Here is a 230686-nt window from a genome sequence, read left to right as displayed (position 1 = left end):
CACCGTCATGAGGGAGCGGCGCCGTCACAGGGGCAGCCCCACGAGGAACTCGGTGCCTTCAGCGGGATTGGACGTCACGCGGATGGTGCCTCCGTGCGCGTGGATGATGGAGTGCGCGGTGGACAGGCCCAGCCCGGTGCCACCGTTGCGGGTCGTGAAGAACGGCTCGAACAGGTGTCCCATCATCTCCTCCGTGATGCTTCCCGCCGAGTCCCACACGCGAATCTGCGCTTCCTTGTCCGCGCGCGCCAGCGCCACCCGGACGGTTCCCTTTGGACCCGCCGCCTGGATGCCATTGCGCACCAGGTTGAGGAGCACCTGACGCAGCTGGTCCGGATCCACCGGCGCCGTCAGCGCGTCCAACAGGCGCACCTCCAGTTGCACTTCGCGTGAAAGCGGATCCGCGCGGAGCATGTCCACCGTCTCCGACAGCAGCGTGTCCAGGGCCACCGGCCGGCGCTGCGGCTCGGGTGGGCGCGCGAAGCGCAGGAAGTCCTCCACCAGCCGCGCCAGCCGGTCCGCCTCGCGCGTGAGGATGCCGGTGAGCTTCGTCACCACCACGTCACTGGACGGGTCCTGGGCCAGCAGCTGCGCGGAGCCGCGCATGGCGGCCAGCGGGTTGCGGATTTCATGCGCCAGCTGCGCGGACAGCGCGCCCAGGCTGGCCAGGCGGTCCGTGCGCTTCAAGTCCTCCTCCATGCGCCGCAGCTCCGTGAGGTCCTGGAAGACGATGAGCAGCGAGCCCGCCTCGCCTTCCAGGGGCGACACGGACAGCCCCAGCACCCGCTGGCCCCCGGGCGTCTTCACCCGCAGCTCACCCCGGGTGGCGCGCGGCGCCAGCACGGACACGCCCGGCAGGAGCTTCTCCAGCGGCTGGCCCACGCACGCGCTGTCCGTGACCTGGAGGATGCCGCAGGCCGCGGTGTTGAGGAAGGTGACGCGCCGCCCGGCGTCGCAGGTGACGAGCCCCGACGGCATGGAGGACAGGATGAGCTGCTGCAGCCGCCCCAGCCGGCGCAGGTCCGCCTCGCTCTGGGACAGCGCGCCGCCCGTGGCGGACAGCTGGCGCGACAGGTAGCCGGACAGCACGGCGATGAGGCCCAGCGCCAGCACGTTGCTGCCCAGCACGAAGAGCACCCGCGAGGGCGCCATCGCCGGGGCGTCCGCCGGCAGGGTGAGCCGCATGACCAGCAGCAGCCCGGTGAAGGCCAGCGAGGACACGACCGCGGCCCACAGCGCGCCGCGCCTGTCCAACACCACCGCCGCGCCAATGACGGCCAGGCTGTAGAGGAACGTCAGCGGCGACTCCGCGCCGCCGCTCAGGAACACCAGGCCGGTGGCGATGATGACGTCGCCCACCACCTGCACCACGGCGTCCAGGCGCCCCGCGGTGCCCCGGCGCAAGCGCAGGCCCGTCACCACCGTGAGGACGTAGGCCGCCGCGATGACCCCGAACGACAGCGAGTCCGCGCGGCTGGGCTCCTGCGCGGGCTGGGTCGCCAGCCGGACCACCGTCACGACGAGCGACAGGCTCGCCGCGACGGTGCGGAACAACACCAGCCACACCAGACGCGAGCGCAGCCCGGGGGCCACGCCGCGCATCAGCCTTCCACCGCCCGCGCTACTTGATGGCGCCGGCAAGCGAGAAGATGGGCAGGTACATGGCGATGAGGAAGCCGCCGACCACGCCGCCCAGGAACACCATGAGGAGCGGTTCGATCATCGAGGTGAGGGCGCTGACCGCCGTGTCGACCTCGTCGTCGTAGAAGTCGGCGATCTTGTTGAGCATGGTGTCCATGGCGCCCGTCGCCTCGCCGACGCCAATCATCTGCACCACCATGGACGGGAACACCTTCGTCTCCAGGAGCGGGCCCGCGATGTTCTTGCCCTCGGCGATCTTCCCGCGCACGTAGTAGATGGCCTCTTCCACCGTGCGGTTACCGGCCGTCTTCGCCGTCACGTCCAGCGCGTCCAGGATGGGCACACCGGAGGAGATCATCGTGCCCAGCGTGCGCGTGAAGCGCGCCACGGCCACCTTGCGGAGCACGTCGCCGAACAGGGGCAACTTGAGGAAGACCTTGTCCCAGAACTTGCGGCCCTTGGGCTGGCGGTAGCTCCAGGAGAAGGAGAACACCACCGCCGCGATGCCGACCACGGTGTGGATGAAGTACGCCTGGGCGAACTTCGACATGTCCACGACCACCTGGGTGGGCCCGGGCAGCTTGGAGTTGAAGTCCGCGAACATCTTCTCGAAGACGGGCGTCACCTTGAGCAGCAGCAGCGCCGTCACGCCGATGGCCACCAGGATGACCACCGACGGGTAGGTCATGGCGCTCTTGACCTTGGCCTTCAGCTTCTCGCTCTTCTCACGGTAGGCGGCGAGCCGGTTGAGGATGGTGTCGAGGATACCGCCCACCTCGCCTGCGGCGCACAGCTGCACGTAGAGCTCGTCGAAGATCTTGGGGTGCTCCTTCAGCGCGTCCGCGAAGGTGCTGCCCTGCTCCACCTTGCCCTTGATGGCGAACACCACCTTCTTGAAGGCGGGGTTGTCCATCTGGCTGGCGAGGATGTCCAGGCACTGCACCAGCGGCAGGCCGGCGTCGATCATCGTCGCGAACTGACGGGTGAAGATGAGGATGTCCTTGCCCGTCACCCCGCCCATGCCGGGCAGGGAGATGGCCCCGTCGAGGGCGCCCTTCTTGCGCACCTTCGTCGGGTTGAGGCCGAGCGACTTGAGGCGCGCGTTGACGGCCTCGATGTCCGGGGCCTCCATCTCGCCCTTCTTGTTCTCCCCGCTCTTGGTCTTCGCCTCCCAGAGGAACTGGGCACTGTTCTTCTTGGACGCTGTCGCCTTCTGTTGCACTGCGGGTGCTGCCATGACGGGACCTCCGGGGAGGGCGAGGAGTCTAACCTGTGATTTTCATGCCCCAAAACTAACGGGCACCCGCTCCCCCGGCCGGCCGCTGGGCTCCGCCCGTTCCACCCCCCGAGGCGAGGATGTTGCGCAGCTCCTCCGGGTCGGAAGAACGGCCGAAGGCCTCGTCCTGGGAGATGACCCGGCGCGCCAGAAGGGCGGCCAGCGCCTGGTTGAACGTCTGCATGCCGTACTTCGCCTGGCCCACCTGCATGGACGAGTAGATCTGGTGGACCTTGTCCTCGCGGATGAGGTTCCGGATGGCGGGGTTGGGCACCATGACCTCCAGGGCCAGCACGCGGCCCGGCCCGCCCACCTTGGAGACGAGCGCCTGGCTCATCACGCCCTCCAGCACGAAGGACATCTGGGCGCGCACCTGGGGCTGCTGGTACGGCGGGAAGACGTCCAGCACGCGGTTGATGGTCTGCACCGCGCTGTTGGTGTGCAGCGTCGCGTAGCAGATGTGGCCCGTCTCCGCGATGGTGAGCGCCGCCTCGATGGTCTCCAGGTCTCGGAGCTCACCGACCAGCACGATGTCCGGGTCCTGGCGGAGGATGTACTTGAGGGCCGTCTTGAAGTTGCGCGTGTCCGCACCGACCTCGCGCTGGTTCACCAGGCAGTTCTTGTGCGGGTGCAGGTACTCGATGGGGTCCTCGATGGTCATGATGTGCTCATGACGCTCGGTGTTGATCTTGTCGATCATCGAGGCCAGCGTGGTGGACTTGCCGGAGCCCGTGGGGCCCGTCACCAGGATGAGGCCGCGCGGCTTCTTCACCAGCTCCGCCACCACCGGCGGCAGGCCCAGCTCCTGGAACGTCAGGATCTTGAAGGGAATCGTGCGGAACGCACCGGCGACGGCGCCGCGCTGCATGAAGATGTTCGCGCGGAAGCGCGACAGGCCCTTCACGCCGAACGACAGGTCCAGCTCGTTCTCCTCCTCGAACTTGTGCTTCTGGGCGTCCGTGAGGATGGAGTAGCAGAGCTGCTTGGTCTCCACGGGCGTGAGCGGCGCCGTCTTGAGCGGGACGAGCTCACCGTCCACGCGGAGCTGCGGCGGCGAGCCGGTGGTGATGTGGAGGTCGGAAGAGCCCTTCTCGACCATCGCCTTGAGGAGCTGGTGCAGGTTGGCCACGGATGCGTGTCCTGTCGGGGGAAAAGTGGTGGAGGAAGGGGGTGACTAGAAGCGGTCCGGCGCGGTGTTGCCCACGACCTCTTCGAGCGTCGTCATGCCGTCCATGAGCTTCTTGAGCGCGCTCATGCGCAGGCTGCTCATGCCCAGGCGGATGGCCTCCTGCTTGAGCTCCGCGGCGGAGGCGCCGTTGATGACCAGCTCCTTGAGGCCGTCCCAGAAGGGCATGACCTCGTAGATGGCCACGCGGCCGCGGTAGCCGCGGTCGTTGCACTCGCGGCAGCCGACCTTCTCGTACATGGTGAAGGTGCCCATCTTGTCCGGCGGGATGCCCGCGTCGATGAGGGCCTGTTCGTCCACCTTCTCCGCGGGGCGCTTGCACGCGGGGCACAGGCGGCGCGCCAGACGCTGGGCGAGGATGAGGTTGAGCGACGCCGTCACGAGGAACGGCTCGATGCCCATGTTGAGCAGACGGCTCACCGTGCCAGGGGCGTCGTTGGTGTGCAGCGTGGAGAGCACCAGGTGGCCCGTGAGCGCCGCCTTCACGCCGATTTCCGCCGTCTCGAAGTCGCGGATCTCACCGATCATGATGATGTCGGGGTCCTGGCGGAGGAAGGAGCGCAGGCCGGCCGCGAAGTTCAGGCCGATGTCTTCATGCATCTGCACCTGGTTGATGCCGGCGAAGTTGAATTCGACCGGGTCCTCCGCGGTGCAGATGTTGGTGCCCACGTCGTTGAGGCTGGAGAGCGCCGAGTACAGCGTCGTCGTCTTGCCGGAGCCCGTGGGGCCCGTCACCAGCACCATGCCGTAGGGCCGGTCGATGGCCTCCTTGAACCAGGCCAGGGGCGTCGCGTCGAAGCCCAGCTTGGTCATGTCGAGCTGCAGGTTGCTCTTGTCGAGCAAGCGCATCACGACCTTCTCGCCGAAGAGCGTGGGGCACACGCTCACGCGGAAGTCCATCTCCTTGCCGCCGCCGATCTTGATCTTGATGCGGCCGTCCTGCGGCAGGCGGCGTTCGGAGATGTCCAGCGACGCCATGATTTTGAGACGGCTGGTGATGGCGTTGCGCAGCTTCATGGGCGGGCGCATCACCTCGTACATCACGCCGTCGATGCGGAAGCGGACCCGGAAGTCCTTCTCGTACGGCTCGATGTGGATGTCGGACGCGCGCTTCTTGATGGCGTCCATGAGGATGAGGTTCACCAGCTTGACCACGGGCGCGTCATCCGCGGCCTTGGCCATCTCATCCACGTTCTCCTGCTCCTCCTTGGCGACCTCGATGTCGTCGCCCACGTCGCCGACGATGTCCTCCAGCGAGGGGCCCTTCTCCGCGTAGTAGCGCTCGATGGCTTCGCGGATGGAGATTTCGGACGCGACGACGGCTTCGATGTTGTAGCCGGTGAGGAACTTCAGGTCGTCCACCGCGAAGATGTTGGACGGGTCGCACATGGCCACGATGAGGGACGGGCCCGCGCGGTTGACCGGGATCACCAGGTGCTTCTCGGCCACTTCCTTGGGCACGAGCTTGATGATGTCCGGATCAATGTCGAAGTCCTTCAGGTTGATGGCCGGGACGCCGTACTGCTTCGACAGGAAGTCGGTGAGCTTCGACTCCTCGATGGCGCCCGTCTTGATGAGCGCCGTGCCGATGCGCGCACCACTCTTCTGCTGCTCCTCCTGCGCCTTGCGGAGTTGCTGGACGGAGATGAGGTTCTCGCGCACCAGCAATTCACCGAGTCGACCGGACATTTCTGGGATGCCTCTTTGAACGTGAGGAGGGAACAGCCAGAGCCCCGGCTGTCAGCGGGACCCGCGGGGGGAATGAGGCCATGCTACAGGGGCCTGAAGCCCTGGCACGGATCCTCCCGGATTAGAGGAAACCGATGCGCGGCCTGTCAAGGCGCCCTGGCGTGCTCCCTTGCTGTCCGGAGCCCTCTTCTGGAGGGCGTTACAGACCCTACCCGTCGCCGCGGGCCACCACGGTGCGGGCGGCCTCCACGTCGCGCTTGATTTGACCCACCAACTCTGCGGCGGAACCAAATCGTTGCTCGGGCCGCAGCCGCTCCAGGAACTGCACCCGCAGCTCCTTGCCGTAGAGGTCGCCGGTGAAGTCCAGGAGGTGCGCCTCGATGGTGACCTCCGTGCCGCCAAAGGTGGGCTTCACGCCGATGTTGGCCGCCCCCGGCCGCCAGGGCCCCTCCGCTTCCGCCAGGAGGCGCACGCGGATGGCGTACACGCCGGGCGCGGGCCGCAGCTCGTTCTGCGTGTCCACGTTGGCGGTGGGAAAGCCGATGGTGCGCCCCCGGCCCGCGCCGGACACCACCGTGCCATCCAGGTCGAACGGGCGGCCGAGCAGGCGCCTGGCCGCGCCCACCCTGCCCTCCAGGATGTACTCGCGGATCCGCGACGAGGACGCGACGACGCCGTCCACGTTCACCGGCTGCACCACGTGCACCCGGGCGCCCCGCTTCGCCGCCGCGTCGCGCAGCGTGGTGACGGTGCCGGCGCGCTGGGCGCCGTAGGTGTAGTCGCTGCCCACGACGACGTGGCCCACGCCCAGCGTGTCGAAGAGGGCGGCCTCGAAGTCCTGCGGCGTGGAGCGCGCGTAGTCGCGGGTGAAGGGCTGCACCACCCCGTGGGACAGGCCGCACGCGGCGAGCAGCTCCAGCTTGCGCGGCAGGAGCGTAATCAGCTTGGGCGCCAGGTCCGGCTGGAGCACCTTGCCCGGGTGGGGCTGGAAGGTGAGCGCGTTCGCGGGGCCGAGGCGAAGCGCTTCCGCGAAGAGGGCCTGGTGGCCCACGTGCACGCCGTCGAAGTTGCCCAGCGCGAGGGCCTGCCCCTGAAGCTGGCGGCCCGCCTCGGACACGGACTGGAAGACCTTCATGGCCCTTCCCTATACCACCCCTCGCGCTTTTGCCCTGGCCAACCCACGCGGCTCCATGGTTAGAGGCCCCCCGTTCCCGCCATGCGCCCTGCCCTGCTCCCTGAACCGGTCGGCCTCAAGTTCGTCCCCCTGGAAGCGCCCCCGGACTGGGAAGCGGAGTTCGGCTTCACGGGGCCGCTGGAGCTGGAGATCGGCTCCGGGGCGGGTGGGCACGCGCTGGAGTACTGCCGCCGCAACCCCGGCGTGCGCTTCGTGGCCTTCGAGTGGCGCAAGAAGTACGCGCGCGACACGCAAATGCGCGCGGAGAAGGCGGGCCTGAAGAACCTGCGCGTCGTCGAATCCGACGCGCGCTTCGTGGTGCCGCGCATCTTCGCGCCCGGGTCCCTGGACGTCATCCACCTGCAGTTCCCCGACCCGTGGTGGAAGCGCTCGCACGCCAAGCGGGCCGTCGTGCAGCCCGATTTCGCGAAGGTGATGCTGGGGCTGCTCAAGCCCGGTGGCCGCTTCGACATGCGCACCGACGTGCAGGACCGCGGGGTGGCCATGCTGGGCATCCTGGAGTCGGCGGGCTTCCACAACCCGCTGGGCGCCGGGGTGTTCCACCCGTACGACCCGGAGGAGGTGCCCTCCACCCGTGAGCGGCGCTACCTGTCATCCGGGGAGCCTGTGTACCGCGCACGCCTGGTGAAATCCGCGCCGTAGCCCGCACCGGACCTGTCTGGCCCTGGACGCCCGGCGGCCGCGTGTCCGCGGGTGCCCGCGAGGGCCCTTGGCAGCGCCCTCCACCCGGAGGAGAATCCACCCACGGGGTTTCTGCCCCAGGGGACACTCGCGACGTCGGGCCACGACCGCATCCTGTTGGGGGGTGGGCGCCTCATGCCGGAAGCCGAAAGGAAACGGATGCCGGAGGGCGTGCGCAGGAGCGGACCCGCCAACGACTTCTCCGGGCGCACCGTGCTCATCGTGGATGATGATCCGGCGCAGATCCGCCACGTGCGCGAGGGCCTGGCCCCGCACGGCTACGTCTTCAAGGAAGCGCTGGACGGGACGCAGGCGCTGTCCGCCATCCGCGCGGGCCGGCCGGACCTCATCGTGATGGACGTGGAGATGCCGGGCCTGGGCGGCGTGGAGGTGTGCCGCATCGTCAAGGCGAACGCGGGCGAGGGCGGCTTCGGCTTCATCCCCGTCATCCTGATGACCGCCCGGCAGGCGGCGGGCAAGGTGGAGGGGCTGGAGCTGGGCGCGGACGACTACCTGGTGAAGCCCTTCGACATGCTGGAGCTGGGCGCGCGCGTGAAGTCCATGCTGCGGCTCAAGGCGCTGCAGGACGCGCTCCTGGAGAAGAACCGCGAGCTGGAGTGGGCCAACCGCGAGCTGGACCGCCGCCGGCAGGAGCTGCTCGCGCTCAGCCGCACGGACGCGCTCACGGGCCTGTACAACCGGCGCTACTTCGAGGAGCGGCTGAGCGAGGAGTTCATGCGCTCGCGCCGGTACCGCTCTCCCCTGTCGCTGGTGATGCTGGACATCGACCACTTCAAGCGCATCAACGACACGTTCGGCCACCCCTTCGGGGACGAGGTGCTGCGCGCGGTGGCGCACACGGCGCGCGCCACGCTGCGGGAGGTGGACCTGCTGGCCCGCTACGGCGGCGAGGAGTTCATTGCCCTGCTGCCGGAGGCGGCCCCCCAGGACGCGTTGCGGGCGTGCGAGCGTGTGCGCGAGGCGATTGAGCGGCTGGAGCTGACGTGGAAGTCGCCGGACGGAATGTCGCAGGAGGTGAAGCTGACCGCGTCGCTGGGCGTGGCGACGGTGCCCGCGGACGACCTGCCGGGCACGGAGGCCCTGCTGCGCGCGGCGGACACGAGCCTGTATTCCGCCAAGGGAACGGGGCGCAATCGCGTCCACCAGCACGCGGCGTGACACACCTCCCGCTTCCCCACGGCGGCGGTTTGACCTAAATCGGAGGCCCCATGCGCCCGCTCGCGATGACGACCTGGCTGCTGTTCGCCTTCCTAGCCCTGAGCGGCTGCAGCCGATTGCAGCCGGACACCCCCGTGGGGGCCTACCAGACGTTCCACCGGCACGTGCAGCGCGGAGAGCTGCCCAAGGCGTACGCGGGGCTGTCACAACAGACCCAGCAGGTCCTGAAGACGCGGGCGCAGCAGGTGAGCGACGCGTCCGGGGGCATGGTGAAGCCGGAGCCGCTCCCGCTGTTCTTCGCGAATGTCCCGGTGCCGGCGGATGTTCAGGAGGTTTCGCTGCTCCGGCAGGAGGGCGACGTGGCGACCTTGGTGGTGCGCTCGGCGGGAAGGTCGGGCGAGGTCCGGATGGTGAGGGAACCGTCCGGGTGGAAGGTGGACTTTTCAGCATCCCCCCAGCCGTGAGCCCGGGCATGCCCGGACCGCGCGCATCAGGTAACGTACAACCGTGAACGACAGGAAGACACGGCGGGTGCTCCCCGCAGTCGAAGTCATCCGGAGACCGGGCTCGACGCCCGGTGGCCCGGTGACGCCGTCCTCGACTGCCCCCACCCCCTCCCCCACGCCGAGGCCCACGCCCCGGCCCACGCCGGTGGCGCCCTCCGCCCCGGTGGCCCCCTCCCCCTCCAGTGCGGAAGGCGCTCCGCGCGCGGCGACGCCGGCCCCCCGCCCCTCACCGGGCGTGGCGCCCGCGCCCCGGCCGAGCGGCCTATCCCCCACGCCCCGGCCGTCCGCGTCCGTGGCGCCGCCCGCTCCCCCGCCCCGCCCGGCTCCGGGCTCGGCGGGCGAGGCAGGCACGGCGACGGCTGCCCCCTCGGCGCCGCCCCGGCCGGCCGGTGCACCAGCGCCAGGCTTCACGCCGGGGGCTGCGTCACGTCCGCCTCCCCGGGGTCCCGGGATGGGTGGGCCCCCTCGCGCGGGTGGGCCTCCGGGCCGCTTCGCGCCGCGCCCCGGCCCCCCGCGCCCGCCGCCCACACCGGAGCAGATCCTGTCGCTGGCCACGCGCGAGCACGTGCCGGCGCGCATCGCCAAGGGTGAGCTGGAAGGGAAGATGAAGGCGCGCATCTGGCGCAAGCTGCACGCCGAGGAGGCGAAGCGCTTCGACCAGGTCTACGAGCTGATGGGCCAGACGCCGGGCCTGTCGCTGGGAGACGCGTTCGGCATCCTCCAGAGCGGCCTCACCGTGCAGGAGTTCATGGCACGCAAGGAGCGCAGCCAGCGCAAGGCGGCCATCAAGCAGGCGCGCGGCCAGGTGGACAACGCGCTCGTCGCGGACTTCCTGGGCGCCTTCATCGAGCAGAAGACCGAGCTGTCCGTGGTGCTGGCGGAGCGGTCGCTGCTGGACACGCTGCTGGCGGAGGAGGCCATCGCCTTCACCTTCGAGCGCACGGGCCGTCTGGAGAAGCTCCAGGTGGTGCTCATCGCGCGCAGGGGTGACTGGGAGCGGCTGATGCCGACCCTGGAGCGCGACGCGAAGCTCACGCAGAAGCCGGCGCAGGTGGCGCGGCAGCCGGACAAGCGCCCCTACTCCGACCCCCGGCCGTTCCTGCCGCACATCGGGCAGACGGTGAAGCTGGTGCTGCGCAACGGCATCACGGTGGAGGCGCCGCTGTTGCGCGTGGGCCGCTTCGACGTGCTGCTGGGCGAGCCCGGGCACGAGCTGTTCGTCCCGCTGCACGCGCTCCTGCGCTTCGAAGCGCCCCCGGCCCCCCCCGAGGATGCTTCCGACGACGAGGCCGGTTCAGAGCCCGACGCCGAGGGCTGAAAGCGGCTCGCGGTGTCGTTACTTCCGGGCGGCCCTGCCTTCAGTGGCGGGCCGCCCGTGTCCTTCCTCCCCCTGGAGACTCCATCCATGCGCCCCTTCTTCTCCCGCATCATCAAGCCCTGGCTCGCGCTCACCGCGGCGGCGGTCCTCGCGGGGGCGTCCCAGCAGGCGTGCACGAAGGAGTCCTCCGCGAAGGAGCCGGGCACGCCCGCCGCGCAGGAGGTGGGACGGCGGGAGAACGGCGTGCACGTGGTGGACCTGGCCGTCACGGAGAAGGGCTATGAGCCCTCGCCGGTGCAGCTCAAGAAGGGCGAGCCGGTGAAGCTGGTGGTGACGCGCAAGACGGACCTGACGTGCGCCACCGAGCTCGTGATGGACGAGTACAAAATCGACACGAAGCTGCCCCTGAACACGCCGGTGGACATCACCTTCACGCCGAACCAGTCCGGGACGCTGAGGTACGGCTGCGCGATGGGGAAGATGATCGCCGGTACGTTCGTGGTGGACTGAAGTCCTCGGACTCCTCCGTCCGTTCGCCCCACCCGCTGGTGGAGATTGCCTTCACGCCCCGTCAGTCCGGGATGCTCCATTACGGGTGCCCGACGGGAGAGACCACTGGCCGCTTCTTCGTGCAGTAGCGCCTCGCTCCGTTAACTGGCGATGTCCGTCCAGGCGGGTAGGCTCGCGAGCCAGCATGGGCAGCTCGGAGCTCTTCACCCGGCACGTCTTCCTGGACCTCGAAACGACGGGGCTCGACCCCCGCGTGGATGAGGTCATCGAAGTCGGGTGCCTCTTCTTCGAGCACGGCCGGGAGGTGGACCGCTTCTCCCAGCTGTATTCGGCCTCGCGCCCGCTGAACCTCACCATCCGCCGGCTCACCGGCCTCTCCGACGCGCAGCTCGCCGGACAGCCCCGCTTCGACGCGGAGCGCGCCCAGTTGCGGGAGCGGCTCAAGGGCTGGACGGTGGTGGCGCACAACGCCCCGTTCGAGAAGGGCTTCCTGCCGGACGTGCTCAGCGGCGTGCCGGTGCTCGACTCGTGCGAGCTCATGCACTACCTGCACCCGGAGCTGCCCAGCCACTCGCTGGAGTCGCTGATGCGGTGGGCGAAGCTGGGCTCGCAGCAGCCGCACCGGGCGCTCCACGACTGCGTGGCGGTGCACGCGGTGCTGGTGCACGCACTGGATGGCTGCGTGCGCGACGGGCGCGCGGAGGACGTGGCGGACCTGCTGGCCACGATGGACCCCAGGGCCCGCGCGTCGCTGGGGCCCACGCCGCTGCTGGATGCCCTGTCGGAGGAGGACGCTCGCGACCTGGCGATGGACGCGGAGGCGCGCCCGCTGCTGGAGCTGCTCTCGCGGCTGTGGGACGCGTGCCGGGCCACGCCGGTGCCGCTGAGCCTGGAGACGACGGGCGGCTTCCTGCGCGCGCGGCCGGAGCGCAAGCGCGCCAATGGCGGCAGGCCTCCCCCGGAGCCCGAGCTGGACGCGACGCCACTTCCGGTGCGGTCGGAAGAGGTGGCCCAGGTGCTGGGGCCCGGCGGCGCGCTGGAGCGGGGCGGTGGGTTCCTGTCCCGGCCCGCGCAGCTGGAGATGGCGCAGGCGGTGGCGCGCACGTTGTCGGACGGCGGGCAGGTGGCGGTGGAGGCCGGCACGGGCACGGGCAAGTCGCTGGCGTACCTCACGCCCGCGGCGCTGTTCGCGGCGCGCAACGGGCTGAAGGTGGGCGTAGCGCCGCACACGAAGACACTCCAGGACCAGCTCCTGGAGAAGGACCTGCCCCGGCTGCACCAGGCCACGGGCGGCGCGTTCGGCTACGCGTTGCTCAAGGGCCAGACGAACTACCTGTGCCGCCGCCGCGCGCTGGAGGCCACGCGCGTGGAGCCGGGGATGAACCACTCCGCTCGGGCGCCGAGGGCCTACGTGCGCGCGTACATGCGCCGCAGCGTGGACGGGGACCTGGACCGGCTCAGCCACTGGTTCCGCGAGCGCTTCCCGGGCATGCACGGGCTGGTGCCGGCGGTGCGCTCCGAGGCGGCGACGACGCTGGGCGAGCGGTGCCCGCATCACCACAAGTGCTTCTACCACTCGGCGGTGGCGCAGGCGCGCGAGGCGGACGTGCTGGTCATCAACCAGTCGCTCGCGTTCGCGTGGCCCGCGCGCTACGGGCGCCTGGACCACCTGGTGCTGGACGAGGCGCACGAGTTGGAGGACGTGGCCACCACCGCGCTCACGGTGGAGCTGTCCGACCTGGCCTTCATGCGCCTCACGGAGCGGCTGCACGGACGCGACGGTCGCCGGGGCCTCTTCGCGGAGTTGCGCCGCGCGCTCGCGGCCACGCGCCGGGACGAGTCCCGCGTGCTGATGTCCGAGGTGGACGACGCCCTGCGCACGCTGCTCCAGGAGGCGCGCCTGCTGGGCGAACAGGTGACGACCCTGTGCGAGCCCGCGGCGGCGATGCCCGGCGAGGACGCGGACGACGCGGCCTACGCACCGGAGCTGCGGGTGACGGACGCGGTGCGCGCCCTGCCCGCCTGGGAGCCCGTGCGCGAGGGCCTGGTGGCGGTGCGCACGGCGCTGCAACGGGTGCACACGCTGCTGTCGGTGCGGGTGTTGGCGGCGCTGCCGGAGCTGGCGGTGAAGCAGCCTTCGCTGGAGCGCGAGCTGGCCGGCGCCACCACGGAGCTGGGCGAACTGTCGGTGCTCGCGGGCGAGCTGGCGGGAGAGCCGGACGCGAAGCGCTGCTACGCGGCGCGGGCGGAGCCTCGCAAGCAGCGATGGAGCGTGGGCGCGCAGCCGGTGGACGTGTCCGAGTCCGTGGCGAAGGACTTCGCCGCGAACAAGCGCGCGCTGGTGATGGCGTCCGCCACGCTGGGCACGGGTGACCATGTGCCCTTCGTGCTGAAGCGGCTGGGACTGAGGCCGCCCATCCTGCGCGCACCGTCGCCGTTCCATCTGGGACAGCAGGCGCTGGTGGTGCTGGTGACGGACGCGCCGCGCGCGCACGAGGAGCCGTTCATCGACTGGGCCTCCGGGCGCATCTCCGGCCTGGCGCAGGTGATGGGCGGCCGGGTGCTGGGCCTGTTCGCCTCCACGCGGCGGCTGGAGCGCGTCGCGCGCGAGGTTCAGGCGCGACTGGAACCGCACGGCATCGAGGTGCTGCGCCAGTCGCGCGGGCACGGACGTTCGCTGGCGGCGCGGCAGGAACGCGACACAGGCACGGTGCTGCTGGGCACCAAGAGCTTCTGGCAGGGAGTGGACATCCCCGGGCGCGGCGTGGGGTGTGTCTTCATCGACAAGCTGCCCCTGGAGCCGGCGTCACGGCCGCTGGTGGCCGCGCGCGAGGAGCCGCTGGCGAAGGCGGGCAACGAGTACCTGGGCTTCCTCCAATACCGGCTGCCGCGCGCGCTGCTGCTGCTCCGTCAGGGCGTCGGGCGGCTCATCCGCTCCACCACGGACCGAGGCATCGTCGTGGTGGCGGACCCAGGACACGCGAGCTACCGGCCCCTGTTGCTCCAGGCGCTCGCGGGCTACCGCGTGGTTGCGCTGCCGTGGGCGCAGGCTCGGCTGCTGCTGCACTCGGAGCTGCTTCAGATGGGGCTCACCGCGGACACCGCGCGGGTGTGAGCCCCAAAGCCCTGCCCTACCGCGCCAGCCGCTCGCGGTAGCGCGTCTCCAGGGCGGTCAGTTCGTCCACCCAGGCACCCGTGGCGCCGCTCGTCTTCGCCTGCGCCAGTGCCTCCGACAGCGCGCGCGCGTCCTCGGTCTGCTGCGCGCGCAGCCGCTGGGTCATGTCCCGCGCGACCTCGAAGACGTCCTGCAGTTCGTCGCCTTCGCGCAGGCCGTGCTGCGGCGGGTTCAGGTGGCCTTCCGCCACTTCGCGCATCATGCGCTTGATGCGGAAGAGCGGGCCCACCATCCGGTGCGTCACCACGATGGTCGCCAGCGCCACCACCGCGATGAACGAAACCAGGCAGCCGCCCAGCACCCACCACGTCAGCTGCTGATGGCGCTCCAGCTCCGCGCGCTGCGTGACGATGGCCGCGCGCTCCGCATCGTACTTGGCGTCGATGGCCTGCGCCTGCTCGCGGAACTGCTTCTCGAACGCCGGGTCGTTCATGTGGGCCATCAGCTCGTTGGAGAGCGTGGCTCCAGACAACTCGCGGCTCACCTCCGCCGCCGCCGAGCGGGCGTCCACCGCCGTCGACGTCTCGTGCAGCAGCGAGTTCGCCGCGCGCACCAGGAAGATGCCCAGCAGCGCCGCCATCACCAACGACACACCGACGATGTACGCGGTGAGCCTCAGCTGGAAGGGCGCGTCGAGCAGGAAGTTGCGCCAGCGGCGCTTCGTCGTCGGGGCCTGGGCCGTGGTCGTCGTCATGTCTCGCTGCTCCACTCGAAGGTCGCGGCGGCTTCCTCGATGGCTCGGGGGATCAGGGCCTTCAACAGGTCCGCGGGCGGAGCCCCCGCGGCGTTCACTTCCACCTGTCCCATCAGGGACTGCTCCGGGTACGTCATGCACAGAAGCTGCAGGCGCAGGCCTCCACTGTCCGTCGCCTGGATCTCCGCCGTGATGCGGTAGCCGTGCACGCCCAGCTTCTTGAGCGCGCCCTTCGCCGCGGCCTTCGACTCCTTCTCCGGCGCCATCTGCGCGCCCCGGCGCACCAGCTTGGAACGAAGCCGCTCCTGCGTCACCTTCACGAGCTCCGCGGGAACGCTGCCCGTCTTGTCCTTCAGCGCGTCCAGCGACAGGTAGAAGCGCGGCCGGCGCGCCTGGAACGCCTTGATGGCCTTGATGGACTCCGCCACCGCCGCCTGCACCGTGGCGTCCGCCTCTCCCTGCACCGCCTGGAGGCAGTCGAGCCCCTTCGGCTCCAAGAGCGCGCCCAGCCCCTTGGCCACCGCCGCGCGCACCAGCTCGCTCGGGTCCTTGAGGCCGCCGCACAACGGTGTCACCGCTTCGGGATCCTCGGTGGCGCCCAACACCAGCGCGGCTTGTGAGCGCGCACGCGGATCCCTTCCCTTCTCCAACTGACGGCCCAGGAAGGTGATGCGCGTGTCCCCCTGCGCCAGCGCAGCGCACGGCAGCAGGAAGATGAAGAGCAGGAGTGCTGTCGGCAGCCGCATGGGATGGGCAAAGAAGTACCAACAGTGTAGCCGCGATTTACCTGTCCACGACAGTTGCCTCGCAGGGCAATCGCTCCCACCTTCGATGCGCACAAGGGCCGACGTCTTCCAGGGGGAGGACGGCTGGGGTGCCGGGGACCCGAGGCGGGTCACTCCGGGCTGGGGGCGCAATGAAGCGCGGATACATCCTGACGGGTGTGCTTCTGCTGGCGGGGTGGATGGGTGGCTGCCGCGACTCGGACCGGCTGACGTCCGTGGGCAAGCCGCGGCCTCCCGGGCCGACTCCGGTGGAATCCACGCCCACCCTTCCCGACTCCGAAAACTCACAGCCTCCGCCTGGCAGGCCACCGCCGGAGCCGGAGGTGGTGGACCCGCCGCCACCCGACCCGGAGGCGGAGGTGCTGGACCCCACGCCCATCCCGACGACGGAGGGCGTCCCGGGTCCCCTTCCCGGCGTCTACACGGACAAGGGCGAGGCGCCGGAGACGGACCTCATCCGAGGGCTCGTGTCCTTCCCCATCCGCGATGCGGCCGCCCTCGAGCAGCGCATCGCGGACATCTACAAGCCGGGCGGTTCCCGCTTCCGCCAGTACATGACGCCCGCCGAGTGGATGGCGAAGCACGCCCCGCTGGAAAAGGACGTCAACATCGTCGTGGACTGGCTGAAGTCCGAGGGCATGCAGGTGCCCTACGTCGCCACCAACCGGCTGCTGGTGCAGTTCGTGGGGACGGTGGGCCAGTTCAACAAGGCGTTCGGCGTGAAGGTGATCATCCTGGAGCGCAAGTCGCCCCAGGGCGGCAATGATCCGCACGACGTCTACGGCCTCACGGATACCCTCAAGGCCCCCACGTTCGTGCAGCAGCGCATCCACGCCGTCGCCACGCTGGACCTGCCGGCGGAGACGGGCACCCTGCCGGGCGAGTTCGGCCAGCCGTCCACGGAGCCGCCGAATCCCGTCAGCCGGGGCCTCACGCCGCAGCAGGTGGCGCGCGCGTACAACGTGGACTCGCTCTATGAGCAGGGCCACCAGGGCCAGGGCATGAAGCTGGGCGTGGTGATTGGCGCCAGCTTCCGGTGGAAGGACGTGCGCGCCTTCTGGAAGATGTGGGGCATCGAGCGCGAGGACCCCAAGGTCATCCAGACCCTGGAGCCGCCCGTCACGCGCTACCGCGAGGGCACGCTGGATGTGGAGTGGGCCGCGGCGATGGCACCCAAGGCGGAGGTGCGCGTCTACATGGGCCCGGACGCGCGCAACACGTCCATTCTCTACACCTACAACGAGGCCATTGCCCGGGGCGAGGTGAGCGTCATCACCACGTCCTTCGCCCACCGCGAGGACTCCGAGCCAAGAGCGGTGCAAGAGGCCTACAGCCACTCCAGCACCATGGCCGCCGCGCTGGGCATCACTGTCGCCGCCGCCAGCGGTGACTCCGCGGGCGTGGACATGCCGGGCAACAGCCCCTACGTCACCGCCGTGGGCGGCACGCAGTTGAAGATGAACGGCATGACGGTGACGGGCGAGACGGCCTGGTACTACTCCGGCTCCGGCATCACCCGCACCTTCGCCACGCCGGAATGGCAGAAGGGCCTGGTCCCGATGCCCGCGAAGCGCGCGGTGGTGGACGTCGCGCTGAACGCGGACACCGGCTACTGGTACACGTGGCTGGGAGTCACCACGCCCAACACCGGCACGTCGTTCTCCTCGCCCATCTTCGCGGGGATCATGACGGTGGTGAACGGCGCGCGCGCGGAAGCGTCGAAGCCACAGGTGGGCTGGCTCAACTCGCAGCTCTACACGCTGCCCGCGGTGCAGCAGACGTTCCGCGACATCACCGTGGGCGTCACCGACCGCCAGTACGAAGCCGGGCCGGGCTGGGACATCCCCACTGGATGGGGCGCACCCGACGCGGAGGGACTGCTGCGGACCCTGCCCTGAGCGGGCGGGTGACATAGAGCGGACGGGCAACCGAGCCCCGCTCCGGCTGTCATCCCGGATTGACGGGGTGCGAATGCATGCGCAGGGCGTGCTGTTCGGGACAGGACCATGTCCTTGCCCCCCCTGCGCGCATCCCTGTCCTGCCTCCTGCTCCTCGCAGCCGCTTGCAGCAATGCCGTCGCGGGACCGAGCGATGCCGTGGCGGAGAGCCCCTCCACGTCCGCTCCGGGGACCATCGTCGGGACGCCCCCTTCGCCCACCGCGCCCGTGGAGGACGTGGGCCAGGTGCCCACCACGCCGACGCCCACCGACACGGTGACGCCCGTGGAAACGCCCACGACCGAGACGCCCTCGTCCGAGGCGCCGGTCGTCAGCGCGCCTGCTCCCTCGACGGGCGTGTGTTCGCCGCTCAGCTCGCTGTCCAGCCTGACGGGCAACCTGATGACGTGGCTCCAGACGGCGCCCATCGCCACGGCCAACAGCGGTGGCTTCAAGGAGCCGGGCGGCACGGAGCTCGCCGCGTTCGAGGGCGCGTTCCGCACGCTGCTCACCGAAGGTCCCACGCCGCAGGTGGTGCAGGACCTGGCGGGGATGGGCTACGGCGTGTCCACCTTCCGCAACGACACGGGCGGCGGGTGGCTGGTGGTGCGCGAGCAGGGCCTGCTGTCGCGCGGCGGCGGCACCTTCATCATCAACCTGTTCCCCGCGCGCAACCTGTGGCTGGAAGCGCCGCACGCGGACTCTGATGAGGGGACGCTGCGTCAGACGGCCACGCAGTTGGTGACGCTGGGCGCTCGCGCGCTTCTCATCACCGGCAGCAACCGCTGCGCCGTCACCACCGCCAGCCCGTGCAGCGGCACCACCAGCGTGTGCGGCACGAAGGGCCTGCGCATCTCCGACGCCGCGCACTACGGCAACAATTTCTTCACCGCAGCGCACCGCGCGCTGCGCGACACGTACCCGGACGCCATCGCCGCCAGCATCCACGGCATGGACGCGGGCGACGGCCCCGAGGCCGCCGTGGTGAGCGACGGCACCAGCGCGCTGCGGCCGGACGCGCTCTCCAACCGCCTGCGCGACGCGCTCAACACCCACCTGACGGGCACCAAGAAGGCCTTCTCCTGCAACGCGGCGGATGACTCGGGCAAGCACCGCACGCTGTGCGGCACCAGCAACGTGCAGGGCCGCATCGACAACGGGGCCTCCGACGCTTGCTTCGCGGAGGCCGCCGCCGCCTCGGACCGCTTCGTCCACCTGGAGCAGTCAGCCACGCTGCGCGGCACCGGCGCATCGTCCAAGGCCGTCATGCAGGCGCTCGCGGACACCGTGCCCTGCACGCTCGGCGGTTCCGGTCTGGGCTGCCCTGCCGTCGTCGCGCAGGACTGCCCGTAGGCATTTCGCGCGAAGCCGCTCCCGGCATCACGTCTGGTAGCCGCGCGGACCCTCGATGACAGGCGCGACCATCACGGAGTCTTGCCTGCGAGCTCCTTCACCACCTCGACGAAGAGACGCAAGGGTCCCGAGCGCCGCGCGCGGCTGGGGAAGTAGAGGAAGAAGCCGGGCACGCTGGGCGCGTACTGCTCGAGCACCCGCACGAGTCGCCCCGTGCGCAGCGCCTCCCGCACCGCTGGCTCGAAGGCGTAAGCCAGCCCCAGGCCCTGCTCCACCAGGGCTTGTGTCAGCTCGCGGTGGTTGGTGACGATGCCGCCGCGCACCGGCACCCGCCAGTTGCGCTTTCCGCGCTCCAGCTCCCAGGCGTAGAGCGCTCCGCTCGAGGGGATGCGGATGGTGAAGCACTCGTGGTGCAGCAGGTCTTCGGGCTTCTGTGGCGTGCCGTGCCGCTCCAGGTACGAGGGCGCGGCCACCACGACGAAGCGGAAGGCGTCGGTGAGGCGCACCTGCACCATGTCGCGCTCGATGGCCTCGTGCAGGCGAACGCCCGCGTCGTAGCCCTCCGCGACGATGTCCACGAAACGGTTCTCGACGACGACCTCCACCTCCACCCGGGGGTGGCGCTCGCGGAAGGCGGGCAGTACCGGCGCGATGACATGGGGCCAGGCAATCTCTGGCACCGTCAGCTTCAGCCGCCCCACCGTCTCGCCCGGCTGTGCCGACACTTCTCGCAGGGATGCGAGCGCCTGGCCGAGGCCCGGCCCCGCACCCTCGAGCAACCGGCGTCCTGCATCCGTGAGCGCCATGCTGCGCGTGGTGCGGGTGAAGAGGACCACCCGGAGCTGCTCCTCGAGTTGGCGCGTGGACTGACTCACGGCCGCCGGGCTGACCCTCAGCTCGCGTGCCGCCGCGCTGAAGCTCCCGAGGCGCGCCACCACGAGAAACGTTTCCAGGTGCGGCAGGAGGCTGGTCTTCATTGAAAGCGTCCGTGCGGGTACCCGATGAGGGGCGTCGTCGGCGCATCATGCCCCGAAGGCTGACGCTCTAGCCTCGGTTGCCGCCTGCCAGCCATTTTCAACTGCAGCTTCAAGGCCTTCTCTCCTCTCGCCATCTGGCTCGATGCAGCCCGGAGAGCTAGTTCTCTTCAGGCGGAGCCCCTGAGCCGGGGACCGCCACACACCGCGCGACGGGCGCGCGGGCAAGTCGGCCGCACAGGTGATGCGCCGCTGGCACTCGCAGCAGGGGCGCTCGACCATCCCCGAGGCCTGGAGAGAGCGCCACCACCACGTCCGCCCACCGCGCTGCACCGGGGAAACGACTTCACATGACATCGGAACGCAATCACAAGATGGGGCGCCGCTTCTTCATGCTGTCGACGGGAGCCCTGGCCGCGACGCCGCTCCTGGGCGGTGCGACCGCGAACGCTTCCGCTAAGCCGGCGGTATCGCGCAGGACGTCTGCCGAGACAGCGATGGGGCGGAGGAAGCTGGGCAAGCTGGAGGTCTCCAGCGTCGGGCTCGGCGTCCAGAACATGAGCCGGACGTACCAGACCACGGTCCCAAGCCGGCCCGAGATGCTCAACATCATCCGGACCGCCTTCGACCGGGGCGTCACCTTCTTCGACGCGGCCGAGGCATACGGTCCGCACGAGGTCGAACGCATCCTCGGAGAGGGCGTCGCGCCGTTCCGGAACAAGGTGGTCATCGCATCCAAGTTCGGATGGAACATCGACCTGGAGACCGGCGAGCGCCGCCCGGGGCTCAACAGTCGCCCGGATCACATCAAGATGGCCGTCGAGGGCATGCTCAAGCGCCTTCGCACCGACCGCATCGACTTGCTCTACCAGCACCGGGTCGACCCGGGGGTCCCCATCGAGGACGTCGCCGGGGCGGTCAAGGAGCTCATGGCCCAGGGCAAGGTCCTGCACTGGGGCCTGTCCGAGATGGGGTTGAGCACGCTGCGCCGCGCGCATGCCGCGCTGTCCGTGAGCGCCGTGCAGAGCGAGTACTCGATGTTGTGGCGTGGCCCCGAAGAGGCGGTCCTCCCGCTCTGCCAGGAGCTGGGCATCGGTTTCGTGCCGTGGAGTCCGCTCGGCGTGGGGTTCCTTACAGGGGCCATCGACACGAAGACGCGCTTTGCTCCGGGCGACATTCGCGGCGTCGAGTCCCGCTTCTCTCCTGAGAACCTGTCGCACAACCTGGAACTCGTCGACCTGGTGAAGCGCTGGGCCGAACAGAAGCGAGCCACGCCGGCCCAGATCGCGCTGGCCTGGCTGATGGCGCAGAAGCCCTGGATCGTCCCCATTCCGGGAACGACGCAGATGGCGCACATGCTTGAGAACATCGGTGCGGCGGGTGTGCGTTTCACGCCGTCCGAACTCGCCGAGCTGAACGGCGCCGTGTCGGCGGTCGAGGTCCGCGGCGCCCGGCTCCCGGAACAGGTGCAGGTCTTCTCGGGAGTGGAGGCGCCCCCGGTCCGGCCGTGAAGTGTCTCGCGGGAGACGTCCGCACATGCCGTGCCAAGCGGCTGCTCGTCGTGTGAATCAGGCGGACTGATCCGTACATGGGTCCGCTACCAGTGTCCGGGGCTGGGCATTCAGTGACACTGAAGGCCCGAATTTTCGGTTGGACAGCCGACGCTTCTCATCCACCGAGAGGGGCAACCCTGGTCGGGTCCGGGAGCCTCCCTAGATTCGAGCGGCCACCATGGCGCTCCTTTCGACCCTGACACTCTTCCCGGCCTACTCCCTCGACACTTCCATCCTGGTGGCGGTGCTCGTAGGCGTGCTCATCCTGGCGCTCCTCACGGAGACGCTCGGGTGGGTGTTCGTGGGCCTCGTGGTTCCCGGCTACCTGGCCTCGGTGTTCGTCATCCACCCGGAGGCGGGCTGCACCGTTGTCGCCGAGTCGCTGCTCACGTACGGCCTGGCGCTGGCGTTCTCCAGCGGACTGTCCCGCACGGGGGCCTGGAGCGAGTTCTTCGGCCGAGACCGCTTCTTCGCCGTGGTGCTCGCCAGCGTGGTGGTGCGCGCGGTCAGCGAGACGTGGCTCCTGCCCGTGCTGGGGCACTGGATGGACGAGCGGTGGGGCACGTCCTTCATCGTCGACCGCAGCCTGCACAGCATCGGCCTGGTGCTGGTGCCGCTCACCGCGAATGCCTTCTGGAAGCTGAAGCTGCGCCGCGGGCTGTGGCAGGTGGCGGTGCCGGTGGCGCTCACGTACGTCATCCTCCGCTTCGTGCTGCTGCCCGGCACCAACCTGTCCTTCTCCAGCCTGGAGCTGATGTACGAGGACGTGGCGCAGGACTTCCTGTCCAGCCCCAAGGCCTACATCATCCTGCTGACGACGGCGTTCCTCGCCGCGCGCTTCAACCTCAAGTACGGCTGGGACTTCAACGGCATCCTCGTGCCCGCGCTGCTGGCGCTCACGTGGCTGGAGCCGTTGAAGCTCGTGGCCACGATGGCGGAAGTACTCCTGCTGGTCGTGGCCGCGAAGGCGGTGCTGTCCGTGCCGGGGCTGCGCACGCTCAACCTGGAGGGCCCGCGCAAGACGGTGCTCGTCTTCTGTCTGGGCTTCCTCGTGAAGTGGGGCATCGGCTGGGCCATGGGCGGCCGCATCCCGGGCCTCAAGGTCACGGACCTGTTCGGCTTCGGCTACCTGGTGCCCACGCTGCTGGCGGTGAAGATGCTGCAGAAGCAGGTGATTGCCCGCGTGCTGCTGCCCACGCTGCACACGTCGCTGGCGGGCTTCCTCATCGGCAGCCTCGCGGGCTTCGGGCTGTCGCTCATCGAACCGCGTCCGGCCACCGCGCTCACCGCGGAGGCGCCGCGCGACCACGTGCCCGGGCTGGGTCTGGACCAGTCTCCGCTGGGCCTGATGGTGCTGGGCCGCGCCACCGCGCGCGAAAGCGACGTGGGCGGGCAGTCGCTGCGGCTGAAGCACGGCGACCTGCGCGAATACAGCGGGCTGTGGAACGGACTGGACGCGTGGCTGGAGTCGGGCCGCGCGGAGAACATGAGCGCGCTGCGCACGAAGGCGGTGGCGCTGGGGCTGGAGCTTCGCGAGCTGCCGAAGCAGGACGGCATGCCCGCGCGCTTCGCGCTGGTGGAGCGCGTAGAGGGCGCCGGCAAGGCGGGCTGGGACACGTCGCTGCTCGTCCCCGGTGCGCAGGGGCCGGTGCTGGAGGTGCCGCGTCCCTTGACGGAGGCGCCGAGCGCCGAGGCCGCCGCGCTCCTGTGCGAGCGTGTGAACTGCCGCGCCATCATCGTGAGCGGCGTGGATTCCCGCCGCGCGGGCCTGGTGCTGGGTGATGCGCTGGCGCAGTCGGAGACGCCGCTGCGCCACGCGCACGACGCGCTGTCCTCGCGAGAGCGGGTGCAGCTGCGCGTGGATCCGTCGCTGAAGCCGGGCCAGGTGGTACTGCACACGCCGGACGGAAAGGCGCCGCAGGGCCTGGACATGCTGTGGCCGGGCGCGACGGTGACGGCCAATCCTCCGCCCGAGCCTGGCGGCAACTGGGGTGAGTCGCGCGTGAGCGTGCTGCGCGCGGGCGCGGCGGACCTGGCCTCGCTGGTGATTGCGCACGCCCAGGCGCTGGCCGCGCCGATGACGGAGCGCGACGCGCTGGGCACGCTGATGGTGACGCCGGAGGTGGCGCGCGTGCCGGCGGTGCGGCCGTCGGACGCGGAGCTGCTGGTACTTGAGCAGCAGGTGGCCTCGCCGCTGTTGGGCGGTGGGACGGCGGACGTGCCGCGGGAGCTGCGCGCGCGCTGGGCCGGTGCCATGGCGGCGCTGATGGGCCTGCGGGTGCACCCGGTGACGGAGTGCGCGAGTGCGGCCAGCGGATGCTGGTGGGTGACGGACGCGGAAGAAACTCCGGGCCGGCTGGGCGCGGGATTGATGGTGCGTCCGGGCGGTGCTCCGCTCGCGCTGGAGGTGCCGTCGCCGGCTCGCGAGGCGGGCACGCTGCCGGTGGCCGCGGAGCTGTGGCACGAGTCGCGTTCCACCGCGCTGGTGTTCGCCACCGCGTCCGGTGACCTGCCCCACCCCGCCACCTTCGGCGAGCTGCGCACAAGCTTCCAGGCGTTCCACCAGGCGGTGCACCGCGCGCTGCCGAAGGAACAGGGCTGGGTGCTGCACCTGCGCGGCTTCTCCGGCCGGCCGGCCGTGGAAGCGGACGTGCTGGTGGACGTGGGCAGCCCGGTGCTCACCGAAGCGCAGCGGCCCGCGGACCTGGAGCGACTGTTGTCGCAAGAGGGCCCGCTGGGCTGGCTGGGGCAGCGCGTGCGCTACCACGACGGCTCACCGGAGCTGACGGGCCTCAACGACGCGAGCCCGCAGCAGGTCTTCTCCCGCACCTTCGGCGGGGCGCGGCTGGCCACGCTGTGGCTGTCCGAGCCGCTGCGCGGTGCCTTCGTGGGCCCCCGGCTCGTGGCGGAGGAGCTGGCCATCACGGGCCTGTTGCCCGAGGAGCCGCGCGAGTCTCCCGAGCGCGCGCTGCTGGCGGACCGTTTGGTGGCGCCGACGCAGCCGGTGTCCGCCGCGCTGAAGCAGCACTTCGCGGAGCTGACCGCGAGCGCGGAGCGCTACGTCTCACAGCAGAACGTGCATGACCTCCGCGCGCTGGCGGAGACGAAGCGCGTGGGCAATGTGACGCGTCAGGTGAAGTCCGGCTTCAGCGCCGAATACGGCCTGCCCTTCCTCCTGGTGGAAGCGCGGCAGGGCAAGCAGGTGCTGCGTGCCATCTATTTCCTTCAGCAGCACCCGTCGCCGGCGAAGCGCGCGGAGCTGACCGCGGGTGACGCGGAGCTCGCGAGCACGGTGGACCTGGCGCTGCGGCACCGCCGTCCGGTGGTGCTGACCGGGGAAGTCTCCCGCGAAGAGGCCCGTCGATGAAGACCCGCAGCCGCGCCCTCGTGGCGCTCCTTGGACTGATGGTGGGCCTGGCCCTCATCTGGGGCGCGAGCCTCGCCGTGCTGGGCAATACCGATACGCCCACCGCGCGGCGCGACGCGAAGTTCGTCAACGCCGAGCGCCTCATCTTCTATCGCCTGGAGCCAGGCCGGGAGATGCGCGTGCGCGTCCCCGCGGAGGCCGAGGAACTGCTCATCGTCACGCACGAGCTGCTTCCGGACGGCTCGCCGTACGCGCCGGAGAAGCAGTACCAGTACGGCCTCAAGGCCATCCTGCGCGGGCCGGACGGCGTCCTGCTGGAGCGCTCCATCTTCACGCGCACGCGCCAGAGCAAGGGCCAGCCGCAGGAGGACGGCACGTTCCTGGCGGAGAGCGCCTTCACCACGCACGCGGATCAACAGGTGACGGACGAGCGCGAGTTCGTGCTCCGACTGCCCAAGGAGCGGCCCGACTACTCCGTGCTGTACCTGCGGGCCGCGGGCGCGAACGACACGCTGCTGGCGCGCGTCTACGTGCGCGCACACCGCACGCTGCCGCTGCTCGCGTCGCAGAAGCTGGCCCAGGCCCGCGCGGAGGTGCGCGCCGGGCGTGCCACCTTCGAGCCCTTCGAGAAGCTCTCCTCCGATACGCGCCGCTGGCTCGCCGAGGAGCACTGGGAGCGCCTCAACGCGGAGGGCGAGGCGGGCACCGACTACCAGATTGAGCCCGTCTACCGCACCCCGTACCGGCTGCCACTGGTGGAGGCCACCGAGTCCGTGCAGGAGCGCCTGGGCGCGGGCCGCGCCGTGGCCCTCAACGTCACCGGGCCCGCGAAGCCGGTGCTGTGGCTGTGGAGCGACGCGACGGACGCGAAGGCACAGCCGCACGGCCCCGTGACGGTGCAGACGCTCTCCGCGGACGGCACGGCCCACACGATGGAGCTACCGGGCCCCGTGGCGGGTTCGCCCATGTCGCATCCGCTGGAGCTGCCGGAGGGCGTGCACACGGTGATGGTGCGAAACGACGGCCAGGAGGACCTGCGCTACACGGTGGAGGGCCCGTTCGAGTCGTGGCTGCTGCCCGCCGAGTCGCGTCCCCAGCCGGGCGTCGCGTCGGAGGGCCGCGTGGCCTTCCTGCCGGACACGCGCCGCACGGAGGCTTTCGCCACCGGCCCGGCGTGCCCGGTGCTGGAGCTGGACATCGATCCGCGCATGGACGCGGTGGGGCGGCTGGTGCGCATCGATGCGCGCTCGCTGGACCGCGCGCCCTCGCGCGAGCCGCTGCACCTGAGCCTCACGGTGTTGGATGCGCAGGGCCAGTCCCTGGGACAGGCCTCGCTGGACGCGACGCCGGAGCCCGCGCCGTTCGAGAGCGCGGCCCTGGTGCCGCTGCCGGGCGGCGCGCTGCCCTGCACGCCTGTGGCGACGGTGGCCCAGGACGCGGGCTCCGCGGGCTCTGGAGAAGTGACGGACCTGCCAGCGTGGGTGTCGGGCGCGACGAGCGCTCGGGTGTTCCTGCCGATGGGGGCGCGCAAGCTGCGCGTGGAGGCGCCGCGCACGACCATCGTGCAGCTCTACAGCTTCCTGTCCAGCGGTCAGCCCATCGCGGTGTCCACGCCGTACACGAACGATGCGCTCACCGGCGTGCGCTGGCGCAACGCGCCCGTGGATCAGCGCGCGTGGCACCCGATGCGTCCGGCGAACATGAACGCGCTGATGCAGGGCGGCGCGCGCATGGAGCTGCTCAGCCAGGTGCGCCTGGAGCCCGTGGGTCCCGAGGAGGAGCGGTCTCCGCCGACGGGTGACGCGGTGGTGGTGCGTCCGTATGGCTCGCCCTCGGTGGTGGAGGTGCTCGAGTCCGGACCGGCGGACACGGTGGACATGGTGAGGGCGCTGTCCACGGTGCTGGAGCCGGGCCGCGCGGTGAGGGCACGCTTCGATGCGCGCACGCCCACCCGTCCGGAGGTGCGCCTGTCGCTGAAGGACGCGGCGGCGCTGGGCAACGAGGTGGAGGTGTTGCTCGACGGCGAGCCGCTGCACCGCTTCACCGTGCGCTCCACGCGGGCACGCGAGCTGCTGCCGCCGCTGCCGCCGGGTGAGCATGAGGTGTTGCTGCGTTCCACGGCGCCGGGGCTGACGGCGCTGCTCAACCGGCCTCCGGCGGCGGGCAGCGGTCTGCGCTCGCGCACGGTGTATCCGGTGAGCCAGGGAGGGCTGCGCGTGCCGGTGCGCAAGACGGGTCCCGGCTCGGTCACGCTCAACGTGGTCGTCTACACGCCAGTGGCGGACGGCGCGACCGAGCCCCAGCTGTCCGTGACGGTGGATGGCGGAAATCCCGTGCGCCGCGCCAGTGTGTTGGTGCCGCACGTCACGCGCGCCGAGCGCACCGTGGTGCTGCCGGCCTCCGAGCGCGAACCGGCCATGCCGGTGGGCCGCCCGGGCGTGAAGTGGTACGCGCGCACCGTGCCGGTGACGCTGGGCGAGGACATCGCGCCGGGCGTGCACACCGTGCGCATCCAGTCGCTGGGCAACGGCCCCATGTGGGCGCGGTTCTTCATGTTCGGCCAGGCGGTGGAGAACACCGCGCCGCGCATGTGGAACCGGGGCGGCTGGCAGCCCGACGAGGACATGTTGTGAGGTTCCTCGGGAGGACCGGGTCGTGGCGCCCGCTCGTGGCAGCGGGAGTCGTGTCGGTGCTGGGCGCTGGGGCGAGCGCCCACGCCCAGACTGGTCCGAGCGCCGCGACGGCACCGAGCGCTGCGACGGCACCGAGCGCCGCGACGGCACCGAGTGCGGCGACGGCACCGAGCGCGGCGACGGCACCGAGCGCCGCGACGGCACCGAGTGCGGCGACGACACCGAGTGCGGCGACGGTATCGAGCGATGCGACGGCACCGAGCGCTGCGACGACACCGAGTGCGGCGACGGTATCGAGCGATGCGACAGCGTCGAACGCCGCGACAGAACCAAGCGCGGCGACAGTGTCGAACGCCGCGAACACCGCGAGCGGCACGACAGGCTCAACGGCCTCGAAGCAGGACGCTCCTCGCGGGATGCGCGCGAAGGGCTCCACGCGGCCTGCTCCAGAGCGCGTGCCCCAGGAGGATCCATCCGTGAACGTGCCCGAGCAGTCGGGGTGCCGCGTGGACGCGCGCTTCTCCGGGCTGTGGCCCCGCGCGGACGCCGTGACGTTCCACCCCACCACGCTGGAGGAGCGGACCGCGTTCGCGAAGCTCATCCCCGCGTTGCTGACCGCCGCGCCGAAGCAGAAGGACGTGCCCCCGGAGCTGACGAACGTGGCCGCGTCCGTGGGCTTCTTCCTGGAGACGTGGACCACGCCGCGCGACACCTTCTGGGTGCTGCGGGAGCGGCCGGACCGCTACCACGGCGCGGGCGCGTATGTGATCCGCACGGGCGAAGCGACGAACGACGTGGTGCAGGTGCCGCACCCCTACTTCGACATCGGGACGGAGGACATCGGCTCCGCCCTCTTCGTCTGCCCACCCGAGGGCCGAGCACCGCGCCTGTTCATGACCGCCACCGCGCACCGCTACAAGGGCACGCCCGGTGAGACGCCCGAGGATCCGGAGCACCCCGCAGACGTCGCGCACAACCCGGAGCATCTCTTCCAGACCGTGACGGACCTGGCCGCGCGCAACCTCTCCGCTCCGCGCGTGGTGCAGCTGCACGGCTTCGGCGAGACCAAGGTCCAGAAGGGCCGCACGGAGAAGCTGGCGGCGGTGCTCAGCGACGGGACGCGCAAGCCCGGGCGGTGGGCCCGGCAGGTGGCCACACCGCTGGAGGAGGCGCTCGGCCCTGGAGTGAAGCTGTTCCCGGACGGGGTGCAGGTGCTCGGAGGGACACAGAACGCGCAGGCACGTCTGCTCCAGTCCTATCCGCAAGCCCGCTTCCTGCACCTGGAAATGTCATCCCGTACGCGCAAAGCGCTGGCGAACCCGGCGCGTCTGGACCGGCTGGCCCAGATTCTGTTCGCACCCTTGGAGGACTGAGCGCCGATGTTTCCTGTTCGACGCCGCGCCCGTTACACCCTGCTCGTGGGAGCGCTCGCGGCGCTGCCCGTCATCGCGCAGCCCACCGTCTCCCAGCCGTCCGTCATCGCCCGCAGCGAGGAGGGCATGACCTGGCAGCCGCGCTCCATCCGGGGGCCGGTGGCACTGGATGACCTCCGGGGCCAGGCGCCCTACGTACCGGGCGGCGTGCCGCAGGTGACGGGCGCGATGGAAATCACGGCACAGAAGGGCGCGGCCGTGTGGCTGGGCCCGCTGGACGTGGTGCGCGTCACCGGCCCCGCCGGGGCGCTGCGCTTCACCCGCGTGCCGCTGTCTGAGGGCGGAGAAGCGCCCGAGCTACGCGTGGAGGAAGAGGGCGTGTCGGAGCGTCCGGGCCGCTGGTACCTGGCGGAGCCCATGGGCGCCGGCAGCATCTGGTGGGTCACGGCGACGAAGAACGCTCGCATCGTAGTGGAGCGGCCCACGCAGACGTCCACGGCGCGCACCGAGGAGCGGATGCGTGACGCGCTCCTCAAGTGGGTGGACGGCAAGGGGCCGCGCCCGGCACTGGCATTCGACGCGGCCACGCGAGCGCGGATGGATGTGGACGCGGCATTGGAAGCGGAGCTCGTGAAGGACCAGCCCGAGTCCTCGCCCTTCCGGACCGCGGTGCGCGATTGGCGCAAGGCGTCCGCATTGCGCGAGTGGGCGCTGGTGTCACCGCTCTACGGCCAGGCGGTGCGCGTGGAGCGCCCGCGTCCCACCGGCACGGAGGTGGTGCTGGAGGGAATGGACGCGCCCTGGGTCCGCCCGGAGGGAAAGGGCTCGGTCTGGGCGTTGGAGATGGAAGGCCCGGGCGTGCTGTCACTGGAGGCGCGCGCCGTGCTGGGCAATGGCTCGCCCGCCGAGGCACCGACGGTGGAGGTGTACGGCGTGGGCGGGGTGCTCGCGCAGGCGCAGCTCACGCCGCAGCCCGCGTGGGCGGAGGCGTCCGAAGGCGCGGCGCTGCCGGACGGGCGCACCGCGCGGGTGCTCGCGTCGGGTGAGCGCGTGGGCATCGCGGAGGAGCTGCGCGTGGCGCTGCCTCCGGGCAAGCACAACTACCGCGTGAGCTGGAAGGGCCCCGCGCCGCTGATGCGTGCGCGAGTCGCCACGCGCCGTCCCACGCTGTCCGAGGCGCTGTCGCACCAGACGCACTGGACGGAGCTGGCGGAGAAGGCGTGGGAGGTGGTGAAGCAGGACCCCGCCGCCCGCCCGTCGCTGCTCCGCCAGAAGCTGGTGGCGCTGATGCCGGACCTGGCGCGCGGCACGTACGGACGCATCAAGACGGAGGGACTGTCGCCGCTGCTGACCGTGATGGCCGCCCTGGGTGACGGCGACACGGACGTGGCGGTGGAGACACTGAAGGGCGCGGATGCGTCGCCGCTCGCGTGGCACCTGCGGCTGCTCACCGCGAAGAAGCTCCTGGACGCGAACAAGCCGGACGTGGCGCACGCGCTCCTGGGCACCGCGCCCGCGCTGCCGGACGCGGGCTTCCTCACCGCCGAGGCATCGGAGTTGGTGGCCCGTCTGCCGCTGGGGGATCCGCTGCGCAGCCGCGAGTTGGCCGCGCTGGAGCTGGCGTGGCGCGCGGATCCGCTGTCGGAGGACATCCGCCGGAGCTACCGCGCCGCGTGGTGGCGAGCGAGCCGCTGGTCGCAGGTGACGCCCGCGCCCCGCGACGATGGGACCGAGGTGAAGGCCTCGCACTGGCTGGACCTTCAGGGCATGGAGGCCGACGCGTCGATGACGGGCAGCGCGCTGTGGCCGCTCGCCGCGGGTGGCACCACGCACGTGCAGGCCACGGGGCTCGCGGAGGCCCCTACCCTGCTGCGCGCCTACGTGATGACGCCGCCAGGCGCGAAGGCGAACCCGGTGCTGCGAGTGGGGAGCAACGCCTTCCCGCTGCTGCCGCTGTCGGCGGTGGAGCCGGTGGAGATTGCCCTGCCGCCGGGTGAGCACGCGCTGAAGCTGGAGGGCGTGGAGGGCACGCGTGCGTTCCTGTCGCTCGCGCCCGCGAAGGCGGAGGGGACGCCGGGCGAAGTGGGCTACGTGCGCTCGCAGTGGCCGGTGAAGGTGGAGAAGAAAGCGGTGCGCTTCCGGGTGCCGGACGCGAAGCTGCCCTCGCCAGTGCGCGTGCAACTCCGCCCGTTGAATGCCACCGCAGGCAAGCCAATCGTGGTGCGCATGAACACGGACGTGGGCCATCCGCGTCGGCTGGTGCTGATGCCCACCGCCGCCAGCCCGCGCCACGTGGCGCTGGAAGGCGCGAAGGGCACGTCGTCCGCGCCTGTGTCCGCGGTGGTGACGCTGCCCGCGCAGGCGCGCGAGGTGTGGTTCGAGCCCGAGGATCCGAAGGCGCAACTCGCCGTCTCACTGGCGGTGCGCCGCGCGGAGGTGGCCACGTCCGAGGAGTCCCCTGCCCTGCCGCAGCAGCCGCAGGCAGGAACGGCGTACGAGACGCTCCAGGCACTCTCCCGCGCGCTGCGCACGGGGCCCGATGACGTGGAGCCGCGCCTCGCGCGCGCCGAGCTGCTTTCGTCCCTGCAGGAGGACGGCTTCGCCCGCGCGGACGTGGGCCGGCTGCTGGACGCGCAGGCGAAGCTGACGCCGGAGCAGCAGCGGCGCCTGCTCGCGCTGATGGACCGCCTGTCACAGACGGCTCCACGCACGGTGCGCTTCACGCAGGCCATCACCCAGCCCACGCTGGTTTCCCCTGCGTTCCCGGCGCTGGACACGGAAGGTGCGAAGCTCGCCGCGCTCAGCGCGCAGGCTCGCGAAGGCCACACGGACGCGGCGCTCACTGCGGTGGCGGGAGACAAGAGCCTCGCGGGCCGCTACCTCCGTGCTCGATTGCTGTCGGCCTCCGGTGAGGACGCGGCGGGCGCGCTGGCCATGGCGGCGCTGTACCGCGAGACGGGCCTGCCGCAGGTGGGGCTGGAAGCGCTCGGCATGTTGGAGCGTCTGCAGGACTCACCGCAGGCGTGGAAGGACGGCGGTGCGCCCCTGGGCGCGGCGCTCGCGAGCCAGCTCCAGTCGTGGGCGGATCATCCGGATGTCCGCCGCATGCGATTCACCGCGGGCCGATGGACGCGCTGGGAAGGCCTGCGCGACGCGGAGGAAACGGCGGGCTCGCTCGTCGCCACGTCGGAGGCCGGCACGGACGACGAGGACGTCGCCATGTCCGTGCGCAAGGCGTTGCTCGCGCCCCCGTGGAAGCTGTCGGAGGCGAAGCTGCTGCCCGCCGGAGCCTCGCGAGTGATGAGCCTGGTGGTGAAGCAGCCCCGGCCCCTGGGCGCGGAGGTCCTCTGCGGCACCACCCCGCGTCCGGGCGTGGACACCGCTGGCACCTGCGCCTTCGCGCTCCGCGTGGACGGCCGCGTGGTGCGCGAGCTCCAGGTCGCCGAGGGTGAAACCGCCATCCTGGGCACGCGCCTGGACATCCCCGGCCGCCACCAGGTGGAAGTGGTGATGGCACGCGCCGACACGCAGCAGACGGGCCTCGTGCGCTTCGTGGAGTCGGAGGAAGCCAGCACCAACGCCCGCGTCGTGGCCGCCCCGCAGCCCCTCTCCCTCCTGCGCAGCCGTCCGGGCGCGCCGGTGGTGATGACCGTGCTGGGCCCCACCGCGCTGCGCGTGCGCGCCACCGCCCTGGCCCCCACCGCGGGCCGCGAATTGCTCCTGCGCAGCACGCCGCTGCCCTCGGGTGACGGCACCGGCGGCTCCAGCGCGGAGGAAGGTCCGCTCATGCACCTGGGCCTGCCCGAGGACGCCGACCCCGGCCTCCAGGGCGCGTCCCAACCGCTGGGCCGCATGGGCGAGACGTGGCTGCTGCTGCCCTCGCGCGGTCCGCACCGCGTGAGCCTGGAGTCGCCCACCGGGGAAGCCCTGGTGCAGGTGCAACTGGGTGTCGCCTCGGATCCGAGCGCGCTCGCGGCCTCATCGTGGGCCCAGGGCACCACGGGCCTGGAGCCGCTGCCCTGGCCCGCGCTGCCGCCCAGCCTGTCGCTGCTGCCGGAAGGCATGCCTCCGGAAGCGCGCACCGGCGGCCTGGGCATGGTGTCCGCGGAGATGGGCTATCGCAGCGAGGACGTGCAGGAAGGCGAGCTGCTCAACCGCCCGCTCCAGACGGGCCTGGAGGTCCGCCTGTCCCTGCGCCGAGAGCTGTCCCCGGGCCGCGCGTGGCTGCGCTTCACGCCCGAGGCGCGCTACCCGCTGAACCGGAGCGCCGTGTTCGGCGGCACCGTGGCCGGCTATGTGAATCAGCTGCCCGGCGACCTGCGCCTGTCCATGCAGGGCTCCGTGTTCTCGCAGTCCATCGACGGCGCGATGCGCTGGAGCGCGCGAGGCCGCGTGGCGGCGGACCGCTACGTGCGCCTGTCCCCGGACGTGGGCCTCATCCCCGGCCTGGGCCTGACGCTGGAGTCCATGCAGGGCGGCAGCGCGGTGGACGCCACGCGCTACGACCAGAACGTCTACTGGCTCTACGGCAAGGACCACCCGAGGCGCCTGTCGCCCCGGCTGTCATTGCGCTGGCAGCCCTTCCAGGACCACGTGGCCACGCTGGGCATGTCCGCCGTGACCAACGCGAACTTCTACACAATGGACAACGCGGGCGCCTACGCGAGCTGGGCGGCGATGCTGGGCGGCAAGCTCCAAGGCACGCGCGTGGAGCTGGGCTACGGCGCGTCGCAGCGCTTCCAGGATGATCACCGCGCCACGGCGTACCTGCGCCACCGCGTGTCGGGCCGCCTGGACTGGAACGTGTGGATGGGCAAGGGCGGCAACCGGCTGATGCTCTTCGCGGAAGACCGCGCCTTCCTCTCCGGCCCGTACGGGATGCAGAACATGTTTTCACTCGGAGCGCGGTGGGATTGGACAGGTGGACGTGGGTTGCAGGACGTCACCCCCACCGAGGAGGAGTTCGAAGAGCTGCTCGATGAACGACGTTTGCAGCCTTGAGGGTCCGTGAGCTGTCGTGATCCGAACGCGGGCCTGGGGGGGCCGGGCAGGTTTCTCAAGCAATGAATAGCTCTGGCCGCGACATGCACCTGGCGAACGAACCTCTCGAGTCCCAACTGCTGGAAGCCCTGCCCCCGCTGCACCGTCGAGTGCGCGGGGCCCAGGTCGAGGTCCTGGCCCAGCGGCTGGTGGAGTCGTGCCCTCGCCCCGCGGGCCTGGAGGGACTGGCCCCGTGGCTGGGCGTCGCCCTGGAGGCGCTGGAGACGGAGCTGTCCGCGGTCCACGCGGAGATCGTCCAGTTCACGCGTCAGCACAACGAGGCGCTGGATGACGCCGCCCGTCGCCAGGTGCTGGTGGATCACATCAAGGCCACGGTGAAGGACCGCAGGGACCGCAAGGAGGACCTGCGCGCACTGGACCGGTGGATGGGCTTCGATGCCCTGCGCGAGCGGCTGGAGAAGCGCCGCCACAAGCTGCTGATCGAAGAAGAGACGGCGCTCCGCGCGCTGACGGGCGTACTGGAACAGGCCCACGCTCAGGAGTTGCAGCCCGCCGCGGTGCCGCTGGCGAGGCAATTGTTGGACCGCGCTGTGGACGCGCCTCGGGCGCAGAACCGCTTCGCCGCGCTGGAGGCCTTCCGGCAGCTCGCGCAGACGGTGCCGGGAGTCGCCGCGTCGCTGCCCGAAGTGGGCCCCACGCTGACGAGCCTCGCGGGCCAGGAGGACGTGAGTCCGTTCTTCCAGGCGGAGGCACTGCGCGCGCTGCTCACGGTGGACGTGCTCGAGGGCATCACCCTGCTGCGCCAGCGTCTGCGCGCGAAGGCTCCGTCGGAGAGGGACTTCCTCTTCCGCCGACAGGTGCTGGAGCAATGCGCGCCGCTGCTGTCGGAAGAGCACCGCGTGCCGCTGCTCACCGAGGTCGCGCACCACGACCCGAGCGAGTACGTGCGCATGGGCCTGTGCGCCCTCATCGCGCAGCGCCCGGAGGGGCAACCGCTGCTGCGCCGTCTGGCGGGGCTGGAGCAGCTGCCGGCCGTCGCGGGACAGACGCTGTCGGAGCCAAGTCCACGCGTGCGCACCGCCGCCGTGCTGGCCGCGGTGGACGCGGCGCTCGCGTCGCCGAAGGTGAAGGGTCCGGTCCTCCAGGTGCTGGTGGACGTGCTCGGCCGTGACACCGCGCCGCTGGTGCTGAGAGTGTCGTGCGAACGCGCCGCCGCGTTGGCGGAAGCGCTGGGGGCCGCCGGACTGGGCCCCGCGCACGCGGCGCTGCTGGACGCGGTGGAATCCCTGGCGACGCAGCCGGGCGCCACGGGGCCAGTGGTGGAGGCCGCCGCCGCGGCAGCTCAGGTGTTGCGCAGGGTGAAGGACCCGGTGCGCCAGGCGTGGACGGTGTTCCTCGCGGGCCGCGTCTCCAAGCTTCGCCCGGGCAGCCGCACGCGCATCCCGCTCCAGCCCACGCCGGAGAACCTGCCGCCGATGCCGGAGGGCCCCGCGTGGTTGGGCGCCATCCTCGCGGACCTGTCGCAGGACGGGCACGGCCTGTACGCGGAGCGCACGGACAAGACGCTGACGCTGTGGCACGGCGACCGGCAGGAGCGCCGCCTGTGGCGCGTGTGGCACGAGTTGGGCCGCCCCGCGCCGAACAAGCGCCAGGCGTTCCTGCACACCACCGGCCGAGTGATGTCCGGCACGCTGCGCGCGCATCCGGGCCACCTGGACGAAATCACGGAGACGCTGGTCCCCGGCGAGCGCGTCCACGTGGCGAGCCAGGGCAGCTGGGGCCGTCACCTGCCCACGGTGGACGACCTGCTGGACATGCCGCTGTCGAAGGACGGCAAGGTGCACCTGTTCAGCAGCCACGGCGAGACGGTGCTGGTGCCGCCCACCTCGCGCCTGCGCCGGCTGACGAACCGGCTGAAGGTGTCGAAGGACTACCGTCGGCTCGCGACGCTGCGGCTGGACTCACTGGGAGGCGAGGAGCCCCGCGAGCGCCGCCGTTTCGTGGAGCAGGTGGAGCGCGAGCTGGGCGTCCAGGTGCGCTTCACGCCGTACGGTCAGCACAAGCAGGTCCCTTCTCCGCTCGCCACGCTCTTCCATGAGCCGGAGGCCGCGCCGAAGCCCACGTCCACGCTGCACACGCCCGCGCTGCTGGGCCTGCAGAGCGGCTTCCTGGCGCTCCTCACCGAGCGCATCATGGAGAACGAGGGCTACTTCCTCGGAATGGGAGGCAATGGCATCGCGGCGCTGGGCCTCTTCACCGCGGCGCTCTTCTCCGTCTTCCTGGGCGACACGTACGTGAAGCGCCAGAGCGTGCGGAAGTCCCGGGAGAAGATTCCGCTCGTCATCGGCGGCTGGGGCACGCGCGGCAAGTCCGGCACGGAGCGCCTGAAGGCGGCGCTCTTCTCCGGCATGGGCTTCGAAGTGTTCGCGAAGACGACGGGCTCGGAGGCGATGTTCGTGCACAGCGCCCCGGGCGCCGGGCCGTCCGAGTTCTTCATCTTCCGGCCCTACGACAAGGCCACCATCTGGGAACAGAAGGACATGGTGGAGCTGGGCGCGCGCCTGGGCACGGAGGTGTTCCTCTGGGAGTGCATGGCGCTGCAGCCCAACTTCGTCGAACTGCTCCAGAACGACTGGATGAAGGACGACTTCGCCACGCTGACCAACGCCTATCCGGACCACGAGGACATCCAGGGTCCGGCGGGCATCAACGTCGCGTCGGTCATCACCAACTTCATGCCCAAGGGCGGCCGGGTGGTGACGACGGAGGACCATTTCCTCCCACTCTTCAAGCAGGCGGCGCAGGAGAAGGACACCACGCTCCTGCACAGCGCGTGGTGGGAAGCGGAGCTGATTCCCGAGGAGTTCCTCGCGCTGTTCCCCTACCGCGAGCACCCGCGCAACATGGCACTGGTGGCGACGCTGGCGGAGCAACTCGGCGTGTCGCGGTCGTACGCGCTGGCGCTGATGGCCGAGCACGTGCAGCCCGAAATCGGCGTGCTGAAGGTCTTCCCGCCGGCGAAGGTGCGCGGGCGGCAACTCCAGTTCATCAACGGGCACTCGGCGAACGAGCGCACGGGCTTCATGAACAACTGGATCCGCACGGGTCTGGGGGATGTGGATCCGGACGCGAACCCGGAGCGCGCGGTCATCACGGTCATCAACAACCGCTGGGACCGCGTGTCGCGCTCGGAGGTGTTCGCGCGCATCATGGTGGAGGACGCGCCCGCGGACCGGCACGTGCTCATCGGCACGAACCTGGAGGGCCTGCAGAAGTACGTGCGCGGCGCGTTGGATCGGCACCTCATGAGTACGGAGGTCGTCGCGGAGGAGGAGGTTGCAAGCCCCGAGGGTCAGGCCCGCGCGGAGGCGAGGCTCGCGAAGGAACTGGCGAAGCTGAAGGTACCGCGTCCCACGAAGGCCACGTTCCTGGACCGGCTGGAGCGGTACGCGGCCGGCGCAGGGCTCCAGGCAACTGCCACGCTGGCGCTGACCGCCGCGGTGGAGAAGGCGCTGGAGGGCGGAGACGACGACGTGGGAGTGGAGAAGGTGCGCCGCTCGCTGGAGCGAGAGGTGGGCCCGCTCATCGACGAGGCGCTGTCTCCGGTGTCGCGCGCACAGCCCTCCTCGCTGCCGGAGGTGCTGACGGCCGCGACGAAGGACGAGGTGCGCGAACACGCGCTGTATCTCCTGGCGCGCATGGCGGTGCACGCGCGACTGAAGGCGCTGCTGCCCCGGGGTGAAGCGGATGCGCAGGGCCGCGTGAAGACGTTCCACGCGAAGTTCCGCGACGCCTACAAGGCCATGATGCTGGAGCAGCTGGTGCCGGTGTCCGACTCGCAGGCGACGGGCGACCAGGTGGTGGACGCGTGCGCCCGCGCGGTGGCGCCCGGGATGCAGGTGAGCATCATGGGCGCGCAGAACATCAAGGGCACGGGCCTGGACTGGGTGTACCGCTGGATGGCGCTGGACCGGGTGACGACGGCGCTGAAGGCGCTGGAGGGCACGTCGGTGGAGGCGCGGCGGCGGGCGCTGGAGTCGCTGGAGACGTTCGACGACTCGGGCTTCGTGGACGCGGGTCTGGCGCGCACGGTGCTGCCGGGGCTCGTCAACAAGGCAGCGTCGCCGGACGAATCGGACCGGCTGCGCAAACTGGCGGAGCGCGCGAGGACGCGGCACGAATTGAAGATCGCCGCGCTGACGCACACCGCGGAGGGCGGCGCGACGCAGGTGGTGGTGCGCAAGCTGGAGAAGGTCTTCGACTACCTGGACAGCGTGACGCGCCGTCGGCTGAGCGAGATGTTGCTGGAGGACCTGGAGACGGGCCGCGTGTCTCATGCACGCGCGGCGGTGGAGACGCGCAAGCTGTACGAGCGCCAGAAGGGCGGCTGGCTCTTCCGCGGCATCAAGAAGCAGTCGAAGCGGCCGGCGCCGGTGGTGGAGGCGCCCACGCCCGTCATGCCGGCCCCGGCGGAGGCGGTGTTCAAGACGACGGTGGAGCTCCCCAGCACCAGGGTCCCGGTGCAGGTGCATCACGTTCCCATGGACACCCACGCGCTGACGAAGACCGAGGGGCCGGTGCTGCTGCGCGACGAACCGCTGAAGAAACAGGGACCTGAAGTGCTGGGACCCGAAGCGGCGGATGACGCAGGCGAGCCGTTGTCCTGAGTCCCCCCGAGCGAGAGACCCGAGGAGCGATGTTCATGGAGGAGAGTCCCATCACGGACGCGGTGCTCGGGGGCCGCGTCCCGTCCCTCCCCCGCCCCAACGCGGTGGAGCTCATGACGCGCGGGCGCGTGGAGCCCCTGTGCGTGGAGGAGGTCCGGAGTCTCGCGGCCTTCGATGCAATGGAGGTGGAGTGGAACGCGCTGGTGAAGCGCGTGGACGACCAGGTGTTCCACCGGCACGAGTTCGTGCGCTGCTGGCTTCAGCACTTCGCGCCCAATGCGGCCCTGCGCATCCTCACGGCGAGGAACGCGCTGGGCATGCTGGTGGCGGTGCTGGGGCTCCAGGAGGAGCAGGGCCACCAGTACGGAATGCCGGTGCGTCAGTTGTCATCGCTGACGAACAAGCACTCGTGCCGCTTCGACCTGGTGGCGGACGAGCCCAAGCGCGCCGCGGTGGCCTTCCTGTCGCATCTGATGGGCGACCCGAGCTGGGAGGTGCTCCGGCTGTCGGACGTGCCGGAGGGAGGCGCGGCCTGGGAGCTGCTCAACGCGGCAAAGGGCGCGGGGATGCCCTGGGGCGCATGGCCGAGCTCGCGCTCGCCCTACCTGGTGTTGCCCTCCACGGTGGCGGCGTGGACGAAGGGCCGGAGCAACGCGAAGCCGCTGCGCAGAAGGCGCAGGCGCCTGGAGGAGAAGGGCCGCGTGGAGGTGGAGCGCGTGGCCGAAGTGGAGGGCCTGGGGTCGAAGCTGGAGGAGGCCTTCGCACTGGAGCAGAGCGGCTGGAAGGCGCGGGAGGGCACGGCCATCGCGCAGGCGCGGCACCGTCGGGACTTCTACACGGGGCTCGCGCACACGGCGGCGGAGCGCGGCTGGCTGGGATTGTATTTTTTGCGACTGGACTCACGTCCCATCGCGTTCCAGTACGGGCTGGAATACGCCGGTCGCTATCTGGCGATGAAGCCGGGCTATGACGAGTCGTTGGCGGAGGTCAGCCCGGGTCACCTCCTGACGGAGAACCTGATCCAGGATTGCATCGGAAGGGGCCTGGGCGAGCTGGACTTGTTGGGGGATGATGCTCCCTACAAGCGCGAGTGGACGGAGCAGGTCCGGCAGCACCACTGGCTGTTCATCTACCGGGACACGTGGATGGGGCAGACGCTGCAACGCTCGAAATTCCGCTGGGCTCCGGTGGCGAAAAGGATGGTGGGCAGATGGGTCCGACGGCGCTGACGTTCTACCGGGCCGCGAAGCGGCTCCAGGCGCTCCCGAGGCTCGCGAACATGGTGGCCACGGTGGGTGACCGCCTCCACAGCAGCCACGTGGACACGAAGGCCGTGCTGCACCCCACGGTGGAGCTGGGCTACGGGGGCATCGGCGTCATCATCGCGTCGGGCGTGGAGATTGGAGAGAACAGCTTCATCTCCCAGAACGTGAGCCTGGAGCCCCTGCCCGGACGCGTCGGCGTGCCCCGCGTGGGCCGCGACGTCTACATCGGCGTGGGCGCCCAGGTGCTGGGCCCGGTGGTGATTGGCGACGGCGCGAAGGTTGGCGCCAACGCCATCGTGCTGGACGACGTGGCGCCGGGGACCACCGTGGCGGGGATTCCGGCGCGCGAGCTGAAGCAGAAGGTCCCGCCTACGGGGACGTGAAACTCAGCCGCCCTTGGGCATCTTCAGCGCCATCGCGACCAGCGAGAGGGTCAGGTCCTCGGGCTGGTAGGGCTTGAACGGGTTGAGCGTCGTCCCGGTCGAGTCCAGGTGATCCAGTCCGGACAGGGTCACGGACTTGGAGCCGGGGATGAACGCGTCCTGCGGGAGCACCAGGCCGTCGGACTTCACGCCGTAGCGCTGATGCATGTACTCCTGCATGGCGAACAGCGGCGACGTCGGGTTCGCGGTGGTGGAGGCCATGCTCACCGTGGGGATGCCCTCGGGCATCGGGTGCTTCGCCAGGAACTCCTTGCGCGAGTCGTACGTCAGGTCCTCACCGGCCTGGATGCTGCCACCGAGCGCCTCGATGGCGCCGCCCACGCCGTAGCGCACGAGCGGGTTGTCCAGCAGGTCCTGCGCCATGGGCGAGCCGCCGTAAGGCGACTGGATGGTGACCAGGGCGCGCACGTGCTCCTTGAGCTCGGGGTACATCGACAGGGCCGCCGCGGAGTCCAGGCCACCCTTGCTGTGGCCGATGAGAACCACCTGCTTGCCGTTCTTGGAGGCCTCGAGCACCGCCTGACGAACGATGGCGGCGTTGTGCTCCACGCCCATGTCCGTGTCGACGGGCACGCGGCCGACCTGGAGACCCTGTGCCTCGAGCGCGTCCAGGTTCTTGTCGAAGTAGATCTGCTTGGGCGCGGCCTCGGAGAGCAGACCGCCCACGGCCAGGAACACGCAGTTCTTGGCCTCGGGGGGCATCACGTTCTGGCCCGCGCGCACGGCCTGGTTGAGCTTCATGAACTCCGCGGTGGAGTCCTTCGCGGGCGGGTACGCCTTCTGGATCCAGCCGATCTTGTCCGCCTCGCCCTTACCGGGCCAGGGGATGGGAAGGCGCAGGGCATTGACCTGCTGAGACCCCGCCTGAGCCGTCGACGAGAAGCTGTCCCCCTTCACGATGGCGTTGAAACCCTGCGCGCCCTTGGCCCGGGCAGGAGCCTCCGGAGCGACCCGCGTCTGCGTGGACGGCGTGAGGCTGGAAGGACGCGTGACCTGGACCATGAGGGGACCTCGGGAGGGGGGAGCCGAGTTGAGCAGCAGGGAGGCTTGCCTACATTGTCGGTAAATGGCGCCGGGAGTTGCGTGCCCGTTCCAAGTCCGTGAGAAGCCGAGACTCCGGGCGCGTGGCGCGGTGCGACATAGAAGGAAGCCGCTTCACTCCCTGATCCGGCGGCGGTCATCCGCGCGCAGGATCCGCCTCACCCCATTGGCCTGATCATGCTCGTTGCGAACCGTGCACGCCTGGAACCCGCAAGGCACACCCAAAGCGTTGCGAGAAAGCAGCAGTCGATGCGCGCGGAAGGCATGCGCCAGAGCGCTCACAGCAGGCCACCCACCCCGCCCCCGGCCGCTCCCCTGCCCTCCTGTCGTCAGCCCTGCCTACATGCCCCGTCCCACTGGGGATGACCCGTCCAGGAACTGCTGCGCCCGGCCCTCTTGTGGCATATACCCACACCATGCCTTCCGCCCTCACCGCCTCCCAGATCCGCGAGGCGTTCCTCCAGTTCTTCGAGGAGCGCGCCCACCGCCGTGTGGCCTCCTCCTCGCTGGTGCCCGTTGGCGACCAGACCCTGCTGTTCACCAACGCCGGCATGGTCCAGTTCAAGGACGTCTTCACCGGCCGCGAGCAGCGGGACTACCGCCGCGCCACTTCCTCCCAGAAGTGCGTGCGCGCCGGCGGCAAGCACAACGACCTCGACAACGTGGGCTACACCGCGCGCCACCACACGTTCTTCGAGATGCTCGGCAACTTCTCCTTCGGCGACTACTTCAAGGCCGACGCCATCTCGTTCGCCTGGGAGTTCGTGACGAAGCGCCTGGGCCTGGCCATCGACCGGCTCGCCGTCACCGTGTTCAACGGCGAGAACAACATCCCCTGGGATGAAGAGGCCTTCGACCTGTGGGCGAAGGAGGGCGTGTCTCGCGACCGCATCCTGAAGCTCGGCTACAAGGACAACTTCTGGGCCATGGGCGACACCGGCCCGTGCGGCCCCTGCTCTGAAATCCACTACCACCAGGGCGACGACATCCCCTGTGTCGAAGAGGCCGCGGGCAGGAAGTGCCAGGGCGTCGCGTGTGATTGCGACCGGTGGCTCGAAATCTGGAACCTCGTGTTCATGCAGTTCGAACGCAAGGAGAAGGACGCGCCCCTCATCCCGCTCCCCAAGCCGTCCATCGACACCGGCGCCGGCCTGGAGCGCATCGCGTCCGTCGTCCAGGGCAAGCGCTCCAACTACGACACCGACCTCTTCCAGGGCATCCTCGCCACCGTCAGCGAGCTGTGCGGCAAGCCCTACACCCAGGAGACCGGCGCCTCGCAGCGCGTCGTCGCCGACCACGCCCGCGCCACCGCGTTCCTCGTGGCCGACGGCGTCCAGCCCTCCAACGTGGCGCGCGGCTACGTCCTGCGCCGCATCATGCGCCGGGCCATCCGTCACGGTGATCAGCAGCTGGGCATCAAGGAGCCCTTCTTCTTCAAGGTCGTGGACCGCGTCATCGAGCTCATGGGCGACGCGTTCCCCGAGCTGCGCGACGGCCGCACGTTCATCCTCGAAGTCGCCAAGCACGAGGAGGAGGGCTTCCGCCGCACGCTCGACCGCGGCCTCAAGCTGATGGACGAAGAGCTGTCCAAGCTCCAGGCCTCCAGCGGCAAGATGATCTCCGGCGACGTCGTCTATCTGCTGCACGGCACCTACGGCTTCCCGTGGGACCTCACGCAGATCATCGCGCGCGAGCGCGGCTACGACGTGGACCTGGAAGGCTTCAAGGTGCTCCAGGATAAGGAGGCCGCCAGCCAGGACTTCCACGGCGAGAAGAAGTCCACCACGGAAGTCTTCCAGACCGTCCTGTCGCGCACCGCCCCCACCCAGTTCCTGGGCTACGACGGAGAGGGCCACGAGGGAGAGGGCAGCGTCATCGCGCTCGTGCAGGACGGCGTGGAGGTGCCCCAGGTCTCCGCGGGCGCCACGGTGGACGTGGTGCTGGACCGCACTCCGTTCTACGGCGAGTCCGGCGGCCAGCAGGGCGACACGGGCCGCATCGTCGCGCACGGCGGCAAGACCGTGGTGCAGGTGAAGGACGCGCAGCGCCCGGTGCAGGGCCTCATCGTCCACAGCGTGGAGGTGAAGGAAGGCACGCTGAAGGTCGGCGACATGGTGCAGACGTCCGTGGACGTGGAGCGCCGCAAGTCCATCCGCGCCAACCACTCCGCCACGCACCTGCTGCACAAGGCGCTCAAGCGCGTGCTCGGCGAGCACGTGAAGCAGGCGGGCTCCGTCGTCGCGCCGGACTTCCTGCGCTTCGACTTCTCGCACTTCTCCCCTGCCACCCAGGAGCAGTTGGAGCTGGTGGAGGACCTGGTCAACACCTGGGTCCGCGACAACGCGGATGCGCAGACGCGCGTCATGAACCTGGACGACGCGAAGAAGTCCGGCGCCGTGGCCATGTTCGGTGAGAAGTACGGCGACACCGTGCGCGTCGTCACCGTGCACCCGGAGTCCACGGAGCTCTGCGGCGGCACGCACGTGAAGCGCAGCGGCGACATCGGCCTGTTCAAGGTCACCAGCGAGAGCGGCGTCGCTTCCGGCGTGCGGCGCATCGTGGCCGTGACGGGCGTGGGCGCGCTCCAGTTCGTTCGCGAGCAGGAACACGAGCTCAAGAAGGTCGCGGCGCTGCTCCGCACGAACCCCAAGGAAGTCGCTGTCCGCGTCGAGGCCACCCAGAAGCGCGTGAAGGAGCTGGAGCGCAAGGTGGAGGAGGTCTCGGTGAAGGCCCAGTCGGCCTCGCAGAAGGACCTCCTGGACCAGGCGCGCGAGGTCAACGGCATGAAGGTGCTGGCCACGCGCGTGGACCCTGCGGACGACAAGGTGTTCCGCGGCATGGCGGATCAGCTGCGCGACCGCATCGGCTCGGGCGTCATCGCCATTGGCGGTGAGAAGGACGGCCGCGCCGTCATCCTGGTGGCGCTCACCAAGGACGTGGTGGCCAAGGGCATCAGCGCGGGCAACCTGGTGCGCGAGATGGCCAAGGAAGTGGGCGGCAAGGGCGGCGGCAAGCCGGACATGGCCCAGGCCGGTGGCCCGGACGCGGACAAGCTGCCCGTGGCGCTCGAGAAGCTCTTCGAGCTGGTGAAGGGCGCGAGCCCGGCGTGAGTCCTCGCGCTTCATCCCGAACCCTGGCGTTCCTGACGGCGGCCCTCCTGTGGGGGGGCTGCACGAAGGAAGCCTCCACGCCCGAAGAGGGCCAGGAAGCCGACGCGCGCACGCTCCAGAAGCTGCGCGCGGAGGCGGACCGGGTGAAGCAGGGCGGCGCCGTGGCCACGCGTCCGCAGCCGGCCCAGCGCGAGCCGGAGGAGTCGAAGCTGGCGGGCCTGGCCGCGGGCATGGGCGACAGCGGCCCGCGCAAGCTGCGGCTGCCCGAGCGCAACGACACCGTGCACGTGGACACGGTGGCGATGAAGGTGACGGGGCTGGAGGCGTCGCACTCGGTGAAGGGCTCCGGCAAGGCGGGTCTGAGCCTCACGACGGAGGACCTGTTCCTGCGCGTGGAGCTCATCACCCAGAACGTGGGCGGGATGCCCGCGCCGCTGGCGCTGGAGGGAGTGAAGCTCACGGACGCGAAGGGGCAGACGTATCCGCTGGCGCGTGACGCGCAGGCGGTGGCCGGCACGAAGCCCCTGCCCACCACGTGGGCGCCCTCGCAGCGCACGGAAGTGGCGCTGCTGTTCGAAGTGCCGCCGGACGCGGTGCAAGACGATGGGCTGGCGCTCGTGGTGCAGGGCTCCGGCGGGGACGTGCGGATCCCCTTGCGATGACCGGGCCGGCCCCCAAGCTCCTCCCCCTCCGCATCCGACTCCCGTACACGGGAGAGGAGGAGTTCATCGAGCGGTATGGCTCGAACGTGGGGCGCGGTGGAGTGTTCGTAGCCACACGAGCGCTCAAGCCGGAAGGCACGGGGCTGGCGTTCGAGTTCGTCCTCGCGGACGGCACGCGGCTGTTGCGCGGTGAAGGCGTGGTGCTGAAGGCGCAGCCGGACGCGGGGATTGCGCGGACCGGGATGACGGTGCGCTTCACCAAGCTGGACGCGGCGAGCAAGGCGCTCATCGACCGCATCGTCGCGCGGCGGAGCGGGATGGAGGCGGCGCCGCCGGGGCTGGTGCGACGGACTCCAGCGGTGAATCCGGCACGGCCCGCGGCAGGCAGTGAGGCACCGGCACCGGTAGAGCCTCCAGCGAAGATGGTCCTCGATGAACCGGGGACGCGCGCTGCGCCGCTGAAGGCGTCCATGACGTTGCCGGCCGTGAAGCTACCCGTCGCGGAGCCGCCGCCGGACCTGGCTGAACCGGATGAGCCGGTGTCGCTGTTTCCGGAGCACGCGGTCGACGAAGAAGAGGAGCTGGCTCCCCTTCCGTCGGTGGACTTCCCGCGGAAGCCACGGAGGCATCCGGTCGGACTGGAGCCACAACGGGCGACCCAGGAGATGTTCACGGTCCAGCCGACGACTCCTGCGTCCAGAGGAGTCCAGGCCGGGGAACGGACGCCCGCGACCTCCGGTACCTTCGCGGCCGTGAGGCCGCCGGAGCCTCCCGCGGCTTCACAGCAGGTTGAGGCTTCCGAGGCGGAGACGAACGCACCGGCGGAAGCTTCGCCTTGGGAGGCGCCCGCCAGTACCGAGAACCTCCCCGCCGCTTCATTCGCCGACGCCGAAACCTCTGCATGGAATTCGACTCCGAGCACAGCGGACGCATCGGCTGCGCCAGAGGCCGATGACGGTCGCGAGGAAGCGCAGTCCGCGGTGGCTGATGGGGACGCCTCCGCTCCGGATGCACGCGAGGACGAAGCGCTTCCACCGGAAACAGAGGAATCTGGCGCGCCTGACGTTGGTGAAGCATCCGCGCACCACTTCACTCCCGCGTCAGTGGACGCGTTTGATCCAAACGCCGTGCTCGGAGCCGCGCATGCTCCCGAGCATTCCGGGTGGAGCTCCGAGTACGCGACGGAGGAGACTGGCGACACGGCTTCCGCGCTCGCGGACACGTCAGGCGAAGCGGAAGCGACAGCCGTGTCCGGCGAGGCGCAGGCGGACTCCGGCTCGTCGTTCGACTTCGACGTCGACCTCAGCATGGAGTCGGAGGAGCCTCCCGCTTCCTCGGAGCCCGAGTCCTCGTTCGCACCGGACGCGCATGCGACGGAAAGCGCCGAAGACTCGACGACTCCTCCGGCAGAGAGCTCCTGGGCTCCCTCAGAAGAAGCCTCCGACGCCGTCACCGCCCAGGAGCAGATCCATCCAGAGGCGAGCAGTGAGTGGCCGGATCCGGACTCCGACACCGAGGGCGCCTCTTTCGCGGCAACGGTGCCTTCGGAAGAAGACGATGCTCGGACGGTGTCGGCCTCCGATGCCGAGGGAGTCGATACCGAAGCAGTGCTTCCGCCGGCGGAGCACTTCCCGGCCGCCCCGGACTTCGCCGCCGCCAAGGGCTCGCCAGAGGAGACCGCCCCGGCAGTCACGGACTCCGACGTCGTAGAAGACCTTCCCCAGGCGACGTCGCAGCCGGTGGAGTTCCATTCGGAGGATGCTCCGAAGGAAACGCCCCCTCCTCCAGAGCCATTCGCGACGCCGAGCCAAAGGGAGGCCGAACGCCTTCGAGCATGGGGCATCGATCCGGACTCCCTTCCGCGCGCGCTCAGCACGGACACGGAGGACGTGGATCCGTTCAGCGCGGCGCTTGAACAAGCTGTCGGAGCCACGGACACCGACGAGCCCGAGCCCGACACGCAAGCCGTCACGACTTCAACGGCCGCTCCGACTGCGAGTTCGGCCCCTGTGCCCGAGCCCGTCTCCGCGCCTCCGATGGACGAGGAGGACGCATCGACAGTCGTCGTGGTCGAACTACCGATCGAGGATGCATGGACGGCGCTCGTCGGGCCCTCTGCCTCCGAAGACACGACCCCGGCGGTGGATGCTTCGCCCGAACTCGAATCGGCGTCGGGACAGGCGCCAGAGCACGATGAGGCGCTCGCTTCAGTGCTGGCTGCGGAGTCCCACGAAGAGACGCGGTCCGCATCCCCGGTAGCACCGCCCCCCGAAGAGACTCCGCCTCCGACGGTGCTGGACGCCTCGAATGCGCTCGCTTCCGACACGAAGCCGCCCGACGAGGAATCGGCGCCCCTCCAGGTTTCCAGCAGCGCCTCCGCGTCACCGGTCGCATCGGGCGAAGCCACACAGCACACCGCGGCGAATGCGCCCAGCGGCAACGAAGCCGCCGCTCCGGGCAGCACCGCAGAGAAACCATCGCCGCGCGAATCCGCCGTGGAGCACGAAGCTTCCGGTGCGGACAGCTCGACCTCGGAGCAACAGCCCGCCCCCGCCAGCGAAACCACCGCACAGGTCAGTACGCCTTCGCAGCAGGCATCCGCCACGGAGCAGCCGCCTCGTTCCAGCGAAGCCACCGCGACAGTCAGCGCGGAGTCGGCACAACCGCATCCTCAAGCATTGGCCGAGACAGAGTCCCCGCGCGCCAGCGAAGCCACCGCGCGCATCAGCACGGATTCGGAACCCCAGCACCCTCAAGAATCGGCCGCGACAGAATCACCGCGCGCCAGTGAATCCGCCGCGACCATCAGCGCGGCGTCGGAACAACCGAATCCTCAAGCATCGGCTGCGGCAGATTCCTCGCGCGCCAGCGAAGCCGCTGCGCTCATCAGCGCGGCGTTGGGACAAGCATCGGCCGCGCCAGAGTCCCCGCGCTCCAGCGAAGCCACCGCGCCCAGCAGCACGGCGGCGGAACAGCCGAATCCCCAAGCATCTGCTGCGCCAGAGTCCTCGCGCTCCAGTGAAGCGGTTGCACTCATCAGCGCGGCGTTGGGACAAGCATCGGCCGCGACAGAATCCCCGCGCGCCAGCGAAGCCACCGCGCCCAGCAACGCGGCTTCGGAACAACCGAATCCTCAAGCATCGGCTGCGCCAGAGGCCTCCCGCTCCAGTGAAGCCGCTGCACTCATCAGCGCGGCATTGGGACAAGCATCGGCTGCGCCAGAATCTCCGCGCGCCAGCGACGCCACCGCGCCCAGCAGCACGGCGGCGGAACAACCGAACCCCCAAGCATCGGCCGCGACAGAAACCCCACGGTCCACCGAAGCCGCAGCATCTGTCCTCGCGGCCTCGTCACCACCACCGTCACAGCCATCCACCGCGCCCCAGTCCCCGCGCACCGATGAAGCCGCGCCGCAGCCTTCCGCTGACGCACAGAGCAGCACAGCCACCGCGCGCAGCCGCCGACGCACGTTCTTCGACCTGGCTCCCGCCGTGCCCGTCACCACGCCCGCGGCGGCGGAGGTCGTGCTCGGCATCGACGTGGGCACTTCACACGCTCGCGTCGCCGCGCTCATCGACGGCGTCGCCACAACCATCCCCATCCCCGGCAACGACGGTTCGGGCCTTCCCTCCGTCATCGCGGTGAACAGCACCGGAGAGTTCCTGGTCGGTGCCGCCGCGCTCGTCGAAGCCTCCCGTGCACCCCGACGCGCCGCGACCGGCCTCAAGCGCCTGCTCGGCATTCGCACCCGCTCCCCGAACCTGCGCTGGCTCTCCCCGCAACTCCACTTCCCCATCGCCACTGACCTCCATGGCGACGCGGGCGTGGAGCTCGATGGCCGCCACGTGGCGCCCACCCTCCTCACCGCGATGCTGCTGCGCGAACTGCACCAGGCGGCCACCACGCACCTCGGCCGCAAGGTGACGCGCGCCGTGCTCTGCGCGCCTTCGCACTTCACCGAACGCCAGCGCGCCGCCCTTCGCGAAGCCGCCACCATGGCCGGCCTGGACGTTCCCCGCGTGCTCACCAACAGCGCCGCCGCGGCGCTCGCTTACGCACATGGCCGGGGCCTCGCTCGCAAACGCGTCCTCGTCGTGGACCTGGGCGGCGGCGGCCTGGAGGTCTGCGTCGTGCAGGTCACCGGCGATGACCTGGAGGTCGTCACCACCGGCGGCGACCCCACCCTCGGTGGCATGGACTTCGACGCCCGCATCGCCGAGGCGCTCGTCAGCGACCTCGCCGAACAGGGCCACCCCCGCCCCGAACACCTGCTCGACTGGGGCCCCCTGCGCACCCTCGCTGAATCCACCAAGGAGACCCTCTCCACCCAGGACAGCGTGGACGTCACCCTGCCCACCGGCCCTGGCCCCAAGCTCGACCGCGAGCGCATGGAGGCCCTCACCGCCGACCTCGCCCAGCGCGTCGTCTCCGTCACCCGCGAGGTGCTGGAGTCCAACGCCCTGTCCCCTCAAGGCCTGGACGCCGTGCTCCTCGTGGGCGGCCAGTCCCGTTCACCGCTCGTGCGCCGCCGCCTGGAGGAGAGCCTGGGCGTGCCCGTGCGCGACGACGACGTGGACGCCCGCACCGCCGTGGTTCGCGGCGCCGCGCTGCTCGGTCACGCGCTCTTGCTGTCGGAGACCGGCAAGCCCGCCGCCAGCGTCTCGGAGGTGCTCACCGCCCCCATCGGCGTCGCCGAGGACGCCGGCACCTTTCGCCGCGTGCTGGAGCGCAACACCCGCCTGCCCACCGCGAAGACGCTCGTCATCCCCATCACCGTCCCCGGTCCGCTGGCGCTCGCCTTCTTCCAGGGCACCGCCGCCACCGCCGTGGAGAACGAATGGCTCGGCTGCCTCACCCTCACCGTGGAACGCCCCGGCGAGGTGGAGGTGCACCTGGAGCTGTCCACTGACGGCACCCTCGCCTTCAGCGCCACCCTGCCCGGCGCGAAGCGGCAGCCGGTGACGCTCGCGGCGGAGGAGCTGGACGACGCCTCCCGCGATGCACTCATCGCCCGCTCGCCCTTCCACACCGAACCGGAAGCCCGGCCGAGCGGCCTGCTTTCCGGCTTGAAGAAGCTCTTCGGCCGGCGCTGAGGCCCTCGGCCTCCTGGCTCCGTCCCCCGGGCAGCTGCGCTGTCTGGCCCTTCCGTCCCAGCTTCCATTCCAGGTCCCACACTTCAAGCGGGAGGAACCTGGTCATGAGACGGACTTCGATGGTGGCAGGACTGGTGGTGGCCGGAACGTGCGTGGCGGGGCCGGCCCTCGCGATGGATGCGAGCGAGGTGTCGCGCAAGCTCAGCTTCAGCGAGGAGGACTCCACGGCCGGCCTGGACGTGGGCGTGGGCCTGGGCGGCTTCACCGGCGACCTGGGCGACGAGACGGGCGTGGGCGGGCTGTTCAACATCACCGCCAACGCCCAGCCCTGGAAGTACATCGGCGTGGAGGTCGGCTACGAGGGCCAGAACATCCCCATCGATGACGCCCGCGTCCTCGGCGGCAACAACATCTGGCGCAACAACGGCACGTTCCTGGGCAAGCTCGGCCCCGTCGTCGACCACAAGTGGCACCCCTTCGTGGGCGCGGGCTTCGGCCTCAGCTTCCTGCACGCGTCCTCGGGCTCCGCGCCCATCTACGGCAATGACTGGCAGACGGAGTTGCCGCTGGCCGCGGGCATCGAATACCGCCTGGGCCACCTGTCCGCCGGCGTGCGCGCCACCTACCGCCTCGTCGGTAGCGAGGACCTGACCACCGTCCCCGGCACCACCGAGGAGGCCAAGGGCAGCCTCTTCAACGGCAACCTCACCGTGGGCGGCCGCTTCTAGCCGGCTCCGCGTCCGCGGGACTCACGCCCCCGCGGACGCGTCACGTCCTCACAGCTCGAAGCGCGTCATCAGCACTTCCGGACGCGGGTCTTCCTTCCACGCGTCCAGCACCGCCTGCGCCGGCGACCGGCCCGAAGCCGCCACCGCCTCCAGCGGCGCGAGCAGCGGCGCGTCCTCGGGGTCCAACCGCTGCAGCCCCCGCTTCGCGATGGCCACCATCTCCCCGGCCAGCCGGTGCAGCTCGCGAGGCCCCAGCTTCCCGGCCAGGCCCTCGCGGCGCGCGGTGTCGTGGAAGGCCAGGTGCTCGGTGAAGTTCAGCCGCGGCAGGAGCAGCTCCGCCTCCTCCAGCGCCTGCGCGTCGTAGAGGATGCCGCGCCAGAGCGCGCCCAGGGCGCCCGTCATGGCCGCGCTCGCGCTGTCCGCGCCGCGCACCTCCAGCACCTTCTTCAGCCGCACCTCCGGGAAGAGCGTGGACAGGTGGTCCGTCCAATCCCCCATGTCCGGCGGCTGGCCCTCGTAGCCCTCCTTCATCAGCTGGCGGAAGGTGAGCTTCGGGTGGCGGTACTCGCCCTCGCGGCGCAGGAACAAGAGCGGCGCGTCCAGCGCCCAGTCCACATACGCCTGATAGGAGAACGAGCCGTCGAACCAGGACGGCAGGTAGCCACAGCGCGTGGGGTCCACCTCTTCCCAGACGCGACTGCGGAAGGACATGTAGCCGGAAGGCTTGCCCTCCAGGAGCGGGCTGTTGGCGTACAGCGCCACCAGCAGCGGCGACAGGCGCGCCACCGCCACCGTCTTGCGCACACAGTCCGCCTCGTCCGCCCAGTCCAGCGACACCTGGCCGGTGGACGTCATCAGCATCATGTTCAGCGCCAGCCGGCCGCGCTCCGGCAGCGTGCGGCGCATCACCTGGTAGCGCGTCTTGGGCATCCAGGGCATTTCGCCCGTCGTGCCCACCGGCCGGTAGCCCAGCGCCACCAGCCGCAGGCCCTGCGCGGACGCCGCCGCCTTCGTCTCCTTCAGGTGCTGGAGGTTCTCCTGGTGCGCCTCCCGCGCCGTGTGGAAGGGGCTGCCGGACAGTTCGAACTGCCCGCCCGGCTCCAGGGAGATGGCCGCCATCCCGCGCTGCAGCGCGATGACCGGCGACTGGGGCGTCTCCCGGAAGGGCTCGTAGCCGCCCGGGGCGATGCGCTCCAGCAGGGCACCCACTCCGTTCGGTCCCTCATAGGGCACGGGTTGGGCGGACCCCACGGGGTAGATGAACTTTTCGTGCTCCAGCCCCAGGCGGTGCTGGGTCCGGGGCTTCTCCCCTTTGCGAAGCTCTTCCACCAGGGGGGCGGCGGAAGTGAGGGGCTCGGAGGCCACGCGCTTGAGGTCGAGGGACATGAGGGCGCCCTATATAACGGGGGCCGTTGGCCTTGCCCTCATTTGAGCACCCTGACTCCATGCCTCCTGCGTCCCCCGTCCCCAGCCTGTCCCCCCGGCCCCGCCTGTCGGATTTCCTCCAGGGCGTGGGAGTGCTCGGCCGCGCCTTCGGGCTCATCTTCCGCTCGCGCCGCCTCTTCCTCCTCTCCAGCCTGTGCGCCGTCCTCACCGCCATCACCCTGATGGGCCTGGCCGTCCTGCTCTACCGGTACGCCCCCGGACTCCTGGAGTCCGTGTGGCCCCGGCCCGAGTCCTGGTACGGACAGGCCGGCTGGTACACCGCGCTCGTGCTGGGCTCCCTGGTCGCCTGGGTGGTGGGCGCCAACGTGGCGCCTCCGCTGCTCCTCACGCCGCTGCAGGACCCGGTGTCGGAGGCCACGGAAGCCGAATGTGCGGGAGCGGACGCCGTACTCTCACCCGCCTCCTTCCTGCGGAGCATGACGACAGGGCTGTTGCACACGCTCGCCCGCATGGCGCTGCTGTTCCTGGGGCTGGCGGTGCTCCTGCCGCTGAACCTCCTGCCAGGCCTGGGGAGCGTGGCGTTCACCGTGCTGGCCAGCCTGTGGACCATGCTCTGGATGGCGGCGGAGCACCTGGCCGCGCCCATGACCCGCCACCTGTACCCCTTCGCCCAGGTGCGCCGCATGCTGCGCGAGCGCCGGGCCCTCTGCCTGGGCTTCGGGGCGGGCGTCTACCTGCTCCTGTGGGTGCCCATCCTCAACACCTTCTTCCTCCCGGTGGCCATCGTCGGGGGCACCCTCCTCTACCGGGCCCTACGGGAGGCCGGGGACCTGCCCCCGCCACCGGATGCCCGGGCGGACGCGAAATAAACGGGGAGGCCGGGTGTCCGTACGTCAGGGCCGATCGGGAACGCATTGCCTGCGGCAGACGTTCTCGGTCGCTAGTGACAACGCCACGCCTTGAAGCACCTGGAAGCCGTGATTAGGCTTGCCCGGCCGCTGCCTGGTTCCTTGGCTTACGTCGAACCGTTCGGATTCACAGGGCTTTTCACGCATCACCCGGGGCGCCTCTCGCGCCCCAGCTGGGATGAACCGCATGCCGCGTATCTTCCGCCGCATCACCGCCGTCGCCGTTCTGTTGGGGGCCTGGGCATTCGCAGGCAGTGACCGTGCTCCCCTCCCGCTCACCGTGGGAGCGGCGGAGGCGGGGCAGGACTCCTGGGACGGCGCGCTGCCTTCCGCCAGCAAGGCCGAGAAGGCCCCGCACGACCTCAACAGCCTCCGCGTCCTCACGAAGGTCATCCTCTACGTGAAGGAGAACTACGTCGACCCCAAGCGGGTGAAGCCCAAGGAGATGATGATCGCCTCCCTGGAGTACGTGGAGAAGAGCGTCCCGGACGTGCTCGTGGACGGCAACCCGGAGACGGGCAAGCTCAACGTCAACGTCAACGGCAAGCAGAAGGAGTTCGACATCTCCCACGTCGACTCCCTGTGGAAGATGTCCTTCGCGCTGAAGGACGTGTTCGACTTCCTGTCGAAGAACATGCGTCCCATCGAGGAGACGCGCGACATCGAGTACGCGGCCGTCAACGGCATGCTCTCCACGTTGGATCCGCACTCGGTGCTGCTGCGCCCGGAGCTGTACCGGGAGATGAAGCTGTCCACCAAGGGTGAGTTCGGCGGCCTGGGCTTCGTCATCCAGATGAAGGAGGGCAACCTCACCGTGGTGAAGGTGCTGCCCAAGACGCCCGCGTCTCGCGCCGGCATCCAGAAGGACGACCGCATCAAGAAGATTGGTGAGGAGTCCACCGTCAACATGGACCTCAACGAGGCCGTGTCCAAGCTGCGCGGTCCGGTGGACAGCCGCATCACCATCACCGTGGAGCGCGACGGCTGGGACAAGGCGCGCAACATGACGGTGGCGCGCGCCATGATTTCGATTGAGTCCGTGCAGCACAAGCTGCTCGCGGGCGGCGTGGGCTACGTGCGCCTGAAGAACTTCCAGGGCAACACCACGCGCGACCTGGAAGCCGCGCTGACGGACATCCGCAAGCAGGCGGAGGCCAAGGGCGGCTTCAAGGGCCTCGTGCTCGACCTGCGCGGCAACCCGGGCGGTCTGCTGGAGCAGGCCATCCAGGTGTCGGACACGTTCCTGTCCAAGGGCACCATCGTCGCGACGGTGGGCTTCAGCGACAAGCTGCGCGAGGAGAAGCGCGCGCGCATGACGGACGGCGAGGAGAACTACCCCATCGCGGTGCTGGTGAACGCGGGCAGCGCCTCCGCGTCTGAAATCGTCGCGGGCGCGCTCAAGAACCTGGACCGCGCGGTCATCATCGGGCGCCAGACGTTCGGAAAGGGCAGCGTGCAGGTGCTCTACGACTTCCCGGACGACAGCGCGCTCAAGCTGACCATCGCCAAGTACCTCACCCCGGGTGACGTCTCCATCCAGGAAGTGGGCATCGTGCCGGACATCCAGCTCGTGCCCACGCGCGTCACCGCGGACCGGGTGGACGTGTTCGCGCCCCGCAAGTCCATGGGCGAGGCGGACCTGGATCAGCACTTCGGCAACCCGGAGTCCTCCACCGTCGCCAAGAAGCGCGAAGAGGTGCTGGACCGCGAGAAGCCGGGCACCAGCCTCAAGTACCTGAAGGTGGACGAGAAGGCCGCCCAGGCCGCCGCCAAGAAGGAAGAGCCCAAGGAGAAGGTCGCCGCCAAGCCGGGCACGGGCGCCAAGGACACCAAGAAGGAGCACGGCCAGAATGATCCGCTCCTGGACGTGGACGTGGCCGGCCAGGGCGAGGACCTGGACGACCAGCTGGACGCGGAGTCCCAGGAGGAGATCAAGGAGGACTTCGAGGTCCAGTTCGCCCGCGACTTCGTCCTGAAGGTGCCGGCCACGAAGCGCGCCGAGCAGCTCGCCAAGGGCAAGACGTTCGTGGAGCAGAAGCGCAACGAGGAGGAGCAGCGCATCAACAACGCCATCGCCGCGCTCGGCCTGGACTGGAGCCCCGGTCCCACGCCCAAGAACGTGCAGCTGGACGCCAGCTTCTCCCCGGGCTCCGACGCCAAGATCCTGGCCGGCGAGCAGCTGGACATGGTCATCAACGTGGAGAACAAGGGCACGGAGCCGCTCAAGCGCGTGCGCGGTTGGACGGAGAGCGACAACGCGTTCCTCGACCGCCGCGAGTTCCTCTTCGGCGCCATTGCCCCGGGTGAGAAGAAGTCCTGGAAGGTGCAGGTGCGCCTGCCCAAGGACCTCACCAGCCGCCGCGACGACGTGAAGGTGAAGCTGTTCGACGACAACGGCGCGCTGCGCGACACCCTGGTGTCGGAGCTGTCCTTCGTGGAGCTGCCCCGCCCCGCGTTCGCCTTCAACTGGCAGGTGGTGGATGACTGCGCCGAGTGCAACGGCGACGGCGTCGTGCAGCGCGGCGAGGACGTCACGGTGGTGATGGACGTCACCAACACGGGCGTGGGCGCGGCGCTGGACTCGTTCGCGCAGATCAAGAACGGCGGCGACGCGAACATCTTCATCGAGAAGGGCCGCTTCAAACTGGGGGAGATCAAGCCCGGTGAGACGAAGACGGCGCGCTTCCAGGTGTCCCTGAAGAAGGGCTTCAAGGGCGACACCTTCCCGCTGAAGCTGGCCATCCTCGACGAGCCCCTGGAGGAGTTCGTCCTGGAGAAGCTCCAGCTGCCCGTGAAGGACGGCCCCGTGGCCCCGCTGGAGGCGAAGAAGGGCCTGGTGAAGCTCAACGACAAGGCGGAGCTGTTCGCCTCGCCCACCGCGGACGCGCGTCCGGTGGCGAAGCTGCCGCAGGGCGCCACGCTGGCCCTGGAGGCCACCACCAAGGGCTACTACAAGGTCGCGCTGGAGAAGGACCGCTTCGCCTTCGTGCGCACGCAGGACGCGAAGGAAGTGAAGACCGGCAAGGCCGCGGCGCCCAAGACGGTGGCGTTCACCACGACGCACCAGCCGCCGGACATCAAGCTGGACGTGGATCCGTCCCACGGCGGCGTGGTGGTGAACGGCGACAAGTTCACCCTCTCCGGCGCGGTGAAGGACCCCAACGGCCTGCTGGACGTCTACGTGCTGGTCAACGACCAGAAGGTCTACTTCAAGGCCGTGGACCCCAAGGGCGGCGAGCCCAACACGCTGAAGTTCACCGCGGACTTCGCGCTCAAGGAGGGCAACAACAACGTGCTGGTGGTGGCCCGCGAGAGCACCGAGTTCGCCAGCCGCCGCACGCTGGTCATCCGCCGCCGTCCGGCGGAGGTGGCCCAGAAGGTGGCGACGCCCGCCGCCACGGCCACCACGCCGGTGAAGCCGCGCCAGCAGTAGGCCTTCCGGGCACGCACCCGGAAACCGCCTGACCCGGGCGGCTCGCTTCCAGCGGACGTCCCCCTTCGAACGGGGGCGTTTCCCTGGAGGAGGGCCGCCCGTTTTGTTGACGCTTCACCGAGGGCCGATTTAGGGTCCGCCGGAGGTGGGCGCCCGCTTGGCCGGCACGCGTCCCGGAGGCGTGATTCCCCCATGCAGACGTTCAGTCGGTGGCTGGTGCTCGCGACGGCGCTGTCAGGGGCCGCGGCCCATGCGGACGCCAACGACCTGGTCATTTCCCGTTTCGGCGTCGAACGCCGGGGCGCCACTTCCGTCATCACCAACACGGAGTTCGCCGAAGCCAGCGCGGACTTCCGTGCCTTCGCGCGCACGTTCGGCGCGGTGATGACGTCCGCGAACCTGATGCCCCCGCGCACCACGGGCCACTCGGGCTTCGCCTTCAACGCGGAGCTGTCCGTCGTGTCGCTCCCGGAGGACGTGCAGCTGCCCACGGAAGGCGCGCAGCCGGGCTCCGTGCTGGTGCCGTCCCTGCACGTGCGCAAGGGCCTGCCCTTCTCGCTGGAGCTGGGCGGGCGCGTGGGCTGGATTGAGAAGAGCAGCATGGTGACGGCCACGGGCGAGCTGAAGTGGGCCGTCAACGAGGGCTTCACGTACCTGCCGGACGTGGGCGTGCGCCTGCACGTGACGAAGCTCTTCAGCGCGCAAGACCTGGACCTGACCACCACGGGCCTGGACATCGGCGTGGGCAAGCAGTTCCCGCTGGGCGGCATGGTGACGGTGACGCCCTACGGCGGCCTGGACCTGAACTTCGTCAGCGCCACCACGCGCACGCTGGACTTCGACCCGAGCCGCAACCCGGCGGACACGGGGCTCAACGACTCGCGCGACGCGCTGACCAACACCGCGCCGTATTCGCGGGTGAACGCGGGCGACAACCTCACCCCGCGCTTCTACGCGGGCGCGCGCTTCATTGGCGGCGTGCTGCAGCTGGGCGCGGAGATTTCGCTCACCAACCTGGGCAGCTTCGACCAGGAGGGCGCCGGCAGCCGCGACCTGCCCTCCGTCTTCGCCTTCAACACCACGCTGGGCCTGGACTTCTAGTCAGCGCAGGGCCTCGCGGACGCGGCCCGGGCGGTTGGTGATGAGGTAGGACACCCCCAGGTCCCGCAGCTCGCGGGCGCGCCGGGGGTCGTCCACCGTCCACGCCGCCACGCGCAGGCCCGCGTCGTTCCACGCCGCCACGCGCTCCGGAGTGCACGCCTCGTGGAAGGGGTGCACCGAGTGCGAGGACACCAGCGGGCTCAGCGCGTACGCCTGCAGCGCCCAGGGCTTGTCCGGGTCGATGAGGAAGCCCCGGCGCAGCGTGGGCGCCACCGCCGCCAGCCGGAAGAGGCACAGCGGGTTGAAGCTGGACACCACCACGCGGCCCGCCAGGTCGCGCTCGCGCAACAGCCGCGCCACGCCCGCCGCCAGGCCGCCGTCGTCGAAGCGGTCGCACTTCAGCTCGATGTTGACCAGGAAGTGCTCCGGCAGCGCGTCCAGCACCTCTTCCAGCAGCGGGATGCACGCGGGGGCGAAGCCCAGGGGCGTGCCCACGTCCGCGCGGGAGAGCTTCCACCAGGGCGTGGAGCGGACCTCCCAGGGCTGCCCCGCCAGGCGGTCCAGGCGCTCGTCGTGGCACACCACCACCTCGCCGGAGCCGCACACCATGGCGTCCAGCTCCACGCCGTCAGCGCCCTGGCGCACGGCCTCCGCGAAGGCCTCCAGGGTGTTCTCGGGGGCGTCGGCGCTGGCACCACGGTGAGCGAGCAGGAGCATGGGCGCGCAGTGTGCGCTCAAACGCCCCCCGTGCGCAGCGCCGACGTGGCGGGCGCATACGGGGGTGGACACGCTGGCGCGACTTGCCTCGCGGGTGGGTTTATTGCAGTGTCCGACGCATGTTGGGCACCGGAGAGTTCCTCGTCCTCGGCTTCATCCTGCTGGTGGTCTTCTCGGCCGCCCGGATGGGGCAGTTGGGCAACGCGGTGGGCAAGTTCGTCTACTCGTTCCGCAAGGCGTCGCGCGGCGACGACCTGGTGGACGTGAAGCACCTGCCCCACTCGCGCCGGGGCAGCACCGACGCGGACTACACCGAAGGCTCCTCCAAGGACCGCCGCTCCTAGAACTCCTCCCCTGTCGGGAGCACCAACGGACCGGGCGGGGTACCGGGCGCTGGCGCGAGCAGCAGGCGCGCGGCCTGCTGCCTCAGGGCGGGCAGAAGCCCCGCGTCCTCCACCATCTCGCGCAGGTCCAGGGTGGAGAGCAGCGGCACCAGCTTCGCGCCCACCTCCGGTGGCAGGTACGGGTTGAAGGCCAGCGCGCGGCGCACCTTGTGGCGCACGGACCAGCGCGGCGACTTCCAGATTTCGACGAGCGGCTCTGGACGCGCGGGCCTGCGCGCCGCGATGCGCACCACCAGGTCCTCGGTGAGGCGCGGGTTGATGAGCACGTTGCGCAGCACGGCCGGGTTGCTCACGGTGGCCAGGCGCGACAGCACGTCCGGGTCGCGCGTGAGGCGGGCCTGCTGCTTCAGGTGGCCCAGCGACTGGCTGGCGGCCTGCGCGTCCGCACGGGCGGCGGCGTCCGCGTCCAGCTCCTTGCGCGCGGGGCCTTGGGCGAAGAGGTCCGCCACCGCCTCCAGCGACTGCACATGGGCCATGCGCCGGAGCGCCTCCACGTGGGGGATGTGCTCGGCCTCCTGGTCCAACGCGGCCAGGAAGTCCGACAGCACGCAGGTGGCGGGGGCCTGTCCGGAGCGGGACAGCGACAGCAGGTGGCCAATGAGCTCGTTCGTGTCGAAGGGCTCACGCCGGGCCAGCTCGCGCGCGGCGGCCTTGCGGCGCACGGTGGCGCCTCCGCCCAGGGCGTGCAGGTTGCGCGCGAGCACGCGGGCCTCCTCCAGCGTGGACATGACGGCTCAGCCTCCCGTGCGGTCCGCGGTGGGTTCGGAGGGGATGGGCTCCAGCGTCACCTCCAGCCGGAGTCCGGTGAGGTCCGCGGGGAACTCCTGGAACAGCACCAGGAAGGGCACCTTGCCGCCCGGCGGCACCGGCAGGGACGCCGCGTCCATGCGCTGACGGAGCGCGGTGGCGGCCTCACGCGTGGTGACGGCGTGGAGCTCCTCCGGAGTGGCCAGCGCGCCCGCGAGACCCTCCGTGGAGCGCACCCGCTGGTCGCCGTCGAAGAGGGCGGCGCGCACGCGCACGGCCGCGGCGGCGCCAGTGCGGTTCTCCGCCTCTCCGCGCACGACAAAGAGCATGCGGCCGTCGCGCGTCTCGTAGAGGCCGTTGGACACGTCGCTCGCGATGAACGGGCGGGACGCGGGCATCACCAGCGTGCGCAGGCGGTCCGGGGACAGCGTGGAGGGGTCCACCTTGCCGTCGCGCAGGTACATGGTGCCCAGCGCGCCCAGGGCCACCACCAACGCGGTGGCGATGGTGAGGTTGAGGACCAGCCCCGTCAGCTTCCGCGCGCGGCCGGGCATCCGCCGCTGGGGCATGCCCACGTCCTCGATGCGGGCGGAGGGCTTGGCCACCGTGACGGCCGGGCCCCCGCGCATGCTGGCCAGGTCCACCACCTCGCGGCGGGGCGTGGTGATCTTGAACGGGTCGCCGTCGTCGTACGCCGGCACGTCGCTCAGCAGCGAGATGCCGCCGGGCTCGTCCGCGCCCGCTTCAGCGGGCACATCCCCGAGCAGCGCGGCACGGCCGGTGTCGGAGGCGGCCATCCCCTCCTCGCCGGAGGCCCCCGCGCCGGAGAAGTCGAACAGGTCGCCCATCGGCTCCGGACCGACGTGGGTGTCCTCGGGGGCGTCCTCGGGCGCGGCGGACAGGTCCGGGGACGGAGCCGCCATGTCGATGGACGAGAACGGATCCTCGCTCTCGAAGCCCGGCGAGGGCGTCACCGGCCCCACCGCCGTGGCGCCGCCTGGAGCGGGCGCCTGGGCGACGTTCGCGGCATGGCGCAGGGACGCCGCGTCCGGGACCGCCGGAGCGTCGATGGGGAAGTCGAAGAGCGGATCCGGCGAGAGGTCCGTCGAACCGGCGGCGGCCAGCCCCGCGGAGGCCACGGGCGCGGTCCCGGGACGTGCCGCCCCGACAGGGACCGAGGCCAGGGGCATGCGCGCGACGGGGGCTCCCGCCGAAGGCATGGGGGCACGCGCGGGAGCAGCGCCCGACGGTGCCGGTCCGCCGGCCGGGAAGGCGCCAGGCCCCGGAGGCATGGCGGCGCGCGCCGGAGCAGCACCCGACGGTGCCGGTCCGCCGGCCGAGAAGGCGCCAGGCCCCGGAGGCATGGCGGCACGCGCCGGAGCGACGGACGGGGAGGCGCTTGGAGGAGGGGCCACCGCCCCGGGAGGAACCGGGCCCCTGGGCGCCGCGGGCCTCGGAGGTCCCCCCAGAGGCGCGGCCGCCGCGGAGAACGCTCCCGGTCCGCTCGGAGCCACGGCCGCCGGACGGGCCGCACCCGCGAGCGCCCCGGGAGGAGCGGCCTGGGGAGGCGCGAAGGCCCCCGGAGGCACCGGACGGGGAGCCGCAGCCGGAGGAGCAGGAGCCACGGCCGGCCGGGGAGCGGCCACCGGAGCGCTCGGTGCCGGCGCGTCCATCATGAAGTCCGCGAACGGGTCATCCAGGTCCGGCACGACCGGATTCGGGGGCGGCGGCGGGGCAGCCTGACGCCGGGACGCGACGCCCGGAACCGGCGTGGGCGGGTCGAACGGCATCATCGCCCCGGGGGCGCCCGGCGTGGCGGGGGCCCGGCCGGGGGCCGCTTGCGGGGCGTCCACGTCGATGTCCACATCCACGTCACCCCAGGACTGGACCTGGGACTTCACCGAGGGGGCGCCGGGCGCGTAGTACGCGGCACCCGGGCGGGTGACCTCCCCGGTGGGCTCCGGGGCGTCTCCGAACGCCTGGAACGGGTCCGGCGGCTCGGCCGGAGGGCCAGCGGGCGGGGGGGCGCTCAGGGCCGGCGCGGGCTCACGCGCGACCCGAAAGGTGTTCTGACATTTGGTGCAGCGGACCTTGACCCCTTTTTCCGTCACCTTCTCGTCGGGGATCTTGAACCGCGTCTGGCACTGTTCGCACTGGACGATCATGGGGTCGGGTCGGGGGGACTTGGAGCATAGGCCCACCCGGCAACCACCGCGAGTCGGGCCCGGGTAACTTGCTCGCTTCCAACCCCTTTGATACGAGGTTCGCCCCTTTGGAAATCAAGAAGTAAACCAGTAAATGCCAAGGCGCAGCCGGGGTCGGAGACGACAGACATGAGCGAGGCCGAGCAAGCAAACGCTCCTAGCAACACCAAGGAGCCGAAGATCATCAAGCGCTACACGAACCGGAAACTCTACGACACCGTGGAGAGCCGGTACGTCACGCTCGATGAGATCGCCGCGATGATCAAGGAGGGCACCGAGGTGCGGATTGTCGACAACCGCACGAAGGAAGACCTGACCTCCGTCACCCTCGCGCAGATCATCTTCGAAGAGGAGAAGAAGAAGAACCAGATGCCTCTGTCGGTGCTGCGGGAGATCATCCGCCACCCCGGCGAGTCCATCTCCGGGTTCATCCAGAAGGAGGTCTCGCCGCGCGTGGCCTCCATCCGCGAGGAGGCCGAGCAGCGGCTGGACAAGCTGCTGCGCCGTGAGGACGGCAGCCTGCAGGAGGCCCCTCCGGAGGCCCCCGCCGCCACGCCCGCGCCGCAGGCCGAGGGCAACGCCGCGAGCCTCAACCCGGCGGAGCTGCTCAAGGCCAGCCAGCGCGCCTTCGAGGACTTCCAGCGCCGCATCGACGAGCGCGTGAAGCAGGTCGTGGAGAACCTCACCGGCAACCTCCCCGCCCTGGGCCGCGACATGCAGGCCCTCGCGCAGCGGCTGGAGGAGCTGGAGAAGAAGCTCGACGCCGTGGAGAAGGGCGACAAGAAGGACACCAGCGCGCCCTGAAGCACCCGTGCCTGAACGCCGTGGCGCCCGTGACGAAGCGGGCGCCGGCGCTTCAGGCCACTTTCGGCCGGGTCCGCTTCCGCTTCGCCGGAGGGGCCCCGCCGTCAATCTCCGCCGCGATGGCCGAGAGCATCCGCGCCCCCGGGCTCTGGGGTGCGTACTCCCAGATGGTCTTCCCGTGGCTCTGCGCCTCGTCCACCTTGACGCTGTAGCCCAGCGGCGTGGCGGCGAGCGCGTCGGGGAAGTACGTCCGCAGCCGCTCCAGGATGGCCGTGGCCAGCGCCGTCTTGCGGTACAGCGTGGGCACCACCCGGGTGACGCGGAGGTCCGTGCGCCCTTCCGCCTCGCCCACCTGGCGCACCGTCTCCGCCAGCTCCGCGCACCCGTCCAGCGCCAGGTACGTCAGCGCCACCGGCACCACCACCTCCGTGGCCGCCACCAGGATGTTGCGCGTGGTGAGCCCCATGGACGGAGGCGCGTCGAACAGCACCATGTCGTAGCCCGCGGCTTCCGCTTCACGCATGCGGTCCGCCAGCCGGTGCGCGCGGCGCGGGTCCTGCGCCACGACCACCGGGAACTCCGCCATCTCCTTGTACGCGGGCACCACGTCCAGCCCGCTCACGCCCGTGGGGCGCACCACGGAGGCCAGGGACACCTCCGCGTCGGTGAGCAGGTGGAAGACGTTGCGCGGCAGTGTGCGCACGTCCAACCCCAGTGACTTGCCCGCGTGGCCCTGCGTGTCCAGGTCCACCAGCAGCACGCGGCGGCGCTGCTCCAGCGCGAGCCACGCGGCGGTGTTCACCGCGAGCGTCGTCTTGCAGGTGCCGCCCTTCTCGTTGATGAACGCGATGCGCCGCATGGCCGTGAGGGCTTGCCGCGCCCTACCCCTTCTTCTTCGAGGACGTGTTCGACACCAGCGTGTCCAGCTTGCCCTCGACGGACGCGAGCAGCTTCTCCAGGTCGTCCACCTTCGAGCGCAGCTGCTCCAGGTCCGCCGTGGACGGCAGGTTCATGGCGGACAGCGCCGTGCGCAGCGCCGCGTCCAGCGTCCCCTTCGCCGCGAGCGAGCGGGACACCAGCGTCTGCACCGCCGACACGAACTTCTCGTTGGAGAGCAGCTGCTGCGCGAGCTTGCCCACGCGCTCCTCGCCCGTCTCCACGAGCTTCTTCATCACCGGGTTGTTCTTGAGCATGTTCTTGGAACCGTTCAGGTCTGGCCCACCCCGGACACGGCATCTCGGCCGTCGGGACAGGCGGGACGTCAGGAAGAGGACGCCGCACTCTGGGAGGGGCCAACGCGACGTGTCAAGCAGGGCAACATTGGGGATTTCCGCTCGTGGACTCTCGTTGACTCTCCGGGAACCCATCCCTACGGTTCGCGCGCCCTCTATGGCCGGACTGCTCGACAAACGCCTGTGGATCGTCTCTGGCAAGGGGGGCGTGGGGAAGACGACCGTCGCCGCCGCCCTGGCCCTGGCCTCGGTGCGCGCCGGCCGGCGCACCCTGGTGTGCGAAGTGAACACCCAGGAGCGCGTCAGCCGCATCCTGGAGCTGCCCGAAGCCGGCCCGGAGGTGAAGCTGTTGGAAGAGAACCTCTGGGCGGTGGACGTGCGCCCCCAGGAGGCCATGCGCGAGTACGGCCTGATGGTCCTGCGCTTCGAGACCCTCTACAAGACGGTCTTCGAGAACCGGCTGGTGCGCTATTTCCTGCGCTTCATCCCGTCGCTCCAGGAGCTGGTGCTGTTGGGGAAGATCCTCTTCCACCTCCAGGAGAAGCTGCCGGACGGCCGCTGGAAGTACGACACGCTGGTGCTGGACGCGCCCGCCACCGGCCACGCCATCTCCTTCCTGAGCGTGCCGCAGGTGCTCCTGCAGACGGTGCCGCCGGGGCCCATGACGCGCGAGGCGCTGAAGATGCGCGACCTGCTGGTGGACCCGTCCGTCACCGCCGCGGTGCTGGTGGCGCTGCCGGAGGAGATGCCGGTGAACGAGGCGTTGGAGCTGCACGGCGCGCTGAGAGACCGGGTGCACATCCGCACGCACGCGGCGGTGCTCAACCAGGCCTTCCCCCAGCGCTTCACGGAGGCGGACCTGGAGGCGCTCGCGGGCCACCCGGAGCTGATGCGCGTGGCCCAGGCGCACCATGACCGCGCGTCGCAGGCGGTGCTCGCGGGCACGAAGCTGGAGCGCAACCTCCACGCGCCGGTGTACACGGTGCCCAGGTTGTTCGTGCCGCGCTTCGGACGAGACGCGGTGGAGACGGTGATGGGGCACCTGAACGCGATGGTGACGGGAGGCACGGGAGCATGACGGCGCTGCAAGCGGCGCTCGCGAACAAGCGCGTGCTCATCTGCGTGGGCTCTGGCGGCGTGGGCAAGACGACGGTGGCGGCCACGCTCGCGCTGCGCGCGGCAGTGGATGGCCGGCCCAGCATCGTGTGCACCATCGACCCGGCGAAGCGCCTGGCCAACTCCCTGGGCCTGTCCGGCCTGGGCAACACGGAGGCGGAAGTCCCCGCGTCCGTGCTGGAGCCCCTGGGCGTGAAGCCCAAGGCGGCCCTGCACGCGATGATGCTGGACATGAAGGCCACCTGGGACGACCTCATCACCCGCGTGGCCCCGCCGGAGCAGCGCGAGCGCATCTTCGCCAACCGCTTCTACCAGTCCCTCTCCACGGCCCTGGCGGGCAGCCAGGAATACATCGCCATGGAGAAGGTCTGGGACCTGCGCCGCAGCACGGACTACGAGCTGGTGGTGCTGGACACGCCGCCCACCGCGCACGCGCTGGACTTCCTGGACGCGCCCAACCGGGTGCTGGACTTCCTGGACAACGAAGCGGCCAAGTGGCTCCTCACGCCCGCGCTGAAGGCGGGCAAGGTGGGCCTGTCCCTCTTCAACCTGGGCGGCAGCTACGTGACGCGCGCGCTGTCGCGCTTCACCGGCACGGAGATGCTCCAGGAGCTGTCCTCCTTCATGCTGACGCTCTCCTCCATGAACGAGGGCTTCCGCGAGCGCGCCCGCGGCGTGCGCGAGCTGCTGGAGGACAAGACGACGGGCTTCGTGCTGGTGACGAGCCCCAATCCGGAGCGGCTGGACGAGGCCATCCACTTCCACAAGCTGCTCAAGCAGAACCGCATGGAGATGACGGCCATCGTGGTGAACCGCGTGCACCCGCTGCCCACCCAGGCGCAGTGGGCGGACGCGGCCACGCTGACGCCCACCCGCCGCGCGAAGGTGGAGGAGACGCTGCGCGAAACCCAGGTGCTGGCGCAGCAGGACCTGGAGGGCCTGGCGCAATTGCGCGCGGCCTGTCCGGGCACGCCCCTCATCCAGGTGCCGCGCTTCGGGCTGGATGTGCACGACCTCACCGCGCTGTGGGGCACCGGCCGCTACCTCCTGGGCGACGACGTCCTCGCCTGAGCGCCCTCCCCCACCCCGCGTGACGCGCCGAAGGCTCGCCGGAGGCTCGGAGACCCCGGGCATTTCCGGCGCGCGGGGGCGTTCATGCCGGGCGGACGGGCGACTGAGCACCGGAGGCCTTCCCGCATTAGACTGGCGGGCTCCGGAAGCACCGCGGAAGCGCACTTCCGGGAACCTGGCGGGTCGCCGGGGTGTCGATGTCCGGGGCCGCACCGGGTGACGTGGGCGTCCGGATGGGAGCGAGCTGCATGCACGGCAGGAAGCGGATGGAGTCAGCCGGAGTCGCCCGGCGGTGGCTGTGGGTGGGCGTGTTGGGCCTGGGCCTGACGCTCACGGGCTGCCGCACCACGGGCGCGGGAACGAAGCCGGACGCCACGGCGAACAAGCAGGTCGTGGAGTTCGACCCCGTCACGGTGACGGCGGACCTGGAGCTGGACAAGCTCAACGACGAGGAGCTCTTCGCGGGCGGCACCTCCGCCTTCGCCGCCAACGACTTCAAGCAGGCGGCGCGCTACTTCGGCCGGCTCGCGGACTTCCACCCCAACAGCCAGCACCGCCGGCAGGCCCTCTACAACGCGGGCCTCGCGCACCAACGACTCAAGGAGTGGGACGACGCCTACGGGCGCTTCGCCGAACTGGCGGAGCCGGAGAAGGGCCAGGGCGACGCGCTGGACGCGTCCTTCCGCGTGGCGGAGTCGCTCTACCACCTGGAGCGCTACGAGGAGGCGGTGAAGCTGCTGACGACGCTGGCCGCGCGCGCGGACCTGCCCGCGGGACGCCGCATCGAGGCCCAGGTTCAGCAGGGCATCTGCCAGGTGGAGGCCGGCCGCACCGACGACGCGGAGGGGACACTGCGCAAGGCGCTGGCCGCGTATGACGCCCTGCCGGACAAGGCGGAGGTGGAGGACTACTTCCCCGCGCAGGCGCACTTCTTCGTCGGCGAAATCTACCGGCTGCACTACGAGGCCGTGAAGCTGGAGGCCAGCCGGGGCAGCGACGGGCTGGCGCAGGACCTCAACTACAAGGCGGAGCTGCTGTTGTCCGCGCAGGGCCACTACCTGCGCGCCATCCGCGTGGGCAACGGCTACTGGGCCACCGCCGCGGGCGCGCAGATTGGCGCCCTGTACGAGAACCTCCACGAGCACATGGTGAACTCGCCCACGCCCCCGGAGCTCAACGCAGAGGAGGCGGAGGTCTACCGCCAGGAGCTGCGCAAGAAGATCCGCGTGCTGCTCACCAAGTCCATCAACATCTACGAGCGCACGCTGGAGGCCGCCGAGCGCATCGGTTCGCAGAACGCCTTCGTGGACCGCACCCGCCAGAGCCTGGAGAAGGTGAAGACGCTCCTGCTCGCGGACGCGGACGCCGACACGGAGTCGGAAGGGGTCTCCGTGCCCATGCCCGCCTCCAACGCGGGCGCGAAGCACCGCTAGCGCCCCTCGCCGGCCATGGAACCGCTCTTCACCCCGGAGCAACTCGCAGACATCCACGCCTACCACCAGCCCTATTACATCCGGGCGGCGGTGGACCCGCTGGTGCGGCTGGCCCTGTCCGCGCTCATCCTGGCCGTGCTCGTGCGGCCCGTGTACCGGGGGGCGACGGCCGCGGCGGCTTCACTGGAGCGCAGGTTTGGCGGCACGCTGCGCAAGGCCCCGGTGAGCCGCGCCTTCTTCAGCGCCATGGACCGGCTGTGGGGCGAGCCCGGCTGGGGGGCCGCGCTCCTCTTCGCGCTCTTCATCGACCTGGCCACCCAGCTGCTCTACGCCCCCGCGAACGTGTACTTCTTCTACGTGCTGGAGCACCGGCACGGCCTGTCCAACGACACGCCCGCGACCTTCGCGTGGATGTGGTTCAAGGGCACCCTCGTGGGCGCCATCGCGCTGACGGCGCTCGTGATCGGCCTGTATGGCCTGGCCCGCCGCGTGCGCAGGTGGTGGCTGGTGCTGGGCGTGCCGGTGGCCCTGCTGATGCTGGTGGCCGCCGCCCTGGACCCGTACCGCGCCCGCCTCTACTACGAACAGACGCCCTTGCAGGAAGGGCCGCTGCGCTCGCGCATCACCGAGCTGATGCGCAAGGCGGACATCACCTTCTCCGACGTGGTGGTGGAGAAGACGTCCGTGCAGTCCAAGCGCATCCAGGCGTACTTCGCCGGCCAGGGCCCCACGCGCACCATCGTCCTCAACGACGTCATCCTGAGTGAGTTCGCGGAGGACGAAGTCCTGGCCGCAGTGGCACATGAGGCGGGCCACGTGAACGAGCCCCGCTGGCCCGGCCGCATCTTCTCGTCGCTCGCGCTGCTGGCCCTGCTCTTCCTCATCGACCAGTTGCTGCGCCTGTCCGCCCGCCGGGGCTGGTGGGGCATCCAGCGCTCGGGCGACATCCGCACCTTGCCGCTGATCTCGCTGGTGGTGTTCCTCCTCATCACGCTCGCGGCCCCCGTGGCCGGAGCGCTCTCCCGCGAGCGCGAGCGCGAGGCGGACCGTTACGGCCTGAACCTCACCGGCGACTCCGGCGCCTTCCGCCGCATGCTGGTGAAGGCCGCCCGGGTGAACAAGATGGACCCCGAGCCGCCCCGCTGGGTCGTGCTCAAGGGCATGAGCCATCCCCCCATCGGGGAACGGCTCACCGCGCTCGACGCGCCCTGAAGCCACTTTCAAGAAGCCGCCGGTGGATGGGCCTCCACTCCACTCCCCCTCGCCATCCAGGCCCACCCTCCGGCCGGCCGCCCCCGGACCGCTCCCCAACTGTCCGGTGGCACATCCGTCTTGAAACGTCTCTCCCGTCAACCGCTCACGTCGGCGGAGCGCCCTCCTTCAGCTTCTCCACCGCCACCAGGGTGATGGCCTTCACCAGGGCCTTCGCGCGGCGTCCCGCGGACGTCTCGCCATGAGGGTCGACCTCCACCGCGTTGGCGATATCCGTGAAGCCCTGCCGCTCGCCCCGGCGCAGGTGCAGCTCGCCCCGGCCCGTCAGCGCCACGGGGTTGCGCGGGTCTCCGGTCAGCGCGTGCGTGTACTCGGTGAGCGCGTCCTCCACCCTCCCGAGCTTCTGGTACACGGTGCCCAACGCCGCGTGCGCCGCGGAGTCCTTCGGGTTCCCCTCGACGAGCCCCTCGAAGAGGATGCGCGCCTCCTCCATCCGGCCCGCCGCCGCCAGGTCGCAGCCCACCTGCGCGATGGCCTTCGCCTCCTCGAAGGTCATCCCCTCCACCTCCGCCCAGGTCGTCTCCCCCCGCGCGAATGCCTTCAGCCTGCGCGCCGTGCCGATCTCCATCGTCAGTCCCTCGCCGCCTTCGTGCTTGATGATGCGTCCCATGGCGGCCCTCACGCGCTGCGCAGGTTGGAGATGGCCGTCTTCGCCATCTCGTTGAACTTCGAAGACATGTTGCTCATCAGGTCGAACATGGCCTTGCGCTTCTCCATCAGCGTCTGAAGCCGCAGCTCCAGCTCCTGCATGCTCGTGTCCAGCTTCGCGCCACGCGCCTTGTCCGAGTCGCTGGTGCCCAACGTGGCGCGCTCCTCGCGGGCGCTGGCCATCTCGTTCATCACGTCCAGCAGCTCGTCGTCGGTGTCCTCGGTGATGCCCATCAGCAGGGCCTGCACCTTCTGCTCGATGCTCAGGTTCGGGTTGTCCACGATGTCGCGCGCCCGCGAGCCGCCCGTGCTCCGGCCGCTGCCGCTCGACGCCTTCGGCACCGAGTCCAGCTCCGCGTCCAGGTCCTGCCAGCTGGTGACGCCGTCCCGGCCGCCGCCCGCCGCCATCTCCAGGCGGTGCCAGTACTCCGGGTGGTCCGTGAAGAACTGCGCGGCGCGCTTGAGCGTGGAGGACGCCGCCGGGCTGTCCAGCACCGCCTCCAGGTCCGCCATCGTCAGCTTGCCGTCCTTCGTCCCCTTCGCCGTGTCGAAGGTGTCCCAGTTCTCGTCCAGCACCTGGAGCGCGTCGGCGTACTCCTTGAGGTCCGGATCCACCGCCCCCGAGCCCCCGCTGCTCCCCGGCCGCCCCGTGCCCCCCGTGCTTCCGCCGCCCTGGCCCGGCCGGCCCGACACGCCACCATCCGTGCTACCCGTGCCGCTGCCCGGCCGCCCCGTGCCGCCAGTGCCCGGCCGCCCTGCCCCGCTTCCCGGCCGGGCGCCACCGCCGGTGGTGGGCGGCGCGCAGTCCGAAGGCGGAGGCGCGCAGTCCGAAGGCGAAGGAGACGGGCGGCCCGGCCGCTCCGGACGTCCGTACTTCGCGAACTCGCCGGCCAGCCGCTTGGACTCCTGCTGGAGCCCCACCAGCTCGATGCGGTCATCGTTCAGGCCCGGCAGCTTCAGCATCAGGAGGCTCTTCTTCGCCGTGTCGACCTGTTCGAAGAAGCCGCGGTTGTCGACGAGGAACTTCGCCGCGTCCCGGAGCGACGGCGACACGTTCTTGTCCTGCGAGATGCGCTGGAGGTCCGCGTGCGACAGCGAGCCGTCCTTCTTGCCGTCCAGCAGGTCCAGGTAGCCGAAGTTCGCCTCCAGCGTGCGCAGCGAGTCCGCGTAGTCCAGCAGCTTGGGATCCAGCGGGCTGCGGCTTCCGGAGGTGCCTGCCGCCTGCGAAGCGCCGGCCGAAGCGGAGCTCGCGTAGCCCGCGCCCGCCTTCGCCGCGTTCTGGGGCGCGCAGTACTCCGTCTTCGCGGATGGATTCTTCTTCAGCTCATCCGCCACGCCCAGCGCGCCGCTGGCCGCCATCATCACGTTGCCGGTCATCACCCCCGCGGCCGTCTTGATGGAGTTCGTGAGGACGGGCGGAAGCCCCAGGGCGTCCCCCGCCAGGTCGGTCACGGCGGCCATGGGACCGCCCAGCAGGTTCGCCACGCCTTTCAGGATGTCGAGCATCGATACTCCCGCGCGACGGGTTGAAGTGGGTGCTGCCAGGTGCCGCGCGCCGTCTCTTCGGACGCGGACAGGCATTGCAGCGGCGGTGCCGGGCACACCAGCGAGCGGGGCGAGTCGAAACGCGGGGTTGGCCCGAGGGGGCCGCCAGCCGCGTCCCCACCCACGGACGGGTCGGTCCGCGGCGGAGGATTGCGGCTAGAGTCCCGCGCCCATGCGCACCTTCGGGCTCGACTACGGCACCAAGACCATCGGGGTGGCCGTCTCGGATGGACTGGGGCTCACTGCCCAGACGGTCACCACCGTGCGGCGCACGTCGCTCAAGGGGGACCTGGCGGAGCTGTCCCGGCTCGTGAAGGAACACGAGGTGACGCGCTTCGTCCTGGGGCTGCCCCTCAACATGAATGGCTCGGAGGGGCCCCGCGCGGAGGCTTCGCGCAAGTTCGCGCAGGTGCTGGAGAGCGCGACGGGACTGCCCGTGGAGCTGTGGGACGAGCGGCTGTCCACCGTGGCCGCCCAGCGCACCCTGTTGGAGGCGGACGTGCGCCGGGAGAAGCGGCGGGAGGTCATTGATCAGCTCGCCGCGCAGTTCATCCTGCAGGGCTGGCTGGACGCGCACCGCCCCAAGGGCGACGACGGCTACGACGACAACTACGACCCGGAGGGCTGAGCAGCACCTCCGGGAGTCGCTGAGGACTACGGCTGGCGCCGGTACACGTGCAGCGGCGCGGAGAAGCCGTCCTGCTCCTGGTACGCCACGCCGTCGAGCGTCAGCGTGCGCCCATCCAGCTTCACGCCCGGGTCCTTCACCAGCTTGCCGCCGTCGAAGCGCACCAGCACGTCCGGCCGCGCGTCCGCCAGGCGCTGACGGAAGGTGTCCCAGCGCACGCGCGCCATGCGCATCTCCGGCAGCGTGGAGAAGAAGGCCACCTGCAGGTCCATGTAGCTCGGGTCATCGTCGATGGCCGCCGCGCCGCCGTTCGCCGCCACCTCCTCCTTGAGGAAGCGCGCCACCTGCATCACCGCCACGGGATTCGTGGACGTGGGGCTCACCGGGCGCAGCGAGTCGTGCAGCCCGCCCTCGGTGCGGAACGTGTAGATGCCCAGCGCCACCGGCATCACCACCGCCAGCACCGCGCTCACACCCACCACCGCGCGGCGCGCGAAGGGCCCCTTGTTGCCCACCAATGCCGCCAGACCCGGCGCCATGAACACCGGCAGCAGCACCAGCTGCGTCACCGTGAAGCGGGCCAGGGGCACGAAGCTCAGCAGCACCGCCGCGCGCAGAGTGAAGTACAGCGCGGGCACCACCGCCATCACCACCAGCCAGCGCGTCTCCGGGTGCTTCTTCCACGCGCGCACCATGCCCACCCCGCCCAGGAGCGCCACGCCGGGCGTCAGCGTGAAGAGCGCCACCGCGGGCCAGAACCCCAGCTGCTGCAACCGCCAGCCCAGCGCGCCCCCCGCACCACCCGAGTCGGCCACCCACTGCTTGTGGAAGTCCTCCACCGCCTTGATGGGGAAGAACGGGTCGCCGTGCGCCAGCTCGTTGCCCTGCATCCACAACAAGGGGAACGGCAGGCACACCAGCCCGAAGCCCACCGCGCGCGTCAGGGACGCCACCCGGTCCTCGCTGCTGAACACCAGCGCCACCGTGATGAGCGGGATGTACAGCCACGCGTCGTAGCGAAGCGCGCACGCGAAGTTGAGCAGCACCGCGCCCCAGAACAGCGGCTGGAAGCGGTTCTCCTCCACCCCTTCCGCCACCAGCGCGAACACCGCCAACATGAAGAAGAGCGACACCGACTCGCTGCCCGCGGTGGTGGAGAACTGCAGATGCATGCCCCACGCGCTGAAGGCCAGCCCCGCCGCCACGCCCGCGCGCCAGCCGAACAGCCGCCGCGTCAGCGCGAACAGGGGCACCACCGACGCCACTCCGAACAACAGGCTCACCAGCCGGCCCGCCACGTCGCGCTCGAACACCGACAGCACCGCGCCCACCAGGTACAGGTGCAGCGGGCCGAACTGATACGTGCCGTCCTTGTAGGACGTGATGACGTGGGGGTCGGCGAGCCACCGCTCCGCCAGCTCCGTGCGCACCACTGCGTCACCGAAGAGGTTTTCGTTGATGAAGAACACCCCCAACCGGGGGAGCAGCGCCGCTACGAGCAGCAGACCCACCAACCACCGGATGGACGGCTCGGGCTGGGGTGCGGGCACCGCGGACAGACCGGGCACGGCGGAGGGAGGGGAAGCAAGGGCGGCGGGACTCGAAGCGGGAACCATGGCGCGCGCGAGGATACGCAGGCAGGGCTCAAAGCCAAGCCAGCGTCCCTCCCTCCTGCCCGATGCCCGCCCGCCTGCCCCGTGCTTCCTCGGGAATCACTTCCCCGGGCAGCGTGTGATTCGCGCCGTTACGCACCCTTCTGGGCAGGACGGAACCGGTGCGCCGGCCGTCATGCCGACATGTGGAGCGGACACGGACGCCGCCCCACAGTGAGGGCCTGCCTGGACGGGGCGTCCTCCAGCGGAAGCCCAAGCGTCGGGAAGTACGCGCTTGGGTGAGGTGGGACCGGACACATCGCACCGGGGGGGCTCCTCCCAGCGCGCGTCAGGGTCCTTATAATCGAAGTGCCTTTTCACCCCGTGGAGGAGGGCGGCTCCCCTCCTACACGAGCCGAACGCGCGGTCCCACTCCGCGGCGGGGTCCCGAAGGGGCTGAAGCATCGCGATTGTCGTCGCCTGGGACCTCTTCGGAGTGGGTGTGGAATGGCCTTCCAGCCCTCCAGGTTCACCATGTTGGCCCCCCGGAAGCACGCGACCGTTCGCGTCCTCCTGTGAGGCTACGAGGGAGAGACATGAAGGACGCTGAGAAGGGCTCGTGGGTCTCCAGGATCGCCGCGTTCCAGGACGTGAAGACCTACGCGGAACTCAACTGGGAGGGCTCTTTCGAGGACTACCTCGAAATCGTCCGCAAGAACCCCAAGGTCACCCGCACCGCCTTCCAGAGGATCTACGACATGATCCTCAGCCACGGGAAGTCGGAGTACATCGACAACAAGAAGAAGCTCACCCGCTACCACTTCTTCAGTGACGAGCGCTTCGGCGGCCGCGACGCCATCTTCGGCCTGGACGTGCCGCTGATGAAGCTGGTCAACGTCTTCAAGTCCGCGGCGCAAGGCTACGGCACGGAGAAGCGCGTCATCCTCCTGCACGGCCCCGTGGGCTCGTCCAAGTCCACCATCGCCCGCCTGCTCAAGAAGGGCATGGAGGAGTACTCGAAGACGCCGGAAGGCGCCGCGTACACCTTCTCCTGGCTCACCGACAAGAAGCAGCCGGACGGCACGGTGACCAAGGAGAAGATGAAGTGCCCGATGAACGAGGAGCCCCTCAACCTCATCCCCCGTGAGTGGCGCGACAAGGTCTTCTCCGAGCTGTCCCCGCCGGAGTCCGGCTACACGATTCCGAATGGCTGCGAGCTGTGCCCCGCGTGCCGCTTCGTCTTCAAGGAGCTGATGACCCAGTACGGCGGTGACTTCGCCCAGGTCATGGGCCACATCCACGTCAACCGGCTCATCTTCAGTGAGAAGGACCGCGTGGGCATTGGCACGTTCCAGCCCAAGGATGAGAAGAACCAGGACTCCACCGAGCTCACCGGCGACATCAACTACCGGAAAATCGCCGAGTACGGCTCCGACTCCGACCCGCGCGCCTTCAACTTCGACGGCGAGTTCAACATCGCCAACCGCGGCGTCATCGAGTTCGTCGAGGTGCTCAAGCTGGACGTCGCGTTCCTCTACGACCTGCTCGGCGCGTCGCAGGAGCACAAGATCAAGCCGAAGAAGTTCCCTCAGACAGACATCGACGAGGTCATCATCGGGCACACCAACGAGCCCGAGTACAAGAAGCTCGAGAACAACGAGTTCATGGAGGCCTTGCGGGACCGTACGGTGAAGATTGACATCCCGTACATCACCAAGCTGGCCGAGGAAGTGAAGATCTACGAGAAGGACTTCAACTCCCGCGCCATCAAGGGCAAGCACATCGCCCCGCACACGCTGGAGATGGCCGCCATGTGGGCCGTCCTCACGCGCCTGGAGGAGCCCAAGAAGCACAACCTGTCGCTCCTGCAGAAGCTCAAGCTCTACAACGGCAAGACGCTCCCCAACTTCACCGAGGACAACATCAAGGAGCTGCGCAAGGAGTCCGTGCGCGAGGGCCTGGAGGGCATCAGCGCCCGCTACATCCAGGACAAGATCTCCAACGCCCTGGTGAGCGACAAGGGCGAGGGCTGCATCAACCCCTTCATGGTGCTCAACGAGCTGGAAGCCGGCTTGAAGACGCACTCCCTCATCAACACCGAGGACGCGCGCAAGCGGATGAAGGAGCTGCTCACCACGGTGAAGCAGGAGTACGAGGACATCGTCAAGAACGAGGTCCAGCGCGCCATCAGCGCCGACGAGGACGCCATCGGCAAGCTGTGCGGCAACTACATCGACAACATCAAGGCCTTCACCCAGAAGGAGAAGGTCCGCAACAAGTACACCGGCATCTACGAGGTGCCGGATGAGCGCTTGATGCGGTCGATTGAAGAGAAGATCGACATCCCCGAGAGCCGCAAGGACGACTTCCGCGGGGAGATCATGAACTACATCGGCGCGCTCGCCGTGGAGGGCAAGACCTTCAACTACCGGACCAACGAGCGGCTGCACAAGGCGCTGGAGCTGAAGCTGTTCGAGGACCAGAAGGACAGCATCAAGCTCAAGAACCTGGTGTCGTCCGTCGTGGACAAGGAGACCCAGGAGAAGATCGACCTGGTGAAGGACCGGATGATGAAGAACTACGGGTACTGCGAGATCTGCTCCACGGACGTGCTGAACTTCGTGGCCAGCATCTTCGCCCGCGGTGACGCCAAGGAGTAACGCGATAGCGCCTTGTCCAAGAGGGACGTGACACCGTGACCTTGAAGATCCACCAGGACCACTCCCGCTTCAAACAGATCGTCCGCGGGAAGATCAAAGCCAACCTGCGCAAGTACGTGCAGAAGGGCGAGATGCTGGGCAAGAAGGGCAAGGATGCCATCAGCATCCCCATCCCCTTCATCGACATCCCGCGCTTCAAGTACGGCCACAAGGAGCAGGGCGGCGTCGGACAGGGAGACGGTGAGGTGGGTCAGCAGCTCGGCCCCGGGGCGGTTGAGCCCGGGGACGGGCACCAGGCCGGCCAGGGCGAGGGAGACCACGCCCTGGAGGTGGACGTCACGCTGGAGGAGCTGGCGCAGATCCTTGGCGAGGAGCTCCAGCTGCCGCGGATTGAACGGCGGCAGAACGAGCGCATCGTCACGCAGAAGGTGAAGTACACGGGCGTGAACACCACGGGCCCGGAGTCGCTGCGCCACTTCAAGCGCACCTTCAAGCAGGCCCTGAAGCGTCAAATCGCCACCGGCACCTACGACCCGAAGATGCCGGTCATCATCCCCACGCGCGAGGACCGGCGCTACCGCAGCTACAAGCTGCAGGAGCTGCCGGAAACCAACGCGGTCATCATCTACATGATGGACGTGTCCGGCTCGATGGGGGACGAGCAGAAGGAGATCGTCCGCATCGAGAGCTTCTGGCTCGATACGTGGCTCAAGCACCAGTACAAGGGCCTGGAGTCGCGCTACATCATCCACGACGCGGTGGCGCGCGAAGTGGACCGCGACACGTTCTTCCACACCCGCGAGTCCGGCGGGACGATGATCTCCAGCGCGTACAAGCTGTGCCGGGACATCATCCAGGCGGACTACCCGAAGAGCGCGTGGAACATCTACCCGTTCCACTTCAGCGACGGGGACAACTGGAGCGCGGACGACACGCGCCAGTGCATCGAGATGCTCCGCAACGACATCCTCCCGCAGGTGAACCAGTTCGCCTACGGGCAGGTGGAGTCCCCCTACGGCAGCGGGCAGTTCATCAAGGACCTGCGCGAGGCGGTGGGTGACACGAACAACGTCTCGCTGAGCGAGATCGCGGACAAGGACGCCATCTACGCCTCCATCAAGGACTTCCTCGGCAAGGGGCGCTGACACCAGCGCTTCTGTCTCATCCCCCACTGGAGCCACCGCCCCATGCCCAAGAGCCTCACACCGCGACTCGCAGCGCTGCGGGATGAAATCCACGGCTACGCCAAGGAGTTCGGCCTGGATTTCTTCGACACCGTCTTCGAGATGGTGAGCTACGACGAGATGAACATGGTGGCCGCCTACGGCGGCTTCCCCACCCGCTATCCCCACTGGCGCTGGGGCATGGAGTACGAGCAGCTGGCGAAGGGGTACGAGTACGGGCTCTCCAAAATCTACGAGCTCGTCATCAACAATGACCCCTGTTACGCCTACTTGATGGAGAGCAACCCGGAGGTGGACCAGAAGCTGGTGATGGCCCACGTCTACGGTCACTGCGACTTCTTCAAGAACAACTTCTCCTTCCGGCACACCAACCGCCGGATGATTGACGACATGGCCAACCACGCCACCCGCGTCCGGCGGTGGGTGGACAAGATTGGCGTGGAGAAGGTGGAGGACTTCATCGACCGGACGCTGTCGCTGGAGAACCTCATCGACCAGCACGCGCCCCACATCCGGCGCAACCCGGACCCGCAGCGCGCGGAGGAAGAAGCCAAGTCCAACGAGCGCGTGGAGGGCTTCAAGGTGAACCGCGAGTACATGCGCGGCTTCATCAACCCCTCCGAGTTCATGGACTCACAGCGCAAGCGCGCCGAGGACGAGAAGCAGCAGCGCAAGCGCTTCCCGGAGCGCCCGCAGCGCGACGTGCTGTACTTCCTGCTGGAGCACGCGCCGCTGGAGCCGTGGGAGGTGGACATCCTCTCCATCCTGCGCGACGAGGCGTACTACTTCGCGCCGCAGGGCCAGACGAAGATCATGAACGAGGGGTGGGCCAGCTACTGGCACTCCACCATCATGACCCGCCGGGCGCTGCGGGACGATGAGATCATCGACTACGCGGACCACCACTCCGGCACCATGGGCGTGCGCCCCGGCGCCATCAACCCGTACAAGCTGGGCATCGAGCTGTGGCGGGACATCGAGGACCGGTGGAACAAGGGCAAGTTCGGCAAGGAGTGGGACGAGTGCGATGACCTTCGCGCGCGCCAGGCCTGGGACAAGAAGCTGGGCGCGGGGCGCGAAAAGATTTTCGAGGTGCGCAAGCACTACAACGACATCACCTTCATCGACACGTTCCTCACCGCCGAGTTCGCCCAGCAGCAGAAGCTCTTCGTCTACGGCTTCAACGACAAGCGCAACTCGTGGGAAATCCTCGACCGCGAATTCCGCAAGGTGAAGAACAAGCTGCTCACGTCACTCACCAACTTCGGCCAGCCCATCATCGAGGTCGTGGACGGCAACTACGAGAACCGCTCGGAGCTGCTGCTCGCGCACAAGCATGACGGGCAGGACCTGAAGGGCGACTACGCACGGGAGACGCTGCGCAACCTCCAGTCCCTGTGGCGGCGGCCCGTGAACATCATCACGCGCTACGACGGTAAGGGGGCCCTGTTGCGCTACGACGGGCAGCACCACTCGGAAAAGAAAGTGGAGCTGTAACCGCCAAGCAGGCAGGCGGGCGGGGCAGTGCGGTCAGGATTTGGGCGGAGGACCAACAGTCCTCTACACTCCTGTATCGCCCCCCATGAAGACCGCTTCCCTCCTCTGCCTTGCCGCCCTCGGGGTGGCTTCGACGTCCGAAGCCGCCACCCAGTTCGAAATCAAGAACCGCCGCATCGAGCCGCGCCAGACGCTGGCGGGTGCGCTGCACGACGCGCAGCTGCCCGACGAGCAGGTGACAGCGGTCATCTCCGCGCTGGAGGGCGTGTTCGACTTCCGCAAGTCGCGCGTGGGCGACCAGTTCCGGCTGGTGATGAAGAACGGCGAGCTGGACTTCTTCGACTACCGCCAGAGCACCGTGGACGAGTGGCAGGTGCGCCGCGACGGGGAGAAGTACATCGGCAGCAAGCGCTCCATCGAGGTGGAGAAGCAGGTGTCGCTGGTGTCGCTGGAGATCAACTCGTCCCTGTACGAGGCGACGCTGGCCGCGGGCGAGGATCCGTCCATCGGCCTGGTGCTGTCGGACGTGTTCGCGTGGGACATCGACTTCTACCGGGACGTGCGCAAGGGCGACAAGGCCAAGGCCCTGGTGGAGAAGTTCGTCTCCAAGGGCCGCGTGCTGCGCTACGGCGAGGTGCTGGCGGCCACGTATGAAGGCGGCCTGGTGGGCAACAAGCGCGTGTTCCGCTACGTGCTGCCCAACGGCGAGGCCAACTTCTTCCAGGAGGACGGCGCCAGCGCGAAGAAGACCTTCCTCAAGAGCCCGCTGAAGTACGCGCACGTCACCAGCAGCTTCGGGTCGCGCTTCCACCCGGTGCTCCAGTACCTGAAGAACCACAACGGCGTGGACTACGGCACGCCCATTGGCACCCCGGTGTGGGCCGTGGCGGACGGCACCGTCGTGTCCGCGGGCAACGCGGGCGCCGCCGGCAACATGGTGCTGCTGCGCCACGCCAACGGCATGGAGACGCAGTACATGCACCTGTCGCGCTTCGGCGACGGTGTGCGCGCCGGCCAGCGCGTGCGGCAGAAGCAGGTGATTGCCTACTCCGGCAACACCGGCCGCTCCACCGGCCCGCACCTGCACTTCGGCCTGAAGCGCAACGGCACCTACGCCAACCCGCTCACCCAGAAGTTCCCTCGCGCGGATCCGCTGCCCAAGGAGCTGACGGCGGACTTCCTCGCCAAGGCGCACGACATGGCCCAGCAGATTGACGCCGTGTCCGTGGCCGCCGTCGCCGGCAAGGCGGGCCCTCCGCCCACCGCCACGAAGTAGACGCAAAGCGCCTCGCGTTGAAAGCCCACGGGCCCCCTCCCCTTCACGGTGGAGCGGGGCCCGTCGCTTGTCGCCGAGCCGTCAGGTCCACTCGATGATGAACTCGGAGTCGCCCAGGCACCGCTCGGAGCCGCGCACACTGCCTTCACGGTGCACCGCGGTGAGGGGGCCCATGAGGATGCCTTCGTGGACCTCCACGGGCAGCAGGTCGCCCTTGAAGAGCAGCCGCACGCGCTTGTCGCCCAGGGCCTGGTACTCGCGCTGCCCGTAGCTCACCGCGGTGGAGTAGGACGCGGGCGCGTTGCTGTACAGGCGCTTGGGGTCTCCGCCGCCGGAGGTGAGGCGCAGGAGCGTCTGCCCCACCGTGGACTCGAAGAACGTCCCGACGATGGCCTGCCCGCACGCCCGCAGGGCCGCGTCGCGCGTGCCGAACTCCGGCTGGAGCGCCTCCGACGCGAAGGCGAGCAGCCGCAGGAAATCCACCGCCGGATAGGAGAAGAAGTCCACGGGGCTGCGCTGCATGAGCGGCGCGCGCAGGCGCTCCGAGGTGTCACGCCCCAGCCGCTGGTGCACGAGCCTCAGCACCGCCGCGAAGCTCAGCCCCCGCACCGTGTCCCCTGGCCGGGTGAGGGCGATGCGCTGCTCCAGGTCATCCAGGGGGAAGGACATTCGCGATCCGTTGTACTCCAGTTCCGCGCGCTTCCAGTCCTTCCACGAATTGGATGTGCTTGCCTTCACACGCCCTGGGGCCGCGCCGCGTCACGGCGGGTCCCCGAGCACCTTCCCTCCCTGGCGGGGGAAGCGGCCGACCCCTGAGGGGGACGTGGGTTTCCCCTGCCCTGGGCTGGCGTGACACGGTACCCTTCCGTCATGGGCGTCCCGCGTCAAAAGCGCGGGCGCTTGCGCAGTCCATCAACCCCCTCGCGACCTTCGAGACGACCGACTTATGGCTCCTCCCGCCTCCGCGCGCCCCGCATCGCCCACGCCCTCCGCCTCGGGAGCTCCCGAAGACAGCGGCCGCACCGGGCTCGACGCGGCCAGCGTCCGTCGCGGCTTCTTCGAACACGTGCGCTATTCGCGCGGCAAGAACCCGGAGACGGCCACCCCGCACGACCGCTTCATGGCGCTGTCGCTGGCCGTGCGCGACCGCCTCACGGACCGCTGGGTGAAGACGGCGCGCACCTACTACGAGCAGGACGTCAAGCGCGCCTATTACCTGTCCGCGGAGTACCTGCTGGGTCGCGCGCTGGGCAACAACCTGCTCAACCTCAACATGTACGAGGCCGCGGCCGCCGCCATGCAGGAAGTCGGCGTGGACCTGAGCCAGCTCTTGGAGATGGAGCCGGACGCGGGCCTGGGCAACGGCGGTCTGGGCCGGCTGGCGGCGTGCTTCCTGGATTCGCTGGCCACCCTGGGCTACCCGGGCATGGGCTACGGCATCCGCTACGAGTTCGGCATCTTCTCCCAGGACCTGGTGGAGGGACACCAGGTGGAGCGCGCGGACGAGTGGCTGAAGTTCGGCAACCCGTGGGAAATCGTGCGGCCGGAGAAGGCGGTGCCGGTGCGCTTCTTCGGGCGCGTGGAGCATCACCAGGGTCCGGATGGCCGGCCGGTGGCGCGCTGGGTGGGCGGCAAGACGGTGATTGGCGTGCCGTACGACACACCCATCGCGGGCTACGGCAACAACACCGTCAACACGCTGCGGCTGTGGCAGGCGCGCGCGAGCGCGGAGTTCGACCTGCTGCTGTTCAACGCCGGTGACTACGAGCGCTCCGTGGTGGAGAAGAACGACTCGGAGGTCATCTCCAAGGTCCTCTATCCCAACGACGCGTTCCAGGCCGGCAAGGAGCTGCGCCTCAAGCAGCAGTACTTCTTCGTGGCGTGCTCCATCGCGGACATCGTCCGGCGCTACCTGAAGAACCACAACGACTTCCGTGACTTCTCCCGGAAGGTGGCCATCCAGCTCAATGACACGCACCCGGCCATTGGCGTGGCGGAGCTGATGCGCGTGCTGGTGGACGAGCGGCGCCTGCTCTGGGACGAGGCGTGGTCCATCACCCAGGAGACGTTCGGCTACACCAACCACACGCTGCTGGCGGAGGCCATGGAGCGCTGGCCGGTGTCGCTGTTCGAGCGGCTGCTGCCGCGTCACCTGGAGATCATCTTCGAGATCAACCAGCGCTTCATGCGTCAGGTGCAGATCCGCTACCCGTTCGACGTGGAGAAGCAGCAGCGGATGAGCCTGGTGGAGGAGGGCTCGGAGAAGAAGATCCGCATGGCCCACCTGGCCGTGGTGGGCAGCCACAGCATCAACGGCGTGGCCGCGCTGCACACGGACCTGTTGCGCCGCGACGTGCTGCCGGACTTCGCGCAGATGTACCCGGAGCGCTTCAACAACAAGACCAACGGTGTGACGCCGCGCCGGTGGCTGGCGTGGTGCAACCCGCGCCTGTCCAAGCTCATCACCAGCCGAATTGGTGAGGGCTGGGCCACGGACCTGGACCAGCTCCTGAAGCTGGAGGCGCACGCGGAGGACCCGGAGTTCCGCAAGGCCTTCCGCGAGGTGAAGCGCGCCAACAAGGACGAGCTGGCCCAGCACGTGAGGGATTTGCGCTGGGTGCAGCTCAATCCGGACGCCATCTTCGACGTGCAGATCAAGCGCCTGCACGAGTACAAGCGGCAGCTGCTGGACGCCGTCCACATCGTGGCGCTGTGGATGAAGGCGCGCCGCGACCCGTCCAGCGTCATCGCGCCGCGCGCGTTCCTCTTCGGCGCGAAGGCCGCGCCGGGCTACCACCTGGCGAAGCTGACCATCCGGCTGATCAATGGCATCGCGGAGGTGGTCAACAGCGACGCGGGCGCCACGGGGCTGCAGGTGGTGTTCCTGCCCAACTACCGGGTGAGCCTGGCGGAGCGCATCATCCCCGCGGCGGACGTGTCCGAGCAGATCTCCACGGCGGGCTGGGAAGCGTCCGGCACGGGCAACATGAAGCTGATGCTCAACGGCGCGCTGACGCTGGGCACGCTGGACGGCGCCAACGTGGAGATTCGCGACGCGGTGGGCGACGAGAACTTCTTCCTCTTCGGGCTCACGGCGGACGAGGTCATCGCGCGCAAGAAGGCCGGCTACAAGCCGCGCGAGGTGTACGAGTCCAACACGGAGCTGCGCGAGGCGTTGGACCTCATCCGCTCCGGCTTCTTCTCCCCGGAGGACCGCAACCTCTTCCAGCCGCTGGTGGACAGCCTGCTCAACGAGGACCGCTACCTGGTGCTGGCGGACTTCGCGGCCTACGCGGCGAAGCAGGAGGACGTGGCGCGCGCCTACAAGGACACCGAGTCCTGGACGAAGAAGTGCATCATCAACGTCGCCCGCGCGGGCATCTTCTCCTCCGACCGCACCATCAAGCAGTACGCGGAGGAGATCTGGCGCGTGCAGCAGACGAAGGTGGAGTGACGTTCCGCTGAGCACCGGCAGCCCCAGCCTCCTGGGGCTGCCGTGTCGTCAGCGTCCTACGCGGCCTTGTTCAGCCACGCCTCGTACGCGCGGAAGTCGTAGTCGCGGCCGAGGAAGTGGTGCACCAGGCGCGCGGCGTCGTCGGAGCCGCCCGGCTCCAGCACCGCGCGGCGGTAGTCCTGCGCGGGCTCCGGGTTGAGCAGGCCCTTCGTCTGGAAGACCGTGAAGAGGTCCTTCGCGATGACCAACGACCACATGTACGTGTAGTAGTTGGACGAGTACCCATCCAGGTGCCCGAAGGTGAGGTGGAAGTACGTGCCCTCCAGGTACGGGAAGGGGATGTACTGGCCCTGCAGCTCGCGCACGAGCGCGGTGGCGTCCAGGTTCTTCGGGTCGCGCCGGTACAGCTCCAGGCTGAGCGCCGCGTAGAACATCTGCTGGCGCACGAAGAGGCCCTTGCCGAACTCGTCCGCGGCGAGCATTCGCTCCACCAGCTCCGCGGGCAGCGCCTCTCCCGTCTGGTAGTGCTTCGCGAAGGTCTGCAAGCACGTCACGTCGCGCGCCCACTCCTCCAGCATCTGCGACGGGGCCTCCACGAAGTCCCACTCCGTGCGCACGCCGGACAGGCCCGCCCACTTCGTGTGGCCGCCGAAGATGTGGTGCAGCAGGTGGCCGAACTCGTGGAAGAAGGTCTCCACGTCGCCGTGCTGCATGAGCGCGGGCTCCGTGCCGGGCTTGGGGAAGTTGCAGATGAGCGCGCCTTCCGGGAGCCGCCGGCCTGACTTGCCGCTCGTCAGCGTGAACTGGGCCGCGTGCTTGTACTTGTCCGCGCGCGGATGCATGTCCAGGAAGAAGCGACCCTTGAGCGTGGTGCCTTCATAGACGTCGTAGGCCTCCACGTCCGGGTGCCACACGGGAACGTCCTTCACCGGGCGGTAGGTGACGCCGAAGAGGCGCGCGGTCAGGTCCAGCACGCCCTGCTTCACGCGCGTGTATTCGAAGTACGGGCGCACCGTCTGCGAGTCGAAGGCGTACTGCTCCGCCTTCACGCGGTCATCCAGGTAGCCGGAGTCCCACGGGTTCACCTGGTCCGCCTTCGGGTCGTCCTTGCGCTTGCGCTCCAGGAGCACTGCGTAGTCGCGCTTCATACGCTCTTCGGACGCGTCGGCGATCTTCCGGATGAAGGTGCCCGCGGCGTCCGCGCTGCGCACCATCTTGTCCTCGGTGGCATAGGCAGCCCAGTGCGGGTAGCCCAGGAGCGTGGCCAGCTCGTGGCGCTTCTGCACCAGACTCTGGAGCACGTTCACGTTGGCGGGGTAGCCGCGCTGGCGGTTGGCGCGCCAGAGCTCCTCGCGGGCCTTGCCGTCGCGCGCGTAGGTGAGGAAGGGCACCAGGTCCGGGTAGTCCGTGGAGATGCGCACCTGGCCGTCCTCGCCGGGGGCGTGCGCGCGCACGTAGTCCTCCGGCAGGCCGTCCAGCGCGGCCGGAGGCAGCGCCACCTTGCGGGTGTCCTGGCTGATGTTGCGGCTGAACTCCTGGCCAATGCGGACCAGCTCCTCCTGGAGCGCCTTCACCCTCGCGCGGGTGGCTTCGTCGCGGTCCACGCCGGCGCGGCGGAAGTCGCGCAGCACCTTCTCCATCCACTTGCGCGTGGCGGCGTCCTCGTTGGCCAGGCTCACGGCCGCGAGGACGTCGTAGACGCCCCGGTCCATGCGGATGTCGTTGGCCAGGTTCTCGATGGCCTGCTCGGCGGCCTCCGCGGCCTCGCGCAGGGCGACCTCCGGGTGCGTGTGGCGCACCACGCTGGCGCGCGCGGCGGCGTCATCCAGCGCGGCGGAGGACTCGTCGAACAACTCCAGGACCTCTCTGGGGGGCGTGGAGGCGGGCAGCGTCTTCAGTCGCGCGATGCCGTCGCGGGCCTTGGACAGGGCCTCCTCGCTCGCGCGGCGGAACTCCTCGGGCGGGCAGGTGACATGGCGGGCGGCGTCGGGGACCAGGGGCTCGGACACGGGATGGGCTCCTCTCAAGCCGTGGGTGTGCGGGAAAGGGCTCAAAGCTAATGCGCCCCGTCGTCCGTGGCAGCATCCGAGTGCTCCGACGTGGGCGGTTGCCGGGCAGTGGACGCCCTTCCCTGCCCCGTTCGTCGGGCGGCGGACGGGCGGGCGGTGCCCAAAGGCGGAAGGCCGCCCCGGCGTGCGTGCCGGAGGCGGCCTTCCTGGGACTTCTCAGGGGTGGGACGGAGGCGTCAGTAGAACTCGAGCGGGCTGAAGGAGCTCTGCGGCTGCCGGACGGCGCGAGTCACGAAGTCGTTGGCGTTGTTATCCGAGTCCTGCCCATTGCCCCTGGCGGCGTCCGCCCCCCCCACCGCCATGGAGGTGGAGGTGGAGGTGGACACGGCCTTGCGCTCCAGGCTTCCGCCCACCGCCGGATGGGACGGGGCCGCGGCGCCCTCGGGCGCGTTCCCGGTGCCCCACCCCAGCTTGTCCACGTCCACATACGTCGAGCCCACGAGTTGCTGGAGGCGGACGTGGCCACCCGCAGTCGTGGAGGCCGACATATCGAAGCTGGTGTAACTGAGGTCCTTGGTGGCAAAGCCAGTGCCGCTGTAGTTCGCCCCGCCCAGGAGGAAGTAGCCGTGGGCACGGATGACCTTTCCGGCGGGAATGGTGACGGTCCCGGTCCAGGCGGGCCCGGTGGCGGACTTGTAGCCGACCAGCCAGTTGGACAGGTCCACGTCCGAGTTCGTCGGGTTGTAGAGCTCGATGAACTCATCCGTGGCGGCCGTGCCACTGCCGTTGCCGCCGCTGACCTCGCTGATGACCACGTGGTTCGTCAGCGGAGCCTTGCCCACCGTCACCGAGCCGTAGGTGCCCGCGGGCGGCACGGTCTTGCCGTTCTGGTCGCAGTACACCCACGGCGCCCCCGCGTCCGTGAACCGGTAGCGGAAGCCGTAGCTGTACGTGCCGGACGTGGGAATCTGGAGCGTCGCCTTCATCTCGTCGTCGTTGGAACTCGACGGGCTGTAGCCAGCGTTGAAGTCCGCCGCCGTCCACGTCCAGCCCGCGGGGTTGGTGGCATCCGTGCCGTAGCCCAACTGCGCCTCGATGCGGGGGTAGGAGTCGTTGCCCTGCGTGTTCCGCGTCGTGACGTCGTAGCTGTAGAACTGGCTGAAGATGTCGTAGCTGCTGTTCGCGGCGATGGTCGCCGGGTAGGTGCCGTCAGGCGACGGGAACGTCTTCGGATACTGGATGACGCAGTAGTTGAGCGGCTTCTCCACGTTCAGGCCGCAGTCGTCGTTGGCCTGGCCCGGCGTGCCCCGGTCCCCGCCAGACAGGCTGCCGGTGGAGTCACACCAGTACCAGGCGCGGCTGCTGCCCTTCGTCCCGATGATGCTGGACGCGAGGCTCATGGCCCTGCCCGTCGTCTGGGGGAACGCGCTCGTGTACGTGAGGCTGTCCACCGTCACCGTGCCCTGCTTGAGCGTGATGGAGCCCGTGCTGTCCATGAACACGTCGAGGCCGTAGCTGGTGTTCGCCGACACGCCACCGTTGTTCGTGAAGTTCGCGGCCTGCGCGAGCACCGTCCGCCCGCCAGGGGGCACCAGCAACGTGGGGTTGTGGTTCACCGTGAAGGACGCTTCCGTCCCCGCGCTGTTCACCAGGGTCACCGTCAGGCCCTGCGCATCCAGCAGATGCGACGTAGTGTTGGTCAGCTCCAGGTACTCGGTGGTGCCCGCGGAAGGCGAGTGCATCACCTCCGAGATGACCAGCTCGCCCGCGCCCGGGTGCGGTGCGCTGGTGCACACGCCCGCGTAGCAGACCGCGTTCGCGCCGGTGCAGGTCTCGAGCGTCGAGTCACCGGCCACGCAGGTCGGCGCGCCGTTCTGCACCACGCACACCGACGAGTAGACCTCCCGCGAGTAACCGTCCTCCGCGCACTCGGGCGCGGGCGGCGTGCACACGTATCCGCTGCACGGGTTGGTGGTGGCGGTGCTCGCGGTGGCCAGCGCGCTGCCGTTGTCCGCGCCGTCGAACGTCTTCAGCGCGAAGTGGTACGTCGTGGCCTCCGTCAGGCCGCTGACGGTGAAGGACTCCGCCGTACCCGCCGTCTTCGGTGCGCCCACGCCCGTAACGAGCGTGGCCGAGTCGAAGTTGGCGTCGGTGATGGCGGACGTGGCGTAGCGCAGCTCGTAGCGAGCGGCCGTGCCCAGGACGCCGTCATCGCCCGGCGACTGCCAGTCCAGCCGGATGCTGTCGCCGGACACCGCCGTCGCGCTGAAGCCCGCCGCGGCGGCCGGTGCCTGCGTGTCGGAGATGATCAGGTCCGAGGACGTGATGTCCTGGAAGTCGTCCGCGCTCGCCTTGAGCTGGTACGTGCCCTCGTCATCAATGCTGAGCTCGCCGAAGGCGGCCAGACCGTCCACGAGGGGGCGAGTGGGAATGCCCTGGGCGAAGGCGCCGCCCACCAGCTCCAGTTGCACGTCGCCCTGCGCGTCGTTGACAAGGTTTCCGTAGGTGTCCACCGCCATCACCTGGATGACCGCCAGCTCCTGGCGCACCGAGCCCGTCGTGGGTGCGGAGGAGAAGACCAGCCGGCTCGCCGCTCCGGAAACGATGGAGTAGGTGTGCGTCGCCGTGAGCGACGGGTTCGCCACGTCCTCCGCGGTGACGGACTGGTCCCCGACGGTGCGCAGCTCCACGTTGAGGGTGTGCCGGCCCTCGTCCAGCAGGGTGAACGTATAGGCGCCGGGCAGCACCGCCTGCGCATCCGTGGAGGAGAACGTCACCGTGGACGCGTAGTCCTTCGCCACGTTGCCGTACGTGTCACGCGCCACCAGCTCGTAGCTCAGCGACTGGCCCGCGCCGAAGGGGCCCGCGCTCGCGACGACCTCCAGGGACGCGGCCGCGCCGGACTGCACGTCCACGTTCACTGTCGCGGTGAGGTCCTGGGTGACGGTGTCCGTGGCGATGAAGGTCTGTGCGCCCGCCGTCTTGAACACGAGGCCGGAGACGGTCTTCTCGCCCTGGTCCGCCGGGGCGAAGTCCGCGTCCGGAGGCAGCTCCGCCTGCGCGTCCGAGGACGTGAAGTGCACCGTGCCGACGTAGTCCGGGATGCGGTTGCCAAAGGCATCCGTCACGGACACGGTCACGTCGTTCGCGTCGCCCGCGTCAATCGGGTCCGGTAAGGCCGAGAGCACGAGCCTGGCCGCCGCACCGGCGCCCACCGTGAAGGACTGGCTCCCCTGCGTCAGCGCGCCCGCCGTGGCCGTGAACGTGAACGTGCCCGCCATGTCCACGCGCAGGCCGGAGAAGGTCGCCACGCCGTCCACCGCCGCCACCGTCACGGCCTGGAAGCCGGACTGGCCGGTGAGGCTCAGCGTCACCGCAGTGGTGGCGTCGGGGACGACATCACCGCGCGAGTCCAGCAGCGACACGGCCACGTTCGCGAGCGCCGAGCCCGCGTTGCCATTCGAAGGCTGCGTCGTGAACGCCAGCTGCGTCACCGCCGCGTTCACCGTGGACACCGCGAGGCTGTCCGAGCGCGCGGAGTTGCCGTGCGCGTCCGTCACCTTCAGCGCCACGTGGTACGTCTGGCCCGGCGTCAGGCCGGAGAGCGTGGCGGACTGAACCGTGCCCGCGGGCACAGGGGCGGCGACCGTCACCGGCGTCGCCGCGTTGAAGGCCGCGTCCGTGGTGATGGCGGACGTGGAGTAGCGCAGCTCCTGCGACGTCGCCTGGCCCTGCGCGCCGTCATCTCCCACGCCCGTCCACTGCACGGTGAGGCCCGTCTCCGTGGCCCCCGTCTGCGTCAGCACCGGCTTCGCGGGCGCCACGTCGTCCACCACCTGCACGTCCGCGCTGCTCACGTCCTGCAACCCCTGCGCGGAAGCCACCAGGTGCGTGGTGCCATGCCCCGCGATGCTCACTCCCGTGAACGTCGCGACGCCGTCCACCGGCGACGCGCTCACGGTGCCCGCGAGCGTGAAGGCCCCCGCCGGCAGCGACAGCTTCACCGCCAGCCCGGTCACCGACACCGGGTTGCCGAAGGCGTCCTGCACCGCCACCTTCACGGTCCCCAAGGACGCGCGCGTCGACACGGTCGTGGCCGGCTGCTGCGTGAACACCAGCTTCGAGGCCGCCGCGGTGGACACGACCACCCGGGACTCGAAGGAGAAGGCACCCGCGCTGTCAGCAATCGTCAGGAACTGCGGCCCGGCCGTGCGGAAGGTGATGCCCTCGAACTTGAACTTGCCCGCGTCCGTGGCGGTGAACGTGTGGGAGGGCAGCGTCGCGGCCGCGTCCGTGGACGTCAGCGTCACCGTGCCCGTGTAGTTCGTCACCGTGTTGGCGTACGCGTCCGCGAGCGTGACCTCCAGGGCCTCCGCCACGCCCACCGTGGCGGTATCCAGGAAGCGGTCCCGCCCCAGCGCCGACACCGCACCGGGAGCCACCGAGAAGACGGTGCTGGCCACGGGCGCGAAGTCCGGCGCGTTCGCGATGAAGTGGTAGCCCCCGCCCGCCTTCTTCAGCACCACGTCCGGGAAGGTCGCGACGCCGTTCACCGCGGTCACCTTCACCTGGCCTTCCGGGAACACGATGCCGCCGGAGCCCAGCGACAGCGTCACCTCCGCCGCGCTGTCCGTCACCACCGCGCCGGCGCCATCCCGCACCTCCACCACCAGGAGCTTGAGCGGATCGCCCGCCACGCCATCCGGCAGCGCCGAGCGGAAGGCCAGCGTCTTCACCGTGCTGACGTCCGCGAAGGTCACCGTGGCCGTCGCGGTGAGCGGCACCATCTTGCCGGTGTCGTCCTTCACGGACGCCTTCACCGTCTTCACGCCCGGCACCGTGGACATCACCCGCGTCTGGGCCTCCCCCTGGATGTTGGTGATGACCGCGGACTCCAGGACGGAGGCACCCTCCCCCTCCACCGTCACCGACACCGCGCGCGCGGACAGCCGCGAGCCGTCCGCCTTGCGCAGCGCCGTCACCGTGACGACCGCGGCGTCGACGCCGTTCGCCAGCACCCCCGTGGGCCGGTCCACCACCACCGTGGAGGCCGCCGCGTCCACCACGCTCTCCACCTCCGGAGGAGGCTGCGGCGGGGTTCCAGAATCCTTGCAGCCCAGCGACAGGGTCAGACACAGCACGCTCAGCCCCAGACAGCGGGCGAGCACAGCGATCCGTGGGGACATGAATGTCTCCGTCCAGCGAGCAGACCCCGCGCGGCTTCGTGCGCTTCACGTGGGGCTGCAGTGCTTTCTAGCAGACATCCTCCGGTCACCGCGAAGTGGCACCGGAACTTTGCACATCAACTGAAATCGCTCCCACGTGGGAGCGGTCAGTAGAACTCGAGCGGGCTCGCGGAGTTCTGCGGCTCCCGGTTCGGGATGTTCCAGAAGTTCGCCGCGTTGTTGTCCGTGTCGTAACCGTTCCCCCGCCAGTAATCCCTGCCAATCAGGGACACCTGCTCAGCGAGGATGGAGGTGGATACGGCCTTGCGGATCAAGCTTCCGTATGTGGAGTACGTGGCGGCGGAACCCTCGGGATGGCTGGCGGCGCCGTACCCGAGCCTGTCCACTTCGGTGAAGGTCGACCCGGATGGGCGCTGGAGGCGGATATGACCACCGGGCCAGGAGTCCGTTGCGTCGAAAGCAGAGTACGCGACGTCCGCGGCGACCGTTCCCGTGTAGGTCGCGCCGCCCAGCAGGAAGAAGCCGTGAGCGCGAATCAGGCTTCCGGCCGGGAGGATGACTGTCGTGTAGCTGCTCCCGTCGCCGGGCATGTAGCCCACCTCCCAGCCCGACAGGTCCACGTCCGCGTGCGTCGGGTTGTAGAGCTCGATGAACTCATCCTCGCTGACGTAGGGCTTTCCCCCACTGAACTCGCTGATGACGACATGGTCCGTCAGCGGCGGCTTCACGTCCGCAACCACCGTCACCGAGCCGTACGTGCCCGCGGGCGGAACGGTGATGCCGTTCCGATCGCAATACACCCACGGCGCGCCCGCGTCCTTGAACCGGTAACGGAAGCCATAGCGGTACGTGCCGGCCGTGGGAATGTTCATCCAGGCCCTCATCTGGTCGTTCACGCTTCCCCCGGACACGCCGTAGTTCACGTTGAAGTCGGCCGGGATCCACGTCCAGCCCGCCGGCTGGGCCGCGTCCGTGCCGTACCCCAGCTGCGCCTCGATGCGCGGATGGAAGTCATTGCCGGTCGGGTTCCGGGTGGTGACGTCGAAGTCGGAGAACGTGCTGGTGATGGCGTAGGTCGCGGTGGTGGTGATGGTGGCCGGGTAGATGTCCTCCGGGAACGTCTTCGGGCGCTGGATGTTGCAGAAGTCCACCGGTGGCTGGACGTTGATGCCGCAGTCGTCGTTGGGCTGGCCCGGCGTGCCCCGGTCCCCGCCCGACAGGCTGCCGGAGGAGTCACACCAGTACCAGGACCGTGACCGCGCGCTGGCCGGCGTGCCGATGATGCTGGACGCGAGGCTCATCGCGCGGCCGGGCGTTTTCGGGAAGTTGTTCCGGTACTCAAGTTCGTCCACCGACGGAGCCCCCGGTGGGCCAAACAGCCCCCGGATGTCGATGGAGCCCGTGCTGTCCATGCGCATGTGCGTGCCATACGCGTAGCTCGCGGGCACCCCACCGTTGGTCGCCGGGTTCGCGTCCTGCGCGAGCACCACCCGGCCGCCCGGTTCAACCAACAGCGGCTTGTCATACAGCACCGTGAAACCCACGTACGACCCCTGACTGCTCGTGAAGTGCACCTGCATGCCATTCAGGTTCATCAGCTTCGAGCTGGTGTTGGTCAGCTCCAGGTATTCCGTCGTCCCGGCGGACGGCGAGTGCATCACTTCGGAGATGACCAGCTCACCCACATTCAGAAACGACGCCGCCAGGGTGCACGCGCCCGCGTGGCAGACCGCGTCCACGCCGGGGCACACCTGGCGCTCCACCGCGCCGGCCTCGCAGGTCGGCATGCCGTTGCGAACCACGCACGCAGACGTGGGCACCTCCCGTGTCTTCGCATCCTCCGCGCACCTCGGAGCCGCCGGCGTGCACACGTAACCGTCGCAAGGGCTGGGGGTGGTGGCGCTCGCGGTGGCGAGCGCGCTGGCGTTCCCCGCCCCGTCGAACGTCCTCAGCGCGAAGAAGTAGGTCGTCGACACATCCAGGGCGGAGACGGTGAAGGCCTCCGCCGTGCCCGGAGCCTGCGGCGCGGGCATGCCCATCACGAGCGTGGCCGCGTCAAACGTCGCCTCGGTGATGGCCTCCGTGGCGTAGCGCAGCTCGTAGCGACCGGCGGTGCCCAGCACGCCGTCATCGCCGGGAGCCTGCCAGTCCAACCGGATGCTGGTGCCGGACGCAGCCGTCGCGCTGAAGCCCTGCGCGATGGCCGGAGCCACCGCGTCGGTGATGAGCAACTCCCCGGACCTAGCGACCCCCAATGTGTCCGCGCTGGTTTCAAACCGATACGTGCCCTCGTCATTCACGACGAGGCCGGCGAAGGTCGCCACACCCTCCACGGTCGTGCGCGTGGGGTTGGCCAGGGAGAAGCTTCCACCCGCGAGCGCCAGCGTCACGTCCGTCGGGGTGTCGCTGACGGTGTTGCCATATGCATCTCGCAGCGCGACCTTCACGTCCGCCAATTCCTGCCGCACCGCTCCCGTCGTGGGCGCGGAGACGAACACCAGTGTGTCGATGGCCGCCGGAACGATGGAATACGTGTGCGAGGCTGTGAGCGACGGGTCCGCCACGTCCTCCGCGGTGACGGACTGGTCCCCGGCGGTGCGCAGCTCCACGCTGAAGGTGTGCCGGCCCTCGTCCAGCAGGGTGAACGTATACGCGCCGGGCAGCACCGCCTGCGCATCCGAGGAGGAGAACGTCACCGTGGACGCGTATTCCTTCGCCACGTTGCCGTAGGTGTCACGCGCCACCAGCTCGTAGCTCAGCGACTGGCCCGCGCCGAAGGGGCCCGCGCTCGCGACGACTTCGAGAGACGCGGCCGTGCTGGCGCGCACCTCCGCGTCCACCGTCCCGGTGAGCGCCGGGGTCGCGGTATCCGTGACGGTGAGCGACTGCGTGCCTGCCGTCTTGAATACGAGGCCGGAGACCGTCTTCTCGCCCTGGTCCGCCGGCGTGAAGGTCGCATCCGGAGGCAGCACCGCCTGCGTGTCCGAGGACGTGAAGTGCACCGTGCCGGCGTAGTCCTTGAGGATGTTCCCGTAGGCATCCGTCGCGGACACGCTCACATCGACTGAGTCGCCTGCATCGAGGGGGTCCGTGAAGGCCGCCAGCACGAGCTTCGCCGCGGCACCTGCGTCCACCGTGAAGGGCTGGCTCACCTTCGTCAGCGCTCCCGCCGTGGCGGTGAACGTGAACGTGCCCGCCGTGTCCACGCGCAGGCCAGGGAACGTGGCCACGCCATTCACCGCCGCCACCGTCACCGCCGTGAAGCCGGGCTGACCGGTGAGGCTCAGCGTCACCGCCGTAGTGGCCATGGGGACAACGTCCCCCCGCGCGTCCAGCAGCGACACCTTCACGTCCGCGAGCACCGAACCCGCGGTGCCGTTTGACGGCTGCGGCGTGAACGCCAGCTGCGTCACCTGCGGATCCGCCGTGGACACCGCGAGGCTGTCCGACCGCGCGGAGTTGCCGTGCGCGTCCGTCACCTTCAGCGCCACGTGGTACGTCTGGCCCGCCCCGAGCCCGGAGAGGGTCGCGGACTGCACCGCGCCCGCGGGCACGGGGGCGGCGACCGTCACCGGCGTCGCCGCGTTGAAGGCCGCGTCCGTGGTGATGGCGGACGTGGAGTAGCGCAGCTCCTGCGACGTCAGCTGTCCCTGCACACCGTCATCACCCACGCCCGTCCATTGCACGGTGAGGCCCGTCTCCGTGGCCCCCGTCTGCGTCAGCACCGGCTTCGCGGGCGCCACGTCGTCCACCACCTGCACGTCCGCGCTGCTCACGTCCTGCATCTGGAGAGGCGCCACGGAGGCAATCAAGTGAGTGGTGCCATGTCCCGCGATGCTCAGGTCCGGGAACGTCGCGACACCACCGTCAGCCCACTGCTGCAACCCTCCCGACAGCGTGAAGGCACCCGCCGGCACCGAGACATGCACCAGGATGCCAGTCACCGGCGACGTATTGCCGAAGGCGTCCTTCAATTCGACCTTCACGGTGCCCAGGGCTCCGCGCGTCGACACGCGCGACGAAGGCTGCTGCGTGAAGACCATGTGCGTGGGCAACGCGCCGGACACGTCCACGGGGGAGGTGAACGAGAAGGCCCCTGCGCTGTCAGCAATCGTCAGGACCTGGGGCCCGGCCGTGCGGAAGGTGATGCCTTGGAACTTGAACCTGCCCGCGTCCGCGGCGGTGAACGTGTGGGAGGGCAGCGTCGCGGCCGCGTCCGTGGACGTCAGCGTCACCGTGCCCGTGTAGTTCGTCGCCGTGTTGGCGTACGCGTCCGCGAGCGTGACCTCCAGGGCCTCCGCCACGCCCACCGTGGTGGTATCCAGGATGCGGTCCCGCCCCAGCGCCGACACCGCACCGGGAGCCACCGAGAAAAAGGTGCTGGCCACGGGCTCGAAGTCCGGCGCGTTCGCGATGAAGTGGTAGCCCCCGCCCGCCTTCTTCAGCACCACGTCCGGGAAGGTCGCGACGCCATTCACCGCGGCCACCGTCAGCAGGCCCTCCGGAGGCTCGATGCCGCCGGAGCCTGGCGACAGCGTCACCTCCACCGTGCTGCCCGTCACCACCGCGTCGGCGCCGTTGCGCACCTCCACGACCAGTCCCTGGAGCGGCACACCCGCCACGCCGTCCGGCAGCGCCGAGCGGAACGCCAGCGTCTTCACGGTGTTGACGTCCGCGAAGTCCACCGTGGCTGTCGCGGTGAGCGGCACCCGCCTGCCGAGGTCATCCGTCACCGACGCCCTCACCGTCTTCACGCCGGGCACCATGGATGACACCCGCGCCCGGGCCTCGCCGTTGATGTCCGTGATGGCCGCCGATTCCAGGACGGAGGCGCCCTCCCCTTCCACCGTCAGCGACACCGCGAGCCCGGACAACGGGGAGCCGTCCGTCTTGCGCAACGCCGTCACGGTGATGACCGCCGTGTCCCGACCGTTCGCGAGCACGCCCGTGGGCGGGTCCACCACCACCGTGGAGGCCGCCGCGTCCACCACGCCCTCGGGCGGCGGCTGCGGGGAGATTCCGGGCTCCGTGCAGCCCAGCGACAGCCCCAGACACAACACGCTCAAACCCAGACAGCGGGCGAGCACAGCAATCCGTGGGGTCATGGATGTCTCCGTCCGGCAAGCAGCCCCGCGCTGCGGCGTGCGCAGCACGCGGGGTTGCAATGCCTTCTAGCAGACATCCCCCGGCCACCGCGACGCAGGGCCGGGACACTGCTCATCCACTGCAATCAGCCGTTGATGGCCTGAAGCACCGCGGCGCCGCCCAACAGGGACTGGCCACCGTCGCAAACCATGATGGCGCCGGTGATGTACGACGCGGCGTCCGACGACAGGAACAGGGCCAGCCGGGCGATGTCATCCGGCTTTCCGAAGCGCTGGAGCGGCAGGGCTTCCGCGAGCTTCTGCCGGGCTCCTTCCGACGGAGCCAGGCGGCTCATGCCCTCCGTGCCTTCAATCGGGCCCGGGGTGATGGCGTTGACGCGCACGCCCGTGCCGCCCCACTCGATGGCGAGCACGCGGGTGAGCATGTCCACGCCGGCCTTGGCGGCGCACACGTGGGCCTGCATGGCCATGGGCAGATAGGCCTGGGGCGCGGAGATGTTGATGACGGCGGCGCCCGGCTTGCGCAGGTGTTCGAAGGCGGCGCGGGACACGTTGAAGGTGCCCAGCACGTCGATGTCCATCACCGCCTTGAAGCCGTTGGAGGACATGCCCAGCACGGGCGCGGGGAAGTTGCCGGCCGCGCCGCACACCAGCACGTCGATTTCGCCGTACGCGTCCTTCACCTGCTGGAGCGCCTTCTCCACCGAAGCGTAGTCGCGCACGTCCGCGGCCACGCCCATGGCGGTGCCGTGTTCCTGGAGGCCCTTCACCGCGCCCTCCAGCTTCTCCACGTTGCGGCCGTTGATGGCCACCTTCGCGCCCGCCTTCACGAACGCGGTGGCGATGCCGAGGTTGATGCCGCTGCTGCCGCCGGAGACGAACGCCGTCTTGCCCTTGAGCAGCCCATCCTTGAACACGCTGTCCGCCATGGAGTCGCTCCCTTTCGAAATCAGCCGAACTCGACGACCTTCTGCCCGAAGAGGCGGTCCACCGCGAGGAGCAAATCGTCGTTCACCTGCACCTTGAGGGTGGTGCCGGAGATGTGCGCCTCCGCCTCGCCGGGGAACAGCACGCTCACCGCCACCGGGGTCGCGCCCGCGTACTTCTTCGCCAGCTCGTTGAGCTTCGCCAGCCGCTCCTCCGTGACGATCTCCGCGGGCAGCCGCAGCTCCAGGCGCTTGGTGCGCTTCTCTCGCACGGCCTTGAGGCTCTGGATGTCGTCGACGATGAGCTCCGCGGTGGGCGTGTTCTCGTCGCGCTGGGAGATCTGCACGGTGCCGGTGACGAGGATGGGGTCGTCCGACTTGAGCAGGTGCTCCCAGTGCTCGTATCCCGGCTTGGGGCCCTGCTTGGACCACTTGCCGTCCTTGCCCATCACGTTGCGCGTGCCGTCCTTGCCCGGGAAGCACACCAGCTCCGTGGAGCCGGACAGGTCTTCAATGGTGACCCACGCCATGCGCTTGCCCGTCTTCGTGGGGCGCTCGCGCAGCACGGTGATGATGCCCGCCACGGTGAGCTTCTCGTCGCGGCGCGCGCGCTGCACGGCGGTGATGGGCCGCGCGTAGCGCTTGAGCTCCTTCTCGTACTGATACAGCGGGTGGCCGGACACGTAGAAGCCGATGGACTCCTTCTCGAAGGCCAGGCGCTCCTTCTCCGGCCACTCCTCCACCGACGCGTAGTCGTCCTTGAGTCCGGTGCCCGCGGACGCGGGGCCCGTGAGCATGCCGAACAGCGAGCTCTGGCCGGCGGCCTTGTCCTTCTGGCTGGAGGAGCCGCGGTTCATCGCGCGCTCGATGGTTTCGAAGAGCTGCGCGCGGGGGCGCTTCTCGAAGTCGAAGGAGCCCGCCTTCACCAGCGCCTCCAGCACCTTGCGGTTGACGCGCCGGCCGTCCACGCGCTCGCAGAAGTCGAAGAGGCTCTTGAAGGAGCCTTCCTTGCGCGCCTCCAGGATGGACTCGATGGCGCCCTCGCCCACGCCCTTGATGGCGCCCAAGCCGAAGCGGATCTTCCCCTCCACCGCGCCGAAGGCCAGGTCGGACAGGTTCACGTCCGGCGGCAGCACCTGCGTGCCCGACTCGCGGGCCTCGCCGATGTGCTTCACCACCTTGTCGGTGTTGTCCTTCTCGCTGGTGAGAAGGGCGGCCATGAATTCGCACGGGTAGTGGGCCTTGAGCCACGCCGTGTGGATGGTGACCAGGCCGTACGCCGCGGAGTGGCTCTTGTTGAAGCCGTACTCAGCGAACTTCTCCATCAGGTCGAAGATTTCGCCCGCGACCTTCAGGTCCACGTTGTTGATCTTGCAGCCTTCGAGGAAGCCGGCCCGCTCGGCCTGCATGACCTCGGCCTTCTTCTTGCCCATGGCGCGGCGAAGAAGGTCGGCGCGGCCCAGGGTGTAGCCTCCCAGCACCTGGGAGATCTGCATCACCTGTTCCTGGTAGACGATGACGCCGTAGGTGTCCTTGAGCACCGGCTCCAGGTTGGGGTGCGGATACGACACCTTCTCCCGGCCGTGCTTGCGGTTGATGAAGACGTCCACCATGCCGGCGTCCAGCGGACCCGGGCGGTAGAGCGCGCCCGCGGCGATGACGTCTTCGAAGCAGGTCGGCTTGAGCTTCATCACCATTTCGGTGAAGCCGCTGGACTCCATCTGGAAGACGCCGGCGGTGTCGCCCTCCGCCATCAGCTGCCACATCTTCTCGTCGTGCAGCGGGATTTCGTGCCGCTTGATGTCCTTGCCGTGGTTGCGGTTCACCAGGTCCAGCGCGTGCTGGATGACGGTGAGCGTCTTCAGGCCGAGGAAGTCGAACTTCACCAGGCCCGCGGCCTCCACCTCGTCCTTGGCGAACTGGGTGATGAGGATCTTCTCGCCGGGCGGCTGGTAGACGGGCACGAACTCCCAGAGCGGCTTGTCCGCGATGACCACGCCCGCGGCGTGCATGCCGGGCTGGCGGTGCAGGCCCTCCAGCGCGAGCGCGATTTCGAGCACGTCCTTGGTGGTGACGGGGTTGCCCTCCACCTCACCGATGTTCTGGGGCTTTTCGATCATCTCCTTGAGGCGAGGCTCCATCTCGATGGCCTCCTTCAAGGTGATGTTGAGGACTTCGGGCACCAGCTTGGCGATGCGGTCGCCTTCGCTGAAGGGCAGGCCGAAGACGCGGCACACGTCGCGCAGCACGCTCTTGGCCTTGAGCGAGCCGAACGTGATGATCTGCCCCACGTTCATCTCGCCGTACTTGCGGCCCACGTACTTGATGACCTCGTCGCGCCGGTCCTGGCAGAAGTCGATATCGAAGTCCGGCATCGACACGCGCTCCGGATTGAGGAAGCGCTCGAAGAGGAGGTTGTACGGGATGGGGTCCAGGTCGGTGATGCGCAGCGCGTAGGCCACCAGCGAACCGGCGCCGGAACCACGGCCCGGGCCCACCGGGATGTTGTGGTCCTTGGCCCAGTTGATGAAGTCCTGGACGATGAGGAAGTAGCCGGAGAAGCCCATGCGCTGGATGACGCCCAGCTCCAGCGTGAGGCGCGCCTGGTACTGCTCACGGTCGATGGGGTACTGGCCTTCCAGTTCCTTGAAGCGCTGGCGCAGGCCCTCGTAGGACAGCTCCGACATGAAGGTGTCCGGGGTGTGGCCATCCGGCACCTTGAACGTGGGGAGCATGGGCTTGCCCAGCTTCAGCTCCACGTTGCACATCTCCGCGATGCGCATGCTGTTGTGCACGGCCTCCGGCGAGTCGGAGAAGAAGCCGAGCATCTCCTCCGGGCTCGTGACGTAGAGCTTGTCGGTGGAGTGGCGCAGGCGCTTGTTGTCCGCGAGCGTCTTGCCGCTGGCGATGCACATGAGCAGCTCGTGCGCCTTGGCGTCCTCGCGCTTGATGTAATGCGCGTCCGCGGTGGCGACGAGCGGGATGTCCAGGTCACGAGACAGCTGCTTCAGGTTCTCGTTGGCCTTGTCCTGCTCGACCATGCCGTTGGACTGGACTTCCAGGTAGAAGCTGTCGGGCTCGAAGATGCCCTTGTATTCAGCGGCCACGCGGCGGGCGTTGTCCATGTCGCCGCGGAAGCACGCGCTGGTGACTTCACCGCCCAGGCACGCGGTGAGGCCCACGAGGCCCTTGCTGTGCTCCGCGAGCACCTGCTTGTCGATGCGCGGGTGGTAGTAGAACCCGTTCATGTACGCGGTGGAGGACAGGTAGCGCAGGTTCGCGTAGCCCTCCGCGTTCTTGGCCAGGAGGATGAGGTGGTGGGCCACCTTCTCCGAACGGTCCTCGCGCCCCTTGGGGCCGGCGACGTACGCCTCCAGTCCGATGATGGGCTTGATGCCGGCGTCCTTCGCCTTCTTGTAGAAGTCGATGGTGCCGAACATGTTGCCGTGGTCCGTCACGGCCACGCTCGACATGCCCTTCTCCTTCACCGTCTTGATGAGGTCCTTCATCCGGATGGCCCCATCCAGCAGCGAATAGAGGGTGTGGAGGTGAAGGTGGGTAAAGGACATGGGCGTTCCGGCTCCCGGTGAAGAAAGAGGCGCCCGAACACTAGAGCCCGCAACCCCTGCTCGCCAGTCCAGTAACGGCACAGGTGAAAACAGCGGGGCCGCGATGGATCCAGTGCCCGGAAAACCGGTCTGGGAGACACCGGGAGCGGAATTCCAGCCCCCCGTCCGTCCGGGCGTGGGCACTCCTTCCGGGAGTGGGGTGGCCGCCGTGGGATTCGTGACCACGCTGCCCCAGGATGCCCGCCTTCGCCCGTACACCGCCGACGCTCGCTCGCGCCCTCCTGCTGGGCTGCCGGGCGGGCCTGCTCGTCTTCCTGGCGCTCTACACGCTCTGTGCCCTGATGAACATGCAACTGGGTTACCAGGGGAACGAGAGCCGCGTCGTCACGGAGTACGTGTGGAGTGAGTGGCGGAGCGTGGTGCTGTGGCAGGTGGCGCGGCTGTTGGGCGCGTACTGCGTGGTGGGCCTGCTGCTCGGGGCGCTTCTGGGGGCCGGGCTGTGGGCGGCGGAGCGGAGCCGGCGCGCGGTGTTCTGGCTGAGCGGCCTGGGGTGCCTGGTGGTGGAGGGCTTCCTGGTGGCGGCGGACATGGCTCGGCATCCGCACCTATACGCTGCGACGCTGTATGAGCGCTCGGAGGTGACGGCGGAGGTGCTGCGGGTGTTGAGCGGCACGCAGCCGTCGGGATGGACGTTCGCGGCGGCGGTGCTGCCGGTGTTGAGCGTGCTGGCGGTGGTGGGACGGTGGCTGGCGGAGTCCCCTCGCTGGCGCGGCGTGTTGGGCGGCGTGACGGCCGCGGCGGCGGTGGCGGGCTTCACGGGGCTGGGGCTGACGTGGACGGAACAGGGCCCGGAGTCCACCGGACGTGCGCGGCCGAACCTGCTCATCCTGGCGTCGGACGGACTGCGGCCGGACCACCTGTCGGGCAACGGCTATTCGCGGCCCACGTCGCCGAACATCGACCAGTTGATGGAGGAGGGCACGCGCTTCAACGACACGGTGGTGCAAGTGCCACGCACGGCGCCGTCGTGGACGACGCTGCTCACGTCACAGTACGCGGGCGAGCACCCGGTGCTGCACACGCTGGTGGGACGTGAGGCGCGCGAGACGAAGCTCACCACGTTGGCGACAGCACTGGAGGCGCAGGGGTACCGCACGGCGGTGGTGGCGGACTACGCGGGGGATCATTTCTCGCGGTTCCCGTATGGATTCCAGAAGGTGTCCGCGCCGGACTTCCGCTTCCCGGACCTGGTGCGGCAGCGGATGCTCATCACCCACGTGGCGCTGCTGCCGTGGACGGCGCTGGCGCCGTGGCTGTTCAAGGAACGGGGCGAGTTCCCGGAGCTGACGGACCCTGCCCCACTGCGCACGCGGGTGCGGCATGTGCTGGATGGGCTGCCGGAGGACGCGCCGTTCGCGCTGGTGGTGTTCGCGTCATCCACGCACTTCCCGTACGCCGCGCCGTGGCCGCTGGAGGGCAAGTACGTGGAGCGCGGGTATCGGGGGCCTTGGCGTTTCGGTGCGAGTCCTCGGATGGAGGCGGATCCGGACGCGCCCGCGACCACGCCGGAGGATGTCGCGGCGCTGGGTGCGAACTACGACGCGGGGGTGCGCACGTTCGATGGGCTCGTGGGGAACGTGCGCGCGGACCTGGAGCGGCGGGGCCGGTGGGACGACACGCTGGTGGTGCTGGTGTCGGACCATGGCGAGCACCTGGAGGATGAAGGGCTGGGCCAGGGCCACGGAGACCACCTGTGGGGCAGCGCGGGGCTGCGCATCCCGTTCGTGATGCGGATGCCCGGGCAGGTGGCCTCGGGGCGGCAGGTGACGCAGCGGGCGCGCTCGCTGGACGTGGCGCCGACGGTGTTGGATTTGCTGGGCGTGCCCGCGCCGGAGTCTTTCCGGGGACGCTCGTTGGCGCCGCTCGCGCGACCGGGGCCTGAGCCCAAGGCGTTGCCGGATGTGCCCGCGCTGATTGAAACGGATGTGTGGTTCAGCGACAGGGATGGGCATGCGTATCAGACGGTGCGCATGCCGTATCCGTGGCTCTATGAGATTGCGATGGTGGAGGGCGACACGGGAGAGATTGCACTGAAGCCGGAGTGGGAAGGACCGGTGCGCCGGGCGCGGCACCGGGGGTTGTATCTGGGACGGTGGAAGCTGTTGGAGATGCCCACGCCGGATGGGGTTCGGGTGCAGCTCGTCGACACGGTGTCGGATCCATCGGAACTGCGGGACGTGGCGGGAGACCATCCGGACATCGTGGCCACGCTGAGGGCGAAGCTCGCGGCGGAGCTGCCGGATGCGGCCGGTGAGGCTCGCGGCGCCGTGGGACCATGAACGAAGCACCGCTGCTAGGGTGCCGTGCCATGGCCATCATCATGGAAGGACTGACGAGCTGTCCCATCTGCGGCAGCACCGACTTGTCGAAGCCGTATACCGCGACATCCGGCGTGGCCTTCCCTGAAGGGGATGAGCTCTGGCATTACTGCGACGCTCCGCTGCATCTCGAATGCCTGGCTCACTGGCCGCACCGTGAGCGGTTCTCCCGCGGCTATTTTGATCTCTGGAGAGATGAATCCATGAGCGGCCACGGCGTCCTGCTGGCGGAGGCGCCCAGGTGGCTCCTGCGCTGCGGTCCCGCGAAACCAGAAGCCGAGCCCTACTATGTGGAAGTCCACATCGCCGACTGGCCCATGAGGCTCTATTCGCGCTGGGCGCAGTGGCCGGACTACTCCGCGCAACAGTATCGCCAGGGGCTGATTGGAGAGGCGTTGGAGGCGGCGGACGAAGTCATGTCGGAGGTTCGCAAGATTGCTCCCGACCTGGAGTCCCTGCGGGCGTTGAGGCAGCGGATGCTGTTCAAGCCAGCCTCGCCCTGAAGGCCCCGTCAGCGGCCCTCCCCGGCACCTCCTCCAGGCTGGAGATGACCCGCGCGAGCAGCGCGCGCCGGTCCGGGCGGGCATGGGCCAGCTCGCCTCGGAGGATGGGCAGCGCGGCCCCTCCCATGACGAGCAATCCATCCCAGGCCGCGCGCGCCACCGCATTGCGGCGGTCAGGCAGCAGCGCCGCCACCTCCGCCACCGCTGGCAGGTGCCCTCCGAACGTGAGCGTCCGGACGGCCCGGACGACGTGCCCGGCCTCCGCATCCTTGAGCAGCTCGCGGGTCAGCTCCAGGTACGGCTCCCGTGGCACCTGGACCTTCAGCAGCCGGTGCGCCTGCAGGCGCACCGAGGGCTTCCGGTGGGTGAGCAGCCCCGTCAGTCGTTCGACGACGTGAGGCGCACGCCTGAGCACCATCCACTTCATCGCCTTCACTTCCGGCTCGGGGACCTCCCAGGCCAGCGCCTCCAGCCTCCGCTCCACGTCGCGCATCAGCTCCGCGGGGAGCTTCTTTTCGAGCGACGGATCATCCAGGACGAGGAGCGCGAGCGCCGTGACGACCTCCGTCCGCAGCGCGGGCGTGGTGACCCGCGCGAGCAGCGCGCTCCGCACCTCCGGGCCCTGCCGTTCGAGCCCTCGCGACACCGCCGCCAGGGCCTGGGCGTCGTCCTTCTGGTTCACGATTTCGATGAGCCCGTCCGCCAGGCGGAAGGCGTCTTCACGGCTCCCCCAGGAGGCGCGTCCCGCGAGGACCTGCAACGCCGCCTCGCGATGACCGTCGTCCTCGTGGACGATGCGCAAGAGCGCGTCCTCCAGCATCCGACCGTCGCGGCCCTGCGCGGGGTCCGCTCGCTGGAGCCACTCCAGGAAGTGCGTTCGCGACAGGCCTCGCGCCTGGAGGAACATCGCCATCAACTCGGGTCCCCACACCGTATTGCCCGGGAGGATTTCGAGCGCCGCGGAGTGGCCTTCTCGAAGCATCGGAAGGACGAAGGGCAGCACCCGGGCCGCCGGGAGCGAGCGCAGCCTGTCCGCCGCCATCGTCCCCGACCGACCCCGGCCCATCCGCCACACGTCCAGCAGGAGCAGGACCAGGGAGGGCAGCAGACTCCGCTTCGACCCGAGCCCGCCGAGCAACTCCAGCAGCGACTCCAACCAGACGTCCCCTTCCAACTTCTCCGCATCGGAGCCCGGGGCTCCGAGGGAGCCGAGCGTCGCGCGCAGTGATTCCAGATCCTGTCGGTCCACGGCCCACGGAGGGACCCACCGGAGCGGCCGCGCCTCGCCAAGGATGTCGAGCAGGGATTTGAGGCGAGGCAGTCCCCGCACCCGCCAGAGCTGTCGCGCGGCCTGTCGGCGGACCTCGACGTGGGCATGGGACAACAGCTCGACGAGCAGCGCCTCATCCTCCGCCGAAGTGGGTGTCCCCAGCGCCGCGAGCGCTGCGAGGGCGATCCCCCGTTCATGGTGGCGCGCGAGTCGCCGCAGGGCCGCGCGAGCCGCCTTCGTTCCGACCTCCGCCATCCACCGCACGAGCACTCCCGCTCGCGGAGACGTCCCGGATCCGGCGGCGAGGGCAAGCTCCGCGAGCAGCGCGTCCTCCGGCACGCGTGTGCCCCACTCATCGCGGACGAGCTCCAACAGGTCCCCGTGCGGCCCTCGCGCCGCCGCGGCCAGCACCTGGAGCGGCGGCACTTCTCGCAGCGCGTACGGCACGAGGAACCGCCGCACCGAAGACCCGCGGGCCTGGGTCAGCGCCTCCATCAGACCAGGGCCGGACAGGTCCCCCGCGAGGATGCGTCGCTCCGTCCCCCAGAGCGCCACGCGCTCGTCCGGGAGCGAGGAAGCCATCCGAGCCTCCTCCAGGGAAGGGACGGCCTCCAACCGGAACAGGACGCCAAGGGCCTCGTGAGGCTCGATGAGCTTCCCCGTCCATGCGCGTCGAACCTCCGCGAGCGCCCCCACCTGCTCGGGCTCGGACAGCCGTCCGGCGAGCGCCGTCAGCAGGCCCAGGGCCAGTCGCCGCAAGGAAGGCCTGGGGCTGTCCAGCAGGCCGCGAATCCCATCGAGGTGCCGCTTGAGGACGGCCGCTCGCGTGTCCGTGAGGGCCGCGCTGGCCACCGCCGCGAGCCGCTTCGTGAACTCCTCTTCCGCGGTTTCGAGCAGGGCCGCGTCCCCGGACGACAGCGCGTCATCCATCCACGCGAGGTCCGCATCCAGCCGCCGCTCCCGGAGCAGCCTCGCCTGCACGGGGTCGTCGGACGTGGCGGGAATCCACTGCGACAGGCCATGGCGCCGCAGCAGCACCTCCAGCGTCTCGCGCGCCTGCGACGAAAGCAGGAGGACTCCGCCATGGACCGCATCGTTCAGCACCTTCGCGGAGCGTGTCCCACGCCGCAGGAGTGACACGAGCGCATGGGGCGACAGCTCGCCGGAGAGCAGCTCGCACAGCAACTCCTGCTCACGAGGCGTGTCAGCGTCCTCGAGTGCATCGAGCACGGTCGCCACATGGCCCCGTCCGCAGGCCGCACGCAGCGCGCGGATGAGGGACTCGCGCAGGCCCGGGTTGTCGTGGCGCCGGAGCCAGCCCAGCATCAGCCCGATGGGCGGCGGCCAACCGGGGCCCGCGTTGACGAGCGCCTCGGCGGCGGTCTTCTTGATGTTCATGTTGGGGTGCGCGAGCCCCGCCGCGAGGAGCGGCACCGCCCACTCCACCTTGAACACCCCGAGGCCACTGAGCGCCTGTCGCAGGCGATAGATGTCCTCCGACCGCGCGAAGGGCACCAGCCAGGCCACGGCCCGCGAATCTCCGGAGTGCGCGAGGCACTCCAGCACGAGCTTCGGCACCTGCACGCCCTCATGGCGCAGCAAGCGCCGCAGCCGCCGCGCGAGCGCGGGGTGCCTCCGGCCGACGAGCTGCCCCAGCACCCGTTCGAGCTGCGCGTCGCTCAGGTCCCGCCGCTGGAGCAGGTCGAGCAGACACTCCGTGAGGACCCGCGCGCCGGCTTCGTCTTCCGATACGGGGGCGGAACGCCGGTCCGGGCGCACACGACCCCGGGCATGGAGCCCACGCCCCACCTGTGCGACGGCCTGCTGCGCCGCGGACCGGACATGCTCGTCCGCATCGAGCAACAGCTCCCCCAGCGGCACGAGTGCGCGCCGCCGGGCTTCATGGCCGAGCTGGCCGATGGCCTGGAGTCGCAGCGGATGCTGCGTCTGGAGCGCGATACGGGAGACCTCGCAGAAGGACGCGTCGTCGTAGCCGGGCTGAAGGCTCGCGAGCACCTCACGGCTCGGCTCGACCTCCACTGGTGAGGACATGGACGCGGAGGTGTCTTCAAGCGCCGCCAACAGGGCGTGCGCTTCGGCGCGCCAGGCGGAATCCGTCAGGCCCGGGTGGGCACGAAGGAACGCCACAGTGCGCGCGCCGCCCAGGTGGTGGAGCGCATCGAGGCAGGCCCAGGGTTCGGCATCGAAGCAGGCGAGGAGGTCCTCCTCGGCGGCGTCGTGTCCCTGGTGTCCAAGTGCCTCGATGACCTCCGGCCGGAGCGTGCGCGCTTCGGGCCGGACGAGCAGGGCGCGGAGCAGGTCGAACGCCTCCGGACCGTCCAGCTCCCGCAAGAGCGCGAGGTGCCGGGTGAAGTCCGCGTCCGTGGCGGACAACCGCCACAGCGGTTCGACGCACTCACGCTGCCGGAGACTCAACACCTCCGCGATGACCTCGGGCGTGATGGCCGGGTTGGAGAGGAACAGCTCGCGCACCCGGGGGACATCGTCCGGCTCGCACCGCACGCCCCGCCGGTAGAGCGTCTGGAGAAACCCCGCGCACGTGGGGCCGAAGAGGAGCGGATCCTCAAGTGAGAGGTGGAGCGACAGCCGCAACTCCGCATGGCTCGCGAAGGGTGCCAGCAGGGCCATGGCCTCGCGTCGCACCAGGAGCGATCGCCGGCCGTCCTCCATCACGAGCCGCAGCGCGGCGGCGTCTCCTCGACGGGCGAGGATGCGCAGCGAAGCGAGGGCCAGTCGCTCCGAGCGCTCCAGCAGGCCCTGGAGCGAACCGAGGGGAGGCGCCAGGTCGGGCCTCGCCGCCCAGGGTTCAGCGAGCAGCTCCGCGGCCTGGAGCGCCACCCGCGCGTCCGGGGCTTCGAGCGCGCGGACCGCGACCGCCAGCGCATGCTTCACCGTGACGAGTCCCAGACCGAGCGCCCCGCCCAGGTGGCGAAGACCCTCGAGCTGGACCTCCGGGTCCAGGTGGCCGCACAGCGCGTCGACCAGCGCCTCCGCGTCAACCCCATCGGCTGGGGAGAGTCGCTGCACGGCATGCAACAGCAGTGCGCCACCCGGCAGGACGGCCAGCTTCGCGGGTTCACGAAGCATCTCCGTGACGAGCCACTCCGCCTCCGCGTCAACGGGGAGCGGCTCCGTTCCCTTCGCCAGCGACGTCAGCCTCGCCAGGGGAATCTCCGGCGGTAGCAGCCGGGCCAGCCTGGCGAGGAGCACCTGCGACTCGGGAGCGCACGCGCCGAGGGCCGCCGGAAGTGCCTCCATCAGGGACACTGGCGTGTCACCGCCCTCCAGCCGCTCCAGGCGGCGCTTCAGGTGCAGCAGCGCCGCGTGGACCTCTTCCGGATCGGACGCGGCGAGCAGACCGCGAAGCTCCTCGGGGGCCAGCCGCTCGGTGAGGAGCCGCTGCGTGAGGAGCGCACGGCGACGACGCGGGGTGAGCTCGACCGGTTGGGGCTGAGGCATGGAACCCTTATAGGCGGGCCGGGGAAAGCCCGGCACGCCCCAGGGGACGCCGGCCGTGCCTCGCCCTGACACCCACGGAGGGACGGCTCGCGGTGCCGTGGGTCCTTGAGATGCTTTCAGGGCCCGGCGAGCACAGGCTCTGGCGGCCGGGCATCCATCCGCCGCAGTGCTGTCACCGTTCCCACGAACGCCAGCGAGCACACCGCCAGCAACGTCACGTGGATGGAGGCTGGTAGCTCCGTGGTGGACGGCGCATAGCGAGACAGCAGGAACGAGGTCAGGTTGTTGAAGACGTGGACGAAGATGGGCAGCCGCAGGCTTCCCGTGCGCTCCGCGAGCCAGCCCAGGAACAGGCCCATCATCAGGGCCATGGGACTGTGGATGGGATCGAAGTGCAGGATGCCAAAGAGCGTGGCGGCTCCCGCGATGCCAGCCGTGCGCCCCCAGCGCTCCACGAGCCGCGTCTGCACATAGCCCCGGAAGAAGAGTTCCTCCCCGGTGCCCGCGACCAGCGAGCCAAAGAACAGCAACGCCGCGAAGGTCGCGACAGAGCCCTGGCTCGCGGCCTGTAGCCCCCTCAGTGACGCCCCGGAGTTCCACACGCCTGCGAGCACCGACAGGCTCTCCATGGCCTGCCCCATCGTGAAGCAGCCCACCAGCGCGGCCACCCAAGCCCACGCAGGTATCGGCGTTCCCGCGTCCAGGCGCAGCCGCAGCCTCAACGGCGTGGGGGACAAGAACCCGCCCAGGAGCGCAGCGGCCAGCCCAAAGCAACTGGACGTCATCACGGCCGCGACCATCAGCCAGGGCATCGACTTGAGCTGCTCAGTCAGGGCCTGGATGGCTTTTGTGTCCTGGGGTTTCACTCCTGAGCGGAGCATCTCCATCGCCATCGCGATGCTGGCGGAAATGACGCCCCCGACGAGGATTGCCGTCACCAGGAGCGCGAACGCAACCAGGACCGTCCACACGCGTGGCGGCGATGTGGGGACCGGCGAATGGGCGGCGGGGGACAGGTCGGAAGGTGAATCCATTGCGGCCGATGCTACCGCCCCTGGTCGACCGAAAGGAGAACGACCTCATCACCGAGAAGTTCAAGCCCTCGAGGGAGCTGGGCTTGATCCGCTCCAGCCACCATTTCTGCTCCCTCAAGCATGCGCGGTTCGCGACCCTACGGTTGCTTCCGCACGGCGAGGGTGATGGACGTCATTCCCCCCGAAGGCTGGAGCGTGACACGGCCCGCGGTGAAGTCCTCCTCCTTGAACTGATACAGGAGGACACTGGTGATGGTGTCATTGACGCTGACATCACTGTCCCAGACGCGGAAGGCCCATGGCTCCGCGAGCAGACGACCCGCCGTGGCGGTGCAACCGCCCGAAGTCCACGCGGGCGTGTAGCTCTCCACTTCCGGTGTGACGGAGGTCATCGTCGCCCCCGGGCATTGCATCTCCACGAAGACATCTGGCGCGGAGCCATCCGCATCCCAGGCTGTGCCATTGTTGCTGACCGTGATTTGAGCGGACGTGGGCTGGACGAACCAGACACCCGCCGGATCCGCACCACACGTCTGCTCCGTCTTGCAGACCTGGGCCGCGTTGCACGCCTTGCACGCGGCCCCGGCCTTGCCACACGCGGAAGCGGTGTTCCCTGTCTGGCAGGTGTTGTTGAAACAGCAACCCGTGCAGTTCGCCGCGGAGCACGTCACCGGGGGAGTGTTGTCCTCACCCGGGTCGTCACCGCCGCCGCAACCCGCCAGGAACAGTCCCGCGACCACTGCCAACATCCTATGAGTCTTCATGCCGGTGTAACGCCCCCAAGAGGTCGGTGTTCGGGGCGCAGGATGTCCAGACGGACGTCAGCTGTCTTTACCTCTCCCGGGGGATGGCGCATTCAGGGCTCCCGGTAGAAGCTCCCTCGCGTTGCGCCGAACGGGAAGCGCCCCTGCGCCATCTTCCCTCCGGCTCCGGGCCTGCTTGCCCCCCATCCTGAGCGCGAATCACGAACTCCGGTTCATCCCTCACGAGCCTTGCGCCGGTACTCGCCGGGAGGCACTCCCATCTCCCGTCGAAAAGCCCGATTGAAGGCGAACTCGGACTCGTAACCCACGCGGCCCGCGATGGCCGCGAGCCCGTCCTGTCCCTCGCGCAGCGCGTGTGCGGCCTCCTGCATCCGAAGCCGCGTGAGGTACTCATGAGGCGCCACGCCCACCTCGCTCGCGAAGCGCCGCGCGAGCGTCGCCCTGGAGGTCCCCGAGCGCCGCGCCAGCTCGCTCACGGTCCAACTCCGCCCTGGCTCCGCGTGCATCCAGCCCAGGGCGCTGGCGAGCGTCCGGTCGCCGAGCGCCCCCAGCCAGCCCGCGCCGCCCGGCGGCTGCGCGTCCGCCCAGGCACGAAGCACCTGCACCAGGAGGATATCGAGCAACCGGGAGACGATGACCGAGGCGCCCCGCTCTCCCCGCTCGTACTCCCGTTCGAGCAGCGACACCGTGGGCAACAGGGCACGCGCGTCCTCGGAAGCCCCCCGCAGGTGGACCCGCTCGGGAAGCAGCCGCAGCACGGGATGCGCCCCTGGCTCGTCGAACGCGAAGAAGCCGCAGAGCACCCGAGACTCCACGCCGGCCCCACCCAGTACATACGAGGAAGCCCCTTCCCCACGTGTCGCCAGCCACTCCTCCACCCTCACCTTGGGGCTGCGAGGCGAGTCCGCCATGGCATGCCCGTCGCCGCGCGGCAGCAGCACGACATCTCCCGGCCCCAGCGCGACGGTGTCCCGCCCCTGCGTGAGGTGACAGGAGCCCGCGATGACCAGATGCAGGGCCGCCGTGTCCGTGGGTGCGAAGCGCAGCCCCCAGGGGGCCCGTGCCACGGTGCGGCAGTAGAGCTGCCCTCGCAGACGGGTTCGCTCGAGGATCTGCCCCAGCAGGTCGGAAGCATGCGCGAGGTCCATGCCCTCGAGGCTAGCAGCGGGCTGCCCCCAGCGCTCATGCTCTGAGCGTTTCAGACAAAAGGTTGAGCTGCCCGCTAATGGCGGCTCCGAGGCCAGCACGTCACATTTCCATTCATGAACGACACCCGCACTTCAGCTGGAGGCCTCATGAACCCGAATCCCTCACAGTTGCCCTGGAAGCTCACCTCGCCCACTGCCTTGTTCACGTTGCTGCTGGGCGCCTTCATGTTGTTCCTCAGCCTCAATGCCGCGCTGAACCCGATCAGCGCGGCCAGGGGCTTCGGTCTGCGCGACTCCGGGAGCGAGGTCATCCCCTGGCTGTACATCAAGGCGGGCAGGGACCTGGGCCTGGCACTGGCGATGTTCGCCCTGGTGGCCATCCGGCAGCGTCAGGCCGCAGGCGTCTTCGTCCTCGCCTGCATGGTGATGCCCATCGTGGACGCGCTGACCGTGATGCATGGCGGTGCCTCGCTCGCCTTCGCGCTCGCTGTCCATGGAAGCGCGGCGGTCTACGGAGTCGTGCTGGCCGCCGCGCTGCTGCACCCCCGGAAGGGCACCGCTTGATCAAATTTCACGCAGGGCGACGGCGGGAGCCGGCAAGATGCCAGCCATGAAGAGAACCCTGTGGCGTCATGTGGGCCTGGCCGTCGCAGCCCTGCTGCTGGTGTTGGTCGTCGTCGCGGCCGTGGGACTGAGCGACGCGAACGTACCGGAGACCTCGCGCTTCGACGCCGACCTGGGCGCCATCCGGGCCCTGGCCGTCTCCACTGGCGCGCCGCTCCCCACCGGATTGCGCAGCCAGCGCGTGGGCCGGGCCTCCGGAGTGCCCCACGCGCTCGTGGTGGCTGGCGGCGGCTTCGGAGAGGACTCCTTCGACTTCTACGCGTACCAGGTCGTCTATGCCGACGGCCGCACGGTGCTGGTGGATGTCGTGAACGACGAGAAGACACAGCTGGCCCAGTTCCCCGGCTCGGAGTTCGACGCCGCGGCCTATACCCGGGTCCAGGAGGCGCTGCGCCGCGCGGACGCCACGGTCGTCACCCACGAGCACTTCGACCACTGCGCGGGCATCGCTCACTCGGCATACCTGGACGAGGTGGCGAGCAAGGTTCACCTCACGGATGAACAACTGAGAAGCCCGCTCGCGCAGGAAGCCGGCTTCACCGCGGAGCTGCGCGCCAGGCTCACTCCGCTCCAGTACGAGCGCCTGCACCTGCTGCGCCCCGGCGTGGTCCTCATCAAGGCCCCGGGCCACACGCCCGGCACCCAGCTGGTGTACGTACGGCTCGTCGACGGGCGCGAGTTCCTGCTCGTCGGCGACGTGGCCTGGCACCAGGACAACATCCGGCTCCCGAGGATGCACCCGCGGCTCACCAACTGGCTGGGCGGCGAGGATGCACAGGCGATGGCACACCAACTGCGATGGCTGCACGACCTGCTGCGCACCGCGCCCGAGCTGCACCCGGTGGTGGCCCACGACGGCGCGCAGATGCAGGACTACCAGCGCAGTGGGCTCATCCAGGACGGGCTGCTCTGATCCATTGGCTTGGGCTGATGTCTGACGCCCCCATGCCACAGCGCCAACAAGTGATGAGCGATGCGGACTGCCTGGCCGAAGCAGAGCGGAATCCAGCGGCTGCTGGCCGAGCAGTCAGCGCGCCATGGCCGCGCTGTCCCGTGGATCGAGACCTGTCCGGGCAATCTCGATGCTTGCCACGAGGGTGCTCGCGACGACATCCGTCACCAGGAGAAGCACGAACGTAACCAGCACCGACCACACGTGCGGACGCGGCGACTCGGGGAGCGGAGGGCTGGTGGCGTAGGACGGCTCGGAAGGGAATCCAAGGCGGCCGAGGGTACCGCCCATGTGGGCCACGCCGCGAATCCACCGCCTTGGAGCAATCGGCCGTGGCCGCACTCGTTGTACGGACGATAGGGTCTGCTTCATGTCTCGCGGATGGGAGCCCATTGCATGAAGAGGCTGCGCGCCTGGAGCCTGTGTGTGTTGCTTGCCAGCGGCTGTGCCACGACGTCTGCGGTCCGTGAGTCGCCACCCGTTCCTGACGTCGCCGCGCTGGATGCGGAAGCGGCTCGCGCGATGTCCGCGACCGGCGCCAAGGGGCTGGCCATCGCGGTCATCGACAACGGGCGCGTGGTGGCGACCCGGGCCTACGGCGCACGCGATGCGAAGGGCGAACCGCTGCGCACCGACACGGTGATGTATGGCGCGTCCATCACCAAGACGGTCTTCGCGTACCTCGTGATGCAGTTGGCGGACGAGAAGCGCATCGACCTCGACACGTCCATCTCGAAGTACCTGGACAAGCCGCTGCCTGAGTACCCGGACGAGGACCGCTATTCGACCTGGTCCCATCTGGCCGGCGACGAACGCTGGCGGGACATCTCGCCTCGCGTGCTGCTCACCCACAGCGCGGGCTTCGCCAACTTCGGGTTCCTCGAACCAGACGAGCGGCTGCGCATCCACTTCGCTCCGGGCAGCCGCTTTGCCTATTCAGGAGACGGCATCATCCTGATGCAGTTCGTGCTCGAACGCGGGCTCGGGCTGGACGTGGGTGCGGAGATGCAACGGCGCGTGTTCGACCGCTTCGGCATGCGCACGACCAGCATGACGTGGCGGCCGGACTTCGCACAGAACCTGGCTGACGGCTGGAAGGCTGACGGCGGCGTGGAGCCTCATGACGAACGCAGCCGGGTGCGCGCGGCGGGTTCCATGGACACCACCCTCGATGACCTGGCGCGCTTCGCGGCCGCGCTGGTGAGCGGTGAGGGCCTGTCTCCGGAGGTCTTCGCCCGGATGACCTCTCCGCAGTTGCCCATCACCACCCGGAGCCAGTTCCCTACCCTGCAGGACGAACTGCCGCCGGAGTCACGGCGCAAGGACCTGGCGGCAGGCCTTGGCGTGGTGGTGTTCGACGGTCCTCAGGGACGCGGGTTCTTCAAGAACGGCCATAACGACAGCACCGGCAATACCCTTGTGTGCCTGCCGCGTGGACGCCGCTGCGTGCTCATCCTGAGCAACGACGTCCGCGCTGAACCCGCCTATCCCCACCTGGTGCGCTTCGTGTTGGGCGAGGCCGGGGTGCCCTGGGATTGGGAGTACGGCGACATGGCGTTCTGGGATGGCCGCTGAGCCTTCACACTTCTTCACGCCCTGCTCAAACCACCGCAACCGGCGGCTTCCATATTGGTTCCAGTCAAGCAGCGGGAAACAGCACCCCACTCCTGGAGCCACACGCCATGAAGAAGACGCTCGTCATCGCCGGTACCGCCGTCGTCGCCGTCACCCTGCTCACCGGTTTCGGCTGGGGCCGCCATCACCGCGGCACGCCCGACCCGGAGCGCATCAACCAGATGGTCACCTGGAAGCTGGACGACAAGCTGGATGACCTCAACGCCACCGAGGCCCAGCGCTCCTCCATCCACGCCGTGAAGGACCGCCTCCTCAACGAAGGCCAGTCGCTCATGGAGGGCCAGAAGGCCGCACGCTCCGAGGCCGTCGCTCAGCTGGCGTCCGAAACGCCTGACTCCGCGAAGCTCCACGCCCTGGTGGACGCGCGCATCGACGCCGCTCGCGCCTTCGCCCACAAGGCCGTGGATGCCGTGCTCGAAGTCCACCGCACGCTCACCCCTGCCCAGCGACAGGAGCTGGTCAGCGACTTCCGCGAGCGCACCGGCGAGAAGTAGCCCCCGCCCGAGTGGGTCTCACGGTGCGCTCGGAATGACACATTCCGTGTCCCACCGTGAACCTTCGTGGGCAGGAATGACGCGCGCGGTTATTGTCGGTCGGTGGATTACACCGACTACGCTCGACGCATCCGCTCCCACGCCTCCCTGGGGGAGCTCTCTGAATACGGCCAGGTGCATGAAGGGGGGCGCGACTATCCCCTCTTCCGCCTCATCGTCCCGGGCGACCGTTGGCTCGTCATCACGTCCGGCTTCCATGGGGAGGAGCCCGCCGGCCCGCTGACGCTCGCGAAGCACCTGCCGGACATCGTCGCGTACGCGAAGTCCAAGGGCGTGGGCCTGCGCGTCTACCCGTGCATCAACCCCTCCGGCTTCGAGGACGGCACCCGCTACAACCGCAGCGGCGAGAAGCCCAACAACGACTTCATGCGCTACGAGGTCGCTCCCGGCGAGTGGCGCGGCGAGCTCGTGGGGGACCCGTCCATCCTCCGCTGGGCCCTGTACGACGGCGGCCCCAAGGAGACGCGCGCGGTGCGCACGGACCTGGCGCGCTTCCCCGCTCCGGACGCCGCGCTCGACATCCACCAGGACAACTACCTGGGCGGCGTCGCCACGTACGCGTACGTCTTCGGAGACAAGACCGCCTACCACTCCATGCAGGAGGCCGCCGCCGCGCATGCCACCGTGGTGAAGAGCCGCAAGGTGGATGACAACGCCTACGCGGACGAGCACGGCCTCATCGTCTTCCACGACGGCAGCGTCACCGATTGGTACATGCGCCAGGGCGTGCCGTACGCCGCCGCGCTGGAGACCACCACGCCCATGTCGCAGGACGCCTGCGACGCCGTGAACCTCATCTGGATCCGCGGCTTCATCGACCTGGCCGCGCGTGGAGAGGGTCCCACCCGATGATTCAACGTCCCCTGGGGAAGAGTGGTCTCACCGTGTCCGCGCTCGGCTTCGGCGCGGGGCCCGTGGGCAGTGAAGCGCTGAGCGACGCCGACGCGGAGGCGCTCCTCAACGACGTGCTCGACGCGGGCATCACGCTCATCGACACCGCGCCCAGCTACGGCGTGTCCGAGGAGAGAATCGGCCGGTTCCTCGGCGCTCGCCGCCGCGAGTTCGTGCTGTCCACCAAGTGCGGCTATGGCGTGCCCGGTGTGGAGGACTGGACGCCCGAATGCATCACGCGCGGCGTGGACCTGGCCCTCCAGCGCCTGCGCACCGACGTGCTGGACGTGCTGCACTTCCACTCGTGTCCTCCGGACGTGCTCCACCGCCCGGGGCTCATTGAAGCGCTCACCCGCGCGGTGGAGGCGGGCAAGGTGCGCGCCGCTGCGTACTCGGGCGACAACGCGGGTTTGGACGCCGCGCTGGGGACGGGCGCGTTCGCCGTGGTGCAGACGTCCGTGAACCTCTTCGATCAGCGCTCGCTGGACCATGGCGTGGCCAAGGCCCAGGAGCGCGGCGTGGGCGTCATCGCCAAGCGGCCCCTGGCCAATGCACCGTGGCGCTTTCCGGGGCGCCCCTACGCTCACGACGTGGGCGAGTACTGGGAACGGATGCAGCGCATGGCCCTCCAGACGGACGGCCTGGACTGGCCGGAGCTGGCGCTGCGCTTCACCGCGTTCGCGCCGGGCGTGGCCACCTGCATCGTGGGCACCACGCGGCTGGAGAACCTGCGCGCCAACGCTCGCACCCTGGAGCAGGGTCCCCTCCCCGAGCCCACCGTTCAGGCCATCCGGGACGCCTTCCGTCGCAATGACACCGGGTGGGACGGCGTCATCTGACGCAGCCCGCCAGTCTGACGTTCCGTCCTCCATCGAAGATTTCAGCGTCGGCAACTGCTCACTATCGACGTTTGTCTAGTCCATACGGGTCGGGTGCTCAGCCTGGGGGGCGTGGCAACCATCCGATCCATGAACGCGATGCCAGAGTCTGAGAAGGATGGAGAAATGGTGGAGCTGCACCCCACCTCGCTGGATTTGAACCAGGTGGATCCCACCCCGCAGGTGGCCAACTGGCTGCGCATGCGCGCGAGCCAGTGGCTCACCACGGCGCAGAGGGACTTCAACGCGGCCCTCTTCGCGCGGGATGGTTCGGAGGCGTCGTTCGATCGCTACTGCGATGCTCGCTCGGAGCTGGACTCCGCGGAGGCCTGGGCCCTGCGCGTCGCCGAGTTCGTGGCGCACGTGCGGTAGGTCCGCGCGGTGTTGATGGGAGGCGGACGTTCGGCGTCCACCTCCGCCGGAGCCCCTGAGCGGGACTGCTAGCCTTCCGCGCCTCCCCTGGAGGAGCCCGCGGATGGCCTTCACGCTGAACGTCAACGGAGCATCCCACGTCATCGACGAAGAGGAGGACATCCCCCTTCTCTACGTACTGCGCGACACGCTGCGGCTCAACGGCGCGAAGTACGGCTGCGGCGTGGGCCAGTGCGGCGCGTGCACCGTGCTGCGTGACGGGGTGCCGGTGCGCTCGTGTGTCGTTCCCGCCGTGTCGCTCCAGGGACGGGAGGTCACCACGCTGGAGGGCCTGCGCGCTCCGGACGGCACACTGCACGCGCTCCAACGCGCGTTCCTCGCGGAGCAGGCCGGACAGTGTGCGTACTGCATCCCGGGGATGATCCTCTCCGCTGCGGGACTCCTGCGACGGAAGCCCTCTCCCACCGAGGCGGACATCCGCACCGCGCTGGATGCGAACCTGTGCCGGTGTGGCTCGCACAACCGCATCGTGCGTGCGGTCCAGCGCGCGGCGGCGGAGCTGGTGGAATGAGCGCTCCGGTCACCCGCCGCTCGGTGTTGAAGGGCTCGTTGGTGTTGGCCTTCGCGCTCGCGGGGCCGGATGTCGCGTGGGCCGCGCCCGGGAAGAAGAACGGCCTGCCCCAGGACCTGGCGCGCACGCCCGAGCTGGATGCGTGGATCCGCATCGGCGAGGACGGCGTCGTCACGTTGATGACGGGCAAGGTGGAGCTGGGCCAGGGCATCCTCACCGCGCTGGGGCAGTTGTGCGCGGAGGAGCTGGACGTCGAACCGTCGCGGCTGCGCGTCGTGTCCGGCGACGCGCGCGTCTGTCCTCCTGAGGGTCCCACGGCCGGGAGCATGTCCATTCCCAATGGCGGCGCGGCGGTGCGGCAGGCCTCCGCGGAGGTGCGCGCGCTGCTGGTGGACATGGCCTCGAAGCGACTGCGCGTGCCGGCGACACGGCTCACCGTCCAAGACGGCACGCTGCAGGATACGGGCGGACGCGCTCGCATCACCTACTGGGCGCTCGTGGGAGGAAAGCGACTCCAGCGCGAGGCCACCGGCACCGTCGCGCCCAAGCCTGCCTCCGAACGCAAGCAGGTGGGCCGGCCCCTGCCCCGGGTGGACCTGCCCGCGAAGGTGTTGGGGGTCGCGCGCTTCGTCCAGGACCTGCGGTCCGACACGCTGGTGCACGGTCGAGTGGTGCGCGCGCCCACGCCGGGTGCGTCGCTGGTGGCGGTGGACTCCGCGCCGGTGGCCGCGATGCCCGGCGTGCTCAAGGTGGTGCGGGACGGAAGCTTCCTGGGTGTCATCGCCACGCGCGAATGGCAGGCGGTGAAGGCCTCCGCCGCGCTGGCCGCCGCCGCGCGATGGAAGGACGGCGCGCCCCTGCCCAAGGAGCCGTATGCATGGTTGCTGGCGCAGCCCACGCAGGACACGGTCATCCATTCCGTGGAGCGCCCCACCGACGTCGCGCACGCGCGCACGCTGGCGGCCACCTATCGCCGGCCTTACCAGATGCACGGGTCCATTGGTCCGTCCTGCGCGGTGGCGGAGTGGGACGGCACCACGATGACCGTGCATACCCACAGCCAGAGTGTCTTCGAGACGGGCGAAGCCCTGGCGAAGATGCTGGGGCTGTCCAAGGAGCAGGTGCATTGCCGGCATCAGGAAGGCTCCGGTTGCTACGGCCACAATGGCGCGGATGACGTGGCGGCGGACGCCGCGCTGCTGGCCCGAGCACTGCCCGGCCGCGCGGTGCGCGTGCAGTGGTCTCGCGAGGACGAACACACGAATGAGCCGTACGGCTCCGCCATGGTGACTCGCGTGCGCGCGGGCGTGGATGCGAACGGGGACGTGCTCGATTGGGATTACGCGCTGTGGTCCACGGCGCACGGGACGCGGCCCGGGGGCGAGCCCGGCAACCTGCTCGCGGGCCGTTCGCTGGCGAAGCCCTTCGCCCAGCCGACGCCGAGGAACGGCGGACCGCCGAACTACTCCGCCGACCGCAACGCCATCCCTCTGTATGCCTTTCCGGGGCAGGCCGTGACGACTCACTTCGTGAAGGCGATGCCCGTGCGCGTGTCGTCCATGCGCGGCCTGGGTGCCTACGCGAACGTCTTCTCCATCGAGTCCTTCATGGACGAACTGGCACACGCCGCGAACGTGGACCCCTCGGCCTTCCGGCTCCGGCAGCTTCGCGATGACCGGGCAAAGGCAGTCATCGTCCGCGCGACGGAGCGGTTCGGTTGGGAGCGCTACCAACGTAAACCGCACCATGGACGAGGGCTCGCCTTCGCCCGGTACAAGAACCTGGCGGCGTATTGCGCGGTGTGCATGGAGGTCTTCGTGCCTCCCGACACGCTGGTGCCTCACGTGGTGCGCGCCGTCATCGCCGCCGACGCGGGCGAGGTGGTCAATCCGGATGGACTCGCCAACCAGTTGGAGGGCGGGCTCATCCAGTCCCTGAGTTGGAGTCTGAAGGAATCCGTGCGCTTCGACTCGCGGCGCATCCTGTCTCGCGACTGGGAGGGCTATCCCATCCTCACCTTCTCCGAGGCGCCGCCCGTGGACGTGCAGCTCATCGACCGGCCGGAGGAGCCGTTCCTCGGCGCGGGGGAAGCGAGTCAGGGCCCCTCGGCCGCGGCGCTCGCCAACGCCGTGTTCGACGCCACGGGCCTGCGCGTGCGGGACCTGCCCATCACCGCTGAGCAACTGAAGGCCCTGCGCGGTTAGGGCTTCGGACAGTGGGCGCCGGTGTCCACCCAGGCCTGGATGAGCGCGCCGAACTCCGCCTGCGTCCCGGGCACCGGCTCGCGTCCGGCGCCTGGGCTCCAACCCCAGCCCACGAGCACGTCCTCCGCCATGTGGTGCTGGATGGCGGACAGGTCCTTGCCGCCGTTGCGATTCGGGTCCTTGAGCTGCTCGCAGATTTCGCCCAGCGAGCGCCCCACCCACGCCATCTCCACCGGGGCCAGGGCCCACTTGGGATTGCCCGGGATGCTCGCCACGGTGGCGCCCACCGTGGGCGTGTTCGCCGACTGGTGACAGGCCATGCAGGGCAGTCCGGGCGCGCCGTGGCCGTCCTCACCGCCCACCACCGCTGGGACATGCGCCTGCTGGGCCATGCCCTGTCGAGGCCGCCCGTCCGCCGGGTGGCAGTTCGTGCAGCGCGGATGGGCAATCACCCGCCCCGCCTCCACGAAGAGCGCCACGGAACGCGCCTGCGTGTCCTTGATGCGCGCGAAAGACGCCACGGGCCGCAGTGCATTCGAGGCCACGGGTACTTCGGCGTCAGGCGTCCGCGTCCCGCTCCGGCAGCCCGTGAGCGCGGCGACAGCACACGACAACAGGAGGACGGACCGGTGGCTTCGCATGCGCGCGGAAGCGTGACATGGGACGCAGGGAGCCAGCCATTCCAGCCGTCGCTGAATGTCCACCTTCCGGCCCCGGCGTGCGGCCTTCAGCGCCCCACGCCCATGCGCGTCCACAATTCCAACAGCGTGCGTAGCACGGACGCATCCGGCACGTCCGCCGCGGGCGGCACGTCCACGCGGATGCCGTGCGCCGCCAGCCGCGTGAAGGGGTTGTTCGCGTCCGGCGTCTTCAGCGGCACGGACGGATCCGCTGGCCGGAAGCCGAACGCCAGCGCCCGGGCCTGCACCTCCGGGCTGCGCAGGAAGGCCACCCACTCCAGCGCCGCCTCGCGCTGCTCGGGCGTCACCCAGTCCGCTTGCAGCACCGCCGCAGGATGGTCGCTCCACAGCGTCACCGGCGGATAGTCCACCCGCAGCGGCCCCCACCGGCCCTGGGCTTGATCCAACTGCGCGATGGCCAGGCTCTCGTACACCAGCGCCAGGTCGTAGCGGGACGGCCCGTAGCGCACCAGGTCCGTCATGAACGTGCCCGTGGACGGCTCGAAGCGCGTCACGCCCCGCTCCAGTCCCTGGAGCCACGCCTGATAGCCCGGATCCAGCAGGTCACCCTCCTTCACGCTTTCGCGCCGGCCCAGGTACTCCAGCGTCGCGGACAGGAGCGCCTGCAGGCCGGAGTTCGACTTCCGGGGGTCCGTGTGGCCCAGCTTCACGAAGCCCCACTCCGGCGGGCCTCCCACCGCGGGCCAGCCCCGGTCGCTCGCCACCGCGCGCTGGAGCGTCTTCCACGACAGGGCCGCGCCACCGCCCGCCTTGCGCAACACCTCCATCCGGTCCTGCCAGCCCACGAACACCAGCGGCGTGATCACCAGCGGATGCGGCACGGCGTCACCCTGCGTGGCGAACAGCGGCCCGTGCGAGGCATCCGTCGCCCAGTCCGCCGCGAGCATGCGCAACTCCGCGCTGTCCGCCGGGCTCCACACCGTGGGCTTCTCCCGCCCTTCCAGGATGGCCTGCGCCGCCTCCAACGAGCCCCGCCCCACCAGCGTCACCCGCACCCGCGGATGCGTCCGCTCGAACTCCGCGAGCGCCGACTCCACCCACGCGCGCTTCTCCGTGCTGTAGAGGAACGTGATGTCCGTCACCCGCCGCCGCGACGGCAGCACGGTGGACTCCGGCTCCGGCGTCCCCTGGAGGGGCGCCATCGGGGCCGCCAGCAGGTAGAACACCCCCAGCAACGCGGCCAGCATGCCAATGACGAGGAGAGCCCGGGGCTTCATGCTCCCCCTCGTACCCCGGGTCGCGGTCCCGGAAAGCCCACCGGTGCTTTTGTCACAACCCTGTCACTCACAGCCTCTCCCCCGGCCGCTCCCCTTCCAGGAACCATCCTGTCGGTTTGTTTGCCCTCATAGGACTGGCAGAATGGGCCGGATGACGACACTGGCACGAAGCATCGCGCTCCTGGGACTGGGAGCGGTGTTGGGGGGCTGCGCGGCGAAGCAGGCCCCGCCCGTCCAGCACTACGCGCTGGGCATGTCCCGGGCGGAGTATCGGGATTACACGGGGGCGAAGGCGAGCCCCTGCGACGCGGAGCCGCGCTGGTTCCAGGACGAGCTGACCGCGGTGAACGGCCTGCTGGCCCGCTTCGTCAAGGAGACGGACCAGGCCCTGGACCCGAAGGGGCTGGAGCACGCGAAGCACCTGGAGCTGCTGGAGGAGGGCCTGCGCACGCTGCCCCCGGTGCTGAAGGTGCACGAGGCCAACCTCCAGGCGCTGAAGACCTGCGACTTCCGGCGCGCGGGCGCGTTCCCGGACCTGGCCCGGCGCGGCGGGGAGCTGCTGACGGAGACGCGGGAGCGGATGGAGCTGGGGCCCCGGATTCAAGCGGCCGCCGCGCTGCGCGAGGCGCAGAAGCAGTGGCGCGAGCAGGGCGGGGAGCGCGAGGCGAAGGCGCGCGAGACGTGGTGCCCGAAGCCCGTGAAGGTGGGCCAGCCGGACCTGTTCTTCGCGCGCCTGTCGCCGGACGGGCGCACCGAGTGGTTCTTCTGCGACGGCCACGTGGTGGAGAAGTCCGGCGGCGGGGAGCCCACGCTGCTGAGCCCGGAGGGGCTGAGCAAGGCGGAGCGCCGCCGGGTGCAGTCGAAGAAGTACCTGGACGCGGCGCAGACCTACCCCGAGGAGGAGATGGACCGCGAGCCCACGGCCGCCACCCTCCAGAAGCCCGCGGCGTCCGCGGGTGGCAGCGCGCCGTAGGCCAGGGCGTGACGCGCGGACCTCCGCCGTCACGCTCCCAGCCGGGCGAGCCGCTTGGACAGGTGCGCGTCGCCGCCCGCGTCCACGCCGCCTACGAAGGCGGCGAGCGACTGGCCCGCGCCGGACAGGTGGGCCTCCACGTGCGGCTTGAGCACGGTCCAGCGCTTCGTCCAGGCGTCCTCGGAGCCGTCGCGCAGGTCGGGGCGCTCGGAGAGGAGCGCCGTCACGCGCAGCGCCAGCTCCGGGTCATTGAGCGTCCGCGCCGCGGCCACGCCCGCCGGCACCGAGCCCGCGGGCGCGGACTTCCACATCTCCGCGGCGCGCTGGAAGGCCGTCACGTCCACCTGGGACAAGAGCCCCAGCGCGTGGCGCACCGGCAGCCGTCCTTCCGCCTTGGGCCCCACCACGTGCGCCATCAGCGCGGTGAAGGGCGAGGCCAGGGCCGGGTGCGCCGAGGGGTCCACGCCGCCCAGGGCGCGCAGCGCGTGGCGGGCCTTGCGCGCCAGCCGCGTCACCTTCCAGCTGGGCCCCTTGAGCTTCGACTGGAGCAGCGCGAGCGCGGACGCGGCGGCGGTCACGGCCTCGGGGCCCGGCGTGGCGGCGGCCACGCGGCGCGGCAGCACGAGCGCGGGAGGCGGCGGGGCGGCGGCCTTCGGGGGCGCCGCGGGCGGGGCCTCGCCGGTGGACACCTCGGCGTAGCCCTCGCGGACCTTCTCCGCGACCTTCTTGTTGTACTCGCGCAGGGCGGCTTCCTCGTCGGGGAAGGCCTTCTCCTTGCGCTGCCCCGCGGTGCCAATGCGACCGTAGGTGACGATGAAGTTGGCGCCCTGGACCTCGGGCATCCAGAACTTGGAGCTGTTGCCGTCGACGAATTCGAACCTGCGCATGACCGGGAGGCTACTCCAACCCGGGGGGACTTTTCCCGCGCTTCAGCCCGCGTTCGTGGCCAGGGAGCGCAATCCCTCGTCCCGCGACACGCTGCCCGTGTAGCCCAGCTCCAGCCGGGCCTTCTCGTCGCTCACGGTCACCTCCTGGCCCACGAGCAGCAGCTCCGTGCGGGACAGGGGCGGAGTGCTCTTGAGGCCCAGGATGTCCCAGACGAAGTCGCTGACCACGGCCACGGTCGCGGCCAGCGCGGTGGGCATGGCCTTGTAGCCGGGCTCCACGCCCTGCGTCTTCAGGAGCGCGGTGACGAAGGTGCGGAACTCCACGGGCGGGCCGTCGGTGAGGAAGTACGCCTGACCGCCCTGCCCCTTCTCCGCGGCCAGCAGCATGCCCTCCACCACGTTGGCCACGTGGCAGGTGGACGTCAGGTAGTGCCCGCCGCCAATCCAGCGGAAGCGCTTGGACTTCACCGCGGCGACCAGCGCGGGCAGCACGGTGGTGTCCCCCGGTCCCCAGACCATGCGGGGCCGCACCGCGACGGTGGTGAACTCCGGCGAGTTGACCTGGAGCACGAGCCGTTCAGCCTGGCCCTTGGTGGACGGGTACGGGCCCACGGGGCGCTCGGGCAGCGGATGCGTTTCGTGGAGGTTCACCATGGGGCCGCCGTCCACCAGCACGGCCTCCGTGCTCACGTGCACGAAGCGCTTCACGCCTGCCGCGCGCGCCGCCTCCAGCACGGCCTCCGTGCCGCGCACGTTGGTTTCATAGAAGGCCGCGCGGGGGCCGGACATCTTCACGTGCGCGGCGGCGTGGAAGACGGTGTCACAGCCCTCCATGCCCAGGCGCAGGCGCTCCGGGTCGGAGAGGTCGCCCTCCCAAGGCTCGCCGCCCGCGGCCTGGATGGCCTGTGCGGCCTCTGGAGAGCGGGCCAGCGCACGCGCCGGTTCCCCGCGCTTCGCGAGCGCCGCGAGCAGGTGCTTCCCGACGAACCCCGAGCCACCGGTGACGAACGCGCGCACGTGTGAAGCCTCCTCCGACCGAAGACGCCGCTCCTACCACTCCCCGCGCGGGCCGGGTAGCCCGCGCCTGTCCGTCAGAACATGTCGCGCAGCGAGGGAGCGGGGCCCGCGAACAGGGCACCGGCGGTGTCGAGCGACGCGTCGTCCCCGGTCAGCATGCCGGCGAGTTGGAGTGCGCGGGGCGAGAGGAAGCCGGTGTAGAGCGGGGCCAGGGCGCGCACGTGCAGCTTGAGGCGGCCCTCTCCACCGGGCCGGACGCGGGCGGTGCCTCCCTCCACCTCCAGCACGAAGCGCCCCGTGTTCTCCGGGAGGAGGTCGTCCTCCACGTCCAGGTGGAGCGCGCCGGACAGGCCGGGCGCGAAGCCGCGTGCCTCCAGGGCGCGGGGGACATCCAGCAGGCGCGTCATCCAGTGCATGGAGAGCTTCACCTGGTAGGTCTGTTCGCGCAGCAGCGCGAGGAGCGGTTCGTCCGCGCCGCCGAACCACATCACGTCCCGCGCCAGCGAACGGTGGTCGCCCAGGAAGCGCAAGAGCCGTCGCGCGGCGGCGGGCGTGGTGGCGGTGAAGTCCGTGAGCTTGAGGACCTGCGTGGGCACGGCGCCCTGGGGCGAGAGGCCCCGCACGAGGTACACGTAGCCCTCCACGCCGGACGCGCCCTCCACGACGTAGCCGTAGGCGGTGTCGTTGCGGGGCGTGCGCACGCGCCGCCAGATGTAGTCCCCGCGGTCCAGCCAGCCGTGGTGCTGGGAGGCGAAGCGCCGATAGCACGCCTCCACCGCGGCGGCGTCGGACGGGCGCATGGGGCGCAGGGACAGCGAGCGCTCCCCCAGCTCCAGCGAGGCCGCTTCGACGTGGATTTCGTATCGCGCGCCGGAGACCTCGTAGCCCACGCGCCGGTAGAGCGGCTGGGTCGCGGGGTAGAGGACGGAGATGGGGGCGCCTTCTTCGCGCATCTCGCGCAGGAAGTGATGGAAGAGGCGCGTGGCGGCGCCGGCGCCCCGGTGCGCGGGAGCGACGCCCACGCCGCCCACGCCGATGAGGGGCACTGAGCGGCCACCCAGGAACTGCCCCATGCGGATGAGGGTGAGCGTGGCGGCCACTTCGCCGTTCACGCGCAGGATGCGCAGTGAGGACTCGGAGAAGTTCTTGCGCACCACGGTGTCGGAATCCGCGAGCGGCATGGCGAACGCCTGCGCGGTGATGTCCGCGATGGCGGCCAGTTCCTGCTCATCCTTCGGCGCTCCGTAGTCGTCCGTCTCCATCCCGCATCCCCTTGCTGGCGTCAGGCGGCGCAGCATGACGCAGCGGATGGAGCGCGGGAAAGGCCGGGCGGATCCGCTGTCACTTCGTGGGCTTCGGGGCCGGAGGCAGGCGTCCGTACTTCCGCAGGGACTTCACGAGCCGGTCCGAGGGCAGGCCGTGGACGCGGACGTTCTGGAATCCGGTCATCGTGTCGGAGGCGAGCATCGAGTTGAGGATGGCCTCCTGGGTGGCCTGCACGGTGGCTTCGAAGAGAGGGGACATCCGCTCGTTGTCGAGCATGGAGACCGGAGCGACCTCCGTGGAGCCCACGGGCTGCGTGGAGAACGCGAGGAAGATGTCGCCGGAGGAGTTCTCCCCCAGGCCGCCCATCTTCCCGATCGCGAGAGGCACGCGCCGGGCCACGCGGTCGAGTTGGTGCGGCAGGAGCGGCGCGTCGGTGGCCACCACGATGATGATGGAGCCCATGCCTTCCGGAGGGGGCGGACCGGCGCTGGCTCGCTTCGAGCAGGGCGGCAGGTTGGCGCGGTAGGGCCCTTGGGGAGGGGAGTCTCCGAAGTAGCAGGAGCGCAGGTCGGGGATCTCCTCGCCCACGGGAGCGCCCGCGACGGAGAAGAGGCGGCGGCTGCCGTAGTTGCACTGCACGAGCACACCGAGGGTGTAGCCGCCCTGCTCCGCTGGGAGCTTGCGGGAAGCCGTGCCGATGCCGCCCTTGAAGCCATGGCAGATCATGCCCGTGCCGCCGCCCACGGAGCCCTCTGGGACGGGGCCGGGGCGCGCGGCGTCGAGCGCTTGCATCGCGTGCAGGGAACGGACGTGGAAGCCATCGATGTCGTGCAGGAAGCCGTCCCAGGTCTCCGCGACCACGGGCAGGCCCAGCTCCCAGGTGAGGTCGCGTTTCTGGGCCCAGGCGATGACGCCTTCGTGCACGGCGCCCACGGCGTGGGTGTCGCTGATCATCACGGGGCCGGAGAGCAGACCGGACTCCTTCACCCAATGGGTGCCAGTCATCTCACCGCTGCCGTTGAGGTCATGGGTCGCGGCGAAGACGGGTTGGGCCACGGCTTCGCGGCCCCGGGGCAGCACGGCGGTGACGCCAGTCCGGACCTGAGCGCCGGTGTTCAGCGTGACGTGGCCCACTTCCACGCCCTTCACGTCGGTGATGGCATTGAGCGCACCCGGCTGTCCGCCGAAGGGAATGCCCAGGTCACTGGACCGCGGGCGGGCGGTGCTTGTGATTGGCAGGAGGCACAGCAGGCCCAGGAGGACGGCGGGACGAAGTTCCATGGGCCCGGGTTCTACACCTCGAAGAACTGTCCGCCCACGATGCCGGTCTGTTCCAGGGCGTCCTTGAGTTCTCCATCGACGATGAGCGCGGGCCGCCACCCCCACGGGCGGAATACGCGCTCGTCAACGACCTTTCCCTTGTCGATGCGCAACCCGCCGATGTCTCGATATTCCCCCACCTTCTCGGGCTGACCGTCTTCAGGTCTCCAGAACTGGACCTCTTCAGTCGCCACTTCATCAATGCAGCGGACCGTGCGCGCCGCGACCAGAAGAAAGTAGGGCTCGTTCTGGCCCTCGACCTGCACGGGGAAGAGCTGCACGTCGTTGGGGGCCAGCGCGCGAAAAACTTCTGCGGCCCGCGTACTGAGAACGGTCGTGACCCCTACGCCCGTGGACGTGAAGTCCAGGGGATTCCCAGGACGGGAGAGAGGAATACGCAGTGGGCCTGGGTCGGGAACGGGAGTCCCGCGCGTGAATACCCAGGGGTTATCCAGTGGCTGACCGTCGAGGTGGATCGGTGTCTTGAAGTACCGCCGCCCCGGCACATACACGTCGATACACAGGTCGAAGAACCGTCGCTCCATTGCGTCTGCACCTCACGGATCCGACAAGACCACCTGGTTCTACACTTCGACGAACTGTCCTCCCACAATGCCGGTCTGTTCCAGGGCCTCCTTGAGTTGTCCATTCAGGAGAATGGGCAGCAAATATCCCCACGGGCGGAAGACGACGGCGTTGCCCACCTTCGAAGTGTCGATGCGCAGGCCGGAAACGACGTGGTACTCCCCCACCTTGTCGGGTCGTCCATCCTCGGGCGTCCAGAGCCGCGCCTCTTCACAGGCTGCATCGTCGATGCAGCGGATCACGCGCATCACATTGAGCAGGTAGAAGGGCTCGGTCTGTCCCTGGACTTCCACCGGGAAGAGCTGCACGTCATTCGGGGCCAACTCGCGGAACACGGATGCGATGCGCCAACTGACAATGGGCGTCCCAGCCACCGTCGTCTTGTCGAAGTCCAACGACCGCCCGGGCCGAGACAGTGGCACACGAAGCGGTCCGGGGTCCGTGACGGTCTTCCCGGACACGAACGCCCAGATGTCTGGAACCGGTTTCCCATCCAGGTCAGTGGGCTCCCGAAGATACCAGCGGCCCGGGGCATCAATGTCGAAGTCGAGCTCGAAGAAGTGTCGCGGCATGATGACTCACCCCTGGGGATTCTTCGTGATGAGCTTCCGCAGCTTGGTCCCAGCAGTCACGAGCTCTTTCGCGATCTTCGCCAATTCGTCAACCAATGCGGCACGGCACTGCCCGGCGTCCTGGCATCCCTGCATTGCACGCCGGAGCCGGCGCAGAACCTCTGCGTGGTACTCGCGGGGATGCGGTCCCCGATGCCCCTGGATGCGCACCTGATTCGCGGCGTCGGAGAGTTTCATTCCAGCGGTCTGGAAGAGGTCTTCGAAGACGGGTGTCCAGGGGCCACCAGACTGCTCCGACACCTCGTTCTTGTCCGTGCAGATGTGATGAACGTCTCCCTCGGGATCCCCCTGAATCCCTCCGCCACCGGGCCCCATGGCGACAGCCGCCACGGCGGTGGGCGCCAGCGTGACGTTGAGAACTCCCGCCGACGACACGGAGATGGACCGCACCTCACCGGCCAGTGCGCGCGACAGCTGGAACCCACCCTCCACCTCCGCCCTCAGTACCGCCTGAGGGAAGCCCGGCATCCGGGGCCCCTGCGCGGCCATCGCGTTCCTGCCACCGAGCGCCGTCATCGCGACGATGACCAACACCCGGGCTCCGTTGTCCCCAAGCACGCGCCCGAAGCGGTGCCCCGCCTCCTTCAGCCCAGCCTTGTCCCTGGCGTCCCGCGACTCATCCATGAGCCGCAAGAAGGCCTGCCCGATGTTCCACACGGGCCCCGTGCCCAGATACGCGATGAGCGAAGCCGTCAGAACCACCGCGACCAGCTTGGTGATGGGCTCCGGCGCGACCAGCATCACCATCGCGGTGCCAATCATCGCCGTGACCATGGTCCGCAGCGCGGCGGGATTCATCAGTTCCTCCACCGCGTCCGCAACCCCTTCCCAAACCGTATCGAGCGCGAAGGAGAGCGCCATGCGCCTCCGCGCCATCGGGTCCAGGGGAAAGTCATCGCTCAAGCGGAGCACGTGCCGACCTTGAGCGCCCGCGACGATGCCTCCCGCCGACGCTAGCAGGGAGCGCCGGCCATCCTCCCGGACCGCGACATCTAGCTTCAGCTCAAGCACGAGCTGCGTGACCGCGTCCCTGAACGCATCCTCGTCAATGCGCACCGGCTTCGTTTCCACCGGCGTATAGGCAATGCGCCTGCCCTGCCCCGTGTCGAGGTTCACCACGCGCGTCGTCGCGCAGCCTGCCGTCAGCCACAGCAGCACGGCCATTACCCAGAGCTTCATGCGCCCTCCTCGACTCACGGATCCGACGAGACCACCCGCTCCGGCTCCAGCACCTCCCGCGTCTGCGCCCCGCTCTCGATGTAGCCCGCCCCCCCTCGCAGTTCCCGGCCGTCCTCCAATACGGCAATGAGGCTGTACGACGACTCACCTCGGACCGGATAGGTCAGGGCCACGGTGTCCCCCTTGCCCATGGCCCGGTAGAGGACCTGGCCGTGGTCGTGCTCCAGACGCACCTCGCGCACGTCCTGGCCGGTGCGGTTCTCCACGCGCACTTCAATCCCCGCTCGCCTGGGTCCCGTGTCGTGCAACCACAGCGCGACCCCGGCGATGACCGTCAGGACCGAACCCAGCACCATTCCTCCCAGCATCCACAGGATCCGCATGGCACTCCCTTCTCTGTGATTGCCGTGCAGGCAACCGACGCCGCCGTTCTAACAGGTGCGTCCGCCCGCCCGGTGCTAAGCCCTGACTTCAGGAGGAAGCACGCCCATGCGGAAACTGACCTATTACGTCGCCACCTCGCTCGATGGCTTCATCGCCTCGCCCACCGGCGCGTACGACTTCTTCAGCACGGAGCAGGAGTACTTCGACGCCATCGCCGCCGAATACCCGGAGACGCTCCCCGCCGCCTATCGCGCCTTCAAGGGCATCACCGGTCCGGGCAAGCACTTCGACACCGTGCTGGAGGGCCGCAACACCTACCAGGTCGGCCTGGACGCGGGCGTCACCAACGCGTACCCGCACCTGGAACACTACGTCTTCTCCCGCACCCTCACGAAGAGCCCCGACCCCGGCGTCAACCTCTCCAGCACGCCGCTCGCCACCGTGCGTGAGCTGAAGGCCCGCGACGGCCTGGGCATCTGGCTGTGCGGCGGCGGCGCGCTCGCGGCCGAGCTGCTTCCCGAAATCGACGCGTTCATCATCAAGGTCAACCCCGTCCTCGTCGGCCAGGGCATCCGCCTCGTTGAAGCGGGCTTCGCGCCCCACCGCCTGAAGCTCACAGGCACGCGCACGCTCGACTGCGGTGTCGTCTTCTTGAGCTACGACCACCTCAAGCCCTAGCCGGGCCGGCCGCGCATCACGCCGGCCCCAGGCCCGCGTATTGGACCCGGGGCCAATGCGGCCCCCGGGAAACGACGGGTTCTCCACGCAGGGTGTGAGCTTCCGCTCTGCTCGGAAGCACGGCCAGCCAGCAGGGTTGGTTGGTGGATGGATCCACCCTGTCGTTCCTCACCGAAGCCCCCGCGCCGTGCGTTACGCTGGACGGTCTATGCGAAGTCCCCTGGACGACAGCCAGCCTCCCTCGTCCGCCAGCGGTGGCGACATCGCCTACGCGACCCCTCACGCGGCTCGCGACATGGGCGCGCAGCTGCGCCTGTTCATCGACAGCGTGAAGGACTACGCCATCCTGACGCTGGACCCAGCGGGAAACATCGTGAGCTGGAACACCGGCGCCGAACGCATCAAGGGCTACCAGTCCGAGGAGATCCTCGGTCAGCACTTCAGCCGCTTCTATCCTCCCGAGGACATCTCCCGCGGCAAGCCCCAGCAGGACCTGGAGGTCGTCAGCCGCGAGGGCCGCTTCGAGGAAGAAGGCTGGCGTGTCCGCAAGGACCACAGCCTCTTCTGGGCCAATGTCGTCATCACCGCGATGCGCGACGCCCAGGGCCAGCTCGTGGGCTACGGCGAGGTGACGCGCGACTTCACCGAGCGCAAGCTCGCCCAGGAGCAACTGCAGCAGAGCGAGGAGCGCTTCCGCCTGCTCGTCGAGCACATCCAGGACTACGCCATCTACATGCTCGACCCCGATGGCCACGTCTCCACCTGGAACGCGGGCGCCGAGCGCTTCAAGCAGTACAAGTCCGAGGAGATCATCGGCCAGCACTTCAGCCGCTTCTTCCCCCCGGAGGACGTGGCCCGGGGCAAGCCCTGGCACGCCCTCCAGGTGGCCACCCGCGAAGGCCACTTCGAGGAGGAGGCGTGGCGCGTCCGCAAGGACGGCAGCCTCTTCTGGGCCAGCGTCGTCATCACCGCGCTGCGCGACCCGAACGGCAAGCTCCAGGGCTTCGCCAAGGTGACGCGCGACATCACCCAGCGCAAGCAGAACCAGGAGCGGCGCGAGCTGGAGATGCTCCGCGACGCCGTGCGCGCCCGCGATGAGTTCCTCTCCGTCGCCTCGCACGAGCTGAAGACGCCGCTCACCCCGCTCCAGCTCAAGCTCACGGCCCTGCTGCGCACCGTGGAGAACAACCCTTCCGCCACCCTGCCCGTGGAGCGCATCGCCCGCGACCTGGAGGTGGCCCGCCGCCAGGTGCGCAAGCTGTCGGACCTCATCGAGGACCTGCTGGACGTGTCGCGCATCAGCATGGGTCAGCTGCGCTTGGACCGGGCGCCCATGGACCTGGCCTCGCTCGCGCGGGAGGTGGTGACCCGCTACGCGCCCCAGTCCGCGCAGGTCGACTGCGTCGTCACGCTGGAGGCCGCCACGCCCATCGAGGGGAACTGGGACCGGGCCCGGATGGATCAGGTCATCACCAACCTGCTCACCAACGCGCTCAAGTACGGCGCGGGCAAGCCCGTCCACATCCGGGTCCGCATGGACGCCGGGCTGGCCGTGCTGAGTGTGAAGGATGAGGGCATCGGCATCCCGCTCTCGGACCAACCGCGCGTCTTCGAGCGCTTCGTGCGCGCCGTCTCCGAGCGCAACTACGGCGGGCTGGGGCTGGGCCTCTTCATCACCCAGCAGATCATCGAAGCCCACGGCGGCATCGTCCAGGTGCGCAGCATCCTGGGCGAGGGCTCGACCTTCACCGTGATGCTGCCTCCGGGCCCGGACGTCACCCCGGAGCCTGGCGCTCCTCCCGAGCCGTGAGGATGTAGCGGTAGGGCACCACGCGCGTCAGCTCGTGCAGCGTGGTGACCCCGGCCGCCACCTTCGCCAGCGCGTCCTCCACCAGCGTGCGGAAGCCCCGCGCCCGCGCGTGCCGGCGCAGTTGGACGCCCGGGGCTCCGGTGGCGATGAGCAGTTGCAGCTCCGGATCCACCACCAGCAGCTCGAAGAGGCCCACGCGCCCCTTGAAGCCGGTGTGGCGGCACGCCTCGCAGCCCTGCCCCGCCCGGGGTTGCACGCCGTCCAGCAGCGGCCCCAGCAGTGCCAGTTGATCCGCCGTCGGCGTGGTGGGCGCGGCGCACTCCGGACAGATGCGCCGCACCAGCCGCTGTGCCAGCACCGCGAGCAGCGCCTCCGCGATGTCGCCGTCCTCCAGCTTCAACCCGCGCAGGCGGCTCACCGCGCCAATGGCATCCGCCGTGTGCAGCGTGCCCAGCACCACGTGCCCCGTGGACGCCGCCATCAGCGCGGTGCTGCCCGTCTCCAGGTCGCGAATCTCGCCCACCAGCATCACGTTGGGGTCCTGCCGCAGGAGCGCGCGCAACAGCGTCAGGTGCGGCATCTGCGCCGACACCTGCTTCTGGTTCACCTTGGGGACCACGTACTCAATGGGGTCCTCCGCGGTGATGATCTTCTTGCGCCCGTCGTTGAGCCGCGCGAGCGCCGCGTACAACGTCGTCGTCTTCCCGCTGCCCGTGGGGCCCGTCACCAGCACCAACCCCTCCGGGTTGCCGAGCAGCCGCAGCACCGTGGCCTGCAGCTCCGGCGTCATCCCCAACTTCTCCACCGGCACCAGGCCCACCGTGGCGTCGAGCAGGCGGATGACCACGTCCTCGCCCGCGGGTGAGGGCACCACGCTCACGCGGAAGTCCACGAACTTCCGTCCGGCCGCGCCTTCGTAGAGCGCCCGCAGGCGGCCATCCTGGGGCCGCCGCTTCTCCGCGATGTCCAGCCCCGCCATCACCTTGATGCGGCTCACCACCTCCGGCAGCGAGTCCGGGGAGATGTCCGTGTACGTCTGGTGGAGGATGCCGTCGACGCGGTAGCGCAGGTCCACGTCGTCCGTGTAGCTCTCCAGGTGGATGTCGGACGCGTTCTGCGTCACCGCCACCGCGAGCACGTGGTTCACCAACTCCACCGCCGTGGGCCGTTGGGACAGCTCCGTGCCGGCCTTCAGCACCACGTCCACGGACGCGTGCTCCCCCGCGCCGAAGCCCGCCTCCAATGCGGAATCGATTTCGTAGCGGTTGAGCCGCACCGGGCGCACCGGCCGGCGCAGGAAGTCCGCGATGCGGCAGCGCACCGACTCATCCTCCGGGTCCAGCATCGCCACCGTCACGGCTTCCGTGTCGTGGGCCGCGTCCACCTTGCCCATCACCGCGACGCCCAGGCGGCGGCAGAAGGACTCGGGGAGCAGGCGCAGCGATGCACGGTCCAGCGTGAACTGGGGCAGTTCGGAGAACGGGGGCACGTCCGGGGGAGCCATGGCCTGCCGGCTTATCACGGCCCCCCTCGCGGCCTTCCGGGGCTGCTATCCTCCCCGGCATGTCGCGGCCCCCCGCGGACCCTCCCGCCATGCCGTCGCTGTTGGTGTTCGCCGTGGCGGTGCTGCTGTTCGGCTCGCCGCTGCGCCGGCTGTGGCTGGCCGAAGGGGCTCCCGCTTCGCTTCCCTTCGTCGTGTGGCTGGGCGTCATCGCCCTGGGCGGGTGGGTGGCGCACCGGAGCCTGCGCCCATGACGCTGGGGCTGGGCCCGCTCGTCATCGCCTCCGTGGCCTACCTGGGCGTGCTGTTCCTGGTGGCCTACGCGGCGGAGAAGGGCCGCATCTCCCAGCGCATCACCCAACACCCGCTGACGTACGCGCTGGCCCTGGGCGTGTACGCCACGTCCTGGTCCTACTTCGGCAGCGTGGGCTACGCGGCCCGCCATGGCTTCCGCTACCTGGGCATCTACCTGGGCCTCACGCTCGCGTGCCTGCTCGCCCCCGTGCTGTGGCGGCCGCTGCTGCGGCTGACGCGCGAGTTGCAGCTCACCTCGCTCGCGGACCTGCTCGCCTTCCGCTACCCCGGACAGGTGACGGGCACGGCGGTGACGCTGTTCGCGCTGGCTGGCAGCATGCCCTACCTGGCGCTCCAGATTCGCGCCGTCGTGGAGTCCGCGCGCCTCTTGAGCCCCGCCGCCTCCCCCGCGCTGGTGGGGCCCGGCTTCTGCGGCGTGCTCATCGTCTTCGCGCTCCTCTTCGGCGCCCGCCACCCCGCCCCGCGCGAGCGGCATGAAGGCCTGATGCTGGCCATCGCCTTCGAGTCGGGAGTGAAGCTGCTCGCGCTGCTCATCGTCGCGGGCTGGTGCGTGATGTCCGTCTTCGGCGGCGTGGGCGGGCTCAACGACTGGCTCACCCGCCATCCGGAGGCGGTGGAAGCCCTCCAGCGCCCCGCGCGCGACGCGTCCTGGGCGCCACTGTTGGTGCTCTCCACCATCGCCGCCTTCCTCACGCCCCGGCAGTACCACGTGGCCTTCACGGAAGCGCCCGAGCGCGACGGCCTGGCTACCGTCGCGTGGGCCTACCCGCTCTTGATGCTGCTCATCAACGTGGCGGTGCCCGTGCTGCTGTGGTCCGGAGAGGCGCTGGGCCTGCCCTGGCCCGCGGACTTCCACGTCCTCTCCGTGCCCATCTCGAAGGGCGCTCCACTGCTCGCGCTCATCGCCTTCCTGGGCGGCGTGTCCGCGGCGAGCGCCATGGTCATCGTCACCACGCTCGCGCTCGCCCCCATGTGCCTGACGCACCTGGTGCTGCCGCTGAGCACCACGCGCGGACGCGATGACCTCTACGGGTGGTTGTTGTGGGCCCGGCGCGTGCTCATCGCCGCCGTCATCCTGGCGGGGTACGGCTTCTACCGGCTGCTGAACGCGCGGGCGACGGGGCTGGTGGACCTGGGACTCGTGTCCTTCGTGGCCACCGCGCAGTTCGCGCCGGGCGTGCTGGGGCTCCTGATGTGGCCCAAGGCCACGCGCGCGGGGCTGCTCGCGGGGCTCCTGGCGGGCGGGACGACGTGGGCCCTCACGCTGCTGGCCCCGCTGTGGGAGCCGCCGTCACTGGTGGCATGGACCAACCAGATCTCCGTGACCCTGGGCTTCAGCGCTGACGAACCCTGGGGCTTCGCCACCTTCACCTCGCTGGCCCTCAACTCCCTGTGCTTCGTGGCGGTGTCGCTCGTCACGCACCAGTCCCTGGAGGAGAAGGAGGCCGCGCGGGTGTGCGCGCGCGAGGCGCCGGGGCTCGCGGAGGGCAGCGTGGTGGCCAGCTCCCCGGACGAGTTCCGCCGGCAACTGGAGCCCGTGCTGGGCGCGCAGGTGGCCGCGGCGGAGGTGGACCGCGCGCGCGAGGCGCTGGAACTGTCCCCCGACGAGCGCCGGCCCGCGGAGCTGCGCCGCCTGCGCGACGGCGTGGAGCGCAACCTCTCCGGCCTCATCGGTCCGGTGCTGGCGCGGCTCGCGGTGGGCGAAGCGTTGCGGCTGGATCCCGGCGCGCGCACGGCCCTGGCGGATCAACTGCGCTTCGTGGAGGAGCGGCTGCGCGACGCACGCGACATGCGCGGCCCGCTGCGCGAGCTGGAGGTCGTGCGCCGCTACCTCTACCGCATCCTGGAGGACCTGCCCCTGGGCGTGTGCGCCATGGGGCCGGACGGCGAGGTCGTCATCTGGAACGCCGCGCTGGAGGCGCTGTCGGGCGTGCCCATGGACTCCGCGCGCGGCTTGCCGCTCGGGCGATTGGCGGAGCCGTGGGGTCCCCTGTTCGCGGAGCTCGCGCGGGCCCCTTGCGGTGACGACGAGGTGCGCGTGATGGTGAAAGGCAAGCAGCGCTCGCTGCGCCTGCACCGCTCGCGGCTCGCGCCTTCGGACGACACCAGCGGCGGGGAGACGGGCATCACGTTCCTGGTGGAGGACTGGACGGAGCGCAAGGCGGTGGACGCGCGACTCGCGCACCAGGAGCGGCTCGCGTCGCTGGGCCGGGTGGCCGCGGGCGTGGCGCATGAGATTGGCAATCCGCTCACCGCCATCGCCAGCATCAGCCAGAACCTCAAATATGAATTGGAGGATCCGGAGGCCGTGCGCGAGCGCGTGGGGCTCATCCTCCAGCAGTGCCGCCGCATCGACACCATCGTCCGAGCGCTGGTGGGCTTCGGCCACTCGGGCACGGTCGGCGGCGAGTCCCGGCCCTTCACGCGCGTGGCGGTGGGCCCACTGCTCGCGGAGGCAGCGCAGCTGGCCCGGCTGTCGCGCAAGGCGCGTGACGTGGAGTGCACGCACCAGAGCCCGGACGGGCTGGACGTGCGCGGCGACGCGCAGCGGCTGGAGCAGGTGCTGGTGAACCTCTTGACCAACGCCATCGACGCGTCGCCCGCGGGCTCGCGCGTGGACCTGTTGGCGGAAGCTTCGGGAGACCAGGTGCGCATCCAGGTGGAGGACCGGGGACACGGCGTCGCCCCGGAGCTGTCGCAACGCATCTTCGAACCGTTCTTCACCACCAAGCAGCCCGGCGAAGGTACCGGCCTGGGCCTCACGCTGGTGGAGGGCATCGTGCGCGAGCACGGCGGCACGCTGCGCATCGAGGCCCGCCAGGACGGCGGCACCCGCGTGACGCTGAGCCTGCCCCGCGCGGACGCACTGAAACAGGAGGCCTCCGCTTGAGCCGCATCCTGGTCATCGAGGACGAACCCATCATCCGCACGGAGCTGCGAAGGCTGCTCACCCGCGCGGGCCACGACGTGGCGGAAGCGGGCGCCGTGCCGGAAGCCGCGGCCGAGCACACGCTGGACGCCTTCGACCTGGTCATCTCCGACTTGCGCCTGCCCGGGCCGCCGGGCACGGACATCATCGCGCTGTGTCCGGGCGTGCCGGTGCTCATCATGACCAGCTTCGCCACGGTGAAGTCCGCCGTGGACGCGATGAAGCTGGGCGCGGTGGACTACATCGCGAAGCCCTTCGACCACGACGAACTGCTGCTCCAGGTGGAGCGCGTGCTGCGCGAGGGCCGGCTCACCCGTCAGAACGCCGCCCTCAAGCGCGAGGTGGAGCAGACCTGGTCCCCCGGCGGAATGGTGGGCAACTCCACCGCCATGCGCGACGTGTTCGAGCGCGTGCGCAAGGTCGCCCCGTCCGCCGCCACCGTGCTGGTGCTGGGTGAGTCCGGCACCGGCAAGGAGTTGGTGGCCCGCGCCGTCCATGCGCAGAGCCCTCGCGCGGAGGGGCCGCTCATCGCGGTCAACTGCGCCGCCATTCCCGAAGGCCTGCTGGAGAGCGAGCTGTTCGGCCACGAGAAGGGCGCCTTCACCGGCGCGCAGGCCGCGCACGCGGGACTCGTAGAGGCCGCGCACGGCGGCACGCTCTTCCTGGATGAGATTGGGGAGCTGCCCGCGCCCGCGCAGGCGCGCCTGTTGCGCATGCTCCAGGACGGAGAGGTGCGGCGGGTGGGCGCCACGCGCTCGCGCAAGGTGGACGTGCGCATCCTCGCGGCCACGCACCGCGACCTGCCCCGCCGCGTGCAGGAGGGGCTGTTCCGCCAAGACCTCTACTTCCGCCTGCGCGTCGTCGAAATCCGCCTGCCGCCCCTGCGCGAGCGCGGCGAGGACGTGCCCGCGCTGGCGAAACACCTGCTGGAGCGGGCCAGCCGACGCATCGGGCGCCCGCCCGCATCACTGTCCCCGGACGCGTTGGCGGCCATCGCGCAGCATCCATGGCCGGGCAACGTGCGCGAGTTGGAGAACGCCATCGAACGCGCGGTCATCCTCGCGGATGGGCCACTCCTCACCGCCGACCTGTTGGCGCTGGAGCCACCGGGCGGGCCGGGAGCGGACAGCAGTCCGCCCGCGTTGGAGGAGACGGACTTTCCGCTCGTCCCGGCCAGCGAGGATCCGCGCTCGCCGGACTCCATGGAGGAGTACTTCCGCCGCTTCGTGCTGGAGCACCAAGAGCGCATGGGCGAGACAGAGCTCGCTCGCCGGCTGGGCATCAGCCGCAAGACGCTCTGGGAGAAGCGTCAGCGGCTGGGCATCCCGCGCACCCGCGCCTGAAGCTCCGACGCGTCACCCCGGTGTTACGACGCGCTGCACGAATCGTTACGGGGGGTAACGCCCTGTCACCTTCCGCCACATCCTGACGCGGCGAGCCAACCCCCAAGGTCCTGAAACCCGGGGCACACGCGGGTGGAACGCGTGTTGCTCTGGGGCTGGGGACCCATGCGCCCCGTCCCCCACCCCCTGTCGCGGTTTCTGGTGCTCACGGCCCTGCTGACCGCGCTGCCGGCGGCGGCGGGCAAGATTCAAATCACCGAGGACGCGGTCCTCAACGTGGACGTGCTGCTGCACCCGCAGATGCAGCTCGTCAAGGACGGCGCGCCCACGGGTGGCGTGGGGACGGACTTCTTCCTGCGCCGCGTGCGGCTGCTCCTCTTCGGGTCCATCACGAAGAAGCTGTCGTTCTTCATCGACACGGACCAGCCGAACTTCGGCAAGAACGGCGACTACAGCCCCGCCTTCTACATCCAGGACGCCACGGTCGCGTACGAGTTCGCCGACAAGACGTGGGTGGAGGCGGGCTTCATCCTCGCGCCGCTGTCTCACCACGCGCTGCAGGGCGCCATCGCGCTCCAGACGGTGGACTACCACTCCGACCTCATCCGCTACCCGCCAGGCGTGGGCAAGGTGTGGCGCGACATGGGCGTGCAGGTGCGCGGCTTCGCGGGCCCCTGGACGTACCGCGCCGCCATCCTCAACGGCGTGGAGGGCGCGAAGCTGGAGAATGGCCAGACGGTCAACGCGGACGACCTGCCGCGCGTCGTGGGCACCGCGCGCTACAACGTCTGGGGCCGCGAGTACGACCAGTTCCTGCGCGGCATCTACTTCACGGACCAGCCCATGCTGTCGTTCGGCGTGGGCGGTGACTACCAGTACAACGCCATCGCCACCGCCTCCGGCATCCACTCCGCGGTGGCCATGGCGGCGGACATCTTCCTGGACATCCCCATCGGCGACAACCAGGAGTTCGTCTTCCAGAGCAACGTCTTCTCCTGGCAGCAGGGCTTCGACAACGTGCGCAGCGGCACCGGCTTCTTCGTGGAGCTGGGCTACCGCATCGGCATCGTCGAGCCCGTCTTCAGCAGCGAGTACTTCAACGGGCGCGTGGCGGCGACGGACCTGCTCACGTTCAAGCCCGGCCTCAACCTCTGGTTCCAGAAGCACACCTTCAACCTGAAGACGGAGGTGGCCGTGTCACGCGTGGGAGACATCGCCCACACGACCACGGGCATCACCGGCACCGCCCAGCTCCAGCTCTTCTACTGAGGACTCCACCCATGGCCACCGACACGGATTCGCTCTTCCAGCCCAAGGAAGCCTTCCGCCGTACCGCGCACGTGAAGAGCCTGGAGGAGTACCAGCGCCTCTACCGTCAGAGCCTGGACGCCCCGGATGCCTTCTGGGGCGAACAAGCCCGGCAGCTCACCTGGTTCCACCCGCCGGAGTCCATCCGCGAGGTGAACGAACAGGCCGCGGACTTCGCCTGGTTCGTGGGCGGCAAGCTCAACGTGACGGTCAACTGTGTGGACCGCCACGCGAAGGCGCGCCCGGACAAGGCCGCCATCCTCTGGGCGAAGAACACGCCCGGCGAGTACGAGACCATCACCTTCCGCGACCTCGCCCACCACGTGAACCGCCTGGCCAACGTGCTCAAGGCGCACGGCGTGCGGAAGGGCGACCGCGTCATCGTCTACCTGCCCATGATTCCGGAGCTGGTGTACTCGCTGCTGGCGTGCGCGCGCATCGGCGCGGTGCACTCGGTGGTGTTCGCGGGCTTCTCCGCGGACTCGCTGCGCGAGCGCGTGCTGGACTCCGGCGCGAAGGTCGTCATCACCGCCAATGAAGGCCCGCGTGGCCCCAAGAGCGTGGCCACCAAGGCCATCACCGACGAGGCCCTGGACGGCCTGCCCCAGGTGACGTCCGTGCTCGTCGCGCGCCGCACGCCCAAGGAAGTGCCCATGCGCGAGGGGCGCGACCACTGGCTGGACGTGGAGGTGCAGAAGCACCGCGGCGTCTGCCCCGCCGAGTGGATGGACGCGGAGGATCCGCTCTTCATCCTCTACACGTCCGGCTCCACCGGGAAGCCCAAGGGCGTGCTGCACACGACGGGCGGATACCTCGTCTACGCGAACACGACGTTCCGCTACATCTTCGACACGCAGCCGGACGACGTGCACTTCTGCACCGCGGACGTGGGCTGGGTGACGGGCCACTCGTATCTCGTGTACGGCCCGCTCTCCACCGGCACCACCACGGTCCTCTTCGAGTCCACCCCGACGTGGCCGGACGCGAGCCGTCTCTGGCAGGTGGTGGACGACCTGAAGGCCACCACGCTCTACACCGCGCCCACCGCGCTGCGCTCGCTCATCAAGGAGGGCGACAGCTTCGTCACGAAGTCGTCCCGCAAGTCGCTGCGCCTGTTGGGCAGCGTGGGCGAGCCCATCAACCCGGAGGTCTGGCGCTGGTTCCACGACGTGGTGGGCGAGGGCCGCTGCCCCGTGGTGGACACATGGTGGCAGACGGAGACGGGCGGCATCCTCATCGCGCCGCTGCCGGGCGCGACGCCCTGCAAGCCCGGCAGCGCCACCCTCCCCTTCTTCGGCGTGGAGCCGGTGCTGGTGGATGAGGAGGGCAAGAAGCTGGAGGGCAACGGCGTCAACGGCAACCTGTGCCTCGCGCGTTCGTGGCCGGGTCAGGCGCGGACGCTGTACGGCCACCACTCGCGCTTCGTGGAGACGTACTACGCGCGCTTCCTGCCGCTGTACTTCACCGGCGACGGCTGCCGCCGCGACGAGGACGGCTACTACTGGATCACCGGCCGCGTGGACGACGTGCTCAACGTGTCCGGCCACCGCCTGGGCACCGCGGAGGTGGAGAGCGCGCTCGTCGCCCACGAGGCCGTCGCCGAGGCCGCCGTGGTGGGCTTCCCCCACGACTTGAAGGGCACGGGTGTGTGCGCCTTCGTCACGGTGAAGCCGGACTTCCTGCGCACGCCGGACGAGAAGATGGTGGGCACGCTGCGCGAGCAGGTGCGCCACGTGATTGGGCCCATCGCCACGCCGGACCGGGTGGTGCTGGTGTCGGGCCTGCCCAAGACGCGCTCCGGAAAGATTCTGCGCCGCATGCTCCGCAAGATTGCCGGCGGCGAGACGGAGAACCTGGGTGACGCGAGCACGCTCGCGGACCCCTCTGTTCTGGATGAACTGCTCACCAAGGGCCTGCCTCCAGCCTCGCGCCGCTGAAGTCCCCTCGCGGTCCCTTTCACGCTTCGCAAGGAGGAACACCGATGTACGGCAATTCCAAGGACGAGGCGTTGAAGGCACTCGCCGCGCGACGCTGGCGCGTGGCCGGCGCGCTGACGGTGGCGATGCTGGTCGTCTATCTGGGCTTCATCCTGCTGGTGGCCTTCAACCGGCCGCTGATGGGGCACCAGTTCATGCCGGGGCTGTCCGTCGGCATCGTGCTGGGAGCGCTCACCATCCTCTGCGCCTGGGTGCTGACAGGCGTCTACATGAGCTGGGCCAACCGCAAGTACGACAGCGCACTCGACGAACTGCGCCGCTGAAAGGCCACCCATGAATCCCACGACCACGGGCACGCAGATTGGCCAGCCCAACACCACGGCCATCGTCTTCTTCCTCCTCTTCGTCAGCATCACGCTGGCCATCACGTACTGGGCGGCGCGCAAGACGAAGACGACGTCGGAGTTCTTCGCCGCCGGTGGCGGCATCAGCGCGGGGCAGAACGGCTTCGCCCTCGCCGGCGACTTCATGAGCGCCGCCAGCTTCCTGGGCATCGCGGGGCTCGTGGCCACGTCCGGCTTCGACGGGCTCATCTACTCCGTGGGCTGGCTGGTGGGCTGGCCCGTGGTGACCTTCCTCATCGCGGAGCCCCTGCGCAACCTGGGCAAGTACACCTTCGCGGACGTGGTGGCCTACCGTCTGAAGCAGACCCCGGTGCGGCTGTCCGCCGCGGTGGGCACGCTCACCGTCGTCGTCTTCTATCTGATTGCCCAGATGGTGGGCGCGGGCAACCTCATCCGCCTGCTGTTCGGCCTCTCCTATGAGACGGCCGTCGTCATCGTGGGCGCGGTGATGATCCTCTACGTGCTGTTCGGCGGGATGATCGCCACGACGTGGGTGCAGATTGTGAAGGCGGTGCTGCTGCTGGGCGGCGCGACGGCGCTGGCCATCTCGGTGCTGTACAAGTTCGGCTTCAGCCCCGCGGCGCTCTTCAGCGAGGCGGTGAACCGCTACGGGCCGGAGGCGCTGGCGCCGGGCAAGCTGGTGTCCAACCCGCTGGAGACCCTCTCCCTGGGCCTGGCGCTGATGTTCGGCACGGCGGGCCTGCCGCACATCCTGATGCGCTTCTACACGGTGCCCAACGCGAAGGCGGCGCGCACCAGCGTCTTCTACGCCACGGGCCTCATCGGATTCTTCTACCTGGTGACGTTCATCCTGGGCTTCGGCGCGTCCGTGCTGGTGGGCCGTCAGGCCATCGTGAGCGTGGACAAGGGCGGCAACATGGCGGCGCCCATGCTGGCGGAGGTGGTGGGCGGCACGGGCTTCCTGGGCTTCATCTCCGCGGTGTCCTTCGCCACCATCCTCGCGGTGGTGGCGGGCCTGACGCTGTCGGGCGCGGCGGCGCTGTCCCACGACCTGTGGTCCAGCGTGGTGCGCAAGGGACACGCGCCGGAGGCGGAGCAGCTCAAGGTGGCGCGCCTCGCCAGCCTCGCGCTGGGCATCCTGGCCATCATCCTGGGCGTCGTCTTCAAGAACCAGAACGTGGCCTTCATGGTGGGCCTGGCGTTCGCCATCGCGGCGAGCGCGAACTTCCCCGCGCTGCTGTTGTCCATGCTGTGGAGGGGCTTCACCACCAAGGGCGCGGTGGCCAGCATGCTCACCGGTTCCATCAGCGCGGTGCTGCTCATCTTCCTGTCGCCCACGGTGCAGGTGGAGCTGCTGGGCAACGCGTCCGCCCTCTTCCCGCTGAAGAACCCGGGCATCGTCACCATCCCGCTGTCCTTCATCGTCGGCTGGCTGGTGTCGGTGCTGGCTCCGGAGGCGGAGGCGTCCGCGCGGTTCGCGGAGGTGGAGCACCGCATGCACGTGGGCGCCGCGGTCACGCCTCCGGTGACGGTCCCCACGGGCGTGGCGGGCACGGTGCCCCCCGGCATCCCGGAGGCACCCCAAAAGATTTGAAGCTGCTCGGCGGTCCTTCACGGCTTCTTCCTCGGCGTGAAGGACAGGGCGGAACCCGGGAGTTTCCAAAGGGGCTCGGGTTCCGCCTTTCTTTTTCGTGACTACTTCCCGCGCGTGAGCGGGAGCACGTCCTGCACGAGTTGAACGAGCACCTTCCCGGGCTCCTCCTCGTGCACCATGTGCGCGGAGTCCTCGAACCAGACGAGCTTCTTCGACGGCGCCTGGACGGTGGCGAACCAAGCGTCCAACAGCTGCGCGGACGTGGTGCGGTCATGCCGGCCGTGGAAGAAGACGACGGGCAGCGCGAAGCGGTTCTCCTTCGTGAGGTTCAGCTGGGTGATGGGCGCCCAGAAGGCCGCGAGGCTCAGGTCCAGGCCCTCGTCACGCGCCTGCATGTCCTTGTCGGTGACGTCCGGGCTGTAGCGCCAGACCTCGGCGCCGTGCCAGTCCGGCGCGCGCCAGCCGTGGGTCTCATAGTGCATGAGCCAGCGGCGCTCCTTGTGCAGGTTGGCCAGCGTGCGCGCGGGGTCCTTCGGGTCCGGGAACGGGGCGATGGACTCCAGGTCCTCGATGGCCTTCTTGTTGCCGTCCGCCTTCGCCGCGGCGAGCGTGGCCGCGTAGCCCAGGGCTTCGTTCTTCGGCATGTCCACCCCCTGTCCGATGCCCACGTACGCGTCGAACCAGTCCGGGTGCATCCGCGCGAGCTTCACGCCCAGCACCGTGCCCCAGCTGTGGCCCACGAGCACGATGCGCTTCTTGCCGTACGTCTTGCGCAGGTACGCGGCCACCTCCTCCGCGTCCGCCACCATGCGGTCCACGGTCATGGTGAGCTTCACCTTGTCCGGGGGATTGAGGGCATACGTCTTCCCCGCGCCGCGCTGGTCCCAGTGCGCGACGGTGAAGTACTCCTCCCATTCGCCCTGGTAGAAGTACGCGGTGGGCAGCGCGGTGAAGCCCGGCCCGCCGTGAAGGAAGAGCAAGAGCGGGTTGTCCTTGTGGCGCCCGCGCACCGAAATCCACTGGTCGATGCCGCCGATGCGCACGGCCTCCGCCTTCTCGATGCCGTCGGCGAGCACGCTGCGCCGGGCCTCCCGCATGACCTCCTGGGGCGTGGGCGCTTCGCCCGCGATGGCGGGAAGGGCCGCCAGCGACAGGCCCAGGCCGAACAGGGAGAGGGAGACGCGCTTCGAGGTGTCGTTCAGGGTCCGCATGCCCCTTGAACGGACGACCCCTCGCGCCCATTGCCTGGACGTGGTTCAGGGATGGGTGCGCAGCTCCTCCTGGAGCGACCGCATCGGCCCCTGATCCACGTGGATGCGTCCTCGCGTGGGGAGGTCCAGGTCCAGGAGGGTGAACATCACGGCGGTCAGGATGACCACGAACAGGGCCCAGGAGAGGAGCCCGCGCACGTGCGCCTCCGGCCGGTATCCCAGGAGCACGCCGGAGCCGAACATCCCGATGAGCAGCAGGGCGAGGATGGAGGACGGGATGAGGTTGTGGGCCGCCGCCAGGCGCTCGTCGGAGACGTCGAACACGTCATTCATCGCCTGGGTGACGAGGATGAGCACGGGGGCCTCCACCTGGGGCGCCAGCGCCTCCAGCCGCGCCCAGAGCTCCGACTGGAGCGACTCCGACTCCTGGAGCAGCTTCGCGAAGACGGCCGGCTCATTCGCGACTTCGTGCCCCTCCAGGCGAAGGTCGGTGTAGCGGCGCAGCCAGGCGCGCGTCTCGCCGCGCGAGGGCTCGGGAAGAAAGCCGAGGCGCAGGTAGAGCGTGCCGATGGCGTTCGCCTCCTTCACCACGAGGGAGCGGCGCAGCGAGTACCGGTCCGCGGCCATGGAGAAGGAGAAGGCCAGCAGGAGCGCCACCAGCCCGAGCACCGACGCCTGGAGCGCCGACACGTCGCCGAGCTCCGGCCTCCGGTGACTGAGCCGGTAGCCGAGCTCCAGGCATATGAAGAGCAGGCCCATCACCATCAGGGCGAGCAGCCGCACGGGGATGGCGTTGAGGATTTGCAACATGCGCCAGAGCCGCTCCGCGCCATGGACAGGGCGGACTGGAACGTCGGGACGGGAACCAGCCCTGGCAATGCAGCCGCCGGTCCAGGAGACAGGAACGCTGTTGAACGTTCCCAGCGGGATTGCGCCTAAGCTGCGCGGCCTGTGGACCGTCCCTCCGAACAGAGCCCCCCGAGCGGCCTCCGCGCCCGCCTGCACACGGTCATCTTCGAAGCGGACACCCCGGCGGGGAGGGCGTTCGACATCGCCCTGCTCTGGGCCATCGTGTTCAGCGTCGCGGCGGTGATGCTGGAGAGCGTCGCGGAGGTGAGCGCGGTGCATGGCCACGCGCTGCACGTGGCCGAGTGGGTCTTCACCATCCTCTTCGCGCTGGAATACGTGCTGCGGCTCATCGCGGTGCGCCAACCGCTGCACTACGCGCGAAGCTTCTTCGGCATCGTGGACCTGATGGCGCTGTTGCCGTCGTTCCTGAGCGTGCTGTTCCCAGGCGCGCAGACGCTGCTGGTCATCCGCGTGCTGCGCCTGCTGCGCGTCTTCCGCATCCTCAAGCTGGGGCACCTGCTGGGTCAGGCGGAGGTGCTGCTCACGGCGCTGCGCGCGAGCCGACCGAAGATCATCGTCTTCCTGGGCACGGTCTTGAGCATCGACGTCATCATGGGCGCGGTCATGTACATGGTGGAGGGCGAGGCGAACGGCTTCGACAGCATCCCCCGCTCCATGTACTGGGCCATCGTGACGATGACGACGGTGGGCTTCGGGGACATCACGCCCAAGACGGTGACGGGGCAGTTCCTCGCGTCCATCCTGATGGTGATGGGCTACGGCATCATCGCGGTGCCCACGGGCATCGTGTCGGTGGAGCTCGCCGCCGCTACGCGTCAGCCCTTGAATACACAGGCGTGTCCGGGTTGTGGCGCACAGGGTCATGACGTGGATGCGCGCTTTTGCAAACGCTGCGGCACGGCATTGGACTGGACCCCCTCGCGGACCACCGGGTGAATCTGTCTAGGATGGCCCGGCATGGCCCGCGCCATCGACACGCCCGAGCTGGACGAGGAACTGCTGGTCCACCAGTTCCCCGACATCAACCGCAAGGCGGTGGGCGCGTTCTACACGCCCGCGCCCATCGTGGAGCGCACGCTCGCGCTCGCGCTGTCACGCCTGGGGGATGGGCCGCTCACCGTGGTGGATCCGGCCTGTGGCGCGGGGGCCTTCCTCGCCGCCGCCGCGCGGCACCGTCCGGACGCGAGACTGTGCGGCCTGGAGCTGGATGCCGGCGTCGCCCGCCTGTGTCAGGCCCGCGTGCCGGGCGCGGACGTGCGCGTGGGGGACGCGCTCCGGGGTGGGCTGGAGCCGCTGCTCGCGGAGACGCCGGAGGGACACGCGGAGCTATGGGTCGGCAACCCGCCCTACAACGGCACGTCCGCGGTGCTGAAGGACGCGGCCTGCTACGCGCGGCTGCGAGCCCTGGTGCCGCTGGAGATGCCGCCAGGCACGAGCCTCCGGGACGACTTCGCGTTTTTCCTCCTCGTGGCCATGAAGCGGCTGACGGCCCGGCCGGGAGTGCTGGCCTTCATCACGCCCGCGAGCCTGCTGGAGTCGTTCATCTACGCGCCGCTGCGCCATGCGCTGTTGCAAGCGCTCCACCTGCGCGAGGTGGTGGACCTGGGCCCGGGCATCTTCACGGGCACGCAGGTGCGCACGTGCATCACGGTGTGGACGTCGCGATCCAACGCGGACGCCTCCGCGCCCCACTACGAGCACAAGGGCGTGGGCCAGTGCTTCACGCCCGAGGCTCCCGAGTGGCGGCTCTCCCCCATCGCGCAGGAGGCCGCCGCGCTGGACGCGAACTGGCGGGCGCGGGGCGAGTTGCTCACCACGCTCATCCCGGTGAGCCTGCCCGGGGTGAAGACTCGCTTCGACGAGCTGCTGGTGGACGCGGACCGGGAACGATTGCTCGCGCGCCTCCGGGCCTTCTGCGCCGCGACGCAGGACACGCTGGAGGACTTCGCGCGGGAGCACGGCCTGGAGCTCGCGCTGTTGCCCAAGCTGCGCGCACTGAAGCAGGGGCCGGCGCTGGAGGTGGACGCAAGCCACGTGCGCCCGTTCTTCCGCTACGGCGGCGCGAGGCACCGGGGCGCGGTGCCTCCAGAAGCGAAGGCGTTCTGCTACCTGGACCGGCGGCTGATTCCGCGTGGGGACCACCGGCTGCGCGGTCCGTATGATCCGCACGAGGAAGCGGTGAAGCTCCTGTTCAATGTGCGCGAACTGCCCCTGTCCGCGGCGCTGCTGGAGGAGCCCGGCTGCGTGCACGACCACCGCCACGCACGGTTCGCGCCGCTGTACGTGCCCCAGCGTGTGCGGGACGACGGCCTGGGCATCACTCGGGGCGCCAGGTCCCGCGAGTCCCTGGGCCCGCTGGTGCCGAACCTGTCGCCCCGGGGCAGCGCGTGGGCGGAAGGGCTGGGAGGGCCGGAGGCGGCGTTCCGAGCGGTGATGCGCTTCCTGAACGGGACGCAGGTGCAGCGCGTGTGGGCGCCCGCGTTCGGTGCGTCCCGGGTGGTGCCGGTGCCACTGGACGGCCCGCTGCCGGAGTGATGACTCCCCATCACCGGATGAATGCGGGAGTGGACATTCCCCTGCGAAGGACGCGGCGGGTGGGTAGTGTCCCGAGACGCTGCGTCACCCACTCCAGGAGTCTTTCAAACCATGACGATTCGTCCCCTGCTTGTCGCTGCCGCGCTGTTCACCACCCCCGCCCTGGCCCAGGACGCCGGGACGCCGGCCCCCGCGGACGCGGGCGCGAAGATCGCTCCCAAGAAGGGCGAGACGGTGAAGGCGACGCTGAAGGACGCCCAGGGCAAGGACGTGGGCGAAGTGACGATGGAGCAGGCGCCCAAGGGCGTGCTGGTGCGGGGCACGCTGATGAACCTGCCCGCGGGCGAGCACGCCTTCCACATCCACGAGACCGGCAAGTGCGAGGCGCCGGAGTTCAAGACGGCGGGCGGCCACTTCAACCCGACGAAGAAGCAGCACGGCGCGCTGTCGCCCAAGGGCCAGCACGCCGGTGACCTGCCCAACCTCTACGTCGCCCAGGACGGCAAGGTGCAGTTCGACGTGTTCCTCGCCGACCTGAAGGTGAAGTCGCTGCTCGACAAGGACGGCTCCGCCGTCATGGTCCACGCCAAGCTGGACGACTACCACACCGACCCGACCGGCGACGCCGGCGGCCGCATCGCCTGCGGCGTGGTGGAGAAGGCGGAGTAGTCACCGCCTCACGGCCGATGCCTGTTCATCAGGCATCGGCCTGTCACCCCACCGGGCAGCAGGCTACACGTACCCGAACCGCCGCCGTGCGAACCACTCCGCGCCCAGGAGCGCGATGAGGGCCACCAGGTAGTACCAGCGGTCCCACAGCGGCTGGTCCTTCGCGCGCCCCACCTCCACCACCGGCGGATCCAACAGCGGCACGTCCGGCATCCCGTCCTGCGGCAACTTGTACGCCTTGCCCTCCGTGACGCTGGCGATCTGCTCCATCAGCGTCGGCCGCACCGACGCGTCCGACAGCTCCGGACCCACCGCGCGCACCGCCACCGCGTCCTCGCCCTTGCCCAGGTCCGTCTCGCCCTTCTTCGCGGACGCGAGCAGCTTGTACGGCCCGGGCGCCGGCGGCGCGAACTCCAGCCGCACCACGCCGTCCGCTCCCGTCGTGCCCGTCTGCACCGCCACCGGCTTCTGCGTCGCCACGGAGAACAGCTCCGCCCGCACCTGCGCGCCGTCCGCCGGCTGGTAGTCCGCCATCCGCGCCTGCACCACCACGCCCACCGGCCGCCCCGGCTCCACCGACGGAGGATCCGCCGTCACCTTCAGCGTCGTCAGGTCCGGATCCCTCACCAGCCACCGCAGCGCATTGCCCCAGAAGCGGTCATATGCCCGGTTCGGCGAACCATCCCGGTGCGCCGTGAACGCCCACGACCACGTGGCATCCGTCGCCACCACCATCGCCCGGCCCCGCCCGTAGTCCCACACCGACACGAGCGGCGCGTTCTTCCCGTCCACCGTCATGAACGGGTGGTCCATCAGCACCGTCGCGCCCGGCCGCGCCCGCGTCAGGTTCGCGCCCGGAATGGGCAACAGCTCGCCCCACGTGGCCTCCGTGCTCGCCGCGCCCGTACCAATGGACGTCACCGGATGCCTCAGGCCCTCCGGCGTGAGGCGCGGCTTGAACGGCTCCGCGTTCGCGGGCCCCGCGGCCTCCACCGGCAGCGCCTCCATCAGCGTGGGCATCGACGCGCGGCCTTCACCCAGCACGCTGTCGCCGCCAATCATCACGAACGCGCCACCCTCGTGGATGTAGCGCTCCAGGTTGCGCTCGTACTCCGCGATGGACAGCGAAGGGTCCGAGTAACCGAAGTTCTGGAAGATGACGACGTCGAACGTGTGCAGCTTCGTGTCGAAGATCTCCTCCATGGGGAACGGGATGAGCGACAGCTCCCGCTCGTTCGACACGCCCGTGTCGTCCGACAGCGTGCGCAGGATGTAGAACGACACCAGGTCCACGTTCGCGTCCTGCTTGAGCAGCCCGCGCAGGAAGCGCTCGTCCCACGACGGCCGCCCCACCACCAGCAGCACGCGCACGCGGTCGCGAATCACCTTCAGCGTGAACGAGCGGCTGTTGTTGTCGCTCACCGCTTCATCCGGGAACGTGGGCACCGTCACCGTGTAGACGAACCGCCCCGTCTGGTCCGGCGTGAAGGTGAAGGACACCGGCTTCACGTCGTCGCCGGTGGTCATCTTCACCAGCTTGCTCGCCACCGTCTTGCCCTCCTGGCTCAAGACGACGGGGATGTCCTGCCCGGCGAACCCACGGCCGTGGATCTCCACCTCCACCGTCAGCGAGTTGCGCACGAAGGCGAAGTCATCCACCTTCAGCCCCTCCACCGACAAATCCTTCAGCGCCTCCTGGCCCACCAGGAACGTGGACACCGGCACGCCCAGGTCCGTGAGCGCCGCGCGCGCCCGGCCCACCGCCCCGGCCTTCAATTCCGTGTTGTCCGCGCCGTCGCTGAACAACAGCACGCCAGACAGCTTGCGTGAGCCCTGCCCTCCGGACGCCGCGGACCGCAGCGCCGCGAGCAGGTCCGTCGTACCCGCCCGCGCGGGCTCCTGGGCCAGCTGCGCGGCCGTCACCGGCGCCAGCTCCGGATCCACCCCGTACACCTCCACCGTGAAGCGGTCCTGCCAGGACGCGAACGTGGGCGCCGCCTTCTCCAAGAACGCCGCCACCTGCGAGCTGCGCGTGGGCCCGCCCGGCTCCGACGGGAAGTTCATGGACGCCGAGCGGTCCACCAGCACCGCCACCCGGTTCTTCATCCGCGCCACCTGCAGGTGACGGATGCCGGGCTCCAGCAGGAAGAAGAACGCCGCCGCGCCCGCGCCCAGGCGCAGGCCCCACAACAGCAGCTTGCGGCCCCGGGACGGCTCGCGGCGCACGCCCCACGCCGCCAGCGCGATGCCCAGCACCAACCCCACGCCCAGCAGCACCAACGCCCAGACAGGCAGCGGCGACAGGCTGACGAGCTTCCACGCGTTGAAGGACGGGGAGTTCATTCGAGGATTCGCGCGAGGAAACGCACTTTCAGCGCCGCTTGTTGAGGATGAGGGGCAGGTGCACTGCGTCGTCCTTGTAGTCCAGACAGAGCGCGTACATGCACAGGTTGATGCCCAGGCGGATGGCCAGCTCGCGCTGCGGCTCGCCGCCGGGGGACACGTCGAACTCGTAGTCGCCGGACTCGCTGCGGCTCCACGCGCCCGCCACGTCGTTCTGCGAGTAGATGACCGCCGCGCGCTTGCCCACGCTCGCCACCAGCGGCAGCGGCTTGTGCAACAGGCGCCCCGGCGCCGCGTCCAACAGGAAGAAGGACTTGAAGACGACGTGCGTGCTCGGCGCCTCCTTCAGCGGGCTCTGCGGCAGCACGCGCGCCATCTCCCGGCGGAAGCTGGCGTCGAAGCCGTCCCCGTCGCTGCCGTCGTTGGCGTCCCCGAACACGAAGCCGCCATACGTCAGGTAGCGGCGCAGGTTGGACACCTCCGCGTCGGTGAGCGGCGGGAAGGCCCCGTCCCCTCCAAAGTAGAGGAACGGGTACTCGAAGAGGTCCGGGCTGTTCAGCGCGAACGGGCGCGCGTCCGGCACCACCTCCACGGACGTGCGCCGCTGCAGCTCCCACGCAAGGCGGCGCAGCCCCGACAGCCGGCCGTCCCAGCGGCCCCCATGCCGGGCCACGGCGGGGATGAAGCGGCTCTTCTCACCGAAGGCGGCCGCACGCCGGGACAGCAGCGGGACGAGCGCGGACGTGGCGAGCAGGAGGTTTCGACGGGAGAGGGACCGCACAGGCATGGGGACCTGCTTATACCGTCGGCGGGTGCCTGCATTCCCTGGTATAGACGCGCCCCATGGCGAAAGGCGGACAGACGCCCCCGGAGCCCGGCGGCGGCCCCCAGGCTCCCGGCACCCTCCCAGGCTCTGAAGACGTGCGCGCCGCCTGGGCCCGCAAGGACGCCGGTGACGTGGCCGGCGCCCGGCGGGACGCGCAGCGCATCCTCGCGGGCAGCCCTTCCCCGGAAGACCGCGAACGCGCGGAAGACCTGCTGCGCGCCACGGAAACGCCGCGCGCCCTCTACGGTTACGCGCTCCTGGGCGCAGTCATCCTGGCGGTGCTGCTGGGGCTCGCCTTGACCCGCTATTCCTGACGGCCACAGTCGCTAGGATGGCGCGTCATGGATGGTTTCCTCCTGGCGCTCAAGTCGTACCAGACCTTCAACCCCTCCGGCTGGGTGGGCATCTACCGGCTGCTGCCCATGTGGGTGGGCGTCGTGGTCGCGCTCGTGGGGCTGGTGCTGCTGCTCGCGGGCGGCGGCAAGCTGTTCCGCGCCGTGGCGGGCCCGGTGGGCGCGGTGCTGGGACTGGTGTGGACGGGCGCCGTCACCCAGCGGCTGAACCTGGTCGACCTGGATCCGCGCATGCCCACCCTGGTGGCCGCGGCGCTGATGGCGCTGGGCTTCCTCTTCCCGCCCGCCGTCACCTTCGTGGGCGTGGGCGTGCCGCTGGGGCTGCTGGCGGGCCAGATTGCCGGCCCCAGCGACTTCCTGCTCGGCTTCGGGCCGGGCTTCATCGTGGGCGGCCTGGTGGGCGCCATCCTCCACCGGCAGGTGAGCGGCATCGTCGCTTCGGTGGTGGGCGCGTGGCTCCTGGTGATTGGCGCGCTCGCGGCGCTGCACCAGTTCGGCGGCGTGGTGGAGGCGGTGGCCAGCCGCCCCTGGGGCGTCATCATCGCCGCGCTCCTCTTCGCCCTGGCGGGCAGCGTCTACCAGCTCGCCGTGCGCCCCACGCCCGAGGAGTCGGATCAACAGAAGGCGGAGAAGCAGAAGCAGAAGCAGCGCCTGTCGGAGCAGCAGGCGCTCGAGAAGCGTTGGGGGGTCAAGTAGCCCCTGTCCCGGCAATCCTTTACGCCGGAGGAGCCGGGGCGTAGATTCCGCCGGCTTTCCCCCTCCCCTTCCTCGAGCATCGATGGGCCAGGCCAGCCGCAAGGACAAGGACACGCAGAAGCAGGAAGGGTCGCCCCCGGCGGCCTCCGTCCCGTCTTCCCCGGACGCCGCCCAGCCCGCCGTGCCCCATGAGGGGTGGCGCAAGCCCGCCGGCATGAGCCGCAAGGGGTGGGCCATCCTCGCTGGCGCCGTCGCCTTCATCCAGCTCCCGCTCATCCACTACGCGCTCATCCGGGGACAGGCGGACGTCACCGCGACGGTGCCGTACCAGCAGGCGTTCAACGACCCCGCCGTCGTCGCGCGCGACTTCTTCTCCACCGGCGCCTACTGGCGCGTGACGAACGGGGAGCTCTTGGGCCCCGCGCCCAAGAACAACCCGCTGTGGCTCCAGGCCGTGCTGCCGGACGACGTGGCGGTGGAGTTCGACGTGCGCCCGGAGTACCCCGACGGCGACATCCGCGTGGAGCTGTTCGGCAACGGCCGCGACCCGGCCTCCGGTTACGTGCTGGTGCAGGGCGGGTGGAACAACAGCCTGTCCGTCATCGCCCGGAAGGACATCAACGCCCCCGCGCTGGACGCGCTCCAGCGCAAGGCCGCGCGCGTGGCGGAGAAGGGCGGCGGCCAGGGCGCGGACCTCGTCGCCACCGGAGTCTTCAAGAAGGACACCCGGGTGCGCGTGGAGTCCCGCGTGGGCGCCCCCATCCAGTCCGGCCGCACGTACCACTGGCGCATCGAGCGGCGCGGCAACGTGCTCAAGTGGGCCATCGACGGACAGCTCGTGGGCGAGCTGGACGACCCGTTCCCGCTGAAGGGCAAGGGGCAGGACCGGCTGGGCCTGTCCGGCTGGGAGTCGCAGCTGTTCTTCGACAACCTGCGCATCGGCACGCCGGACTCCATGCCCGCCACCATGGTGGCGAAGCAGGAGCCCACCCTCCCCCCGGGCCCCTCCGAGGACGACTTCAACCGCGACACCCTGGGCGACGCGTGGAACGTCACCAACCCCTCCGCCACGAAGATCGAGGACGGGGCGTTGGTGGTTCAGGCCCTGGGCAACCGCCCGGTGTGGCTGAAGAAGCCCCTCCCGGAGAACGCCGTCATCGAGTTCGACGCCTGGGGTGACAGCCCGGAAGGCGACATGAAGGTCGAGGCGTGGGGCGACGGCCGCTCCTTCTACGCGGGCGACCCGCGCCTGCAGTACACCGCCACCGGCTACGTCTTCATCTACGGCGGCTGGCGCAACACCCAGTCCATCATCGCGCGCCAGCACGAGCACACCAACGACCGCGCCGTGCGCGACGGCGCCGCGGTGGTGCCCGGCCAGCGCTACCACTTCAAAATCACCCGGCGGGACGGACTCCTGTCGTGGGAAGTGGACGGCAAGCCCTTCCTGACCCTCCAGGACGCGTCCCCGCTCTACGGCCCCCGCAACCAGTACTTCGGGTTCTCCGGCTGGCAGACGCGCGTCCACTTCGACAACCTCAAGATCCAGCCGCTTTAGCCTTCCCCCGGGCGGCGGAGGAAACACCCGTGCGCAGAGTCGGAATCTTCGGCTGGGGCGTGGTCGCCCCGCGTTCCCCCAACATCGAGGCCTTCGCGAAGAACCTCGAGTCGTCCGAGACCTGGCTGACCCCCTTCAACGGCTTCGGTCCGGACAACTTCCTCGTCGGCACGCCCACGTTCAACCTGGCGGACTACAAGCCGTGGATCGACGCGCGCTTCCCCGCCAACCGCTTCTCCCAGCTGGAGCGGAAGATGGGGCAGCCCACGCAGTACGCCATCGGCGCCTTCATCCAGTCGCTGTCGCAGAACCCGGGCATCGAGAAGGAGCTCCAGGAGCTGGGCACGAAGGCCCACGTCTACGTGGGCACCGGCCTGGGCGACCTGCCCACCATCCAGAACATCTCCCTGGACCTCTACCGCGCCCAGCGCCGGTGGGACCGATTCTGGGCCAGCCCCGAGCGCAACGGCGCCGTTCGCCAGTGGCGTGAGACGCGCGAGCCGCTGCCTGGCCTGCCTCCGGAGCCCTCCACCATCGAAGAGGTGGAACGCGACAAGGCGGAGGACGACTGGTGGCACTTCTGGGCCGGCCGCTCGCCGGAGCTGCGCGAGTACCTGGAGGAGCTGCGCGAGATTGAAGCCATTGGCGTGCCCGACGAGGGCGACGTGGAGTCCGCCAAGCTGGCCGTCATCAAGGAGAAGCGCACGCGCAACGGGCGCCTGCAGAAGAAGTGGAGCGCGCCCGAGCCGCCGTGGAACGCCGTGTCCTCCAACGTGCTGTGGAACATCCACAACACGCCCGCGTCCCAGGTGTCCATGCTGGGGCAAATCACCGGCATGACGTTCGCGCCGGTGGCCGCGTGCTCGTCCTTCGGCTACGGCCTGAAGCTGGCCATGAACTCCATCCGCCTGGGTGAAGCCAAGGCCGTGGTGCTGGGCATGACGGACGCGGCCCCCAACCCGCTGGTGGTGGGCGGCTTCTACAACGCGCGCGTCATCTCCGCGGACGCCGCCGTGTCCAAGCCCCTCACCGCGCTGCGCGGCACGCACATCGCCGGAGGCGCGGTGGTGTGGGTGGTGGGCGACTACGAGCACTTCACGCAGAAGGGCTTCAAGGCGCTGGGCCTGGAGCCCGTCGCCGTGGGCGTCACCGCGGACGCGGACCACATCATCACCCCGTCCAAGGAAGGCCCCACGCTGGCCATCCGCGAGGCGCTGGGCGCCGCCGGTTGTCAGCCCCAGGACGTGGGCAGCTGGGACCTGCACGCCACCGCCACCCCGGGCGACTTCCTGGAGGTGCAGAACCTGCGCGACGTGCTGCCGGAGTCCGTGCTGATTACCGCGCGCAAGGGCACCTTCGGCCACGGCATGTCCGCGGGCGGCGGCTGGGAGCTCACCGCGCAGTACCTGGGCGCGGAGGCCGGCAAGGTGTACCCCACGCCGCTGTCCGCCCCGGAGCTCAACAAGCAGATCGCCAAGGTGCACGGCCGCTTCGTCTTCAATCAGGAAGAGGCGGCGCCCGAGGGGTGCTCGGGCAAGCTGTCCATGGGCGTGGGCGGCATCAACGCCTGCATCATCTCCCGGCCCTGGAAGTAGCCGGGAGGCGTGGCGGTTCCGCGAAGGGCCTACGGGTACTTCGCGGACGCCTCGGCCTCCAGGGCCGTGGCTCCCTTCGGGTTGAGCTTGCGGAAGAACTCCAGCTCCAGGTCCAGGTCCCGGTAGCTGGCCTTCTGCTCCGGGGCCAGACCGCTGGTGCTTCGGCCCACGCCGTTGGGGTCCGCCAGGCCGCCGGTGGCCGGGTTGCCGGTGCCCTTGTCGGTGGCGTAGCTGACGCCCACGGCCTGCTGCACGCGGTCGGAGCGCAGCGCGCGCAGCACGGCCCGGCCATCCGCCAGGGTGACCCCTTCGATGAGGTAGCGCGTGGAGGACGTGGGCCCCAGCGTGCCGCCGCCGGAGTCCAGCCACTCCGTCTCCAGTACGAACTGGTTGGGCAGCTCGCGCCACGAATAGCCGCGCTCGTCCATGATGGCCTTCACCTCCGGCCACAGCTGCGCGAGCGGCTGCTCGTAGGCCACGGTGGCCGCGCGGTCGCGGACGTAGTTGTCGCGCTGGTGGCCGGCACAACCGGTGACGAGGACGACGGACGCGGTCAGGACCGCGCGAAGCAGGTGGCGCATGGGGACGGCCTCCCGGACGGGAAGCAGTGGGGTGAAGGCCGCCATTCTAGCGCGGCCCCTTCGCGCCCCGTGCCCCCACCCTTCCCCACTGCGTCAGCCTTTGGGCACCGCCACCATGTCGAAGTCCGGGATGCGTTCGCGCATGAACTCACGCATCCGGTTGATGAGGGCCGCTTCAATCTGCCGGGCACGCTCGCGGCTGACGCCGTACTTGTCGCCAATGTCCTGGAGCGTGAGCGGCTCGTCCGCGGTGAGGCGGTGCTCGAAGATGTAGCGCTCCTTGCCCTCCAGCGTCTGGGCGAAGGCGGCCAGGTTCTCCCGGAACAGGGCCTTGAGCTGCTCGCTGCCCAGGCGCTCGTCGGCGGGCACCGCGCTGGACGGCAGGTAGCGGTCCGCCCGGGTGGAACCCGAATCCCCGTCGTTGCCCAGCGGCGCGTCGATGGACACCTCGTCGTGCCCCAGCCGCTGGTCCATCTCCACCACGTCCTGCTCGGTGACGTTGAGGCGCTCCGCCAACAGGCGCGGGCTGGCCTCGAAGCCCTGGGAGATGAGCTTCTCCTGCTCCTGGCGCAGCTTGAAGAAGAGCTTCCGCTGGGCCTCGGTGGTCCCCAGCTTCACCATCTTCCAGTTGTCCATGATGTAGCGAAGGATGTACGCGCGGATCCACCAGGCGGCGTAGGAGCTGAGCTTCACGCCCCGGTCCGGGTCGTACTTCTTCACTGCCTGCATCAGCCCGATGTTGCCCTCCTGCACCAGGTCCAGCAGGGACAGGGGGTTGCGGTGGTACTCGTGGGCCAGTTTCACCACGAGTCTCAGGTTGGAGGCCACCAGACGGTAGGCCGCCCGCACGTTCCCCGAGGCCTGGTACTCCTTGGCCAGTTGGTGCTCCTCCTCCCGGGTGAGCAGGGGGTGCTTCGTCACCTCGGCCATGTAGGCCTGGAGGGGGTCCCGGTTGGTGAGGGCGCTGCTGCTCTCCGCGCGCACCAGGGCCGCGGGCCGGGCGGCGCGGGCGGGAGCGGGGGACTCCTCGATTTCCGCCTCTGCTTCGTTCAATTCCGTCAGGTCCGGCTCCAGGGCGTCCGGGTCCTGGTCGGTGTCCTCGACCTCTTCGTCCAGAGCTTGCGGGTTTTCCGGAGTTGTCTGTCGGGCGGTCCCCGGGCGGGCGGAGGCCGCGGGGCGCTTCGCGCGGGGCCGGGGGGCGGCCGGACCATTGGTTCTCTTCCTCCCATTCGCCATGCGCGCTCCATACCCCAAAGTGCCGCGATTGTTGCCAGAGGGTAATGCAGGGGCTATGCCCATGCCCGATGAGCGACATCCAAGAGCCCACGCCGGGAGCCCCGGCGCCTGACGAAGCCACGACGCGTCCCGGCGAGTACATCGCGGACATCAGCTTCGAAGAAATGAACCTCTCCGAGCCCCTCCGCCGCGCGCTGGCGGAGCGCGGCTACACCAGCCCCACCCCCGTGCAGGCCAAGGCCTTTGGCCCCGCGATGGCGGGCAAGGACCTCATCGTCCGCAGCAAGACGGGCACGGGCAAGACGGCCGCCTTCGGCCTGCCCCTGCTGGAGAAGATTCCCGCGGACGAGAAGCGCGTGCGCGCCCTCATCCTCTGCCCCACGCGCGAGCTGGCGCTCCAGGTGGCGGAGGAGCTCACCACGCTGGCCAAGTACAAGGGCGTGAAGGTGGCGGCCATCTACGGCGGCGCCTCCATGAAGCAGCAGGAGGACGCGCTGGAAGAGGGCACGCCCATCATCGTGGGCACCCCCGGCCGCGTCTTCGACCACATCAACCGCGGCAACCTCAAGCTGGACGGCTGCGACCACGCCATCCTCGACGAAGCCGACGAGATGCTGAACCAGGGCTTCTACGAGGAGGTCACCCGCATCCTCGACCGTCTTCCGAAGACGCGCCAGGTGCTGCTCTTCAGCGCCACCGTCCCCACGGACATCCAGAACCTCATCGCGCGCTACACGACGAACGCGGAGACGCTGCTGCTGTCCGGCGACGTCTTCACGGTGGAGCACATCCACCACATCCGCTACGACGTGTCGGATCAGTTCCCCAAGCCGCGCAACCTCATCTACATCCTGGAGAAGGAAGAGCCCTCCAACGCCATCATCTTCTGCAACACGCGGGATGACACGGCGCTGGTGACCGCGGTGCTCAACCGCAACGGCTTCGACGCGGAGCTGCTCAACGGAGACCTGCCGCAGAAGGAGCGCGAGCGGGTGATGGGCAAGGTGAAGCGCGGCGAGGTGGCCTTCATGGTCGCCACGGACATCGCGGCGCGCGGCATCGACATCTCCGGGCTGGAGTACGTCATCAACTACTCCCTGCCGGAGGACCCCGCCGTCTACCTGCACCGCGTGGGCCGCACGGGCCGCATCGGCAACAAGGGCACGGCCATCAACCTCTTCTCCGGGCGCGAGCTGGCGACGTTCACCGTGCTGGAGAAGAAGTTCGGCATCAAGTTCGAGATGCGCGAGATGCCCGCGCCCGAAGAGGCCATGCACCTGTGGACCGAGCGCCACGTGCGTGAGCTCCGCGAGGGCATGGGCAGCAGCATCTTCGAGGGCTTCCTGCCCCTGGCCACGCAGCTCAAGCAGCGCCCGGACGCGGACGACCTCATCGCCTTCCTCATCAAGTACTACTTCAGCCACCTGCGCATGGAGAAGGCGCAGGCCGCGGGTGAGACGGAGAAGCGCGAGCCGGTGGAGAAGAAGCCGCTGGAGCGCCGGGGCAAGGACCGTGAGCGCGACCGCGAGCGTCCCCGCCGTGAGGAGCGCACCGAGCGCACCGAGCGTCCGCGCCGCGACGAGCACCCGGACCGCGAGCGCCGTCCGCGCCGCGATGAGCCGCGCCGCGAGGACCGGGGTGAGCGCCGGGGTGCCGGTTCCGCCGCGTTGGAGGCGGGCCCGGGCGAGACGAAGCTCTGGGTGAACCTGGGCACCGCTGATGGCCTGGGGCCGGGCAGCATCGCCACGGCCATGGAGGACGCGGGCGCGCCGCTGGGCAAGATGGTGCGCGCGGAGTTGCGCCCCACGTTCGCGTACGTCTTCGTGGCGGAGGAGGACTCCGCGGGCTTCGAGGCGCTCAACGGCAAGCAGCACGGCGGCAAGACGCTGCGCGTGGAGAAGAGCAAGCCGCGCAGCGAGCGCGACACCACCAGCACCCGCCCGCCCCCGTCCCCGGACGCGGGCCCCGGCGAGGTGAAGCTCTGGGTGAACCTGGGCATGGACGACGGCATGGACGAGGCGAAGCTGCCCGCCACGCTGGAGGCCATGGGCGCCCCGGCGGGCAAGGTCATCAAGGCCCTCACCCGCCCCACCTACGGCTACGTCTACGTGCCGGAAGGTGACGCCGAGGGCTTCGAGTCGCTCAACGGCAAGGCGCACAACGACAAGCCGCTGAAGCTGGAGCGGCACCGTCCGCGCGGCCAGCGTGAAGAGCGCCGCCCCCGTCACGAGGCCCTGCAGGACCTCCCCGGCCAGGCGCGCCTGTGGGTGGGCCTGGGCCGTCAGGAGGGCCTGGACGAGGCGGGCGTCACCGCCGCGCTGGAGGCCGCGGGTGCTCCGGCGGGCAAGGTGCTGCGCACCGACCTGCGCCCCACGTACGCGTACGTCTTCGTGGCGGAGGAGGACGTGGAGGGCTTCGAGTCCACCCACGGCAAGCCGCACGGCGAGGGCAAGACGCTCAAGGTGGAGCGCGCCAAGCGCAAGTAGTGCTTCCGCGCCTTCGGGGGGCTCACGGCCCCCTCAAGGCTCCGGAGCTGTCTTCTTCCTGCGGGCCCGGTGGTAGTGCGCGACGCACAACCCTCGGGCCAGCACGGGCCGGCCGCACTCCGGTGAAGCGCAGGCCGCGCTGGCCTCCTTCGCCGGAGGAGTCGAAGCGCCCGGCCCGCCGCTGAACATCGCCTCCGCCACGGCCATCAGGCGGTCCACGTCGTCCCGGCCCAGTTTCTTCAGCCGCACCCACTCCACCAGCCGATGAGCCCCCGCGTCCTCCGCGTCCTCCAGCCGGAACAGCTCCCCCAGCGGCAGCTCCAGCGCGGCCGCGACCTGGAGGAGCGTGTCGTAGCTGGGGTTGCGCTCGCCGCGCTCCAGCAGGGACACGAAGCTCACGGAGATGTCGCACCGGGCGGCGAAGTCCTCCTGGGTGAGGCCCCGGCGCTCGCGCAACGTGCGGATCCGCCGCGCCAGTCCCTGCAGGGACGAGCCGGCGTCGCTGTCGTCCGGGGAGTGGGGGCGCATGGACGCACCCATCGTAGCGCACCGCTTCTGTTAAGGTTTTCCGTCTGTCCTCAGGAGTGAAGCCCACCATGAACGCCGTCGACGGCACCAACTACTACTTCCGCAAGGCCGCGCGGGTGATGGACGTGGGCACGCCCATCGAGACGCTCCTGGCCACGCCCCTGCGCGAGGTGAAGGTGCAGGTGTCCATCGAGATGGACTCCGGCGAAATTCGCACGTTCCTGGGCTACCGCATCCAGCACGACAACAGCCGCGGCCCCATGAAGGGCGGCCTGCGCTACCACCCCGCCCTGGACCAGGACGAGTGCGTGTCGCTCGCGTCGCTGATGACGTGGAAGACGGCCGTGGTGAACGTGCCCTACGGCGGCGCCAAGGGCGGCGTGGCGTGCGACCCCGCGCAGATGAGCCTCAAGGAAGTGGAGCGGCTCACGCGCAAGTTCGTGGATCAGATTCAAGACGTCATCGGTCCCACGCGGGACATCCCCGCGCCGGACGTCAACACCAACCCCCAGGTGATGGCCTGGGTGATGGACCAGTACTCGCGCTACCACGGCCATTCTCCGGCGGTCGTGACGGGCAAGCCCCTGGAGCTGTACGGCTCCAAGGGCCGCGAGGCCGCCACCGGGCGCGGCCTGCTCTACGTGTGCCGTGAAATCCTGAGGGATTTGGGCATGCCGGTGAAGGGCACGCGCTTCGCCATCCAGGGCTTTGGCAACGTGGGCAGCCACATCGCGCAGCTCATCTGGGGCGACGGCGGTGTGGTGGTGGCCGCGTCCGACGTGCTGGGCGGCATGTACAACCCTAACGGCCTGGACGTGCCGTCCCTCTTCGAGCACGTGAAGCGCACCGGCACCGTCACGGGCTTCAGCGGCGGCACGCCGTGCCGCAACGAGGACGTGCTCGCGGCGGACTGCGAAGTGCTCATCCCCGCCGCCCTGGGCCACGTGCTCACCCGCGACAACGCCAACAGCGTGCGCGCGCGCCTGGTGGTGGAGGGCGCCAACGGCCCCACCCAGCCGGAGGCGGACGACATCCTGGAGAAGCGCGGCATCTTCGTGGTGCCGGACATCCTGGCCAGCGCGGGCGGCGTAACGGTGAGCTACCTGGAGTGGGTGCAGAACCTCCAGCACGTCTCCTGGGAAGAGGACCGCGTCAACGCGGAGCTGGAGAAGACGATGAAGGAGGCCTACGACCGGGTGGCGCAGATTGCACGGTCTCGTAAGGTTTCCATGCGGACGGCCGCTTACATCCTGGCCATTGGCCGGGTGGGCAAGGCCACGGTGCTGCGCGGCATCTGACGCACTCCGCCGCGCACGCGGGCGAGTAGGCGTGGGGCTCCGGAGCGCTTCCGTGCGGGGCCCGCTTCCGCTACACGCCCGGCCATGATGGTCACCCTGCAGGACATCCAGGCGGCGCGCGAACGGATCCGCACCGCGCTGCGCCCCACGCCGTGCCCCGCGTCGGACTACTTCACGGAGAAGACCGACTGCGCGGTGGTGTACTTCAAGCTGGAGAACCTCCAGCGCACCGGCGCCTTCAAGGAGCGCGGCGCGCTCAACAAGCTGCTGACTCTGACGGAGGAGGAGAAGCGCCGCGGCGTCATCGCGGCCTCCGCCGGTAACCACGCGCAGGGCGTGGCGTACCACGCGCGCCGGCTGGGCATCCGCGCCACCATCGTGATGCCGGAGCGCACGCCGCTCATCAAGGTGACTCGCACGCGTGATGACTACGGCGCGCGCGTGGTGCTCAAGGGCGCCAACTACGACGAGGCCTACGCGGAGGCCCTGCGCATCCAGGCCGCGGAGAACCTGGTCTTCGTCCACCCGTTCAACGACCCGCACGTCATCGCGGGTCAGGGCACGCTCGCGCTGGAGTTGCTGGAGCAGTGCCCGGACCTGGAGCTGGTGGTGGTGCCGGTGGGCGGCGGCGGGCTCATCTCCGGCGTGGCCGTGGCGCTGAAGGAGACGAACCCGCGCATCCAGGTGGTGGGCGTGCAGGCCTCCACCATCGCCAGCATGAAGGCGTCGCTGGATGCGGGGAAGCGCACGGAGCTCACCAACGCGGGCACCACCATCGCGGACGGCATCGCGGTGAAGGTGCCGGGGGACCTCACCTTCGAGCACGTGCGCAAGTACGTGGACGCGGTGGTGACGGTGGACGAGGAGGAGATCGCCGCCGCCATCCTGATGATGCTGGAGCAGGAGAAGTCGGTGGCGGAGGGCGCGGGCGCGGCGGGGCTGGCGGCGCTCGTCAACGGCCGGATTCCGCAGGCGAAGGGCAAGCGCGTCGCCATCATCGTGGGCGGCGGCAACATCGACATGAACGTCATCAGCCGCATCATCGAGCGGGGCCTCGTGAAGGCGGGCCGCCTGGTGCAGTTGGAGGTGCGGCTGCCGGACCGGCCCGGCGTGCTCGCTCGGCTCACCACGCAGATTGCCGAGATGCGCGCCAACGTGGTGGACCTGCACCACGACCGCGCCTTCTCCAAGGCGGGCCTGGGCGAGGCCACGGTGGAGGTGATGCTGGAGACCACCGGGCACGCGCACATCCAGGAGCTGATGGCCGCGTTGGAGGCCCAGGGCTGGCAGGTCGCCCGGACGTAGGGCGGGGAGGCTTGCGCGGGCGCTCGGGGGTTCGGCGATACTCCGGAAACCCATGAACACGCCCCTCATCGCCCTGCTGCTCCTCGCCGCCGCTCCTCCCGCGCAGAAGGCGAAGGAGCTGGCCGCCCACAAGGAGTGGGAGGAGCTGTACCTCGCGTTCGCCGCCGCGGACCCCGCCTCCTACCCGGAGGCGCAGCGGCCGTCCGTGGCGGGCCCGCTGCTCAAGGGCTGCGAGGCGCTGCTCCCGGAGGACGCGGTGATGGCGTACTCGCTGGGCGAGCGCGCCGTGGCCTTCCAGGAGACGGCGGGCGGCCTGCGCTGCCTGGCGCGCTCCGCGCTGAAGACGGATCAGCGGGCCGCCGCGGAGGAGGCGCTGAAGAAGGGGCTGGCGAACTTCCCCAAGGACGGCGCGTTCGCGCTGGAGCTGGGCCGGTTGCAGTTGCAGGACAAGGACTCGGCGGGGGCGCTGACCACGCTTCAGCAGGTGCCCGCGAAGTCGAAGGAGGCCGCGGAGGCGAAGAAGCTGATGCAGCAGGCCCGCTCGCAGGTGTCGGAGGAAGGGGCCGCGCGGCGCGAGGCGGAGCGCCTGGAGCTGCGGATGAATGGCGAGCCCTCCCCGGGGGACACGCGCCAGGCGAAGGCAACCGCGGGCGGAGAGATCCGTTCGGCGGGCCTGAGCTACGAGTCCGGCGTGGGCAAGGACGGCATGCGCGTGCGCCAGAACAGCCGCTTCGCCATCCGCTACTTCAACAGCGACCGGGACTTCGGCCAGCGCGCGGAGTACGAGGGCAAGGTCGTGTCCGCGCTCGACGAGGCCTATGAGTTCACCCAGCGCACGCTGGGGAAGGCCCGCGAGCGCCAGCTGAACGTGGTGCTCTACACGCGCGACGAGTTCGCCACGCACATGGGCGCCCGGTACGCGGCCGCGGTGGCCGGCCTGTACTCCGAGGACGCCATCCGCATGAACGACGCGGCGGAGCTGACGCAGGCGACGAAGGCCACGCTGGTCCACGAGTACGTGCACGCGGCGGTGGACGAAATCTGCCCGCGCGGCGGCGGCGCCCTGCCCCGCTGGTTCAACGAGGGCCTGGCCGAGTACATCGAGTGGCGCTACCTGGGGCTGGACGGCCCCCCGCGCTACCTGCGCGACGTGATGCGCTCCCAGGCGAAGCAGGGGCGACTGCCGAAGCTGTCGGACATGGACCAGCAGGCGCCCATCTCCATGTCCCAGCCCGAAGTCGCCTACGGAACATCCGCCATGGCGGTGCGGGAGCTGGTGCGGCTGGGGGGCCAGGAGAAGCTGCTGGACTTCATCCAGAAGGCGGGCCAGGCCGACTCCTTCCAGGAGGCCCTGAAGGCCACCTACGAGAAGGACTTCGCCGGCCTGGACCAGGCGGTGCGTACCGCCCTCTCGGGGAGGTAGCGGCCGGTCGGGCGTGGCGGATTGGTTTACCCCCTGGCGGGAGTCCCCTACACTCGCGACCCTCCAAGATTTTCGCTGCGGCGGTCCCCCCAAGACGCTGGCGCAGCAAGGTGACGGATGTCCGATACGCGCGCCGCGATGAGAGAGTTCCGCTTCCTGGATGAGAAGCGGAAGCTGGGAAGTCTGTCCGCTGTCGAGGAAGCTCGCTGGGTCGAGTTGCGCGGCCTTTTGGGCATCCAGGACGCGGCGGACACCGCGGCGGCGGCCCAGGCCTGGGCTCAGCCCGAGCAGCAGCCCCAGGGGTACTACGGCGAAGACGGCCAGTGGTACGCCTACCCCGCCGGCTACGACCCGAACGCCCAGGGGTACTACGGCGAAGACGGCCAGTGGTACGCCTACCCCGCCGGCTACGACCCGAATGCCCAGGGCTACTACGGCGAGGATGGCCAGTGGTACGCCTACCCCGCCGGCTACGACCCGAACGCGGCGGCCTATGATCCGAACGCCGCGGCCTATGATCCGAACGCGGCGGCGGCCTGGGCGCAGCAGGGCTATGACCCGAACGCTGCGTATGACCCGAACGCGGCGGCGCGCTACGCGGCCCCGGTGGATCCGCAGGCCTATGCCCCTCAGGCCCCCGTCGAGCCGGACAGCCTGAACCTCAGCACGGACGACATCGACATCCCCTCGCTGAGTGAACCCGCGCCGTGGATGCCGCAGGCCCCCGCGGCGGCCGCGCCTGCTCCGGCGGAGGCGACGTGGGACACGAGCGCCGAAGAGGACTTCTCCGGGCTGTCGACGGAGACGCCGCCCCCGGTGGCCGCCGCCGAGCCGGAGCCCTCGCTGGAGGATTCGTTCGCGGACCTGTCGATGGAGGTCGAGTCGGAGGCCCAGGCCCCGGCGGCGTCCGGGCTGGATCCGATGGCGGAGGCGCTGGCCTCCGCGGAGCACGCGGTCGGAGAGGCGGAGCTGCTGGAGGCCGAGCCCGTCGCCGAGGCGGTGATGGCCGAGGACCTGTCGCCCGTGGATGCGGCTTGGGACGCGGCGCCGCTGGCGGTGGAGTCCGAGGAGTCCCGGGCCAGCGCGCTCGATACCGCGCCGCTCGCGGTGGAGCCGGCGGCGCAGGCCGAAGGTACGGCTTCGGATTGGGACTGGAGCGACGTCGCCACGGCGGAGCCCGCCGCGCCGGTGGAAGCCGCCGTGGAGGAGGCCCAGGCGGTCGCCACGGAGACGGCGGAAGCGTGGGGCACGGACGCGGCCCCTGTCGCCGAGGCGCCGGAGCACGGTGGAGAGATCGCGCTCGGCGCGGGTGACATCGCGGAGGCGTGGACCGACGGCGCCACGGAAGTGCCCGCGGAGGAGATCGCCCTGGATGCGGGCGATGTCGCCACGGAGTGGCAGCCGGAGACGGCGAGCGCGGAGTCCTGGCAGTCCGGTGGAGCAGCCACGGCGACCGGCACGACCGAGGTCGAGGCTGCGTGGCAGGCGACCGCGGAGGCGGAGGAGATCCCGCTCAGCACGAGCGACGTCGCCACGGACTGGCAGGCGGAGGGTGAGACTCCGGCGGCCGATGCGATCGCGCTCGGCACGAACGATGTCGTCGCCACGGACTGGCAGACCGGCGGCGAGGCCTCGGCGGAGGAGATCGCGCTTGGCACGAATGACGTCGCCACGGATTGGCAGGCCGGCGGCGAGGCCTCGGCGGAGGAGATCGCGCTCGGCACGAATGACGTCGCCACGGATTGGCAGGCGGCGGGTGAGGCTCCGGCTGCGGACGCGCTGAGCACGAACGACGTCGCCACGGAGTGGCAGGCCGACGCGACGGAAGCTCCTGCCGAGGAGATCGCGCTCGAGTCGAGCGAGGTCGCCACGGATTGGCAGTCGGGCAGCGCCACGAGTGATGTCGCGACGGAGTGGCAGGCCGACAACGCGGCGCCGGTGCAGACCTCCGCGGAGGAGATCACGCTCGGCACGGATGACGTCGCGACGGAGTGGCAGGCCGGCGCGGAGACGCCCGCCGAAGAGATCGCGCTCGACGCCAACGATGTCGCTCACGAAGGCGCCGCGGATGGGTCCTACGACGGCGCGGCCTCGGCGGTCGCGGCCGGTGTGGAGGCCCAGACCTTCGACGTGGCCGACCTGGGAGCCGAAGAGGAGCAGCAGCTCACTCCACCGCCCTCCCCGTTCGCGAATGAGCCGGGCATTCCGTCGCTGCGGATCCGCAGCATCCCGGTCGGTCCGGACATCGAAGCCGACACGCTGGAGCTCGGCTCGGACGATGTCGAGCCCGCGGCCGAAGTGGCCCCTGCATCGGAGCAGTGGGGCGAGCTGAGCGGCAGTGCCGACGACGCCGTGCCGCTGGCCACCGCCTCCGAGTCGCTCGCCGAAGCGCAGTCCGAAGAGTCTTCGGCGTGGAACACCTCGGGACAGGATGCGCAGTCGTGGTCCGCCGAGGGAGCACCCTCGGACGCCACCGACACCGTGGGATTGCAGGACGCGTCCGCCGCCATCGAGCTCCAGCCCGAGTGGGCCGCCGATGCCGTGGAGCCCGCCGCGCCCATCGAGCTCCAGCCTGAATGGGCCGCCTCCGCTGACACGGCGGAGGAAGCCGGTTCGACGCAGGCGTGGTCCGGCACCGCGTCGTCCGAACAGCCCACCGCGCCCGCGTGGGATGCCCCGGCAGCCGAATCCGCGTGGGTCGCCTCCACGGCCGCGCCCGTCGCGGATGCCCAGGGCGGATGGACGCCCCCGTCCGAAGAGGCTCCGCTGATCGAGGCCCAGTCCGAATGGGCCACGCCGGAGACCTACGCCGCGCAGCCGGCACAGGCGTCCGACTGGAACGCCACGGAAGAAGCCGCCCCCATCGAAGCGCAGCCCGAATGGGCCACGGAAGAAGCCACGCCCGTCGCCGCACAGCCGGAGTGGGCCTCCGCTGAAGAGGCCCCCATCGAAGCGCAGCCGGAGTGGGCCGCCGCCGAAGAGGCGCCCATCGAAGCGCAGCCCGAATGGGCCACGGAAGAAGCCGCGCCCGTCGCCGCGCAGCCGGAATGGACCCCCACCGAAGGCACCGCCACCGTTCCCACGCAGCCGCAGTGGGGAGCCGAGGAGGCCGCGCCCATCGCTGCGCAGCCGGAATGGGCCGCCGAAGAGGCTCCCATCGAGGCCCAGCCCGAGTGGGCCGCTGCTGAGGAGACCGCGCCCGTCGCCGCGCAGCCGGAGTGGGCCGCCGCTGAAGAGGCCCCCATCGAAGCGCAGCCCGAATGGGCCACGGAAGAGACCGAGCCTGTTTCAGCGCAGTCCGAGTGGGCCACCACGGACGCGACTCCTGCCGCCGCGCAGCCGGAGTGGGCGACGACCGACAGCACCCCGGAGGCCGCGCCGATCGAGGCCCAGCCGGAGTGGGCAACCGCCGACGCCGCCGCTCCGGTGGCTGCGCAGTCGGAGTGGGCCGCGACTGAAGAAGCAGCCCCCATCGAAGCGCAGCCCGAGTGGGCCACCGAGGAAGCCGCGCCCGTAGCGACGCAGCCTGAATGGGCCACGGAAGAAGCCGCCGCGCCCGTCGCCGCGCAGCCAGAGTGGGCCGCCGCCGAAGAGGCCCCCATCGAAGCACAGCCGGAGTGGGCCGCCGCCGAAGAGGCCCCCATCGAAGCGCAGCCCGAGTGGGCCACGGAAGAAGCCGCCACGCCCGTCGCCGCGCAGCCGGAATGGGCCGCCGAAGAAGCTCCCATCGAAGCGCAGCCCGAGTGGGCCACGGAAGAAGCCGCCACGCCCGTCGCTGCGCAGCCCGAATGGGCCGCCGAAGAAGCTCCCATCGAAGCGCAGCCCGAGTGGGCCACGGAAGAAGCCGCCACGCCCGTCGCTGCGCAGCCCGAATGGGCCGCTGCGGAAGAAGCTCCCATCCAAGCGCAGCCCGAGTGGGAGACCACGGAAGAAGCCGCGCCCGTCGCAGCGCAGTCCGAATGGGCGAGCACGGAAGCCGCTGCTCCTGTCTCCGCACAGCCGGAGTGGGCCGCCGCTGAAGAAGCCGCGCCCATCGAAGCGCAGCCTGAGTGGGCGACCACGGAAGAAGCCGCGCCCGTCACAGCGCAGCCTGAATGGGCGACGACGGAAGCCTCCGCGCCCGTCGCCGCGCAGCCGGAGTGGGCCGCCGCCGAAGAAGCGCCCATCGAAGCGCAGCCCGAATGGGCCACCGAGGAGGCAGCCCCCGTCGCCGTACAGCCGGAGTGGGCCGCCGCCGAAGAAGCCCCCATCGAAGCGCAGCCCGAATGGGCCACCGAGGAAGCTGCCCCCATCGCCGCACAGCCGGAGTGGGCCGCCGCCGAAGAAGCCCCCATCGAAGCGCAGCCCGAATGGGCCACCGAGGAAGCTGCCCCCATCGCCGCACAGCCGGAGTGGGCCACCGCCGAAGAGGCTCCCATCGAAGCGCAGCCTGAATGGGCCACAGAAGAAGCCGCCGCACCTGTCGCTGCGCAGTCCGAGTGGGCCGCCGAAGAGGCACCCATCGAAGCGCAGCCGGAGTGGGCCGCCGCCGAAGAGGCTCCTCTCGAAGCACAGCCGGAGTGGGCCTCAACGGAAGCCGCCACGCCGGTCGTCGCGCAGCCCGAATGGGCCGCGGCTGAAGAAGCCCCCATTGAAGCGCAGCCCGAATGGGCGACCACGGAAGCCGTAACTCCGGGCGCGGAGCAGCCGTGGGCCGCCACGGACGCCGCCGCGCAGTCGGAGTGGGCCTCCACCGAGGACTCCTCCGCGAACTCCGCCTGGGCCCAGCCGTCCACCGACGCCCAGCAGCCCTGGGACGCCCCGGTCGAGGAAGCCGCCCCTGCATGGGGCGACCCCCAGGCCCCCGCCGCGCGCTCCTCTTGGGCCGAGCCCCAGGAGGCCCAGCCCGAGTGGATGGCCGACGCCGCCCCCGCTGCGTCCGCCTGGCAGGCCCCCGCGGCCCCCGCCGCCGAGTGGAGCGAGCCCGTCGCCGAGGAAGAGGTCTCCCTCACCGACATCACCGCCCCCACCCCGTCCTCCGGCTGGGAAGAGCCCGCCGTGGACGTGGACGCGGAGCTCGATGCCACCCCCGCCCTCGAAGTCGAGGAGGTGGAGCCCGAGCCCATGGCCGACATCGAGCTCGTCGAGGAGGTCCCCGCCCTGCCCGTCGCGGCCATCCCTCCGCCGCCCGCGCCCTCCCTACCCGTGGCCCGGCTGACGCCCGCCGCCCCCGCGAGCCCGACGCTCCGGAGCCCGGCGCCCGTGGCCCCCTCGGCGCCGGCCATGGCCGCGGCCGTGGCCATCAACCACCTGCGCCCCGCGGACGACTCGCTCTTCGAAGCGCCGGTGGCCGGCTTCGCGTCCGCCGCCAACTCCTTCGTTGAAGGCGAACACCGCGTCATCATCCACACCGTCGAAGGACAGGTGAAGCGCGGCACCATCCGCGACGCGGACCTCCTGGAGGACACCATCTCCCTGGAGCAGCAGAGCGGCTTCGCCCCGGAGCGCATCCCCGGCAAGCGCGTGAAGGCCATCTTCTTCATGCTCGCCGCGGGTGCGCGTCAGCCTCAGGCGGAGGGCTCGAAGATCCGCGTCACCTTCAACGACGGCCGCCAGGTGGCCGGCTTCTCCCAGGACTTCAAGGGCCCCACCCCGGGCTTCTTCGTCATCCCCGCTGACACCCGCACCAACACCGCGCGCATCTTCATCTACCGCGCCAGCGTGCAGGCCGTCGCAGAGGGCTGAGCGTCACCCCCGGGGGGGGCACCGCCCGCCCCCACCGTGCACAAAAAAGAGGGGCCCCGGTCACCCGAGGCCCCTCTCTTCATTTCAAGACTGGGACGAAGACTACTTCTTGTCCGTGGCCGCCGGAGCCGCCGCGTCCGGCTTCTTCGTGGTCTCCAGGTCCAGGGTGATGGTCACCTCGTCACCCACCGCCACGCCGCCGGCCTCCAGCGCCTTGTTCCAGGTCAGGCCGAAGTCGCTGCGCTTGATCTTCGTGGTCGCCACGGCGCCGCGGCGCACGTTGCCCCAGGCGTCCTTCGTCTCCGCCGTCGGGCCTTCCACGGCCAGCGTCACCGGCTTGGTCACGCCGTGCATCGTCAGGTCGCCCGTGACGTTCAGCTTGTCCTTGCCGGCCTTCGCCACCTTCGTGGACTTGAAGGTGATGGTGGGGAACTTCGCCGTGTCGAAGAAGTCAGGGCTCTTCAGGTGCTCGTCGCGCTTGGGCTCGTTGGTGTTGATGGTGGTCGCGTCGATGGTCGCCTCGATGGTGGACTTGGTGATGTCCTTGTCATCCAGGTTGACGTTGCCCTTCACGTTGCTGAACGTGCCACGCACGTTGGACACCATCATGTGCTTCACGGCGAACTGCGCGCCGGAGTGCGACGAGTCGATCTCCCACGCGGACGCGAACGCAAACGAGGGGGCGGCGACGGCGAGCAGCGTGATGGCGGACTTGAGCGACATCTTCATGGTGTGGACTCCTTGAGGTTGCGGACTGCGAGGTTCAGGCGCGCAGCGCGAAGCTGCGCATGGACAAGGTTCCGTGATGGAAGCCCTCGAACACCGGGGTGATGCGGTCCTCGGGGAGGGCAGCTCCGAGGACGAAATAAATGGGCAACCAATGCTCGGCAGATGGATGCGCAACCCGCGCATTCGGTGCATCCATCCATGACTGAAGCCCAAGGAAGTCACGCGCGGCAAGTTTTCCGGCGACCCACGCGTCGAACTCGGCGGCCCATGGTTCAACGGACGCCAGCTTGGATCTGAAATTCACCCGGCGCAGGTTGTGCACCACCCCGCCGCTGCCCATGAGCAGCACGCCCTCCGAGCGCAAAGGACGCAGCGCCTCGCCCATGCGCGCCACCTGCGCGGGCGTCGCGTCCGCCGGCAGCGCCACCTGCAACACGGGCACGCGCCCCTCCGGGAACGCATGCCGCAGAGGCACCCAGACGCCGTGATCAAGGCCGCGCTCGCCATCCGCTACCGCGGGCACACCCGCAGAGGACAGTCGCGCCACCACGTCCTCGGCCAGCGAAGGAGCGCCGGGCGGCGCGTACCGCAGCCGGTACATCTCTTCAGGGAAGCCGTAGAAGTCGTAGACGAGCGGCGGAGCGGCCATCGCCGTGACGTGCACGCGCGCATCCGTCTCCCAGTGCGCGGACACCACCACCAGCGCCTTCACCGCGCCCACGCCATCACCAAAGCGCTTGAGCGCCTGGGGATATTCGTCCGCGTCCAACGCCGTCATGGGCGAGCCATGCGAGACGAACAGCGCCGGCGCCACCTGCCGGACGACCGAGGGCCCAGGCCCCATCACTCCCGCCACCCCGGCGGCCGCCACGCCCTGCAGCACCTCGCGTCTGTCCACCCCGGTTGGCATCGTGGCGGCTTGTACTGCAACCCCAGGACCAACGCAGCCGACATGGCAACCACTGATAATTGCTCGACATCTCATTCCAGCGCTGTGAAACGACTCTCAGATTGATAGAGAAGCACCTCAGACTGAAACACCTGGGAGAGACGTCGTGGCGGGTCTGGAAGGTTTGGACTTGAAGGAGCTCCTGGCGCTCGAGCCGAAGGGCGGAGTCATCCGCTTCGCCGGGCAGCGGGCGCTGTTGATGGACCCGGTGGCGCTGGGCCTCCTGCGCAAGGAGCTCATCGGGATGCTGGGGATGACGGCCGCGCGCGGCATCTTCACGCGGCTGGGCTACGCGCACGGCTGGCGCACGGCGGAGGCGATGAAGACCGCGGTGCCGTGGACGGATGAAGCGGAGTGGCGCCGCTCGGGTGGCCGGCTGCACACGCTGATGGGCCAGGTGCGCGTGGAGCGCATCGAGCGCACGGAGAAGGACGGACCGGAGCCCTTCGCGGAAGCGCAGTGGAGCGACTCCTATGAGGCCGAGCAGCACCTGCTCCACCTGGGCCAGGCGGAGGAGCCCGTGTGCTGGAGCCTCACCGGCTTCGCGTCCGGCTACCTGAGCTACTGCAACAACAAGCCCATCTACTGCGCGGAGCTCAAGTGCGTGGGCAAGGGCGACGCGTTCTGCCACATCGTGGGCCGCCCGGAGGCGGAGTGGAGCACCGAGTGCACGGAGTTCCTGCGCTTCTATGAAACGCAGTGCATGGAGGGCGTGCTCGGACAGGTGACGGAGGCGCTGCGGCAGGCGGAGCGCAAGCTGCGCGCGAAGCGTCAGTCGCTGGCGCGCGTGTCCGGCGTGACGGAGGACCCCACGGGCATGGTGGCGCGCTCGGAGGCCATGCAGCGTGTGCTCAACCTGGCGCGGCGCTCAGCCAAGGTGGACACCACGGTGCTCGTCACGGGCGAGAGCGGCGTGGGCAAGGAGCGCATCGCCCGGCTCATCCACGACGAGTCCGGCCGCTCGCACAAGGCCTTCATCGCCGTGAACTGCGCCGCGGTGACGGAGAGCCTCCTGGAGAGCGAGCTGTTCGGCCACGCGAAGGGCGCCTTCACCGGAGCCACGCACGACCGGCCCGGCCTCTTCGAAGCGGCGCACGGCGGCACCCTCTTCCTGGACGAAGTGGGCGAGGTGCCTCCCGCCATGCAGGCCAAACTCCTGCGCGCCCTCCAGGAGCGCGAGGTGCGCCGCGTGGGAGAGAACACCAGCCGCAAGGTGGACGTGCGCGTGGTGGCGGCCACCAATCGCGAGCTGGTCGATGAGGTCCGCCTGGGCCGCTTCCGACAGGACCTCTTCTACCGCCTGCGCGTCATCGAGCTGCGCATCCCGCCCCTGCGCGAACGCCGCGAGGACATCCTCCCCCTGGCGCGGCTGCTGCTGGCGGAGACCGGCGAGAGGCTGGGTCGCCGCGTGAATGGCCTGGCCCCGGACGCGGCGGATCAACTGCTGCGCTACACCTGGCCGGGCAACGTTCGCGAGCTGGGCAACGCCGTCGAGCGCGCGGTGGCGCTGAGCGAAGGCCCGCGCATGGAGCGCGACGACTTGCCGGAAGAGGTGCGAGCCGCGCCGCCCAGCCTGGTCCCCACCAGCAACCCGCGCCGGCTGGAGGACATGGAGAAGGAATACATCCTCGCGGTGCTGGCGCAGAACGGCGGCAACCGCTCACGCACCGCGGAGCAGTTGGACATCGGCGTGGCCACGCTCTACCGGAAGCTCAAGCAGTACGGCCACCCGGAGGCCGCGCACTGAGCGCGCGGCCCCTGGTCCTTCAGTCCTTCAGTTGAGGAACTGGTCGCGGTCCGACGGGCGGTTGCGGTCCACCACGCGCAGGTGCTTGGAGCGGTCACGCAGCTGCCGCTGCAGGCGCCAGTGCTGCAACTGGAGCATCAGCCGCTTGGGGCTCGCGCCGCGCACGTACACGAACACCAGCACCAGGCCGAAAATCTCCGGCGCCACCGCGCGCCAGGATCCCGCGGTCAGCATGTTCAGCACCGTGAAGCCCGCGCCAATGGCCGCGAACCAGTTGCCCGTCAGCGGGATGCCCCAGAAGTTCGCCTGCCCCTTGCCGATGACGAGCCCGTACGCCACCCACATCACCGCCGTCATCACGGAGCCGCCCGCGTAGACGCTCATGGGCATCACCAGGGCCAGCGCCGTGGTGATGAGGCCCGCGACGAACGGGATGCCCACCGCGACCAGCAAGAGCCGCTTGCCGCCCCAGGTGGACTCCAGGAAGCCACCGATGGACCAGATGATGAGGCCGCCGAAGAGGATGCCCAGCGGGCCCGTGGCCACGAAGGCGTAGGTGACCAGCTCCCAGACCCGGAAGCGCAGAATCACGTCCGCCGGGTTGAGCAGCAGCAGCCCGCCCTGCCCGCGTGAGGTCGCCAGGAACAGGGCGGAGATGCCCACGAACGCGATGGCAAGCTTGGCGGCCATCGAATCCAGGCTCGGGAACATGTCGCCGAAACCGCCGCCGCCTCGATTGAAGCCCCGCATGGGTCGCATAGAGGCCCAAAGGTGGTGGAACCCCGCCCGGTCCGCAACCCCAAATCCAGAAACGATGAAGGGCGCCCCACCCTGGTGTCACCAGGGAGAAGCGCCCTCGCATCCCACGCCTTCGCTGTACCTGCCGGGCCGCTAGACCTTGTGGCGGTAGAAGAGCGTGATGGTCAGACAGTGAAACTCCTTGTCCGAGGACTGCGTGACGATCTTGTCCACGATCTCCACGGCGGAGTTCTCCTTCAGCCACTTGGTGATGTTCTCACCCATGTTCTCGCGATCGCGCGCGAGCGTGGTGGAGAACACCTTGACTCCCGTGAAGCTGATAACGGCCATTCCACCCTCGTGTCACCAGAGATTACAAATGTTTACCCCGAGTCGGGGGCGCCATCAAGAAACGGGCCCGACAATCCGGCCTGGGAGCCGCCTCCCACCCCTTGGGGAGCCCGCCGGGGAGTGGGGCCCGCCCATCGTCCACCCGCCGACAGTGCGGCGGGGGGCGAGGGCGCGGGGCCCCGGCTTGTTCAGCGACCGGCGGCGGCGCGCCGGGCCTGGCAGGTGACTTCATCCTTGCAGGCGGGACCGATGCCTTCCGGGTGGGCCGTCAGGGGCGTCTTGTCGCTCTCCTCCACACCGCACACCACGCAGCGGCGCTTGCGGTTGCGGCGCTCGGCACGGCGCTGCTCGGCGATGGCCTTGGCCCGCTCGCGGGCCGTCTTCGCGTCCACCTCGTTGCTCATCTCACCACGTCCCGTCCGGATGTCGTCTGCCCCGTACCCCAACGCCACGGTGCGCTCCTAGAGCGCCTCGACCAGCACCGCGATGCCCTGGCCGCCACCAATGCAGGCGGACCCGATACCATAGCGGGCGCCCCGGCGCTTCAGCTCGTACGCCAGCGTCATGGTGATGCGGGCCCCGGAGGCGCCCAGCGGGTGGCCCACGGCGATGGCGCCGCCGTTGACGTTGGTGGCGTCGCGTGGCAGGCCCAGCTCCTTCTCCACCGCCAGGTACTGGGGCGCGAAGGCCTCGTTGACCTCGAAGAGGTCCACGTCCGACAGCTTCGCGTCCGCGCGCTTGAGCAGGTTGCGGATGGCCGGCGCCGGGCCAATGCCCATGATTTTCGGGTCGCAGCCGGACACGCCCCAGTTGACGAGCCGCGCCACGGGCTTGAGGCCGTGCTTCTCCACGAACCCGCGCGTGGCCATCACCATGGAGCCCGCGCCGTCGCAGATGCCGCTGGCCGCGCCCGCGTGCACCACGCCGTCCTTCTTGAACACCTTGGGCAGCTTGCGCAGCCCCTCCACCGTGGTCTCCGGACGGTTGTGCTCGTCCTTGGAAACCACCGTGTCGCCCTTCTTGCCCTTGAGCGTCACCGGCGCGATTTCATCCGCCAGCCGGCCCGCCTCCTGCGCCGCGGCGAAGCGCTTCTGGGTGAGGACGGCGTACTGGTCCACGTCGTCCTGGGTGAGGCCGTAGTCCACCGCCAGCTGCTCGGCGGTGAGCGCCATGGGCTGGCCGGTGTAGCTGTCCGTCAGGGCCGTCCAGAGCATGTCCTCCAGGCCGCCCTTGCCCAGGGGGATGCCCCAGCGCGCGCCGCGGATGACGTGGGGCGCCTGGCTCATGGACTCCGTGCCGCCCGCGAGGACGGCCTCCGCGCCGCCCGTCAGCATCATCTCCGCGGCCGTGACGAAGGCCTGGAAGCCGGAGCCGCACAGCCGGTTGACGCCCAGCGCGGGCACCGGAACCGGCACGCCCGTGCGCAGGCCCACGTGGCGCGGCAGGTAGATGGCGTCCGAGCTCGTCTGGACGACGTTGCCGTAGACGACATGCTCGATGAGCTCCGGAGAGACGCCCGCCTGGGCCAGGGCCGCCTTCGCGGACTCCACGGCCAGGTCGGTGGCGCTCAGGTCCTTGAGGCTGCCGCCGTAGGTACCGAACGGGGTGCGCTTGCCGGACAGGAAGTAGATTTCCTCGTTCTTGGACACGCTCTTCATGGTGCTCGTCTCCCTACTCTTCCGGGGCGCGCGGTGCACGCACGACGTGACGCGGAATAGCGTCCAGGGGGCCGTCAGCCCGCGCGCCGTCCCAGGAAGGCGCTGGCGACGATGGCAAGCGCGATGGCCGTCCACAACAGGCCCTGGAGGTTCTGGCGGCGGATTTCCTTGCGCCCCAGGCCCTGGTACCAGGCCCTGGCCGCCTGGACCCGCCCCTCCCAGGTGAAGCCCTCCGGGCCCGCCGCTTCCAGCCCCTCCAGCCGTCGCACATGCGCGCGCAACAGGCGCTCCGGTGCGGCGTCCTCCAGCGACCCGGAGCGGTAGCCGGGCACGTCCAGCGCGGGGCGGCGGTAGCTGGCCGTCACCACGAAGCCCCCGGAGGCCAGGGGGGTGAGCAGGTAGAGCCGGGGCAGCAGGTCTCCCCCCTCGTGGAGGGTGGCGAAGACGCGCTCGCCCGGGTGCGCCCAGTCGTAGGAGCGGGTGGCCTTCTGGAGGAGCGGCTTCTCCTCGTGGCTGCCCACCGGCGTGAAGCCCAGCGCCTGGAGCTGTCCCGCCAGGGGGCTCAAGGAATCCGGCAGGTCCATCTGGTCCGCGGGGGCCTCCGGCTCCACCCGGACGGAGTGGGGGAAGAGGTAGAGCAGCGCGCGCCAGAAGTTGAGGAACAGGAGCACGCCGGCCAGCACCAGCCCGGCGACGGCCACTCCCAGCTGCCCGAGCACGTTCACGGGCGCGGCTTTCCGCCCTGGCGCCGGTCCGCGGTGGCGGGCAGGTGCTGCCACTTCGCCAGGTCCGCGGGGGTGAGCGGGTCGCGGCCCTCCAGGAAGCGCTCCAGGTGGCCCAGCGAGTCCACGCCCCAGAACATCTCGTCGTCCACCAGCACGGACGGCACGCCGAAGGCGCCCTGGGCGAGCGCCGCCTCTGTGTTCTTGCGCAGGCGGTCCTTCACCTCCGGCAGCTGGGCCCGCTCGAGCAGCGCCCGCGCGTCGAAGCCCGCGTCCGTCAGCACCGCGCCCACCTGCTCCGGCGTCTCGATGCCCCGGCCCTGCCCCCACGCGGCCGAGTAGAGCGCGGTGGTGAGCCGCGTGCGCTCCGCCACGTCGTCCACCGCCGCCGTCACGCGCAGGGACAAGAGCGGGTTGAACGGGTGCGAGGGCGGCAGGGTGAAGGGCGCGCCCTGCTCATGCGCGATGCGGAACGTCTGCTTGAAGACGTAGACGCGCTTGGCGGGAATCTCCGCGGGCCCCACGGAGCCCACGGCGTTGAGCAACCCCGCGAGCAGCACCGGCACCGGCTCCAGCACCCGGCCGTGACGCTCCGCGATGGCGGGCATGCGGAGCCAGGCGAGGTAGGCGTACGGGGACAGGTAGTCCAGGCAGAAGCGCAGGGGGGAGGAGGCCATGCGCCCATCCTAAGCACGACCCGGCCGTCAGGCGCTCTGCTTCACGTCCTCGTGCTGGCGCGACAGCGGACCGCGCAGCGACTGGGCCAGCTGCTGCAGGTGCGTGGCCCGGGCAGTGGTGAAGGCGCGCTCGGCGATCTCCAGCTCCCGCATCGCCTCTTCCGGCGTGCCGTGCCGCTCCGCGTGCTGCATGTACACGAGGCCCATCTGGAGCACGTTGCCGGTGGACTCCGCCAACAGGCGCGCGTGGCGCAGGTGCGCGTCCCCCTCCTCCTGGGACACCAGCGGCGCCAGGGCGCGGCGGGCCAGGATTTCGTCCCAGGGGTTGGCGAAGCGCGGGTCCAGCGCGCGCTCCAGCGCGGCCTCGGCGGCGGCGAGCGCGGCGGGCAGCCGGCCCTGCTCCCTCTCGAAGCGCGACTGGTACACACGCACCAGCGTCTCCATGCGCAGGCCGCCCTTCTGAGCAGCCTCCAGGGCGCGGGGCAGCGACTCACGCGCGGCGGCCGCATCCTCGAAGAGCACGTCGCGGCACGCCTGGTACACCTGCACGTGCGCGCGCAACCAGCGGTCCCCGGGCAGCACGCGCGAGAGCGCTTCGCCGCGCGACACCACCGCGGCCACGAGTTCGTGCTCGCCGCGCTCCAGGTAGTACGGCGGCGTGAAGAGGGCCAGGTTGCGCTCCATCAAGCGCGGACTGCCCAGCCGCCGGACGAGCTCCGTCTTCTGCGCGAGCGCTGACGCGAACGCGGCGCCGTCGCCGGTGAAGGCCGCGCGCGCCACCTGCGCGAAGAGGTGGTAGGCGCGCACGTCGGTGAAGCCCTGCGCTTCCGCCAGGTGCAGCCCGTCCTTGTGCAGCTCTTCGTCCAGCGGCTCGCCGCGCAGGGCCAGGTTCACGTTGAGCAGGTAGCCGCCCATGCCCAGCGCCCACGCCAGCCGACGGGGCGGACGTCCCACCGCGTGGCGGAACTCGCGCAACCGCTGCACCTGCTTGCGCTGCTCGGCCACCCCGCCCGCCCAGTGGCCGGTGTACGCGCACAGCGTCGAGCGCGCCACGGACAGCCCCGCCCGGTACGGCGAGTCCTCCGGGTGCTCGGCGGCCACGCGCGCGATGAGCGCCTCCAACTCCTCCGTGCGCCCCAGGATGGCCAGCGCCATGCCCTGGAGGATTTGAAGCTCGGAGCGCTTCCAGAAGACGTCCACCGGCGTCATCCGCCCGTCCGCCGACACCTCGCGGAAGAGCGGGATGAGCAACTCCTCGCGCTCCGCGGGAGTGGCCACGCGCGCGGACTCCAGCCGGGAGAGCGCCTCGCGCCGTCCGGCCTCCACGTCCACCGTGGCCGCCCAGTGCGCGAAGAGCCGCTCCGCGTACGCCACCGACGTCGGCGGGTCGCTGGAGTAGCCCACCTCCACCAGCGACACCCACGTGCGCAGCAACTGCTCCGAGCGGCCCGGGTAGTCCGGCGCGGACTCCAGGAGCCCCGCCGCTTCCTTCAAGAGCAGCGTGGCCTCCAGCAGCGCCTCCGCCTCGATGGCGGCCTGGCCTGCCTCCAGCAGCGGCTGGATGGCCTCCGCGGGCGCGTCCGAGCGCGCGAAGTGCCAGCCCACCGCGCGCACCACTCCCGAGCGCCCCGCGGGCAGCGCCTGGAGCACCCGCGCCACCTGGCCGTGGTACGTCCGGCGCTCCGTCTCCGGCGTGCTGTCGTAGACGGCCTGGTGCACGGTGTCGTGCGTGAAGACGTAGCGGCCCTCCACGTCCTGGAGGAACTGCCGCTCCACGATGCCGTCCAGCACGGCGAACAGCTCCGCCTCCGGCAGGCCGGACAGCGCGCGCAACAGCGGCAGGTCCAGCATCCGGCCCGCGGGCGCCAGCTTGCGCAACAGCGACACCTGCTCCGGCGGCGCGTTGGCCAGGCGCACCAACACCGCCTCCTGGATGCTCGCGGGAAGACTCCGAGTGCCCAGCCCCTCTTCCGCCTCCCAGCGTCCGCCCACGCGCTTGAGCGCGCCCGCCTCCACCAGCATGCGCAGGCATTCCGTGGCGAAGAAGGCGTTGCCACCGGTCGTCTCGTGCAGCCGCTGCACGAAGCCCTCCGGCACGTCCAATCCCGGCAGCACCAGCCCCACCAACTTCGCCACGTGCTCGGCGGACAGGGGCTCCAGGTCCATGCGGGACGTGAGCTTCTCGTCCACCGTCTGGAACGCGAGGCTCAGGCGCGACAGCTCCTGCGAGCGGAACGTGCCCACCACCACGCCGCGCGTGCCGTGCAGCGCGCGGATGAGGACGTTGAGCGCCTCCAGCGACGCGCTGTCCGCCCACTGCAGGTCCTCGAAGCACAGCACGAAGGACTGCCGCCCGCCGAGCGTGTGGGTCCACTCCGTCAGCGCCTCGAAGAAGGCGGCCTTCTCCGCGGAGCCGTCGCGCGGCAGCTGTTCGTCCTGGTCGCCCTCCAGCACCTCCGGCGACAAGAGGCGCGCGAGCGGGGCCTTCACCCGCTCCATCAAGTCCGAGGGCGTCTGCGGCACCAGGCAGCGCAGGGCCTGCGCCACCGGCGCCAGCGGGGACAAGCCTTCCGCGCGGCACTGGCCCCGGCCGAAGGGCAGCTCCGCCAGCTTCGCCTGGAGCTCGAACTCCTGGAGCAGCCGCGTCTTGCCCACGCCCGCGGGGCCGCCCACCAGCATCGCGCGCGACTGGCCCCAGTCCGCCTCCGCCAGGCCGTTCATCAGCCCTTCCAGCTCCGCCTCGCGCCCCACCACCTCCGGCACGTGCAGGTAGCTGGCGCGCGCGGACAGCGGCTCCTCGGGGACGGGCTCGCCGCTGGCGTGGCAGAGCGCCTCCAGCAACTCGCCCGCGTCCTGGAAGCGCTCGCGCGGGTCCTTCGCCATCAAGAGGAGGATGATCTCCTCCAGCTGCGGATCCACCGGGCAGAGCGTGGAGGGGCGCGGCGGCGGACGCGTCAGGTGATCCGCGAGCAGCACCGCGGGGCTATTGCGCTTGAAGGGCAGCTTGCGGGTGGCCAGGTACCAGGCCATCACGCCCAGCGAGTACAGGTCCGCGCGCCCGTCGATGCTCGCGCCGCGCTGCCACTCCGGCGCCAGGTACTCCAGCGTGCCCTTCAGCTTGCCGGGGCTGGGCGTGCCCAGCTGGTGCATCACGCCGAAGTCCATCAGCTTCACCGCGCCGGACTCGGTGATGCGCACGTTGCTGGCCTTGATGTCGCAGTGCACGTACAGGCGCGAGTGGATGAACGCCAGCACCTGCGCCATCTGGATCAACACGCGATACAGCGTGCGCGTGTCCAGCGGCGCGTCCCGCACCAGCGTGCTCAGGTCCTTGCCGCCCACCACCTCCATGGTGATGAAGCGGTTGCCGGCATCCGTCATGCCCCAGTCGAAGACCTTGAGCGTGGACGGGTGCTGGAGCTTCTTCATGGCGAAGAACTCGTGCCGGAACAGCAGCACCAGCTCCTCCACCTTCGCCGCGGACAGCTCCGCGGGGACGTGCATCTCCTTGAGCGCCACGCGCCGGCGCTCCTGCATGTCGTCCGCCAGCCAGATGCGGCCCATGCCGCCTTCGCCCAGCAGCGACTCCACGCGGTAGCGCCCGGTGACGATGACGCCCGGAATCAGCGAGCGCCGCTCTCCGATGCCCGAGCCCGGCAACGTGATGGGCGTACGCGCCCGGTCCCCCCAGGTGCTCGGAGGGCGGGTGCGTTCATCCAATACCGTTGTCTTCTCGTCGTCGCTCACGAGCCAAAGGGCTGGCCGTTTCGAGGCCAGGATCTGGATTCCAGAATCCAGACGTAGCGAGGAATAGCACGTTTCAGTGACACCGCCTCCGGGACATCCGAGCAGGTGCATTCTCTGCTGCCATTCTCTGTTTCACCGCCTTGCTGGAAGAAGGCACGGAATCGAGCCCGGACGCCTGCTGGGGAGCCACTTCCACACCCGCTCCCACGACACACCCGTACGCATGCACACCGTTCCTTCGACCCCCTGGGCCCGTCGCCTGGGGGAGGAGGGGGAAGCGGCATGCGTACATGGAAGTGGGGCGGCGCCACGGTGGCGCTCGCGGCCGTGACCGCCTGGGTGGCCTGCGGACAGTCCGGCCCGGGCGAAGCGCAAGGGTTGGAGAAGGCTGAAGCCGCGACGGTGACGCTGGGCGACGGGCACTGCGCGGGCGTGGTGGTGGGCCAGGGCCGCCATGTCCTCACCGCGGCCCACTGCGTCGCACCGGACGCGGGCGAGGAGCGGACGAACTTCGAGGACGGCCGGCAGCTGAATGGCCGCTACGTGTTCGTGGATCGCGGCCGGGACATGGCGGTGCTGGAGCTGGAGGCGAAGGCGCCGGTGGCTCCGCTGGAAGTGGCCGAGGGGCTGCCCATCCCCGGCGCGATGCTCGTCTTCACCGGACGCCACGACCGGCCCGGCGAACCGCAGCGGGTGATGGTGGAGCGCTGGGGCCGCTGCCCGTCGCTGCCGGACGTGCCCAACGCGCTCTTCACCACGATGCACGGCGTGCCGGGGGACTCCGGCGCGCCGCTGGTGGACGAACAACTGCGCGTGGTGGGCCTGGTGCATGGCGGCGCGCGGTGCAGCATCGCCGCGCCCACCGGGGACGTGGCGCCAGAGGTCCAACGCCTGTCGCGAGAGGACACGCAGCCGCTGGCCCGACGGCCGACTTCCGCACCGCGCTGACGCGGCGGGACGGCGCACATCGCCCTTCCCGCACCTGGACGGCCAGGCAGGCGGCGTGCACACGCGCCGTCATTGCCCCGTCGTCCCGGTGCGTCCCACCTTCCCGTCGGAGGCGACACCATGGCTTCGGACAAGGGCTCCAAGAACTTCCAACCGCGCAACCGGGGACAGCTGGAGGACGCGCTGGACCGCGGCGCCGCCGAGCTGGCCCGCGAGCGCTCCCAGGCCGCGGCCCGCGAGGACGAGAACCCGGGCCCGCTGGAGGAGACGCGCTGGGAAGCGGAGGTGGAGCGCGGCGCTGAATGGCAGGACCAAGAGGTGCCCGACAGTGAGGCGCGGGGCGACGAGGAGCCGGACTCCGAGGTTTCCCGGCGGGGGCTCGTGAATCCGCCGCCCGAGGGTTAGCGGCGTTGGCGGCAAACCCGTGAGGTGGAGGCTTTCGGGAATTCTCACGGGTGAAGGGGGACCTCTTGCCCGGTGCGCACGGCGGGGGGATGCTGTGCGCGCCGTTCCCCCTTGCCGTTCGTCGTTGCCTCCCCAGGAGTCGATGCACCGTGAAGCCCAAGGTCCTCATCGTGGAGAACTCCTGGACCATGCGAGAGACGCTGAGGCTGCTCTTGTCAGGTGAGTTCGACTGCACGGTGGCCGCGGATGGAGAGACGGGGCTCGCGCACGCGCTGGCGCAACCGCCAGACGTGCTCCTGTCGGACGTGAACATGGAGGGCATCGACGGCTACGAGCTGTGCCGCCGCGTGCGCGCGGAGCCCTCCCTGGCGCACCTGCCGGTGATGTTCGTCAGCGGCTACCCGCCGCGTACGGACCTGGAGCCCGGGCAGCCCCAGCCTGACGCGTACCTGGTCAAGCCGGTGAAGCCGCCCTACCTCATCGCGCAGCTGCACGCCGTGCTGCAACGCGCGAGGGGCGCCACCGCCAAGGCCGCTGGCGAGGGCTGAACCGGACGGCCGCTGGCTTCGCCTCTGTCTCGGCGAGGACGCCGCACGCTTCTGTCACTGACCTGGGACACGGGGAGGGCTATACCTTGCCCGAACTTTTCATCCTCTCGTCCCGAGGTCATCGCGTGCTCAACGCCACTCCCCGCGTCCCGGCTCCCAAGAACGAGCCCGTCCTCTCCTACGCTCCCGGCACTCCGGAGCGCGCGGAGCTCCAATCCACCCTCAAGAGCATGAGCGGGGAGCGCATCGAGATCCCCGTCGTCATCGGTGGCAAGCACGTGAAGTCCGGCAAGACGGACACCGTGCGCATGCCGCACCGGCACCAGCACGTGCTGGCCACCCTGCACGAGGCCGACGCGGGCCACGTGGAGCAGGCCATCCAGAACGCCATGAGCGTGAAGGAGGACTGGGCGCGGATGCCCTTCCACGCTCGCGCGGCCATCTTCCTGCGCGCCGCGGAGCTGCTCGCCACGCGCTACCGCCCGCTGCTCAACGCGTCCTCCATGGCGGGCCAGTCGAAGACGGCGCACCAGGCGGAGATCGACGCGTCGTGCGAGCTCATCGACTTCCTTCGCTACAACGTCCACTTCGCGCAGCAGATCCTGGCCATCCAGCCGGAGAACTCGCCGCAGATGTGGAACATGACGGACTACCGGCCGCTGGACGGGTTCGTCTTCGCCATCGCGCCGTTCAACTTCACCTCCATCGCGCTGAACCTCTGTCTGTCGCCCGCGCTGATGGGCAACGTGGTGCTGTGGAAGCCGTCCTCCACGCAGGCCCTGAGCGCCTGGTACAGCCTGGAGCTGATGCGCGAGGCGGGCCTGCCCGACGGCGTCATCAACATGCTGCCCGGCGACGGCCCCACGGTGGGCAACCCGGTGCTGGCGAGCCCCCACCTGGGCGGCATCCACTTCACCGGCTCCACGCCCACGTTCAACAACCTGTGGAAGACGGTGGGAGAGAACATCGGCCGCTACAAGCAGTACCCGCGGCTGGTGGGTGAGACGGGCGGCAAGGACTTCATCTTCGCGCACCCGTCCGCGGCGGACGACCTGGAGGCGCTCGCGGTCGCCATCGTGCGCGGCGGCTACGAGTACCAGGGCCAGAAGTGCAGCGCGGCCAGCCGCGTCTACGTGCCGGAGTCCCTGTGGCCCAAGCTGAAGCCCCGCCTCCAGGCGCTCATCAGCGAAATCAAGATGGGCGACGTGGCGGACTTCCGGAACTTCATGGGCGCCGTCATCGACGAGCGCTCGTTCAAGAAGGTGTCCTCGTACATCGAGCTGGCGAAGTCCGGCGGTGACGCGACCATCGTCGCGGGCGGCGGCACGGACAAGAGCGAGGGCTGGTTCGTGCAGCCCACGCTGGTGCAGTGCAACAGCCCGCGCCACCGCATCATGACGGAGGAGATCTTCGCGCCGCTGGTCGGCCTGTACGTCTACCCGGACGCGAAGCTGGAGGAGACGCTGAAGGAGTGCGACCAGTCCGCGAGCTACGCGCTGACGGGCGCCATCTTCGCGCGCGACCGCAAGGCCATCGAGCACATGATGAGCGCCCTGCGCAACGCGGCGGGCAACTTCTACATCAACGACAAGCCCACGGGCGCGGTGGTGGGCCAGCAGCCGTTCGGCGGCAGCCGCGCGTCCGGCACCAACGACAAGTCCGGGTCGATGATCAACCTGTTCCGTTGGTCCAGCCCGCGCACCATCAAGGAGAACTTCGCGCCGCCCGTGAAGGTCCCCTACCCCTTCATGGACAGCGACCCGAAGGAAGGGGCCATCTAGTTCCATGAGCGGACCGTTCCCGGGCATCGCGGGGCTGGAGACGTATGCGCTGGAGGACGGCGGCTGCCGCGTGGAGATCATCCCCACGCGCGGCGCGCTGGTCACGCGCATGGTGGTGGACGGCGAGGACGTGCTCTATCTGGACGAGAGCACCGTCGCCGACCTCACGAAGAGCGTGCGCGGGGGCATCCCCGTGCTCTTTCCCAACGCCGGTCCCCTGCCCGGGGACACGTATCCGGCGGACCGCAAGGCGTACTCACTGCCGCAGCACGGCTTCGCCCGGAAGCTGCCGTGGACGGTGCGCCAGGCGGAGGATTCGCTGCTGGTGCTGGGGCTGACGTCGTCGGAGGAGACGCTGCGCCAGTACCCGTGGGCCTTCGACGCGCAGCTGGCGTTCTCGCTGGCGGGCCGCAGGCTCACGGTGGACTTCGACGTGGAGAACCGAGACACGCGGCCCTTGCCGCTGCACCTGGGTTACCACCCGTACTTCCGCGTGCCTCAGGGCAACAAGGCGCAGGCGCGCGTGGAGACGGACGCCACGCACGCGTGGGACAACCGCGCGAAGCACGAGGTGCCCTTCACCGGTCTGGACCTCACCGCGCAGGAGGTGGACATGCACCTGCGCGACCACTCCGCGCCGGGCACGGTGCTGGAGCGCGGGCCAGGCCTGTCCCCCGTGAAGCTGTCGTGGAGCGGGGAGTTCCGCATGCTCGTCGTGTGGACGCTCACGGGGAAGGACTTCGTCTGCGTGGAGCCGTGGACGGCCGCCGCCGGGGCGCTGGCCACCGGCGAGGGCCTGTTGCACGTGGACCCGGGCGAGCGGGTGTCGCTCGCGTTCGACATCGAGGCGTAACCCGCGCGCTTCAGGCGTGCGGGATGAGGGGCAGGCTCAGCGGGCCGCGCACGGTGAGGGAGGTGTTCCACTTCACCGGGCCCGTGGGCGTGAAGCGCGTGAAGCGGGACAGCAGCACCTCCAGCCCCACGCGAGCCTCCAGCCGTGCCAGCGGCGCGCCCAGGCAGAAGTGGATGCCGTGGCCGAAGGGCATGTTGTTCACGCCCTCGCGGTCCATATCGAAGGTGTCCGGGTCCTTGAAGCGCTCGCCGTCGCGGCACGCGGAGCCGATCATCAGCGCCACGCGCGCGCCCTCCGGAATCACCACGCCCGCGACTTGCGTCTCCTTCGTGGTGACGCGCACCAGGCCGTGCACGGAGGGCTCGTAGCGCAGCACCTCCTCCACGAAGCGCCCCACCTGCGACGGGTTCTCGCGCAGCCGGGTCACCAGGTGCGGCTGCTCCATCAACATGCGCACGCAGTGGCTGACAAGCTGCACGGTGGTCTCCAGCCCCGCCACCACCAACAGGAACAGGAAGCTCATCAACTCCGCGTCGCTGAGCGCTTCGCCTTCCACGCGCGTCTTCACCAGGTCCGACACCATGTCGTCCTGCGGGTGGCGGCGGCGCTCGGCGACGACGTCGGACAGGTAGTCCTCCATCTCGCGCACGGTGGCCTTGATGGAGTCGTGCCGGTGGGTGTCCTTCTCCGTCGTGCCGGACACGCTGGACAGGTCCACCGACCAGCGCTTGTAGCGGGCCGTCATCGTGGGGTCCAAGGCGAAGAGCTCGCCAATCACGCTCGCGGGCAGCGGCATGGCGAAGGCGTCCACGAGGTCCACCTCACGCTCGGGGGACAGCCGCTCCGCGAGTATCTGCGCGAAGCTCCGGATGCGCGGCTCCAGCCGGTTCACCGCCGCGGGCGTCCACGCGCGGCTCACCAGCGTGCGCAGCCGCATGTGGTGCGGCGGGTCCATGACGATCATCGACTCGGAGAAGGGGTTGTGACCCAGCCACGGCGGCGCGGTGGTCGTGCGCACCCCAGCGGAGGAGAACACCTGCGGGTTCTTGAAGGCCGCGGCCACGTCCTCGAAGCGGGTGATGGCCCACAGCCCAGCGGGTTCCACCTGACACACCGGCGCGGTGCGGCGCAGCTCCGCGTAAACGGGGTAGGGATTCGCCCGGACTTCCGGCGCCATCAGGTTCACGCGTCCAGTCATGAAAGAATTTCCTTTCCCGGCTGGAAATCTATACCCGGTATACTGGCTGTGAACAGAGGCGTCGCCTCCCCCTCCCTCGAGTCACCATGTCCCGCTTCGTCCTCGCCGCCGTCCTCGCCCTGGGTCTGTCCGCGTGTTCCGACGACCCCGATGAAGTCATTCCCGACTCCGGCACGAACCCCACCGCCGACGCGGGCACGGATGCCGGCACGAACACGGACGCGGGCACCGACGCCGGGACGGACGTGGACGCGGGGACGGATGCGGGCACGGACGTGGATGCCGGCACGGATGCGGGCCCGGGCAGCTCGCACGGCTCCGGGAAGCTCGCGTGCAGCAAGACGGGCACGGTGAGCACGGACGCGGGCACGCTGACGTACTGCGTGGCGCAGGTGGGCGCGACGGAGGTGAAGTACATCGAGCCGAAGCAGGGCATCGCGCCCGAGCCCATGCGGCTGGCCATCTACCTGCACGGTGACGGCGCGGCCACGTACACCGGCACCAATGGCGGCAGCCCTCGCTCGCTGTTCACGCACGGCGGTTGGACGTACGGGCACAACACGCTCTACGTGACGGCGCTCGCGCCCAACAAGTGCGCGTGGTGGACGGTGCCGGAGCGCACGGACTGCTCCACGGAAGCGCCCATCGAAGCGCGCGACCTGGAGGGCAAGAACGCGGCGGAGCTGGTGTCGCTCATCGAGGCGCTGCGCAAGGGCTGGGACATCCAGGACGGCCCCATCCTCTTCGGCGGTTCGTCGGGAGGCTCCATCCAGCTGACGGCCAGCTTCCTGCCGCGCTACGGCGACCGCTACCCGGGCATCTACGCGCTGAGCTGCGGCGGTGAGAAGCCGTGGTCGGGCAGCATGAACTGGGACGCGTCGAACGCGGCGCTGCGCGGCGTCACGAAGTTCTGGTTCACGTATGGCGACCAGGACTACCTCCTCCAGGACATCCAGGCGGCGGAGGCGTACTTCGGCGGGCTCGGGTTCCCAGTGAACGACAAGGTCATCGCGGGCGCGGCGCACTGCGCGCAGCCGTTCGACCAGGTGGGCCGCGTCACGGAAGTGTGGAACGAGGCCACCGCGCAGTAGGCATCCTCCCCTGCTCCGCTTCTCGCGGTGATTCCATCGCAAGAAGCGGAGTGCGCGGAGTGAGTGCGGCCGATAGCGTCGCGCGCATCCTCTTGATGGAGACCGGATGCGCCTCTACGACTATCTGCCTTCCGCGAATGGCTACAAGGTCCGCACGCTGCTGAAGCAGCTGGGGCTCGCGTACGAGCTGGTGCCGGTGGACATCTTCGCGGGGGAGAGCCACACGGCGGACTTCCACGCGAAGAACCCGGACGGCCGCATCCCCGTGCTGGAGCCGGAGCCGGGGCGATTCCTCGCGGAGTCCAACGCCATCCTGTTGTTCCTGGCGGAGGGCACGCGCTTGCTACCCGAGGACCGCTTCGCTCGCGCGCAGGTGCACCAGTGGATGTTCTTCGAACAGAACACGGTGGAGCCGAACCTCGGCACCGCGCGCTTCTGGCTGCTCACGGGCCGGCAGCCGCCGGAGTCCGACGTCCTCCGGAGCCGAGTGCAGGGCGGTGAGCGCGCGCTGGCCGCGATGGAGCGGCACCTGGGCCAACACACGTTCCTGGTGGAGGAGCGCTACACCGTCGCGGACCTCTGCCTCTTCGCGTACACGCACCTGGCGCCGGAGGCGGGCGTGGACCTGACGCCCTACCCTGCCGTCCGCGCGTGGCTGGAGCGAGTGAAGGCCCAGCCTGGCTTCCTGGGCCCCGTGCCGCCCTACTTCGCGAACGCGCACGTGCGCTGACGCGGGCTACTCGTGCTCGGCGGCGACAACCTCGCGGACCTCCGCGTCCGTGAGCCGCTTCGCCAGCAACTCCGTCACGGTCTCACGGTTGGGGGCGCCACCACAGGCCCTTCAACCCCGCCTGCTCACACGCCTGCCGTGCCTCCTCGGTGTAGCAGTAAAAGACCAACTCGGGGACGGAGAACACGGGAGGGAAACCTCCTGGCGGAGGGCGGAGCACGAGCGGCTCGGCTTCCTCCTGACCCAGGAACTCTTCGCCGCATTGGTGGAAGGGCACGCCCTTCACGAGGGTGCGCTCCCGGTCGAGGCAATCGGCCCGATCCAGCAACTGGAGGATGACGAAGTCCTCATTCTTCAGCGACGGGTCCGTCACTGAATGCCAGGTTCGCCTCCGGGGGTACCCGCTTTGCACGAGGTGCCTGATGCGTTCCGAATAGATGACGGTGGGGATGAGGCGGTGGCGGAACGGGCCCACCGCATCGAGCACGCGCACCATGCGCCGGGAGAGCAGCAACCACCCCATGGGCGCGGTGAACAGGTGGTCAAGCCGGGCGGCGCTCTCCAGGTTGCCGACGAACTCGATGACCTCGGGCGCGCCCTGATGGCTCTGATAGTCGATGCCGGGCTCGAAGAACGTCGCGTTCTCGAAGCCGTCGAATTCGATCAGCCTGGCGTCATAGACACCTTCCTCCTTGATGTGGGAGGTGTCAGCCGTCAATGCATACATCATGTGGTGTGTGACTCCTCGTGGGAGGACAACTCCAGCAAGGCCAGCTTCTTCCCCATGAGCACCCTACCGCCGCGGTAACCGCTCACCGGCATGAGCTGCTTGAAGGCACTCCGTCCGTCACCGCGTGAATGGAGCGAGTGAAAGCCCTGCCCGGCTTCCTGGGTCCCCTGCCGCCCTACTCCGCGAACGTGCGCGTGCCCTGACGCGGACTACTCCTGCTCGGCGGCCACGGCCTCGCGGACCTCCGCGTCCGTGAGCCGCACCGTGGGCGCTCCCGTGCTCACGGTTGGGGGCGCCACCACAGGCCCTTCAGCCCCGCCTGCTCACACGCCTGCCGCGCTTCCTCGGTGTAGCAGTAGTAGAGCAGTTCGGGGACGAAGAACACGGGCGGGAAGCCTCCGGGGGGCGGGCGGAGCACGAGCGGCTCGGCACCATCCTCGCCTAGGAATTCTTCTCCGCACCGATGGAAGGGCACGCCCTTCACGAGGGTGCGCTCCCGGTCGAGGCAGTCTGTCTGATCCAGCAACTGGAGGATGACGAAGTCCTCGTTCTTCAGCGACGGGTCCGTCACCGAATGCCAGGTCCGCCTCCGCGGGTATCCGCTGTACACGAGGTGCCGGATGCGTTCCGTGTAGATGACCGTGGAGATGAGGCGGTGGCGAAACGGGCCCACTGACTCGAGTACGCGCACCATGCGCCGGGAGAGCAGCAACCACCCCATGGGCGCGGTGAACAGGTGATCGAGCCCGGCAATCCGCTCCAGGTCGCCATGGTACTCCATGACCCCAGGCGTTCCCTGCTGGCGCTGATAGTCGATGCCAGGTTCGAAGAACGTCACGGACTCGAAGCCGTCGAATTCGATGAGATGCGCGTCGTAGAGATCCGCTCCCTCCTTGATGTGGGAGGCATCCGTCGCCAATGCATACATCATGTGGTGTGTGACTCCCCGTGGGAGGACAGCTCCAGCAAGGCCAGCTTCTTCCCCGTGAGCACCCTACCGTCGCGCTGCTCCTGGATCACCTTGATGACCGGCTCCTTCAGGCTTCCGGATTCGATGGTCCGGCGCAATTCGTTCTCGACCTTGAGGAGGGTCTCCTCGATGACCTTGGGCGTCCAACTGGAGGAGCCCTTTTTGGACAGATCCTTCCAGGCGGCCTCAAGCTGAGCACGCACGAATCTGCTGTAGATGGGATGGCTGCCCGAGTGGATGAACTGGCCTTCCACGTTGAGCCCGGAGGGCATGTCGAGGATGTTCGAGCCCCGGTCAATCGTGTAGCCCTTGAGCCGCTCCATGGCCGTGCGGATCAACGGGTGGGTCTGGGCGATCTCGTCGGGAATGAGGTGGTGCATGGGATGACCCGCGGAGATCCGGACCTCCGCTGCCGCCCGCGCCGCCGGGCCCTGGGTCTTCTCCACCCAGTCCAGGTAGTTCTTCCGGTACCGGGTGAAGACGCTCAGGCGGAGCGCACCCTTACCGACCTTGAGCACCACCAGCCCGTCCTCGGTCACCGTGAGCGCCCCGTACTCGTCGCCCAGGGCCTTTCCGTCCGGACGGCGCAGCCGGAAGGGTTGGGAGTCCGAGCTCAACTTCTCCAGGCGGTAGCCCGCGGCCTGGAGCTCCCGCTTGAAGGCGTTGAACTCTGGCGTCCCCTCCTGCGGGATGCGGCGTCCGACGAAGTCCTTGAGCTTGTCCCAGTTGGGAAGCTTCTCCAGCAGCTTCTCCAACTCGGCGTCGCTGACCGTGCGCTCGGTCAGCGTGGGTTCGGGGTCCGACCTGGACGTCCCCTCTTCCCTGACAGCCTTTGACAGTAACGGCGCACCGGAGCCCCAGGGATTGAAGGGCAGCGAGACAGACGGAGCGGCGGTGATGGAGCCCGGCTGGAACACGGGGACGCCTGCGTAGGCACCGCCGGGACCCGCCGCCGCCATCATGTAGATGCGGGGCGGGGTGATTCTCACGGACGTCATCAGCTTGAGCCCACGTCCCGCGTTGGTCTTCACGCCCATCAGCGCCAGCGCGGCCATCGCGATACTCACCAGCATCCGGAGGAAGGACTTGCTCGCTTCCTTGAGCTTCTCCGGTGAGCCGTTGGCCTCCCAGGCCTGGGTAAGCCACAGCTGCGCGTGCTTCAGGGCCTCCCCTCCGGCCTCGATGAGTCCATGGGCTCCGAACGCCGCCAGGCCCAACTGGATGAGCGCCGCCGCCAGCTGTCCTACGCCCGTGGGCGTCGCCGCCAGGAAGGTGGACAGCGCCTCCGCGGCGATGAAGCCCACCACCATCGCGGAGATCTCCAGCCAGTTGTCCAGGATGGCCTTGCCGTACTGGCCGGTGACCTCTCCGAAGTACTGGTCCGCCTGCCTCACGGAGGTGATGACGTCCTCCAGGTGCAGGGCGGCCTTGCGCGCCTGGGCCATCGCCTCGTGGGTGATGGAGCCGCTCGACACGACTCCCTGGAGCTGGTTGGCGAAGGCGATGCTCACCAGCCAGATGCGCTCGCCCGCGACCAGCCGGACGTCACCGTCGATGCGCTGGACCCCCTTGCGGCCACTCTTCACGTTCACGTGCTGAATGACATTTTCGTAGAAGCGCAGGTCCCGCCCCGGCTGGATGGCCTGCCGGTAGATACGCGCGGCGATGGGCTCCAGGCGGTCCCCTGGACGGACCTGATAGAGCGTCGCCGCGGGCTCCGGCAACTGCGTCGTGATGCGCAGGGTCTGCAGATAGCCTTGCAGCAGGTATCCCCCCACCACGGTGGAGACGTAGGACCAGCCAGGCGCCTGGGCATGGTCCCGGATGACGCTCACCCGCGTGCCCGGAGGCAGGGGCGCTGGCGTCAGGCAGGTGGAGCCCTTCATCTCCGCGGGAAGCGTCCGCAGGTTGGCGCCATCACCCTGGTCGATGAATCCGAACTGAATCGTCATGTCCCCTCCCGACTCGGGACTGAGAGGATTCAGCCACCCGGGCCGGGAGTGAAGGACCGGCCGGATGGGGATGACAATGACTTACAGCCGCTGCGCGGCGGGTAACCACCTCCTGGCGGAAGCTGCCTGAAGGCCCAGCCCTACTCCGCGAACGCGCGCGTGCGCTGACTACTCCTGCTCAGCGGCCACGGCCTCGCGGACCTCCGCGTCAGTGAGCCGCACCGCGGGCGCATCCGCCTTCGCCTCCATCAGCCGCTTCGCCAGCAACTCCGTCACGGGCGCGAGCACGCTGAAGTGCGTGGCTCCCGGCACCGCGAGGAACGACAACGGCGCGCCCTTCGCCGCCACGCGCAGCGGTTCAAACGCATCCATGTTGCCGTGGTCCGAGCCCTCGATGACCTGCGTGGGCACGCGCAGGTGCTCCACGTAGCTCACCGGGTTGCGCAGCCACAGCTCCGTCCCCCGAGCCTGCCCCAGCAACGGGACATAGTGCGCGTACTCCGACACGTCGTGCGTCGGACCGAACGCATAAGCGCCCTTCAGACGCGGTGACAGCACCGCCACCATCAACGCCACCGTGCCGCCCGTGCTGTGCCCCGCCACGTAGATGCGCGCGGGATCCACGTCCGGACGCTGCGCCACGAAGTCGATGGCCGCGACCACGTCATCCACCTCGCCCAGGAAGTACTCCCGCGCGCCAGGGTTGTCGTCCGACCCGCGCAGCGACGGCAGCATCAACACCAGCCCGGCTTCGCGGAACGCCCGCGCGCTCTGATCATTGCTCCGGGGCGAAGGCGCCCACGCGAAGCTGTCGAGCCCAAAGTCCATGCCGCCGTGGATCCACACCACCGCCGGCCGCTTCGCGCCCTCGCGCACGGGCGTGATGTAGGCCGCGTTGCTGCCCAGCGGCGAGGGATAGCGCACCAACTCGAAGAGCTCCTTCGGCGGCGTGGGCGCGGGAGCGCGCTGCGTGGGCTCCACCTTCAACTGCGTGCGGAAGCTCTTTCGAATGTTCACGGATGTGGGCGGCGCGGGCTTGGAGCACGCGGCGAGGAACAGACAGGCCAACAGGAGGACAGGGAGGGAGGACGTCATTCTGGGAATACGCAGTGAATCGGTGTCACGGGTCCGCGACACATGCGGCGGTGTTCCGGAGGGTGGCTTGACAGCTCGCGCCATCGCGTCTACTTCTTCTCGCAGAATGTTCGTCACCTCCGCCATGTGCATGTGTTCGATGCCTGTTCCGGGTGGGCCCAAGCCCGCCGCGGCCGGCTGACGCACAGCCTGCCCCTGGCGAGCCAAACGGAGCCCACCCACCCGCGAGGGTCGGTGGGCTTCGTCGTTCCGGGCCTCCGCTCTCGCACCCCTGCCGAGGAGCGTCGCAGCGCCCGCCGTGTCCTGAAGTCCTCCCCGCCGCCCGCAGTGCCCTGACGTCCCCACCACCCGTCTGCCTTCACGCACGCGCGTTCCTTCCGGAGCGACGCGAACAGGAGTCCCTTGCCATGAGCACGCCCAACAACGAACGCCCGCTGCACCCCGACACGCTCGCGCTGCACGCCGGCTATTCGCCCGACCCCACCACGGGCGCTCGCGCGGTGCCCATCTACCAGACGACCAGCTACCGCTTCCGCGACGCGGACCACGCCGCCGCGCTCTTCGGCCTCAAGGAGTTCGGCAACATCTACACGCGCATCATGAACCCCACGACGGACGTCTTCGAGAAGCGCATCGCCGCGCTCGAAGGTGGCGTGGGCGCGCTCGCGGTCGCGTCCGGACAGGCCGCGCAGACGCTGGGCATCCTCAACATCCTCAAGACGGGGGATGAAATCGTCTCCGGCGCCAGCCTCTACGGCGGCACGTACAACCTCTTCAAGGTGACGCTCCCGCGCCTGGGCATCACCACGAAGTTCGTGGACGCGGGCAACGCGGACGCGTTCCGTCAGGCCATTGGCCCGAAGACGAAGGCGCTCTACCTGGAGTCGCTGGGCAACCCGCGACTGGACGTGCCGGACTTCGACGCCATTGGCGCCGTGGCGCGCGAAGCGGGCCTGCCCCTCTTCGTGGACAACACCGCGCTGTCCCCCGCCCTCTTCAACCCGTTGCGCCACGGCGCGAACATCGTGCTGCACAGCGCGACGAAGTACATCGGCGGCCACGGCACCTCCATTGGCGGCGTCATCGTGGACGGAGGCAACTTCCCCTGGGAGAACGGCAAGTTCCCGGAGCTGACCGAGCCCAACCCCGGCTACCACGGCCTGCGTCTGCGTGAAGCCTTCGGACCCGCGGCCTTCATCCTCAAGGCCCGCCTGGAGGGCCTGCGCGACCTCGGCCCCGCGCTCAGCCCCTTCAACGCGCACGCGTTCATCCTGGGCCTGGAGACGCTGCGGCTGAGGCTGGAGCGCCACTCGCAGAACGCGCTCGCGGTGGCGAAGTGGCTCAAGCAGCACAAGAAGGTGGAGTGGGTGCGCTACCCAGGCCTGGAGGACGACCCTTCGTTCCTCAACGCGAAGAAGTACCTCCAGGGCGGCTTCGGCGGGCTCGTCACCTTCGGCGTGAAGGGCGGGCTGTCCGCCGGGCGCAAGGTGATTGACGGCGTGAAGCTGTGGAGCCTGCTCGCGAACATCGGCGACACGCGCTCGCTCATCATCCACCCCGCGTCCACCACGCACGAACAGCTCACCCCGGCGGAGCGCGCCAGCACGGGCGTCACCGACGACCTGGTGCGCCTGTCCGTGGGCATCGAGCACCTGGACGACATCGTGGCCGATCTCGATCAGGCCCTGAGCGCGGTCTGACGCCATGCGACCCGTGAGGCCTGGCCAGGAAGTCCCCCCGCGCGCGGAGACCCCTCGCGTCTTCGACATCTCGCTGCCGGACCTGCCGCTGGAGGCCGGCGCCCGCGTGGCGCCCCACCTCGTGCGCGGCTGGTGGTGGGGGCCCCCGGAGGACCTCGCGTGGTTGCAGTCGCGTGCCCGAGTGCATTCCGAGGAAGCGGCGCGCGAAGGCCGGCTGCGCATGGTGCGGAGGTCCGCCTCCGAGCTGCGCGACGCCGCCACCGACGCGCGCCGCATCGGTCCCCGCCGTACGCCGGATCCGGTGCCCACCGTGCTGCTGGTGCACGCGCTCACCGGGGACATGAACGCCGGAGGAGAAGGCGGCTGGTGGGCCCCCGTCATCGGGCATGGCCGGCCGCTGGACCCTTCGCGCGTGCGGCTGTTGTGCTTCAACAACCTGGGCTCCTGCTACGGCACCTCTGGCCCCGCGGACGAGGGCTTCCCGCAGCGCACCGACGACACGCGCTTCGGCCCGGCGCCTGTGCTGCCCAAGGGCGACCTGCGCCTGGATGAGCGGAGCCTGCCCGCGACCATCACGCCGTGGGACCAGGCGCGCTCCATCCTCGCGGCGCTGGACGCGCTGGGCGTGGATGAGGTGGCGCTCGTCACCGGCGGCTCGCTGGGCGGCATGGTGGTGCTGTGCCTTGCAGCGCTGGCACCGGAGCGCTTCCAACGCATGGTGCCCATCGCGACGGCGGAGGCCGCGTCCGCGTGGGTGGTGGGCTGGAACCACGTGGCGCGGCAAGCCGTGCTGCTCGACCCCGAGTATCCCGAATCCCCCCGGCGCGGCCTGGAGTTGGCGCGTCAACTGGCGACGCTCACCTATCGCGCGGAGGCCGGACTGGAGGCGCTCCAACCGCGTCCGCAGGCGTGGTCGTCACGCGCGCTGTACCCGGTGGAGAGCTACCTGGAGTACCAGGGCGCGAAACTGGAGGTGCGCTTCGACGCGCGGGCCTACGTGGCGCTCCTGGGCGCCATGGATCATCACGACCTCACGCGCGTGCCCACGCCGAACGGTGGGCCCGGCGTGGACCGCATCCGCGCGAGCACGCTCACCGTCGGCATCGACCGGGACGCGCTCTTCCCGCCCGAGCACATGAAGAACCTGTCCCGCCGCCTGCGCGCGCAGGGACTGCATGCCGAGTACGCGGCCCTGTGCAGCGTGCACGGCCACGACGGCTTCCTCATCGAATGGGACGCGCTCGCGCCCCTGCTGGTCCGCGCGCTGGCCCTGCCTCCGGGCGTGGGCCGCGACGCCCGCATTTCCTCCACTGCCGGCGTCCGCGCCCGGAAGACTTTATGACTGCCCCTGTGAGCATCACCCGTTACGCCCCCTTCCTGCTCGACACCGCCCAGGGACTCGCGTCCGTGGCCACGCACCTGTCGCGCCGCGACGCGGGCAACACACGCGCCGCCATCGTGTCGTCACCGCCCTGGCTCGCGGCGGGGCTGGAGTCCGCGCTGTCCATCGCGTTGAAGGGCAACTCCACACTGGCCCGGCAGGAGTTGGATGGCCTGCTCGCGCGCGGCTTGTTGATGCTGGAGGAGGCCGAGCGCAGGTTGGGCGCGCCCCCAGGCTCCACGTCAGTGGAGGCGGACGGCACGCGCACGCTGGCGTCACTGCTGGAGCCCGCGCGCCGCGCGCTGGATGGCGCGAGCCTGGTGCGCGAACGGAGGCCCGCGCTGGAGGACGTGGTGCGTGGCACCGGCGAGCGGCTGACGGCGGCACTGCTGGCGAGGCTGCTGGGTGCGCGCGGAGTGCCGTCGCTGGAGGTGGACGCCGCGGACTGGACGGTGACGGAGGGTGAGCCCGGCCAGGCGCGCGTGAATCGCGAGCACACCCGCGCCCGGGTGGCCACGCTGCGGCCTTCGTGGGAGGGACGGCTGACGTTGCACGCGGGTGGCCGGGGGACGGCGGTGGATGGCCGCTCCACGACGCTGGGCGTGGAGGGCGCGGACGAGACGGCCGCGGTGCTGTCCGTGCTGCTGGGCACGCCGCTGACGCTGTGGACGGACGTGCCCGGCGTGATGACGGCGGATCCGTTGCACGTCGCGGATGTGCGGCCGGTGCCGCACCTGAGCTACACGGAGGCGCTGGAGCTGGTGTACCTGGGCCTGCCCACGCTGCACCCGCGCGCGCTGTCCACGCTGCGCGACGCGGACATCCCGCTGCGCGTGCGCCACCTGCAACAGCCCGATGAACCCGGCACGCTCATCGACGTACGCGGCGCGGGCAACGGCACCGTGCCCACGTGCGTGGTGTCCCTGGAGGACCTGGCGCTGCTGGGCCTGGAGGGAGGCACGGAGGAAGCGGCGCGGCCGGTGGGGCCTCGCGCGTTGCAGGCGCTGGAGGCCGCGGGCATCGACGCGTGGATGGCGGCGCAGTCGTCGCCGGGGCGCTCGGTGGCGGTGGTGCTGCGACGGGCGCACGCGGCCCGTGCGGAGGAGGTGCTGCGACGGGAGCTGGCGCCGGAGCTGGAGCGCGGAGCCTTGCAGCCGCCGCAGGTGCGCGCGCCGGTGACGCAGGTGGCGCTGGTGGCGGAGGCCATGGGTCAGGGCGCCAACGTGGCGGGACGGCTGTTCCAACCGCTGGGCGCGCTGGGCGTCAACGTGCGCGCCATCGCGCAGACGGCGAGCGCTCGCTCCATCTCGTTCATCGTGGATGGGGCGGAGACGGCGCTGACGGTGCGTACGGTGCACGCGGCCTTCCACTTCTCGCATGAAGAGGTGAGCCTGCTGGTGCTGGGCCATGGCGTGGTGGGCAGCCAACTGCTGGACCAGCTGCGCACGTTGCAGGAGACGCTGGCGCAGGGGCACGGCATCCAGCTCAATCTGGTGGGGCTCGCGGACAGCCGGCGGGTGCTCTTCTCGCCGGAGGGCATCCCGCTGAAGCAGTGGCGCGAGCGCATCGAAGCCGTGCCCGAAGGCGCGTCGCCGCCCGTGGTGCGCGCGCTGCTGGAGCCGCTGCGCCGGTTGCCCGTGCCGGTGCTGGTGGACTGCACGGCGGCATCGGGAATGGAGGAGCTGTATCTGGAAGCGTTCCGCAGCGGCATCCACGTGGTGGCGGCGAACAAGAAGCCGCTGACGCAGCCGCTCGAGGTCTGGGAGCGGCTGCGCAGCACGGCGCACCTGAACCACCGCGCGTACCACTACGAGACGACGGTGGGCGCGGGACTGCCGGTCATCCAGACGCTGAAGGACCTGGTGCGCACGGGGGACCGGGTGCACGGCGTGGAGGGTTCGTTCTCCGGGACGCTCGGCTACTTGAGCCAGCAGTTGATGGAGGGGGTGCCGCTGTCGAAGGCGGTGCGCACGGCGCGCGAGAAGGGCTTCACGGAGCCGCACCCTCGCGAGGACCTGGCGGGCACGGACGCCGCGCGCAAGGCGCTCATCCTCGCGCGTGAGCAGGGCTTGAACCTGTCGCTGGAGGACGTGGAGGTGGAGCCCTTCGTCCCGCGCGAGTACCTGGAGGAGGCGGACGTGGAGCGCTTCCTCACGGGGCTGGAGAAGCTGGACCGGACATTCACCTCGCGCATCGAGGGACTGCGCGCGGAGGGCAAGGTGCTGCGCTACCTGGCGCGCATCGACCCGGCGGCGAAGGACGGGCCGGTGCTGCGGGTGGGCCCGGTGGCGGTGCCGAAGGAGCATCCGGCGACGCGGCTGCGCGGCTCGGAGGCGTTCGTGGCCTTCTCCACCGAGCGCTACGCGGACTACCCGCTGCTGGTCCAGGGCGCGGGGGCAGGCGGCCCTGTCACGGCGGCGGGCGTCCTCGCGGACATCCTGAAGATCGCCCAGAACCTGCGGGGGCGGTGAGGCTCAGTAGCCCACGTAGCCGCTGCCGCCATTCATCGCCTGGATGCCCGGCGTGTTCGACACGGAGCCGTAACGGTCCACCGAGTAGCGAACGGCCGCGACGATGTTGTCCACCGGGTTGCGGATGTTGTCGTGGCCCGGGACCTTGTACGCGTCGAACGTCGGCTGGATGGTCTGCATCAGGCCGATGGAGGGGTGGCCGTCCTTGGCGTTCTGGTCCCAGAGGTTGATGGCGTTCGGGTCGCCGCTGGACTCGTGCTGGATGATCTTCGCGATGTCCTGCGGGTTCATCTTCTCCACCGGGACGCCGTTGGCCTTGAGGATGTCCATGGCCTGCTTGATCCAATCGCCCACTTCGCCCTTCGGGACGTCGCCCGCGGGGCTGGCCGACTGAGTGGAGCCGGACGACTGAGCGGCTCCGGTCTGGAACGAGTCACCCGCGCCAGGCGCACCGCCCGTGCTGGACGCACCGTCAACGCTGGGAGCGCCACCCGTGCTGGACACGCCCGACGGGGCCTGGACTCCGGCCGCGCCGTCCGCGGAGGCAGCGGCGCCGCCCATCTGGGTCTGGAGCAACTGGACGAGCTGCTGAAGCTGCTTCACCACGTCCTCGAGCCCCTCCGCGAACTGCTTCCACTGCGCGCCCTTCGCGGGGCCCGCGCTGAAGCCATCCTGCTGGAACTGGGACGCCAGGTTCGAACCCGGCTTCTGGCAGGAGCCGCCCTGCACGCGGCCGCCGGACACGGCATCCGGACGGGAGGCGAAGTCCTGGGAGGGGACGCGGAAGGAAGCGGAGCGGGCGGAAGCGGGCGCGATGGCCATGGGATTTCCTCGGGAGCTTGAGTGCGGCTGACGAGGAACACCTACAGCAGGGGACATGCCAACCCATGGGCTGACACCTGCTGGAGCCCAAGTGCTTGAGTTCCTTGAGGAAGCGCGAGGCGCGGTGGGACGAACCGGGGCCCGTCCCTGGTGACTGGAGTCACCGCTCGCCAACAGCGGTCACCAGTCGCGATGCGCCCTACTTCGTGCGACCGGAGGGCTTCCGACGCCCGGCCCGCGAGGGCTTCACGGTCTTCTTCGCGACCGGAGCCTTCTTCGCGACCGGAGCCTTCTTCGCGACCGGAGCCTTCTTCACGGCCCGAGGCAGCTTCGTGGCCACGGCCTTCTTCGTGCCTCGCGCGGGGCCGTGCTTCTTCAGCAAGGCCGCGCCCTGCTCCGCGAGGCCCTGCTCCAGCGAGGGAGGCTTCTTCGCGCCCTTCTTCCCCGGGGGCTCGCGCGTCAGAGCCCCTTCGCGGGTCACCTCCACGGTCCTTCCGGAGAAGGCGCTCCAGCCCTCCAGTGCACGCGTCCAGCGCGCCAGCAGCGCTTCACGAGTGTCCGCGTCCGGCAGTCCTTCCGCGTGCAGCGCCACGGTGACGCCATGCACCGACGGCAGCACACGAAGCTGCACGGTGCGCGCCCGAGGCCACTCGTCACGCTCCAGTCGCAGGCGGAGCTGCTTGGGCGGAACCTGACGCACCACCTGGATACGCGTCCCGTCCACGAGCGCGACCTGCTCGCCTTCCGTCAGCGCCTGGGCGCAGGCCCCCACCCAGCGGACCAATCCCGACGCCTCACCCCAGGCGGCCCAGGCCATCTCCGAGCCCACCGCGAAGGAGCGCCGCACCCCTGCCTGATACCCACCACCCGCGACCTGACCCGTCGACATAGACACTCCTGTCCGGCTAATCTCGTTTTCCAAACCTGAGAGGAACGATGCGACATCTTCTGACGGGCCTGATGTGCGCGGGAACCCTGCTGTTGGCCGCATGTGGTGGCGATGACCCGGCGGAGGACGCCACCGCGACGGACGTCGGGACGGCGGAACAGGCCATCCTCCCGCAGTGCCGCGTGGGCCAGGCCACACGCATCTTCTTCTACAGCGACGCCGCGAAGACGAATCAGGTGGGCCAGCGCGTCTGTTCCTGCTCCGGCACCGTCACCACCACCGGCACGGTGACTTCCATCTGGAGTCTCTCCGCGGTGCCCTGCAACCCCTAGCAGGCCGCGGAGGGCTCACCCCGTGGGGCGGTAGCCCGGCATGAGGAAGTTGTCGTGGTCCGCGTACGCCGGCGCCTCCGCCTCACCGGTGAAGGCGCGCAGGGTGCAGTACTCCGGATACGACGCCTGGACGGTGATCTGATCCCCCGCCTGGAGGACCACGTCACCGTTCGGGTGCAGCGTCTCCTCCTCGCCCCGGATGAGCGACAGCGACAGCCCGCCGAAGCGGTCGCGCACCTGGGAGATGTTCATCCCCGGCAGTCCGTCCCGCACCACGAACAGCGACACCACCATCAGGTGCTTGCCGATGCGGAACGAGTGGACGAGCCGCGGATCCAACGCCGCCAGCGCCATGGCGGGCGCGGCCAGCGAGGAACTGGACAGGGCCTCCGCCTTGAACGTGTCGCGCACCTTCGCGCCCAGGTCGTCGTCGAACAGGCGGATGACCACGCGGATGCCGGGGTTCAAGCGCCGCGCGTCCAACGCGATGTTCAGGTTCGCCAGGTCGTCGTCCGTGGCGCAGACGATGGCGGACGCCTTCTTCACGTGCGTGCGCGGCAGGCACAGCGGGCTGCGCGTGTCGTCGATGAGCAGCGGGATGTTCTCGTCGCGCAGCGCGGACACGAACGTCGCGTCCTCGCGCTTCTCCACCACGACGACGTCCTTGCCCATCTCCCGCAGCTGCGTCACCACGCGGTAGCCCACGCGTCCCGCGCCGCACACGACGACGTGGCCCTTCATCGTTTCGGACACCACGGTGACCCACTCCTTGTCGTTCTTGTGCCGCGCGAAGAAGAGGTACGCGAAGCGCACCACGCCATCCACCACCAGCGCGATGCTGACCGGCGGGATGAGGATGTTGAGCGTCTCCACGAACCAGTCGCTCACGTAGGGCAGCGACGGCTGGCCGAAGAGCAGGAAGTAGACGTGGTGCAGCGCCTCTCCGTAGGAGATGCGGTCCCCGCCCGGCCCCACGTAGCGCCAGTGGTACAGCGCCGGCCCCACCCCGAAGATGACCGCCGCGAGCAGCAACGTGCTGCGGAACCTCCGCGACAGCGCGCGCAGGTACCGCAGGTCCATCATCAGGCGCGCGGCAGGGCTCTTCATGCGCGCGGGAGTCTACGCCGCCGGGGTGATGTCCGTGGAGGCTTCCGCCTTCGCACGGCGTTTCTCGATGAGCCACACCGCCAACACGCCCAGCTCGTAGCAGAGCAGCATGGGGCCGGCCATGAGCGACAGGTTCACCACGTCACCCGTGGGCGTCAGCACCGCCGCCGCGATGAGGCACACCACGAACGCGTGGCGCTGATAGCGGATGAGGAAGCTCGACTGCACCACCCCGACAATGCCCAGCAGCGCCATCACCAGCGGCAGCTCGAAGATGACGCCGAAGGCGAGGATGAGCAGCAGCACCAGCGACAGCTGCTCGTTCATCGTCAGCATGGGCCGCGTCCAGCGCGCCGCTTCCGCGTCCGCGTGGCCCTTGGCCAGCTCCTTCTGCAGCCGCCACAGGCCGGACATCTCCTCCGCGCGAGTGGGCGCCACGCCCGCGAGCAGGCTGGCCGCCTGGTCCATGGCGGCCTCCGACGCGACGTAGTCCTGCTTGCCGAAGGCCGTCACCGCCTCCACGCGCTTCTCCACCGCCTGGCGCAGCACACCGCGAGCGGGGGTACCCAGCCCGTCCGCAGCCGCGTCCAGCAGGTCACCCAGGCCCTTGAGGCGCGCGGTGAGCTCCACGCTCTTCGCGGACGCAACCTCCGGGTCCTTCACCTGGCCTTCACCCACGGCCGTCAGCGCGGCGCTGGTCTCCTTGGCCACGTGGCCGGCGCGCTCCACTTCACCAATGCGCAGGAAGCGCAGCGCGTCCTCGCCGCCCATGCGCGCGGTGTCCATGCGCTGCTCCAGGGCGAGCGTCTCCTCCTCGTTGAGGAGGAACTTGAACATGGAGGGCAGCACCAGGAAGTAGCAGAACATCGAGCCCACGATGAACGCGACGGAGCCCAGCACCACGAAGGGCGACGCGTACTTGCGCTCCTCCGGGTAGAGGCCCGGCGCCACGAAGCCCCAGATCTGCCAGAGGATGACGGGCGTGGTGAGGAAGATGCCGCAGTACACGCCCACCTTCATCAGCACGTTGATTTCTTCGATGCCGGATGTGTAGACGAGCGAGCGCCCTTCCGGGGGCAGCGCGTCCAGCACCGGCCGCATCAACACGCCGAAGATGGGCTTGGCGAAGATGAGCGACACGGCGCCCAGCACGAGCACCGCGAGCGAACACTTCACGAGCCGCGAGCGCAGCTCCGTGAGGTGCTCCGCCAGGCTCATCCGGAAATCCGACAGGTCAACCCCTTGGCGATTCAGGGCTCAGCTCCGTTTCGGCGCGTTGCGCGCCACCGTGCCCGGGATGGGGGCGAGTTGCGGAAGGCCGTTCTCGTCCTGCGCCGGCGCCGCACCCGTCTCCGCAGCGGCCTGCGTGCCGGTGGCGGGCTCAGCGTCCACGGCGGCCTCGGCGGGCGCGGGCACGTTCTCGGGGTCCACCGTCGCGGTGAGCGCGGGGGCGGGCTCGGCGAGCACGTTGGCGGGGGCGGCGCCCGGGAGGGAGGACGGGGCGAGCTCCGGCGGCGGGGACGGCACGCGCGTGCCCGGACGCGTCGGGGGCATGCGGTTGAACTCCTCGTCCATGGAGTAGAACTCGCGCTCCACCACGTTGCGCACGTCGTCCGTCTGCCGGCGGAACTCGCGCATGAACTTGCCAATGGCCCGCGCCAGCTCAGGCAGCCGCTGGGGGCCGAGCACGATCAGCGCGGCCACCAGGATGAACACCATTTCGCCTGCGCCGATGTTGAACATGGAGGGTCGTCTTCCCCTAGGAGGGAACGTCCAGGGGTTATCGCGCCCACAGGCGGCCCGCGCAACCGTCAGCGACCATCCAGCGTCCGTCTGGCCTCGTGTCCAGGAGGCGGGCGGCCGGGCTCCCTGGAACTCCTGGGGCACATTGCCCCATCAGCCGTGGGGATTTGCCTCGGGAGACAGCGGCGCGGCCAGCCCCTGGGCCGGGGGCACCGCCAGGGCCCGGGCCTGCTCGCGCGAGCGCACCCGCCCCTCCACCACCCGCAACATGACGGGCACCCCCACCGCCAGCCCGATGGACACCCAGGCGATGGTGTCCATGCCGCCGAGCGTGCCGTCCGGCAGGTCCACCAGCAGGCGTGACGACAGGAAGGCGCCCAGCGCGGAGGCCATGTGCTGGGCCGCGGACTGCAGCGACATGAAGCGGGCGCGCACCGGGTTTTCCGGCACGCGCGAGGTGAGCGTGTTGTACGCCACGTTGCGCACGCCCATGGCCAGCATGAAGACCATGAACAGCAGGGGGATGGGCAGCCACGTGGGGTAGTGGATGAAGCCCACGTACGTGGTGAGGGCCGCCAGCACCACGCCCACCGTGCCGATGCGGTAGGAGCCGAAGCGGTCCACCAGCGGCCCCGTCAGCCGCAGCGTGAAGAAGCTCACGATGCCGCCCGCGGCGTAGATGATCCACAGGTTCTCGCGCGGGTAGGCCAGGTTCTGCTGGAGGTAGGCGGAGATGTTGGGGATGACGATGAAGCCGCTCATCATCACCAGCGCCGTCATCAGGTAGGACAGCTGCACGTCGGTGTTGCCCAGGAGCTCCGCCACGCCCGGGGCCCGGGCCGCGCTGCCGCCGGGTCGCAGGTGCCCGCGCACGGGCGGCAGGAGCCCGAGCGCGGCCAGCACCAACACCAGCCCCAGCGCCGCCACCACGAAGAAGGGCGTCCGCCAGCTGCCCAGCTCCGCGACCTTCAAGGCCAGGGGCACGCCCAGCACGGAGGCCACGGAGAAGGACGCCATCACCGCGCCCAGCGCCCGGCCCCGGCGCTCCACCGGGATGAGGTCCGCGATGATGGACAGGGACAGCGCCGTCGCCGGTCCGCCGAAGAGCCCCGCGCACACCCGCGCCAGGAGCAGCGTGGACAGCCCCACCGCGAATCCCCCCGCCGCGGTGGCCGCGACGAGCCCCAGCATGCACACGGCCAGCGCCTTGCGCCGGTCGAAGCGGTCCAGGAAGTAGCCGCCCAGGAGCCCCGCCACGCTCGCGGCGGCGGTGTAGCTGCCGCCAATGGTCCCGATGTGCGAGGACTCGATGCCCAGCCCCTTCGCGAAGTCCGGGCCCAGCGGCATCACCATCACGAAGTCGAGGATGTTGACGAACTGCACCGCGCCAATGAGCAGCACCACGGCGCGCTCGGACACGGGACGGGAGGAGGCGGACTCGGACGACTCGGGCATGGAGGCTTTCAACGGGGAACGGCTGGTACGTCAGACACGGAAGCGGCGCACCTCGGCGCGGAGGATTTCGGCCTGGCGCGTGAGGTTGTCGATGGCCTCTTCCAGCTGGCGCACCGAGCGCGTCTGGTGCTCGGACACGCCCTTGATGGTCTCCACGGCCTTGAGCACCTGCTCGCTGCCCTTGGTCTGCTCCTTCTGGGCGCGGTTCAGGTGGGTGACCATCTCGTTGATGCTTTCGATGGAGCGGGTGATCTGCTTGCTGCCGTGCGCTTGCTCCTGGCTGGAGCGCTGCACGTGCTGGGTGAGCGTCTTCATCCGCTCCGCGCTCTTCATGATCTGCTCGCCGCCCCGGGCCTGCTCGTTGGAGGCCTGGGAGATCATCGACACGGTGGCGGAGATGCGGTGGATGGCGGCCGTCACCTGCTTGCTGCCGCGCGCCTGCTCCACGGTGGCGCGGGCAATGGCCTTCACCATCTGCGTGGACTTCTGCGTGCTGTCGTTGATTTTCCTGAGAGCGCCTTCCGCCTCGCGGCCCAGCTGCACGCCCTCCTCCACGCTCTTGACGCCCTGGTTCATCACCACCACGGCGTTGCGGCTCTCCTCCTGCACCCCGCGGATGAGCTCGGCGATCTCCTTGGTGGACGCGCCGGTGCGCTCGGCCAGGTCCTTGATCTCCTCCGCCACCACCGCGAAGCCCTTGCCGTGCTCACCGGCCTGCGCGGCGATGATGGCGGCGTTGAGGGCCAGCAGGTTCGTCTGCTCCGCCACGTCGTCGATGACGTTGAGGATGTTGCCAATCTCGCTGATGCGCCGGCCCAGGCTGTCGATGACGCCCGCGGCGGTGCGGCTGGTGTCCTTGATGCGGTCGATGCCGGAGAGCGTCTTGCGCAGGGCCTCCACGCCGGTCTGCGCGTCCTCGAAGACCTGTTCGGACAGGCGGGCCGTCTCGTTGGCGTTGGCGTCGACCTGACCGATGGCGGCGTCCATCTCACTGATGGCGGAGGAGGTGTCCTCCGTGGACGCGGAGAGGTCCTCGATGTTCTTGGCCACCTCCTTGATGGAGTACGTCATCTGCTCGATGGCGCTGGTGGTCTCCTCCACGCTGGCGGCCATGGCCTGGACGTTCTCCGCCACCTCGTCGTTGGTGGCGGCCATCTCCATGATGGAGGAGCTGCTCTCCTCCGCGCTCTGGTAGAGGACCTCCACGTTCTCCGCGATGCCGCGCAAGCTGGCCATCATCTCCACCATGGAGGAGGACGTCTCCTCCACGCGCGACTGCACGGTGCCCGCGCCGGAGGACACGGTGGTGCCGGTGCGGTGGATCTGCTCGATGACGCCGGCCACCACGTCGGACACGCCGCGCACGCGGCCCAGCGTGTCGCGCCAGGACTGGGCCATGCGGTTGAGGGCTTCCGCCAGCTGGCCCAGCTCATCCTTGCTGTTGCGAACCTCCGCGCGGCCGGTGAGGTCGGCCTCCGCCAGCTTGGTCGCCATGGACATCATCGCGTCCAGCGGGTGGAGGATGAACGCGCGCGAGATGAGGAACGCCACCACGAGGAAGAGCACCAGGCCCACGAGGAAGGCCAGCAGCACCGTATGGCGCAGGGCCGTGAGCACTCCCTCCAGCCGGGCCCCATCCACCACCACGACGACTTCACCGGGCACGCCGCCCGCGAGCGTCACCGGGTCGGACACCGCCCAGGCGTCGTTGTCGAACTCCATCTGCTCCAGTGGGGGAAGGGGACGCTGCTGGAGGCGGTCCTCCAGGCCCTTCGTGAACCAGGAGGGCGGCGGCGCGGGGAAGGTGGCGCGGGGCACACCCTGGGAATCCAGCACCGCCACGACGCTGAAGTCGTCATCCAGGCGGTAGAGCCCTTCCAGGTTGGGCACCGGCTGGGTGCCCGACTGCCTGTCGACCAGGGCGATGACCTCCTTGGCCTTGTTGTGGGCATGCAGCGCCATGCGCTCCCTCAGGTGGTTGCCCACCTGGCGGGGAACGACGAAGTAGAGCGTCCCGAGGATGACGGCCAGCGCGAGGCCGAATGAACCCAGGAGGATGCCCCGGAGACCGGGTTTCTTGAGGCGACGTGGCAAGGCCCGCGCACTGTAGGGAGGGTGGCCCGTCCAGGGCAAGGAACGGACCTCCCCGCCCGCCAGGGACGGACGCTGGGTTCCCGGAGACAGGATGCGTAAGGTCCAGGGGATGACCGCGACGCTGCTGCTCACCGACCCGCTCTTCCTCCAGCACGACGCCGGCGAGGGCCACCCCGAGTCGCCCGCCCGCTTGCGGCGCATCCTCCAGATGCTGGCGAGAAACCCCGTCGCGGGCACGGTGATGACCCATCCCCGCTCCGCCACGGACGCGGAGCTCCTGGCGGTGCACACCCCGGCGCACCTGGACGCGATGGAGAAGCTGGGCGGCCGCTTCGAGCGCATCGACGAGGACACGGCGGTATCCCCGGACAGCATCGACGCGGCGAGGCTGGCGGCGGGCGCGGCAGTGCAGGCCGTGGAGGCGGTGATGGCGGGGACGGCGAAGAACGCGTTCGCGCTGGTGCGTCCGCCCGGCCACCACGCGGAGCCGGACCGGGCGATGGGCTTCTGCCTCTACAACAACGTCGCCATCGCGGCGGAGGCCGGGCGGCGGCTGGGAGCCGAGCGAGTGCTGGTGCTGGACTGGGACGTGCACCACGGCAACGGCACGCAGGCGGCGTTCTGGGGGCGCAGGGACGTGCTCTACCAGTCGGTGCACCAGTTCCCCTACTACCCGGGCAGCGGCGCGGCGCCGGAGGTGGGGCGCGGAGAGGGCCAGGGCTTCACGGTCAACTGCGGCCTGCCGGGCGGCAACACGGACGCGGACTACGGGATGATCTTCGAAGAGCTGCTGCTCCCCGTGGCGCAGGCGTACCGGCCGGACCTGGTGCTGGTGTCCGCGGGGTTCGACCCGCATCGCGCGGATCCGATTGGCGGAATGGACGTCACCGAGCGCGGCTTCGCGGCGATGTGCACCGCCGTGCGCAAGCTGGCGGAGGAGGTCTCCGGCGGGAAGCTGGCGCTGGTGCTGGAGGGTGGCTATTCGCTGGAGGGGCTGTCGAACTCCGTGCACGCATGCATCGAAGTGCTGGCGGGGCGCGATGACAGCTTCGCTCCCGGCACCATCAACGCGGATGCACGCGCGGCGCTGGCGACGAGCCGTGAAGCGCTCAAGCCATTCTGGGCCAGCGTGCGCTGAAGACCGCTGGCGAAGGGAATGCCCGACGCGGCTTCTTCAGCCGCCGGACTGACGGCCTTCAATCGCGCACAGGAGCACCGCCGCGGCGATTCCCAGACGCCGATCCAACCGGCGCTGCGTGTCCACGGAGAAGTCCAGGTCGATCTTCTGGATGAACGGGTTGAAGTGCTGCTTGAAGCTGAACACCTGCTCGCTGCCCAGGGTCCCGGTGAAGGTCTGCGGGATGAGGTTGGTGAGGAAGCGCCGCACGAGCGCCAGCAGCATGCTGTCCTCCTCCACCTTGCCCACCTCCTGCCCGTCCGCGTCCAGGATGAGCCAGGTGTCGCGCAGGATGGAGCTCAGGGCCTTGCGGCGCAGCGCGCCCACCCGCTCTCCCGTCGCCGCGTCGGTGACGTCGTAGGTGGCGCCGAAGTCCAGGATGCTGCGGGCCTGGATGGTGATCAGCTCCTCCTGCATGTCCTCGCCGCTGTAGACGCGCAGGTCCTCCTTCAGCTTGAAGGCCTTCATCTTCGAGTAGAAGGCGACGTTGCCCGCCTCGTCGTAGATGTGGAACGCGCCGCCGAACAGCTTGAAGAACTTCCGGCGGAGCATGAAGCGGGTCTGGCCGAAGCGCCCGGAGGCAAGCTCACTCCGGGGACGGGTCTGGAGAGCGGAGGACATGACTCCCTCCCTAGCGCGAAGCGGCGCGCGGAGCCAGGGGCCTACGGAATGCCCTGCTGCTGCTTGCTCTTCGCCACCAGCTCATTGGCCTTGGCGTGGATGTTGTCGAACTGCGTGCGGTAGACGTCCGAGTGGCTCTTGCCCGTCTTCGCGTCCGGGACGTTCTGGCGCGCCCAGTAGCTGTCGAAGCTGGGGTCGGCCCCCTCCAGCCGCTTGCCGAACCGGTCCATCTCCTGGGGCCAGCCCTGGTTCTGGATGCCGTCCTTCATCACCTCATGGTGGCGCTTGATGCCGTCGTACTCGATGCGCTCCATGCTCTTGGCGAAGTTCTCCCGCCGGGCGGGCAGGTCGCCGCCCACGTGCTGCTTGCCCAGCGCCGCGTTGACCTCGTTCTGGAACGCGTCGCCCGTGACCTTGCTGAACTTCTTCTGCTGGGCGGCGTTCGTCATCTCGAACGCCATGACGCCGGCGCGCTTGGGGCCCGTGAGGTCCGGCCGCAGGCCAATCTGCTTCGGGCCCGAGTAGAACATGCCGCCCTGGACCTGGTCCTTGGTGACGACATTGAGGGTCTTGCCATCGGACGCCTGCGAGGCGTCGTTCGCCAGCGCCGCGTACTTCGGATTCTTCAGCATCTCCTCATGCGCCATCTTGTCGTAGGCGGCGTGCATGGAGGGGTCCGTGGACGGCTTCCGCACCTGCCCCTGCGGCAGGGTCTCCTGGGTCCGCTGCTTCTTCACTGCGGGCCCTTCCACCTCCGGCTTGCGGATGGGCGAGGTGAGGTCGTCGTGCTTGCGCTTCGGCGGCAGCGAGGGGCCAGAGCCTGCTTTGAAGATGCCACGGGGCATGGGGAGCACTCCTGGGAGGGGAAGCGCAGGATAGCGCGAAATCCCCTGCCCGGACACACCGCGTCATGCCTCGCGCCGCTCGTGCTGCTTGAAAGCGTCCATCTGCGCCGTCAGCGCGCGCTGGAACGCGGGCCGTGCCTCACAGCGTTCCTTGTAGGCCTTGAGCGTGGGATGCGCGTCGAGCACCTCGGTGTGCCGCAGGATGCGCAGCACCGTGGTCATCATCAGGTCGCCCGCGGTGAAGCGGTCCTCCAGGTACTCGCGGTCCCCCAGCCACGTGGCCAGCTCGCCCAGGCGGTGGTGGATCTGCTTCTCCACGTCGGGCCGGTGGAGCTTCGCCCACTGGGCCTCCGGCGCGAACAGGTCAATCTCCGCGAGCTGCTGGAGGTGGATCTCCAGCGAGTTCAACGCCGCGAACACCCACGTGAGCGCGCGCGCCCGGCCCGCCTCGTCCTTGGGGAAGAGCACTTCGCTCTTCAACGCGATGTGGACCACGATGGCGCCCGATTCGAAGAGCGTCAGGCCGTCCTCCTGGAACACCGGCACCTGCCCGAAGGGCTGCTGCGCGCGGTAGTCCGCGGACTTCTGGACCTGGGGGTCGATGAGCCGCGCCTCGTACGGCAGGCCTGCCTCCTCCAGCGCCCACCTCACCCGGAGGTCACGGACCACGCCCTGCGCGAACGGCGGCACCCACTTGAATGCACTGACGGTGATCATGCCCGGCAGCCTGTCGCCACTCCGGCAGGCATGACCAGCGTCATGCATGACGGATGTCGCCGAAGTGACCGGACGGATGCGTCTCTGGCCGTCCCTCCCGGGAGGACGATGAGCCTGTCGGGTCGGGTGGCCACCTCGTACGCATGGGCACCGCACGGAGCCGCACCTCCTGGCTCACCCGCGTCAGTCCCTTCGCCGCTTCGCTGCGGGGGTATGACAGGACGCGCCTGAAGAAAGACCTGGTGGGCGCGCTCACGGTGACGGCGCTGCACATCCCGGAGGGCATGGCCTACGCGCAGCTCGCGGGGCTGCCTCCGCAGGCGGCGCTGTATTCCACTCCGGCGGCGCTGGCGTTGTATGCGCTGTTCGGCAGCTCGCGGCAGCTCATCATCGCGGTGTCCGCCAGCGTGTCGGTGCTCTCCGCCGCCACGGTGGGCGCGCTGGCGCAGCAAGGCTCGCCGCGCTTCGTGGCGCTCACGGCGGCGCTGGCGCTGATGGCGGGTGCGGTGGCCCTGCTGGCCGGCGTGCTGAAGCTGGGACGCGTGGCGCAGTTCTTCTCCTCCTCCGTACTGAGCGGCTTCGTGTTCGGGCTGGCGCTGGTCATCGCCATCAAGCAGGTGCCCAAGCTGCTGGGCATCGAGGGCGCGAAGGGCGGCTTCTTCGAGCGGCTGGGCTTCATCCTCACGCACCTGGGCCAGACGCACGCGCTGACGCTCGCGGTGGGGGCGGCGAGCATCGCGGCGCTGCTGCTCCTGGGGCGCGTGTCCCGGCGCATTCCGGCGGCGCTCGCGGTGCTGGTGCTGGGCATCGCGGTGTCGTCGCTGTTGCATCTGGATGCGAAGGGGGTGGCCATCGTGGGCCACATCCCCGCGGGCCTGGTGCCGCCCCAGCTTCCGGACGTGAAGCTCGGCGACCTGTTGAAGCTGTTGCCGGGCGCGTGCGGCATCGCGCTGGTGGCGTTCGCGGAGGCCATTGGCCCGGCGCGCATGTTCGCCGCGAAGCACGGCTACGAGGTGGACCCCAACCGCGAGCTGGTGGGCCTGGGCGCGGCAAACCTGGGCGGAGGTCTGTTCAGGGGCTTCGGCATGGGGTGCAGCCTGTCCAAGTCCGCCGCGAATGATCAGGCGGGGTCCACCACGCAGGTGTCCTCGCTGGTGACAGCGGGGCTGACGCTGCTGGTGGCGCTGTTCCTCACGGGCCTGTTCCGCGCGCTGCCGGAGGCCACGCTGGGGGCCATCGTGGTGGTGGCCATCCTGGGGATGATGGACGTGAAGGAGCTGGTGCGGCTGGCGCGCCTGCGCCGCGCGGACTTCCTGGGCGCGGCGGTGGCGCTCGTGGGCGTGCTGGCCTTCGACGTGTTGCCCGGGCTGCTCATCGCGGTGGGCCTGTCGCTGTTCCTCACGGTGTACCGCGCCAGCCGGCCGCGACTGAGCGAGCTGGGGCGGGTGCCTGGGACGCTGGACCTGGCTGCCACGCACCGGGAGTCCTCCGCCATCACCCTGCCCGGCCTGGACGTCTTCCGGCCGGAGGAAGGGCTGTTCTTCGCCAACGCCACGTCGCTACGGGACGAGGTGCTCAAGCGCGTGCGCGACGCGAAGGTGCCAGTGCGCGAGGTGTTGCTGGACCTGGAGCTGACGGACGACCTGGACGTGCCGGGCGCGGACATGCTGGCGGGACTGCACGAGGACCTGTCCCACCGGGGCATCACGTTGTCATTGGCGCGCGTGCACACACCGGCGCAGAGGCTGCTGGAGCGCACGGGCGTGCTTGTGAAGGTGGGCAGGCAGAACGTGTATCCGCACGTGCATGCAGGCGTGGAGGCGTGGATGGCGCGCCACGAGTCCCAGGCCTGGCAGGAATGGCGGCTCATCCAGGACGGCCTGTACCTGGTGCGCTCGCGCGTGGACGAAGCGGGCGCGACACTGCACGGCGAGGAGCGACACAGACAGGAGGACCTGCTCATCCGGCTGGATGAAGCGGACACGCGCATGCGCGAGTTGCTGCGGAACCTGCCGCATCCACCGGCCGATGACGACTCGCGGGGGCCCGTGCACTGAGCGACAGGGTGGGCCGGGCCAAGCAGCTACGCTCTGCTCCAATGCATCGCCATGTCGGCATCATCACGAAGCACTGCGGAAGCGGCACATGGCCACTGGGGACACGCGACGCCCTTCGACGCAGCCGTCCAGGTCTCACGGCAGGTCCGGAACCCGGTACGCAAGCCAGGCAGCCCTCCCCATGGGCTTCCAGCGCTCAAGCTCACAGAGCATCTCCGGGCACCTGAAATCCCGCAGCATCTCGGGTGGCTGAACTACTGGTCCGAAGCCGCCGCGCAGGCCATCGGTTTCCCGGATGCTGCTCGCGACGCGGAGCTGCTGTCGCGCTCACGGCGCACGCCTTCTGGCGGCTGGGTGGTCCAGCTCACGGAGGCGCCGCTCGACTACGACAACCCCGAGCACATCGAAGCACTCCGGCGGGCCTACGAGCGGTTTCCCGCCATCGGCGGACGCGACTCACGCTGAACCCTGGACCTGCCTCCTGGGTGCCCGCCTGCCCCGACTCCTGGAACGATGCCCGGGCCAGCCCCTGTGAACACCTCGTGCCCAGGAGGTCGTTCATGGCGAGCAAGGCAAAGCCCTCGGGCAACGGACACGGCAAGCAGGCGAAGCAGAAGCCCAACATCCTGGTCATCTGGGGAGATGACATCGGACTCTGGAACGTCAGCGCCTACAACCAGGGGATGATGGGCTACCGCACGCCCAACATCGACCGCATCGCGAAGCAAGGCGCGATGATGACGGACTGCTACGGCCAGCAGAGCTGCACCGCGGGCCGCGCGGCGTTCATCACCGGCATGAACCCGCTGCGCACGGGGCTCACCACCATCGGCATGCCGGGCGCGAAGTACGGCCTGCAGGACTCCGACCCCACCATCGCGGAGATGCTCAAGCCGCTGGGCTACACCTGCGGCCATTTCGGCAAGAACCACCTGGGCGACTCCAATCCCTACCTGCCCACCAACCACGGCTTCGACGAGTTCTTCGGCAACCTCTACCACCTCAACGCGGAGAACGAGCCGGAGTGCCCGGACTACCCCAAGAACCCGTCCTTCAAGGCGAAGTTCGGGCCTCGCGGCGTGCTGCACAGCTGGGCCTCGGACCGCAAGGACGTCACCGAGGATCCGCGCTGGGGCCTGGTGGGCGGACAGCGCATCGAGGACACCGGCCCGCTCACCAAGAAGCGTATGGAGACCGTGGACGGCGAGTTCCTCAAGGGGACGCTGGACTTCATGGATCGCGCCGTGAAGGACGGCAAGCCGTTCTTCCTCTGGCACAACACCACGCGCACGCACGTCTGGACGTTCCTCCAGGAGAAGTACCGCAACATCACGGGCTACGGCCTCTACGCGGACGCGATGCGGGAGCTGGACGACATCGTCGGGGTGCTCCTGGACAAGCTGGAGGAGCTGGGCATCGCGGACAACACGCTGGTGGTGTTCTCCACCGACAACGGCGTGGAGAAGATGGGCTGGCCGGACGGCGGCAACAGCCCGTTCCGCGGGGAGAAGGGCTCCACGTGGGAGGGCGGCGTGCGGGTGCCGTGCGTGGTGCGCTGGCCGGGCGTGGTGGAGCCGGGGCGCGTCATCAACGACATCTTCGCGCACGAGGATTGGATGCCCACGCTGGTGGCGGCGGCGGGCGGCCCCACGGACCTGGTGGAGAAGTGCAAGCAAGGCCACAAGGTGGGGCACAAGACCTTCCGGGTCCACCTGGATGGGTATGACCAGACGGGGCTCCTGGCGGGCACGGAGGAGGGCCGCCGGCACGAGTTCATCTACGTGCTCGACAGCGGCGACCTGGCGGCGGTCCGCTACGACAACTGGAAGATCATCTTCAGCTACCAGGACGGCGAAGGCCCGGACATGTGGTTCAGCGGCAAGCGCTTCAACCCGGCGTGGCCCTACCTCATCAACCTGCGCTCGGACCCGTTCGAGTACGGCCCCCACTCCGGCCTGTACACCCAGTGGTACGGCGAGCGCATGTTCACCTTCGTCCCGGCGCAGATGCTGGTGAAACAGTTCGCGGAGAGCCTCATCGAGTTCCTCCCCAGCCAGGCTCCGGGCAGCCTGAGCATCGGGCCGCTGAAGGAGCGCGTGAAACAGAAGATGGCGGAGGAGCGAAAGCAGCAGCGGGAGCCCAGCGTCGGAGACCAGGTCATGTCCCTGGCCAACGAGGTGGAGCAGCTCATCCACCGCGTCCAGCAGTCGCACCAGTAGCCGTCCCGGTCGTCGGGCCGTGGAGCAGCCATTCCTCCACTGCCCGACACCCTCCCCTGCCTCTGGTGCGAGTGTCATTCCGCGCACCGGGCCGGATGTTCTCCGTTGGAGGACTTCAAGCCATGCACCGGAACGACAGCCGCGACGCCACTGCCGACGTGGAGCCCACCGACACCGCCGCGCGCCCCGGCCGGGCTCCGGACCCGGACATGGTCTGGATTCCCGGTGGCACGTACTGGATGGGCTCCGACCACCACTATCCGGAAGAAGCCCCCGCCCATCAGGTGACCGTCTCCGGCTTCTGGATGGACCGCTTCACCGTGACGAACGAACAGTTCGCCCGCTTCGTCGAAGCCACCGGCTACGTCACCGTCGCCCAGCGGCCCCTCAATCCCGCGGACTACCCCGGCGCCACACCGGAGACGCTCGTCCCCGGCTCGCTCGTCTTTCAAAAGGCCCGGGGCCCCGTGGACCTGGGCAACGTGGCCAACTGGTGGAGCTATGTCCCCGAGGCCTGCTGGAAACACCCCGAAGGCCGCCGCTCCTCCTTGAAACACCGCCGCGACCACCCCGTCGTCCACATCGCCTATGAAGACGCGGAGGCCTATGCCACCTGGGCCGGCAAGGCACTCCCCTCCGAGGCGGAGTGGGAGCACGGCGCCCGCGGCGGGCTGGACCGCAATGAGTTCTGCTGGGGCAATGACTTCACCCCGAACGGCGAACACCTGGCCAACACCTGGCAGGGCTTCTTCCCGTGGCAGAACCTCCGCGAGGACGGCCACGAGGGCACCTGCCCCGTCGGCGCCTTCGCGCCCAACGGCTACGGCCTGCATGAGATGGCTGGCAACGTCTGGGAATGGACCACCGACTGGTACCAGGAGCGCCACCAGGGCAACAAGGGCAAGGCGTGCTGCATCCCCGTCAACCCGCGCGGCCCCGCCACCGCGCAGGGCAGCCAGGACCCCATCACGCCCGCCATCCCCATCCCGCGCCGCGTCCTCAAGGGCGGCAGCCACCTGTGCGCGCCCAACTACTGCCGCCGCTACCGCCCCGCCGCGCGCTCGCCCCAGGCGGTGGACAGCGGCGCCAGCCACATCGGCTTCCGCTGCATCGTGCGCCCCTAGGAGGTGACGTGGATGGCGGACGCGCAGGCACTGCCCCGAGCCAGGGGCCGGCCCTGGAAGCCCGGGCGGCCCCGCGAGGCCCCTTCCCTCCGTTGGTGGCTCAGACACCAGCTGTGGATTCCGCCCGTGCTGGGGGCCTTGGTGGGAGCCGGCCTGGGCGTCGTCACCGTGTATCAAACGCTCCCGTTGGCAGGCGTGCTGGGAGGCGTGGCCTGGCGGGCCACGGCCGCCGAGGCGCGGAGCATGCTCTCCACGGTGTTGGGCATCTCCCTCACCTCGTTGAGCATCGTGCTGTCCCTGTCCATGCTCGTGGTGCAGAACGCCGCGGGGCAGTACTCGCCTCGCCTGCTGCGCCTGTATCTCCACAGCGCGGGCATCCGCGTGGTCATCCCGGTGTTCGTCGCCACGAGCGTCTTCTGCCTGGTGGCGACGCATACGTTCGGCTTCGTCTCGGGGCTCGAGCGAGCGCCGCGTCCAGCGCTCGCGCTGGCCATGCTGCTGCTCATCGTCTGCGAGGGCGCGCTCATCTTCCAGGTGCTCCAGACGCTCCAGCTCATGCGCGTGGAGAACCTGGTCCGGCAGGTGCGCCACGACACGCTGGACGCCGCCCGGATGCTCGAGCGGTTCCGGGCATCGGACAGCGAGGCGGCGGCCCGGGTCCGCGCCCGCGGGGAGGTTCCGGGGAGGGACTGGCCGCTCCGCGCCCGGGGTAACGGCTTCATCGCCTCCGTCGACGCGGGGGCCCTCCTGGAGGTGGCGACGGCGCATCAACTCACCGTCCACCTGGAGCGGGCCGTCGGCGAGCCGGTGATTTCAGGTGAGGAGGTGGGCTGGCTGGAGGCGGCGGCACCCGGTCCCCCGGCATGGCGCGAATCCACCGAGTCGTTCGTGGGCCGCGCCATCCACCTGGATCGCTGGCGGGACGCGGACCGGGACCTCGCGCTGGGGGTGCGTCAGCTGGTGGACGTGGCCATCAAGGCGCTCTCGCCGGCAATCAATGATCCGTACACCGCGGTGGAGGCGGTGGACCAACTGACGTTCCTCCTGTGCGAGCTGAGCGGGATGCGCCTGGGCCCCCGCGTGCTGGCGGATGCCTCCGGAGCGCCTCGCGTGTTCCTGCATGGCCTCACGCTGCGGGACTACCTGGCGTTGGCCACGGATCAGATCCTCCGCTACGGCGCCGCCGAGCCCGCGGTGATGCTCCGGCTCCTGCGGCTGGCGGCCTCCGTGGCCCAGCGCGCGCGGGGGGAGGAGGACCGGCGCGCGGCGCGGGAGTGGCTCCACTCCATCCTGGCCACCTCGGAGCGGAACGCCCCGGCGCCGTCACTCCTGCGCCGTCACGCGGAAGCGCTGGAGCACGCGCTCGACGGCGGGCCGTGGCCGCCGCTTCCGGCGATTGGCTTCTGAGCACCGCCGGGCGTCACCGGCCCGGGAAGCGCCTGGTTGCGAGCGCGTGGAGGGAGGATCAGGTTTGGGGCGTGGGTGGGGGCGGGGAGCCGGATATGGCCGCGGCGTTCGGAGACGGAGAGGTGTTCGTCCGGCTGCTCGTGGCGGGGGGCTCCGGGATGGTCCTGGGCCTCCCCTATCGCAAGCGGCCGGGCGGCGTCCGGGCCCACTACCTGGTGACGCTGGGCGCCGCGCTCTTCTGCATCTCCGGGGCGAACCTGATGGGGACCCCGGCGGAGACGCTGCGAATCGTCCAGGGCGTGGCCTCCGGCATCGGCTTCGTGGGCGCGGCGAGCGTGCTGAAGCGGGGGAGCGCCATCTTCGGCATCACGACCGCCGCCTCCATCTGGATCGCCGCGGCGGTGGGCTGCGAGGCCGCGCTGGGGGACCTGGTGCGCGCGGCCTGCGTCGCGCCGTCCATCGCCCTCACGAGCTGGCTGCTGGGGCTGCTCGAGCGCCGGATCTTCCGCCGCAGACGCGTCATGGCCTCGCGGGAAGGCCCCGGGCCGCGCCGGAGTCCACGGTGATGCGAGGCGGCACCACGACCGTGGCGAACATCAGCCCCAGCACCAACTGGAGCGCCACCAGCAGCACATTGAACAGCCGCGGGTCCTGCGCGCCCGCGGTGCCCGCTCCGAGCAGCGCGACGATGGCTTCCGTGCCGATGAAGCCCGGCGCCAGCTGCAACATCCCCGGCATGATGACCGTCATGGGCATCCGCTCCTTCCCGCGCCCGTAGAGCAGCCCCGCCACGCCCAGCACGAACGCGGACCCCAGCGGGCTGCCCCGGTCCCCGAACAGCATCTTCGTCAGCTCCTGCGTCCCGTAGGCGAGCAGCACGCCGCCGACAATCCACGCCACGTCGCGCGGCCGCCCGGACATGCACACCGACAGCGCCACCCCACCCACCGCCACCACGATGAACGTCAGGAGCAGCGGCAGCGCGTGCTGCTCGACGTGCGGCGGCAGCGGCCCGCCGAAGCGCCAGAGCGTCCCCGCCGCCGTGATGCCCACGCCCAGCATCAGGAAGCGCAAGAGGCCGTACATGAGCCGGGACAGGCCCGCCTCCACCGCCTCCAGGGCCAGCTCCAGCGAGCCCAACGTCACCACCATCGCGGGCACCAGCAGCGTCACCCCGCCGAACAGCGCCCGCACGGCGTTGAAGGGCGGCAGGAGGAGCGTGAGCCCGAGCGCCACCAGCGTCCCCAGGAACGCGGCGAGGAAGCTCTTCTGCAAGTCCACCCGATGCGAGTTCAGCGTGCCGAAGTGGATGACACCCGCGCAGAGGCCCACGAAGAAGGCCGCGAGCATCTCCCACCACGCCCCGCCCACTCGCGCCGCCACCGCCGCGCCGTAGACGCCGTAGGCCACGAACACGAGCCACTCGGGATACGGCGCGTGCGTGGTCAGGATGCGGTCCAGCTCCGCGCGGGCCTCGGGCAGTCGCACGCGCCCTTCGGAGATGGCATCCGCCAGCCGGAGGAGCGCCGCGGCCCGGCCCAGATTCCAGTGCGGGGTGAACGGCAGCCTCTTGAAGACCACGTGCGGGCGCCGCGATGACACCACCTCCGTCATCGCCAGGCTCTGGAGCGTGAAGACCTGCACGTCCAGTCCCCACGCCTTCGCCACCCGGCTCACGCGCGCCTCCACCAGCAGCGACGGCTGGTAGGCCAGGTGCAGCGCCTTCGCCAGGTCCAGCAGGAAGGCGGAGGCCGCCTCCTCATCCACCGCGCCGTCGTGCTCCCGCGTCACGGCGAGTCCGCCTTCGGGACTTCCTCGACGCTGCCCTTGCCGCTCGTGCTCTTCGAGTCCTTGAACGAGAAGCTGGCGCCCACCAGCAGCGTGGCCTGGAAGAAGTGGACGTCCTGGGTTCGCGCGGGGGGGGACAGGCCCAGTTGCTGGAGCGTCTCCGCGAAGCGAGCGGTCTGCTTGCTTCCCCACGCCAGGTCGCCGCCCAGCGTGAAGCGGGAGCGGCCCAGCACGAAGTGGACGCCCGAGGCGACGTGGTACAGGTCCCAGCCCCCGACCAGCGCGTTCGTCGCTTGCGTCTGCTCCAACGCACTGAAGTCCGTGTGCCCGCTCAGATAGACCCGCACCCGCTCCCCCAGCGCCTGCTCCACGCCCAGCGCCCCGTTGAGCAGCGGCTTGAGCGCGAAGGCGTAGTCCCCGTCGATGGGCTCGGTGGTGCCGCGCGGCACGATGGGCTCGGCGTCCACCAGGGTGATGGTCGAGACGCGCGCGTAGCCCTCCAGGGACGCATACACCGCGGTCGACTCGCCGAAGCTCCGGCTGACGCCGAGCGCCGCGGACCAGGAGTTGCGGTAGTGCGCCGGCAGGTCCTCCTGGAAGTCGAACACGGGCGCGGGCGCGTTCGTGTCCACCCCCTGGGACTGGACTGCGCGCTCGAACCCCACCGAGCCCCGGCCCCAGAGCGCCAGGCTCGGCGTCGTCACGGTGAGCCCCACGGCCCAGGGGCCGTGCTGGTAGCTGGCGCCCACCTTCAACAACACCCGCACGTGGTCGAACTCCAGGTCGCGGCCCAGGGTCGCCAGCAACTGCTGGCCGGCGGCACCGGAGCCCTGCGCCTGCGTCTGGAAGCGCAGCTCGTGATGCCGGGTCGCGACGAACGGCGTCAGGCCCAGGCCCAGGTGCTCCGTGACGGGGTAGGCCCAGGAGAGGCCCGTCCAGAACTCGCTCACGGTCTGGTCCAGCCGCACGTCCGAGGACAACGAGTCCAGGCCCTGCACACCGGCCAGGTCCGCGCCCAGCCGCGTGCCGCGCGACTGCAGGCTGTAGGAGAAGCCCTGGCGCGTGAGCAGCGAGTAGGCCATCCGGGACTTCCCCAGGAACCCGAAGCGCAGCGAGCCGGCGATCAACGACGGCAGCACGTCCACGTTGGAGTCGGACAGGTCTATCCCCTCGCCCTGCCCGTCCTTCACCTTCAGGCGCGTGTATTCGTACACGCTGCCGGTGAGCTCCAGCTCCGGCGCGCCCAGGAGCGCGAGCGCGCCGGGGTTGTAATAGACGGCGCTGATGTCGTTCGGGTTGCCCACGAAGGCGCCGCCCAACAGCCACGCCCGGTTGCCGAACTGCCGCGTGGTGTAGTGCGCGTCCTGCGCCAGCGCCGTCACGGACATCAGCAGTCCCAGCGCCGCGCCCGCGACCGTGACACCCCGGGCCCTGGATTGGATTGGCGTCATGGCGTCAGTGCACCTGTGGCGAGGAGACGGGCTCTCCGCCCACGGCGGTCCGCGCGTCGTCTCGCGATTCGAGGTAGGCGCGAACGGCCGCGCCCACGGTGGGATAGAGCCGGTCCTCGCCAATCCGCGCGGCCAGCCCCGAGCGCTTCAGCACCCGGCGCATCGGCGCGCGCGCCTGGGCCACCGCGAAGACGATGCCTTCGTCCGTGAGCTCGTAGCGAACCGTCTCCAGGCTCTCGGCGGCGGTGATGTCCAGGTCGAACACGGAGGACGCGTCCAGCACGAACCACTGCACCGGGAGGCGCGAGTCGGCCACCAGCCGGCGCACCTGTTCGCGCAGGAAGCGGGCGTTGGCGAAGAAGAGGGGCGCGTCGAAGCGGTAGACGACGAGGCCGGGAATCGTCTCCGCGTCCGCGTGGCCCTCCACGTCGTGCCATCCGGGCATGCCCTCGCGCTCGCCCAGCACGGCGTCGTGCGGATGCGCCGCGCGGCGGATGAGGTCCACCAGCGCCAGCGCCACCGCGATGAGGATGCCCTGGAGGATGCCCAGGAAGAGCACGCCCAGCATCGTCACCACCGCGAGCACCGCCTCCACCGGTCGCACGCGCCAGAGCCGGAGGATGGGCTTCACCTCCAGCAGGTACACCGCCGCGACGATGACGATGGCCCCCAGCGTCACCAGCGGCAGCTTCGCCAGCAGCGGCGTGAGGAACAGCGAGAACCCCAGCACCACCACGGCCGCGACCACGCCGACGAGCTGCGTGCGTCCCTTCATGGACGCGTTGACCGCCGTGCGTGAATCGCTCCCCGTCACGGGGAAGCCCTGCGTGAGGCCGGTGAGCAGGTTGGCCGCCGCCTGGCCGAAGAACTCCTGATGGGTGTCCAGCCGGTAGCCGAAGCGGTCCGCGTAGATGCGGCCCGTGAGCACGGAGCTGGCGTAGTTCACCAGCGCGATGCTGAAGGCCGCCGGAAGGAGCGTGCGCACGTCCTCGAAGCGCCACGAGGGAAGGCCGAAGGCGGGCGCCGCCGCGGCGATGGGCCCCACCACCTTCACGCCGCCGTGCTCCAGCTGGAACGCCCAGGTCACCCACGTGGTGAGCACCACCATCACCAGCGGCGCGGGCCAGCGCGGCAGGAAGCGGCGCATGGCCACCAGCGCCGCGACGATGCCCAGTCCCAACACCAGCGTGGGCACGTGCGTGCGGCCCATGTTCGCCGCCACCTCGTGCAGCTGCCCCGCGAACTCGTTCGACTTGCGCTCCAGCCCGAACATCCGGGCCAGCTGGCTGCCAATGATGATGAGCGCCGCGCCGTTGACGTAGCCGATGAGGATGGGCCGCGACAGGAAGTCCGCCAGCGCCCCCGCGCGGCACAGTCCACCCAGGAGGCTCACCCCGCCCACCATCAACGCGAGGAGTGCCGCCAGGGATGCCAGCCGCTCCGGCCCGCCGCCCGCCACCATGGGGCCCAGCGCCGTCGCGGTGAGGATGGCCGCGCCTGCCTCCGGCCCCAGCAGCAGGTGGCGCGACGGACCGAACAGCGCGTAGGCCAACATCGCGAAGACGCCCGCGTACAGGCCCGCCGCGGGGCGCACGCCGACAATCTGCGCGTAGGCCAGTCCCTGGGGGATGAGCATCGCGCCCACGGTGAGCGCGGACAGGAGGTCCGCGCGCAGCCACCGCCGCTCATAGGTCCGCGCCTGCTCGACACCCGGGAGGAACCGGCTCAGGACATGGACGGCCGTGACCGCGGTGCGCTTCATGGCCCTTCCCCCGTGCCTCCTGACCTCCTGGACGCAAGGAAGGGTGGAGGCCCTCGGGCCCCGCGGCATCACCCACCGGGGTGCGTTGCGCGCATCGGCTTCAGGACAAGAAGAGGGCTCACGTGCCCGCGGAGGCCCGCTTGCCCGAAGGCAGTGACGGCCCGCCGCCGCGCTCGGACGCCTGGTGGCGCTGGTTCCAGAGCAGGTACGGAATCAGGGCCACGGTGCGGATGAAGAGGTACAGCCCCATGACGCCCAGCAAGCTCTTCATGGGATAGGTGCTGCCGCCCAGGCAGAAGGCGAAGGCGGGGTTGCCGAAGACGGCGGAGATGGCCAGCGCCGTGCGGTCCCCGGGCCGGGGCCGGCCGGCCACGTGTCCCAGGGCCGTGGCCCCCAGCGTCACCACCACCATCGCGACGATCGCCCAGAAGCTGAGGCGCTTCAACAGCGGGAAGCTGGCCACGACCAACACCAGCGCGGCCACGGCCAGGGCGAAGTTGAAGTAGAGCTTCACGGGCTTGCGCAGCCGGTGCGCCCAGCCGGGCGCCACCTTCTGGAGGCCGATGCCGAGCGCGAAGGGCATGAGGAACGGGAGGATGACCCTGCCCAGGAGCACGCCGTACGGTGGCGACTGGATGGCCACCGGGAACAGCCGCTCCAACAGCTTCAGGGACAGCGGCATCAGCACGATAGCGACGAGCGACAGGGTGACGGACAGCGCCAGGGTCAGCGCCAGGTTGCCCTTCTGCTTGGACACGACGTTGAGCGCCATGGGCAGCCCCGGGCAGAACGCCATCAGCGAGATGACGCCGGCCGCGACAGGTGGCACTGGCAGCACCTTCACCACGATGAGGGACAGCAAGGGCACGCCGACGAGGCACACCCCCAGCCCCCGCGCGAACGCCGGATCGCGCACACCCCGGCCCAGGTCCGTCAGGTGCCACGACAGGCCCTGCGACAATCCGAGCGCGACGATGAAGGTCGAAATCATCAGCCCGATGAAGGTGTGCAAGGCGTCCATCACCGTCCCTCCTCCGGGAAGATGCGCTTCCAGTCCTGGCGCATGCTGACCACGGTCCAGCCGTCCTCGCGCGCGGCCTTCAGTGACGCGCCGTTCTTCTCCTGGTAGGCGAACTCGCGCTCCGCGTCGTCGTGGTTGATGAGCAACGAGAAGCCGGGGCGCGGCTGCTCCTTCGTGTACTGGAGCATCTGGATGTCGCCGCCCGACCGCACGTTGCCCGCCGCGAACACCGGACGCCTCCCGATGTGCTGCTCGATTCCCACCGGCTTGCCGGCCTTGTCGTTGAGGTGGTCCAGGCGGGCCTCGCGCCGCAGCACCGGGTGGCCGTTCCCCTCGTCGAACTTCTCTTTCAGGCTGCTGCCGATGACCTGCTGGGGCGGGATGCCGTAGGTGTCCTCGGAGACGACGCGCATGAAGTCCGTGCCACCGCCCGAGGAGATCCACGTCTGGAAGCCGTTGGCGCGCAGGTACTGGAGCAGCTCCAGCATGGGGGCGTAGGCAAGCTGCGTGTAGGGCACGCCCAGCTTCGGGTGGCGTGCGGTCTGGAAGAAGGCGCGGGCCTCGCGGGCGAGTTCATCCGGTGTCTTGCCCCCGTAGGTGGCGGCGAACAACTCCATCAACTGGGGCTCCTCCATGGAGGACAGCAGGGCCACGTCCCCTTCCAGCACGGCCTTGAAGGGCTGCCGCTTCGCGAGCGACGCGTCCTCCTTCACGGCCGCCTTGACCTGCTCCAGCAGGAAGGCGCCCTGCACGACGGGCTTCTCCTGCCAGAGCGTGCCGTCGTTGTCGAAGGTGGCGATGCGCTCCTCCGGGGGGATGTAGCCGGGGCCGCCCTCGGTGGTGGCGCGGGTGACGAAGTCGAGGATGGACTGCTTCACCGGGCCGTCATTCCAGGACGGCAGCGGATCCGCAGCCAGTGCCTGGAGGGGGATGGCGAGCAGCAGCGCCAATGCCCACGGCAGGCAGGCCGGGCCCTTCCACATGCGTCGCATCAAGGTCGCCTCCTGTCCGGTGCAATCCCAGACTTGAGGTTGGGAACGAGGGAGTCACTCCACAACGCGGCGTGGAGGGCGCGGGAGGAGGGCCCGCTGTGCCCGGCCGTCCGTGAGGAGGCGACGTCTGACGAAAGGGGAAACGGCGCGGCACAGGCCCCCCATGAGTCCAAGCAGCAAGCAGCGCGTTCGGACTCCCGCCATCAAGTCCTCCCCCTGCCTGTGCCGCGCCCGGGGATGAAGCTGGTGAGGAAGTGGAGGAGGTCGCCACGGAACGAGGGTCGCACGGGGATGTCCGCTGACGCGGGACCGTGCCTGCTGTCACACGAGTTCGCGGCGGCGCAGGGCGCGCCACTCCGCGGCGGCTAGGACGACGAGCACGAGCACCAGCAGCAGGAACGAGCCGCGCCACTGCGCGCCGGGAATGCCGCCCACGTTGACGCCCAGCAGGCCGGTGATGAAGGACAGGGGCAGGAAGACGCCGGAGATGATGGTGAGCATGTAGAGGATGCGCTGGCTGCGGGCGTCCGACCGGGCCCTGACGTCCTCGTGGAGGATGCGGGCGCGCTCCACCAGGGCGTCCATCTCCTTGAGGGCGCCGCTGGCCCGCTCGGCCATCTGACGCAGCTCCAGCTCCTGGGCGCGGACCCACTCCACGGTGAGCAGGCTGACGCGCAGGATGGCGTCGCGGGCCAGGGAGACGAAGCGGCGCTGTTCCACGAGGGTGCGGCGCAACCGGCGCAGGTCCGTCGGCACCTCGATGGCGTCGTCGCGGCGCTCCTCGAAGCGGGTCTCCAGGCCCGACAACGTGTCGTCCAGTTCGGTGGTGCGCAGCGCGGCGGTGGAGAGCGCGGCGGTGGCGAAGGAGAGGAAGAGGTCCGTGCCCCGAGGCCCCCGGCCATGGGCGAGCTGTTCGCGGACGGCCACGATGGCGGGCTGATTCGTGGGCGCCACGGTGACGCAGCGGTCCGCCGTCATCCACGCGCGCAGCTGACGCGGTGACGACACGTTCGTGGGAGCGGAGTCCGGATGCAGCAGGAGAAGGACGAGCTCGTTCTCGTTGAGCACGTCGATGCGCACGCGGCCCGTGTCGGCCAGGAGCGGCTCGCGCACCCGGGGAGGCAGGTGGAAGACAGCCTCCAGCACGCGGGGCAGGTCCGGCAGGTCCGGAGGCAGGTGGACCCAGAGCATGCCCTCCGAAGCCCGCCAGTTCCGCGTCTCCTCCAGGGTGAGCGAGCGTGCACCTCCGCTGCCATCCAGGAGCAGCGCGAAGGCGTTCTCGAACCCGTCCATGGAAGGAAGGTGGCGAGGGAATGGATAGGGACCAAGGTCCCGGGCAGCGCAACAGCCTGGCGCCCGCTCACCCCGGGTCGAGCGACCAGGTGCCTTCGGCCCAGCGCTGGAGGGTCTGCTGCGCTCCAAAGGGAACAAGCCCTGTTCCCTTCGCGGCCTCTTCCAACACGGACCTGGCCTCCTCCGTGCGGTAGCGCAGCAGGAACGCCGCCGCCATCACACGAACATCCATTCGCTCATGCTCGAGCAGCGCGCAAAGGGCATCACGACCCGTGTCGCCCATCGCCTGGAGTTTGCCGACCGCAGCAATGTACTTCCGGGCGTGCTTGTTGCCTGAGCGCGAGTCCCCACGGAACAGGGCCTCGTTCTGGGCCACGACATGGTGCGCGAACTGTTCCACCAGCGCCTTGATATCCATCACCAGTACCCCAGCCGAACATTCTCGATGGCTTTCAGTCCGAAGTCATATTGCACCGCGAAGGGTCGTGTACTCAGCCACTGCCGAATCGTCAGGTGAGAACTCGTGAGTTCAGGGCGAATCATCGAGAAGAGCGCACTGACCTTCTTGTGGAGTGACGTGTCCAATCGGATGACGTTGTCCGTGTTGTGCAGCGCGTGCGGACCGAACCGCTCCACGTTCCCGGGGGTCTGCTCGACGATGTGATGCCACTGTTTGCCAACGCCCGCGGGCCCCATGGCTTGTTTGAAGCCGCTGAATGAGCCCCAGGACCTGACACCGGGAGCCGGCGGAGGACTTCCTCCCCCCGGTCCCTGGGCCGTCATCGCGACCGCACCTGGCGCCAGGGAGAGCGTGACGGTCCCCGCGCCCACAACCACGGACCGCACCTCGCCTACCGCCGCGAGGCGGACTCCCAGCTGGGACCCGGCTTGCACGGAAGCCTGCGCGGCTCCGGGCAGCGTGGGCACGCTCCGCGCCAGCCCCGCCGCTGTGTTCCCCATTGCCGCCGTGGCCAGCATCACGAAGGCACGTGCCGCGTTGCGCCCCATGACCTTGCCGTACCGCTCCCCTGCCTGGCGCAGGTCATCGAACGTGATGGCCCGATCCGAGGCCTCCACCAACTGCCTGAAGCCGATGATGAGGCCCCAGAACGTGTCGATGCCCACGTAGGCGATGAGCGTGGCGGTCATCACCGCCGCGATTCCCTTGGAAATGGGCTCGGGCACCGCGAGCAGGACCATGTACGTGGTCCACGTCCACAGCACCGCGGCCATCATGGCTTCAGGGTCGGCCATGTCCTTGAAGGCGTCCATCATCTCCGTGAGGACCACGCCCCGGGCCAGCGCCATGGCAAGCACGTAGCGACCATCGCCATCCAGGATGGGCGTCTCCGCCAACAGCCGCAGACAATCTCCCTGTCGCTGCGTGCGCTCACACCACCGCAGGTACTCACGGGTGAGGCCTCCCACGCTTCCGGAGTCGAGGACCTCCAGTTGCTCGCCAGCCCCCAACGGGGTGATGCGACGCTCACGCGGCTCGAAGCGGTAGGCGCCACTGCGAGCTTCCATCTGGAACAGCTCACGAGCGGCTTGCTGCGGACGGGAAGAAGGCCGGACGCGCCGGGCGCTGTCTTTGAGTGAAGCCCCAGCTTCGTCCAGTTCCACCACACGGGCGTCCTGGCGTGGAACGAAGGTGGCCTTCCGACCCGCGCCCATGTCCAACGTCACCACCGGCCGGACACCGCTACAGCCGGACAGCAAGACCAGCAGAAAGACCCACCACCCACGTGCAAGCATTCGGAGCCCTCTCCCGAATGCTTAGCCTGAACCGGGCAAGGGCGGAATGCGTGTCCTCTTGCGAGTGGAAGAGCGGCACGAACCTCACGCGTGGCGCCAACGAGACGACAGCACGGTCAGCGCGATGAGCGCACCGCCCGCACCAGCAAGCACCCTCAGGGGCCGTCGTAGCTGCTCCCCCAGGGCCTCCAGTGCTCCGGCCGTGACCTCCCGGCTCGTGCGCCGCACCAGGTCCTGATTGCATGGCGCCTCTCGCCAGCGGAGTTCCTCCTGCGTGAGCGCCCTCCCCGCCCCTCGGACAGTCGCCGCCGCGGTGCGCTCGGCGAGCGTCGCCAGGGTTGCGCCCAGCGCTTCTCCAGAGGCCTTCGGATTCGTCGCCAGCTCCTCGTGGAGGCCCGCCGCCAGGCCCCGCACCAACCCCTGCCCTGCCTGCTCCACCAACCCCAACAGCCAGGCGGAGTCCTCGCGCAGCGTGGACTCGACGCCCAACACCAGCCCCCGGCCCACCTTCGAGGCCACCTCCTCCCCCAATGGCACCACGCCGCGCGCGTCCTCCAGGATGGCCGGCAGGGAGTCGTGCAGCTGCTCCGTGGCCGCCTTCACCACGCCCCGGGCCATCACCTGGGCGCGCTCGCCGGGTGTGTGGATTTCATCCGTGCGGGAGTGCGCGAACCGCACCACTTCGTCGAAGAGCTGGTTGAGGCGCTCCACGAAGCCATGAAGCGGCAAGCCCCCTTCGTTCCACTCCCGCTCCAACGCCTTCAGCGCCCCCTCCGTGGCCGCACCCGCCAGCACCTCGGTCGCTCCCGCCGACGCTCCCGGTTCGCGCTCGGCGGCTTCGTGCGCCATGCGACTCAGCACCGTGAGCAGGTCCTGGAGCAAGGTGTTCAACTGACCGTGGCCGTCGGGTACCTCCTCGCGGAGCCCGTCCGCCGTGCCGCGCACCACGCCGGTCGCGATCTCGGTCGCCACCATGCGCTGCAGTGACAACGTCAGGTTGCGCAGCGCATCGATGGGTCCCGTGCGGCCCGCGATTCCCATCGGTACACCTGTCCTTTCAGAGGGGGTTCCCCTGGAGGATGAGAACGCCTGTGCACCGGAGCAATGACATCCAGCCACGCCCTCCGCCCGCCACCCCGCTCCCCTTCCGGTTGTCCAACGCCCACCGCGTCCCCATCCCTACGCGCGAACACAAACACTGGAGCGTGCCTGCATGGCGACGAAGCCCGCGAAGAAGAAGCAGCCCAACATCCTGGTCATCTTCGGAGACGACATCGGCTACTGGAACCTCAGCGCCTACAACCTGGGCGTCATGGGCTATCGCACGCCGAACATCGACCGGCTGGCGAAGGAGGGCGCGCTCTTCACGGACTACTACGCCCAGCAGAGCTGCACCGCCGGCCGCGCGGCCTTCATCACCGGGCAGTGCCCCTTCCGCACCGGCCTCACCAAGGTCGGCATGCCGGGCGCGAAAGTGGGTCTCCAGCCGGAAGACCCGACCATCGCGGACCTGGTGAAGCCCCTGGGCTACATGACCGGCCAGTTCGGCAAGAACCACCTGGGCGACCGCGACGAGTTCCTGCCCACCGTGCACGGTTTCGATGAGTTCTTCGGCAACCTCTACCACCTCAACGCCGAGGAGGAGCCGGAGAACGTGGACTACCCCAAGGACCCCGCGTTCCGGCAGCGCTTCGGTCCGCGCGGCGTGCTCAAGAGCAAGGCGGACGGCAAGGGCGGTCAGAGCGTGCAGGACACCGGCCCGCTGACGAAGAAGCGCATGGAGACCGTGGACGAGGAGTTCCTCGGCGCGACCCTGGACTTCATCGACCGCGCCCAGAAGGACCAGAAGCCCTTCTTCATCTGGTTCAACACCACCCGCATGCACATCCACACGCACCTGAAGAAGGAGTCCCAGGGCAAGACGGGCTTCGGGCTCTACCCGGACGGAATGGTGGAGCACGACGGGCACGTGGGCCGGCTGCTCGACAAGCTGGACCAACTGGGCATCGCGGACGACACCATCGTCGTCTACACCACCGACAACGGCGCGATGACGAGCATGTGGCCGGACGGCGGCATGACGCCCTTCCGCGGCGAGAAGGACACCAACTGGGAGGGCGCGTTCCGGGCCCCGTGCGTCGTGCGCTGGCCCGGCGTCGTGAAGCCCGGCACGCAGATCAACGAGCTGTTCTCCTCCGAGGACTGGCTGCCCACGCTGGTCTCCGCCGCGGGCGAGCCGGACGTCGTGCAGAAGCTGCTCGACGGC

167 protein-coding genes and 1 pseudogene (1 of these 168 only partly in view) are annotated in these 230686 nt (G+C 69.9%); 88 read left to right on the top strand and 80 right to left on the bottom strand.

Annotated features, from left to right (window positions below; all coding sequences use genetic code 11):
- Positions 1-24: 24 nt before the first annotated feature.
- The 5 genes from D7Y04_RS22570 to D7Y04_RS22550 form a co-directional block, all read right to left on the bottom strand.
- Positions 25-1602 carry a nitrogen regulation protein NR(II) gene (locus D7Y04_RS22570; RefSeq protein WP_171808519.1) on the bottom strand — a complete coding sequence of 526 codons (1578 nt, stop codon included), beginning with the start codon at positions 1600-1602 and terminating at the stop codon, positions 25-27.
- 19 nt (positions 1603-1621) lie between these two features.
- Complete coding sequence (locus D7Y04_RS22565) at positions 1622-2878, bottom strand: type II secretion system F family protein (RefSeq protein WP_121760669.1); 1257 nt, start codon at positions 2876-2878, stop codon at positions 1622-1624.
- 55 nt (positions 2879-2933) lie between these two features.
- Positions 2934-4046, bottom strand: a complete 1113-nt coding sequence (locus D7Y04_RS22560; protein ID WP_120580214.1) for a type IV pilus twitching motility protein PilT — start codon at positions 4044-4046, stop codon at positions 2934-2936.
- A 45-nt stretch (positions 4047-4091) separates the two neighbouring features.
- Entirely contained in the window at positions 4092-5792 is a 1701-nt protein-coding gene (pilB, locus tag D7Y04_RS22555; RefSeq protein ID WP_120598398.1) for a type IV-A pilus assembly ATPase PilB, read from the bottom strand.
- Between the two features lie 208 nt (positions 5793-6000).
- Positions 6001-6927, bottom strand: a complete 927-nt coding sequence (locus D7Y04_RS22550; protein WP_121760668.1) for a bifunctional riboflavin kinase/FAD synthetase — start codon at positions 6925-6927, stop codon at positions 6001-6003.
- An 81-nt stretch (positions 6928-7008) separates the two neighbouring features.
- Between D7Y04_RS22550 and D7Y04_RS22545 the strand changes: the two genes are divergently transcribed.
- The 6 genes from D7Y04_RS22545 to D7Y04_RS22520 all read left to right on the top strand — a co-directional run bounded on the left by D7Y04_RS22545 (position 7009) and on the right by D7Y04_RS22520 (position 14296).
- Entirely contained in the window at positions 7009-7629 is a 621-nt protein-coding gene (locus D7Y04_RS22545) for a tRNA (guanosine(46)-N(7))-methyltransferase TrmB (RefSeq protein WP_120598400.1), read from the top strand.
- Between the two features lie 174 nt (positions 7630-7803).
- Positions 7804-8847: a diguanylate cyclase gene (locus D7Y04_RS22540; RefSeq protein WP_120598401.1), complete on the top strand. Its 1044-nt coding sequence runs from the start codon at positions 7804-7806 to the stop codon at positions 8845-8847.
- Positions 8848-8897: 50 nt separating this feature from the next.
- Entirely contained in the window at positions 8898-9311 is a 414-nt protein-coding gene (locus D7Y04_RS22535; protein ID WP_120580209.1) for a hypothetical protein, read from the top strand.
- A gap of 493 nt (positions 9312-9804) precedes the next feature.
- Positions 9805-10671 carry a hypothetical protein gene (locus D7Y04_RS22530; RefSeq protein ID WP_304988635.1) on the top strand — a complete coding sequence of 289 codons (867 nt, stop codon included), beginning with the start codon at positions 9805-9807 and terminating at the stop codon, positions 10669-10671.
- An 87-nt stretch (positions 10672-10758) separates the two neighbouring features.
- Positions 10759-11181: a cupredoxin domain-containing protein gene (locus D7Y04_RS22525; RefSeq protein WP_121760666.1), complete on the top strand. Its 423-nt coding sequence runs from the start codon at positions 10759-10761 to the stop codon at positions 11179-11181.
- Between the two features lie 184 nt (positions 11182-11365).
- Positions 11366-14296: a helicase C-terminal domain-containing protein gene (locus tag D7Y04_RS22520; RefSeq protein WP_121760665.1), complete on the top strand. Its 2931-nt coding sequence runs from the start codon at positions 11366-11368 to the stop codon at positions 14294-14296.
- Positions 14297-14312: 16 nt separating this feature from the next.
- Here D7Y04_RS22520 and D7Y04_RS22515 read toward each other — a convergent pair whose 3' ends face one another.
- Together D7Y04_RS22515 and D7Y04_RS22510 are read right to left on the bottom strand one after the other, a co-directional pair.
- Entirely contained in the window at positions 14313-15050 is a 738-nt protein-coding gene (locus tag D7Y04_RS22515) for a HAMP domain-containing protein (protein ID WP_120596170.1), read from the bottom strand.
- On the bottom strand, positions 15047-15796 hold the full coding sequence (locus D7Y04_RS22510; RefSeq protein ID WP_120596169.1) for a HEAT repeat domain-containing protein: 750 nt from the start codon (positions 15794-15796) through the stop codon (positions 15047-15049). The genes D7Y04_RS22515 and D7Y04_RS22510 overlap by 4 nt, the downstream gene beginning before the upstream one ends.
- A gap of 170 nt (positions 15797-15966) precedes the next feature.
- On the opposite strand from D7Y04_RS22510, the gene D7Y04_RS22505 reads away from it, so the two are divergent.
- Both D7Y04_RS22505 and D7Y04_RS22500 read left to right on the top strand, forming a co-directional pair.
- Positions 15967-17733, top strand: coding sequence for a protease pro-enzyme activation domain-containing protein (locus D7Y04_RS22505; protein WP_121760664.1), 1767 nt, complete (start codon positions 15967-15969; stop codon positions 17731-17733).
- 108 nt (positions 17734-17841) lie between these two features.
- On the top strand, positions 17842-19125 hold the full coding sequence (locus D7Y04_RS22500; RefSeq protein ID WP_121760663.1) for a hypothetical protein: 1284 nt from the start codon (positions 17842-17844) through the stop codon (positions 19123-19125).
- A 71-nt stretch (positions 19126-19196) separates the two neighbouring features.
- On the opposite strand, the gene D7Y04_RS22495 is transcribed toward D7Y04_RS22500, so the two are convergent.
- Positions 19197-20102, bottom strand: a complete 906-nt coding sequence (locus D7Y04_RS22495; protein WP_121760662.1) for a LysR family transcriptional regulator — start codon at positions 20100-20102, stop codon at positions 19197-19199.
- 494 nt (positions 20103-20596) lie between these two features.
- Here D7Y04_RS22495 and D7Y04_RS22490 point away from each other — a divergent pair, with 494 nt between their 5' ends.
- The 3 genes from D7Y04_RS22490 to D7Y04_RS22480 all read left to right on the top strand — a co-directional run bounded on the left by D7Y04_RS22490 (position 20597) and on the right by D7Y04_RS22480 (position 27652).
- The gene (locus D7Y04_RS22490) at positions 20597-21610 is read left to right on the top strand and encodes an aldo/keto reductase (RefSeq protein WP_199749721.1); all 1014 of its coding nucleotides are present in this window, start codon (positions 20597-20599) and stop codon (positions 21608-21610) included.
- 220 nt (positions 21611-21830) lie between these two features.
- On the top strand, positions 21831-25019 hold the full coding sequence (locus tag D7Y04_RS22485) for a poly-gamma-glutamate biosynthesis protein PgsC/CapC (RefSeq protein ID WP_121760660.1): 3189 nt from the start codon (positions 21831-21833) through the stop codon (positions 25017-25019).
- Positions 25016-27652, top strand: a complete 2637-nt coding sequence (locus D7Y04_RS22480; protein ID WP_121760659.1) for a hypothetical protein — start codon at positions 25016-25018, stop codon at positions 27650-27652. The genes D7Y04_RS22485 and D7Y04_RS22480 overlap by 4 nt, the downstream gene beginning before the upstream one ends.
- Here D7Y04_RS22480 and D7Y04_RS44090 read toward each other — a convergent pair.
- Positions 27570-28088, bottom strand: a complete 519-nt coding sequence (locus D7Y04_RS44090) for a hypothetical protein (protein ID WP_147477177.1) — start codon at positions 28086-28088, stop codon at positions 27570-27572. The two genes, D7Y04_RS22480 and D7Y04_RS44090, sit on opposite strands and share 83 nt — an antisense overlap.
- On the opposite strand from D7Y04_RS44090, the gene D7Y04_RS22475 reads away from it, so the two are divergent.
- The 5 genes from D7Y04_RS22475 to D7Y04_RS22455 all read left to right on the top strand — a co-directional run bounded on the left by D7Y04_RS22475 (position 28069) and on the right by D7Y04_RS22455 (position 40341).
- Positions 28069-29025: a hypothetical protein gene (locus D7Y04_RS22475; protein ID WP_121760658.1), complete on the top strand. Its 957-nt coding sequence runs from the start codon at positions 28069-28071 to the stop codon at positions 29023-29025. The genes D7Y04_RS44090 and D7Y04_RS22475 overlap by 20 nt on opposite strands.
- A gap of 6 nt (positions 29026-29031) precedes the next feature.
- Positions 29032-34026, top strand: coding sequence for a hypothetical protein (locus D7Y04_RS46565; protein ID WP_121760657.1), 4995 nt, complete (start codon positions 29032-29034; stop codon positions 34024-34026).
- Between the two features lie 62 nt (positions 34027-34088).
- Entirely contained in the window at positions 34089-38693 is a 4605-nt protein-coding gene (locus D7Y04_RS22465; RefSeq protein ID WP_147477176.1) for a hypothetical protein, read from the top strand.
- A 35-nt stretch (positions 38694-38728) separates the two neighbouring features.
- The gene (locus tag D7Y04_RS22460; protein WP_199749714.1) at positions 38729-39922 is read left to right on the top strand and encodes a GNAT family N-acetyltransferase; all 1194 of its coding nucleotides are present in this window, start codon (positions 38729-38731) and stop codon (positions 39920-39922) included.
- Complete coding sequence (locus tag D7Y04_RS22455; RefSeq protein WP_120596159.1) at positions 39904-40341, top strand: serine O-acetyltransferase; 438 nt, start codon at positions 39904-39906, stop codon at positions 40339-40341. Before D7Y04_RS22460 ends, D7Y04_RS22455 begins: the two co-directional genes overlap by 19 nt.
- A gap of 3 nt (positions 40342-40344) precedes the next feature.
- On the opposite strand, the gene D7Y04_RS22450 is transcribed toward D7Y04_RS22455, so the two are convergent.
- A complete protein-coding gene (locus tag D7Y04_RS22450) occupies positions 40345-41403 on the bottom strand; it encodes a triacylglycerol lipase (protein ID WP_120596158.1) in 1059 nt (352 codons plus the stop codon).
- Between the two features lie 401 nt (positions 41404-41804).
- Between D7Y04_RS22450 and alaS the strand changes: the two genes are divergently transcribed.
- The 4 genes from alaS (at position 41805) to D7Y04_RS22425 (ending at position 51035) form a co-directional block, all read left to right on the top strand.
- Positions 41805-44552 (top strand): alanine--tRNA ligase, encoded by a 2748-nt coding sequence (gene alaS / locus D7Y04_RS22445; RefSeq protein WP_370457185.1) that lies wholly within the window; start codon positions 41805-41807, stop codon positions 44550-44552.
- Positions 44549-45214 carry a hypothetical protein gene (locus D7Y04_RS22440; RefSeq protein ID WP_121760654.1) on the top strand — a complete coding sequence of 222 codons (666 nt, stop codon included), beginning with the start codon at positions 44549-44551 and terminating at the stop codon, positions 45212-45214. Before alaS ends, D7Y04_RS22440 begins: the two co-directional genes overlap by 4 nt.
- On the top strand, positions 45211-50307 hold the full coding sequence (locus D7Y04_RS45780; protein ID WP_233601536.1) for a TIGR02266 family protein: 5097 nt from the start codon (positions 45211-45213) through the stop codon (positions 50305-50307). Before D7Y04_RS22440 ends, D7Y04_RS45780 begins: the two co-directional genes overlap by 4 nt.
- A gap of 104 nt (positions 50308-50411) precedes the next feature.
- Positions 50412-51035: a hypothetical protein gene (locus tag D7Y04_RS22425; protein WP_120599297.1), complete on the top strand. Its 624-nt coding sequence runs from the start codon at positions 50412-50414 to the stop codon at positions 51033-51035.
- A 48-nt stretch (positions 51036-51083) separates the two neighbouring features.
- Here D7Y04_RS22425 and D7Y04_RS22420 read toward each other — a convergent pair whose 3' ends face one another.
- Entirely contained in the window at positions 51084-52421 is a 1338-nt protein-coding gene (locus tag D7Y04_RS22420) for a glutamate--cysteine ligase (protein WP_120599298.1), read from the bottom strand.
- A 59-nt stretch (positions 52422-52480) separates the two neighbouring features.
- Between D7Y04_RS22420 and D7Y04_RS22415 the strand changes: the two genes are divergently transcribed.
- The 3 genes from D7Y04_RS22415 (at position 52481) to D7Y04_RS22405 (ending at position 57863) form a co-directional block, all read left to right on the top strand.
- The gene (locus tag D7Y04_RS22415) at positions 52481-53290 is read left to right on the top strand and encodes an EI24 domain-containing protein (protein WP_121760653.1); all 810 of its coding nucleotides are present in this window, start codon (positions 52481-52483) and stop codon (positions 53288-53290) included.
- Between the two features lie 217 nt (positions 53291-53507).
- Positions 53508-56762: an MXAN_5808 family serine peptidase gene (locus tag D7Y04_RS22410; RefSeq protein ID WP_121760652.1), complete on the top strand. Its 3255-nt coding sequence runs from the start codon at positions 53508-53510 to the stop codon at positions 56760-56762.
- Positions 56763-56954: 192 nt separating this feature from the next.
- Entirely contained in the window at positions 56955-57863 is a 909-nt protein-coding gene (locus D7Y04_RS22405) for a hypothetical protein (protein WP_121760651.1), read from the top strand.
- On the opposite strand, the gene D7Y04_RS22400 is transcribed toward D7Y04_RS22405, so the two are convergent.
- A complete protein-coding gene (locus tag D7Y04_RS22400) occupies positions 57864-58580 on the bottom strand; it encodes a glycerophosphodiester phosphodiesterase family protein (RefSeq protein ID WP_121760650.1) in 717 nt (238 codons plus the stop codon).
- Positions 58581-58699: 119 nt separating this feature from the next.
- On the opposite strand from D7Y04_RS22400, the gene D7Y04_RS22395 reads away from it, so the two are divergent.
- A complete protein-coding gene (locus tag D7Y04_RS22395; RefSeq protein ID WP_120599786.1) occupies positions 58700-58924 on the top strand; it encodes a twin-arginine translocase TatA/TatE family subunit in 225 nt (74 codons plus the stop codon).
- On the opposite strand, the gene D7Y04_RS22390 is transcribed toward D7Y04_RS22395, so the two are convergent.
- Positions 58921-59712 carry a hypothetical protein gene (locus D7Y04_RS22390; protein WP_121760649.1) on the bottom strand — a complete coding sequence of 264 codons (792 nt, stop codon included), beginning with the start codon at positions 59710-59712 and terminating at the stop codon, positions 58921-58923. The genes D7Y04_RS22395 and D7Y04_RS22390 overlap by 4 nt on opposite strands.
- A 6-nt stretch (positions 59713-59718) precedes the next feature.
- The gene (locus D7Y04_RS22385; protein WP_121760648.1) at positions 59719-61896 is read right to left on the bottom strand and encodes a zinc-ribbon domain-containing protein; all 2178 of its coding nucleotides are present in this window, start codon (positions 61894-61896) and stop codon (positions 59719-59721) included.
- 168 nt (positions 61897-62064) lie between these two features.
- Here D7Y04_RS22385 and D7Y04_RS22380 point away from each other — a divergent pair, with 168 nt between their 5' ends.
- The gene (locus tag D7Y04_RS22380; protein WP_120599663.1) at positions 62065-62739 is read left to right on the top strand and encodes a polyhydroxyalkanoate synthesis regulator DNA-binding domain-containing protein; all 675 of its coding nucleotides are present in this window, start codon (positions 62065-62067) and stop codon (positions 62737-62739) included.
- Positions 62740-62791: 52 nt separating this feature from the next.
- Here D7Y04_RS22380 and D7Y04_RS22375 read toward each other — a convergent pair whose 3' ends face one another.
- Both D7Y04_RS22375 and D7Y04_RS22370 read right to left on the bottom strand, forming a co-directional pair.
- Positions 62792-63598, bottom strand: coding sequence for a ParA family protein (locus tag D7Y04_RS22375; protein ID WP_121760647.1), 807 nt, complete (start codon positions 63596-63598; stop codon positions 62792-62794).
- 22 nt (positions 63599-63620) lie between these two features.
- On the bottom strand, positions 63621-63932 hold the full coding sequence (locus D7Y04_RS22370) for a hypothetical protein (protein ID WP_120599661.1): 312 nt from the start codon (positions 63930-63932) through the stop codon (positions 63621-63623).
- Between the two features lie 196 nt (positions 63933-64128).
- On the opposite strand from D7Y04_RS22370, the gene D7Y04_RS22365 reads away from it, so the two are divergent.
- The 4 genes from D7Y04_RS22365 (at position 64129) to D7Y04_RS22350 (ending at position 68803) form a co-directional block, all read left to right on the top strand.
- Complete coding sequence (locus D7Y04_RS22365) at positions 64129-65049, top strand: ArsA family ATPase (protein WP_014399115.1); 921 nt, start codon at positions 64129-64131, stop codon at positions 65047-65049.
- On the top strand, positions 65046-66158 hold the full coding sequence (locus D7Y04_RS22360) for an ArsA-related P-loop ATPase (RefSeq protein WP_120599660.1): 1113 nt from the start codon (positions 65046-65048) through the stop codon (positions 66156-66158). The genes D7Y04_RS22365 and D7Y04_RS22360 overlap by 4 nt, the downstream gene beginning before the upstream one ends.
- A 248-nt stretch (positions 66159-66406) precedes the next feature.
- Positions 66407-67591 carry a tetratricopeptide repeat protein gene (locus D7Y04_RS22355; RefSeq protein ID WP_121760646.1) on the top strand — a complete coding sequence of 395 codons (1185 nt, stop codon included), beginning with the start codon at positions 66407-66409 and terminating at the stop codon, positions 67589-67591.
- Positions 67592-67606: 15 nt separating this feature from the next.
- Entirely contained in the window at positions 67607-68803 is a 1197-nt protein-coding gene (locus D7Y04_RS22350) for a M48 family metalloprotease (RefSeq protein ID WP_121760645.1), read from the top strand.
- Between the two features lie 145 nt (positions 68804-68948).
- On the opposite strand, the gene D7Y04_RS22345 is transcribed toward D7Y04_RS22350, so the two are convergent.
- Together D7Y04_RS22345 and D7Y04_RS22340 are read right to left on the bottom strand one after the other, a co-directional pair.
- Positions 68949-69473: a tetratricopeptide repeat protein gene (locus D7Y04_RS22345; RefSeq protein ID WP_120599657.1), complete on the bottom strand. Its 525-nt coding sequence runs from the start codon at positions 69471-69473 to the stop codon at positions 68949-68951.
- 8 nt (positions 69474-69481) lie between these two features.
- The gene (locus D7Y04_RS22340; RefSeq protein WP_121760644.1) at positions 69482-71017 is read right to left on the bottom strand and encodes a hypothetical protein; all 1536 of its coding nucleotides are present in this window, start codon (positions 71015-71017) and stop codon (positions 69482-69484) included.
- A 211-nt stretch (positions 71018-71228) separates the two neighbouring features.
- Here D7Y04_RS22340 and ruvX point away from each other — a divergent pair, with 211 nt between their 5' ends.
- Positions 71229-71684 (top strand): Holliday junction resolvase RuvX, encoded by a 456-nt coding sequence (gene ruvX, locus D7Y04_RS22335; RefSeq protein ID WP_120596426.1) that lies wholly within the window; start codon positions 71229-71231, stop codon positions 71682-71684.
- A gap of 26 nt (positions 71685-71710) precedes the next feature.
- Here the strand turns inward: ruvX and D7Y04_RS22330 are convergent, their stop codons facing one another.
- The gene (locus tag D7Y04_RS22330; RefSeq protein WP_121760643.1) at positions 71711-73300 is read right to left on the bottom strand and encodes a glycosyltransferase family 39 protein; all 1590 of its coding nucleotides are present in this window, start codon (positions 73298-73300) and stop codon (positions 71711-71713) included.
- Positions 73301-73872: 572 nt separating this feature from the next.
- Here D7Y04_RS22330 and D7Y04_RS22325 point away from each other — a divergent pair.
- The 4 genes from D7Y04_RS22325 (at position 73873) to D7Y04_RS22310 (ending at position 79893) form a co-directional block, all read left to right on the top strand.
- The gene (locus tag D7Y04_RS22325; RefSeq protein ID WP_120575832.1) at positions 73873-75936 is read left to right on the top strand and encodes a PrkA family serine protein kinase; all 2064 of its coding nucleotides are present in this window, start codon (positions 73873-73875) and stop codon (positions 75934-75936) included.
- Positions 75937-75971: 35 nt separating this feature from the next.
- Entirely contained in the window at positions 75972-77081 is a 1110-nt protein-coding gene (locus tag D7Y04_RS22320; RefSeq protein WP_120575833.1) for a DUF444 family protein, read from the top strand.
- A gap of 42 nt (positions 77082-77123) precedes the next feature.
- On the top strand, positions 77124-78617 hold the full coding sequence (locus D7Y04_RS22315; protein ID WP_120575834.1) for a SpoVR family protein: 1494 nt from the start codon (positions 77124-77126) through the stop codon (positions 78615-78617).
- Positions 78618-78702: 85 nt separating this feature from the next.
- On the top strand, positions 78703-79893 hold the full coding sequence (locus D7Y04_RS22310) for a peptidoglycan DD-metalloendopeptidase family protein (RefSeq protein ID WP_120575835.1): 1191 nt from the start codon (positions 78703-78705) through the stop codon (positions 79891-79893).
- Positions 79894-79974: 81 nt separating this feature from the next.
- On the opposite strand, the gene D7Y04_RS22305 is transcribed toward D7Y04_RS22310, so the two are convergent.
- Positions 79975-80562 (bottom strand): DUF2378 family protein, encoded by a 588-nt coding sequence (locus D7Y04_RS22305; protein WP_121760642.1) that lies wholly within the window; start codon positions 80560-80562, stop codon positions 79975-79977.
- A 277-nt stretch (positions 80563-80839) separates the two neighbouring features.
- Here D7Y04_RS22305 and D7Y04_RS22300 point away from each other — a divergent pair, with 277 nt between their 5' ends.
- On the top strand, positions 80840-83347 hold the full coding sequence (locus D7Y04_RS22300; RefSeq protein WP_120575837.1) for a glycogen/starch/alpha-glucan phosphorylase: 2508 nt from the start codon (positions 80840-80842) through the stop codon (positions 83345-83347).
- Positions 83348-83403: 56 nt separating this feature from the next.
- Here D7Y04_RS22300 and D7Y04_RS22295 read toward each other — a convergent pair whose 3' ends face one another.
- The 5 genes from D7Y04_RS22295 to dnaE all read right to left on the bottom strand — a co-directional run bounded on the left by D7Y04_RS22295 (position 83404) and on the right by dnaE (position 100142).
- Complete coding sequence (locus D7Y04_RS22295; protein WP_121760641.1) at positions 83404-85356, bottom strand: M3 family metallopeptidase; 1953 nt, start codon at positions 85354-85356, stop codon at positions 83404-83406.
- A gap of 236 nt (positions 85357-85592) precedes the next feature.
- Complete coding sequence (locus D7Y04_RS22290) at positions 85593-90542, bottom strand: lamin tail domain-containing protein (RefSeq protein WP_147477175.1); 4950 nt, start codon at positions 90540-90542, stop codon at positions 85593-85595.
- 146 nt (positions 90543-90688) lie between these two features.
- The gene (locus tag D7Y04_RS22285; RefSeq protein WP_121760639.1) at positions 90689-95647 is read right to left on the bottom strand and encodes a lamin tail domain-containing protein; all 4959 of its coding nucleotides are present in this window, start codon (positions 95645-95647) and stop codon (positions 90689-90691) included.
- Positions 95648-95772: 125 nt separating this feature from the next.
- Positions 95773-96576 (bottom strand): SDR family oxidoreductase, encoded by an 804-nt coding sequence (locus D7Y04_RS22280; protein ID WP_120596432.1) that lies wholly within the window; start codon positions 96574-96576, stop codon positions 95773-95775.
- 20 nt (positions 96577-96596) lie between these two features.
- Complete coding sequence (dnaE, locus tag D7Y04_RS22275) at positions 96597-100142, bottom strand: DNA polymerase III subunit alpha (protein ID WP_121760638.1); 3546 nt, start codon at positions 100140-100142, stop codon at positions 96597-96599.
- Between the two features lie 236 nt (positions 100143-100378).
- Between dnaE and D7Y04_RS22270 the strand changes: the two genes are divergently transcribed.
- Both D7Y04_RS22270 and D7Y04_RS22265 read left to right on the top strand, forming a co-directional pair.
- Positions 100379-102481, top strand: coding sequence for a sulfatase (locus tag D7Y04_RS22270; RefSeq protein WP_121760637.1), 2103 nt, complete (start codon positions 100379-100381; stop codon positions 102479-102481).
- Positions 102482-102510: 29 nt separating this feature from the next.
- Positions 102511-103023, top strand: a complete 513-nt coding sequence (locus tag D7Y04_RS22265) for a hypothetical protein (protein ID WP_121760636.1) — start codon at positions 102511-102513, stop codon at positions 103021-103023.
- On the opposite strand, the gene D7Y04_RS22260 is transcribed toward D7Y04_RS22265, so the two are convergent.
- The 4 genes from D7Y04_RS22260 to D7Y04_RS22245 all read right to left on the bottom strand — a co-directional run bounded on the left by D7Y04_RS22260 (position 103004) and on the right by D7Y04_RS22245 (position 110719).
- A complete protein-coding gene (locus tag D7Y04_RS22260) occupies positions 103004-107773 on the bottom strand; it encodes a hypothetical protein (RefSeq protein ID WP_121760635.1) in 4770 nt (1589 codons plus the stop codon). The two genes, D7Y04_RS22265 and D7Y04_RS22260, sit on opposite strands and share 20 nt — an antisense overlap.
- A 116-nt stretch (positions 107774-107889) precedes the next feature.
- Positions 107890-108639, bottom strand: a complete 750-nt coding sequence (locus D7Y04_RS22255; protein ID WP_158627576.1) for a CPBP family intramembrane glutamic endopeptidase — start codon at positions 108637-108639, stop codon at positions 107890-107892.
- Between the two features lie 305 nt (positions 108640-108944).
- Entirely contained in the window at positions 108945-109556 is a 612-nt protein-coding gene (locus D7Y04_RS22250) for a hypothetical protein (RefSeq protein WP_121760633.1), read from the bottom strand.
- A 227-nt stretch (positions 109557-109783) separates the two neighbouring features.
- On the bottom strand, positions 109784-110719 hold the full coding sequence (locus D7Y04_RS22245) for an AraC family transcriptional regulator (protein WP_233601535.1): 936 nt from the start codon (positions 110717-110719) through the stop codon (positions 109784-109786).
- A gap of 147 nt (positions 110720-110866) precedes the next feature.
- On the opposite strand from D7Y04_RS22245, the gene D7Y04_RS22240 reads away from it, so the two are divergent.
- The 9 genes from D7Y04_RS22240 to D7Y04_RS22195 all read left to right on the top strand — a co-directional run bounded on the left by D7Y04_RS22240 (position 110867) and on the right by D7Y04_RS22195 (position 119400).
- Positions 110867-111283: a DUF4267 domain-containing protein gene (locus D7Y04_RS22240; RefSeq protein ID WP_121760632.1), complete on the top strand. Its 417-nt coding sequence runs from the start codon at positions 110867-110869 to the stop codon at positions 111281-111283.
- Positions 111284-111329: 46 nt separating this feature from the next.
- Positions 111330-112256: an MBL fold metallo-hydrolase gene (locus D7Y04_RS22235; protein WP_158627575.1), complete on the top strand. Its 927-nt coding sequence runs from the start codon at positions 111330-111332 to the stop codon at positions 112254-112256.
- A gap of 435 nt (positions 112257-112691) precedes the next feature.
- On the top strand, positions 112692-113870 hold the full coding sequence (locus D7Y04_RS22225; RefSeq protein ID WP_121760630.1) for a serine hydrolase: 1179 nt from the start codon (positions 112692-112694) through the stop codon (positions 113868-113870).
- Between the two features lie 107 nt (positions 113871-113977).
- Complete coding sequence (locus D7Y04_RS22220) at positions 113978-114424, top strand: Spy/CpxP family protein refolding chaperone (protein WP_120575853.1); 447 nt, start codon at positions 113978-113980, stop codon at positions 114422-114424.
- Positions 114425-114526: 102 nt separating this feature from the next.
- Positions 114527-115336, top strand: coding sequence for a hypothetical protein (locus D7Y04_RS22215; RefSeq protein WP_120575854.1), 810 nt, complete (start codon positions 114527-114529; stop codon positions 115334-115336).
- Positions 115333-116214 carry an aldo/keto reductase gene (locus D7Y04_RS22210; protein WP_121760629.1) on the top strand — a complete coding sequence of 294 codons (882 nt, stop codon included), beginning with the start codon at positions 115333-115335 and terminating at the stop codon, positions 116212-116214. The genes D7Y04_RS22215 and D7Y04_RS22210 overlap by 4 nt, the downstream gene beginning before the upstream one ends.
- A 165-nt stretch (positions 116215-116379) precedes the next feature.
- Positions 116380-116625 carry a FruA-associating protein, FapA gene (locus D7Y04_RS22205; RefSeq protein WP_120598728.1) on the top strand — a complete coding sequence of 82 codons (246 nt, stop codon included), beginning with the start codon at positions 116380-116382 and terminating at the stop codon, positions 116623-116625.
- Between the two features lie 103 nt (positions 116626-116728).
- Positions 116729-117196, top strand: coding sequence for a (2Fe-2S)-binding protein (locus tag D7Y04_RS22200; RefSeq protein WP_120598727.1), 468 nt, complete (start codon positions 116729-116731; stop codon positions 117194-117196).
- The gene (locus D7Y04_RS22195; RefSeq protein WP_121760628.1) at positions 117193-119400 is read left to right on the top strand and encodes a molybdopterin cofactor-binding domain-containing protein; all 2208 of its coding nucleotides are present in this window, start codon (positions 117193-117195) and stop codon (positions 119398-119400) included. Before D7Y04_RS22200 ends, D7Y04_RS22195 begins: the two co-directional genes overlap by 4 nt.
- On the opposite strand, the gene D7Y04_RS22190 is transcribed toward D7Y04_RS22195, so the two are convergent.
- Together D7Y04_RS22190 and D7Y04_RS22185 are read right to left on the bottom strand one after the other, a co-directional pair.
- Positions 119397-120041 (bottom strand): Isoquinoline 1-oxidoreductase subunit, encoded by a 645-nt coding sequence (locus D7Y04_RS22190; RefSeq protein ID WP_121760775.1) that lies wholly within the window; start codon positions 120039-120041, stop codon positions 119397-119399. The genes D7Y04_RS22195 and D7Y04_RS22190 overlap by 4 nt on opposite strands.
- A gap of 86 nt (positions 120042-120127) precedes the next feature.
- Positions 120128-121318, bottom strand: a complete 1191-nt coding sequence (locus D7Y04_RS22185) for a substrate-binding domain-containing protein (protein ID WP_120598725.1) — start codon at positions 121316-121318, stop codon at positions 120128-120130.
- Positions 121319-121469: 151 nt separating this feature from the next.
- Between D7Y04_RS22185 and D7Y04_RS22180 the strand changes: the two genes are divergently transcribed.
- A complete protein-coding gene (locus tag D7Y04_RS22180) occupies positions 121470-122291 on the top strand; it encodes a hypothetical protein (RefSeq protein ID WP_233601534.1) in 822 nt (273 codons plus the stop codon).
- Between the two features lie 29 nt (positions 122292-122320).
- On the opposite strand, the gene D7Y04_RS22175 is transcribed toward D7Y04_RS22180, so the two are convergent.
- The 8 genes from D7Y04_RS22175 to D7Y04_RS22140 form a co-directional block, all read right to left on the bottom strand.
- Positions 122321-123178: a WGR domain-containing protein gene (locus D7Y04_RS22175; RefSeq protein WP_121760626.1), complete on the bottom strand. Its 858-nt coding sequence runs from the start codon at positions 123176-123178 to the stop codon at positions 122321-122323.
- Between the two features lie 42 nt (positions 123179-123220).
- The gene (locus D7Y04_RS22170) at positions 123221-124195 is read right to left on the bottom strand and encodes an NAD(P)-dependent oxidoreductase (protein ID WP_121760625.1); all 975 of its coding nucleotides are present in this window, start codon (positions 124193-124195) and stop codon (positions 123221-123223) included.
- A 74-nt stretch (positions 124196-124269) separates the two neighbouring features.
- Positions 124270-125457 (bottom strand): enhanced intracellular survival protein Eis, encoded by a 1188-nt coding sequence (gene eis / locus D7Y04_RS22165; RefSeq protein ID WP_121760624.1) that lies wholly within the window; start codon positions 125455-125457, stop codon positions 124270-124272.
- A 79-nt stretch (positions 125458-125536) separates the two neighbouring features.
- Positions 125537-126742, bottom strand: a complete 1206-nt coding sequence (locus tag D7Y04_RS22160; RefSeq protein WP_121760623.1) for a P1 family peptidase — start codon at positions 126740-126742, stop codon at positions 125537-125539.
- Positions 126743-126753: 11 nt separating this feature from the next.
- Positions 126754-127326, bottom strand: a complete 573-nt coding sequence (locus D7Y04_RS22155; RefSeq protein WP_121760622.1) for an imm11 family protein — start codon at positions 127324-127326, stop codon at positions 126754-126756.
- Between the two features lie 39 nt (positions 127327-127365).
- A complete protein-coding gene (locus D7Y04_RS22150; protein ID WP_120596218.1) occupies positions 127366-127938 on the bottom strand; it encodes an imm11 family protein in 573 nt (190 codons plus the stop codon).
- A 6-nt stretch (positions 127939-127944) separates the two neighbouring features.
- Positions 127945-129177 (bottom strand): AHH domain-containing protein, encoded by a 1233-nt coding sequence (locus D7Y04_RS22145; protein ID WP_121760621.1) that lies wholly within the window; start codon positions 129175-129177, stop codon positions 127945-127947.
- A 14-nt stretch (positions 129178-129191) separates the two neighbouring features.
- Entirely contained in the window at positions 129192-129560 is a 369-nt protein-coding gene (locus D7Y04_RS22140) for a hypothetical protein (RefSeq protein WP_121760620.1), read from the bottom strand.
- Positions 129561-129666: 106 nt separating this feature from the next.
- On the opposite strand from D7Y04_RS22140, the gene D7Y04_RS22135 reads away from it, so the two are divergent.
- Together D7Y04_RS22135 and D7Y04_RS22130 are read left to right on the top strand one after the other, a co-directional pair.
- Positions 129667-130239 carry a dihydrofolate reductase family protein gene (locus D7Y04_RS22135; RefSeq protein WP_121760619.1) on the top strand — a complete coding sequence of 191 codons (573 nt, stop codon included), beginning with the start codon at positions 129667-129669 and terminating at the stop codon, positions 130237-130239.
- Between the two features lie 208 nt (positions 130240-130447).
- Complete coding sequence (locus tag D7Y04_RS22130; protein ID WP_121760618.1) at positions 130448-132049, top strand: PAS domain-containing sensor histidine kinase; 1602 nt, start codon at positions 130448-130450, stop codon at positions 132047-132049.
- Here D7Y04_RS22130 and D7Y04_RS22125 read toward each other — a convergent pair.
- On the bottom strand, positions 132015-133553 hold the full coding sequence (locus D7Y04_RS22125) for a GspE/PulE family protein (RefSeq protein ID WP_121760617.1): 1539 nt from the start codon (positions 133551-133553) through the stop codon (positions 132015-132017). The two genes, D7Y04_RS22130 and D7Y04_RS22125, sit on opposite strands and share 35 nt — an antisense overlap.
- Before the next feature lie 59 nt (positions 133554-133612).
- On the opposite strand from D7Y04_RS22125, the gene D7Y04_RS22120 reads away from it, so the two are divergent.
- The 7 genes from D7Y04_RS22120 (at position 133613) to D7Y04_RS22090 (ending at position 143341) form a co-directional block, all read left to right on the top strand.
- Positions 133613-133804 carry a hypothetical protein gene (locus tag D7Y04_RS22120; RefSeq protein ID WP_043322057.1) on the top strand — a complete coding sequence of 64 codons (192 nt, stop codon included), beginning with the start codon at positions 133613-133615 and terminating at the stop codon, positions 133802-133804.
- Positions 133801-136755, top strand: a complete 2955-nt coding sequence (locus D7Y04_RS22115) for an ATP-binding protein (protein WP_121760616.1) — start codon at positions 133801-133803, stop codon at positions 136753-136755. Before D7Y04_RS22120 ends, D7Y04_RS22115 begins: the two co-directional genes overlap by 4 nt.
- Positions 136752-138137 (top strand): sigma-54 dependent transcriptional regulator, encoded by a 1386-nt coding sequence (locus tag D7Y04_RS22110; RefSeq protein WP_120596225.1) that lies wholly within the window; start codon positions 136752-136754, stop codon positions 138135-138137. The genes D7Y04_RS22115 and D7Y04_RS22110 overlap by 4 nt, the downstream gene beginning before the upstream one ends.
- 165 nt (positions 138138-138302) lie before the next feature.
- Positions 138303-139406: a hypothetical protein gene (locus tag D7Y04_RS22105; protein ID WP_121760615.1), complete on the top strand. Its 1104-nt coding sequence runs from the start codon at positions 138303-138305 to the stop codon at positions 139404-139406.
- 11 nt (positions 139407-139417) lie between these two features.
- Positions 139418-141382, top strand: a complete 1965-nt coding sequence (gene acs, locus D7Y04_RS22100) for an acetate--CoA ligase (RefSeq protein WP_121760614.1) — start codon at positions 139418-139420, stop codon at positions 141380-141382.
- Positions 141383-141426: 44 nt separating this feature from the next.
- A complete protein-coding gene (locus D7Y04_RS22095) occupies positions 141427-141705 on the top strand; it encodes a DUF485 domain-containing protein (RefSeq protein ID WP_120577525.1) in 279 nt (92 codons plus the stop codon).
- Positions 141706-141715: 10 nt separating this feature from the next.
- The gene (locus D7Y04_RS22090; RefSeq protein WP_120596228.1) at positions 141716-143341 is read left to right on the top strand and encodes a sodium/solute symporter; all 1626 of its coding nucleotides are present in this window, start codon (positions 141716-141718) and stop codon (positions 143339-143341) included.
- A 101-nt stretch (positions 143342-143442) separates the two neighbouring features.
- On the opposite strand, the gene D7Y04_RS22085 is transcribed toward D7Y04_RS22090, so the two are convergent.
- Complete coding sequence (locus D7Y04_RS22085; protein ID WP_121760613.1) at positions 143443-144552, bottom strand: alpha/beta fold hydrolase; 1110 nt, start codon at positions 144550-144552, stop codon at positions 143443-143445.
- Positions 144553-144597: 45 nt separating this feature from the next.
- Entirely contained in the window at positions 144598-145362 is a 765-nt protein-coding gene (locus D7Y04_RS22080) for a hypothetical protein (protein WP_121760612.1), read from the bottom strand.
- 141 nt (positions 145363-145503) lie between these two features.
- On the opposite strand from D7Y04_RS22080, the gene D7Y04_RS22075 reads away from it, so the two are divergent.
- The 3 genes from D7Y04_RS22075 to D7Y04_RS22065 all read left to right on the top strand — a co-directional run bounded on the left by D7Y04_RS22075 (position 145504) and on the right by D7Y04_RS22065 (position 148626).
- Positions 145504-146358, top strand: coding sequence for an ion transporter (locus D7Y04_RS22075; protein WP_121760611.1), 855 nt, complete (start codon positions 145504-145506; stop codon positions 146356-146358).
- Between the two features lie 21 nt (positions 146359-146379).
- Positions 146380-147957, top strand: coding sequence for an N-6 DNA methylase (locus tag D7Y04_RS22070; protein WP_121760610.1), 1578 nt, complete (start codon positions 146380-146382; stop codon positions 147955-147957).
- Between the two features lie 111 nt (positions 147958-148068).
- Positions 148069-148626 carry a superoxide dismutase family protein gene (locus tag D7Y04_RS22065; RefSeq protein ID WP_121760609.1) on the top strand — a complete coding sequence of 186 codons (558 nt, stop codon included), beginning with the start codon at positions 148069-148071 and terminating at the stop codon, positions 148624-148626.
- Positions 148627-148689: 63 nt separating this feature from the next.
- On the opposite strand, the gene D7Y04_RS22060 is transcribed toward D7Y04_RS22065, so the two are convergent.
- Both D7Y04_RS22060 and D7Y04_RS22055 read right to left on the bottom strand, forming a co-directional pair.
- Positions 148690-150969 (bottom strand): glutamine amidotransferase, encoded by a 2280-nt coding sequence (locus tag D7Y04_RS22060; protein ID WP_121760608.1) that lies wholly within the window; start codon positions 150967-150969, stop codon positions 148690-148692.
- A 28-nt stretch (positions 150970-150997) separates the two neighbouring features.
- Entirely contained in the window at positions 150998-151756 is a 759-nt protein-coding gene (locus D7Y04_RS22055) for a DUF4159 domain-containing protein (protein ID WP_120596236.1), read from the bottom strand.
- A gap of 56 nt (positions 151757-151812) precedes the next feature.
- On the opposite strand from D7Y04_RS22055, the gene D7Y04_RS22050 reads away from it, so the two are divergent.
- The 4 genes from D7Y04_RS22050 (at position 151813) to D7Y04_RS22035 (ending at position 155997) form a co-directional block, all read left to right on the top strand.
- Positions 151813-152109 carry a molecular chaperone DnaJ gene (locus D7Y04_RS22050; protein ID WP_120596237.1) on the top strand — a complete coding sequence of 99 codons (297 nt, stop codon included), beginning with the start codon at positions 151813-151815 and terminating at the stop codon, positions 152107-152109.
- Positions 152110-152136: 27 nt separating this feature from the next.
- The gene (locus D7Y04_RS22045; protein ID WP_120596238.1) at positions 152137-152844 is read left to right on the top strand and encodes a hypothetical protein; all 708 of its coding nucleotides are present in this window, start codon (positions 152137-152139) and stop codon (positions 152842-152844) included.
- An 82-nt stretch (positions 152845-152926) separates the two neighbouring features.
- Entirely contained in the window at positions 152927-154402 is a 1476-nt protein-coding gene (locus D7Y04_RS22040; RefSeq protein WP_121760607.1) for a hypothetical protein, read from the top strand.
- A 29-nt stretch (positions 154403-154431) separates the two neighbouring features.
- Positions 154432-155997, top strand: coding sequence for a beta-ketoacyl synthase N-terminal-like domain-containing protein (locus D7Y04_RS22035; protein WP_120600287.1), 1566 nt, complete (start codon positions 154432-154434; stop codon positions 155995-155997).
- A gap of 29 nt (positions 155998-156026) precedes the next feature.
- Here D7Y04_RS22035 and D7Y04_RS22030 read toward each other — a convergent pair whose 3' ends face one another.
- Together D7Y04_RS22030 and D7Y04_RS22025 are read right to left on the bottom strand one after the other, a co-directional pair.
- Positions 156027-156578 (bottom strand): hypothetical protein, encoded by a 552-nt coding sequence (locus D7Y04_RS22030; protein WP_147477174.1) that lies wholly within the window; start codon positions 156576-156578, stop codon positions 156027-156029.
- 93 nt (positions 156579-156671) lie between these two features.
- Entirely contained in the window at positions 156672-157814 is a 1143-nt protein-coding gene (locus D7Y04_RS22025; protein WP_121760605.1) for an RNA polymerase sigma factor RpoD/SigA, read from the bottom strand.
- A 68-nt stretch (positions 157815-157882) separates the two neighbouring features.
- Here D7Y04_RS22025 and D7Y04_RS22020 point away from each other — a divergent pair, with 68 nt between their 5' ends.
- On the top strand, positions 157883-160300 hold the full coding sequence (locus tag D7Y04_RS22020; RefSeq protein WP_121760604.1) for a DEAD/DEAH box helicase: 2418 nt from the start codon (positions 157883-157885) through the stop codon (positions 160298-160300).
- A gap of 33 nt (positions 160301-160333) precedes the next feature.
- Here D7Y04_RS22020 and D7Y04_RS22015 read toward each other — a convergent pair whose 3' ends face one another.
- On the bottom strand, positions 160334-160828 hold the full coding sequence (locus D7Y04_RS22015; RefSeq protein ID WP_120581008.1) for a helix-turn-helix domain-containing protein: 495 nt from the start codon (positions 160826-160828) through the stop codon (positions 160334-160336).
- 68 nt (positions 160829-160896) lie between these two features.
- On the opposite strand from D7Y04_RS22015, the gene D7Y04_RS22010 reads away from it, so the two are divergent.
- From D7Y04_RS22010 to D7Y04_RS21995, 4 genes are all read left to right on the top strand, one after another.
- Positions 160897-162126: a Glu/Leu/Phe/Val dehydrogenase gene (locus D7Y04_RS22010; protein WP_120599425.1), complete on the top strand. Its 1230-nt coding sequence runs from the start codon at positions 160897-160899 to the stop codon at positions 162124-162126.
- Between the two features lie 87 nt (positions 162127-162213).
- On the top strand, positions 162214-163431 hold the full coding sequence (locus D7Y04_RS22005; protein ID WP_120599429.1) for a threonine ammonia-lyase: 1218 nt from the start codon (positions 162214-162216) through the stop codon (positions 163429-163431).
- A gap of 52 nt (positions 163432-163483) precedes the next feature.
- Positions 163484-164854, top strand: coding sequence for a tetratricopeptide repeat protein (locus D7Y04_RS22000; protein WP_121760603.1), 1371 nt, complete (start codon positions 163484-163486; stop codon positions 164852-164854).
- Between the two features lie 117 nt (positions 164855-164971).
- Positions 164972-170578, top strand: coding sequence for a hypothetical protein (locus tag D7Y04_RS21995; protein WP_121760602.1), 5607 nt, complete (start codon positions 164972-164974; stop codon positions 170576-170578).
- 102 nt (positions 170579-170680) lie between these two features.
- On the opposite strand, the gene D7Y04_RS21990 is transcribed toward D7Y04_RS21995, so the two are convergent.
- Complete coding sequence (locus tag D7Y04_RS21990; protein WP_120596009.1) at positions 170681-171307, bottom strand: YceI family protein; 627 nt, start codon at positions 171305-171307, stop codon at positions 170681-170683.
- A gap of 34 nt (positions 171308-171341) precedes the next feature.
- Complete coding sequence (locus D7Y04_RS21985) at positions 171342-172217, bottom strand: class III extradiol ring-cleavage dioxygenase (protein ID WP_121760601.1); 876 nt, start codon at positions 172215-172217, stop codon at positions 171342-171344.
- Positions 172218-172362: 145 nt separating this feature from the next.
- Here D7Y04_RS21985 and D7Y04_RS21980 point away from each other — a divergent pair, with 145 nt between their 5' ends.
- Positions 172363-174003 (top strand): sigma-54-dependent Fis family transcriptional regulator, encoded by a 1641-nt coding sequence (locus tag D7Y04_RS21980; protein ID WP_120596011.1) that lies wholly within the window; start codon positions 172363-172365, stop codon positions 174001-174003.
- Between the two features lie 27 nt (positions 174004-174030).
- Here D7Y04_RS21980 and D7Y04_RS21975 read toward each other — a convergent pair whose 3' ends face one another.
- From D7Y04_RS21975 to D7Y04_RS21945, 7 genes are all read right to left on the bottom strand, one after another.
- On the bottom strand, positions 174031-174693 hold the full coding sequence (locus tag D7Y04_RS21975) for a rhomboid family intramembrane serine protease (protein ID WP_306465646.1): 663 nt from the start codon (positions 174691-174693) through the stop codon (positions 174031-174033).
- A gap of 201 nt (positions 174694-174894) precedes the next feature.
- A complete protein-coding gene (locus D7Y04_RS21970; protein WP_120581322.1) occupies positions 174895-175092 on the bottom strand; it encodes a hypothetical protein in 198 nt (65 codons plus the stop codon).
- Positions 175093-175280: 188 nt separating this feature from the next.
- Entirely contained in the window at positions 175281-175496 is a 216-nt protein-coding gene (locus D7Y04_RS21965; RefSeq protein WP_014399195.1) for a hypothetical protein, read from the bottom strand.
- A 57-nt stretch (positions 175497-175553) separates the two neighbouring features.
- Positions 175554-176750 (bottom strand): acetyl-CoA C-acetyltransferase, encoded by a 1197-nt coding sequence (locus tag D7Y04_RS21960; RefSeq protein WP_121760600.1) that lies wholly within the window; start codon positions 176748-176750, stop codon positions 175554-175556.
- A gap of 74 nt (positions 176751-176824) precedes the next feature.
- Positions 176825-177475 carry a hypothetical protein gene (locus D7Y04_RS21955; RefSeq protein WP_120596014.1) on the bottom strand — a complete coding sequence of 217 codons (651 nt, stop codon included), beginning with the start codon at positions 177473-177475 and terminating at the stop codon, positions 176825-176827.
- A complete protein-coding gene (locus D7Y04_RS21950) occupies positions 177472-178149 on the bottom strand; it encodes a 2-hydroxychromene-2-carboxylate isomerase (protein ID WP_121760599.1) in 678 nt (225 codons plus the stop codon). The genes D7Y04_RS21955 and D7Y04_RS21950 overlap by 4 nt, the downstream gene beginning before the upstream one ends.
- A gap of 27 nt (positions 178150-178176) precedes the next feature.
- Positions 178177-181776 carry a serine/threonine-protein kinase gene (locus D7Y04_RS21945; protein ID WP_121760774.1) on the bottom strand — a complete coding sequence of 1200 codons (3600 nt, stop codon included), beginning with the start codon at positions 181774-181776 and terminating at the stop codon, positions 178177-178179.
- Between the two features lie 402 nt (positions 181777-182178).
- Between D7Y04_RS21945 and D7Y04_RS21940 the strand changes: the two genes are divergently transcribed.
- The 5 genes from D7Y04_RS21940 (at position 182179) to D7Y04_RS21920 (ending at position 186431) form a co-directional block, all read left to right on the top strand.
- A complete protein-coding gene (locus D7Y04_RS21940; RefSeq protein ID WP_121760598.1) occupies positions 182179-182844 on the top strand; it encodes a serine protease in 666 nt (221 codons plus the stop codon).
- Positions 182845-182964: 120 nt separating this feature from the next.
- Positions 182965-183249, top strand: coding sequence for a hypothetical protein (locus D7Y04_RS21935; RefSeq protein ID WP_121760597.1), 285 nt, complete (start codon positions 182965-182967; stop codon positions 183247-183249).
- Positions 183250-183398: 149 nt separating this feature from the next.
- Positions 183399-183797 carry a response regulator transcription factor gene (locus tag D7Y04_RS21930; RefSeq protein WP_120596018.1) on the top strand — a complete coding sequence of 133 codons (399 nt, stop codon included), beginning with the start codon at positions 183399-183401 and terminating at the stop codon, positions 183795-183797.
- A gap of 125 nt (positions 183798-183922) precedes the next feature.
- On the top strand, positions 183923-185578 hold the full coding sequence (pruA, locus tag D7Y04_RS21925) for an L-glutamate gamma-semialdehyde dehydrogenase (protein ID WP_121760596.1): 1656 nt from the start codon (positions 183923-183925) through the stop codon (positions 185576-185578).
- Between the two features lie 4 nt (positions 185579-185582).
- Positions 185583-186431: an aldose epimerase gene (locus D7Y04_RS21920; protein WP_120596020.1), complete on the top strand. Its 849-nt coding sequence runs from the start codon at positions 185583-185585 to the stop codon at positions 186429-186431.
- Between the two features lie 10 nt (positions 186432-186441).
- Here D7Y04_RS21920 and D7Y04_RS21915 read toward each other — a convergent pair whose 3' ends face one another.
- Positions 186442-187629: a cytochrome P450 gene (locus D7Y04_RS21915; RefSeq protein ID WP_121760595.1), complete on the bottom strand. Its 1188-nt coding sequence runs from the start codon at positions 187627-187629 to the stop codon at positions 186442-186444.
- Positions 187630-187715: 86 nt separating this feature from the next.
- On the opposite strand from D7Y04_RS21915, the gene D7Y04_RS21910 reads away from it, so the two are divergent.
- Positions 187716-188720, top strand: a complete 1005-nt coding sequence (locus D7Y04_RS21910; protein ID WP_121760594.1) for a hypothetical protein — start codon at positions 187716-187718, stop codon at positions 188718-188720.
- A 106-nt stretch (positions 188721-188826) separates the two neighbouring features.
- A complete protein-coding gene (locus D7Y04_RS21905; protein WP_121760593.1) occupies positions 188827-189450 on the top strand; it encodes a glutathione S-transferase family protein in 624 nt (207 codons plus the stop codon).
- 82 nt (positions 189451-189532) lie between these two features.
- Here D7Y04_RS21905 and D7Y04_RS45180 read toward each other — a convergent pair whose 3' ends face one another.
- The 4 genes from D7Y04_RS45180 to D7Y04_RS21875 all read right to left on the bottom strand — a co-directional run bounded on the left by D7Y04_RS45180 (position 189533) and on the right by D7Y04_RS21875 (position 194197).
- A complete protein-coding gene (locus D7Y04_RS45180; RefSeq protein WP_172817660.1) occupies positions 189533-190180 on the bottom strand; it encodes a hypothetical protein in 648 nt (215 codons plus the stop codon).
- A 280-nt stretch (positions 190181-190460) separates the two neighbouring features.
- Positions 190461-191111 carry a hypothetical protein gene (locus tag D7Y04_RS45175; RefSeq protein ID WP_171811913.1) on the bottom strand — a complete coding sequence of 217 codons (651 nt, stop codon included), beginning with the start codon at positions 191109-191111 and terminating at the stop codon, positions 190461-190463.
- A complete protein-coding gene (locus D7Y04_RS45170) occupies positions 191108-193102 on the bottom strand; it encodes an AHH domain-containing protein (RefSeq protein WP_199749713.1) in 1995 nt (664 codons plus the stop codon). The genes D7Y04_RS45175 and D7Y04_RS45170 overlap by 4 nt, the downstream gene beginning before the upstream one ends.
- A gap of 168 nt (positions 193103-193270) precedes the next feature.
- Positions 193271-194197: a S9 family peptidase gene (locus D7Y04_RS21875; RefSeq protein WP_158620660.1), complete on the bottom strand. Its 927-nt coding sequence runs from the start codon at positions 194195-194197 to the stop codon at positions 193271-193273.
- A gap of 407 nt (positions 194198-194604) precedes the next feature.
- Here D7Y04_RS21875 and D7Y04_RS21870 point away from each other — a divergent pair, with 407 nt between their 5' ends.
- The 3 genes from D7Y04_RS21870 to D7Y04_RS21860 are packed head-to-tail and all read left to right on the top strand — an operon-like array spanning position 194605 to position 199749.
- Positions 194605-195897 carry an O-acetylhomoserine aminocarboxypropyltransferase/cysteine synthase family protein gene (locus D7Y04_RS21870; protein WP_120578663.1) on the top strand — a complete coding sequence of 431 codons (1293 nt, stop codon included), beginning with the start codon at positions 194605-194607 and terminating at the stop codon, positions 195895-195897.
- Between the two features lie 4 nt (positions 195898-195901).
- Positions 195902-197239 carry an alpha/beta fold hydrolase gene (locus tag D7Y04_RS21865; protein ID WP_120596025.1) on the top strand — a complete coding sequence of 446 codons (1338 nt, stop codon included), beginning with the start codon at positions 195902-195904 and terminating at the stop codon, positions 197237-197239.
- 8 nt (positions 197240-197247) lie between these two features.
- Positions 197248-199749: a bifunctional aspartate kinase/homoserine dehydrogenase I gene (locus D7Y04_RS21860; RefSeq protein ID WP_158627574.1), complete on the top strand. Its 2502-nt coding sequence runs from the start codon at positions 197248-197250 to the stop codon at positions 199747-199749.
- 3 nt (positions 199750-199752) lie between these two features.
- On the opposite strand, the gene D7Y04_RS21855 is transcribed toward D7Y04_RS21860, so the two are convergent.
- Together D7Y04_RS21855 and D7Y04_RS46560 are read right to left on the bottom strand one after the other, a co-directional pair.
- Positions 199753-200571, bottom strand: a complete 819-nt coding sequence (locus D7Y04_RS21855; RefSeq protein ID WP_120596027.1) for a transglycosylase SLT domain-containing protein — start codon at positions 200569-200571, stop codon at positions 199753-199755.
- 199 nt (positions 200572-200770) lie between these two features.
- A complete protein-coding gene (locus tag D7Y04_RS46560) occupies positions 200771-201460 on the bottom strand; it encodes a hypothetical protein (RefSeq protein ID WP_121760591.1) in 690 nt (229 codons plus the stop codon).
- A gap of 47 nt (positions 201461-201507) precedes the next feature.
- Between D7Y04_RS46560 and D7Y04_RS21845 the strand changes: the two genes are divergently transcribed.
- Positions 201508-201792, top strand: a complete 285-nt coding sequence (locus D7Y04_RS21845; protein WP_147454560.1) for a DUF6289 family protein — start codon at positions 201508-201510, stop codon at positions 201790-201792.
- Positions 201793-201807: 15 nt separating this feature from the next.
- Here the strand turns inward: D7Y04_RS21845 and D7Y04_RS21840 are convergent, their stop codons facing one another.
- The 5 genes from D7Y04_RS21840 to D7Y04_RS21820 form a co-directional block, all read right to left on the bottom strand.
- Positions 201808-202899 carry a TrkA family potassium uptake protein gene (locus D7Y04_RS21840; protein WP_121760590.1) on the bottom strand — a complete coding sequence of 364 codons (1092 nt, stop codon included), beginning with the start codon at positions 202897-202899 and terminating at the stop codon, positions 201808-201810.
- Between the two features lie 12 nt (positions 202900-202911).
- A complete protein-coding gene (locus D7Y04_RS21835) occupies positions 202912-204117 on the bottom strand; it encodes a twin-arginine translocase subunit TatC (protein WP_121760589.1) in 1206 nt (401 codons plus the stop codon).
- Between the two features lie 39 nt (positions 204118-204156).
- The gene (gene tatB, locus D7Y04_RS21830) at positions 204157-204642 is read right to left on the bottom strand and encodes a Sec-independent protein translocase protein TatB (RefSeq protein WP_121760588.1); all 486 of its coding nucleotides are present in this window, start codon (positions 204640-204642) and stop codon (positions 204157-204159) included.
- Between the two features lie 153 nt (positions 204643-204795).
- On the bottom strand, positions 204796-206097 hold the full coding sequence (locus D7Y04_RS21825) for an MFS transporter (protein ID WP_121760587.1): 1302 nt from the start codon (positions 206095-206097) through the stop codon (positions 204796-204798).
- Positions 206098-206127: 30 nt separating this feature from the next.
- Positions 206128-208191, bottom strand: coding sequence for a methyl-accepting chemotaxis protein (locus tag D7Y04_RS21820; protein ID WP_120599716.1), 2064 nt, complete (start codon positions 208189-208191; stop codon positions 206128-206130).
- A 91-nt stretch (positions 208192-208282) separates the two neighbouring features.
- On the opposite strand from D7Y04_RS21820, the gene D7Y04_RS21815 reads away from it, so the two are divergent.
- On the top strand, positions 208283-209329 hold the full coding sequence (locus D7Y04_RS21815; RefSeq protein ID WP_121760586.1) for a histone deacetylase: 1047 nt from the start codon (positions 208283-208285) through the stop codon (positions 209327-209329).
- Between the two features lie 36 nt (positions 209330-209365).
- Here the strand turns inward: D7Y04_RS21815 and D7Y04_RS21810 are convergent, their stop codons facing one another.
- The 3 genes from D7Y04_RS21810 to D7Y04_RS21800 form a co-directional block, all read right to left on the bottom strand.
- Positions 209366-209989: a hypothetical protein gene (locus D7Y04_RS21810; RefSeq protein ID WP_121760585.1), complete on the bottom strand. Its 624-nt coding sequence runs from the start codon at positions 209987-209989 to the stop codon at positions 209366-209368.
- Positions 209990-210030: 41 nt separating this feature from the next.
- The gene (locus D7Y04_RS21805; protein WP_121760584.1) at positions 210031-210834 is read right to left on the bottom strand and encodes a hypothetical protein; all 804 of its coding nucleotides are present in this window, start codon (positions 210832-210834) and stop codon (positions 210031-210033) included.
- Between the two features lie 63 nt (positions 210835-210897).
- Positions 210898-211551: a glutathione S-transferase family protein gene (locus tag D7Y04_RS21800; RefSeq protein WP_120599127.1), complete on the bottom strand. Its 654-nt coding sequence runs from the start codon at positions 211549-211551 to the stop codon at positions 210898-210900.
- Positions 211552-211694: 143 nt separating this feature from the next.
- Here D7Y04_RS21800 and D7Y04_RS21795 point away from each other — a divergent pair, with 143 nt between their 5' ends.
- From D7Y04_RS21795 to D7Y04_RS21770, 6 genes and pseudogenes are all read left to right on the top strand, one after another.
- Positions 211695-213608 carry a SulP family inorganic anion transporter gene (locus D7Y04_RS21795; protein ID WP_121760583.1) on the top strand — a complete coding sequence of 638 codons (1914 nt, stop codon included), beginning with the start codon at positions 211695-211697 and terminating at the stop codon, positions 213606-213608.
- Positions 213609-213677: 69 nt separating this feature from the next.
- Positions 213678-214073 (top strand): annotated as a pseudogene (locus D7Y04_RS21790) (DUF5953 family protein); the annotation flags it as partial.
- Between the two features lie 95 nt (positions 214074-214168).
- Positions 214169-215827, top strand: a complete 1659-nt coding sequence (locus D7Y04_RS21785) for an arylsulfatase (protein WP_121760581.1) — start codon at positions 214169-214171, stop codon at positions 215825-215827.
- A 122-nt stretch (positions 215828-215949) separates the two neighbouring features.
- On the top strand, positions 215950-216951 hold the full coding sequence (locus D7Y04_RS21780) for a formylglycine-generating enzyme family protein (protein ID WP_120599122.1): 1002 nt from the start codon (positions 215950-215952) through the stop codon (positions 216949-216951).
- Positions 216952-216963: 12 nt separating this feature from the next.
- On the top strand, positions 216964-218358 hold the full coding sequence (locus D7Y04_RS21775) for a DUF2254 domain-containing protein (RefSeq protein ID WP_120599121.1): 1395 nt from the start codon (positions 216964-216966) through the stop codon (positions 218356-218358).
- 95 nt (positions 218359-218453) lie between these two features.
- On the top strand, positions 218454-218924 hold the full coding sequence (locus D7Y04_RS21770; RefSeq protein WP_121760580.1) for an MgtC/SapB family protein: 471 nt from the start codon (positions 218454-218456) through the stop codon (positions 218922-218924).
- Here D7Y04_RS21770 and D7Y04_RS21765 read toward each other — a convergent pair.
- From D7Y04_RS21765 to D7Y04_RS46555, 9 genes are all read right to left on the bottom strand, one after another.
- Positions 218878-220149 carry a threonine/serine exporter ThrE family protein gene (locus D7Y04_RS21765; RefSeq protein WP_120599226.1) on the bottom strand — a complete coding sequence of 424 codons (1272 nt, stop codon included), beginning with the start codon at positions 220147-220149 and terminating at the stop codon, positions 218878-218880. The genes D7Y04_RS21770 and D7Y04_RS21765 overlap by 47 nt on opposite strands.
- On the bottom strand, positions 220146-221597 hold the full coding sequence (locus tag D7Y04_RS21760; protein ID WP_121760579.1) for a hypothetical protein: 1452 nt from the start codon (positions 221595-221597) through the stop codon (positions 220146-220148). Before D7Y04_RS21760 ends, D7Y04_RS21765 begins: the two co-directional genes overlap by 4 nt.
- 4 nt (positions 221598-221601) lie before the next feature.
- The gene (locus D7Y04_RS21755) at positions 221602-223359 is read right to left on the bottom strand and encodes a SulP family inorganic anion transporter (RefSeq protein WP_121760578.1); all 1758 of its coding nucleotides are present in this window, start codon (positions 223357-223359) and stop codon (positions 221602-221604) included.
- Between the two features lie 118 nt (positions 223360-223477).
- The gene (locus D7Y04_RS21750) at positions 223478-224380 is read right to left on the bottom strand and encodes a bile acid:sodium symporter (RefSeq protein ID WP_121760577.1); all 903 of its coding nucleotides are present in this window, start codon (positions 224378-224380) and stop codon (positions 223478-223480) included.
- Positions 224380-225372 carry an HAD family phosphatase gene (locus D7Y04_RS21745; RefSeq protein WP_120599230.1) on the bottom strand — a complete coding sequence of 331 codons (993 nt, stop codon included), beginning with the start codon at positions 225370-225372 and terminating at the stop codon, positions 224380-224382. Before D7Y04_RS21745 ends, D7Y04_RS21750 begins: the two co-directional genes overlap by 1 nt.
- 321 nt (positions 225373-225693) lie before the next feature.
- Positions 225694-226665, bottom strand: coding sequence for a CorA family divalent cation transporter (locus D7Y04_RS21740; RefSeq protein ID WP_121760576.1), 972 nt, complete (start codon positions 226663-226665; stop codon positions 225694-225696).
- A 67-nt stretch (positions 226666-226732) separates the two neighbouring features.
- Positions 226733-227083 carry a DUF2019 domain-containing protein gene (locus D7Y04_RS21735; protein ID WP_120599232.1) on the bottom strand — a complete coding sequence of 117 codons (351 nt, stop codon included), beginning with the start codon at positions 227081-227083 and terminating at the stop codon, positions 226733-226735.
- Positions 227083-228192, bottom strand: coding sequence for a hypothetical protein (locus tag D7Y04_RS21730; protein WP_233601532.1), 1110 nt, complete (start codon positions 228190-228192; stop codon positions 227083-227085). Before D7Y04_RS21730 ends, D7Y04_RS21735 begins: the two co-directional genes overlap by 1 nt.
- A 312-nt stretch (positions 228193-228504) precedes the next feature.
- A complete protein-coding gene (locus D7Y04_RS46555; protein WP_121760574.1) occupies positions 228505-229461 on the bottom strand; it encodes a hypothetical protein in 957 nt (318 codons plus the stop codon).
- Between the two features lie 172 nt (positions 229462-229633).
- Between D7Y04_RS46555 and D7Y04_RS21720 the strand changes: the two genes are divergently transcribed.
- On the top strand, positions 229634-230686 hold the 5' portion of the coding sequence (locus D7Y04_RS21720) for an arylsulfatase (protein ID WP_121760573.1). 447 nt of this gene lie beyond the right edge of the window; only the first 1053 of its 1500 coding nucleotides appear in the window; it begins with the start codon at positions 229634-229636; its stop codon lies beyond the right edge, outside the window.

Source organism: Corallococcus sp. AB038B (genome assembly GCF_003668955.1).
Taxonomy (GTDB): Bacteria; Myxococcota; Myxococcia; order Myxococcales; family Myxococcaceae; genus Corallococcus; species Corallococcus exiguus.
Note: the sequence above shows the minus strand (reverse complement) of the source record. Positions and strands in the feature narration are given on the sequence as shown.

Bases quoted from the DNA above. Each gene is read 5' to 3' on its own strand.
- D7Y04_RS22120 (WP_043322057.1), top strand. From the start codon at position 133,613: ATGTCGCGGCCCCCCGCGGACCCTCCCGCCATGCCGTCGCTGTTGGTG.
- D7Y04_RS22185 (WP_120598725.1), bottom strand. From the start codon at position 121,318: ATGAAGCCCCGGGCTCTCCTCGTCATTGGCATGCTGGCCGCGTTGCTG.
- D7Y04_RS22030 (WP_147477174.1), bottom strand. From the start codon at position 156,578: ATGCGCCACCTGCTTCGCGCGGTCCTGACCGCGTCCGTCGTCCTCGTC.
- D7Y04_RS21950 (WP_121760599.1), bottom strand. From the start codon at position 178,149: ATGGCCTCCTCCCCCCTGCGCTTCTGCCTGGACTACCTGTCCCCGTAC.
- D7Y04_RS22105 (WP_121760615.1), top strand. From the start codon at position 138,303: ATGCGCCCCGTCCCCCACCCCCTGTCGCGGTTTCTGGTGCTCACGGCC.
- D7Y04_RS21780 (WP_120599122.1), top strand. From the start codon at position 215,950: ATGCACCGGAACGACAGCCGCGACGCCACTGCCGACGTGGAGCCCACC.
- D7Y04_RS21800 (WP_120599127.1), bottom strand. From the start codon at position 211,551: ATGATCACCGTCAGTGCATTCAAGTGGGTGCCGCCGTTCGCGCAGGGC.
- D7Y04_RS22360 (WP_120599660.1), top strand. From the start codon at position 65,046: ATGACGGCGCTGCAAGCGGCGCTCGCGAACAAGCGCGTGCTCATCTGC.
- D7Y04_RS22125 (WP_121760617.1), bottom strand. From the start codon at position 133,553: ATGGCTCCCCCGGACGTGCCCCCGTTCTCCGAACTGCCCCAGTTCACG.
- D7Y04_RS21985 (WP_121760601.1), bottom strand. From the start codon at position 172,217: ATGCCAACCGGGGTGGACAGACGCGAGGTGCTGCAGGGCGTGGCGGCC.
- D7Y04_RS22290 (WP_147477175.1), bottom strand. From the start codon at position 90,542: ATGTCCCCACGGATCGCTGTGCTCGCCCGCTGTCTGGGGCTGAGCGTG.
- D7Y04_RS21755 (WP_121760578.1), bottom strand. From the start codon at position 223,359: ATGAAGCGCACCGCGGTCACGGCCGTCCATGTCCTGAGCCGGTTCCTC.
- D7Y04_RS46560 (WP_121760591.1), bottom strand. From the start codon at position 201,460: ATGTCGACGGGTCAGGTCGCGGGTGGTGGGTATCAGGCAGGGGTGCGG.
- D7Y04_RS21735 (WP_120599232.1), bottom strand. From the start codon at position 227,083: ATGGATATCAAGGCGCTGGTGGAACAGTTCGCGCACCATGTCGTGGCC.
- acs (WP_121760614.1), top strand. From the start codon at position 139,418: ATGGCCACCGACACGGATTCGCTCTTCCAGCCCAAGGAAGCCTTCCGC.
- D7Y04_RS22205 (WP_120598728.1), top strand. From the start codon at position 116,380: ATGGTGGAGCTGCACCCCACCTCGCTGGATTTGAACCAGGTGGATCCC.
- D7Y04_RS22475 (WP_121760658.1), top strand. From the start codon at position 28,069: ATGCGCGCGAAGGGCTCCACGCGGCCTGCTCCAGAGCGCGTGCCCCAG.
- D7Y04_RS22285 (WP_121760639.1), bottom strand. From the start codon at position 95,647: ATGACCCCACGGATTGCTGTGCTCGCCCGCTGTCTGGGTTTGAGCGTG.
- D7Y04_RS22490 (WP_199749721.1), top strand. From the start codon at position 20,597: ATGGGGCGGAGGAAGCTGGGCAAGCTGGAGGTCTCCAGCGTCGGGCTC.
- D7Y04_RS22260 (WP_121760635.1), bottom strand. From the start codon at position 107,773: ATGCCTCAGCCCCAACCGGTCGAGCTCACCCCGCGTCGTCGCCGTGCG.
- D7Y04_RS46555 (WP_121760574.1), bottom strand. From the start codon at position 229,461: ATGGGAATCGCGGGCCGCACGGGACCCATCGATGCGCTGCGCAACCTG.
- D7Y04_RS22095 (WP_120577525.1), top strand. From the start codon at position 141,427: ATGTACGGCAATTCCAAGGACGAGGCGTTGAAGGCACTCGCCGCGCGA.
- D7Y04_RS21845 (WP_147454560.1), top strand. From the start codon at position 201,508: ATGCGACATCTTCTGACGGGCCTGATGTGCGCGGGAACCCTGCTGTTG.
- D7Y04_RS22085 (WP_121760613.1), bottom strand. From the start codon at position 144,552: ATGCGGACCCTGAACGACACCTCGAAGCGCGTCTCCCTCTCCCTGTTC.
- tatB (WP_121760588.1), bottom strand. From the start codon at position 204,642: ATGTTCAACATCGGCGCAGGCGAAATGGTGTTCATCCTGGTGGCCGCG.
- D7Y04_RS21940 (WP_121760598.1), top strand. From the start codon at position 182,179: ATGCGTACATGGAAGTGGGGCGGCGCCACGGTGGCGCTCGCGGCCGTG.
- D7Y04_RS21775 (WP_120599121.1), top strand. From the start codon at position 216,964: ATGGCGGACGCGCAGGCACTGCCCCGAGCCAGGGGCCGGCCCTGGAAG.
- D7Y04_RS22520 (WP_121760665.1), top strand. From the start codon at position 11,366: ATGGGCAGCTCGGAGCTCTTCACCCGGCACGTCTTCCTGGACCTCGAA.
- D7Y04_RS22040 (WP_121760607.1), top strand. From the start codon at position 152,927: ATGGGCCAGGCCAGCCGCAAGGACAAGGACACGCAGAAGCAGGAAGGG.
- D7Y04_RS22130 (WP_121760618.1), top strand. From the start codon at position 130,448: ATGCGAAGTCCCCTGGACGACAGCCAGCCTCCCTCGTCCGCCAGCGGT.
- D7Y04_RS45175 (WP_171811913.1), bottom strand. From the start codon at position 191,111: ATGATGTATGCATTGGCGACGGATGCCTCCCACATCAAGGAGGGAGCG.
- D7Y04_RS22010 (WP_120599425.1), top strand. From the start codon at position 160,897: ATGAACGCCGTCGACGGCACCAACTACTACTTCCGCAAGGCCGCGCGG.
- D7Y04_RS21960 (WP_121760600.1), bottom strand. From the start codon at position 176,750: ATGAAGAGCGTGTCCAAGAACGAGGAAATCTACTTCCTGTCCGGCAAG.
- D7Y04_RS22240 (WP_121760632.1), top strand. From the start codon at position 110,867: ATGAACCCGAATCCCTCACAGTTGCCCTGGAAGCTCACCTCGCCCACT.
- D7Y04_RS21815 (WP_121760586.1), top strand. From the start codon at position 208,283: ATGCGTAAGGTCCAGGGGATGACCGCGACGCTGCTGCTCACCGACCCG.
- ruvX (WP_120596426.1), top strand. From the start codon at position 71,229: ATGCGCACCTTCGGGCTCGACTACGGCACCAAGACCATCGGGGTGGCC.
- D7Y04_RS22055 (WP_120596236.1), bottom strand. From the start codon at position 151,756: ATGCCTGTGCGGTCCCTCTCCCGTCGAAACCTCCTGCTCGCCACGTCC.
- D7Y04_RS22060 (WP_121760608.1), bottom strand. From the start codon at position 150,969: ATGAACTCCCCGTCCTTCAACGCGTGGAAGCTCGTCAGCCTGTCGCCG.
- D7Y04_RS22070 (WP_121760610.1), top strand. From the start codon at position 146,380: ATGGCCCGCGCCATCGACACGCCCGAGCTGGACGAGGAACTGCTGGTC.
- D7Y04_RS22020 (WP_121760604.1), top strand. From the start codon at position 157,883: ATGAGCGACATCCAAGAGCCCACGCCGGGAGCCCCGGCGCCTGACGAA.
- D7Y04_RS22400 (WP_121760650.1), bottom strand. From the start codon at position 58,580: ATGCTCCTGCTCGCTCACCGTGGTGCCAGCGCCGACGCCCCCGAGAAC.
- D7Y04_RS45170 (WP_199749713.1), bottom strand. From the start codon at position 193,102: ATGACGATTCAGTTCGGATTCATCGACCAGGGTGATGGCGCCAACCTG.
- D7Y04_RS21935 (WP_121760597.1), top strand. From the start codon at position 182,965: ATGGCTTCGGACAAGGGCTCCAAGAACTTCCAACCGCGCAACCGGGGA.
- D7Y04_RS22355 (WP_121760646.1), top strand. From the start codon at position 66,407: ATGCACGGCAGGAAGCGGATGGAGTCAGCCGGAGTCGCCCGGCGGTGG.
- D7Y04_RS22455 (WP_120596159.1), top strand. From the start codon at position 39,904: ATGGGTCCGACGGCGCTGACGTTCTACCGGGCCGCGAAGCGGCTCCAG.
- D7Y04_RS22485 (WP_121760660.1), top strand. From the start codon at position 21,831: ATGGCGCTCCTTTCGACCCTGACACTCTTCCCGGCCTACTCCCTCGAC.
- D7Y04_RS22305 (WP_121760642.1), bottom strand. From the start codon at position 80,562: ATGTCCTTCCCCCTGGATGACCTGGAGCAGCGCATCGCCCTCACCCGG.
- D7Y04_RS22190 (WP_121760775.1), bottom strand. From the start codon at position 120,041: ATGCGAAGCCACCGGTCCGTCCTCCTGTTGTCGTGTGCTGTCGCCGCG.
- D7Y04_RS21975 (WP_306465646.1), bottom strand. From the start codon at position 174,693: ATGGCCGCCAAGCTTGCCATCGCGTTCGTGGGCATCTCCGCCCTGTTC.
- D7Y04_RS22365 (WP_014399115.1), top strand. From the start codon at position 64,129: ATGGCCGGACTGCTCGACAAACGCCTGTGGATCGTCTCTGGCAAGGGG.
- D7Y04_RS22145 (WP_121760621.1), bottom strand. From the start codon at position 129,177: ATGAAGCTCTGGGTAATGGCCGTGCTGCTGTGGCTGACGGCAGGCTGC.
- D7Y04_RS22225 (WP_121760630.1), top strand. From the start codon at position 112,692: ATGAAGAGGCTGCGCGCCTGGAGCCTGTGTGTGTTGCTTGCCAGCGGC.
- D7Y04_RS22025 (WP_121760605.1), bottom strand. From the start codon at position 157,814: ATGGCGAATGGGAGGAAGAGAACCAATGGTCCGGCCGCCCCCCGGCCC.
- D7Y04_RS22540 (WP_120598401.1), top strand. From the start codon at position 7,804: ATGCCGGAAGCCGAAAGGAAACGGATGCCGGAGGGCGTGCGCAGGAGC.
- D7Y04_RS22210 (WP_121760629.1), top strand. From the start codon at position 115,333: ATGATTCAACGTCCCCTGGGGAAGAGTGGTCTCACCGTGTCCGCGCTC.
- D7Y04_RS21970 (WP_120581322.1), bottom strand. From the start codon at position 175,092: ATGGCCGTTATCAGCTTCACGGGAGTCAAGGTGTTCTCCACCACGCTC.
- D7Y04_RS22150 (WP_120596218.1), bottom strand. From the start codon at position 127,938: ATGCCGCGACACTTCTTCGAGCTCGACTTCGACATTGATGCCCCGGGC.
- D7Y04_RS22050 (WP_120596237.1), top strand. From the start codon at position 151,813: ATGGCGAAAGGCGGACAGACGCCCCCGGAGCCCGGCGGCGGCCCCCAG.
- D7Y04_RS22505 (WP_121760664.1), top strand. From the start codon at position 15,967: ATGAAGCGCGGATACATCCTGACGGGTGTGCTTCTGCTGGCGGGGTGG.
- D7Y04_RS22550 (WP_121760668.1), bottom strand. From the start codon at position 6,927: ATGAAGGTCTTCCAGTCCGTGTCCGAGGCGGGCCGCCAGCTTCAGGGG.
- D7Y04_RS22080 (WP_121760612.1), bottom strand. From the start codon at position 145,362: ATGTTGCAAATCCTCAACGCCATCCCCGTGCGGCTGCTCGCCCTGATG.
- D7Y04_RS21785 (WP_121760581.1), top strand. From the start codon at position 214,169: ATGGCGAGCAAGGCAAAGCCCTCGGGCAACGGACACGGCAAGCAGGCG.
- D7Y04_RS21920 (WP_120596020.1), top strand. From the start codon at position 185,583: ATGAGCGGACCGTTCCCGGGCATCGCGGGGCTGGAGACGTATGCGCTG.
- D7Y04_RS22250 (WP_121760633.1), bottom strand. From the start codon at position 109,556: ATGTTGGCAGTGGTCGCGGGACTGTTCCTGGCGGGTTGCGGCGGCGGT.
- D7Y04_RS22200 (WP_120598727.1), top strand. From the start codon at position 116,729: ATGGCCTTCACGCTGAACGTCAACGGAGCATCCCACGTCATCGACGAA.
- D7Y04_RS21910 (WP_121760594.1), top strand. From the start codon at position 187,716: ATGTCCCGCTTCGTCCTCGCCGCCGTCCTCGCCCTGGGTCTGTCCGCG.
- D7Y04_RS21915 (WP_121760595.1), bottom strand. From the start codon at position 187,629: ATGACTGGACGCGTGAACCTGATGGCGCCGGAAGTCCGGGCGAATCCC.
- D7Y04_RS22510 (WP_120596169.1), bottom strand. From the start codon at position 15,796: ATGCGGCTGCCGACAGCACTCCTGCTCTTCATCTTCCTGCTGCCGTGC.
- D7Y04_RS21740 (WP_121760576.1), bottom strand. From the start codon at position 226,665: ATGGACGGGTTCGAGAACGCCTTCGCGCTGCTCCTGGATGGCAGCGGA.
- D7Y04_RS45780 (WP_233601536.1), top strand. From the start codon at position 45,211: ATGACCGGGCCGGCCCCCAAGCTCCTCCCCCTCCGCATCCGACTCCCG.
- D7Y04_RS21855 (WP_120596027.1), bottom strand. From the start codon at position 200,571: ATGGCCATCGCGCCCGCTTCCGCCCGCTCCGCTTCCTTCCGCGTCCCC.
- D7Y04_RS21810 (WP_121760585.1), bottom strand. From the start codon at position 209,989: ATGTCCTCCGCTCTCCAGACCCGTCCCCGGAGTGAGCTTGCCTCCGGG.
- D7Y04_RS22535 (WP_120580209.1), top strand. From the start codon at position 8,898: ATGCGCCCGCTCGCGATGACGACCTGGCTGCTGTTCGCCTTCCTAGCC.
- D7Y04_RS22500 (WP_121760663.1), top strand. From the start codon at position 17,842: ATGTCCTTGCCCCCCCTGCGCGCATCCCTGTCCTGCCTCCTGCTCCTC.
- D7Y04_RS21905 (WP_121760593.1), top strand. From the start codon at position 188,827: ATGCGCCTCTACGACTATCTGCCTTCCGCGAATGGCTACAAGGTCCGC.
- D7Y04_RS22375 (WP_121760647.1), bottom strand. From the start codon at position 63,598: ATGCGGCGCATCGCGTTCATCAACGAGAAGGGCGGCACCTGCAAGACG.
- D7Y04_RS22390 (WP_121760649.1), bottom strand. From the start codon at position 59,712: ATGTCCACGCTGGAGGAGGCCCGCGTGCTCGCGCGCAACCTGCACGCC.
- D7Y04_RS21770 (WP_121760580.1), top strand. From the start codon at position 218,454: ATGGCCGCGGCGTTCGGAGACGGAGAGGTGTTCGTCCGGCTGCTCGTG.
- D7Y04_RS22380 (WP_120599663.1), top strand. From the start codon at position 62,065: ATGAGCGAGGCCGAGCAAGCAAACGCTCCTAGCAACACCAAGGAGCCG.
- D7Y04_RS22155 (WP_121760622.1), bottom strand. From the start codon at position 127,326: ATGGAGCGACGGTTCTTCGACCTGTGTATCGACGTGTATGTGCCGGGG.
- D7Y04_RS22045 (WP_120596238.1), top strand. From the start codon at position 152,137: ATGGATGGTTTCCTCCTGGCGCTCAAGTCGTACCAGACCTTCAACCCC.
- dnaE (WP_121760638.1), bottom strand. From the start codon at position 100,142: ATGTCCTTTACCCACCTTCACCTCCACACCCTCTATTCGCTGCTGGAT.
- D7Y04_RS22315 (WP_120575834.1), top strand. From the start codon at position 77,124: ATGCCCAAGAGCCTCACACCGCGACTCGCAGCGCTGCGGGATGAAATC.
- D7Y04_RS45180 (WP_172817660.1), bottom strand. From the start codon at position 190,180: ATGATGTATGCATTGACGGCTGACACCTCCCACATCAAGGAGGAAGGT.
- D7Y04_RS21835 (WP_121760589.1), bottom strand. From the start codon at position 204,117: ATGAGCCTGGCGGAGCACCTCACGGAGCTGCGCTCGCGGCTCGTGAAG.
- D7Y04_RS22015 (WP_120581008.1), bottom strand. From the start codon at position 160,828: ATGCGCCCCCACTCCCCGGACGACAGCGACGCCGGCTCGTCCCTGCAG.
- D7Y04_RS22525 (WP_121760666.1), top strand. From the start codon at position 10,759: ATGCGCCCCTTCTTCTCCCGCATCATCAAGCCCTGGCTCGCGCTCACC.
- D7Y04_RS22340 (WP_121760644.1), bottom strand. From the start codon at position 71,017: ATGCTCGACATCCTGAAAGGCGTGGCGAACCTGCTGGGCGGTCCCATG.
- D7Y04_RS22570 (WP_171808519.1), bottom strand. From the start codon at position 1,602: ATGCGCGGCGTGGCCCCCGGGCTGCGCTCGCGTCTGGTGTGGCTGGTG.
- D7Y04_RS22420 (WP_120599298.1), bottom strand. From the start codon at position 52,421: ATGTCCCTCGACCTCAAGCGCGTGGCCTCCGAGCCCCTCACTTCCGCC.
- D7Y04_RS21995 (WP_121760602.1), top strand. From the start codon at position 164,972: ATGTCCGATACGCGCGCCGCGATGAGAGAGTTCCGCTTCCTGGATGAG.
- D7Y04_RS21730 (WP_233601532.1), bottom strand. From the start codon at position 228,192: ATGGAAGCTCGCAGTGGCGCCTACCGCTTCGAGCCGCGTGAGCGTCGC.
- D7Y04_RS22325 (WP_120575832.1), top strand. From the start codon at position 73,873: ATGAAGGACGCTGAGAAGGGCTCGTGGGTCTCCAGGATCGCCGCGTTC.
- D7Y04_RS22115 (WP_121760616.1), top strand. From the start codon at position 133,801: ATGACGCTGGGGCTGGGCCCGCTCGTCATCGCCTCCGTGGCCTACCTG.
- alaS (WP_370457185.1), top strand. From the start codon at position 41,805: ATGACCCGTCCAGGAACTGCTGCGCCCGGCCCTCTTGTGGCATATACC.
- D7Y04_RS22345 (WP_120599657.1), bottom strand. From the start codon at position 69,473: ATGGGACGCATCATCAAGCACGAAGGCGGCGAGGGACTGACGATGGAG.
- D7Y04_RS21825 (WP_121760587.1), bottom strand. From the start codon at position 206,097: ATGCCCGAGTCGTCCGAGTCCGCCTCCTCCCGTCCCGTGTCCGAGCGC.
- D7Y04_RS22135 (WP_121760619.1), top strand. From the start codon at position 129,667: ATGCGGAAACTGACCTATTACGTCGCCACCTCGCTCGATGGCTTCATC.
- D7Y04_RS22245 (WP_233601535.1), bottom strand. From the start codon at position 110,719: ATGGACCTCGCGCATGCTTCCGACCTGCTGGGGCAGATCCTCGAGCGA.
- eis (WP_121760624.1), bottom strand. From the start codon at position 125,457: ATGGAGACGGACGACTACGGAGCGCCGAAGGATGAGCAGGAACTGGCC.
- D7Y04_RS21805 (WP_121760584.1), bottom strand. From the start codon at position 210,834: ATGCCCCGTGGCATCTTCAAAGCAGGCTCTGGCCCCTCGCTGCCGCCG.
- D7Y04_RS22395 (WP_120599786.1), top strand. From the start codon at position 58,700: ATGTTGGGCACCGGAGAGTTCCTCGTCCTCGGCTTCATCCTGCTGGTG.
- D7Y04_RS22425 (WP_120599297.1), top strand. From the start codon at position 50,412: ATGAGACGGACTTCGATGGTGGCAGGACTGGTGGTGGCCGGAACGTGC.
- D7Y04_RS22180 (WP_233601534.1), top strand. From the start codon at position 121,470: ATGACGACACTGGCACGAAGCATCGCGCTCCTGGGACTGGGAGCGGTG.
- D7Y04_RS22530 (WP_304988635.1), top strand. From the start codon at position 9,805: ATGGGTGGGCCCCCTCGCGCGGGTGGGCCTCCGGGCCGCTTCGCGCCG.
- D7Y04_RS22385 (WP_121760648.1), bottom strand. From the start codon at position 61,896: ATGATCGTCCAGTGCGAACAGTGCCAGACGCGGTTCAAGATCCCCGAC.
- D7Y04_RS22450 (WP_120596158.1), bottom strand. From the start codon at position 41,403: ATGGTCCAGGTCACGCGTCCTTCCAGCCTCACGCCGTCCACGCAGACG.
- D7Y04_RS22175 (WP_121760626.1), bottom strand. From the start codon at position 123,178: ATGCGCAGGTTCGAATTCGTCGACGGCAACAGCTCCAAGTTCTGGATG.
- D7Y04_RS22545 (WP_120598400.1), top strand. From the start codon at position 7,009: ATGCGCCCTGCCCTGCTCCCTGAACCGGTCGGCCTCAAGTTCGTCCCC.
- D7Y04_RS22160 (WP_121760623.1), bottom strand. From the start codon at position 126,742: ATGGAACTTCGTCCCGCCGTCCTCCTGGGCCTGCTGTGCCTCCTGCCA.
- D7Y04_RS22370 (WP_120599661.1), bottom strand. From the start codon at position 63,932: ATGCTCAAGAACAACCCGGTGATGAAGAAGCTCGTGGAGACGGGCGAG.
- D7Y04_RS22235 (WP_158627575.1), top strand. From the start codon at position 111,330: ATGAAGAGAACCCTGTGGCGTCATGTGGGCCTGGCCGTCGCAGCCCTG.
- D7Y04_RS21795 (WP_121760583.1), top strand. From the start codon at position 211,695: ATGGGCACCGCACGGAGCCGCACCTCCTGGCTCACCCGCGTCAGTCCC.
- D7Y04_RS21760 (WP_121760579.1), bottom strand. From the start codon at position 221,597: ATGACGCCAATCCAATCCAGGGCCCGGGGTGTCACGGTCGCGGGCGCG.
- D7Y04_RS22065 (WP_121760609.1), top strand. From the start codon at position 148,069: ATGACGATTCGTCCCCTGCTTGTCGCTGCCGCGCTGTTCACCACCCCC.
- D7Y04_RS22565 (WP_121760669.1), bottom strand. From the start codon at position 2,878: ATGGCAGCACCCGCAGTGCAACAGAAGGCGACAGCGTCCAAGAAGAAC.
- D7Y04_RS21750 (WP_121760577.1), bottom strand. From the start codon at position 224,380: ATGGACGCCTTGCACACCTTCATCGGGCTGATGATTTCGACCTTCATC.
- D7Y04_RS21840 (WP_121760590.1), bottom strand. From the start codon at position 202,899: ATGAAGAGCCCTGCCGCGCGCCTGATGATGGACCTGCGGTACCTGCGC.
- D7Y04_RS21865 (WP_120596025.1), top strand. From the start codon at position 195,902: ATGCGACCCGTGAGGCCTGGCCAGGAAGTCCCCCCGCGCGCGGAGACC.
- D7Y04_RS22195 (WP_121760628.1), top strand. From the start codon at position 117,193: ATGAGCGCTCCGGTCACCCGCCGCTCGGTGTTGAAGGGCTCGTTGGTG.
- D7Y04_RS22140 (WP_121760620.1), bottom strand. From the start codon at position 129,560: ATGCGGATCCTGTGGATGCTGGGAGGAATGGTGCTGGGTTCGGTCCTG.
- D7Y04_RS22480 (WP_121760659.1), top strand. From the start codon at position 25,016: ATGAAGACCCGCAGCCGCGCCCTCGTGGCGCTCCTTGGACTGATGGTG.
- D7Y04_RS21990 (WP_120596009.1), bottom strand. From the start codon at position 171,307: ATGAAGATGTCGCTCAAGTCCGCCATCACGCTGCTCGCCGTCGCCGCC.
- D7Y04_RS22410 (WP_121760652.1), top strand. From the start codon at position 53,508: ATGAACCGCATGCCGCGTATCTTCCGCCGCATCACCGCCGTCGCCGTT.
- D7Y04_RS22350 (WP_121760645.1), top strand. From the start codon at position 67,607: ATGGAACCGCTCTTCACCCCGGAGCAACTCGCAGACATCCACGCCTAC.
- D7Y04_RS22000 (WP_121760603.1), top strand. From the start codon at position 163,484: ATGAACACGCCCCTCATCGCCCTGCTGCTCCTCGCCGCCGCTCCTCCC.
- D7Y04_RS22310 (WP_120575835.1), top strand. From the start codon at position 78,703: ATGAAGACCGCTTCCCTCCTCTGCCTTGCCGCCCTCGGGGTGGCTTCG.
- D7Y04_RS22515 (WP_120596170.1), bottom strand. From the start codon at position 15,050: ATGACGACGACCACGGCCCAGGCCCCGACGACGAAGCGCCGCTGGCGC.
- D7Y04_RS21870 (WP_120578663.1), top strand. From the start codon at position 194,605: ATGAGCACGCCCAACAACGAACGCCCGCTGCACCCCGACACGCTCGCG.
- D7Y04_RS22330 (WP_121760643.1), bottom strand. From the start codon at position 73,300: ATGGTTCCCGCTTCGAGTCCCGCCGCCCTTGCTTCCCCTCCCTCCGCC.
- D7Y04_RS22265 (WP_121760636.1), top strand. From the start codon at position 102,511: ATGGCCATCATCATGGAAGGACTGACGAGCTGTCCCATCTGCGGCAGC.
- D7Y04_RS22005 (WP_120599429.1), top strand. From the start codon at position 162,214: ATGGTCACCCTGCAGGACATCCAGGCGGCGCGCGAACGGATCCGCACC.
- D7Y04_RS22495 (WP_121760662.1), bottom strand. From the start codon at position 20,102: ATGAAGACCAGCCTCCTGCCGCACCTGGAAACGTTTCTCGTGGTGGCG.
- D7Y04_RS21875 (WP_158620660.1), bottom strand. From the start codon at position 194,197: ATGACGTCCTCCCTCCCTGTCCTCCTGTTGGCCTGTCTGTTCCTCGCC.
- D7Y04_RS22465 (WP_147477176.1), top strand. From the start codon at position 34,089: ATGAATAGCTCTGGCCGCGACATGCACCTGGCGAACGAACCTCTCGAG.
- D7Y04_RS22280 (WP_120596432.1), bottom strand. From the start codon at position 96,576: ATGGCGGACAGCGTGTTCAAGGATGGGCTGCTCAAGGGCAAGACGGCG.
- D7Y04_RS22405 (WP_121760651.1), top strand. From the start codon at position 56,955: ATGCAGACGTTCAGTCGGTGGCTGGTGCTCGCGACGGCGCTGTCAGGG.
- D7Y04_RS22460 (WP_199749714.1), top strand. From the start codon at position 38,729: ATGGAGGAGAGTCCCATCACGGACGCGGTGCTCGGGGGCCGCGTCCCG.
- D7Y04_RS46565 (WP_121760657.1), top strand. From the start codon at position 29,032: ATGTTTCCTGTTCGACGCCGCGCCCGTTACACCCTGCTCGTGGGAGCG.
- D7Y04_RS22220 (WP_120575853.1), top strand. From the start codon at position 113,978: ATGAAGAAGACGCTCGTCATCGCCGGTACCGCCGTCGTCGCCGTCACC.
- pilB (WP_120598398.1), bottom strand. From the start codon at position 5,792: ATGTCCGGTCGACTCGGTGAATTGCTGGTGCGCGAGAACCTCATCTCC.
- D7Y04_RS22415 (WP_121760653.1), top strand. From the start codon at position 52,481: ATGCCTCCTGCGTCCCCCGTCCCCAGCCTGTCCCCCCGGCCCCGCCTG.
- D7Y04_RS21965 (WP_014399195.1), bottom strand. From the start codon at position 175,496: ATGAGCAACGAGGTGGACGCGAAGACGGCCCGCGAGCGGGCCAAGGCC.
- D7Y04_RS22270 (WP_121760637.1), top strand. From the start codon at position 100,379: ATGCCCGCCTTCGCCCGTACACCGCCGACGCTCGCTCGCGCCCTCCTG.
- D7Y04_RS22090 (WP_120596228.1), top strand. From the start codon at position 141,716: ATGAATCCCACGACCACGGGCACGCAGATTGGCCAGCCCAACACCACG.
- D7Y04_RS21745 (WP_120599230.1), bottom strand. From the start codon at position 225,372: ATGCGACGCATGTGGAAGGGCCCGGCCTGCCTGCCGTGGGCATTGGCG.
- D7Y04_RS22300 (WP_120575837.1), top strand. From the start codon at position 80,840: ATGGCTCCTCCCGCCTCCGCGCGCCCCGCATCGCCCACGCCCTCCGCC.